Origin of the sequence: Actinopolymorpha sp. B17G11 (assembly GCF_040196095.1) — a bacterium.
Classification (GTDB): domain Bacteria; phylum Actinomycetota; class Actinomycetes; order Propionibacteriales; family Actinopolymorphaceae; genus Thermasporomyces.
The window spans coordinates 1-230,686 of sequence record NZ_JBEFTW010000008.1 but is presented as its reverse complement, the minus strand read 5'-3'; the positions used below and the strand labels follow the sequence as shown (position 1 = coordinate 230,686).

The window sequence follows — 230,686 nt, the reverse complement described above, 5'->3', positions numbered from 1 at the left end:
AACGCCGGCGAGGCGCCACAGGTAGGCGCACCGGGCCTGTACCCCGGAGGTGTGTGGGTTCGAGTCCCACCGCCGGCTCCACCGGCCAGCGCAGCACGATTGGTGGTGCACCGCATTCGTAACGCGGGGGAGCGAGTTCGATCCTCGCCGCTGGCTCTACGGGCGACGCACAGGTGTGCAGCGCCGCCTTGCAAGCGGCGCCTGCTCGGTTCGATACCGAGGTTGTCCACCCTGCCCGGGTAGCCCAACTGGAAGAGGCCGCCGGCTTAGACCCGGTGGGTTGCAGGTTCGACTCCTGTCCCGGGTACGCATGGTGTCGTAGCTCAGAAGGTGAGAGCACTGCCCTGTCAAGGCAGAGGTCGCGGGTTCGAGCCCCGTCGGCACCGCCCCGATCGATCACGGGCCGACCGCGGGCCGCAGTCGAGGGTCGCTCGGTCGCGGGCTCAGTGGTCGCCTCAATTCTTGGAAGCGTGGCCGAGTCTGGTCTAAGGCACCTCACTGCTAATGAGGAGGGGTTCTCCCCGCGCAGGTTCGAATCCTGCCGCTTCCGCCCTGCGTCGCTGTGGCCGAGCTGGTGAAGGCACCTCGCTGATAACGAGGCGATGCGGTGGTTCGAGCCCACCCAGCGACACCTTGCCCCTGTAGCTCAACGGAGAGAGCACCGGACTACGAATCCGGGGGTTGGACGTTCGAATCGTTCCAGGGGTACGCAGTGAGCCAGTATCGATTGTGGAGAGGCCAGCCGAGAGATGGCGCCGGCCGCGGTTTCGAAAACCGTTGGGGGAGTGATCCCCGTAGGAGTTCGACCCTCCTCCTCTCCGCCATGCGCCGTTAGCTGAGTGGTTTAGCTGCCGACTCTTAATCGGTAGACGAAGGTTCGATTCCTTCACGGCGTACGAAACTCGCGGCATGTGCGCTGGATGCGCTGCTCGGCCTTCTAAGCCTTGTGCGCCAGGTTCGATCCCTGGATGCCGCGCCGTCCAAAACTCCTGCTAGCTCAATGGAGAAAGCAACGTCCTCCTAAGGCGGGTTGTCCGGGTTCGACTCCCGGGCGGGAGACCCGAGCGCTGCTGATCCGGCGCCGGCCGTTCTGTGTGATGATGCCGCTCGCGCCTGATGGCTGGGCACCGGACTTTTAATTCGGACTGACGGGGTTCGATTCCTCGGGGCGGCACGGCGGGTAGGAGTACCGGTTGTGCTCGACGGTCTCATAAGCCGTGACAGGTGGGTTCGACTCCCACACCCGCTTCGTCCCGGTAGCTCAGCGGGAGAGCACCGCCTCGACATGGCGGGGGCCGCTGGTTCGATCCCAGCTCGGGGCACACGTATGGCGCGGTGGACGAATGGGGAGAGTCGCCTGCCTTTCAAGCAGGACACGTTGCGGGTTCGAGTCCCGTCCGCGCTACTCATTCCGGTGTCGGGTAATGGCAGCCCAGCGGCCTGTTAAGCCGCCTGTCCTGGTTCGAGTCCAGGCGCCGGAGCAGTAGGGGAGGAGCCGGCTGGTTACGGAAGCGCCGTTGGAAGCGGTGTACGGGTTGAGTCCCGTCGTGGGTTCGAATCCCACCTCCTCCGCCCGGGCGCCGTAGTTCACCTGGTCGGTGAGGCTTTCCTTATATGCAGGCCGTGGTCGGTTCGATTCCGACACGGCGTACCTCGCCCGTGTAGCTCAGCGGTAGCAGCGCCTCGCTTACACCGAGGAGGGCCCAGGTTCGATCCCTGGTGCGGGCATGGTGGGTGTGGTGTACCGGTGGTGCACGTCAGGTTGTGGTCCTGAAGGTTCGGGTTCGAGTCCCGACACTCACCCCATGCGCGTCGTGGACGGCGGCACGTCCAGCGGCCTGTAAAGCCGCCGCAACTCGTTGCAGACCTGGGTCGGCACCAGGGGCGCGCACGACGCACTGCCTATGCCCTCGTAGCTCAGCGGAGAGAGCACCGTCCTCCGACGGCGGGTTGCGCTGGTTCGAGTCCAGCCGGGGGCGCTCATGAACATATGGCAGGGTTGATCGAAGCCGTTGTTGTACGCCGGCATGGCCGAATGCCCGAGTCTGGTGAGGGAGCGGTCTGCAACATCGTGTACCCGGGTTCGAATCCCGGTTCGGCCTCGGCACGCCATCCACTGTGGGGATCTCGCCCGCAGACTTCAGCCGTCCACGGTGACGAGTCGCGATGAGATGCGATCAATGCGGCGCGACGAGCTGTTCCGGGCCGAGTGGCACCTGATAGAGATCTACAGATACGCCCAGCTGTTCTCCGGCCCGCACGGCCAGGCGGCCGACGTCCATGCCGGTTAGAACGCACTCGAGGGCTACGTTCCCGTCATCCAGAACTGGCCGGAGCTGGTGTCCGCCTAGGTGTTCCCGATCAGGAGGTTGGTGACGCCGTGGTGGAGTTGTGAGGCTGGGGGTTGGTCTCCGACGGCGGTGTGTGGGCGATGGTAGTTGTAGTGGATGTTCCAGACTTGGATGGCTTCGGCGCGTTGGGTTTCGCTGGTCCAGACTCTGGCGTAGAGGAGTTCTTCGGCCAGGATCCGTTGGTAGCGCTCGACTTTGCCGTTGTGGCGTGGGGTGTAGGGGCGGATCCGTTGGTGGCGGGAGGCGAACGCGGCGACGGTGCGGGCGAAGGCGGCGGCGCGGTAGTTGGGTCCGTTGTCGGTGACCACGCGGGTGATCCGAGTGATGCCGTGGGCGGCGAAGAACGCTCGCGCCCGGTGGAAGAAGCCGATGCTGGTGGCGGCGGTCTCATCGGGCAGGTGTTCGGTGTAGGCCAGTCGGGAGTAGCCGTCGATGACGGAGTGTAGGTAGACGTAGCCGGCTTTGGCGGCGCCGTTGCGGCGGTTCTTGGCGCGTTGGGCGGCCCGGTCGGCGGTGCTGCCGCGGCCGTGGGCGCGCCAGCCACCGCCGTCGGGGATCCGACCGACTTTCTTGACGTCCAGGTGGATCATGTGGCCGGGATAGCGGGCGGTGATCGTGGCTGGTCTGCGGTTCACCTCGCCGTCGGGGTCGAGGTCGCGGCGGCGGTTGATGCCCAGCCGGACGAACCAGCGGCCCACCGTCGCGGCCGAGACCCGGTGCCCGATCGCAGCCAGCTCGGTCGCAATCGTGCGGGCGGACCACTTGCGCTTGCGGCGCCAGGACTCGATCAGCTCCACCACCTCCGGCGCCAGCTGTGCGGGCGAGGTGTGTGGCGCTGACGACCGGTCGAGCAGACCCACCTGGCCACACCGGCGGTACCGGCCGACCCACTTGGACAGGCACTGCCGAGACACACCAGCCTCGGCAGCCACATGAGCGATCGGACGGGCCTCACAGCGCTGAACCAGACGCAGACGGCCAGCAGGAGTCAACGGAGCATTACGGTGGGACACGCGGGTCTCCTTCGGAACAGGACGTGTGGTCAGCGCTTCACATCCTGCCGACGGAGACCCGCCTCAGCTCCTCACAACCCCCACCACCGCGTCACCAACCTCATGAACCGCAACACCTAGGGATGGATCGGCGCCAACCTCCGTGAGCGGTCACCCACGCCCCGTTGGGTGCTGAACATCGACGAGGTGCAGGCGACGGCAGTGAATTCGTGCAGGTGGGCAGTGATCCAAGTGATGACCTGGATGCACTCCTGGTGCTAGCGCGGGGCGCCGACTCAACCAGCGGATGGATCACCTACGTCGCACCCACGGGGCAAGGGGAACGCGAGCGATCTACGCGGAGTGGCCAGGGGCCAGGATCGTAGGGGGAGTGCTCGTCACTGCCGCTGCCGCGTCGCCGATCGCTAGGTCGACCAAGGCGGCGCATGTTCTCATGGCGCACTCGCAGTCGAAGGTGCGGACCACCTTGTCCGATTCGATGGGGGCAAGTGGGCGCGTCGACCGGCTGGCGTACTGGTTCACGAGCGCCTGGTTCGCGTCCCGGAGCAGCCTCCGGTTCTCCTCGGATGTGACGGCTGTAGGGCCTTCGCTGATGCGATGGGCGAAGACACGCTCGACTTCGGCGATCGTCTCCTCGACGGTGAGCGGATCAACGAAGATCGTCGTGATGGCGGTTTCCGCGAGCTGTTCCAGTATTGGTTCCAAGCTCTGCAGGTACGACCAGGGCACGTCCCCCCGGTGCCGCACCTGCAGTCTGGCGACTTGGACATCCCTCGACGGGATCAGCCAGACGGCCTGGGTTTCCGGCTTCACCATCGCCGGCGTGATCGGTCCTCCCTCTGCCACGATCAGCGGAGCTGCCGGCAAAGAGCGCAGGTCGTCGATGATCATCGGCTTGCGGTCGTAGTACTCGGCGCCCGGGCCACGGGCCGGCAGCTCGACGCCGGCTGCGAGTGCGCGATCGCGATGCACCCATGTCTGGGTGTCGGAGCTGTACCGGCGCAGGCCGTGACGTCGCGCCAGATGCCGGGCGGCCGTCGTCTTGCCAGCTCCAGCCGGTCCACCAATCCACAGGACGTTTGACAATTCCATGAGCCATACCTCCACGAAGTTTGGATCACCACAGACACAACAAGGGCGCACCTAGAACGGTCGAGCGCGAGAAGGCACCTTCGCGCCTCGCCGTCCAGGCCATCGCTAGGCCACAAGCCGCGCTCTCAGCGCGTTGAGCTGATGGTCGTGTAGGCCACCCTGACGGAGGTACTGCTCGGTGCCGCCGTACTTGTCCTCGAGGTGCTTCAGCACCACGACCATCGTTTCCGGTCTCGCGGTGAACGACTCGGCCAGTTGGCTCCGTTCGGTCGGGTCGCTGATGAGGGCGAGCTGTTGGTCGAAATGCACGCGCATCCGGTCGTCCAAGGCCGCGTAGTCCGCGGCTACCGCCCCGGCCGGTGCTCCCGCGAGGCTCAAGGCCAACGCGACCACGTTCCCGGCGCGGTCCTTACCGGCATGGCAGTGGACGACGACGCCGCCGGTCGGCGCGTCCGCGATCGCGCCGACTGCGGCGGCGATCATGTCGGGGTTGAGGTCGAGCATCGCCACATATTGCTGGTCGATGGTCTGGGTCGGGTCGTAAGGATCGTCGGCGTGGTAGAGCGGCATGTTGCGGTAGAGCGGGTCGTTGGCGAATGGAGACGGGTCGCCTTCGCATTCCGGGGGCGTCCGAACGTCGATGATGCGGCTCACGGAGGCCTCTCGCACCGCCTTGACGCCGGCTTCTGTCAACCGTGTGAGATTATCGGAGCGGATCAGCGCCCCTGTCGTGATCTGGCGACCGTCGGTCGTGGGTAGGCCACCGAGATCGCGGACGTTGAGACAGTTTGGCCACTGCAGACGCATGGGTCCTGTCACAGATCTGTACCTCTTCCTTTCGACCGCCGGTTGGCCGAGTCGATGAGACTTGCTCCGCGGGAGACGAGTCTGCGCCACCTAACGCCGAAACATAAGTCTTGAAGTTGCCACGCAAACCTGCGAAAAATGGAATGGAGGAAACACGTCGGACCGTTTTGATCCCAGCGTCAACAGTCGCAGGGCTGGCTTCGCCCATGACTCCACGCCGTATCGGTTAGCGCTGGAGTTCGAGGTTGTGGCGGTGGACGTCAGGTGGAGCCAGCTGTGGCCGGCCTGTGCTGCTTGGTGGCCGGTCCAGTCGAGGAGGCGTGCACCGAGGTTGCGTCCTGCGGCGCGGCGCATGGTGGCCATCCGGTAGACGTACAGAGCATCGTCCGGTCCGTCAGGCCAGCCGTGCCCAGGTCCGTTCTCCGCTCGGGAGGCGTCCGTATGACCTGAGTCACGCGGCTGTCAGCGCATGGCTCAACGCTGGCGTCGGCGCCGCCCAGGTCGTCGAGTGGGCGGGCATAGTCTCAAGGTCCTGCTGGCGATCTACGCCCACTGCATCGATGGTGGCGTGAGCACAGCACGTGAGGCATGGGGGCTGAGCCCTGCTGACCTTCTGATTGCTGCGCCTGCCTCCTATTTGCTCAAGAACCGACAATCCTCGGCGCGCCGCACGGCCACGCCCTGCGGGCCGCCCTGGGGCCGTCCTCGGGCTCACCGAGCGTCGGCCTCTTTCCCGCCACGCTGGGCAGGCTCATTCAGCAGGGGCAGCCAGTCCGGGTCAACACATCGTTGTTCGATCTCAGCGGTGGTCAGCCAGTCTGCGGCCGTGCACTCAGAATCAGCCTCGGGTTCGGTCGCCGGGCCGTCGTGGTCGCCGCGAGCGAGGAAGAACACCATGTAGCCGACCGGATAGGGGTACCGGTAGCCCGCCGGTCGCTCATCAAGACTGATGCGCGTCCACCCAGCGACGGATAGGTCCTCCTCAGCCAGGACGAACCCGGTCTCTTCCCTCAGTTCGCGGACAGCGGCCGTGTGTGGTGTCTCGCCGGGCTCAAGATGGCCACCAGGTACATCCCAGCCCCGGCCAGGCCGGTCGACGTAGGCCATGAGGACACGCTCGAAACGATCGAGAACGAGCACGAACGCGGATGTGATCTGGTCCACTGGCGGCAGCACAGCCGAGCGCACCAGCTCAATCCGGTGGGGAACCTTGAACATCGCCGGCTGCGTCGTCGACCACAAGACTTCCTCGACCACAGAGACCAGACTCCCTCACACCCGCAGGCACGACTTACTATCGAGGTTCGTTCGATGCCTGCTCAGCAGCGTCCGCCGATGCTGCTACGCGCTTGTAGTGTTCCTGGAACCGAGCCTCATCGGGGACGCGCTCTCCTCTCTCTCCGACCGATCCGTCGATGAGCTCGCGCACGATGTCAGCGTGCCCGGCGTGATGGCCTGTCTCCAAGATGGTGTGTACGAGTGCTTGCCGGAGAGTGAGTGTCTCCCCGTTATGGGGAACCGTGCCGATGTCGCTACGGTCGAGCTCTGTGATGGTCTGGTCAGCATGGGCGCACGCTCGGCGGTAGAGGTCGACGATGTACTCGGTCGACTCGCCGGGAACCGCGTACATATCACCGCCGGTGTCCAGGGTCTCCTGGACGTTGGCCGCCTCCCACCACGGCAACCGGATACCTGCTTGCGACGCGGGTCTTCCGAAGGTCTCGCCCAGGTAGTTGCACTCGCCACCCAGGACGTGCTTGACGATACCCAACAGGTTCGTGCCGGTACGAGTCATCGGGCGGCGAATCTCCGCGTCGTCGGTCGGCAGTACGCGGTCCAGGAAGCCACGGGCCTGGACGTCCTCGTACCCCGGGTTTCATCAGCCGTGTGCAGGTGAGGATCGCCTTCGAAGGGCAGAAGGCACCGGATCATCAACTTTCATGATCAACAAAGAGAAGTGGTGGGCAGATCGACGTTGGCACCCACCATTTCTCTCCCAGGTCGGTCCGGTGAGGGCCCGCGAGTGCTTGGGCAGCTGTTGCATGGCGTACGTAACGATCGGCGCATTTCGGGCAATCTGACGGGACGGTTGCCCGGAACGTCGTTCCACCGGAGATGCCGACTCGGATCCATCAGTCGGTTTCAGGAATGTATGTCGGCATCGATGAGTTGTCGGCGGTGTGCCGGTCTGAACCAGCATGACTGCGACCTATGAGGCCCTCAGCCGGGATACCGGCTGCGATACCGACACCGACCCCGTGCGAGGACCCATGCCTGCCGACCGACCCGCCCGCGTCCTGACGGACACCGCAGACGCGGGGGGCCGCACCCCCGCGGTGATCCGGCTGCTGATGCTGTCGACGTTCGTGGTGATCCTCAACGAGACGATCATGCTCAACGCGATCCCGCGGCTGATGGCCGACCTGCACGTCACCGAGCAGGCCGCGCAGTGGGTCTCCACCGGGTTCATGCTGACCATGGCCGCGGTGATCCCGGTCACCGGCTGGTTCCTCCAGCGGGTCTCCACGCGCAGCGCCTACGCCACCGCGATGGGTGTCTTCCTCGCCGGGACTGCGCTGGCCGCAGCCGCCCCCGTCTTCGAGGTGCTTCTTCTCGGCCGCATCACCCAGGCCGTCGGCACGGCGGTGATGATGCCGCTGCTGATGACGACCCTGATGACCGTGGTGCCCGAGAGCGACCGGGGTCGGGTGATGGGCAACGTGACCATGGCGATCTCGGTGGCCCCCGCTCTGGGGCCGACAGTCTCGGGTCTCGTCCTGCAGCACGGCTCTTGGCGCATGCTCTTTCTGCTGGTGTTGCCGATCGCGGGCACGATCACCTGGTTCGGCCTGCGTCGCCTTCAGAACGTCGGCGAGCCGCATTTCAGCACCATCGACTGGCTCAGCGTGATGATGGCTGCCGTCGGCTTCGGTGCGCTGGTCTATGGACTCACCCAGTTCGCCGAGGGCGGGGCCGGCAGGTCGGTCATGTTCGTCGTGGGCGGGCTGGCGGCGGTCGGGGTCTTCGTGGTGCGCCAGCTGCGTCTGCAGCGCGCTGGCTCGCCCCTGATGGACCTGCGTACGCTGCGGCACGCGACATTCGCCAAGGCGCTGGTCCTGATGTCGGTGGCGTTCATGGCGATGCTGGGTTCGATGATCCTTCTACCCCTGTTCCTGCAGAACGTCCGCGGCCTGAGCCCGCTGCAGACGGGCCTGCTGGTGATGCCCGGCGGCATAGCCATGGGTCTGCTCGGCCCGATCGTCGGGCGGTTGTTCGACCGGTTCGGTGGGCGGGTGCTGGTGATCCCTGGCTCCTTCGGGATCGTGGCCGCGCTCGCCGGTTTCACCCAGGTGTCCATGACGATGCCGTACTGGCAGGTGCTTGGGCTGCACATCCTTCTGATGCTGTCCCTGGCCGCGGTCTTCACACCGGTGTTCACGATTGGGCTGGGCGCCCTGCCGCCACACCTCTACTCCCACGGCAGCTCGATAGTCGCCACCTTGCAACAGGTCGCCGCGGCGTTCGGCACCGCGCTGGCAGTCACGGTGATGACCATTCGTGCCGACCAACTGATCACCAACGGAGTCACCGACGGCGCCGCCCAACTCGACGGGATGCGGCTCGCCTTCCTGGTCGGCGCCGTCATCTCGATCGTCGTTGTCGCGACCGCCCTACGCATGCCGCGCCGCCCGGACAAGGAGGCGTACGACTCGCAGGAGGGGCCGTACGACGAACTGGACGACGAGCTCCAGCCCACCCGCTGAACCGACGACCGTCACCCGGGACGAGGCAGCGGGCGTTTAGTCTGGGGATTAGGCTGCGCGGCGCGACGTTCCGGTAACTTTCGTCGATCCAGTCGCGTAGGAGCCGGGCGTTGGTCCCTGCGAGGGGCACCGACAACCAACCCACTGCAAGCGTTCCTGCACCACTAACGTGCGGTCAGCAAGCGGGACGATCAACTCGTAGCGGGGCACCGGAAGACCGCGTGATCGGGCCAGCACAAGTACCTCCGGCGTGCGCTGCAAATCCGGCAACGGTAAGTCAGAGGGCGTCACCACACCCTCATGACCGTCAGGCCAACGGACATGCCCTCAGGACTCCGGCGTGCCGGGTGGTCAGCCGTGGTTCTCCCGATCGTTCAGAGCGGGCGAGCGCATGTGTCTGATGGCGGGACTGATGAGGATCGTGGCGGTGATGGCGGCGGACATGCAGGTGAGCACAACGAATGTCACGCGCGCGCCGAAGTCCTGGAGAAGCCATCCGCCGGCGAGGGGACCTAACGGCGCCGCGAGGCTGGCCACGAGCATGACCGCGCTCAGCATCCGTCCTTGCATCTCTGGTGGAGTGATGCTGATCTGGACCGCGGCGAGCATCCCGTTGGCCGGGGCAGAGGTGAAGTACGTCAGTGCCAGAAGGGCGCCAATAACGAACGGGTTGTACGCGAACATCAGGGCGCCCAGCGCGAGCGTGGCGGTCGCGCCGAAGAGACACACCAGCACGGGCGGTGGGAGTCGTCGCTGGATTTGCGGGGACAGCCAGGCCCCCAGAATCCCGCCGATGCCGGCCAGGGAGAGGGCCGCGCCGATCTCGACGGCTGGCGCCCCCCGTGCACTGGTCGACGCGATCACCACAAGGATGACAGCGGGGAAGATGAGCTGATATCCCGCCGCGCACAGCAGCGTGACTCGCAGAAATGCGCTGGCCCACACCAGCTGGATGCCAGTGAGGAGGTCCTGGCGCAGCGGCCGGGGGTTCGTCTGTCGCCCTTCGTCGCTGTGCAGTCTCCGCCTGACCGAGCGGATGAGGAGACCGCTGGTCATGAAGCTTGCCGCTTGTGCTGCGATCGGCAGGGCGGCCGCGACACCGAAGAGGAGGCCGCCCAGGGGCGGGCCACCGAGGGCGGCCAGGTGACCGCGCGCCTCGTTCTGCGCCATGGCGTTCGGCAGCTGTGTCGTGGGCACGACCTGCCGAACAGCGACCATCTGAGCAGGATCGAAGAACGCGTCACACGCCGCGGCTATGACGGCTACGACGACGAGGTGCGCGATGCTCAGACGGTCGGCCACGACAGCCAGGGCAACCGATGCCGTGGCCACCGCCCTGATCGCGTCGCACGTGACCAGGAGCGCCCTGCGTGGGAGCCGGTCCACGAACACTCCGGCAGGCAGCCGCAGAACCGCACCAGCGGCCATCCCGACGAAGGCGATCATGCCGGCCGTCAGCGCCGAACCGGTCGCCAGCAGCGCCAGCAGGGGATAGGCGATCATGGCGATGCTTGTTCCCAGGAATGAGATCGCGTGTCCGGTCCACAACACCATGAAGTCGCGGTTCTTGCGCAGGGGAGTCGACGCGGACCCAGGAGTGCTCGTCAACGACTTCGGCCTTCCGTGTGGCGAGAGAGCTCGAACAAGGCGACGGACACGATCAGACGTCGGTGGAACCTGTACCTGTCCGTGCCCTCCTCGGGTATCCACACATCTGCTCCAGTGGTCGCCACTCCGGCCGGGTTCCTTCATGCGGATCAACGCGCTGCAAGTCTCGGAGTTGGCACCGGCGATGTCCATCACATCCGCTGACAGCGGAACGCCCCACCGGTCAACAGCGCAGCTGACGCAGGTCGCGATCTCCTCGCCGGTCTCTTGATCAGGGGATGCCGCGTAAGGATCCGCGCGTCACATGCGTGCCTGACAAGGCGGCCGATCATGGTCCATCGCGGTCAACAGCGGTCACGACCGCGCGGTCCGTACGGCGGGCCGATCGACGCTCAGCCGAGCGTGGGACACGAATACGCCTTTGCTGGACAGGGGCTGTGGAAACTCGGTAGCGGTTCCACGTGCGGGCGGCTAGCGTCGGAGCCGACAACCAAAAATCCCGCTCCGGGACACTGACTTCTTCCAGCACCCGGAGCCACGTGACTCACGTGTCGCGTGGCTCCGGGTGCTTTCGTTTTCTCGGAGTGCATCTCAGGAGGAGGTAGGAGATGCTGACGCACGAGCAACGGGTGGCGTTCGACGAGCAGGGCCTGCTCAGGCTGGAGGGCGCCGTTCCGCGGGCCGACGCCGAGCGGATGGCCGAACGGGTCCGCGAGTTCCTCACGTCGGAGGAAGCGATCCGCCACAACAGCGAGCACGAGTACCTCGCCGAGCATCCAGGTGGCTACCAGCCGCTCAAGCGAGCTGGCGTGTTCGACGCCGTGCTCGACAGCGCCGTACCGGTGGCGTTGGATGAGCTGTTCGGACCGGACGGCTGGAAGCGCCCGCGGCATTGGGGCAATCCAGCAGTCACCTACCGGGTGTCTGACGCGCCATGGGCGTTGCCGACCGATGGCTGGCATGTCGACCGCGCTCCCGACGAGCATGGCCGGTCGCGCTCGGTCACGGTGTTCGTCGTCCTGGCGGAGCTGCGACCCCGCGGCGGCGGAACGCTGATCCTCACCGGTTCGCACCAGCTGGTACGGCGATACGGCCAGCACGACGTCAAGAATCGCGCCCAACGCAAGCTGGTGGGCGCCCGCCACCCGTGGCTCGCGGAGCTCTGGAGCCGCCAACCTGATCCTGGGATCGAGCGACGGAGCCGCTACCTCGAGGAAGGACCGGTCGTCGATGGCGTTCCGCTCCGCGTGGTCGAGATCACCGGGCAGGCGGGCGACACGTTCCTTATGCGTGGCGACACGTTTCACGCCGTCGCACCGAACGCGCTCGACCGGCCGCGGATGATGCTGATCAAGGGCGCTCCGGTGTCTGCTTGAGGTCGAGCACCCCATGGCCGGAGCGGTCAGCCGGGGCGCACGGTGCGCGATGCTAGTTGCGCTGCCGCGGATGTCCAGTGTTCGAAGAGGCGGTGTTCGGTGTCGGCGTCGAGGGCAGCTGTCGGCTCGTCGAGAAGTAGCAGGAGCAATTTTCGGACCGTCCGACCACCTGAACCGTCGGTGCGTGCAAAACAGGGCGTCGTCCTACGCGCTCAAGGGCCGAGCAGTGGGGGCGCAGACGATGTGGAACGCCGACGCCAGTCGCTTTCGCTGATGGCCGCAGGCTTCGACGCCCTCCTGGTGTTCGAACAAACACAGGTCCGGCTGGTCGACCAAGCGACCGGCATGTACTTCCACGCCGGCATGGCCGATCCTTTCCGCGTTCGCTGAGGAGAGTCTTCCCACTTGTGCGCTTCCGCCAGGCACGGACCGGGGGTCGCCACGGTCCGCACCGCGCATCGCATGACCGACACGCTGATCACAGCCAGAAAGCTCTCGAGAAGGGAGGCAACAGATGAAGACGCATGAGGATGAAGCGAACGACCTGAACGAAGTGCGGATCGAGGCGTGCATCGTCAACCACAACACGTCGGAGTTCGCCGAACTGGCAGTACGCACCCTGGCCGCCACCCACGCGGCTTGGGCCTCGCTGCCATCCAACATTGGCACTGGTGCCCAACTACGAGGACTCGGATCAGCCGGTCGCCGGCAAGATCGTCGACTGTCGGCAACGGCTCGCCGAGCTTCGGTCAGCGTGACAGAACGGTTGGTCGCCGGGCCACGTCATGCACAGCAGGCGAACAAACGTCCAGAAACTTCAGTTCGACAAACTGACCACTCGATCGGGGGTACATCCGCCCGCCCATCAGGAATGACAGCACTGACATAAGTGCTCGGGCCCGTTGTTCTCCCCGTGAGGTCCACCCGACGTCCTTGCCTCCACGCACGTCAATTCAGGAGCATTACGCGGAACCGCTCGCGAGCGTCTTGGGAGAGACCGTCGCACGTGACCACCGGCACGAACGGGTCGAGGGGTTGTGCGGCGTGTCCGTAGGGGAAACCCCCGACGTACGGCTGGGGATCCTCTGACGTGCGGGCTCGTCGCCCTTCGTCGTGTTACACGCGACTTCACTGGTGGGTACAGGTCCAGGTTGGAGAGAGTCGCACTTTATGTCGCACTGCCTCAACTTGGGGCGTGTGCTGGCCCTGAGGCAACCGTCAACACGAAATCCTGATGCTGGGCGGCGTGATGAGTTTTGAACACACGAGAGCCGAGAGCGCCGTAGCGTTGCGCGAGCTCGCGGGATTCCCGTTGGTGGACGCGCTCTTCGGGCGTCGTTCGCGCAGGTTCGCTATGGGTGACGAAATCCCGGACGGCCCACTGGCTTTTCGGTCCAGGCGCGATCCTCTTCCGCTCACTGAACTGGAGCGGATGCTGGTGCTGGGTGCGATGGGCGGCACGACGGGCTGGCACTACTCGATCACCCATAATCCACGCTTAGCGCCTCATGTTCCGAACTACTCGGCCGCTGCGGCCGGGCGTACGTTTCCTTCCGCGGCCGGGGTGCACACCGCCGAACTGTTCTTCACCGATGACACCGGGCTGTACTTCTTTCCGACGCGCGACGCTGGTGCACTGGTGGACCCGGCGGCCGAGGAGATCACGGCGGAGTTGATGGTCGAACGTCACCGCGGCCGGTCGCGCCGGCTGTCGGCCGAGCGACTGTACCTGCCGAGGGAAGAGCCGTACCTGGACAGACATAACCACTGGTGTGTGAACGTCCCCGGCTCCCTTCTGGTGATACCGGTGGCAGACATCGCCCAGCACTTCATCGCCGTCTTGTGTTTCCTCGCCCAGAACGGCTACGCGATCTATGACGACGTCCACAACCGCAAGATTCCAGGCCTGGACACATTCGGTGGCCTAATCGATATCGAACAGCCGTTTCCACTGACCTTCGCCGAACAGTACGCCTTGACCGAAGCCACTGCGGAGCTCGCCGCCGCCTGCTACGCGGGCACACTCATGCTGCAGGCGATGGGTCTGGGAGGCTGGATGTTCGACGGGATCGACCGGTTCACCATGCTTGGCGCCTCGGGCACCCCGAAGGTGCCTGGGCTCGGTTTCCGCTATGACCAGGACGAGCGCTGGTCGACACCCAATCCCACCGGCCGCGAAGGAGTCTTCGAAGCCTACTGCCCTCCCCACTACTCCGACATGGCCGCTGCAGTCGAGGCGTTCGCCCGACGCAAGTTCGGGCCTGGTGGCCCCTTCCATCCCGACACCCCGGGCGCCTGGACCGACAGCCCAGGTGTACGAGGTAGCGCGCAGGTCCACGACGAGCGGTTCAAGGCGTGCATCACGCTGCAAGCGCAGTACATCTTCGACACGTTCGGCAAATTCCCCGGAACCGTACCGACGGTGTTCATCCTGAACTACGTCCAGGCGCACCACCTGGACCTCGAGTTCTACGACCACCACTTCAAACCCGGGGCCTACCTACACACGCACGCCACCCACCTGCAGACGTGGCACAACCGAACTTGAATCCGCCGTACCCCTTCGCCAGTAGGCTCGGTCGACCTCTGTCTGGTAACGAACAAGGTCGGACTTGACGACGTGATGTGTCGTGGCAGCGCTCAGTCGAGCAGGCGTTTGCCGTCGTGATGCTCTCTGGGTTCGAGCACGCCACCCGGAATCTGCGAGGCACCGCTGTCCGTACCTTGGATGGCGACCAGGATCGCCCATCGGGACGGGGGTTGGGCGTGTGGATCGAGCCGCGTCCATGCCTTGTCGAGGGCGGCCATCCGTTGCTCGTAGGACAGGCCGGTGAAATGTGCGGTGAAGATCGGGACCTGCGACCAGGCGTAGGTCTGGTCGGGGTCGAAGGCGTACTCGAGGTACTCGGTCCGCACGACGTCCAGGCCGCCTAACGCCAGTTGGTCGCGGATACCGTCGTCGTCCATGAGCCGGCGCCCTCGGCTGGATGGCTGGAAGATGAAGTCGTGGTCGATCACCGCGTACGCCCGCATCAGGTCGTGCAGGGACGGCTTTCGTGGCGGGGGTGCCGGCGAACCGTCCGGCTGCCGGTTGGTCCCGACACTGCAGGCGAACCGTCCGTTCGGCGCCAACAAGGCTGAGATGGCGGCGGCGACTTCCGGCACCTGCATCTGCCAGATCGCCGAGTTGCACACGACATGACTGAACCCGGCGCGCACCACGGTGGCGACGTGTTCGGCGGGTGCTTCGAGCCAGGTCACGCGTGGGTCCTGTACTCGTTCGGCAGCGATCTGGAGCATCGCGGCCGAGGCGTCGACGGCGGTCACGTGCCCGGTGGGTCCCAGCTCAGCCAGGATCGCTTCGGTCGTCACACCGGTTCCGCAGGCGAGGTCCAGCACCTCGCTGTCTGGTTGCAGCACCGCGCAGCGCACCAGGTCCGTACTCGTCAACCGATACATCGGGAACCTACGAGCGAACCCGTCGTACATCCGCGCGTTCTGCTCCTCGCGCCAATCTCGACCAACCGCATAACGTCTCCTCAACTGCCCGCTGAGCTACGAGGCTAGTTGAGAACATTCTGAAGCCTGCGGGTGGACGCGTGTATGGCGCGCCGTCGGTTCCTGCCCACATATCCGATGGCGTCATCGTGGGTCGGGGTGGCATTCTGCGGTCGGCTTGCTTGGATCAAGGCGGAAGGGAGTTGTCTTGGATATCTGGGACGGCGACGTCTTGGTTGACACACCTGAGGTCATCGGGTTCCTTCATGAACAACTGGGCCGTGAACCGTTGCTCGCGGCGCTGACGGAGATCCAGTTCGAGCAGCGGACGACCGGCGACGTGGGCACGTTTTTTCGGGCGGTCTGGGCACCCACGGGCGAGTCTGTCGTAGTGAAGCTGAACGCCTGTGCGATCGAGCTTGACTGGATGTCTGTGGTCTCGCGTCGCGCGCCCGGACTGGTGCCTCATGTGTACGCCAGCGGCCGGCGTCTGGGCGAGGTGGACGTGGGTTGGCTCGTCTTGCGGAGAGCACCCCACCACATCGACTCCAGTTCTCATGATGACTGCCGCAAGCTGATGCTGGCGGCAGCGCGTTTCCAACAGGTGGCACTCGACATCGACAGAATGACCTACCCGATCGATGCCGCGTTCTTCGAGTGGTGCATGCCTGAGGTAATCGAAGCTGACTGTCCGGGCCCGGGCGAGGACGTCCTGGCCAGGCTGCATCAGGACCTCATGTGGGTGGACGAGCAATCTCCTCGCGTTCGGTGCCACGGCGACGTGCACTTCGACAACGCGGTGTCCGAGGTTCCAGGAGGCCCACTCCTGCTCATCGACCCGCTTCCACGGATCGCCAACTGGGCCTGGGATGCCGCCTACGCGCAGATGCTCTCGGGCAAGGAGGGGACCCCTCGGCTGGTTCCGCTCCTTGGCGAGGCGCGACGGTCGCTCGGTCTTCCCACCGGGGACCCGCCGGCACTTGAGAGGCTGGAGACGATTCTTCTCGGGTGGTCGTCAATGCTCTGGTGGGCCATCAAACCCTTCCGGCGCGATGACCCGTGGTTTGCAGAGCAGGTCAGGTGGAACCTGGAGCGCCTCGCATCGTCCACCTCTCCCTAGAGTCAGCCCACCACTGCTTCGGCCGCGCGGCGCGATCCGTAGGGCTTGGTTGATGTCCTTGACCACCCGTCGTACAGCGTCCGAGGCACTGCATCACATGATCGGGTTCCAGGGTCGATCCGGCGTCAGATGAGTGCGCGCGCGAACGCCTCCCGCAGGCCCGCATATGTCAGCGGTGTGAAGGCCTCGGCATCGTGCTCCAGCCGCTGCCGGAGCTTGTCCGTCGGCATCCACTGTGCGTCGCGGGTGTCGTCACCACGGGACTGAGGCTCGCCGGTCCCGATGGCCAGGAAGACCATCAGCATCGAGGGATACCCTCCGTCGATCATCTGGACGCACAGGTCCGGCCGCGACACCTGCACAAGCTGGCCATGCAACTCATGCTCGGCCACCGACTGGCCGACGGTGATGTCGCCGACCCCGGTCTCCTCCTCGACCTCGCGGCGTAGGCAGTCCATGACCGGCTCCCACGCGTGCCACTTGCCCCCGGGCAACTCCCAACGTCCGAGGTTGCCGGGGTCGCTGCGTGGCTTCCATCGCTTCTGGATGAGTACGGCGGGTGCCGCGTCACGCTGGCGCACCAAGCCGTACACGTTGGGCACGACCAGCGACTCTCGAGTGTCGGTCATGCTTTGATTATCGCGATCAGAAACGGGCCGGTTCGTGGTCGACACCAAGGCCAGCACGGGGACGGAGGATTCCGGGACGATGACCGAGCATCGACGGAGGATCGCCGCCTACGCGATCTGCCTGCGGGACGACCAGGTTCTGTTGACTCGGTTCGTCGCTCCTGACGGCATCGACCGGCACTGGACGCTGCCGGGCGGCGGGGTCGAGCACGCCGAGGACCCCTACTACGCAGTCGTCCGCGAGGTGGAGGAGGAGACCGGCTACCAGGTTGAAGTCGAGCGGCTTCTGGGCGTCGACTCCCGATCTTGGCCGGTGGCGTCGCGGGTCTCCGGCGGTGCGGAACTGCACACCGTAGGCGTCTACTACCGCGCCCGGATCGTGGGAGGCGAACTGCGCCACGAGGTAGACGGATCGACCGACCTGGCCGCATGGATGTCGGTGACGGACGTGCCTGGCTTGGTGCGCGCTGGTCTTGTCGACGTCGGGCTGGAGCTGGACCGCGCGAGACCAAGGACGGGCCATGTCGACCCGGTGTCGGTCGGCGGCCGCATACGGTAGCGGACGCCTTGTCACCCCTGAACGTTGAAGTCGCGGGGCCGTTGTGCCGCGCTGATGGACCTCGTCGTACGCAGAGGGTGGCGACCGTCACTGAACGCGGGGTCCAAGCGTGGCTAGCCGTCGCTCGTCACGTGCTCGACGAGGTCCTGCTCCGTCTCGCGGAAGCGGCGGAAGGCGTGCATGTCGTAGTCGAGGCCGTACACGCGCTTGAGGTCGGCGACGGCGGCAAGGGAGCGTTTGCCGAGCGCGCTCCATGCCTGCTCGCCCTCCTCGCCGGGCACCGGCTCGAACGAGTGCAGAACGATCTTCTCGAGCAACTGCCCGAGCGTCATGTTCTCGAACTCGGCCAGGCCCTTCAGGACCTTGACCAGGTTCCGCTCCATGCGGACTCCAAGCTGAACCCGCTCAACCGTGGGTACATCCTCATCCGTCGTCATGGTCCCACGGTACCGCGGGACCACGACGACGAGCAAAGCGCCTCTGCTACGCCGGACACGCCGATATCGTGGCGAGCTCATCGACGGGTCGATCGGAGTAAGAGGAGAGCCCGGGGTGTACGGGTTCAATGCCGTCAGGCGGACACTTCGCCTTGCGATTCGTCCGTTCAGCGGCGGGCAGGTTTCTCCGCCGGCAGGATGACGTTGCTTGTTGCCGGCTCGGCCGGGTCGATGACTCTTCTCGGCGACGGTGGATCTAGTGGCGCCGGAACTGGGGTCCGGAGCCCAAAGCGGATCGGTCCGATGGCTGCTCGTACTCTTGTTCCGTTGTGTCCGGCGGTATCCGGCTGCGGGCCGCTGTTCATACGAGGAGCGCGGACGTTCTGCCCGTTCGGCCGTAGACGATCTCAGAGAGCTTACGGTTGCAGTACCGGCTTCGGGACTCCGATCCGTCGGGAGCCATGTCAGAACGTTCGAGATGCCCGCCGGGCAACTGCACGAGAAGTGGATGGCGGCGGCACAGCGCGGTCTTCCTCCCTGGGCCTGTGCTTGAGTTGGCGAGTCTCTCGACGGAGTCCGCTGCCTGTCCATCGCCTCGCAACAGGTGCGGCCGAGGTGTTCGCATCCATGAGCAATCAGCGCGCGGTTCGTGGAGTCCGCGATCAGCTCTGACGCAGCATTGCGTTCCCGGCAAGGGCGAAGTACTGGCGTAACAGCCCGTTGGTGTTCTCGGTGGTGCCGGGTCGTGAGGGTGAGTGGAGTTCGCGGAAGTAGATGTCCGGTGGCCACAGCGTGCCGGTTTGCTGCGGGCCTGTGCAGGATGCATTTGCCGGGAAGAGTCATTGTGGAACGAGCGCAGTGGACTTGTGCTTTGCGGCCTACCTGCCGATGACGATGCGGTATCTGATGAACATGACGGGACCGTGTGACGTGGGTCCTCCGGACTGTACTCAGGTTCACATCGTCGGCGCGGTCCATAAAGAGGGGAAGTCGCTATCGTTCTGCGTATTGTCGGCGAGAACAGCGGAAACGCAGAGTCCGACCGGATAGCAGCTTCGCCAACCAGGGCTCCCATCCTGGCCACCACTTACGGCGTGCGACTCTCCGTTTGCACGCTGTATCTAGCTCTCGGCTTGGGGCTTAGGCGAGGCTTGACAGCTTATCTAAGGTTGCGAGCAGAGACTGAGGGGCACGTGCCGGTCTTTCCGAGTTGTCCCTCTTTGCCCTTTTCCTCGCGCGTCCGATCCCGGTCCGACCCGTGTCGGCCTTGCCCACCTGGGGAATGTTGTGAAGCAGATTCTCATCCGTTCGGGGAAGAGCCCGTTTCGTATTGCTAGCCCGGCTGAGTTCGTGCATCAGGACCTGATCGGGACGAACACGGGCAATCTGCTGTTCAGTGATGCTGCCCATAGACTGCTGATGACTCCGGACACCGAGGTGACGTCTAACGGCATCCGTACCAACTGCTCGGCCGAGCGTGCCGCGGAGATCAACGAGCGGTACCACGTGTTTGTGGTCCCGCTCGCTAACGCATTCCGCCCTCGGTTCCAGGCTTCGCTCGACCGGCTGAGTAGGTTGATCGAGAAACTCACTATTCCGGTCGTTGTGTTCGGCGTTGGAGCGCAGGTAGGGGAGGACTACTCCACGGAGTGTCTGCAGCCGATGGAGGAGTCGGTCAAGCGCTTCGCCTCCGCGGTACTCAGTCGGTCAGCGTCTATCGGTGTCCGCGGTGAGCTGACCGCAAGCTACCTGAACAGCCTCGGTTTCGACGACGTCGACATCATCGGCTGCCCGTCGATGTTCTGGCACGGGGACAGGTTCCCCGATATCCGGGCAGCCGAGCTTAGTGTGGACTCGCGCATCGCCATCAACCTCTCCCCAGACGCGATTCCCGTCGGGGACCTCGCCGGCATCGCTCGGCATACTTGGGAGCGCTACCCGCACCTGACCTACTACGCGCAGAACACCATCGACGCGGAATTGCTGCTGTGGGGTGACACGACACCCGAGTCGGGGAAAGCCGACCCCTTCCCGATTTATCACAGTCATCCTCTTCTGCGCGAGAACAAGGTGCGTGTGCCACTAGACCCGACGAGCTGGGTCAGGGAGCTAGCCGACTACGACTTCGCCTTCGGAACCCGAATCCATGGCAACGTCGCTGCGCTGCTGGCCGGCACGCCAAGCGTCGTCCTCACCCACGACTCGCGAACCCTGGAGTTGTGCCGGTACTTCGACATCCCGTACCGACGACTCGCCGAGGTGCCTGGCGACACCGACCCGCGTGAGCTGTACGAGCACGCTGACTTCTCCGCTATGCTCAACGGCCACGGTGAGCGGTTCGAACGTGTCGTCGCCTTCCTCGACCGCAACAACCTGCAGAACACTTACACCCACGGCGACAAGGGCGCGGCCTTCGACGCCAAGATGGCCTCCCTCGAACTGCCCGCGTCCATGCCGGCCTGGGACGGCAGCAACGACGCCAACATGCGCTACCGCATCAGCAGGCTGCGCGAGCTGATCATCGCATCCGACATCAAGGCCGCGACAGCCAACAAAAAGCTCCGCGTACACCTTGCAGCCGCCAAAATGCGCCAGGTAGATGCCACCAACCGGCTCGCAGCCGTACGCGAGGAGCTCGACACCGCCCGCGCGCAGATTGCCGCCATGGAGCGACGGATCACACGCGTCGAAAAGCAGATCCTGGTTCGCATCGGCCCCGCCCTACGCCGCCGCATACGCCGGCTCCGTGGCCGCATCGGCTGAGCCGACAAGACCAGTCGGCCAGAACAAGCGCCGGCCCATTTGCTTGCGTACTGCCCCGCCGCTGGGTCGTAGATCAGCATGGCGCTGCGACTGGCTGGGCTGGAGTCGAGTTTGAGTTGAGGCTGTACGCGTCGCCGTGCAGACTGTCAGGGCGGTCGGCGCAGCGGCGCCGACGAGCGCGAGCAGGTCACGACCGTCATGCTTCCCGGCGACCGGACGGTCACCCAGAGCATCGGCAAGGAGTCAGTCCAGACCGGCTTCTACATGGTGATCGACCGGGACAGCCAAGCCTCCTGGCCGTCACGTTCGCGCCAGCCGCCCCTTCGGCCACTTTGAGAGGACGGACGCGGACGGTTTAACCTGCGGCTCGTGCGCTTCCGCAGGAAGTCCGTCAGCCTCACGGTCGGTGACCGTGCGCTGGAAGATCTCCACGTCCGGGCAGCGACCCAGCGTGGCCGCGCCATCGCGGCGGAGTCCCGCGACTGGCTGCTGGTGAAGTCGGTGATGCAGCCGGGGGAGCGGGCACGTGCGCGAGTTGCGGTGCGCTTCCCGCACGAGGGGAACGCCGCGGGCTTCGCCTTCGTCACCGACCAACGGGTCATCTTCGAGGTCCGCGAGCGAGTGACTGCGGTGGCGCTCGCGTACGTTGTCTTCGCGGGCCGACCGATCGAGCCCAGCCTCGGCGACTTCGTCGTCACAGCGAGGACGGCTGGCGGGCCCTCGGGCGGTGAGTTCACCACGGCGATGCGGATCCGTGACGCCGAGGCGTTCCACGACTTCTTCCCCACGCTGCTGGACGCGGCGCGGGCCGCGGGCGCGCTGCCCGAGGTCGACACGAGCTGGGGAGGCGACGTGCCGCAGGCATCCGTGCCACGCAGGGCCGAGACCGCCGAGCCGCTGCCGACCGACGTGCTCGACCGTGCGCTCGCCACGTTCATGGAGGATGACGAGCGGATCGCGTTCGCCGCCGAGATGGTGTGTGATGCCGGTGGCCGGGTCACAGTGCTGGTTACTCAGCGGCGTCTCGTGGTCATCGAGAGCCGACTGATCTGGGCGGCCCCGCTGGAGCGCACCAGGGTCGCCGAGGCCAGCGGGAGGGCCCTCCAGGTGTGCCTGCTGGCCGAGACGGTCACCGACTCTCTGGTGCTCGGTGGGGGTCTCGCGTCCGTTGATCCCGGCCAGCGGCGGTTGACGCTGCGGTCGGACGACGACCCGGCCGTCGGCGTACGCCTCCACACGCATCTGCGTGCGGGTGGCGCTGGCCCGCTCATGGCCTGGCCGGCGGCCGAGTAATCGTCGTCGGTGTGGTGTTCAGTCCTGCGGGTTGAAGAAGAAGCCGAGTGCGAGCGACCAGGCGAGGTGCCACACGTAGACGCCGAGGACGAGTTCCCAGCCGAGGTTGAGTGACAGGAAGCCCGCGTTCAGATCCGGGAACTGCGTCGGGATCCACCACAGGCAGCTCAGCGTTGCCAGGACCATACCCATGGCGACTCCACGGGCGACGTTGCGCGCGGTCGTCAGCGTCTTGCCTAGCAGCGGGAAGATCAGCAGCGCGTAGCCGAGCGCGAACACGATGCCGTTGAAGGTGTGGAAGATATGCCCCTCGAACCACTGCGTCGTAGCGGCGGCCTCGGGCATGAGGATGGATCCGTTGAAGGAGGCGAAGTCCAACTTCGGCAGGCCGATGCCGGTCATCCAGTAGCCGATCATGTCGGCGATGTGAAGGGCCGCGAAGCCCGCCACGAGCCCACCGATGAGTCGGTGCGTGTTGACGTACTGGGGCCAGTGAAGTCCGGCCGTCTGGTGTTGGACCACCGGCAGCGCATGGTCGGCCACCGGCGCCTGACGGGCATCCAGGTCCTCGCGGGTTGCCAAGTGGCCTGGCTGGTACGGCTGGTGCGTCGAAATGATGATCTCCTTCGTCGCCCCAGGGTCGGACGTCCTCTCGGTCGCCCGCCCCGTCCCCGGGTGGTGAGGGCATGATGTCCGGTATTGGGTACTCCATCCCGCTCCGCCACGCAACTCCAGCATCGCGCGAGCCCGTCCTCGCGTGGGTGATCGCGCAGTTTGAGGCTCGATCGAAGGTCTGCAGCGTTAGCCCTCTGCGTGAGATCCCGGGCGAGCGTGGACCCTGGCTCCTCACCGTGTCCTCCGTCTCCGGCAACCGCGAAGTCGTCTTGAAGACCGGTCCGCTGGATGATGCGGCCGACCGTGGCACGTCCGAACACTGTCGATCACTGCATCGATATATTCGGAGGCGGCCGAGATGAGTGCCTTGGGAGCAGTCCTACCGAGGATCCACGCAGTCCAGGTCCCGCCAAACCCGCACCTTCCGCCGCGCACCCGCGCCCGGCAAGGCGAGCACTTCATCTCCCAGCGTGCCCAGCGACGTCGTGCCATCCAGAACTACCAAGCAGGTAGCACACGTGATCGTGAAGAGCTGCACAGTCAGGTCGCGGCCAGTAATCCAGCGTGGTCAGCAGAGCGGGTCCAGAAGTACCTCACCGACCCCGGCACCACACCACTCATCGAGGAGGCAGAACGCGTCCTCGAGCAGCTTCCGCAGTCCACCGAGCCCACCGGCCTGGTGCACAACGACATCGCGATCGGCGACGTGATCTGGTCGACTGGCCGGCGCCCGGTCGTGATCGACTGGGAGGGCGCAGGCAGTGGCGCGACTGGCCTGGACCTCGGCAACGCCCGGTTCGAACTCGCGATGCATTACGGAGTGCGGGCAGCCGAGACGCTGCTACGTGGCTGGACCGAAGTGGCGGGGGCGCCAGCACCGGACGACCTCCTCTACTGGGACCTCTCCGCCACGCTCAACACACCCGCCAACCTTCAAGGGTGGGCGCCCATGCCGCACGCAACGGAGGGACGCGACGCCTTCATCACACATGTCCTGAGGCGGGTCGGCGCAACAGGAGCGTCGTCATGAGTCCGTGAGGTTGACGGCCTCTTCGGGTCGGCGCGCCGACGGATCGTTCACGAACTGGTGATGGTGGCAAGTTCACGCCAGGGCTTCGCGGTGTTGTCTAGGGGGACACCCCCTAGTTTCGTTGTTCGATGAACCATGCCGCGACCTGCGTGCGCGAAGTGAAGCCGAGCTTGCGGAGGATGTGGTCGACGTGGCACTCAGCTGTTCGCTGCGATATCACGAGGGTGGCGGCCACGTCCTTGTTCGACAGGCCGTTGGCGACGAGCTCGGCGACCTCGCGCTCCCGCCTGGTCAGCTGTTCGTCCGCCTGCCTCGTGGACGCCCTGCCTTCGAACGACTCCTCGGCGCCAGCCACCGTCGGCGACTCGCCCAAGGCGTACGCAAATGCGACGTCGATGGCGAGGCCGCGCCCGCGGTCGAACGCCGCCTGGAACGCCTGCGCGCCAAGAGACTTCCGGGCTTGCTCACGACGTTCGTCGCTCCAGTCGATCAGGCCTTGCCAGCCCGACAACCGCCCACCGCCAATCGGCTCCCACAGGGTCTCAGCGATGCCGAACAACACGGCGGCGTGTTCAGCCTGGCCGCTCGCCGCGGCGCTCCAGGCGAGCAGTTCGACACACCAGGCGACACCCACGTGGTCGAGGTGGCGCTTGAGCTCGAGGGCGCTTCTGGCGTAGGTGTTCACCTGTGCGAGGTCGCCCAGTAGCCAACGTGCGAACGCGATGTGCCATAGCCCCCAGGACTGCGCCCATCGCTCCCCACGCTCCTGGCACATGGCGATGGCTTGCTCGCACAGTGCCACGTCCCGTTGGGGGTCGCCCAACATGGCGACGGTCATGCCGAGGTCGATCATGGCCAGGGCGGTGAGTGAATTGACGGCTCCGGCAGCGCGGTAGTGAACCAACGCCTCCTCGTGCGCGGTCACCGCTTCGGGTAGTCGCCCCTCGAACCATTTGGCGAGTCCAATGAACTGCATCGCGTGGCCGAGTGTGAGCTCGTCGCCCAGCTCTCGGGCCAGGTCGCGGCACTCGTGGAGCACCGGCAAGGCATGCTTGTAGTTGCCCTGGGAGGACGAGAACCAGCCGTCGACCCACAGCGCCTGGGCCCGTTCGTTGCTTGGCTGCTGGTCCAGTGCCAGTGCTCGACCCAGCCAGTAGCGGCCGTCACGAATTGATACACCGAACCAGTACCACCACAACAGGTACGCCAGCCGCATCCCGGTACGTGCCTCGCCCGCCTCGGTGAGACAGAACTCCAATGCCGCAAAGATGTTGGGCTGTTCGACCGCGAAGCGGCGCAACAGGTCCATCTGGTGTGGTCCGAACCAGTCGGCCTCGGCCTCCTCGACAAGGCGTAGGTAGTAGTCGCGGTGGCCCTCGCGGATGGCGCGCTCGTCGATCGGGTTCAGCTGCTCGCGACCGAACTGTCGGATCGTCTCCAACATCTGATAGCGGGCGTGGCCTGAGTGGTCCTTGCGGCTCATGACGGACTTTTCCACCAGACCAACCATGCCGTTGAAAACGTCGTCGGGGGCGAGACCCGCAACGGCACAGACCACCTGGGCGGCCTCCATGTCGAAGTCGCCAGCGAACACCGACAGGGTGGCCCACAATGTCCGCTCGAGTTCCGAGCAGAGATCAAAGCTCCATTCGATGGCGGCACGCAAGCTCTGATGGCGCGGTGGCGCCTCCCTGCCGCCGCCCGTCAAGAGACGATAGCGATCCTCCAGCCGCTCGAGGATCTCCTCGACGGACAGTGCTCGCAGTCGTACGGCGGCCAGCTCGATCGCCAACGGCAGTCCCTCGAGCTGCTGACACAGCCGGGCCACCGTCTCCTCGTTGGCGGGGGAGATAGTGAAGCCAGGAACGGCGGCTGACGCACGCTGTTCGAACAACTGCAGCGCTTCGTAGCGGTGTGCCGACTCCTCCGTAAGCGAGGCACCAGCCGTGGGAACCGAGAGCGGCGGCACCGGCCATATGTGCTCTCCGGAGATGTTCAGGGGTTCTCTGCTCGTTGCCAACACCCGCACGTTGGGTGCCGCCACGAGCATGCTGTGCGTCAGTCGGGCACACGAGTCCAGCAGATGTTCGCAGTTGTCGAGTACCAGCAGCAGTCGCTTGTTCGCCAGGTAATTGGTCAGCACAGTCTCGGGGTCGTCGGTGATGGAGTCCGTCAGCCGCAACGCCGTCACCACAGCGTTGCCGACCAGCGAAGGGTCGTCCAACTTGGCTAGCTCCACCATCCACGCTCCATGCGGGAACGCGCGACTCACGCTCTGCGCGACGTGCAGGGCCAGCCGGGTCTTGCCCACACCGCCCACGCCGGTGAGGGTGACCAACCGCGACTCGGACAGGGCTCGTTTGACATCAGCGCTTGCCTGCCGACGCCCTACGAAACTGGTCACTTCGGCCGGGATGCCACCGGTCTCCCGACGAGGTGCCTGCGTTGCCACAGTCGCCATGAAGCCCCTTCAGCGAAACAGCACGACCATCGTATGTCCGGTCGACCTGCGGACTAAATGCCCGCATGTTCTACGGCATTCACCCTGCATGGCCCCAATCCACGTGGTGAGCCTGGATTTCGCGAGGTTTGTGGGGGTCGCGCGGCGGAGGTTTGGTTCTGGGCTGGCCGGTGAGTTATGGCGGCATGCCGGGTCTACACCACGTCAAGTCGATTCGGATCGAGACCGCCGGAGGCCGGAATGTCTGCGTCAGTGCTCTACATGTCGATGTCACTCGATGGGTACATCGCGGGACCGAACGACGAACCGGGCAACCCCGGCGGCGACCGTTTCATGCGCCTGCACGAGTGGTTCGCCACGCCGGAAGGGGAGTTCTTCCGGCCGTCCGGGCCCGCCGGAGAGTTGATGGACGAGTGGAACGCCACCGGTGCGGTACTGGCCGGTCGGCGCCTCATGGAGCAAGTAGACCACTGGAAAGGCGATCACCACGGCGTGCCGATCTTCGTGCCCAGCCACCGGCCGCCGCCTCCCTCTGTCGCCAACTATCCGTTGGTGACGTACGTGACCGACGGGATTGAGAGCGCCATGGCGCAGGCCAAGGCTGCGGCGGGCGACCGGGACGTGCTGGTACACGGCGCATACACGGCACAGCGGGCACTCGAGGCCGGAGTGTTGGACGAGATCCAGATCCATCAGATCCCGGTGCTGTTCGGCGGTGGTCGCCGGCAGTTCGACGTCTTGCCGTCGCGTATCGAATTGGAGATCGTTCGAGTGATCGACACGCCCGAGGCGACCCACATCCGCTACCGCGTCCGTCGCTGAAGCCGAACGCGCCTCGAACCTGGCGGCGGAGGGCTCGGGTGCCTGCCGGCGCAGGCCGAGGTCCGGCCGTTCGTCGGGCGCATGACGGCGATCGCCGCCGGCGGAGGTCCCGTGAGAATCTGCCGGCAGCCTGGCAAATCCGGAGCGAGGCGTTCGTAGGAGGGGTGAGAGGCTGGCCGAAGGAGGCCGCCGGGACAAGGAGTCATGAGATGACGCGGTACCTGATCTCGTTCAACAACGGTGCGATGGACGTCCCCGACGAGGATCTTCCCGACGTGGCCGAGGCCGCCCACGCGGTGGTCCAGGAGGCCAAGGACGCCGGCGTGTTCGTCTTCGCCGGCGGGCTGCCCCTCGACGCGGAGTACGACGTGGTGGCGACCGACGGGATGGTCACCGACGGCCCGTACCCGGAGAGCAAGGAGTTCATCGGCGGGCTGATGGTCGTCGACGTCCCTACCCGGGAGGCAGCCCTGGAGTGGGCCGCAAAGATCGCGGTCGCCTGCCGCTGTGCGCAAGACGTCCGCGAGTTTCTGCCCGACCCGGCCGTCGAATGAGATGACGTTGTGGGGCGGCATTACGTGGCGACGAGCCCGGGCACCGACGCCGTACGTCACGACCTGACCACTGCATCGACGGCGGCGACCACGCAGCGCGCATGCGGATCGATGCGGCAATAGGCGTTCGCGCCAACAGGCCGGCCGTACAGACTCTCGGTCAATGCGAATGTGACGGTGTTGAGACGCGGCCGACCGGGCGAAGGGGACGCGTGCTGGGTTTCTCCACGCGGTCGATACGCTTGGATTCATTCAACTCTTCCGATGGCGCATGGAAATCCCAGTGGCGGATCTTGGAACCGATGGTGAAATTCCGATTGGGGCGAGCCGTACATAAACTCCGGATCGGCGGACGGCTGCTGGGTTCGTTGGCATTGTCTGCTGCGGGGGCGATTGCTGTTGTGTGGCTCTCCCCGGGTGGGCTGGGCCAGGCCGGACCGGTGAGGGTCACCAGTGGCGCATCGGCGTCGGTGTACCGGTCGGTGTCCGGGGTGATGGACGACGCGCCGTCCTGGGTGGGATCGGCCCTGTCGGTGGCGACCGAAGGTGGGTTGGTGGCGCTCGGATTTCTCCTGCTGTGGGTGTGGTGGGCGGCTGTCCGTGGCAGGGACGCGCGCGGTGTCGCCGGGGCCACTTCGGTGGGCGCCGGGGTTGTTGCCGCTTACGTGGTGAGTGAGGCGTTGAAGCTGGTGGTGGACGAGGAACGGCCATGCTTCGCGCTGCCTGGCGTCAGTGCGGTCACGGAGTGCCCGGGTGCGGGTGACTGGTCGTTCCCGAGCAATCATGCCGTGCTCGCGGCAGGGATCGCTGCTGGGCTGGCGGTGCTCCGGCCACGCCTGTCCGTGGTGGCATTGCCGCTTGCCGTGGTTGTGGCGCTGCTGCGCGTGGTGGCCGGCGTCCATTATCCCCACGACGTTGTCGCGGGCGCTCTCATCGGCGCCACCGTTGCGGTGACGGCGCTGCTCCTGGTCGGTCCGCCGGTCTCTTGGGCCGTGTCATCGTTGTTCCGACGCTACGGGAATGGTCCCGGCTTCCTGGGACCCCGCCGCCGCTCTGCTATCGACCCCCACGCTGGCGGGAGGTCGCATTGATCATTGATGAGAATCTCGTCTTCAGCGCCGAACTGCGGGGACTTCACAGGCTCGGGAGCCTTCCGAGGCCGAAGGTAACGACTCGTTCCGAGGTCCTTCCGGGCGCGGCCTGTCTCTGGGAAAGCAACACCACCGGTGGTCATCGAGATCCCGTCCGGCTCATTCCCGCCAGCGGAGTTCCACTGAACGACGTCCTACGCGCAGTTCAGCGGAGCCATCAACGGGTTCCGGGCGGGCACCTTGAGATCCGGGGTGTCGCCACAAGCTTCGACCCGGCGGCCGTGTCCCTGCTGCGTTCCGTCGGTGCTCACCAGGACAGCGAGGGGCCGCATACGATGATGGCGCTCGACCTCAGGTCACTCGACGACAGAGCCGACCACGCGCCGGGGTTCTCCGCGACCGTCGCCACTGATGCCGAGAGCCTCGCCAAACTCCGCTCGGTTGTCGGCCAGGTCTACGCAGGCGTGGACGAAGAAGAGGCCGTGAAGGCCGACAACGAGGCCGACTTTTACCACGCCCCCGGCACCATGACCTATCTGGCTGTCCGTGAGAACGGACAGACGGTCTCTACGGGGAGCCTTCTCATCGATGGAGACGTCGCCAACATCTGGAGTATCGCCACGCTTCCGGCGGCACGCGGGCGAGGCGCTGCATCGGCGGTCATACGGGCCGCCTGCGCCGAGGCCCGCCGCCAGGGGGCCAGCATTGCAGGCCTGCGAACCACCGAGGAACTGGCCAGAGACGACGGCCTTTACCACAGCGTCGGATTCGCTGTCGTCGGCCACGAACACGCGTGGAACCTCGACGACATCGACACTCACGCCATCTGACAGCCAGCACAGTACCGGCACCGAACACTTGTCGGGCCACGTCACTGATTACCTCATTGCCCACCGCGGCGCCATAGCTCGACCGAGGGCGTGCAACCTGCGCTGGCCTGGGCGTCATTCTTTGGGCTGCCTGGCCGCTAGAAGCCTGGCTCGTCGAGGTCGGCGATCAGGGTGCGGATCAGGTGGCCTGAGCGCTCGACGCAGGCCTGGTCGTCCTCAGCCACGCCGAACTCGAACGAATCCAACGCGATGATCAGTGTGTGCAGGTCCAACTGCCGCCGGTACGTCCTGTCAGCCGGCGCGCCGTAGCCGGCGAGAAGCGGCAGCAGGTCCAGCTGCGGGCCGCGAACCCGGAGCACCGCCAGGTCATGGACCGGTGCACCGGGCTGCCAGTCGCCGAAGTCGATGATCCCGCTCACGCGTACGGCCTCGCCGTCCCTGCCGTCACCGGTCACGAAGATGTGCTTGGGGCCGAGGTCACCATGGCACAGCACCCATTGAGCACAGGGAAAGTCGCGGACGTATCCCTCCAGCAGGTCGAGCATCCGGTCGAACTGAAGCGCCGAAAACCCACCGGCAAGGATCCTGTCCCGTGCTGCATGTCGGGCAGCCAACTCGGCCGCCATCGCGGTCGGCCAGTCGCGCTCGTCATCGACATGGATCCGGTTGATTCGGGCAATCAGTCCGCCGATCTCGGCGAGCACGTCGTGGCGTTGCTGCTGCGAGAGGCGATTGATGACCTCGCCGAGCGGACGGCCCGGCACGGTGCGCTGCACCATGACGGGGAACTCGGAGTCGTCGATCCGTACGGTGTCCTGGAGCAGGATCTCCGGGGCGGGCACGCTGGCGGCACGTGCACTCTTGATCGCCCCGGCCTCGCCCGCCGAGCTGGTGGCGAGGTCTCCGTCATCGAACCGGAGGATCCGGACCACCACATCCTGCTCGTCGGCACACCGGACCCGGTAGACCTCGTTCGAGTACCCCTCCACGATCCGGTCCACGCGGTCGGTCCCGGCACCCACAGCACGGCGTACGAGCTCGGTCAGCACCGAGCGTGGCGTACTCGTCTGAGCGTGTTGCCACTCCGCATACGAGCCCAAGGGCATGCCGGCCATTCCAACAGCCCGGCGCCCATGGATCAAAGGGGTTTGCCCGGCCATCTACAAAGCTATGACCATGTAGGCGCCTGCATGGCCTTCACCCGGTCGCCCGCCGCAAACTTCCTCGGTGGATCATTCCGGTGGAACCTTGGAAGCGATCGCGTAGGCGAGTGCGGCCTGATCCTCCTTCGGTACGTCGAGATACCCTTTGGACTCCATCATCAGCGCCTGGAATTGCTGCTCTTCGTACGCCACACCGGGAGGCAGGGGCGCAAGGTGCCAGTGCACGTGCGAGTTGCCTTGCTTGCTTCCCAGACTGAGAACGTACAACCGCTCGGTGGGCAGCACCTCTGAGATGGCTACACCGATTCGGTGCACGATCGCCTGCAGCCGGAGATACTCCTCGATCGTGAAGTCGGCAACGACGTTCTCCCGATGTTGGATCGGGGCGACCAGGACGTACCCGAGGACCGTAGGGAAGCGGTTGAGGAAGGCAATCGCTGTGTCGTCCTGGTAAATCGGCGGGTGCTCGTGTGGGTTCGATCCGTCGACCACTCCGCATATGAAGCACGGTGCGGCCTGTGCCCGGGCGGTATACGCCTTGAGGTCGAGTTGCCGTCGAGGGTAGGTCGTACGCATGCTGAGCGATCATGCCAGTCCTGGGCAAGTGTCGCTCGCAGCGGAGATCTGGGTCTCGGCGCGGGTAGATACGTCGGAACGAATTGCCTGCCTCTACGGATGGTCGCTCGGACCTCACGCGGTCAGGACGCCAGCACAGGCAGATGGGCCGTCACGTGCGCGATGTCGGTTGGGGCCCACGCCATTGGTCGATGCTTAGGCGGTACAGCACATGCGGGCGCAGTGGGTGGCCAGGCGGAACACGCGGGTGGTCGAAGTCATCCGCCGGATCGTGCGACATGCCAAGCCGACCCATGACGGCCTGCGACCGCGTGTTCAGCACTGCCGTCATCGACACGATCTCGGTGAGGCCGACCTGTTCGAATGCGTATGCCACTGCCGCCTCCGCCGCCTCGGTCGCGTAGCCGTGACCCCACGCGCTGCGGGCGAACCGGTACGCGATCTCGAACGCGGGTGTGAAGTGGGCGTCGAACGTCTGGTAGAGCAGCCCGGCGCAGCCGATGAACTCACCTGTTTCGCCCAACTCCACAGCCCACATACCGTGCCCACGCTCGGTGATGCCGGCCTCGATGACTTCGACGAACGCATCGCTTTGCTCGCGGGTCATCGTAGCTACGAAGAACTCCATCACCTCAGGGTCGCCGTGCCATCTTCTACCTGGTCGACGTCACCACTGCTGTTGGCTGGCGACCCAACCGGCGATCTGCGCCCGTGAGGTGAAACCGAACTTTGTGAGGATGTTCTCGACGTGGGCTTCGGCCGTACGCCGCGAGATCACCAGCTCCGCCGCGATCTCCCGGTTCGTCCGACCCTGATGGACCAGAGTGGCGACCTCCCGTTCGCGTTTGGTCAGTAGCGTCGCCGCCGCGGTCACGGGCGCCGCGGCGGGAGGCTTGGTCGAGGTGACCTTCTCGCCCAGCGCCATGGCGACCGCTTCCGCTTGGGTGAGGCTTGCACCCTCGTGGCGGGCAGCGTCATAGGCCGCTTCTCCGAGGGCCCCCCGGCTACGGGCCCTGGATTGCTGGCTCCAGTCGAGCAGGATCTCGTACCCGAACAGCTGGGCGCCGATCGGCTTCCACATCATCTCCGCCGCCCCGAACAGCACGGCCGCCCGATGCGCATCCTCGTCGGAGGCCGCGACCCAGGCCAGCACTTCGAGGCAGAACGGGATGCCCAGGAGGTCGTTGAGGTCGTCCTTGCTGCGCAGGCACCCTCGGAGATGCGAGGACCCCTTGACCCGGTCACCCGCGACCCACCAGCGCAGGCCCACGATCCACTCCGCCCACGACGCCGCCCATCGCTCGCCCCGACCAGCACAGATGCGCTGGCACTCCTGGGCGAGCGCCAGGGAGCGGTCGAGGTCACCCCGCATGCACGCGGCATCGGCACGCGCGACGTAAGCGATCAACGCGGGCGCGTCCCATCGTCCTGACTTGCGGTAGCCGGCCAGTGCCTCGTCGAGCAGGCGCGCGGCGCTGGTCAGGTTGTTGTCGAACAGGTCCGCCATCCCGAGGAACTGGATTGCACGAGTGGCCGCGGACGTGTCACCGAGGTCCCGGGCGAGGTCGCGGCATTCGGCCAGCAGCACCCTCGCCGAGTCGGTGTCGGCCTGCAGGGATGCCGCCCAGCCGTTGATCCACAGGGCTCGGGCCCGTTCGGGGCTGGGCTCGGTGTTCAGCGTGAGTGCCCGGTCCAGCCAGTAGCGCCCGTCCCGGATGAACCCGCCCGCGATCCAGTAGAACCACAGGTCGCTGGCCAGCCGCAGCCCTGCGCCAGCCTCGCCCGGTTCGGTGAGGCTGAAGTCCAGCGCGGCCCAGAAGTTGGCCCGTTCGGCACGCAGGCGCGCACCCCACTGGGCCTGGTGCGGACCGGACGAACCCGCATCGGCCTGCTCGGCCATGCGCAGGTAGTAGTCACGGTGCCGCTGACGAAACTCATCCTCCTGCCCGGCCTCGACCAGCCGTTCCCGGCCGTACTCCCGGATCGTCTCCAGCAACCGGAACCGTGCGGAATCGCCGGCCATGTCCCGAACCAGCACCGACTTCTCGACCAGACCCGTCACCAGTGCGAGCACATCGGTGACGGCCACCTCAGGAGATGCATCGCCTACGCATATGCTCTCGACCGCCTCCAGGTCGAAATCGCCGGCAAAGACCGAACATCGTGCCCACAACGCCTGCTCGGTGGCAGAGCAGAGTGCGTAACTCCAGTCGATCGCCGCCTGCAACGTCTGGTGTCGTGGCGGGCCAACACGACTGCCCCGGATCAGCAGGCGGTAGCGGTCCTGGAGTCGGTCCAGGATCTGTTCCACTGACAGCACCCGCACCTGCACCGCCGCGAGCTCGATCGCCAGCGGCAGACCGTCCAACCGCCTGCACAACAGGGCCACGGCATTCTGGTTGTCACGATTCACGACGAACCCTGGCAGCACCGCCGCCGCCCGGTCCTCGAACAACCTCAACGCCTCGTACCGGCTGGCGGACCGATCGACCGGCGACATGTCCGCATCCGTCCCACGGGTCCCGGGTACCGACAGGGCAGGCACCGCCCACACGTGTTCGCCAGAGACGCCCAGGGGCGCACGACTGGTCGCCAACACATGCACCCCCGGTGCCGCCGGCAACAGAGCCGCGACCAACTGGCGGCAGGCGGGCAGCACGTGCTCGCAGTTGTCAAGAACGATCAGCAGGTGTTTGTCGCGCAACTGGCGGATCAACAGGGTCTCCGGATCGCCCACCGACTGATCACGCAGCTCCAGCGCCGCCGCCACCGTCTGATCCACCAACGCCGGATCCTGAACATCGGCCAACTCGACCAACCAGGCACCATCGGCGAAAACGCGCTGAATGTCGCCTGCCACCCGCAACGCCAACCGCGACTTGCCCACACCACCGACACCGGTCAACGTCACCAACCGCGACCTCGACATGAGACGTTTGACATCACTCGTCGCGTGCCGACGTCCGACGAAACTCGTCACATCGGCAGGGATCCCTCCCCCACGGTGCAGGGCCTGGACCACGCGGCGTCACTCCTGTTGCGACCGACTCACCTCGGATGCTACTCGCGCGCCGCGGAGGCAGCCCGGAGCCCATCCAGCACAGAATCGAGTAGGCAGGTACGCCCGATATCTCTCCCTGGAAGGCATATCTAGTGGCCTGGTCCATTGTGCCCGGCCGGGAGTTGTGGAGGTTCCACACGAACAGCGGCCCGGAGGTTTCCCCAACGGAGGCCGTCAGCGCGGGGTCCAGAACGGATCGCGGCCGATGAAGCCGAGCATCCGGGTCTGAGCGTCGGCGTCGTCGGGGGTCGGTACACGTGGACCGTACTGGCCCGAGGAGCGCATCAGCTCTTCGATCGGCTCCATGCCGGCCAGCAGTACCGCGCAGAACTCGGGGTCGAGCTGGTCGTCCTGGCCGGTAGCGCGGGCAAGGTCCCAGGTGTGCATGAACACGTCGGAGGTGTAGAACCGGTCGATCGCCTGGTCCAGGGGTAGCTCCCCAATGTGCCGGTTGGCGAACGACCGTTGCGGGGTCTCCGGGTCGTCCAGCAGCGCCTGCACCGCGCGGCACTGTCCCTGCCAGGCTGCGACCGGGTCGTCGTCCACGCTGGGTCCGTTCGGCAGCTCGACGCCGGCACCGGCGGCAAGGAACGAGGGGAACCATTCGACGAGGTGGCGCACCACGTCGCGGGCGGTCCAGCCGGCGACCGGCGCGGGGGCGTCCCAGTGCTTGGCCCCGCGGACGTGATCGGTGAACCCGCCGGCGATCTGGCGATGCCGCTCCGCGGGGGGCAGGTCAGACAGTGCCATCGGCCAGCATCCTGTCGAGCTTGGCGTAGCCGTCTTCCACGCCGATCTCCATGCCGCTCTTCAGCCAGGCGTCGCGGCTTTCGAAGCTGTCCACCAGGGACTGCGTGCGCAGCCGGCTCCGGCCGTTGCCGAGATCGTCGACCCACAGGGTCTCCAGGGCAACGCCATCGGGGTCGCCCTCGAAGGTGAACGTCTGCACGATTCGGTCCGGGCGCACCTCGTGGAAGCAGCCGCGGAACGCGTACTCCGAGCCGTCGCCGCCGAGGGACACGAACCGGAAGCTGCCGCCGGTACGCGCGTCCCAGTGGTCGATGCGCGTACGCATGGTGTCCGGGCCGACCCATTGCTTGAACAGCTCTGCGTCGGTGTGTGCCCGGAACAACTGCTCGGGCGTGGCGAGGAACTCGCGCGCCATGCGGATGATGGGGAGGGCGCGGTCCGCCTCGATCGTGGTGCTGTGTCTCTTCATGCCCTCACTCCGTTCGGTCATTGGTGCTCCTTGTGCTCGTCGGCCTCGTTCATGGCGGCCAGCACGCGGTCGAGGCGTTGGTAGCGCTGCTCGGCCTGGCGGCGGTATCGCTCAATCCATTCGTCCATCAGGTCGAACGCCCCAATCTCCAGGTGCACCGGCCGCGGCTGTGGGCCACGCGACCGGCTCACCAGGCCCGCCTGCTCCAGCACCCGCAGATGCTTGTACACGGCCTGCACACTCATCTGGTACGGCTCGGCGAGCTGGTTCACCGTGCGGTCGCCGACCGCGAGCCGGGCCACCATGTCGCGGCGGGTCGGGTCGGCGACCGCGGTGAAGACCTTGGACAGGACGTCGGTCGGCATCAGCGCCCTCGTTTCAACCAATGGGTTTAAAGCCCAAGGTAGCCCGCTCGCGGCCCGCGGTCAAGGGAGGCCGCACTCGACGAGGTCCGCCGTCGGTGCACAAGAGCGTCACCGCGGGCGGGCCGCATTCGAGCCTGACAAAGTGAGTGCGTGGCCGCCCTCAGGGGGATTGGCACCGCCCGATCGTCAGGCTTGCTCGGCGATTCCCTTGCGGGCGAAGTCGACGGCCTCTGCGAGCAGTGCCTCCCACAGGGCGCGGTCGACTCGCGGCACCGCCACCCACTCCCGGAAGACCCTGCCTGCTGGTGCGAACGGCTCGCCGTCACCGCTGGCGATCAGCGAGAGGACCCGCTCGCGCGGCAGTTTCACCACCAGCGAGCCGAGCTTGTCGTCGTAGGACGCAAGGAACCTGCCTGCCAGCCGTACGCAGGGATAGCCCATCATCGTGGCGCGCCCGATCGCGGGGTCGTAGAGCAGGTCGTCGGTGAGGTCGTCGTAAAGGTCGCGGGCGTCGTCCCCGCCGGAGGCATCCGACGGGGACGTGCCCTTCGAGCCTCGCGCCATCAGGCCGCCGCCGGCGGGGTGAAGATGCCGAACTGGTTGCCCGACGGGTCACGCAGGTAGGCGAACTTCGGGGCACCGGGACCGGGGTCGAGGTGCTTGCTGATCACCGAACCGCCGAGCTGCTCGGCGTCGGCGCAGGTGGCCTCGACGTCGGCGACGAGGATGTAGAAGACCGCGTGGTCGGGCACTTGGCCGCCCGTGCCGAAGAGACCGCCCATCGGGGCGTCGGCCCCGGAGGCGGTGATGTTGCGGTAGTCCATGCCGCTGGAGGCCGCGGGGCCGACTGCGGCGAAGGTCCAGTCGAAGAGGCTGCCGTAGAACTTCTGGGCGCCGTCGGGGTCGCTGGTGGCGACCTCGAACCAGGCCAGGGTGGCGGGAGCGGGGTTCGTCATCGGTGTCTCCTTCTGCGTCGGCTCACCTGCCGGGGCGGCGGGCTGAATCCACCGTCTCGCGGACTCGCGACAGCCCTATGTCGGTGTTTGGCAGGGATCGCTCGGGTCGCAGTGCGGACGCCGGCGCCTTCGTGACATGGCCGTCGACCAGCGGCTCCGGGGCCGCACGCTGCGGTCGAGGTGAGGGGATGCGCTCGGCCTGGGTGATGCGATCCATCCGGAAGACGCGATCTTCGCGTCTCAGGTGACACCACGCCATGAGATAGGACCCGTTGGGCCCGACGACGACATGCTGTGGCTCGACCTCGCGGGTGGTCTCGACCCCACCGACGTCGATATAGACGACCCGCAGCACGTGGTTGTCGCGTACGGCTCGCCACACGACCTCGGCAATCTCGGCGTCGGGCTCCGGTGCCGACTGCACGAGCAGCCGTACCTTCTCCGCGGCCTGCCACGCTTCCTCGACCGCACGGTCAGGCATGGCGGCCACGATCTTCTGCAGCGCGCTGCGGGCGTCCTTGGCGAACAAGACGTGCTCGGACTGGCTCAGGGCGACCGCAACGGCCGCGGCCTCGCGCGGCGTGAAGTTGAGTGGCGGCAGGCTCATCGAGCGGTCGAGCGTGTAGCCGCCTGCGCGCCCGCTCCTGGTCGCGAGCGGGACGCCCGCCTGGCCGAGCGCGCTGAGGTCGCGCTCGATCGTACGGACACTCACCTCGAAATGGGACGCCAGCTGTCGGGCCGTGCGGCCCCGCGACCCGGCGGCCCGGAGCTCCTCGACCAGTGCGTAGAGGCGGTCGATCCGGTTCATGGGCGGAACGTAGCCCAGCGCGCCGACAATCGGTCATGATCGCGCCGCTGATCGGTGCCGCGGAGCCCGCACCCGTCCAGGCGTCAGCTGTCGTGTCAGGAGCGTGTCAGGCCGGTGGCAGGCCGGGCACCGATGGTGGTCGCATGACTAGATCAGCGATTGCGGCTTCAGGGCTGCGGAAGGCGTACAAGGACAAGATCGTTCTTGACGGCATCGATCTCGATGTTGCCGCGGGCACGATCTTCTCCCTGCTCGGCCCGAACGGGGCGGGCAAGACGACGACGGTCAACGTGCTGAGCACGTTGATGAAGGCCGACGGCGGCACGGTACGCGTCGCCGGCCACGATGTGGCGACCGAGACCAAGGCCGTCCGCGCGGCCATCGGGGTCACCGGCCAGTTTGCCGCGGTGGACGACCTGCTGACCGGCCAGGAGAACCTCCAGTTGATGGCGGATCTCAAGCGTTTGGGCTCGGGCGAGAGCAAGCGGGTGGTCACCGACCTGCTGGAACGGTTCGACCTGACGGAGTCGGCGCAGAAGATGGCGGCAACCTATTCCGGCGGCATGCGCCGGAAACTGGATCTGGCGATGACCCTGGTCGGCAAGCCCAGGATCATCTTCCTCGACGAGCCGACGACGGGACTGGATCCGCGCAGCCGTCGCACCATGTGGGACACCATCCGCCTCCTGGTGGCCGAGGGCGTCACCATCTTCCTGACCACCCAGTACCTGGAGGAAGCCGATCGCCTCGCGGACCGGATCGCGGTGCTCGACCAGGGCAAGCTGGTGGCCCAGGGCACTCCCGCTGAGCTCAAGCGCCAGATCCCCGGGAGCCATGTCCGGCTTCAGTTCGCCAGCGACTTCGAGCTCGACGGCGCGCTGCGGGTCCTGACCGGCGCCACGCGCGGCGAGGAGGACCTGACCTTGCGGGTTCCCAGCGACGGCCGGGCGAAATCGGTACGAGCTCTGCTCGACCGACTCGACGCGCACTCCATCGAGGTCGAGGAATTCTCGGTGCACACCCCGGACCTCGACGACGTCTTCCTGTCCCTGACCGGCCGTACCAGTACAGAGGTGACTGCACAATGAGCAACGCGACGACCATGTTGGGTCGCAACTTCAAGCACACCGTCCGGAACCCGGTCACCGTCTTCAACTCGGTCCTGTTACCGGTCGTGATGTTGTTGATGTTCACCTTCGTCATCGGTGGCGCTTTCGACATCAGTGGCAACTACATCGACTACATCACGCCGGGCATGATCATCCTGACCATCAGCTACGGGCTGAGTGCGACCGCGTTGGCCGTGAACACCGACATGACGAAGGGGATTATCAACCGGTTCAAGGTGATGGACATCTCCCGCAGTGCCGTACTCAGCGCCCATGTCGCCTCGAGCATGTTCCGCAGCCTGATCGGCGTCGCGGCCCTCATCGGCGTGGCGTTCGCCGTGGGATTCCGGCCGGCGGCGAGTTTCGCAGAATGGCTCGGCGCCATCGGTCTGCTCGTGCTCGTCACGTTCGCGACCAGCTGGATCACCGTCGCCCTGGGGTTGTTCGCCAAGACTCCGGAATCGGCGGGCATGGCCTCCGTGCCGCTGATCATGCTGCCGTTCCTGAGCAGCGCGATCGTTCCGGCCGGCACCATGGGCCCCGGTGTGCGGCAGTTCGCCGAGTACCAGCCCTTCACGCCGATCAACGAGGCATTGCGCGGGCTGCTGACCGGTGAGCCGCAGGTAAGCAGCGCGATCGTCGCCGTCGCCTGGTGCGTCGGGGTCGCCCTGGTCGGGTACGTATGGGCGCTCTCCACCTTCAAGAAGCGAGCCTGACCAGCCGAGGCGCTCGAGTCGCCCACCCACAAGATCACGTACGAAGCAAGGGGAGAACCTGTCATGCCTACGTTCGCCACGCCAGGGCCTGTCGCCGCGACCGTGGAGGTCGCCGGTGCTCAGGTGCGGGTCACCTCGAGCGACCGGACCGACACCGTGGTGCTGGTCGAACCCCTCAATGCCGCGAGCCGGTCGGTCAAGGTGGCCGACAAGACCAAGGTCGACTTCGCCGGCGGTCAACTGTCGGTCAAGACGACCACCCCCGGGGAAAGGGGTGGCTCGGTCGCCATCACGATCGACCTGCCCGCCGGCTCCAGCCTGGCCGCGTACCTTGCACACTCCAGCGTTCAGATTGACGGCCCGATCGGCCAGTGTGAGGTGCACATGGCATCGGGTCAGGTGCAGCTGGATCGCATCGACGCGCTGCGGGCGAGCATCGCGTCCGGTGAGGTCGAGATCGGCCACATCGCCGGGAGCGCCAGCATCGACGGCGGGGCCTTCGCGATGCGGATCGGCGAGGTCGACGGCACGGTCGCACTCTCGAACTCGGGCGGGCAGGCCTGGATCGGCCACGCCTCGGCCGACCTCGATCTCAGCAGCGGCAGCTGCGATTTCGACATCGACCGCGCCGACGGCAACGTCACCGCCGAGACGGCCAGCGGCACCATCCGGATCGGCCGGATGGCCAACGGTCAAGCCAGGCTGAGGAACGGCTCGGGCAACATCGAGGTCGGCATCAGCGAGGGCATCGCTGCCTCCATCGACGTCAACAGCGAGCGAGGGGCGGTGCACAACTACATCTCCTCGCCGGGAGAGCCGGGCGCGGCCGAGGCCAAGGTCTCGGTTTTCGCCCGCACGCGGCACGGCGACATCACCCTTCAGCGCGCGGCAAGCTGACCCTCAGGAGGCGAGCGTGACCTCGACCAGCTGAGACCAACTCGACTGCGCACCCTCCTGCGTCACCTCGGCGAACCGTGCTTCGCCGAGGTGACGTCGCGCGTCCTGCTCGATCCGGGCCGCATCCGGTTGGGAGCGGTCCGGCAGCCCTCGTACGCCGACGCTGGCCGCGAGCAGCCGCGCCGCCTGTTCGTACTGGTCGAGGCGAACGGCCAGGTCCGCGACTCCGACGAGCATCTTGGCGATCACGGGTGGCGCTCCCGCCTCGGATGCCGCCTGCCAGGCAGCCACGCGGTGGGTACGGGACTCTCGCAGATCGTCGGCCAGATAGCCGAGCACGTCATGGATCTGTGCGCGGTTGTTCGCCTGCTCCGCGGCATCGCCCAGGAGGGTGGTCGCGTGGCCGAGTTGCTGGCGGGCACCGTCGGCGTCGCCGCGCAGGCGAGCAAGCTCCGCCTTGGCGAGCGCCAAGGTGACCAGCGCGTACGGCCAGGTAACACCCTCGGCGCTCCGCTCCGCGTCGGCGATGGCGGCCGCGCAGGCGTCGCGATCGCCGTCAAGCCAGTACAGCAGTGCCTGTTGGGTCCGTACCTCGATGACGTCCTCGACGGCGCCGATCTCGGTGAGGACCACGATCGCCTGTTCGTAGTACGCGCAGGCATCGGCGAACTCGCCCCGGATGGCGAGCTGGTTCGCAAGCTCGGACAGGGCCATCGACATCCCGAACCGTTCGCCGAGCGCCCTGAACTCCGCGAGCGCCTGCTCCAGCTGCGCCTCCACCTCCCGGCCGCCCTGCCCGACCATGGTCCGCATCTTGCCGGCCTGCCACCGAGCCATGGCGCGTACCCAGGGGTCAACGCTGTCCAGCAACGACTCGAACGCGGTCACCGCTTCCTCCGGTGCCCGCAGGAGGCGTTCCAGCGGGATCGCGAACTCCAGCAGCGGGTTTCCCTGCTGGCTTTGCTGGCTGAACCGGTACGCCTTGTGGATCCATTCCGCGCCGAGATGTTCGTCGCCCCGCCCGGAGGTCACGTAGAGCACGACCAGCCCGTACGTCATGGCTCGGGTGTCATCGGTCACCTCGCCCGGGAGGTTGGCGGCCGCGATCAGCAGCTCGAGGCCTTCGGTCCGACGACCGCCGAGCCACCAGTACCAACCGGTGGCGGCCGCGAGCCGCATCGCCGCCTGGGCGTCACCAGCCGCGATCGCCGCCCGCAACGCGGCGCTGAGGTTGTCATGGTCCGCCTCGAGCCTGGCGAGCCACTCCAGTTGCTCGGCGCGGCGCAGGTGCGGCTCCGCGGTCTCGGCGAGCTCGGTGAAGTAGCCGAGATGCGCCTGCCGAGCCTGGTCGGTTTCGCCCGCGTCGGCGAGCCGATCCGCGGCGTACTCCCTGATCGTGGTGAGCATCCGGTAGCGCGGCGCGCCGTCGCCAGCGGTGACCAGCAGCGACTTCTCGGCCAGCGAGGTCAGCAACTCCAGCACCTGATCCTGCTCCACTGCCTCACCCATGCAGACCCGCTCGGCCGCCTCCAGGCCTGCCCCGCCCGAGAACACAGACAGCCGGCACAGCACCATCCGTTCGGCATCGGTGAGCAACTCCCAGCTCCAGTCGACCACCGCCCGCAGCGTCCTGTGTCGTGGCAATGCGGTACGACTCCCGCTGGTCAGCAGGCGGAACCGGTCGTCGAGCCGGTTGGCGAGCTGCTCGACGGTCATGGTGCGCAACCGGGCGGCGGCCAGCTCGATCGCCAGCGGCATGCCGTCCAGCGCCCGGCAGATCCGTACCATCAACGCTTTGGTGTGGTCGTCGACCCCGAGATCCTGGCGCACCGCGCCGGCCCGGTCCCGCAGCAACTGGACGGCAGGCGAGGATGCCACCTCGGCACGGCCGGCCTCGGTTGGCACCGCCAGTGGCTCGACCTGCCACAGCGCCTCCCCGGTGATGCCGAGCGGCTCCCGGCTCGTCGCCACGATCCGCAGCCGCCGGCACTCCCCGAGCACCCGATCGGCGAACGCTGCCGCCGCCTCGATCACATGCTCGCAGTTGTCCAGGATCAGCAGCATCTCCCGCTCGCGGATCGCGGCGATGAACCCCTCGACCGGGTCCGCGCTCGGTGCCGCGCCGAGCAGCGCATCCCGGAGCCCGAGTCCGGTGAGCGCTGCCTGGGCCACGTCACCGTCGGCACCGCTGGCGGCGAGCTCCACCAGCCAGACCCCGTGCGGCAGGTCGCCGACCAGCGGGCGTGCGGCTTCCGTGGCCAGCCGGGTCTTCCCCGAGCCGCCCGGCCCGATCAGGGTGGTCAGCCGATGCTGCGCGACGAGTTCGCGAACCGCGGCGACATCGGCGTCCCTGCCGACGAAGCTCGTGAGCTCGGCCCGTACGTTGGTCCTGCGGTTCTCCTCCCGCCGCCCGAGCTCGCCCCGCAGCAACGCGACGTGCAAGGCCGACAAGTCCGGCGAGGGGTCGGCGCCCAGCGCGTCGGCCAGGGCTTGCCTCGTGCGCTCGTACACGAGCAGCGCCTCGGTTTTGCGACCCGCCGCAACGAGGGAACGCATCAGCGCGGCAACCAGCCGTTCTCGCACCGGATGCGCGGCCACCAGGTCGGTCAGCTCGGGGACCAGCGCCGCACCGTGGCCGAGGTTGACCTCCGCATCGAACCGATCCTCCATCGCGGTCAGGCGTAGCCGCTCGAGCCGAGTCACCACCGCGTCGAACTCTGCGCTGTCCTCCAAACCGACATCCTGCAGGGCCGCACCACGCCACAAGGCGAGGGCCTCGCGCAGCAGCCGCGTCCGCCGTGAGTCCTCCTCATTGCGAGCCAGAGCGACGAGGCGTTCGAACCGCAGCGCGTCGACGGCATCGGGGTCCACCGCCAACCGGTAGCCGCCCGTCTGCCCCTCGATCACACCTCCTGGCAGCGCCCTCCGCAGCCGGGAGGCCAAGCGTTGCAGGGCATTCGCCGCATCGGCGGGCGGGCTCTCACCCCAGATCCAGTCGATGAGTACCGACTTCGGGATGACGCGACCTGGGCCGAGGGCGAGGGCGATCAACAGTGCACGCAACCGGGCGCCTGGCACGTCGGCCAAGGCGCCGTCGTCCGTGCGAACCTCGAATGGTCCGAGCATCCCGATCTGCACGAGCGGATTCTCCCACGCCGGCTCGCTCCTGCCAGACATGCGGCCCGTTTCCAGTGCCGCCTTCAACGGCTGCTTTGCGGCGCCGGCGAGCTGACGTCAGGGATGCAAAATTCCAGCTCGACGGGATAGGGTGCACGGCATGTTCGCCTAATCTCGAGCGGCCCCAACGTGCCGCACCTGTCCGACTGCTCGGTCACACCGTGCTCGCGGTGGTGGCCCCAGTTCGTGACGGAGATGGCTGGTTCAAGCCTGTTGGCGAATCCGCCACGGCTCTACGCATCGCTGTGATGCTCTGACGCGAACAGGTCGGGGCTGACAGCGATCTCACACCCGGCAAGGCTCACTTCGATTCCGCGCCCGCGAGCTGACGGCTCAGCCTTCTGGGGTCTCCCTCACACCCCGCCAGCTGACCCCTGCACCTCTCGCGGCACTCGCGTACGAACGTGGGCTCCGAACGTCACAAGAGATGAAGCGGTGAGAATCGGCAGTGCTCAGACTGATCAGATATGCGTACGCCGGCGGCTACTCTGTGGTGGCAGTAGTAAGTTGCGCAGCTGTTGCGGCGTGCTTGGCTATGCTCCTGGCGCTCCAGATCGGCAACGTTGTCGGTGCGGCACCACAGGTCGCCGAGGCTCAGAGCGGGGGATCAGCGGGCACATTCTTTGCCCAGGCTGCTGTCTTGGTAGCCGTATTCGCCCTTGACAGTGTGCAACCTACTTTGCTGCACCTAGCCACGCGTCGGACCGTCCTCAACCTAGAATGCAGGACCAGTGACCGAATTCTCCAGCCGCTCCTCGGACCACCTCGTATCTCCCACCTGGAGGACTCGAGCGTTCAGGACTACGTCCAGCGGGCCAGGGGAATAGGTAGCTTCGGCATACGCACCGGCATCGAAGCCATTGGCCCACGGATCAGATCGCGACTCACCGCCCTGGGCGCAGCGGTGATAATCGGGTGGACCTTTTCTGTATGGGTGGCATCAGCGCTCCTCGCAACCACCTGGTTCCTCGAGTGGTACACCGCGCGACTGCTGATAGCGGAGTCCGATCAGCTGACCGACCAGACCGAGGGGAAGCGTCGGTGCGGGTACATCTTCGACCTGGCCATGGATCGTGGCGCCAAGGAGATCCGCATATTCGGCCTGGCTGACTGGTTCAGGGACCGCCACCTGTGGCTGTGGAGCGAGGCCATGGCGCCACTTTACCGAGAACGGATGCGCGCCGCTGTGGCCACCCTCGCGGTGTACGGAGTGCATCTGGGGATGATGATCGCTGCCGTCGTCCTGGTCACCCGGGCGATAGAGCAAGGCAGCCTTGGGCTTGCCGAACTGACGACCGTGGTGGTGGCGATCGTCCAGCTCGGAATGTCGGCCGACCCTGCGGCTGCGTGCGGGGTGCGTCGCGGTCTGGAAGCTTATGAGGCAATGCTGGAGATTCCCAGGATGGTGTCGCGGAAGATAGTGCACGGATTGGAAGTCGCGCCACAGGACAGTCCAGACGCACAAGCCTCGGATTCACTGGTTCGCTTCACCAACGTTACCTTCAAGTATCCTGGTTCGGAAAACAAGGTACTCAATGGCCTGGACCTCGACATCAGACCTGGCGAACGCCTCGCACTGGTGGGAGTCAATGGTGTGGGCAAGACAACTTTAGTCAAACTTCTGCATGGGCTGTACCTTCCTGAATCCGGACGGATAACCCTAGGTGGGCACGACCTGAGCGAAATGAATGACGACGCGCTGGTGTCGTGGCAGCGGGGCATTGTGCCAGTCCCGCAGGAATTCGCCAGGCTCCCGCTGTCTGTTGTCGAGAACGTGGCGTTCAACTCGTGCGAACTTGGTACGCATGAGCTTGAAACTCTTCGAGGCGCTCTCGCAAAGGCTGGTGCTGGCAGCTTCGTCGAGCGCCTTTCCCGAGGTGGAAATACCCTACTCGACAAGGCATTTGAAGGTGGTGCCGACTTGTCTGGGGGCGAGTGGCAACGACTCGCCCTTGCTCGAGCTCTGTACGCTCACTCGTCTGGAGTACGTCTGCTTGTACTCGACGAGCCCGCAGCCGCGCTAGATGTTCGGGCAGAGGCAGATCTGGTTGACCGATACCTTGAACTGACCAGCGGCGTCACTTCGTTGACCATCTCGCACCGGTTCTCGGTCGTTCGAGGGGCGGATCGGATCTGCGTCATGGAGAGTGGCCGCATTGTCGAGTCTGGTGCTCATACGGAACTCATGACCAATGACGGGACGTACGCGCGAATGTTCCGGCTACAGTCCGACCGCTACCTCGAGGGAGCACAGTAGATGCTTGAATTGAGCCGGTCGTTGCTCGCGCTGCTGGCCCTCACTTTCAGGGCAGCGCCAGTCTTGGCGGCAGTGGAGTTCCTTTCGGTCTGCGCAGTCGCGGTAGCTGTTCCGCTTCAAACGTACGGACTTGCACGCCTGGTCGATGGACTAGCTGGCGGCAGGGGGAGCGGACAGGGGGTCCTGCTACTTGCGGCCGGTGTACTGGTGACCTTCGTGGGCAGGATTGCGTCGAGCGCTGTGGAGGCATCCCTGGAGGATCGGGTTGAAGTTGCGCTGACAAGTGAGCTCTTGAGCGTAACTACGTCCATCCCTGGGTTGAGCCACCATGAGCGTCCGGAGGTCGCGGATCGTATCGCCACGGTGCGAGAGGAGTCCCGCGATCTCAAGTATGGTCCAACTATGTTCGGCTCCGCGCTTGCCGTCGGCATGGGGACGGCAACCGTACTAGTCGTGCTCCTCACCATCCACCCGGTCCTGGTCGCACTCCCCGTCGTTGGTCTGGCCAGGGTCTGGGCTGCCGGGCGGGCCGGCAACCGGCTCCAGCGCTCCAACCGCTCGACAGCGCAGCATCATCGAATGATCGAACTAGTTACTGACTTTGCTGTGTCGGCGCGGCATGCGATGGAGGTGAGGGCGTTCGGGCTGCGGAGTTTCCTGCTCGACCGGCTTGGCCACCTGTACGACTTGCGTGATCAACCACGGTGGGCGGCAGAGAAGGACGCGGCTCGCACCGAGATCGCGGGGCGACTAGTTTTCTGCCTCGGATACGGTGCTGCGATCTGTTTCGTTGCCTGGCAGGTGCGTGCTGGGTCCATGGGCGCGGGAGACATTGCCTTGGTAGTTCTGCTTGTGCCCCAGGTCGACAGCGCCGCGTCCGGGTTGGCGAGCTCATCTCGGGTGATCTCGTGGATCTTGGAGATTGTCGCTAATCTTCGTTGGCTTCGACTATATGCGGAGAGTGAGTCTTGGAAGGGGGTTCGTGGCGCTACACCGCTGACGCTCCGGGACGGGATTGAGCTGCGTAATGTGACATTCTCGTATCCGGGAACTCCGGGGCCATCACTCAGAGACGTCAACTTGGCAATACCCGCCGGCACCACTGTCGCCTTGGTCGGCGACAACGGCGCGGGGAAGTCAACGATAGTTAAACTCCTGGCCCGATTCTACGACCCGACGGAAGGCTCAGTCCTGATTGACGGGACCGACCTGCGCGAGTACGATCCGGGTTCGTGGCGGAAGGTGATGTCGACTGGTTTCCAGGACTACGCGAGGTTTGAATTCACCGCCCGAGAAGCAGTCGGCCTGGGGGATCTCGCGAATATGGACGATCCTCATGTACTGACGAGCGCGCTGCGGCGAGGCGATGCGGCAACGGTAGTCGAAGGTCTGCCGTCCGGCCTCGACACCCAGCTTGGTACCAGGTTCACCGGCGGTGTCGAGCTATCTGGTGGGCAGTGGCAGCGGCTGGCCCTTGCACGATCCTTCATGCGAAGGCAGCCTTTGCTGCTCATGCTTGACGAGCCAACTGCTGCACTAGATCCAGAGTCGGAGTACGCGCTCTTCACAAGAGTCGTTGCCGCGTCTCGACGCACGACCGGGTCCAGCGGGGGCATTACGCTGTTGGTATCGCATCGCTTCTCGACAGTCAGGATGGCCGACATGATTGTGGTCGTCTCTGGTGGACACATAGTCGAGGTGGGTAGTCATGACGATCTCATGGCCCGAACGGGCCAGTACCATGAACTGTTCAACCTACAGGCGAAGGCATACCTTTGATGGTTTGCTCCCGCCAATCAGGTGGCGAGGACGGACGCTTTCGCCACGTCGCGGGCCTGGACCGCAGGCGGCGGCCGCGAACGAGCTCTGCCAGTTGGGCTATTCGCTGCCGCCGGCGCAGGACTGGTCCCAGTCTCTTCGCAGCAACACGCACACCGCCAGCGGAGCGCCGTTCTGTCCTTCAAACTCTTCGCTCCAGAGTTCGCCCGCATACCGCATGCCGATGCGCTCCATCACCGCACGCGAACGTTCGTTGTGACGGACAGTGCACGACACGACGGCCTGCAACCCGAGGACGTCGAACGCAAACGCCAGCCCGGCACGGCCGATCTCAGAGGCGTACCCGCGTCCCCAGAACTCGTGCCGGAGCGCCCACCCGATCTCGAGCCAGTTCGCGTGCGCCAGGAATGGGCGCCGACTCTCGTGCGCGACGCGCACCCACGGCTCTGCCGGAAGGTATGCGTAGATCCGACCCCAGTCCTCGTCAACCGGCGTGCGCGACAGTCCGCCCCGACCGACTACCTCGCCGCTCACCCGGTCGTACGCCATCCACTTGTGGACGCCTTGCAAGCGCCACGACTCGCCCATGGACTTCGCCTGATGATCCATCTCCGCAAGGCTCGGCTTCTCGTTGCCGTACCAGGGGCGCACCTCGTCGTCGCTGTGGACAAGCCACAGGTCCTCGGCATTGGCGGTGCCCACCGGTTCAAGCCGCAGGCGCCTCGTGAACCGGGACCCACCATCGTCGGCCAGTATCAAGTCCTCCACGCCGCCCGGCGTCGCTCGATCGTCCTCACCCATGTCGCTGGACGTTAGCGACAGCGCACAGCACACTCAACACCTTTGCCGGCCGGGGGACAGGTTGGCTGACGGGCTGACACGTGAAGCTCCGAGCGTTTACGCAGCGAGGATCTGTGCTGCTGCGTCGGTGAGTGCCCTCGCATCGTCGACTGATCGCAGAAAGCCCTGCCTTCGCCGGTATGCGACGATCGCCCCGAATGGCGCATTGCGCCGACGGAGCGGGAACGCAAACACTGCGTGGACGCCAAGGGCGAGCGCCGCCATTGCATAGCCGGGCCAACGAGCTTGGACTTGTGGCGTAGCGAGATCAGGCACGAGGACCGGTGTGTTCCGAAGTACGGCATGCACACCAGGGCCCTCGGCGCGCTGTGTTCTCAACTCATTGAGCGCTTCGCTGATGCTGTCGCAGCACCACAACATATGCCACATGAGTAACCCATCCTCGATGTCGATGCGACTGGCACAGATGCCGTCGACGTCAAGGATGCGGGCGCAGTCGTCTGGCGACACCACGCCGAGCGAGTTGGCTGGGCATTCGTCCAGTTGGCGAAGAAGAGTGGCCATTGGTGGACTAGGCATTTTTAGCCCCAGGCCCGCAAGGTGAACATATCGGAAAGCCTCTTCTGTGATCGACTTCAATGTCGCCGACCAGACTTCCCGGCACGCCAATGCGACCTTACTGCGACTGTCCGCAGCGTGTCTAGGATGACGGCCGCGCCGGTCCCGTACATCTCGCAGGTCAGGCAGGTCGGAGTCTCGAAGCCCGCTGCGGTGGGTCTGGTCGTACTGCCTGAGTAGCGCGCGGGCGCCAACGCCGAGCATTTCCTCACCCAACAGGCAAGGGGCGATCGACCGTCCTGGCTGACCGCGGAACTCGGAGTCGCTCGAGAGGCGCGGGCCCTGGATGTGTACCGGGGACTTGGCGCCGGGCTGGCGAACCGGCGGGCGAGTCTTGCCGTACTCGGTGGGAGTCCGGTCCCGGCTGTGCCGGACCACGCATAGCCACTCGGAGCGGCCGGTTGGAGGAAGTCATGACGCTCTCACGGTTTCGTCGACGGCCACTTGCCAGGCTCGCGGTCATGGTGATCGGGCTGTCGGCTGCTGTTCTGGCCGTTGCAGTCCCGGCGGTGGCCATTCCGCCTGGCGGTCCTGGCGACCCTGACGGTCCCGGGACGCCTGGTGTGCAGTGCTTGGAGAGGACCCGGGCGAGGAGCAGTTCGGTCGACCAGCGCACGACCTTCGGGGTTGAGACGGTGCGGTACTCATGGAACATCGAGCCGGGCTGTGGTGGACTGACGTTCTCGGTGAGCGGGCAGCCAGTTGGGCCGAAGGGGAGCATGCAGGTCAGCGTCCCGACCAGCAGATACCTGTCTGTCCGCGGCTCGCTACCAGGCACCGGATCCGGCGAGTGGGGCAGGCAGTTCGTCCTCGCCGGCCGGATCGTCATCTATACCGAGTCGAGCAACGGGGAGCTGATCGCGCACCCCGGCGCCTCGTCAGGGATCACGTCGCACGACGCGATGGTGAAGGAGGTCGCCGAGAGCGTCAAGCCGCAACATGTGAGTGGGTTCGAGGGCAAGGTGTTGGAGATTCACCGGATCCCTTCGGACCGGCAGGTGACTGATCTGCCGCCCTGGGACCATCTCGACCCCGATGAGAAGACCGACAGTCCGAGTGACGGTGACCGGACCTGGGGTGACCTCCGCGGTCTCAGCCACAGTCGCAGCGGCCGTACAGGTATCGCGATCGCGGTCGGCCAGGAGCGAACTGTCTACACGGTGACTCACGAGCTTGGCCACGTCGTGCTCTCGCTCGGAGCGCCGGAGCTCATGGGGGAGGTCGACCAACTCCGAGCAGCACAGGTCTTCGCACTCATCTTCGGTGGCGACACCGAGCCCGTCGGCTGCGATGACACGTACGCGCTCTCCACCGTCGATGAGTACTGGGCCGAGGGCACCGCGGCGCTCTTCGACACCAGGGAGGCGTGCTCCCCGCCGCCTGTCTTCAGCACCGAGTACACACCGTCGTTCCTGAGGACGGAGAACGTGCAGCTGTACGACCTGCTCCGGCGCGTCTACAACGCCGGCTGAGGCTGCGTCCCCGGCGGCGAGCTCTCCTCTCCTGCGAGAAAGGATTGGGCGGCGGGTACGAATCGACGCCTGGTGTGAACGCGCAGCAGGAGTGGTCCTTTCGCTTGGCCCGGCGCTCATGAGTCGCTTCCGCTACCCATCGACCCTCCGTGTTTCGGGCATCCAGATCACCGCACTCCGGTCAACCGGTGAAGGGCTCGAGGAAGAAGCGGCCCCACGCCACGAAGCCGGCCAGGGCCAGAGGGGCCAGGTTCCCCACCACGAACTTGGCCTCGTGACGCCGGATGCGTCCATGGACGTCGAGCCTGCGGTCGCAACGCGCCTGCGGGGGACCGCGGAAAGCGAATCCAGGAGTCTGGCATCCTCTCCAGGAGGATGAAGGTGGCGGCAGTGTTCGCCAGGTTGGATCCGCCACCTGTCTCCCCATGGCAGAGTGCGCCCACGCCGTAGTCGAGGTGGCTACCGAGCTTGTGTCGCAGCTTTCGATACCCGCCGAGGCCACGGGATTTTCCGCCCGTCCCCTTCTTCAATGAAGTGACCTGGACTCGCTATCCCGAGGGCGAGGGTCACATCACCGCCCATCGTGATCCTTCCGGGGTTGGCGGGGTGATCGCGGTGTTCACGTTGGAGGGCAGCGCTTCAACGTCGGTGGTGCCGGCGCGCCGTACTTCACGTAGTTCGGCGGCCTGGGACGGACGGCAAGGACGTCACGCGCGTGGCCTGCGCCGTGATCCAGAAGTGACCAAAATCTTGTCAGATAAGGCGTCGTGCGAAGCCGGTCTCTAGCTGCGTAGCCTCCACGAGATGGATGACATTGCTGCGGCGCGGTCCGCTCTCGAGGCGTGGAGCGAAGCCGGGTTGGCTGTGATCTAGGTCATATACGGCGTGCGGAGGACGCGTCCGGTGTGCTGACATCAGGCGTCCGCCGCCGCGGGGCCATCGCTGTTCACGAAGCTCTCGGAGCTGTCCTTAGGGGGTTGTCTTTTCCGTGCCTGTGTTTGGTCCTGGTCGTCGACGCCGTGTCCCGAACCGGTATCTGCTGCATGCTCGCTTGCTGTGGCACGCAGCGCCCGGCATGGCGGCCGCCTGTGTGGCGCTCGCCGTGATGCAGGCGTGTGCGATCACGGTGGCAATGGTCGCGTCGGGCCAGTTGGTCGAGTCGGTCAGCGCAGCCGTTCGGGCGGGGATGGATTCAGCCGCGGCGGGCGAGTCGTGGGTGTGGCTGGTGGTCACGGTGGTGGTGTGGGTGGCGGCGCCAGTCGCGGGGGCGGTGTCTCGTGGCGTCGAGGAAGTCACTTCGGCGCGATATCTGGCCGCGTACTACGACCTCGTTGCCGACACGGGCGTGCGTCCGCATTCGGTGGCGCATCTGGAGGACCCAACGGGTGCGCAGCAGATGGAGTCGGCAGTCGATGCGTCGCGGGACTGGTTGTTCCTGAGCGGGATCGGCGGCACGTGGGGTGCACTGTCGAACAGGTTGAACGGTGTCGGCGCACTGATCGTCGTCTCCATGTGGCAGTGGTGGGTCGGCCCGGTCCTGGTGGGGTGCTGGCTCCTGCTGTCACGTGCGGTGGCGCGTTGGCGCAGTGCGGTCTTCGACGACATGATCGGCGAGACCGGTCTAGGGCGGCGGCGCGCGTCGTACCTGCAAGGTGTCCTGGGTGGTCGTGCCGCGGCGAAGGAGATCCGGCTGTTCGGGCTGGGCGGGTGGCTGCTCGACGGTTTTGTGGCCGTCTGTCGCGAGACGATGGCCATCGTGTCGTCGCGGCGCCTTCGCGGGGTCGGCGGCACGCTGCCGCCCCTGGTGGTGCTGTTGGTGGTGAACGCGGGAGCGTTCGCGGTCTTGGCCGCCGACGCCGCCGCAGGCCAGATCTCGACCGGTGTGGTTGTCGCGGCAGTGCAAGGGATCTTGGGTTTGGCTGCGTTCGGGTCGCAGGGGGATGCGGAGACCGGGCTGGGACGCACCGCATCGTCGGTGGCTGCGGTCGCGGCATTTCGGGCGCGACTTGGCCTGCCGTTCCTGCCGGCTCCGGTGCGGGAGGAGTCCCGTGGGGCGGCGGCAGGCGTGGGCTCGGCGGGCGTGGGCTCGGCGGGCGTGGGCTCGGCGAGCGTCGTCGAGTTGCGGGATGTCACGTTCGGCTACCCCGGTGCAGACGGGCCGGTACTCGCGCACCTCGATCTCACGATTCCGGCCGGGCAGTCGGTCGCTGTGGTCGGGGTCAACGGCGTGGGGAAGTCGACGATCGTCAAGCTCCTGTGCGGTCTGTGGAGTCCGCAGGGCGGGGAGGTCCGCATCGATGGGTTGGACCCGAGTGTCGACCCACAGGCGCGGCGCAGGATCTCGGTGATCTTCCAGGAGTTCGTACGCTTCGGCCTCTCGGCCCGGGCGAATGTCGAGGCGGGCGCGGGCTGGAGCCGGGTGGACGATCTCGATCGGCTCGCGGTCGATGCCGGCGCCGATCCCGTGGTCGCGGGCCTGGACGACGGGTGGGACACGGTGCTCTCGGCGGAGTTCACCGGAGGTACCGACCTGTCCGGGGGCCAGTGGCAGCGGATCGCACTTGCCCGGGCACTGGCCGCTGTCCGGGCAGGTGCGGGAATTCTTGTGCTGGACGAGCCGACCGCGGCGCTCGACGTACGTGCAGAGGTCGCGCTGTTCGAGTCCTTGCTACGGCTGCGGTCGGGGCTGACGACGATCCTGATCAGTCACCGGCTGTCCAGCGTTCGGCATGCCGAACGGATTGTCGTGGTCGGACCTTCAGACTCCGGCGGCGCTCGGGTGGTCGAGGACGGTACCCATGATGACCTTGTTGCTGCTCGAGGAGACTACGCCCGGCTCTTCGAGCTGCAGGCTTCCCGGTTCGCCGCTGCCAGGGGTGTCGCATGAGCCGTGTGGTGGATGCGGTTCGGAGCTTCTGGCGCGCCATGCACTTGCTGGTCACCTCGTCGATTCGGGTCGCGCCATGGCAGGCGGTGCTCTGCCTGGCCGAGACCAGTGGCGTGATCCTTCAACTGCTGCAGCCGCTGTGCCTGGCCTGGTTCGTTGCCGGCGCGGTCGCACACGACACGTCGCTGATGGCGCTCGCCGCCGGTGCGTTCGTGGCGCAGATCGCCGTCGGTCGGGCGCTGATCTGGTTGGGGATGAACGCCCGTGCCGGCCAGCTGGAGCGGGTGAGCTACGCCTTCGATGCGCGTATTGCCGAGATCACCGCATCGGTTCCGACCATCGAACACCTCGACGACCCGCACTATCTCGACCAGCTGCAGATCATGCGAGAGGAGCGGGGATCCCTCGGGCTTGCGGTCAACACACTGCTGAACAGCCTCAGCGGAATGGCCGGCGTCGTCGGCGTCATCGCGCTCGCCGCAACCGCTGACTGGCGAATGCTGCTGGTCGCCGTGGCCGGTGTTCCTGGCGTCCTCGTGGGTCCACTGCTTGCTCGTTGGCAGGGCCGGGCCGAGGCGGCCGGAGCCGAACGGGGTCGGCTGGCCGCGCATCTGATGCAGGTGGGTGGTTCGCCCGCCGGTGCCGGTGAGATTCGGGTCTTCGGGCTGGCCGACCCACTGCGTAGCCGGCTCGCCGCCGCCACCCGTGCCTGGTGGGCGCCGAAGGTGGGACTCGCGGTGAGAGAGTCTGCGGTCAACATCGCGGTGCAGGTGATCTTCTACGGTGCCGCAGGTGCAGTCCTGGCGTTTCTGGTCCGCGACGCCATCGGCGGTCCGGTCAGCGTGGCCGAACTCACCCTGGCCCTGCTGCTGGTCGGCCGGCTGCAGGGCGTGAGCGGCAGTCTGCGCGGCATCATCCACGACGTTGCCGCGATGACCCGTACCGCTGGTCGTTTCCTCTGGCTCGTCGACGAAACCGCGCGGATCCGGGCGGCGCACGCCGGCTGGGACACACCCCCAGCGACGCTCAGGGATGAACTCGTACTGGATCGAGTCACCTACCGGTATCCCAGGCACGAGCGCCCGGCGCTCGAGGATGTCTCGCTCACCCTGCCCGCGGGCCGTGTCATCGCATTGGTAGGCGAGAACGGCGCCGGCAAGACCACGCTGGTCAATCTGATCACCGGCATGCTCACGCCAACCAGCGGAGCCATCCGGATCGACGGCGTGGACCTTGCCAGTCTCGACCCGGCTGGGTGGCGGTCACGGCTCGCCGGGGCGTTCCAAGACCACGTACGGTTCGAGTTCCACCTCCGCGAGACCGTCGGGATCGGCGACCTACCCGCACGCGACGACGAATCCGCGGTACGTCGCGCGATCCAGGCGGGTGCGGCCGAAGCCGTTCTGACCTCGATCCCACGCGGCCTCGATACCCAACTCGGCGTCACCTGGCCCGGAGGGGTCGACCTGTCAGGTGGCCAGTGGCAGCGACTCGCCATCGCCCGCGGCATGATGCGCGGTACCCCTCTCATCCGCATCCTCGACGAACCCACCGCCGCACTGGACGCCGCCACCGAACACGAGTTGTTCGACCGCTACACCCAAGCCGCGAGAGCAGGGCGGGACGCAGGCACCATCACCATCCTCGTGACCCACCGCTTCTCCACCGTCGCCGCCGCCGATCACGTCGTCGTCCTCGATCGCGGACGCGTCATCGAGCAAGGAACCCACACCGAACTCATCACCCGCGGCGGCCACTACAGCGAGCTCTACGAGCTGCAAGCCCGCGGGTACCGCTGAAGCTGTCGGCGGAGATCCCGTTCGAACGCGCTCCGCCGGATTCACGCACGGACGTACGAACGCCGCTGGCCGTACGGCTACGTGGTGTGGTGCCCGCCGTTCTTGGAGCTCCCGCCTGGCGTTCTCTTGACCTTGGCCGGCGCCGATCAACTCCTCCCAACCGGGGGACAGGTTGACGCCATTCCGGGTGGCGACGGCCTCCGCCGGTGCGGTAGTGGAGGTAGAGCGACGTCACTCGGCGGTCTGCTTGGGCGTGATGGGCGGTGACAGCGCGGTGAGCAGGTCGTGGTGGATCCGGCCGTTGGAGTACAGCCCACCCCGCTGGTCCGGCGTGATCCCGCCGCGGTGGTCGGTGAACGAGCCACCGGCCTCGTGGACGAGCAGGATCCAGGGTGCGTGGTCCCAGGGGTGGCAGCACTCCACGAAATATGCGTCGAGCTCGCCGCGGATGAGTTCGACAAGGGGTAGTGGCGTCTGGGCCGGTTGCCGGGTTCGGGCCGGTAGCCGGTGGGCGAGTGGCAACGGGTGAGCGGCGACGAGCGCGTCTTCGATCGCTGCCGTCTTCGAGACCCGCAGCCGCCGGTCGGGCCCGCCGGTCACGCGTTCGTACGCCCCGGTGCCGGTCTCCGCCCACCAGCGGACGTCCAACGCCGGCGCGTCGACGATGGCCACGATGATCTCGCCGCCGCTGTCGAGGGCGATCTGGATCCGCCAGTGCGAGTCACCGCGGGCGAACGCGCCGGTTCCGTCGATCGGGTCGAGGATCCAGGTCCGGTCGCCGGTTCCATCGCCGCCGAACTCCTCGCCCAGCACTCCGTCGTCGGGTCGCAGTTCGGCGAGCGCGTCCCGGAGGAGCCGCTCCACCGCTCGGTCCGCCTCGGTGACCGGGCTCGCGTCCGCCTTGGTCTGCGTGGTGACGCCTCGCTCGAAGTAGTGCCGCGCGACCACCGCCGCGCGGTCGGCAAGCGCGTGTGCCAGCTCGAGGTCGGACGATGCGCGGGTGACCGGTGCCGTGGCGGGCGGGTGGTTGGCGCGCGTGGACCGGGTGTTCGTGGCCTCGCGAGCCGCGGCCACCAGCGTCGGCCCAAACCACTGCTCGCGCTCAAGGCGTTCGGTGAGCATCGTCACCTGCGGCGCGATGTCGGCGCCGTTGGCCCAGCGCGCGCAGAGATGGTTGCCGAGGTTGCTCAGGTGGAACGCACTGCGCAGATCCGCGAGCAGGTCGAGGTCACCGACATCGGTGCCTGCGACGTCGAGGTAGCCGCGTACGAAGGTGGCTGCCCGGGCCACCGTCGGCCGCGCCAGCGACGCGGCGATCGCGATGTCGGCCAACCGCAGGTCCAGGTGCGCGAAGTCCCAGTCGACGACCGCGCCGACACCGCCGTCGTGCATCAGCACCTGGCCCGGAGCGAAGTCGCCGTGGGCAACGACCCGCGGGAACGAATCGATCGACGCCGCGCTCAGGCGTCCGTGCACGTCCTCAGCCATCCGCCGCAGCCATGCCCCCGCCGCACCGAACGCCCGCTCGAAGTCCGGCAGAACCTCCGCCATCGTCCGGCCGCCGCCGGGGCGCGGCACCGTGAGGAACTCGTCGAGCCGGCCCCAGCCCGGTCGTTGCCCGAGCCGAACCGCCGGCTTCGCGGTGCGCTCGTGGAGCTCGGCGAGCAGCCGACCGTAGCTGGCCGGATCCTCGACCGGGACGGCCGGGTGTGCGCCGTCGACCCAGCTGAACGCCACCCAGACCGAGCCGTCCACCAGCGTCGGTCCCGCGAGGACAGCCGCGACCGGCGCGCCCACCTCGGCGAGGGTCCCCAAGAGATCGCACTCGTAGGCGACCTCGGGCAGGAGCCGAAAGGGCGGCGACTGGCGCAGGGCGACCGGCGCGCCGTCCCGGTAGGCCCGCCAGACCTTGCTGACCCGGCCGCCGACGATCGGCTCGGCGTCCGGGCCGTCCAGCCCGAGCGCGGACACCACGTCGGCGGCGATCGATGCTGAGATCGCGAGCCACCTCCTCGACGGACCCGCCCACCCGAGCGGGTCCCACGATCGAACCTAGCGCCGCGGCGCCGGTCAGGATGCCGATGTCCGCACCGTAGAAGGCCAACGCCGGCCGCTCGCCGCCGTCCGCCCGCTCGTCCGGAGCGCCCGGGCTGCTGGCCGGCAGCAACCCGTGTCTCTCCCTGGGCTCCAGCTATCTCTGTTCGGCCCTGGTGGTGGTCAGGAAGTCCAAGAGTTCGCGGTAGAGGATCGAGCGGGTGCCGGTGAGCATCGCGACGTGCCCGCCGGGGCATTCGGCTACCCGTGGTGGTCGACGCAGCCGGTCGATGAGCGCGAGGCTGGCAGGTGGCGGCACGATGTGGTCGGCCCCGGCGACGGCGAGCATGATGGGCACGTTGAGGCTTTCCAGGCGTGCTGGTCGGCCGTCCACGGCCCAGCGGCCGTCGAGGAGGGCGTTGCTGCGGGCGTAGTCGACGAGGTCGAACAGCAACGCGCCGGGAATAGGCGTCTGCTCCCAGACCCACCGGGACAGTGGGCCGGCCGTCGCTCGCCAGGTCAGATCCCGTCGCCGGCGCCAGGTCTGGCGGGCCGCGCGCAGTGCGATGGGGCGGAGCCAGTGGAAGCTCTCCCGGATGAGCGGGGCGGGCAGGAGACCATTCCCATCGAGGGCGAGAGCGGGCGCCAGGCGTGGTGAGCGGAGGAACCCGCCCAGGCGGCCCGCGGCCGCCGTGTCGATGAATGGGGCAATCGCGGTGAGGGACGCCAGCCCGGCATCGCCGAGCGCCGCGTGCGCAGCCAGAGCCAGCGTGCCGCCCAGGCAGTAGCCGACCAGATGCACCTCCGGCTGGCCGCTGTGCTCGCGGACTGCCTGCTCGGCCAGCATCAGCGTGGCGACGTAGGCGTCGAACCCGCAGCCTTCCTCGGCGGGTCCTGGGACTCCCCAGTCGAGCAGGTACACGTCATGGCCCGCGCCCCGGAGCGCGGCGATCAGGCTGTGACCCGGCGCCAGGTCGAGCACCCAGGAGCGGGTGACCAGCGAATGCACCACGAGGACAGGTGGGCCGGGTGCACGATGTTCGCTCATGTAGCGCCGGAGCACTGCCGGACCGGACCGCCACACCACCGAGGAAGGAGTGGCCGGCACACTCGCACGGGATAGCCCAGCGGCAATTTCGACGACATGAGGCCAGGCCGCCAGCGCTGCCAGCAGGCGCGCACAACCCGCCCGAAACCACCGACCAACGCGGGCGATCCGGTTGGCTCGCAGCAGACCCCGGTCTGTTGAGGTGAGATGCCGCCAAGAGACCCCCGACAAGGCGACCAGACTCGCCGCGACGAGCATCGCCGCAACGGCGACCACTACCCAGCGCATGGGACATCACCCCTCCCGACCATGGATGTTCCTCCTGCGGGCATCAGGCTAATGCCGCGGCACAGGTATGGCCGCATTGACTTGACAATGGAAATCGTTGTCGTAAAGGTGGTTGTCGTGACCGCTGGCCGCGGTCCATAGGTCAGCGGCTGGGCGTCGGTCAGTCCTTGCGTACGCGGCGATGGGGGAGAGGGATACGTGGCAGACCAGCGGCTGGCCCGGCCGGCCAGGCCCCTCGAGGATTCGACAGTGGTGCTGGTTGCCGTTGCTGGACTGGCGATTGTGCTCCTGCTGTCCATGGTGGCTGGTGTCGCTCTCGGGCAAGCGACAGTGTCGTTGGGCGACTCGCTCCGCTACGTCGGCGCAGCGTTGATCGGTGGCACGATCCCGGCCGATGACGTGACGGGGTACTCGATTGTCTGGGTCGTGCGTACGCCCCGGGTCCTGCTCGCGGCCGTGGTCGGCGCCGGGCTCAGCGTGGTCGGTGTCGTCGTTCAGGCGATGGTCCGCAACGCGCTGGCGGACCCGTTCATTCTCGGTGTGTCGTCGGGTGCTTCGGTCGGCGCGAGCGCGGTCGTGGGTTTCGGCCTGTTCGCGGCGTTGGGGATCTACGCGTTGTCCGCGGCTGCGTTTCTGGGCGCTCTGGCCGCGTCAGGTTTGGTGTACGTGGCGGCCCGCACTCGGTTCGGAGTCAGTCCGCTTCGGCTTGTGCTCACGGGCGTTGCGTTGGCGTACGGCTTTCAGGCCGTGATGAGTGTGATCGTCTTCTTCGCGCCGCAGGGGGAGGCTGCCCGGACCGTACTGTTCTGGCTGCTCGGAAGTCTCGGCGCTGCGACGTGGGGTTCGTTGCCTCTCGCGGCAGGTGCCGTCGTCCTCGCCATCGTCGTGGTGCTTCGTCGGGCAGGGGCACTCGACGTGATGGCGCATGGAGATGAGACCTCCGCGACCCTCGGACTGGATGTCGCGGCACTGCGCCGGTTTCTCTTTCTCCTGACTGCGGTGGTCACGGGCGCTCTCGTGGCGGTGAGTGGCGCTGTCGGCTTTATCGGGTTGGTCGTTCCGCATCTGGTACGACTCGTCGTCGGGCCGAGCCACGGCAAGGTTCTCGTGATCGCGCCGTGGGTGGGGGCGATCTTCCTGGTGTGGGTGGACCTGGTGGCGCGTACTCTCCTGCCCCCACGAGAGTTGCCGCTCGGCGTGATTACCGCGCTGGTGGGGGTGCCGGTCTTTGTGGCGTTGATGCGACGTCGCGGCTACCTGTTCGGGGGCCGATGATGCGCCTGGTCCTGGACGCCGTTTCGGTCGAGTTCGCGGGTGTGGCACTGGTTCGGGCGCTCAGCCTCAAGGTGGGCAGCGGCGAGGTGGTCGGCATGGTGGGGCCGAACGGTAGCGGAAAGTCCACCGCCCTGCGGTGTGTGTACCGTGCGCTTCGTCCTACCGCGGGAGTTGTCCGTGTGGACGACGCGGATCTGACAACCCTGGCCCTTCGTGACAGTGCCCGCCGGGTCGCCGCTGTCACTCAGGAGAACCAGTCCGATCTCGATTTCACCGTACGAGAAGTGGTCGCGCTCGGCCGGTTCCCTCATCACGAGGACAAGCGAGCATTGAACGTACGGGAACGTCAGCTGTGTGAGAAGGCGATGCGGCGGACTGACGTGCCGCACTTGGCAGATCGAAGCGTGCTGACCCTCTCAGGTGGTGAACGCCAGCGCGTTCTGATCGCCCGTGCGTTGGCGCAGGAGCCGGAGCTGCTGGTGCTGGACGAGCCGACGAACCATCTTGACCTGAGACACCAGGTCGAGCTGTTGGCGTTCCTGCGCCGTTGTGGTCTCACTGTCCTGATCGCCTTGCACGATCTCAACCTCGCCGCCGCGACCTGTGACCGCCTTGGTGTGTTGAAGGATGGAGAGCTCGTGGCGAGTGGAGCCCCCGATGAGGTGCTCACACCTGATCTGGTGGATCGCGTGTTCGGTGTACGGCCGGTGATCGTTGCACATCCGCAGACCGGCGCCCCCCGCCTGCTGTACGACCTCACCTCACGCGACAGCTTTGACATGAACAGCAAAGAAGGGAGCGCTCGATGAAACGTGTCCTGATCCCGTTGCTGGCGGCGACCGCTGGAGTCCTGGCCGGCTGTGGGGCGGAGGTGCAGCCGCGTGGCGACTCAGGCCCGATACCTGTCACGATCGAGAACTGCGGGCGTGAGATCACCTATCCCATGCCGAAACGTGCCGTGGCGTACGACATGAGTGCGACGGAGAAGATGTTCGCGCTGGGCCTGGCCGACCAGATGCGCGGCATCGTACTGCCGAAGACGGCCGAGGAACCTGCCGAGCGTTCGCCGCACAAGGATGACTACGAGCGCGTCGAAATTCTCAGCGATGACGTGCTGAGCCGTGAAGTGGTCGTGGACGTCAAGGCCGACTGGGTGTTGGCGGGCTGGAACTCCGGCTTTTCCGAAGAACGCGGTGTGACGCCCGACCTCCTCGACCAGGTAGGCATCAAGAGCTACATGTACACCGAGACCTGCTTTGACTATGGCGACAACCCAGCACGGGTGCGCCCTCTTCAAGCCCTCTACACCGACCTCGAGCAGATCGGCGAGATCTTCCACATCGAGCGCCGTGCCGAGAGGCTTGTCGCAGACCTGAAGCACCGCGTCGAGGCGCTTCGGAACCGGCAACCAGAAACCGAACGGGCGAGGGTTTTCGTCTACGACTCCGGCACTGACGAGCCCTTCACCTCCGGCAACCAGACCACGCCGCACACCATCGTCACGCTCGCCGGCGGCGACCACATCTTCTCCGATCTCGATCAGCGCTGGACAACAGTGGGCTGGGAAGCGGTCGTGAAGGCGAGGCCCGAGGTGATCGCCGTCGTGGACTACGGAGACCAACCGGTTGAGGACAAGATCGCGTACCTGAAATCGCTGCCCGCGCTGGCCGAGACCCCGGCGGTACGCAACAACCGGTTCTACGTCCTCGACTACGGCCAAGCGGTCACCAGCCCGCGCAGCATCGAGGGTGCCGAAGACTTCGCCAGATATCTCCGATCGATCGGACGATGAATGAAGGCAAACGAGGGTGTTCCGCTCCAGGCGCACGGCACAGACGAGGACTGAGGACATGCAGAACGATGAAGTGAGCACCGGTACCGTTGCCGATCTGTTGACCAGCGCCGTTGCCGGCGAGCTCGGCCCGGCACCGGCGAGCCAGGCGGCTACCAGTGTGTTCTGGCTCCATCACGGCACCAGACTGGCCGGGGGCGACGTCACCTACCTCAACCAGTACGTACTGGTTCGGGTCGGCCGTTCGTTCGGTGCGTGCGCGTTCGAGGCCGGCGAGGTCGAGGTGAGCATCTGCGCCGACGCCTCGGGCCGCCCGGTCGCGTCCCTCCTGGGCGCAGACATGCCGCTGCCGATCCGTGTGGCGGCGTTGGACGCCTATCTCGCCGAGCAACAGCCTCATCGCGAAGCCGCGGCCGCCGGCCTGGCGGAGCGGGTCGAGCTGCCGTACGGGCCGCCGGAGGTTCGGGCCCGAGCCCGCGACGACGCAATCGCGGGCCTCCTCGACGTCGGCGAGGGTGCGCGCGTCGCCCTGATCGGCGTGGTCAACCCGCTGGTTGCCGCGATCCGCAGTCGCGGCGGCGACTGTCTGCCGTGCGATCTCAACCTTCGTACCACCCAGTGGGGTGAGCCGGTCACTGACGACATGAGGAAGGTCCTCGACGTGGCGGACGCGGTGGTCGCCACCGGCATGACCCTGTCCAACGGGACGTTCGACGAGATCCTGCGCCGGTGCCGGGAACGCGAGATTCCTCTTGTGGTGTACGCGCAAACCGGTAGCGCGGTCGTTCGTTGCTTCCTCGGCGCCGGAGTGACGGCCTTGTCTGCCGAGCCGTTCCCGTTCTCGCAGTTCAGCGCGGAGCCGACCCCGCTCTTCCGTTATCGCGCAGGTAACTTCATGGGGGATGCACGGCGATGAGGGGTAGCACCACCGCAGACGACCTCACCACCCGCGAGGCCATACCCAGCGACCTGCGCATGGCCCGCACTTTGTGGCCAGTATTACTGTCGTCTGCTGTCGGCCTCGTGCCGTTCACAGTCTTCAGTACGTTCTTGGTGCCGATCGCCGCCGACGCCGGTACGAGTGCCGCGACGATGGGCAGTTTGCGCGGGCTCGGCGGGATCGCTGCGCTCATCGTCGGCACCGCACTCGCCCCGTTCATCGACCGGATACCGAAGCAGCTCGCCGCCGCGGCCGCGCTCGTTCTCCTCGGCCTGTCCTGCGTACTCGGCGCCGTCGGCAGTCTGGCCACGTTCGCGGCGTTCTGTCTCCTGATCGGTGCCGCGACCGCGATGCTCAACCCCGCGCTGGGAGCGGCCGCCGCCGACCAGTACTGCACCGGCGCGGCGGCCGGCCGCGCCGCGACGCTGGTCACCGCGACGCAGTCGCTGACCGCCATGCTGGCTGCACCGCTCATCGCGTTGCCAGCGCTGTGGTGGGGGTGGGAGGGCGACCTGCTCGCGGTTGCTTCGCTCGCCGGCCTGCTCGCCGTCGTCCTGCTCAGGCGTCGGGCTCCCAGGGCGTCACTGGATTCGGAGCCATCGGTTCGGCCGAGCTACCTCGCGTCCTTCCTAGCTCTCGCGGGCACCAGGGGCGCCGTTCCGTTGCTCGCCGTCGGTGGTTTTCGGACGGCGGCATTCATGGGCTACCTCGCCTACCTCGCCGCGTTCTACGACGACCGGTTCGACCTGACACCAAGCGTCTTCGCGCTCGTGTGGACTCTCTCGGGCACCTCCTTCTTCCTGGGAAACCTGCTGACCGGTCGACTGATCAACAGAGCCTCCCGGCTTCCGGTCGAACGGGTGCTGCTGGTGGGAGCCAGCTGTTCGCTGGTCGCAATCCTCGGCTTCTACGCCGCACCAACGCTCCCTCTCGCGCTGGGTTGCACCGCACTGCTCGGGGCCAGCCACGCTGCCGTGGCCGCGTGTGTGGTGAGCCTGCTGGTGCGCCGATGCGACACGGTTCGCGGCGCGGCCCTGAGTGTGAACGCAGCGGGCCAGAGCCTCGGCGTGTTCGTCGGCGCCGCGGTGGGAGGCCTCGGCCTCGGTCTCGGCGGCTATGTCGGCATCGCCATCGGGTTCGGTGCGATCAGCGCGGCCGCCGTGGCGGCAGCCGTGGCTGTGCTCCGCTCCACACCGAGCGCGGGAGCCGAGCCGTGCGGGTGAGCGACCACAGGAGGGCCGGCGACAGCGGCGGCGCCCGCTCGCACAGCCGTTCTCGACGTCCCCACGCGGGCGTGGGAATTTCTGGATGCCACCACGGCGAAGTACTGCAGGGCTTCTTCAGGGACACCGACGGTTCTGCCTGCCGCGGGCTGGTCACTCTGCCCATGGACCGGTACGGCGCCCGCGCGGTGTTCACCCCCAACCCGGCCACCTCCACGGATGAGGTCATCGTCGAGCCGTCGGACCGGACAAAGGCGCGACGCGCCGCGGTCCTCGCGGCGAATGCGTGCGCCCACCTCCAGCACAAGCCGGGAAGCGGTGGACACCTCGAGCTGGACAGCAACGTGCCGATCGGACTCGGGATGGGATCGTCCACCAGCGACGTCATTGCGGCCGTTCGAGCGGTGGCCGCAAGCTGCAACGTGACCTTGCCATCCCTGATGATCGCCCGACTCGCCGTTAACGCCGAGAACGCCACCGACCCGCTGATGCTGGCCGGCCGTCCGCTCCTGTTCGCGCAGCGGGAGGGTCGCGTCCTGGAAGACCTGGGAGGCGCTCTGCCGCCCACAGTCGTCCTCGGATGCGGGACCGGGAACGGCCGTCCCGTGGACACGCTGTCCCTACCGACGATCAAGTACGGTGACGATGATCTCGAGCACTTCGAACGGCTGCGCGCCGCCCTCCGCCGGGCCGTCGCGGACGCCGATGTCAGGCTGCTCGGCCGAGTCTGCACCGAAAGTGCTCGGAGCAACCAGCGTGTGCATGTCAAGGAGGAACTCGGCCTGCTCGAAGATCTCGCCGGCGCGTTCGGCGCAGCCGGTGTCCAGGTAGCTCACAGCGGCAACGTAGCCGGCCTGCTGTTCGATCCCAGGAGCTCCAAGCTGCGGAGCAGGATAGGCCGATGCGCCCGTGAACTGGTGGCGCACGGACTACAGATCACCGGAGTGTTCCGCGCGGGCGGGCACACCGTCGCGCACCAACCGCACTGAACCACGCGAACGGGTCCGGTCCGCCGACGGGCCGGCCAACCGGAGGGCCCGACGTCGTACCCCCGGTTCGAAGGAACGAAGGAGGCACCACACGCCGCGGGGAGGGCACGGATGTACGGTCATATCGCGGACGCGACAAGTCTTCCCGACCTGATTCGAATCCAGGACAAGCTCGTCTGTGTGCGCTTCGAGACCATGAAGGTGATCTCGGCACTCGGCGCCGTGCGGTACCTGCTTGACCAGGGACATGTGCGTCGAGGCGACACGCTGGTCGACAGCTCGAGTGGAATATACGCCTACGCCCTTGCACTGGCATGCCACCGTTACGAGATGGGCTGCCACATCGTCGGCTCGACGACGGTCGATCCGGTGCTGAAGGCGCAGCTCGCTGTCCTTGGTGCGACCTTGGAGCAGGTACGGCCGTCGCAGAACCTCAAGCTGGACCAGAGCCTGCGAGTCCAGCGAATCGCCGAGATCCTCAAGGCCAATCCGTCCTACCACTGGATGCGCCAGTATCACGACGACATCCACTACGCGGGCTATCTCGCGGTTGCCGACCTGATCGACGCCTCCCTCCCACCCACCGAGGCCATCGCCATGGTCGGTGGCGTGGGATCCGGTGCATCGACCGGTGCGCTCGCGACCTTCCTCCGCGATCGGGGGCGGTCGGTCACCCTCGTCGGCATCCAACCGTTCGGCAGCATCACCTTCGGAAGTGAACACATCTCCGATCCGGCGATCATCATTGCCGGCATCGGAAGCTCGATCCCGTTCGGGAACGTCTCACACGCGTTGTACGACACGATCCACTGGGTGTCCTTCAACGCCGCCCGCGCAGGCAGCATCGACCTGCTCCGCCGACACGCCATCTTCGCCGGGCTCTCCACCGGGGCCGCCTACCTGTGCGCGCGATGGGAACAACACTCCGTCGACGGAACTGTCATGTTCATCGCCGCCGACACCGGACACCGCTATGTCGAAACCGTCTTCGCCCGACACCATGATGCACCCGCCCTCGACAGCCTCACCCCGCGCTCTGCAGCAAGCCTGGCAGACCTGGCCCTCCCATGGACCAGGATGAACTGGGCGGGCGCACCGGCGCCCGCCGCGGCGGTCGCCCACAGCCGTGGTGAGAGGGATGGCGAGGACGAGTCCGACGGAGCCGACGCGCCGCCACCGTCTACACCATCGCGTTCGCCTATGCCGGCGCCGACCTCCCGATCATCCTGCTGATCTCGCTCCACGAGCGTCCATTCCTCGCCAGCCTCACGGGTGGTGAACCCGCCGAGGAAGTCGTCCGCACACCGGCTCCTCGACGAGGGGTTCTTGTCCCGACGAGACCGCCCGTTGTGCCTCATGTCCGCTGTGCCGTTATGCGGTCTATTTGACCTCCCTTCTGTCGATAGGGCAACGCCAAGTTCTGTCGAACTCAAGTCGGGCTCGGCGCAGCGCGGATAACCTCCTGGCTGAGGACATTCGCTGAGTTCAGCTGCGTCCAGGTGGGCTACGGGGGAAGCCCAGAACGGGAGCAGTCATGGCGTCCAAGAGTCGCGAATCTGATGCGACAACCTGGTCAACAACTCCTCGGGAAGTGAACAGCAAGTCCCGACCTCACTCGTGCAGCTCAGTCTCCCGATAGCAGAACTCTTCCGTTTCGCCGCGCCGGGAAAGGAAAGCCGCATGATGTCTCGGGCCAGACGAAAGCCTCGCTTTTTCGCACACCTCGTCATGTTCATCGCGGTATCGGTGCTCGCCGGGGCCTTGGTGGCCGGGTTGGCGATCCCGTTCGTCGGCGCCGTGGGCCTGACGGCCAAGTCCGTGACCGACTCGTTCCAGGGCATGAGCCGCAACCTCCAAGTGCCGGCGCTGCCTGCACGCAGCCAGCTGCTCGCCTCGGACGGCAAGGTTCTCGCGACCTTCTATGACCAGAACCGGGTCGAGGTGAAACTGGACCAGGTGGCACCGGTGATGCAGCGAGCCCTCCTGGCGATCGAGGACGCGCGGTTCTACGACCACGGTCCGCTCGACATGCAGGGCACGCTGCGGGCGTTCGTCCGTAACCAGCAAGGCGGTGGGGTCTCGCAAGGTGGGTCGAGCATCACCCAGCAGTACGTCAAGCTGGTGCTCTTTGAGAATGCCAAGACTCCAGCCGAGCAAGCCAAGGTCACCGAGGCGTCCTATGCCAGAAAACTCCAGGAGCTGCGCTACGCCGTCGAGCTCGAGAAGACGATGACGAAGGACAAGATTCTGGAAAAGTACTTCAACATTGTCTACTTCGGTGACGGTGCCTACGGAATCCAATCCGCCGCGAAATACTATTTCAGCACCACGGCGTCCAAGCTGACTCTCAGCCAGGCGGCGATGCTGGCCGGTCTTGTCCGCGACCCCAATGGCCTGGACGTCAGGCAGAAGCCGCAGGCTGTCCTGGCCCGACGAAACCTCGTGCTCTCCCGGATGGTGCACGAAGGGTTGATCCCGCCGAAGCAGGCAGCAGCGGCTGCGAAGACCCCGCTCGGGCTGCGGATGACCCCGTTCACTCAGGGCTGCTACTACTCGAAGTACCCGTTCTTCTGTGACTACGTGGCCGCGGTTCTGCTCTCCGACCCGGCGTTGGGCAAGACCCAGGAGGAGCGACAGCGAGCCCTCTACCGCGGTGGCCTGACAATCAAGTCCACCCTCGACATCCGGGCCCAGGAAGCAGCGCAGAAGGCGGTTTCGGAAACTGTCGCTCCGACAGACCTGATACATGGCGCGCTGTCGATGGTCGAACCGCGCACCGGATCGATCAAGGCGATGGCCCAGTCAAAGGGGTACGGCGAGGGCGAGGGTAAGACCTACGTCAACGTCAACGTGCCGCAGAGGCATGGCGGTGGTGTGGGCTTCTCGCCTGGATCGACGTACAAGCCGTTCGTACTCGCCGCAGCCATTCGCCAAGGTATGCCGCTCACCGAAAGACTGCCGTCGCCAGGACGTACGGCAATCAGTCGGCCGGTGGCGAACTGCCCGAACGGCAAGCATGGCTACAACAGCGACTTCTGGTCCATCGGAAACTCCACCAGCGCCGGGGCGACCAGCGACATGATCAGTGGTACGGGTCGCTCGGTCAACACGTACTACGCCAACCTGGAAGCCGAAACCGGCATCTGCGAACCGGCCCAGATCGCCACCAAGCTCGGGGCAGTCCGCGCCGATGGTCTGCCGCTGCTGCAGATCAAGCCGTTCACGATCGGGGTCAACGAGATCGCGCCGCTGTCGATGGCTGAGGCCTACGCCGCCTTCGCCGCTCGCGGCGTGCACTGTCGAGCAGTGCCGTTCACCCAGGTGCTCGACCGCCATGGCAACCCGCTCCCGGTGCGCGGGCCGGACTGCAAGCAGGCTATTCCCAAGGACGTCGCGGACAAGGTCAACTACGTGCTACGTCAGGTCGTCGACGGCACCGACTCCGGCCGGACCGGGCAGAAGATGAGCATGATGTCCGAAGGTCGCCAGGTCGCTGGAAAGACAGGTACGTCCGAGAGCCGCAAGGCCGTCTGGTTCATGGGCTACACCAGCAACCTGGTCGCCGCCGCTGCGGTTGCCGATGCCCACCCAGTACTGCGTTCTCTCATCGGCACCACGATCAACGGTCGGGTCGTTGGCGGCGATCAGGTCTGGGGTGGCACGCTCGCCGGCCCGATGTGGCTGACGGCCATGCGCGGGGCTCTCGAGGGCAAGAAGAGCCCCAACTTCGCCGAGCCCGCTCGGACAGCCGACTGAGAGAGGCCCAGCTGTGATCGTGGTCGCCCAGCGCTATCGTCGTCGAGGGCATCACCGCCGGATCGTTCCGGTAGAGCAGAGGAGCAGTCTTGTCGGCAGACCATCACTTCCCCCGCTACCACCCGCGGCCACCCACCGGATATGTCAACGACCCGAACGGGCCGGTGCGCATCGACGGTCGCTGGCACCTGTACTTCCAGTACACCCACGACACCGCCCACACGGGCTCGGTGGTGTGGGGTCACGCGAGCAGTGCGGATCTGGTGAGCTGGCGCTATCACCGCCCGGCCATGTCGCCGCAGCCCTACGGTGCCGACCGCAATGGTTGCTGGTCGGGCAACACCGTGTTGACCGACGACGGAGTGGTGGCGTTCTACTCCGGAATGCGGCAGGGACACCGCTACCAGTCGGTGCTCTCGGATCTGTCGACCGACGGCGGGGAGTCGTTCGGGCCGCCCCACCAGGTCGTCGCGGACCCAGAGCCCTCCGAGCAGGTAGAGCAGTTCCGTGACCCCTTCGTGTGGCGGGAAGGCGGTCGCTGGTCCATGCTGGTCGGCGCCGGTGCGGTGCCCGGTGGCCCGTCCGCGCGCCTGTACACCTCCGACGATTTGGAGAAGTGGGCCTACCACGGCTCGTTCGCCACACCGGACGAGCGAACAGGGCTCGGTGACATGTGGGAATGCCCACAGCTGGTGTCGTTCGGCGACCACGAGGCGCTGCTGGTTTCCGCGTACGAGTTCGACAGGAGCGCTGCGAACCGCGTCCTTGCCGTCACCGGCCGTCGGTCGGGGCATGAGTTGATCCCCGAGCGGGTTGGCAAGGTAGATGCCGGACCGGACTTCTACGCCGCCTCGGTGCTGCGCGAGGGCGGCGACGGTCCGATCATGTGGGGCTGGGTCACCGAGAGCCGGGCGGCGGACTGGACCCATGAGGCCGACTGGTCGGGGATGATCTCACTGCCGCGCACCGTCAGCCTGACGCCCGACGGTCGCCTCGCCAGCGCACCTGTCGAAGCGCTCACGGGCCTGCGGCAAGAAGAGATCGGACGATCCGTGCCTGCGCAGTTCGAGGTCGAGCTCGAGCTCAGTGGGCATCGCGGTGAGCCGACGAGAATGTCACTCGGCACCTCCGCCGGCGAACGGCTCGATGTTGTGGTCGACTGGGCGACCGGCCAGGTGAGTATCGACCGGGACCAAGCCAGCCGCGACCCGCGCGCCGAAGGAGGAAGTTACACCTTCGACGAGCCGGAAATCCTGTCCACCAGCACCATGTCGCTGCGCTGGTTCGTCGACGGTTCGGTCGGGGAGCTGTTCACCGGCTCCGGCCGCAGCGCAACTGTTCGGTTCTATCCCACCGAACCCCCACCGTGGACGCTCTCGCTGTCCGGCCTCACCGCGACTGACGAGGTGCACGTGTGGCGCCTGTGGGAGTCCGGTCACGCCGGTCGCAGAACTCGCTCCGAAGGATGCCCATGAGGACTGTGTCGACGTACCGACCGGCGAGCCACTGATGTTCCCTCAGTCGGCCCTCCTCCACGAAGCCGACAGCCTGATAGGCACGAATCGCACGCACATTCTCGGCGTGCGTCCGTAGCCATACCCGGCGGAGGTTCGCCAGTCGGAACGCGTAGTCAAGCAGGACCCGGATTGCGTCTCTGCCGTAACCACGTCCCCAGGAGTCCTTGTCACCAATGGTGATTCCGAGCTCAGCATGCCCGGCCGTTTCGTCGATGTCCTGCAGAAGGCACGTACCGATGAACCTCCCGTCCGCCTCGATGGCGAAGCGGCGCATCGGCTGTTGCTCGACCAACCGTTCGTACCATTTCTCGAGCCGCTCCATCGACGTCGGGGACGGCAAGTCCCCCGCGGCAAGGTCGACCTCGGGGTCGTTGTAGTACGAAAGAAGCACGGGCAGGTCCTCGCGCGTCACACCACGTAAGGTGACCTTCTCTCCAGCAAACATCACACACCCCAGGTCTTGGTCGATCGATTCGTGCACGAGGTCTGAGGCTACCTTCCCGGCTCAGTCCCTTATTTTGCTGTGACTTCAGCCTTGGTGATCGGTTCTCGACGTCGGCAGGTGGGCATGGGTACCGCATCCGAGGGTCGTACGGCTGGGACCGAGCTACGGGCGGCGGGGTGAGCGTCCTGCAAGAAGTTGCCCAGATCGTTCCAGCGCGGCCTCGCCCTGGTCGAGCATCTTCTCGGCGTAGGTGGGGCCGAACCGTTCGGCGACTGCGCCAACGAACATCGCGTTACTGATGGCTCTCGCCCAAGCGTGACCCGCATCTGCCTGCCACGGATCCAGCGGGCAGCCAGCGACGTCCTCCCACGCCCGAAGGTAGGCGGAGAACCCAGCCGAGGACTTGGTGGCGGATAGGGCAACGTCAAGCATGATCGGCCCAACCCGCGCGTTTCCCCAATCGATGAGGCGAGGCGGTCCATCCGAGTCTTCTGCAACGACAACGTTGAGGCCGTACACATCGCCGTGCAGAAGGGTGGCGGGTAGTACGTCCGGACCGGCGTAGATCCGCTCGTCGTAGGACCATCGATGCAGTAGATCCAGGGCACGGTCGTGAAGCGGATGGGGCGCTTTGCGCTGGGCATCGCGAATCCACGACGAGGCGAAGTCCGTCAGAGCCTCGCGACAGAACGCCCCATCGACTCGTCGAAGGTCTGCAGGCAGCGTGCTCGCTGTCTCGAGATGTCGATGGTGCAACCGCGCCAAGCTCGCGAACACCGTCTCCGGAACTTCCGCATCCCACGGCATCGTCGCGCCCGGATAGAACGGTGTCACGACCCACGGTCCGGACTGATCCGTGCCTGCGTCAATCAGCTCCGGGAAGGCGTCGGCAGCAGGTACAGACGCGATCTCACGCAAGGCGATCACCTCGGCGGAGGATGCACGCTTCGCGACGACGTCGAACTGTTCCCTCCGACCACTCGACCGTACGGCTGTGATCTCCACCCGCTCGACCAGGAGAGAGCCGACGCCACCCGTCAGGGGATGCCGTTGTCCAACCTCGATGACGGCGAGATCGGGTGAGTGCGCCGGAGCCACCGGACGAGGGCCGCCTTCCGGATCGGCACGTTCACGTCGATCGGCGACGTCATGGGTCTTCGGGCCCCTCCAGGCGGTAGGGGACTTCTGCCATCACACTCCACTCCTACAACTGCTTCCCGCCGCAGACTCCGACGGGAAGAAGGCGTGGTCGCATTACCCGAAACCTAACCGCGTATCGGTTCCCGCTGCGAGAGACTTTCGCGTGCCTGCGCCCGGACCGTGGATGTCAGGAGGTGCGCGGCGCCACCAGGCCGGATTCGTAGGCGAGGACGACGAGCTGAGCGCGGTCGCGGGCGTGGAGCTTGACCATGGCCCGGTTGATGTGGGTTTTCGCGGTCAGCGGGGTGATCACCATGCGGGCGGCGATCTGGTCGTTCGACAGGCCCTGCGCGACCAGGGCGACGGCCTCGCGTTCGCGGTTGGTCAGGTCTTCCAGCGCCGTGTCCGTGCCGGCGTTGAGCGGCTGGCTGACGTACCGGGTGATCAGCTTGCGGGTGATCGACGGCGCGAGCAGGGCGTCACCGCGCGCGGCGACGCGTACGGCATGCAGGAAGTCTTCCGGCTGGATGTCCTTGACCAGGAATCCGGCCGCGCCGGCGCGCAGCGCGTTGAAGACGTACTCGTCCAGACCGTAGTTGGTCAGGATGACGACGTGCACCCGCGCCAGGGTCGGGTCCGCGGCGATGCGCCGGGTCGCTTCGATGCCGTCGATGACCGGCATCTGAATGTCGATGAGTGCGATGTCGGGCAGGAGTTGCCTGGCCAGCGCCAGGGCCTCGCTGCCGTCGGCGGCCTCGGCCACCACCTCGATGTCGTCCTCGACGTCAAGGAGCGCGCGGAATCCGCTGCGAATGAGCGGCTGGTCGTCGACCAGCAGGACACGGATCATGGCGTGTGATCCACGGGAAGTTCGGCCTGGACGGTGAAGCCGCCCTCGCTGCGCGGCGCCGCCCGCAGGTGACCTCCGAGGGCGGTGACTCGTTCGCGCATCCCGAGCAGCCCGACGCCGTGCACCGGCGCGGTGTCCGACGTGGCCTTGCCGTCGTCATCGACCCGGATGACCAGGGCGTCGGGACGATAGTCGATTCGGACCGACGCGGTAGCGGCGGCGGCGTGACGGGCGATGTTGGTCAGAGACTCCTGAACGATCCGGTAGGCGGTCCGGTCCACTGCGGCCGGCACGTCGTGACGGCGTCCCTCGATCGTCAGCTTCGCGTCCAGGCCGGTCGTCCGGGCCCGTTGCACCAGCTCCGGGACGTGGTCGAGCCCATGCGGCGGGTTCTTGTCGTCGTCGCGCAGCGCCTCCAGGGTCGCGCGCAGTTCCCGGGCCGCCTCACGACCGGCCTCCCGGATCGCCAGCAGGGCCTCAGGCACCTGTTCCCCCCGCTTGCGGGCCAGGTGGACGGCGACTTCGGCCTGCACCTTGATGACGGAGATCTGGTGGGTGAGCGAATCGTGCAGCTCCCGCGCGATGTGCAGCCGCTCCTCGTTGGCGCGGCGCCGCGCGGTCTCCTCACGGGTGTGCTCGGCCGCATCCGCCCGGCGCTCGGCCTGCCGCAACGCTTCACCCGCCGCACCGGCGGCGATCAGCCAGGCCAGCTCCAGGGCGCTACGGGACTGCGTGAACGCCTCGCCAACGGGCCAGTCGTGGGGAGACGCGAGGATCGCGAGCGGAAGGGTAGCCAGCATGATCACCGAACCCGCCACCGTGACGATGCGGTGTCCCGCCCGTACGGCGGCATACACCGCGAACAGATATGCGACGGCAGGTACGTCGAAACCGACCGCCTGGTAGCCCAAGGCGCACAACCCGGTCACAGCAAGGACGGGGACCGGAGCCCAGCGGCGCGCGGCCAGCGCCAGACCGCCGGTTATCAACAACGCGTAACCCAGCAGGTCGAGATCCGTGGAGGGGTGTTGCCTGGACAGCCCGGCGACCATCAGGGTCGTCGCCACTCCAACGGCGATCACCCAGTCGCTGGCACCGATCCGTCCCCTGCTCACACGTGCACCCTAACCAGATGTTCGGGCGGGCAACTCCTGCGTGCAGATGATCAGCCTCCTACCGCACACGCGGTAGTTTCGCGCCTCCTGCGGCGTCTGCGGCAGCCGGCTACAGCCTTGGCGGCAGTGCGAATTGTCTGCGTCCGCACAACGACCGACGGTGGGTCCAACGGACATGATCAGCGACGTCCAGTCGTAGGAGAGAAGGAGTACCTCATGTCCGTCCGACACCTGCCTGCCGCCGGCGCAGCCGCCCTGCTCGGAGTATTGGGGCTTGCCACACCAGCAGCCGCGAACGTCTTGGTCCAGCCGGCTGCCGCCACTGCTTACACGATGACCGCCGGGCGCTTCTGGTCCTTGGTGGCCGCGCTACTGGGACTGGCCGGCGTGGTCATCGGCGGGCTGGCTCTGGCCCGGTCCGCCGGTCGTATCGGAACCGGGGGGAGGGGCGCCATCCTGGCCCTGACGGCGGGGCTGGCCGGTGCCGTCATCGGCGGGCTGGTTGTGGCCGCCGCCGACGGTGGTCCCGGCACCGGCTACGGAATAGTCGGAGGCTTTGTCGCCCTGGTGGTGGGACTGATCGCCATGGTCCTCGGCGGGCTGGCTCTAGCGCGCTCCCGCCGCACCGCCTGAGCCGCTGACTGGCTGACCGGCGGTGAACTCGAGCGGGTCCCGGCCTGCCCGAAGACCAAGCGTCGCCGCCCAACGGGCAGCTCCTCAAGTCTGGGCTCGGCGGTGTGGAGCCAGGGTGCGATCTATGCGATCGGCGAGCCAGCTGTGTAGCTCGCCGGTCCCGTCGATAGCCCACGTCAGCAGGGCGCCACAGTAGATCGCGTACAGACTGTCAGCGAGCACTTCGCACCGGTCGACCACGACGTCGCCATTCTTCGCGGCCTCTTCCAGCAGGGTGGTGAGTTCCGCCCGTAGAGACCGGCTGAGGTCCGCCGCATGTCTGTGCAGATCCGGGTCGGTGAGGTCCAGTTGCAGGAACGCGAGGTTGTTGGCCACGCCCTCTCGAGTCGTGATCGGACCAGGCAACGAGACGAGCGCTTTGCGTATTGCCTCCAACGGTCCGGGCGTAGCTGCTCGCGCGTCCTCGAAGATGCTGGCGACGCCGGCCGCTTCCCGGGAGGCAAAGGCGACCAGGAGGGAGCGCTTGGAGCCGAACCTCTGGGTCAGGCCCGGCGCGGACAGACCGGCTCGGCGCGCTACCGCCGCGAGAGTCAGCCCCGATGGGCCTACCGCAGTGACCACATCGGCAACAGCATCGAAAATTGCTTCGTCGCTGACGGAGCGTGGACGTCCGGTCATGCCGACCACCTCAGAACCTTTACTTTACGAACGATCGTAAACTATTGTCGGTCGGCATGGCCATACAGCCCGACGCGACATATGCCTCCAACCCCACTGGCAGGCGCCGCATCGTCATCGTCCTGATCTGTGCGGCTCAGGCCATGCTCATCGTGGACGTTGTTGTCGTCAACGTCGCGTTGCCGTCGATCCGGAACGGTCTCGCCATCCCCGATGATCACCTCCAGCTCATCTCCGTCGCTTACACGCTGACCTTCGGCAGCCTACTGATCGCGTTCGGCCGGGCCGGTGATCTGCTCGGTCGCCGCCGGGTGTTCCTCCTCGGCCTCTCGCTGTTCACTCTCGCCTCCCTGTTCACTGGTCTGGCCCAGAACGAATGGCAACTGATCACCGCCCGAGCCGGGCAGGGTGTCGGCGCGGCGATGGTCGCACCGACGGCCCTGGCGCTGTTGACTACTGCCTTCGAAGAGGGAGCCAGGCGAAACCGTGCGCTCGGCTACTGGGCGGCGGTGAGTTCGGCGGGCGCAATCGGCGGGCAGTTACTCGGTGGACTGATGACCGACACTCTCGGCTGGCGATGGATCTTTCTCATCAACGTTCCAGTCGGCGTCGTCACCGTCATCGCCGGCTGCTTCGTTTTCGCCGAGAGCCGCGACGACCGTCGGCCCTCCCTCAACCTACGCGGCGCGGTCCTGCTCGTCCTTTCGCTGGCGTGCGGAATGCTCGCGATCACCCGCTTCGCCGAGGGCGGGCACAAAGATGAGGGAACATTTCTGCTGGTGGCGGCTGCCACCGCCTTGGTGGCGTTCATCATGGTGGAGCGCCGTCACAACACGCCGATCTTCGATCCACGACTCATCCGCAGGGCCAACGTGGTGGCTGCAAACGCGCTTCTTGCCGTGAATGCAGGGATGCTCGGAGGCACTCTGTTCTTTACGACGCTCTATCTGCAGCTGGTTCTCGGTTACTCACCTATGGAGGTGGGGTTCGCGTTTGCCCCCATCACGCTACTTATTCTCATCATTTCGCCACGGGCCGGCGCTCTCATCACCCGATATGGCGCCCGCCTACTCGTGCTGATCGGGTTCTGCCTGCTCGCTGGTGGCATGCTCCTACTCGCCCGAGTCCCGACGAACGGCAGCTACCTTCGAGACGTACTACCGCCGCTGTTTCTTCTCGCCATTGGCAGCGGCCTGTCATATGCCCCCACGTTTGCTGCAGGCACGGCCGGCGTTCCGAACCACGACCAGGGCCTGGCATCCGGACTACTCAACTCCGCACAAGAACTCGGCACAGCAGTTGGTGTCGCGGTCCTTGGCGCACTGGCTGCTGCATCGACCGTCGACACCACCGTGAACTCACTCGCTGCGGGTTACCGCACCGGACTCCTCACCGCCGCAGGTGCTTTGGTCGTCAGCCTTCTGCTCATCCGACAGGTTCCCGGCACGGGCGAATCCAGCTAGTGCTGTGACCGCATAGGTTCGTCAGGTTGGGCGTTGGGGCAGTTGGATGGGCGGTGGCATCCGTTCGACCGCGGGAGGTGTGGTGGCTGAGCTTGTGCGGGTGCGCAGACTGACCGACCAGGAGGGCCAGAAACTGCGGCAGATCAAGTGCCTGGGCAGCACCAACTCGGTGCGCTACAAACGGGTGATGATGCTGCTCGCGTCCGCCGGCGGGGAACTGGACGCCGCACACCTACCTGCGCGGGCTCAACGCCAACGCCCTCCACCCCGACGTCCTGGCCGCCATGCGCCGAGAACGCGCCCGCATCCGCAGCGAGCAGGGCATCCGCTGGGGCGGACGTGCCAGTTCCCTGGAGACGTGAATGAACGACAGCCGGCACAGCCCAGTCTCACGGCACGAACCGCAAGGAGGGCTCTGCATGGATCACCAGGACGTTGACGCCGCCGTTGCAGAGATGCTGCAGGTGCTGAGCCCTCATACCGCCGAGGACTGGACGGTGCCAGCGGGATCCGCTTGAATGGACCTGCTGGCAAACAGCAGCGCACATCAGCCACGACCTGCTGGCCTACGCAGGGCAGCTGGCAGCACAGCCCACCGACGCCTACCTTCCGTTCGACCTGAACGTCCGCCCCCACGCCTCACCGGCTGAGGTACTCCAGGCCGTCACCGCCTGCGGCGGGCTGCTCAGCAGCGTGTTGGCCACAGCCAGCCCGGCCTTGCGTGCCTGGCACTGGGGTCCGTGTGACCCCGCTGGGTTCGCAGCGATGGGCGTCGCCGAAGCCCTGCTGCACACCCACGACATCACGCAGGGATTGTCCGTGGACTGGCTACCACCGGCACCGCTGAGCGCAGCCGTACTCAACCGGCTCTTCCCCGCCGCGCCATCCGGAGACCCTGCCCAGGTGCTTCTTTGGTGCACCGGCCGCGGGGAGCTCGTCGGCTTCCCTCGCCAAACTTCATGGAGGTGGGAAGCAGCACGGTCGGACTGATCGAGCTGACCCGGGCGAACAGATCGAGCGCAGGAAGTGACAGTTGTGCGGCAACTACAGAGCGTAACCGCCGGCGTCCGACATGAATGCGCCCCGCTCCACATGGGGAGAAGGAGAAGTTGAAGTACTTCACCACGTCGTTGTTTTCGAGCCTGAACGCCACCCTGAACTTGTTGTTCGCGGTCGAGTCGCACATTCCGACACTGCCGTGCAGGTAAGACTCAGTGCCCGCGCCGTACCAGCGGTCGGTCCCCACCTGGGTCCCCTTGACTACTCGGGATCTGGACGAGCGTCCTCTTGAAGTCGAACTCCTTCCCGTTGTTGCACCGGTAATACGCGGCGTCCCCCTTCGCGGCGGGCACCGGGCAGCAGGCCGCGCTGTTCGCAGTAGCGCAACGCTGAGGCGCGGCTTCAGGGGATGTCGTCGGATTCTGCGCGGTCCATAGCCTCGGGCGGGGCGGTGCGGGCTCGGCCGAACGTACGGCGATAGTCGTTGGGTGCGACCCCGATGGTGCGGTGAAAGTGATGGCGCAGCAGGGCCGCCGAGCCGAATCCGCACTGCGTGGCGACCTCCTCGATGGTGAGTTCGGACTCTTCGAGGAGATGCCGGGCGTGGAGCACTCGCTGGGTGGACAGCCAGCGGTTCGGTGTTGTCCCGGTCTCGGCGAGGAACCTGCGGGCGAAGGTGCGTTCGGACATCTTGGCCCGGCGGGCCAGCGTGGCGACGGTGTGCTCGGCGGCGATGTTCTCGCGCATGAAGGTGAGAAGTGGCCCGAGGCTGTCCGCTGCACACTGTGGGATGGGTAGCTCGATGTACTGGCGTTGTCCTCCGTCGCGTTGGGGTGGCACCACCATCCGGCGGGCGATGGTGGTGGCGGGACCTGACCCGAGTTCGCGGCGGACCAGGTGCAGGCAGGCGTCGATCCCTGCTGCGGTCCCTGCGCTGGTGATGATGTTGCCGTCCTCGACGAACAGGACGTCCGGGTCGAGTCGGGCGTTGGGGAAGCGGGCGGCGAACGCGTCGGCGTAGTACCAGTGGGTCGCACACCGCCGGCCATCGAGCAGCCCGCTGGCGCCGAGTACGAACGCACCGCTGCAGACCGACAGCAGGATGGATCCGGCATCAGCGGCGGAGCGTAGGGCGTCGAGGACTGCCGAGGGGTACTCGTCGCGGACCTTGGCCGCCGGAACGGCAACGACATCGGCACCGCTGAGGGCGTCCAGCCCCGCCTCGGGGATGACCTGGACACCGATGCTGCTCCGCAACGGCTCACCCGGCCGCTCTCCACATACCCGAAACTCCATCGGCGGCACGCCCTCGTCGGTCCGGTCGATTCCGAAGACCTCGCACACGACACCGAACTCGAACGGTGCGAATTCCTCGATCAGCACGACGGCAACGGTGTTGAGCATGCCCGCGAGACTAGCTGGCAGGATATTGCGGCACAACGTCAGAGCTGCCACTGGTGGCGGGATTTAGCTGGGCGCAAGCTTCATGCCATGGATGTACTCCTCGCCATCGCCGCCATCGGATTGATCGTCGTCTGGCTTGCCCGCCGCGGCGCGGCCCAGACGGGTCCGCGCTCTCGCCTTGCCGGCAGCACCGACATCGTCGACCGAGACGCCGCTCGCGTGGTCGCCGACCTCCGCGCCCGTCAACAGGAGCGAGGCAACGCCCGCAGCTCCGCCGGCCCGCCTTTGTAGCGCACACGCAATGCGCAACCCGCCCGCGGAGTGTCCAGTGGTGCATGTCACACGACTGTTCACGTTGCCTTGCCGTTGCGAGTACGCAATACTTGTGCCGCGCACGCACTAACCAGGACGATCGCCCGCGACGAGGACGTCGGATCATTCGCGCCTCCTGGCTCACGTTCGCACCACCCACGTGCTCCAGAGAGGACGATCAATGATCACGTCTGCCCAGGCTGCCAGGTTGCTGGATCGTGACATCCAGCCGGTCTACGGCCCGGAGGCGAGGGAGCTGCTCCAGGATCAGACCGTTCTGGTGACCGGTGCCGGTGGCTCCATTGGGAGCGAGATCGCTCGGCAGGCCCTGCAGCTCGGGGCCGGATGCGTCTACTTCCTCGATCAGGACGAGTACGCGTTGCACAGCCTCCAGCTCGACCTGTACGGCGTCGGGTTGCTCGATGACGAGAGGTTCGTCCTGTGTGACATCCGTGACCGGCACAGCGTCGACCGGATCTTCGCCGAGGCGAAGCCGTCGATCGTGTACCACGCCGCCGCGCACAAGCACCTGCCCCTGCTAGAGAGGTCGCCGGCCGCCGCGGTCCAGACCAACGTGCTCGGAACTCGGACGATCGCCCGCGCCTGCATCGAGAACGGCGTACAGCGGTTCATCAACATCTCCACTGACAAGGCGGCTGATCCGAGCTCGGTGCTCGGGATGACGAAGCGGCTCGCCGAGCTCGTCACCTCGTCCGTGGCTGGCCTGGGAACGCGGGTCGCGTCGGTTCGGTTCGGCAACGTGCTCGGAAGTCGAGGCTCGCTCTTTCCCACGCTGGCGTGGCAGATCGCCTCGGGCCGGACGGTGAAGGTGACCCACCCCGACGTGTCGCGGTACTTCATGACGATTCCCGAGGCAGCCGGCCTGGTGATGGAGGCGTCGGTCCTCGCCAGTAGGGGCGAGACCTACGTACTGGACATGGGGCCGAGCATCAAGGTTCTCGATCTCATCGAGCGGTACGTGGCGCTGGTCGGCGCCCATGACCTCTCCATCGAGTTCACCGGGCTTCGGCCGGGCGAGAAGCTCCACGAGGACCTGTTCGACCCGTCCGAAGTTCGTACGGACACCGCTCATCCGCGGATCTGGCAGGTCAACGCCGACCAGGCCGGATCGGTGTCCCCGCAGGCAATCCATGACCTCTGCACGGACGCGCTCGCCGGCGTCTCGCCGGGGCGGCTCAGGATCCTCCTGGCCGATCTGGTGACCCCGGTGTCGAACGTGCTCGCACCTCAGGAGTTGACCCGATGGGCTGGCTGATCATCCTGGCGGCGGTGGTCCTTCTGCCGCTGCTGGCGGTCGCGGTCGACGCGATCGCTGGACTCAGATCTCGCAACAAGGAGTACGAATTCGGCGACGTGCGGAGCTCGGACTTCGAGGTCCTGGTCCCGATCTACGGCAGCGTCACCTATCTCGAGAACATCGACTACCTGTCCCAGTACGGCGGAAAGGTGCTGCTCTGCACGACCGCCGGTGAGACACAGCAGTTCTACGACGAGCTCTACCGCATCTGCTTCCAGAACAACTTCCGGCTGTTCGTCGCGACCTTCGGCCGCACGGACAACGTCCACAAGCGTTCGACTTCTGGCACCATCAGGGACCGGCTGATCCGGGACGCGCTCCCGCTCGTTCAGGCGTCCTACGTCGTTCCGGTCGACGCCGACACCACCACGACAGCGCCGCTGGACGCACTCGTCGGTGAGCTGGAACGGAAGGGATACGACCTCGCCTCCGTTCGGCTGGTGCCGCAGAACACCGACACCTTGCTCGCGCGGCTGCAGGGATACGAGTACCGGTTGGCGATGCAGTTCCGGTTCCTGGCCACCTGGTTGGTCTCCGGTGCCTGCCACGTTGCGCGCACAGCCGTACTCACCGATGTCATGAACCGCCACTCCCTGTTCTTCCAGGGCAACGACGTCGAGATCGGCTTGATCGCACGACTGCGCGGCTACCGTGTCGGCCACATCCCCTTCGAGGTGCCGACCGTCGTGCCGGCCTCGTTCAAGGCCTGGGTCCGGCAAAGGTTGGCGTGGGCCGGTGGGGAGTTCAGGCTGTTCGTGGTCAACTTCCGCTACGTCGTACGCCACCCCTTCCTCTGGATCTATGGCGGGCTGGTCACCATCGCGCTGTTCCCGATGCGGTGGCTCGCGTTCGCCGGCCCTGGCGAGAAAGTGCTCTACTGCACCGGCCTGGTCGCGACGCTGGCCTTGTATGTCGCGCTCGTCCTGCGCCTTCACTGGCGGAACCGCAGTTGGAGCCTGATGGTGATGCCGCTCTACATGCTGGCCACCAGCATGATCATGACGCCGCTCGGCATCGCTTGGTACTGCTGGATGGCATGGAAGGACCGGAACGCCGGAGTCATCCATCCAGACCGGGTGCGGCCTCAGTCCGAGATTCCGTCTCCACGGCCTGAACCCGCGCATGCGTGGGTACGGCACTACATCTAGGGCGACGCCGGCCCAACCCCGTACCGGCGGAGGCACCTTTCGTACTCCCCGCCGTAAAGCGCGGGTCTCGCTCTGATCTCATCAGGAGTTGTCACATGCGACGGATCGTCCTCATGCTTTGCGCTCTCGCGCTTGCCGGCTGCGGGCTTGACCCCACCGGGTCGAGTCCACCGGTCGAGCCGCACACCGCGTCGTCCGCCGCATCGCAGAAGCCGACCGCCAGTGCCGAACCGACCATGACCCCGACGCAGGGCCCGACATCACGTGCGGCAGCAGGAGCCGGGCAGGGGGAGCGGTCCGGCTGGTCGCAGGTCGTCGACATCGTTGACGGAGACACGATCAAGGTCAGCGCAGGTGGGGCGATCGAGACCGTCCGGCTGATCGGCCTCGACACGCCCGAGACAAGGCATCCCGACAAGCCGGTCCAATGCTTCGGACCGGAGGCCACCTCCCACGCGCGTGATCTTCTCGAGGGCGAACAGGTCCGGCTCGAGACAGATGCCACCCAAGGGCGGCTGGACAGGTACGGACGCACACTTGCATACCTGTGGCTGCGCGACGGGCGAATGATCAACGAAATCATGATCTTCGACGGATACGGTCGCGAATACACCTACGACAAGCCATACCGCTACCAGTCAAGACTTCAGGCCGCCGAACGTGCCGCACGAAAGTCGATGACAGGACTGTGGAAGGCGTGCCAGGCCAGCCCCAAGCCGCCTGCTCCGGAACCGCCTGCTCCGGAACCGGCAGCTCCGAAGCCAGTGCCCGCACAGTCGGTCGACAAGCGCTACGACACCTGTGCCGAAGCGAACGACGCGGGCCTCGGGCCCTACGTGCGAGGTCACGACCCCGAGTACGACTGGTACCGCGACGCCGACAGCGACGGCATCGTCTGCGAGACCTGACCAGGCGAGGCTCTTGGCGGTCAGAATCCGCGCCGGTTGCCGTTCGAACTGCGGACATACGGCGGTTCCAGGATCTCGCGCTGGCGTGGTGTGCAGTTCTTCACCATGTCGTCTGGCCAGCCGTCCTCGAAGGCGCCCCACGTCGAGTTGCCGGGGGAGAACTTGTACAGCAGGGAGATCCTCGGATGTGACCCGGTCCACGGGGCGGAGCCGTGACACATGGCCTCGGTGAAGATGAGGGCGTCGCCGGCCCGCATGGGCACGGTCACCGTGTGCGAGCTGTCTGTCCAGTCGACGATCTGGCTCGGCGAGGGGAACGCGGACTTGTGACTGCCCGGCACACAGGCGAAGCCGCCGTCGCCGGGTCCGCAGTCGGTGAGCGCGAATGTCACGACGGTGAGGCCGCAGGAGATCCTGCCGTTCTGCACGTGGTAGTAGCCGTGTGGGGTGAACGGCTCTCCGCCGTGATGTAACCGCTGCGCTTCGCCACCGGTCGACTTGAAGATCGGATACACGTGGTCCAGGCGAAAGTGTGGGCCGAGCCATTCGGACAGGTACGGCTCGATGCGTGGGTGGTCGATCAGGTCCCAGAAGTCGCGTCCGAGCGAGAGGATGTCGCCCTGGTGCGAGGTCTGTCCTGGCGCCGAGGTGTCCCACCATCCGGTCTGCTCCAGTAGCCGTCGCAGCTCGGCCACAGTGGCCGGGTCCAGGACCTGGGGCAGCACGAGGTAGCCCTGGCAGTCGAACAGATAACGGTCCATCTCCGAGACACTCATCGGCAAAACCCAGCTCCTTCGGCGAGGTCCGACGGCAACGCCGTCCACTCTCCGCGACGCTCACGCACGGGGTCAAGCGATCGGGGCAGGCACACCGGGTGCGCGGCCCATGCCCGTGGCCAGACTGGCCGATCCTGGCAATGTCGACGTGGCGTCGTCGAGCCGGTGCGGTATCACCGGGACGGCATCGCGACCGGAGCTCGACCGACGCTCGGTCGGAGTTCGCCATCAAGCACGTCGGATCCCCTGCTGTTGATCGACAGCCATGGCCACGGGTTCAGGTCAGGCCAGGTGGCGAGGTGGACGAGACGACGGCGCTCGGGCGAGGCTTTTCTTCGCAAGAGCGATGAGAATTGCCGCCGAGCCAGGTCATATACGTCAGACTGGCGGACACTCGCGGCCCGCGTCGATGTCTGGCGGGCGAGAAAGGGGAGACGAATGGCCGGCGTACGGCTCCTGGTTGGCACACGTAAGGGTGCATTTGTCCTGACCTCGGACGGCAAGCGGCAGGACTGGCAGGTCGCCGGGCCGCACTTCGGCGGGTGGGAGGTCTATCACGTCAAGGGCTCACCCGCAGACCCCGACCGGTTGTACGCCGCACAGAGCGGCGGGTGGTTCGGTCAGGTGATCCAGCGTTCCGACGACGGAGGCGCCACGTGGACGCCGGTCGGAAACGACTTCACCTACGACGGCGTGCCCGGCACCCACCAGTGGTACGACGGCACTCCTCACCCGTGGGAGTTCGCGCGCGTCTGGCACTTCGAACCCTCGCTGTCAGATCCCGACTCCGTCTACGCCGGTGTCGAGGACGCCGCTCTGTTCCGTACGACCGACGGCGGCCAGACCTGGCACGAGCTCCCCGGTCTACGCGAACACGGCTCGGGGCCCTCCTGGCAGCCGGGAGCCGGCGGGATGTGCCTGCACACGATCCTTCTCCATCCGAGCGATCCCGAACGCATCTTCGTCGCGATCTCCGCGGCCGGTGCGTTCCGCACCGATGACGCCGGCAAGACATGGCTGCCGATCAACCGCGGCCTGAAGTCCGAAGGAATCCCCGACCCCGAAGCCGAGGTCGGTCACTGCGTCCACCGACTCGCGATGCATCCCTCCCGCCCCGACGTGCTCTTCATGCAGAAGCACTGGGATGTCATGCGCAGCGACGACGCCGGTGCCACCTGGCACGAAATCAGCGGCAACCTGCCGACCGACTTCGGGTTCCCGATCGGCGTGCACGCACACGAACCCGACACGATCTACGTCGTCCCGATCAAGAGCGACTCCGAGCACTACCCGCCCGAGGGGAAGCTTCGTGTCTACCGCAGCCGTTCCGGCGGGGACGACTGGGAACCACTGACGCAGGGCCTGCCCCAGAGCAACTGCTATGTCAACGTTCTTCGGGACGCGATGGCCATCGACACGCTCGACTCCTGCGGTGTGTACTTCGGGACCACAGGCGGACAGGTCTACGGCTCGGCCGACGCCGGAGACAGCTGGATGCCCATTGTCCGGGACCTGCCGGCCGTCTTGTCGGTCGAGGTCCAGACACTGCCATGATCCGCGTCGTACTCCCTGCCCACCTTCGCACTCTCGCGAAGGTGGGACACGAGGTCGAGCTGCCGCTCGACGGTCAGGCCACCACCCAGCGCATGGTTCTCGACGCGCTCGAGGCACGCTATCCGACGTTGCGTGGGACGATCCGGGACCCGGCGACCGGCAAACGCCGTGCGTTCGTACGCTTCTTCGCCTGCAGGCAGGACCTCTCGCACGAGCATCCCGATACCCCTCTGCCCGACGCAGTGATCCAGGGAGCCGAGCCATTCCTGGTCATCGGCGCCATGGCGGGCGGGTAGCCGGCAGTTCGGCATGTCGGCGGGCCGACTCGGCGATGCCCTCAGGCGACATCCCGTAGGGTCGCGGTCTTCGCCGACCACGAAGTGTCCATCAGGACGGGCGAGGGGCGCGCCGGTCCTTTCGCTGGGCGAGCTCTTCATCGTCGACCAGGGTGAGCATCGGCTTGCCGGGTTCGCACAGCATCGTGACGGTGAAACGGAGCGGGATGTCGTCGCGGTTGTTGCCGTCCTGGTAGTGGATGACGTCGCCTCCCGGCTCCCAGAACGCCTCACCGGCGGGTACGACGCGCTCCGGATGCCCTTCGACCTCCAGGAGCATCTCGCCTTCCAGCACGTAGCCGAACGCGGGGCCAGAGTGCCGGTGCGGCGGCGTACCAGGGTCGCCGGGCGGGAACTCTACGACCACCGTCATCGCATGTGCTCCCGTCGGGATGAAGGGCGGCTGGGCCTCCTGCACGGTGGTGAATGCCGTCTGCCATGCGGTTGATCTGGGCTTCGACTCGGCCGTAGCAGGATCGGTGCGTGGCATGGGAGTACCTCCTTGATCGGATGGGTGTGGGTGGAGTGGGCGCGCTATCTGCCGGCCGCGGTCCGGCCCGGCCAGTCGGCATACTTGGTCTCTCCGAGCACAGCGTCGTCGCCCGGCACCAGGGTGTGTTCGCCCGCCTTGGCACCGAAGTAGCGCGCGTCCGGGTCCGTGACCACCTGACGCGGATCACCCCAACCGGCCAGGGCGTCCCGGAAGAAATCGTCCATCCGGCTCTGCTCGGGCCCGGCAATCTCGACCCTGCCGTTCAACGGCGTTCCCAGCGCGACCATGGCCACCGCCTGGGCTACATCGTCGCCTGCGATGGGCTGGAAGAGTACGGGCGGCATTCGGACGGTCCCGTCCTCCGTGGCGGTGTCGGCCATGCGGCGAACGAACTCGAAGAACTGCGTCGCGCGCACAATCGAGTACGGGATCGACGAGTCCGCGATCAGCGTCTCCTGAGCGAGCTTCGCCCGGAAGTAGCCGCTGTCGGGTAGCTGCCCGGTCCCCACCACGGACAGCGCGACATGGTGGCCTACGTCGGTCGCTGCCTCCGCCGCGAGCAGGTTGCGGGTGGAGGTCTCGAAGAACTCCAGAACCGCGGTGGCTTCGAAGGACGGGGAGTTCGCCACGTCGATCGCCACGGCCGCGCCGGCCAGGGCTTCCGCCAGCCCTTCGCCGGTCAGGGTGTCGACGCCGGTGCTCGGCGCTGCCGCAACCACCTCGTGGCCGGACGCGCCAAGCTTGGTGACAAGCTTCGACCCGATGAGTCCAGTGCCGCCGATAACGACGATCTTCATCACACGCCTCCCCTTTCGAAAGGGGGGCACGGTGCAACGGAATGACACTGCCCACGTTACCGGGGGCTCTGTGCCGGCCGGATCGCCCGGAATCTGCGTAGACGGGTTGACCCGACCCGGATGAGATGTCCTACTATCTAAATTAGATAACAGGGTTTCATAATTGGTATGGAGTTCTCCTGACCACAGTGGATCCGGCCGGCGCGGCCGTGCGACAGGCCAACGCGGCGGCCTGTCTGGCAGTGCTGCGGGACCACGACGGCCCGCTCACCATTGCCGATCTCGCGGTCGCGACCGGGCTCGCGCGGCCGACCGTCGAAGCGGTGATCGGTGACCTGCTCGAGACGGGTCCGGTTCGGCCGGCTCGTCCGCGGCGCAGTCCGGGAGCCGGCCGTCCTGCGCGGGCGTACACCTTCACCGCCGGAGCCGGGCGGGTCGCCGGGATCGACATCGGTAGCGGCAGTGTCCGGGTCCGGATCGCCGATCTGGCCGGCGAGATCGTCGGCCGGGCGGAGGCGATCGTGCCTGCCGGAGTCGACGGCTCCGGTCGGCTCCGGGTCGTTAGCGGCACCGTCCGTCAGGCGATCCGCGCCTCGGGGGCAGACTCGGCCGACCTGCGCGCCGCTGGGCTCGGCGTACCAGGCATCCTTGATCACGACGGCCGGATCACCCAGAGCCTGGCGGTGCCCGACTGGGTCGGTGTCGACCCGGCCGACCGACTCTCGGCGTCCTGGGGCTGCCCGGTGCTGGTCGAGAACGACATCAAGCTGGCCGCCCTGGCCGAGCAGCGGCTCCGGGCCGAGCCGGGCGGCGCCGCCAGACCTGCATCCGGCGCCGCTACGGACAACGACCTGGTCTTCCTCCAGATCGGCCACCGGATTTCGGCGGCGTTGGTCATGAACGGCGCGATCCTGCAGGGCCGGCACCGGTTGGCCGGCGAGCTGGGCAGCCTCCGCGGCATGCGTTGGACCGAGTCCTCTCTTCGCGGCCGGCTGCGCTGGCGCACCGCACGTACCGGGCAGCAGGTGTTTGCCCGGGCCCGGGAGGGTGATCGGCGGGCCACGGCGGAGATCACCGACTTCTGTGCCGAGATCGCACCGAAGATCGCCATCATCGCGTTGACCGTCGACCCGGCGTTGATCGTCATCGGCGGCGGGCTGTCCCGGGCCGGCGACGACCTGATCGTCCCGTTGACCGAGGCCGTTCACCACATGTTGATGACCGACGGAAAGCCGGTGATCACCACCTCGCTGCTGAAGTCGAACGGCACCCTCTGCGGCGCCCTCGGCTCCACCTTCGAGACTCACTCGACCCAGATTCTCGGCGTTCCCCGCGTGCCGACTCGCTGGCATCGCTGGCCCGGCACCTTCGACGCACCCATCTCCGACGCACCCATCTCCGACGCACCCATCTCCGACGCACCCATCTCCGACGTACTCGTTTCCGGCGCCTCCACATCCGGCGCCTCCACACTCGACGTACCGCCCGTACCCATCCGATCGACGACTGTTTCTCACCGTTCAAAGAAGGGGACGTCCAGATGAAGTTCGGATTCAGCTCCTACAGCTTCCATCAGCGGCTCAGCACGGGGGCGATGACCCTGTTCGATGTGATCGACTGGGTGGCTGACAGCGAAGGCGAGCACCTCGAACTCGCCTCGATCTATTCGGGCGCGGACAGCCCGGTGCCCAATACCGACTCAGATCCCGCCTTCGTCGACAAAGTAGTCGAACACGCGGCCCACCGTGGGGTCACGCTGTCCAACATGGCGATCGGCGCGAGCTTCCTCGGTGACGACGCCGAGAACGCGGCCGAGGTGGAGCGGGTCAAGGCCCACGTCGATCTGGTCGAACGGCTGGGCATCGCGATGATGCGGCACGACGTGGTCCGCCATGGCGGGATCGAGGGTGACGACACGCCGGTGTTCGAGGCCGCACTGCCGAATATCGTCAAGGCCAGCAAGGAAATCGCGCAGTACGCGGCGACCAAGGGCGTCACGACCAGCCTGGAGAACCACGGCTTCTTCGTCCAGAGCAGCGACCGGGTGCGCCGGATCGTGCATGCCGTCGACGAGCCGAACTTCAAGACCACGTTGGACATCGGGAACTTCCTCTGCGTCGACGAGGATCCGAGCGTCGCAGTCCCGGCCAACCTGCCGTACGCCATGATCGTCCACTTCAAGGACTTCTACGTCCGGCCCGCCGACCGCAACCCAGGCGAGGGCTGGTTCCGCAGCAGGGGCGGCAAGTACCTCCGCGGCGCGATCGTCGGCAATGGCGACCTCGATACCTGGAGCGTCGCGAGATCGATCAAGGAGTCCGGCTACGACGGTTACGCCTCGATCGAGTTCGAGGGTCACGAGGACTGCCTGATCGGCTGCAGCCGCGGCATCGCCAACGCCAAGCGCATCTACGACGAAGCCTGATACCAGACACATCACTCGAGGAGACTCATGCAGCAGGTCAAGATCGGCGTTGTGGGCACCGGTGGCATCGCCGGTTGTCATCTCAAGGCCTACCAGGGCAACCCGCGCGCCGAGTTGCTCGCGGTCTGCGACATCAACGCCGACCGAGCCACCGCGGTGGCCAAACAGTGGGGAGCCGATCGTTCCTACAGCGACCCGGCGGACCTGTTCGCCGACCCTGACGTCGACGCGGTGAGCATCTGCACCTGGAACAACACCCATGCTGAGCTGGCCGCCGCCGCGGTCGAGGCCGGCAAGCACGTCCTGGTGGAGAAGCCGATGACCCGCACCTACGCCGAGGCGCAGAAGCTGGAGGACGTGGTGAACGCCCACGACCGGATCCTCCAGGTCGGCTTCGTACGCCGGCACTCCGCGAACTGCCGGGTGCTGAAGTCGTTCATCGACGCCGGCGACCTGGGTGATATCTACTACGCCAAGGCCAGCTGCACACGACGAGCGGGCAATCCGGGTGGCTGGTTCGCGGACAAGGCGATCTCCGGCGGTGGGCCATTGATCGACATCGGCGTGCACGTGATCGACCTGTGCTGGTACCTGATGGGGACGCCACGGGTGACCTCCGTCAGCGCCAACACCTACGAGAAGCTGGGCAACCGCTCCAACATCACCACCCTGCCGCGCTGGCAGGTGGCCGACTACGACCCGACGAAGAACAACGTCGAGGACATGGCCAATGCCCTGATCAGGTTCGACAACGGCGCATCGTTGATCATGGACACGTCGTTCTCGCTGCACGCGCCCGACGACTCGCTCGCGGTCTCGGTCTATGGCGACAAGGGCGGAGCGGACCTCGAGCCGAAGCTGCAGATCGCGTCCGAGAAGCACGAGACGATCCTGAAGGTGACGCCGCAGATCGGGTTCGACTCCTTCGACCTCGACGACGGCTTCTCCCACGAGATCGAGAACTTCGTGGCAGCCTGCCTGGGTGAGGCGGAGAGCATCGCACCGGTCTGGCAGGGTGCGGAAATGATGAAGATCCTGGACGGCGTCTACACCTCCGCCGCCCAGGGCAAGGAAGTCCAGGTCTAGGGCACGGTCAGCGCGAGGAGCTGAACAGATCGGGCTCGTCGGTGTCTGCCATGTGACCACCGCAGTCGAAGAACTCCCGCATCGTCTGCGGGTCGTTGATGAGGCCGCCGTGGACGGTCAGATCACTGTCGCGGAAGCGCTGAATGAGTTCGGCGTCCCACAGCCGCGGCGGGTAGTTCAGACCGTCCATGCCGGTCGCCTGCACGAAGGCGAGCGGATCTGCCAGGGGTTGGGTGACGATGGGCAGCACCACGATCGGCGCAGCCTCGTCGTGCCAGCGCGCCGAGGCCCGATGCCGCCTGGCCGCCAGCACCGAGTCCAGGCTGAAGCTCATCACCACGACCCGATCCGCCGCTGCGTGGCGGCACACCGTCTCGATCACGCGCTCGGCGACCCGATCGGCCCCGCTCGCCTTCAGCTCGATGTTCAGCCGGGCCCGGCCTTGGGTCAGCTCGAGCACCTCGTCGAGGGTCGGCACCCGTTCGCCGGCGAAATCGGCGCCGTACCACGAGCCGGCGTCCAGTGCCTGGACCTCGTCAGCGCTCAGCGACCGGACCGCGCCGGTGCCACTCGTCGTCCGATCGAGGTGCGAGTCGTGAATGACGACCAGCTGATCGTCGCTGGTCAGGTGCACGTCCAGCTCGAGCGCGGCAGCTCCCTTTGACAGGGCGGTCTGGAAGGCATTCACGGTGTTCTCCGGCGCCAACCGGCTCGCACCGCGGTGCGCTGCGACGACGCCTTCGGTGCGGGCAAGGGACGCACTGGATGCCGTGGCTGTCATGGTGACTCCTCGAGGACCGGGGGCGGCAGGCCGAGAGCCTATCGGCCGCTCCGACGCCGGCTTGCTTGTCTCCGCGCCAGGTCCCGCCTGCGCGACGCGCGCGCAGGCACGCGTGCGCAGCCCCGGCACCGGCGTCTCGGCGTACGCAGGAAGAAATGTGGTTTCGCTCCACTGCGGGCACTGGTAGTGTCTCGTGGCTCGTCGTACGACAGTAGTGTCGGAGAGTAGGGACCGAACCGAGCCGGTTGCGCCGCCGTCTTCGAAGGCGGCCCTGGAGCGAGGGCCCGCGCCAACTGCTGGCGAGCTGCCTGACAACCACAGTGGAGGCCTCCGTCATGCCCTCTACCCACCCCAGTCCCGCCGCCCATTCGCCCGGCGAGTCCGCGATCGATGCCGGAGACGATCCAGAACTCACCGCGGAGCGTGGGCACCTCGCAGCCGCTCGCGCCGCACTGGAACGCATGCACGCCGAGGTCGGTGAGACCGAAACGCCGATGATCGTGAATTCCGGCACGGACAGCTACTGGGACAACAAGTTCTATCAATGGACGCGAGAACACCGCGCCGAGGTCTTGCTGGACCAGCCGCGGATCCCGCTGTTCTTCGGGCGGCTGGACTGTGAGCCGGGCGCGGTGTTCGACCGCGTGGAGCGTGGGGCCGGATCCGGGTCTGCGGCCGGTCGCGACGTCGACCGGATCTACATCGGCCGGCGGCACATCCGCGAGCCGGACGGTACGCCGCTGGTGATCGACTGGCGGGCGCCGGTCGCCGTACCTTTCTACCGGGCCGGGCCAGCCGATCCTCAACGCGTCCTGGTGCGCCGCCGCCACGGCTTCTCCCACGAACCCGGGCCGAGCGGATACGTCGAGTTGACGGCGTACGAAGACGAGCGGGTGAGCGGCGCCTCGATTGCTGCCACGGAAGGCTTCTCGCACCTGGTGACGGCGGAGATCGAGCGGCCACGGTCCGGTCCGATGCGCGACATCGTGGCGACGATCCAGGCCGACCAGGACGTCCTGGTCCGGGCGCCGCTGGACACCACGATCTGCGTGCAGGGGGCACCCGGCACCGGCAAGACCGCGGTCGGTCTGCACCGGGTCGCCTATCTGCTGTACGCCGAACGAACCCGGCTGGCCCGGGACGGCGGAGTCGCCATCGTCGGTCCGAACCGCTCGTTCCTGGCCTACATCAGGCATGTCCTGCCGGCGCTCGGAGAGGTCTTCGTCCAACAGCTCACGTTCTCGGATCTGATCCGGCGCTACTTCCCCGACCACGCGATGGCGGCTGAGGAGGAGTCGGCCGCGACGGTCACGGTGAAAGGCGACGCCCGGATGGCAGCAGTCCTGCGGCGCGCGTTGTGGTCCGGTGCCCGGGTCGGCGAGGAGGTGGAGGCGCTGGTCTACAGCAAGGGAGCGAGTCGCTTCCGGGTACCTGACTACGAGGTGCGCGAGATCGTCGCGGGCGTCCTCGAGACCGCCACCCGGTACGCCGCCGGCCGCACCACCCTCGCGCAGCGCCTTGCTCACGTGGTGCTGGTGCGCATGGAGCAGCGCGGTGGGACGCCCGACGATAGGACCCAGAACGCGGTGGCCAGGTCGGCTCCCGTCAAACGGATCCTCAGTCAGGTGTGGCCGCAGCGTACGCCGGAACAGGTGCTGCACCGGCTCCTGTCCGACGCCGGGTTCCTCGCCGACATGGCCGGCGACGAGCTCACGGCCGAGGAACGAAAAGCCCTGCTCTGGCCGAAGCCCTACCGGTCGGTGAAGTCCGCGCGCTGGTCCGAAGCAGACCTCGTACTCCTGGACGAGCTCGGGGAGCTGCTCGAGAGTGGTCCCCGCCGCGGCCACCTGGTGGTCGACGAGGCGCAGGACCTCTCCTCGATGCAGCTCCGCGCACTGGGCCGGCGCTGTCGTACGGCGACCGTGCTGGGCGACCTCGCCCAGGCCACGACGCCGTACGCCTCGACCTCCTGGCGGAGCGTGCTGGACCACCTGGGGGCGGGCGAGTCCGCCGAGCTGGTGGAGTTGACCCGCGGCTTTCGGGTCCCGGCCGCGATCATCTCCTACGCCGCCAACCTGCTGCCCGCACTGCAGCCAGACCTGGCCGAGCCGGTAAGCCTCCGGCGTGCGACGGGCGCACTGGAGGTCACCGCGGTCGACGGGCACGAGGTGAGCGTCGAGGACATTGTCCAAGCCTGCTTGCGGATCGACGAACAGGGTGGGCGCGCGGGCTCGATCGGCATCATCGCCGCCGATGCGGAGATCGAGCAGGTCTTCGACCAGCTCGCTGTCGGTTCCGCCCGATCTCGCTTGGACAGCGTCGGGTTGGCCCCCGGCATGCTCGGCCGCACCGAGAACGCGTTGGAACACTTCCGGCTGGTGTGCGTGCCGGCCTCACTGGCGAAGGGCCTGGAGTTCGACGGCGTCGTCGCGGTCGAACCCGCCCGCATCGTCGACGCCGAACCACGTGGGTTGAACCGGCTGTACGTCGTGCTCACCCGCGCGGTGTCCGCCCTCGTCGTGCTGCACGCCCGGCCGTTGCCGGCCGAACTCGTCGGGTAGGCGGGTGGCGCTCTATGTGGCCTCGTCGGGACCGGTCCCACTGACGAGGCCGTTCCACGACCATTGCGGGATGCGCAGCCCGTCCGGGACGTCATCGGCGGAACGGTGGAAGCGGGACATCGTGGTGGTCGTCGCCCACGCGAAGTAGTCGTGCAGCACCTGTCGGAGCCGGTCGTCGCTGGCGAGACCGACATCGGAGAGTGCCTGATCGAAGCAGGCGATCGCTCGGCGGTCCATCTCCTCGTGGGGACCGTTGCCGCTGTGGGTCCGCACCACCGAGGTCTCGTCGCCGTAGGAGTCGGAGTAGGTCGTCGGGCCGCCGAGTGCCTCAGCCCAGTAGGCGGCGAGCCGCCGGCTGTGGTCGGGGTGGAACCCGTGGCTGAACGCATGGCTGACCACGTCGTCGGCCATCACCCTGGCATGCCATGCGCGGGCCAGGCGGAGCATACCGTCGGCACCGCCCGCGGCCTCGTACACCGTCCGCATGGCCCACACTATGGCACGCCGAGTGGACAGAAGCGTGAAAAGTCGGTTGCTGATCTTGGTGGCTGTGCTAGGGTGCCAGCCGTATCCGATCGCGTCACCGGACGCGATCGCCGCCCCTCGTTCCTGGCGGCCATACACCCTCACTGAGAGAGGTATGGCATGCCACGGGTCGCGGCCTTCCCGCTCATTCGTCGTTACGCGTTGCACGCGCAGTACCTGTGGGCCTGTGGCCCGGGGCTCTGCCTGCTGTGCGTACTCCTCACGTTGGTCTCTGCCGGAGCGAGTGCGGCATCGCTCGTCACCACCGGCCGGTTGATCTCCGCGTTGTCGGGCCGGGAGTCGAGCGCCATCGCGTGGACGATCGCCACCGCTGTGTCACTACTCCTGGTCCCGATCGCGTCGTCGATCCTGGCGTTCACGAGCCGGCTGCTCTCTACCCGCTTCACGGTGATGCTGTGCGACTCCACCATGGAAGTGGGCCTCCATCCGTACGGCATCGCGCATCTCGAAGGCCCGCGCACGACCGGTGAGCTCGAGACGGTCGGCGAGGCTCCGCGGGACTGGCTGTTCCAGGCGGGCATCGACGCCGCCTGGACCCTGCTCGCCCTCCGGCTCGGCGGGATCGGAGCGTTCGTCGTCCTGGCGACCTGGTCGTGGTGGGCACCGTGCCTGTTGGCGGGCACGTGGCTGCTCTACTCGCGCGCGTTCAGCCGATGGAGCAGCACGATCTTCGACGGCCTGCTCGAACTCACCGGCAACGACCGCAGGCGTGCGTCGTACCTACGAGATCTGCTGATCGGTACGGATGCGGCGAAGGAGGTCAGGCTGTTCGGCCTCACCGGCCTTCTGGTCACCCGTCACGTCACAGCGTGGAACAACGCCCAACACCTCGTCTGGGCCAACCGGAACAGTTCGGTCAAGGCCACGTTGCTGGTCCTCGTCGCACCCATGGCCGCGGGCGCGACGATCCTGGTCGCCCTGATAGTCGACGTCGAACGCGGCGTTGTCGGTGCCGGTCTGTTGGTCACCCTGCTGCAGGCCGTGTCGGCGATGGCGGCGTTCGGCCCGCACACCGATCCACAGACCGCACTGGCCCACACCATGTCGCGGATCAGCGTGCTCGATCGGATCCGGAGCGAGCAGGGTCTGCCGCACCTACCCCGGCCGGCCCGCCGGCCGACCACCACCGCGCCGAGAGAGCAGCCGGAGGAGCCGGACCCCGCGGCCATCAGGCTCGTCGACGTCGGGTTCACCTATCCGTCGGCGGAGCGGCCGACGCTGAACGGGCTGAACCTGGAGGTTCCGGCCGGCCAGTCACTCGCGCTGGTCGGTGTCAACGGCGCCGGCAAGTCGACACTGATCAAGCTCCTCTGCGGGCTGTACCGGCCGGACGGCGGCTCGATCCGCGTCGACGGTGGCGATCCCGGCACGGACGAAGCAGCCCGCAGACGGCTCGCGGTGATCTTTCAGGACTTCGTTCGCTACCACCTGCCGTTGCGGGACAACGTCGGCGTCGACCTGGGTCTGCAGGTTGTGGAGCGCGCGCTGCGTGACGCCGGTGGCGACGAGATCGTGGAGCGACTCGAGGACGGCATCGAGACCGTGCTGTCGGCGGAGTACGACGGCGGAACGGACCTGTCCGGCGGGCAGTGGCAGCGGATCGCCCTGGCCCGGGCGCTCGCGGCACTCGGTACGGGCGCCGGAGCGCTGGTCCTGGACGAGCCGACCGCGGCGCTCGACATCCGGGCCGAGGCCGCATTGTTCGACCGCTTCCTGGCAGTAGCGCGCGGCGCCACCACGATGCTGGTGAGCCACCGACTGTCCAGTGTCCGGCGTGCGGAACGGATCGTCGTGCTCGCGGACACCGGGGCCGGCGCTCGCATCGTCGAGGACGGCGACCACGCCGAACTGTTGCGCGCGAACGGGTTGTACGCGGAGCTTTTCACGTTGCAGGCTTCGAGGTTCGCGGGGCAGGAGGTGTCCCGGTGATCAGGGTCGCGCGTGCTCTGTGGCTCGTCGTGTCCACCTCGGTCCGGGTCGACCCGTGGCGGTCCGTGCTCTGTCTGACGGAGTCGACGGGCGTTCTGATGGACGTGCTCCAGCCGTTGTTCCTCGCCTGGCTGGTGAGCGGAGCGGTCGATCGTGACCTGCGGCAGATGACGTGGGCCGCGGGTGCGTTCCTCGGCTCGGTCGCGGCTGACAAGGCACTCTGCATGATCGGCGTCAACGCGCGGATCCGGCAGCTGGAACGGGTCAGTCACGTGTTCGGAGCCCGCGTCGCCGAGATCACGGCCCGGATACCGACGCTCGACCATCTCGAGTCGCCGCGTTATCTCGACCAGGCACAGATGCTGCGGGAACGCAGCGGCAGCCTCGGTGTCGCGCTCAACACCCTGCTCAACACGTTCAACGACGTGGTCCGGGTCGGCGGGACGCTGGCACTTGCCGCTACGGCGGACTGGCGAATGCTGCTGGTGGCCACGGCAGGGCTACCGGTGCTGCTCGCGACCCGGTGGTTCGTCGCCTGGCAGGCAACGGCCGAGGCGGAGTCCGCGCAGCCGGGGCGGTTGACGTTCCATCTGCTCGGTCTCGGGCGGGACGCGGTGGCGGGCGCGGAGGTACGGGTCTTCGGCCTCGGCGGGTTCCTGCGTGAACGGCTCCGGCTCGCGGTGGTGGCGTGGCGCCAGCCGTTCGTCGTCCTCGCCCGCCGGATGACGCTGGTCGAGACGTTGTGCAACGCGGTCTTCTTCGGCGTGGCCGGAGCCGTGCTGCTGTGGATGGTCGGTGACGTGCTCGCCGGAACGGTCCGACTCGACTCGTTCGTCCTCGCCATGCTGCTGGTCAACCGGCTCCAGTCAGGCAGCCGCGACCTTCAGGAGGCCGCCCGCACGGCCGTCGACATGATCCGGACCACGATGCGGCTGCTCTGGCTGCTCGACTACGCGAAGGAGGTGGAACGCGTCCACACCGGCACCCTCGAGCCCGGGCCCACACTCTCGCGAGGAATCGAGCTGGACGGCGTCACCTACCGCTACGCACCGCGTGATCGGCCCGCCCTCGACCAGGTGTCCCTGCAGCTTCCCGCCGGCTCCATCGTCGCCCTGGTCGGTGAGAACGGCGCCGGGAAGACCACGTTGGTCAAGCTTCTCGCGGGCATGTACCAACCCACCACGGGGCGCATTCTCGTCGACGGCGTCGACCTGAACCGGCTCGACGTCACGGCCTGGCGTCGCCGACTCTCGGGGGCGTTCCAGGACTACCTGAGGCCGGAGTTCCTCGCGGCCGAGGCGGTCGGGATCGGCGACCTCGACCACCTGAGCAACCGACGCCGGCTGCGTACGGCCGTGGAGGACGGCGCCGCTGGCGCCGTCATCGCCCAGCTGCCGGGCGGTCTGGACACCCAGCTCGGCTCGGCCTGGCCCGGTGGAGTCGGACTCTCCGGCGGTCAGTGGCAGCGACTCGCGCTCGCCCGGGGGATGATGCGCGATCATCCACTGCTGCTCGTCCTGGACGAACCCACCGCCGCGCTCGACGCCACCACCGAGCACGCTCTGTTCGAACGGTACGCCGCGGCTGCGAAAGCCGGCCGTGCATCTGGGACGGTCACGGTGGTGGTCACACACCGGTTCTCGACGGTCTCGGCGGCAGACCTCATCGTGGTCCTCGATCACGGCAGGGTTGTCGAGATCGGCAGCCATGCCGAACTGCTCGAGGCCGACGGTCACTACGCGGAGCTCTACCGGCTCCAGGCGCGCGGTTACGCATGACGGCCCGTCACGACACCGTGAGGCCACCGGGGAGGTTGCGGTCCTCCCCGGTGATCCCCTGGCGGCGTCGTGTCACCGAGCCGTCTTGCCTTGTCAGCCCTCTGCTGCGGTCCGGATGGGGCTACCGCGACGGGCGTAGGAATCGTGGCGGGGTGAAGCGGGTGAACGCGGGCGGCGCCGTTCGGTCCTGGCCGGTGATGATGTCGAGCACGAGCTGGTAGTCGGGTCCGAGCTCGGCGACGGCCGCGTTCAGCGCCGGCGCGCTGGTGTCCGGCCAGCGGCCGGTCCTTACCCGGTCGAGCAAGGTGCGGAGCTGGACGATCTCGTCGCCGGCGCTGAACGCGCAGTGCATGCCGCGGTCCACGTACAGCTGGCGGAGCTCGCCCGGATCGCCGTACCGCTGGACCTGTTCGGCGTACCAGCGTTCCTGGTCGACAATCGCACCGCCGTCACCGGTGTTGTGCATGGTGATCACCGGTACGGGTGTGTGCCCGCGAGAGAGTCCGTGCCGGAACATGAATGCCACCGCGTGCGCGTCCGGGGCGATCTTCGGTGCCCGGTCGAGCTGGCGCAGGTCCTGCTCCAGATCAGAGCCATCCAGCCCGGCCTCCCGGTAGGCGGCCTCGACCGTCTCTCGGTAGGCCGACTTCGCGAGCAGTCGGCGGTAGTCGACGCCGACGTTCCACGACGGGTTCCCGCCGGTCCGCGCCTCCAGGTCCACCCGGCCGATCGGACCCAGCCCACCGAGTTGCCCTTCCACCCAGGCCGCCTGCTGCTCGAGCCGCCTGGCCAGCTCCGTCGGCTCCTGGTCGTGCGCGGAGAACCAGGTGGGGAGGTTCCCCACCGCACCGGCGAGGGCGAGCCGCGCCCGGCCCTCCGCCGACTGCCGCGCCCGCTGCGCCGCCGCGAGCAGCCGCTCCGTACTGCCCCGCGGGTCGTCCGCCCTGACCAGGTCGATGTCCTCGCCCGGTGCGAGCAACGTCTTGACCACGAAACCGACGTCCAGCGCCGTGTTCCAGCTCCCTGGTGTGTCGTACTCCGCGCAGTTCGTGGCCACACCGTCGAACCGATGTGGGTTCCGTTCGGCAAGGACGGTCGAGATCACGCCGCCCTGCGACATGCCCGACGTCACGGTCCGGGTGGGCCGACCGACGTTCTCGTCGAACCAGTCCAGCAGGGCGATCTGGTCCCGCTGTGCGTCCGCGACGGCGTACCCGAACGGGTTCTTGTAGTCCGACGCGGCCAGCGCATACCCGTGGTCGAGCAACCACGACTCGGTTTCCGGCCGGACCGACAGGGCTACCTGGTCGGGATCGAAGACCCCCTCGATGTAGTAGCCATGGCTGAAAAGCACCAGCGTGCCGTTCCAGTTCTCCGGAACCTCCACGCGGTACTCTGCGCCGTCGATCGAGCCGGCGTAGGAACGCCTTTCGCCCGAACCATTCATGCGTTCCGGGATCGACGCGGTCGCCCCGGTCAACGGACCGGCCGCGACCAGGCCGGCCAGCAGCGCGACGAACATCGCCCTCAGCAGCATGCGTGTCTTCCGTGTTCTCCCCATGCCGTTGATGACCATCCCGGCCGCGAAAACTCATCGGCTGTGAACCGTTGAGCTCTGCGCTCAACTTGCGGGTCGTCGGTCGAAGGCGCACGCTGGGTGCGGAGGCGTGATCGATGTCATTGGGGGGATGATGGCTCGCACCCACCAGGAGCAGGAACCGCGCTCGTTCCTCGCCCGTCCTGAAGTCCGCCGTATCGCCGGGTTCGCCGTTCTTGCGGTGATCAGCCTGGTATTCATCTTTCAGAACACCGCACCGACAACGGTCCGGCTGCTCGTTCCGGAGGTCACGATGCCTTTGTGGGCTGCGCTCCTGATTGCGTGGGTCCTCGGGCTCCTGGCCAGCATGTTCACGCTGCATCGACGTCGCTAGCAAAGGTCGCCACGGCCAGACTCCTCGCGTGCGGGTTGCCGCGTGGGGAGGCCACCGGAGATGGCCAGTGCCGCGAGCGCGATCAGTGCCAAGACAGACAGCGCTGCCCGCAAGCCGTCGAGTCTGGCCCGCGCGTTCTCTTCTACGATCGCCTCGGCCGTCGGTGCAGGCACCCCCGCGGCTTCAAGAGCGGGCTCCAGTTCGGCATCGGGGATAAATGGGATGCCACCGGCCAGCTCCACCTGCGCCTTCGACGACACGTCTTCGGGGACCGCCGGATTGGCCTGGATTCCGGAGAAGAAGGAGGTGGTGAGCGCCGAGATCAGGACGGCGCCGGCGAGTGCAGTCCCGATGGAGGCACCCAGGTTGGTGACCGTGTTCTGCAAGCCGCCAACCTCTGCGCTCTGGTCGTCCGGAACCGCTGACACCGTGACACTTCCGAGCTGCGATGCCAAGGCACCCACGCCCAAGCCTGCGAGGAGAAGCGGCCATGTGACGATCTCGGGACCCGCGCCGAAGTCGAGGGCTGCGACCAGCGCCACAATCCCCAGGAACAGTGCCAGGAAGCCGAGCCGCACCACGCGACGTGGGGAGGCATCCGGAAGGAGCTTCGGCACACCGACCGCGGCGGCCAGAAGCGTGATCGAGAGAGGAAGGAGCCGTGCACCTGTCTCGACGGCCGTCAACCCGAGCGCGATCGACAGGAAAAGCGGGACCGAGAAGAACAGCCCGGCCTGCAGCAGGTACTGGAAGAAGAATGCTGTAAGCCCGCCGCGAAGCTGCGTGTGGGCCAGTATCGCCGGGTCGAGGAGTACCGGGTTACCGCGGTCGCGGCAGCGCCGCTCCCAGGCAAGAAACCCGAGCAGGACAACACCCCCGGCGAGGATCAGCCAGATCACCGGGGACAGACCCAACCATGCCGGAGCGCTGGGCTGCGGTCTGATGAAGCCCCAGGTGCCAGAGCGGAGGATCCCATACACGATGAGGCCAAGGCCGAGCGCCGACAATACGGTGCCCACATAGTCGAGCCGAATCCCGGACTCAGGCGGAGTATCCGACATCCGCCTGACCAGGACGAGGATGCCAAGGACAACGATCACTTCTCCTGCGAACACCCAACGCCACGATGCGTACGACGTGAGCAGCCCGCCGATGAGCGGCCCCACGGCCACCGCGATCGCACCCGCCGCTGCAACGAGGCCGTAGGCACGGGGCCGGTCACTCCGGCCGAAGTTCGACGCGACAAGCGCGACGACGGCCGGCATGATGAGCGCGGCGCCGACGCCCTCGAGCAACGACCAGCCGATCAGAAGGACCACCAGGTTTGGTGCGAGCGCCGTCGTGAACGATCCCAAGCCGTAGATGACGCATCCGATGGCGAAGGCACGCCTACGACCGATGATCTGGCCAATCTTGCCGCCAGTGATCATCAGCGACGCCATCACCAGTGTGTACATGGTGATGGCCACCTGGACACCGGTGACCGTCGTCCCCACATCTCTTGCCACCGACGCGATCGACACGTTCATCACCGAACTGTCGAGCGTCATGAGGAACTGTGCCGACGCCAAGGTCAGCAATACCAGCTGTGACGCTTCGGCGGTGCGTTCGGCTCGGCCAGTCACAGCGTCCCCTGCCATCTGAGTCCCGTCACGTCGACTGGACGAGCATTCCCGAGAACGGACGCACCGACACCCACCAGCATCCAGCCAGGCGGCCGTCGTCGTACCTCTGTCCGGTCCGCGTTCGATCGGCGGCCGTGCGTGGACGGATCCGGGTAAGCGCTCTCCCACTCGTGCGAGACTGCTGTAGCTGAGCTCGCGACCATGGCCGGCGAGCATGCTCGGCCGCGCGCCGCGACGCAGGACGAACGACGCCGTCGACCACAGGGACGAGATGACTGCGATATACCCGACAGCGCTGACAGTGGACGATCGGACGACGCCGCTCGCCACCCAGCAGGTCCCGCGGTTCGGCTGGCTTCTCACCGTCGACCGCGAGCGCGAGGTGGGCCATGATCGCCGCCGCTGCGAGGTGCGCTCTGGCGACCGTCGAGACGATGCACCGGACGAACGGCAGGCCGCGTACCAGATCGTCGTCACCGACGGATCGGGCGACATCGTCTGGGATTCCGGCAAGGTCCACTCAGCGCGGCAGAGTCACGTGCCCTACGCCGGGGCGCCACTCGAGCCCGCCGCCTACACCTGGACAGTGCGCGTCTGGGCGGGCGACGGCGACAACGCACCGTCGGAGTGGGCACCGGCCGAGTCGTTCGAGTACGGACTGCGAGACGAGGACTGGCACGCGGACTGGATCAGGCGCGCGCCCGGCGGCTCTGGCCCGCTCTCTCAGGTCGACGGCGCGATCCGGGCGGCGGGCGGCGCCGCGACCCTGCTCCGCGAGCCTCCGTCGATTCCTGCCGACTGCGTCGTCGAGTTCCGGGTACGCGTGCAGATCAGGTCGGCCGGCTGGGTGCTGCGGAGCGTGGACGGCACGGGCGGCTACGTGTGGCGGTTGGTTCCACGCCAGGGACTTGCGTTCCACGTACTCCGCGACGGTGTGCTCGGCCCGGCGGAGATCGTTCCCGTCGACGTCGGACGTGACCAGGACCACCGGGTGGTCGTGGTCGCCAGGGGCGGATCGTTCGAGACCTCGGTCGACGGAGTGGTGGTCGACCGCCGCCATGACGGCACGTACGCGACCGGACGGTTCGGCCTCTTCCAGCGCGACGGAGAGCAGGCCGAGTTCTCCGACCTCACCCTGCGGGCGGCTGACGGCGAGCCGCTCCTCTCCCCGCCAGAGACCAGCCAGCTCACGGCGTGGGACAACACCTGCAGGGTTCGCCAGATCGACGAGTGGACGCTGGCCCGCCGCGAGTTCGACCTGCGGAATGGCGAGCTGATCCGCGCCCGTGCCTACATCGCCTCCCACCACCACGCCGACCTGCGGGTCAACGGCGTGCGGGTGGGCGGTCGAGCCTCCTTCGCCTATCCCGGTGAGGGTTACTACCAGGCCGTCGACGTCACCGAGCCGCTCGCCGGCTCGCGCCGGGCGGTCGTCGGCGTCCTCCTGCACTGGTACGGCAACGGGCAGGGTCGCCCTGCCGCCGAGCCCGGTCTGCTCGTCCGCCTGGTGCTCGACTACGCCGACGGTGCGCGCCAGGAGATCGTCAGCGACAGTTCGTGGACGGTGTGCGAGGGTCCCTACCTCCAGGTCGGCTACCGGAACGACGAGGGTGACCCCATCGAGCACCTCGACCTGCGGAGGATCCCGGAGGGCTGGGACCAGCCGGGCTACGCCGACGACGACTGGCACCACGCCGACGTCGTCGGCCGTCACCCGGTCCCTCCGTTCACGCGGCTGCGAACCCAGGAGGCGCAGTTGGCCGAGGTGCCGGTGCGGCCCGTCGCCCTGCTCACCGCGAGGGACGGGACCCCGGTCGCCGACTTCGGCCGGGTCATCCCCGCGCGGCCGGTGGTGCGGTTCGCCGCGGGCGGTTCTGGTCGCCTCGTCCGGATCCGCGCCGGCTACAACCTCACCGACACCGGCCGGGTGGCGACCTCCAACCTGCTCACGCAGGGCACCGACATGTCCTTTCCCTGCACGCAGACCGATGGCCCGCAGACGTACTCCGCGTTCACGCATCTGGGTTTTCGCTACCTCGAGATCCCCGACGCCGGTGAGGAGCTGAGCGTGGACGACGTGAGCGCGGTGGTCGTCCACGCCGAACCGCCGTCGTTCCTGTCCGCCGCCCGCTTCGGGTCTTCCGATTCCACGCTCGACGCGGTGTTCGACCTGCTCCGAACGTCGGCGCTGTACGGCATCCAGGAGCAGTTCGTCGACACGCCCACCCGGGAGAAGGGGCAGTTCCTCGCCGACGCGGTCAACATCTCCTACGCGACGATGGCGGCCTTGGGTGAGCGCACGTCCACCCGGCAGGCCATCCGCGAGTTCCTGGCCTCGGCGGAGCGGTACTGGCATGCCGACGACGACCGCGGCCGCTACAACGCCGTCTACCCCAACGGTGACGGCAAGCGCGACATCCCCGACTTCTCGCTGATGATGCCGTCGTGGGTACGCCGCTACCACCTGGAGTCCGGCGACGTCCCGCTCGTCCAGGAGGCGTATCCCGCGCTGTGCGACACCGCGGGGTACGTCCTGCGCCACATCGCCCCCGACGGGCCGTGCGCGGGACTCGTGACCGAGCTCGCCGGCGGCGGTGGCCCCTATCTCCACGGCATCGTCGACTGGCCCGCGGTCGGCCGGTTCGGCTACGACATGGCCACAGCAGCCCGGACGACCGTCAACGCGCAGGGCGTTGCAGTCCTCCGCGATGTCGCGTACCTCGGCCGCGTCCTGGGCCGTCCCGAGGCCGAGGTGGCGCTTTACGACAAGCAGGCCGACCGGCTTGTCGAAGCGATCAACCGTCTGCTGCTCCGTCCGGACGGGCGCTACACCGACGGGCTCCTCCCCGACGGCACGCCGAGCCCGCACGCGGGGCAGCACGCGACGTCGTTCGCGATCGCGTTCGACGTCGCGCCGTCCGAGGTGTGGGAGCAGGCCGCCGACCACCTCGAAAGCCTGGGCATGCGGCAGGGACCGCTGACCGTCCACCACCTCCTGCGGGCACTCGGCAGGGTGGACCGGACCGATGCGGTGCTCCGCCTGCTGACCAACGCCGAGGACCTCGGCTGGGCGAAGATCCTCGCCGACGGTGGCACCTTCACCTGGGAGGCATGGACGCTCGACGAGGGCACGAACCACAGCCAGTCGCACGGGTGGGGTGCGCAAGCCGCGGTTGATGTTCTCGAGTTCCTGTTGGGCATTCGGGTCACCTCGCCCGGTGCGGAGAGGGTCGAGGTCCGACCGCCGAGGTGCGCGCTGACCTACGCCCGCGGTGCGGTGCCCACCGCACGCGGCATGGTGTCGGTGGACTGGGAGCGGAGCGGCGAGGAGTTCCGGGTCCGCGTCGACGTCCCCGCGAACGTCGTCGCGACCGTCCGGCTGCCAGGGCCGGGCGGCGGCGACGCGGTCGTCGAGGTCGGACCGGGACGCTCGCAGGTCGTGAGGTCCGCCAATGATCAGTGACGCGATGCCTGGCGGTGGCCGCGTCTTGCTTCCGGGCAGGTGACGGCGTACGCGGAGTGAAACCGGATTGCACAGCTCACGGCGTCCGCGACAGCCTGGCAGCGTGGTGAACAAGGAGGTGGCGCCGCGAGCGGTGGACGTGGGCGTCGACGAACTTGTGGGGGCGGCGTTGTCTGTGCTGGAGCGGGAGCGGCCGGACATCGCCGTGGCTCCGGTACGGCTGGTGTACACGGGTTTCTCCAGCCATGTGTTGACTACCGGGTCGGGCTTCGTCGTCCGCGTTGCGCGTACCCCTGAGGCGGAGGTCGGCCATCGCCGGGAGACTCGGCTGCTCCCGGTCGTGGCGTCCGTGGTGTCGGTGGCTGTGCCGGTGCCTGTCTGGCGGCTGGAGCCGGGTCCGCGGTCGCGGTTCGGCGCGATGGCCTACCGCCGGATCGAGGGAGCCGCGCTGCCGCGCGACGCCGACCATTCGAGGGAGCTGGTCGTCCAGCTCGCGGACTTCCTCGTACGACTCCACCGGACGCGCGAGGAATCGGTGACTGCGACGGTGGCCCCTCTGGCCAGCTGGAAGCATCGCGCGATCGCGACGACGAGCAGGGCGGTTGACCACCTCGCCGGAGAGCTGCCAGCGGCTACGCACCGGCGGCTCGTTGCGTGGCGGGAAGCGTTCGTACGCCACCTCGACCACATGCCCGACGAACGGGCGGGCGTAGTGCATGGCGATTTCTGGCACGACAACATCGTGAGCCGCGGCGACCAGTTCGCTGGGATGTTGGACTGGGAAGCCGCCGCACTGGCCGATCCGGCGGTCGACCTCGCGCCCGTGTGGGACATCGACGAGAACCTCGGGGCACGGCTGCTGGACTCCTACCAGCAGCAGGCCGGGCACGACCCCGCCTTGCCGCACCGCATCCGGCTGTTCCGGATCGCCCGCACCATCGGCGGCATCACCTGGTCTCTCGACAACAACGACCCTGAGGAGTACGACGACTCCCTCACCAAGGTCTACGACGTACTGCACCTGCTCTAATCGGTGCCCGACGGGTGCAGCGACGTCGCGCCGCGGTGACCACGGTGGGCGACCGGGCGAGCATCAGCGATCGCTGTGCACGTGGTCGGCGAGCCATCGCATGAAGGGCCGTAACTCCTCGAGTGCGTCGAAGACGTGGGCACGAGCCGTTGGCGTGTGGAGCCAGTCCTCGCAGCCGAGGTCTTTAGTGGCGGTCAATGTGCGGTGCCGCAACAGGTGAGCGCGGTCGTGGCCGGGGGGAAATCCGTGGGGAGTGCGTTCCATGACATCGCCCGAGAGCTCATATCCCTTGCCTTGCAGGGTTGCCAGTATGTCGACGAGTTGCTCGCCGGCAGGACCTGCCACGGCGGTGCGGTAGCCGCCGAGGCGGCGATTCCACCGGTGGCCCTGGACGACCAGGCCGTCCAGATCGAACGTCACGATGCACTGGTTGCCGTCGCCCATCAGGAACAGTGCCCGTTGTCGCTGCCAGGGCCAGATCATCTTGTCGAAGCCCCACACGAAGAAGTCCTCGTATGCCGGGTCCATGTCGGCGATGTCCTGCAGCAGCGCGACCATCGGCTGTCGTACGAGACGCTCGCGATCATCTCGCAGCCGCCGGCGCTCTTCCATCGTCGGCTCACCGTCAAGGCGCAACAGGACGTCGAAAGCCTGCTCCGGCCAACCGTCGAAACGTCCCATGGCACACCATTCTGTGGGGAACAGCGAACGCGCGAAAGCCCTCGAGGCGGCGTGGAGCGGAGTGGAGCTGACCTTTGGCTCTGGCCAGCCAAGGTGCCGCGCGAAAGGGTGGGTGGTATCGGGCAGGTGGTCGGCTGTACGCATTGGCGGCAATAGGTCCGTAGTGGCACATGGTCCGGACACGGGTTTCCATTCAGCTGATCATGCCTGCCGGATATGGCCCGTTCCCTACTCCGGATCACCTGGCGGGAAGCCGGTGGACAGTGGCGTCGAATTCGGGTTCGCGTGGTGGTGACGGCCTGTCGGATGAGGATCAGCGGGCCGAGCTGGAGCGGCTGCGTTCGGTCGCGGCACGTGCGCAGGCAGATGCCGACGAGGCTCGGGCGGAGGCTGCCGGGTTACGTGCTCAGCGCGGTGGCGAGGCGTCAGCAGCCGCGCACCGGCCAGGTGGGAGAGGACGCTGGCGTACGCCGATCGCTGTGTTACTTGTTCTTCTTGGTTCCCTCTTCGCACCCCTTGCCACTGCGGCGGTCTGGGTCCATACGGAGCTGTCCGACACGGAGCGCTATGTCGAGACCGTGGCACCCCTTGCTACAGATCCAGCCGTACAGGCAGCGGTCGCCGGTCGCACGACCGACGCGATCATCACCCGCCTGGACGTCGACCGCGTGCTACGGCAGGCGGTCAACGCGATCATCGCAAGAACCGACCTGCCGCCAGTCCTCGCGGACCGGCTTCGTGGTGTATCAGGTGCGATGTCGGACGGGATCCACAGCTTCGTCGAGACCCGGGTCGGCAATCTCGTACGCAGCGACCAGTTCGCCCACGCATGGGTGCAGGCCAACCGGGTCGCCCACCAGGAGATGGTCAACGTGCTGTCGGGACAGGAGAGTGCCGTCACCGTCGAAGGCGATGTGGTCAGCCTGCAGCTCGGCCCGTTCATCGAGGTCGCGAAACAGGATCTCACCGATGCGGGCTTCACCCTCGCCGAGAGCCTTCCCCCGATCAATCCCAGTATCGAACTCTTCCGGACCGAGGCTCTGACCAAGGCGCAGTCCGCATACACCTTGCTCAACCGGCTCAGCAGCGCCCTGCCCGTGCTCTCCGTTGGCTGCCTCGCGGCCGGTGTCGTCGTGGCGCGCCGGCGCCGCCGGATGCTCGTTGCCGCAGGGCTCGGGGTTGCCGGTGGCATGGTCCTGCTCGGTGTCGTGCTGGCGATCGGACGCGCGATCCTCCTCCGTGGCGTTGAGTCCTCCGCCGCTGGCGCCGCGATCTACGACACGCTGGTCCGCTATCTCCAGGACCAGCTGTGGACGCTCGGTGTGCTCGGACTGGTGGTGGCGTGTGGAGCGTTCATGACGGGTCCATCGACCATCGCGTCACGCACCCGCTCGTTCGTGGTCGCCATGATCCAACGACTACAGGTGTGGACGGAGTCGCACGGCTTGCACGTCGGGACCGCCGGCCCCTGGGTGTACGACAATGCGCGGTGGCTGCGGGTGATCGTCATCGCGGTCGCCGGACTGATCCTTGTGGCGTGGCACCAACCCGGCGTCCTGGTCGTCATCTCGCTCGCCGGCAGTGTTGTCGTCGCACTCGCCCTCATCGCGTTCCTCGCCCGGCGTGGATCAGTTGATCGTGACGCAACGCATTAGCGTTGCGGTTTCAGCGGGTTGCACATCAATTGGGTCGGGTCCTCCAAGGCAGCCCTGAAAATTGCCCGGCAGTAGTCGCTTCGACTGGCCTATCCTTACTGCGTGGCAGGCTGAAGACGCCTGGTCCAGTCTGTTGGGGGATGACATGGATTTTCCTTTGCTCAGCGCGTTTCTCACGATGGCGTTCTTTTTCTTGTGGATCTTGTGGATCTTCCTTCTGGTCAAAATCATCGTCGACATTTTCCGCAGTCATGACCTTGGCGGCTGGGGCAAAGCAGGATGGCTGTTGTTCGTGATCGTCCTGCCGTTCCTCGGTGTGTTCGTCTATCTCATCGCGCGTGGCCGCTCCATGAGTGAGCGGGAGATGGCAAAGGTCAAGGAACAAGAACAGGGTTTCCAGGACTACGTGCGGAGCGCCGCGCGAGTGCCCACTCAGGCCGACGAGCTCAGCAAGCTCGCCCAGCTCCGCGACCACGGAGACATCTCCGACGCGGAGTACCAGAAAGCAAAGGCGAAGCTGCTCACCTGAGGAGAACCCCGATCCGGACGACGGGCCAGCCTTGGCGACCCGCAGGTGTTCAGGTCGCTTGCCGGGCGGCCCGTAGGACGTAAGCACCAACCGCGAGGCGGCTACGTCAGCTCGCTCAGTATCCAGTCGAAGAGGTCGAGAGCGACTCTTACCCGCTCCCGTGTCTCGGAGAGAAAGAGCTGCCGGTACAGCGCCTCCACGTCGGCAGGTCCTGCCAGGTCTTGGAGGTGGGGTTGTACCGAGCTGTTCGGGGGGAGTGGCCGGTTGTTGGCCGCCCACAGGCCCTCCATGATTCCCCAGGAGCTGGTCCCGGTGACGAAGGCGGCCTTCAACAGATCGCCACCGCTCATGGCGACCCGGATCTTGTCCTGGGGATAGCGAAGGCGGGCGGCGAGGTCGGACCTCTCCTGCCCGGTGACCTGGTAGGTGTCGAACCGACGTTGCGCTTGCTGTCTCAGGCTTGGGAGGACACCTAGCGGGTCGTAGAGGATTCGTCCGTCCAGGTAGGCGTAGACGTGCATCGGGTTCGCTTCGAGGGTAGCTCGGGCAGTTGCCACGTCGGAGTATCCGCGCTCGACGAGAATGCCGTCCCGCAGCTCTTGCTGAGCTGGTCTGTGCAGGCCGTCTGCAAGGATGAGCCGCAGGTCGATGTCCGTCCCAGGCAAGGCGTCGCCTCGGGCGAGCGAGCCCGTCAGGAGCACTCCAACGACGTCTTCCTCTTGTTTCGCTTCATCGACCAGATCGTCCAGCATGGCGCCGTACAAGGCGGACATGGGTGGGCCTCTCGTCTGCGACATGTCGATGCGGTCACATGATTGTGGCACGCGCATCGCCGGCTCCCTCCCAGCTACAGGGCCGAGAGCAGTTCTGCTCGCGGGTCCTTTCCCCGGAGCATCATGCCCGCGGCCCGCACCTCGCTTGCGGAGAAGGATCCCTTCAGCAGACGCGCGTTCGCGTCCTTGTACTCGAAGACAATCGCACGCCGCGGAAACGCGGACGTGTTGGGGTGGGAGCTGTGCAGCGTCATGCAGTGCCAGAACGCCACTCCACCAGCCTTGACCGGCAGAGCGACCTCCCGCGCGTCGAACTCGGCGGTGTCACCCTGAACCATCTCCGTGAACTCGTCGCCATGGAAGTGGTTGAGGAGGCCATCCCGGTGGCTCCCGGGGACGACCCGAACACAGCCGTTCTCCAAGGTCGAGTCGTCGAGATAGACCTGGCATGCGACCAGGCTGGCGCGATCGTGTACGAAGAATGCGAAGTCCTGGTGCCACGGAGCCCGGCTCCCTTGCCGCGCCGGCTTCATCATCATCATGGAGTAGTAGAGCTGGATGTTGGGGCCGATCAACATCTCCACCGTGTCGAGGATCCGGGGATCCCGTGCCAGTGCCATCCATTCGCCGCCCAGCTCGTGTGGTTCGGCGATCTGCTGGACGATGGGTGCTCCACCGCCGTCGCCGAACGTGCGGAGGATGAACCGGTCTGTGCTCTGGGTCAGTCCTTCGGCCCGGGCGGTGAGTCGGTCGGCACTGCCGCGCAAAGACTCCACCTCAGCAGGCGAGAACACCTCTTCGAGAACGAGATATCCGTTCTCTTTCCAGAAGTGGCGGCGCTCGTTGTCATCCATGTTCGCTTTTCCCTTCGTACGCTACCGACCCCGCAGACGGAATCTCCTCGACGACCTACCTGTCGAAGGTCACCACATCACCAGACGGCCATCGCGCCGCCGTCCACGATGACGGTCGTGCCGTTGACGAACGCCGAGTCCTCAGATGCCAGGAACACGGCGACCCGCCCGATGTCGTCGGGAAAGCCGACTCGTCCTAGCGGCGTCTGCGCCGCCTCCTGGTCGAAGTTGCCCTGCTCGAACGCCTGCTGCCCGCCGGTACCTTCGGTCACGATCACGCCCGGGGCGATCGCGTTGACGCGGATGTTGTGCGGTCCGAACTCCGAGGCGAGCGAGTACGTCAGTTGCTGCAGTCCGCCCTTGCTGGCGTCATAGGCGCTCCCGCCCACCGAAGCGCCACCGTAGTGCCCGGAGCAGGAGGTGATGTTGACGATGGCGCCACCGCCTCGTTTCTTCAGCTCTGGAAAGGCGTACTTGGCGCAGAGCCAGGGTCCGACGAGGTTGACGGCGAGCACGTGCTCGAACTCCGCGAGGGTGAAGTCGGCCGCGGACTTGAACGGAAAGACGCCGGCGTTGTTGACCAGCACGTCCAGCCCTCCGGACTGCTCCACCGCCGTCGCGATCATGTTCTGCACCGCTACCTCATCGGACACATCGGCCTCGATGAGGTGGCACGGGTTGCCGAGGGCCTCGATCTCGCCTCGCGCGCGCTCCATCCGCTCGACCGAGAGATCCACGAGTACGAGGTGGGCTCCCTCCCGGGCCATCGCGAGGGCTATGCCCAGACCGTTTCCCTGGGCACCACCGGTGACCAGAACGGTCCTGCCGGCGAGTCGTTTGCTGTGGTCATCCACGATCGTCACTCCACATCGACGCGTCCGTTGACTTTTCGCCGTCCCATCGGGCGACAAAGCTGCTCCTGACATCCACCGCGTGCCCGGTCGTCGACGACCGGGCGGCGGCCTCGATGACCTCTACCACGTGCAGGGCGTGCTCCGCGCTGGGCAGTGGTTCCCGGCCAGTGGTGATGCAGTCGATCAGGTGCTCGACACCGAGGAGGTGGTCAGGGCCCGCCGCCCGACCTGTCCCGGGCGGCCTGATCGTTTCCCATTCACCATGCGGCCTCAGGACCTCGACCGGTGCGGCCACATCGAGCAGGTTCAGCTCGATGGTTCCCTGCAGGCCGCACAGTTCCAGTTGGGGCGCGTGGCTCCCCTGCACGACGTTGTTCGTGGACACCGAGGCGAGCCGTGACGTGCCGAGGTTGAGGAGAAGGTGCCAGTTGTCGTCAACCTCGATCGGCACATCCGTGCCTCGCGCGGGTCCGTCCGGAACGACGAACCCGTCTTGTGCTCGGGCGGTCATCGCGACAACCCGCCGTACCGGACCCAGCAGTCCGGTGATGGCGTGCAGCGGGTAGACGCCCATGTCCATGGCCGGGCCGCCCCCGCGGATGAAGTACTGACTCGGATCGGAAGGAAACCCGTGCCAAGGCGGTACGCCGCCGAACCCGGATCCGCGAACGGAGTAGACCGGGCCGATGGCGCCCTCTGCCAGCAGTTGGTGGGCGATGCGTACCTGCGGAAACAGCAGGACCGAAGGTGCGGAGACGAGGACCAGACCGGCTTGCTGCGCGTGATTGAGGAGAGTCAGCGCCTCGGCCGACGACGTGGCGATGGGCTTCTCGGTATAGACGTGCATGCCGTGCTTCAGCGCGGCCATCGTCGTCCGGTAGTGCTCCTGTATCGGCGTCAGATTGACGACAACGTCGCAGTCGATCTCCGCAAGCATCCGCTCGTAGTCGGTGTACCACGAAGGAACGTCGTACTGCGCCGCCACCGAACGCGTGCGTTCCTCGGTTCGCCCACACACGGCGACGAGGTTCACCCGGTCCCGCAGCCGGGTGAGCTCGGGGAGGTAGTCGCGCTGGGCGACGTCGCCGCACCCCAGCAGCGCCATCCTCAACCGGCCCGGGTGGGCGGTCACAGCACGCTCTCCAGCTCCGCCTGGCAGACGCGTTGTGCCTCAGCCAGTGCCGCCCGAGGGCGAACGGCCTTGTTGGCGACCTGCTCCAAGGCGCGCCGCAGCTGATCTGTGGCAAAGCTCTGCACGGGGGAGTTCCACATGGGGGTCGCGATGTCCAGCTGTCGACGGAAGAAGTCGGTCGCCTCCTTCGCGAAGTCCTCGCCGCGCTTCTCCACCACCCGCGATGGGGCGATGCCGCCGGCGACGTTGGCGTTGGTCGGCACACCGGTCGCGGTCGCGTACAGAGCCAGCGCACCGTCCACACTCAGGTGATCCAGGTAGGCGAAGGCCCCCTCGGCGTTGTCGACGCCGGCAGGGATGGCGAGCCAGTTCGGCCAGTATCCCGAGGTTGGCTCGCTCCCGCTGGGTCCGACGGGGATGGAGGCGATGTTCCAGTGTTCGAACTTCGGCTCGACCTCGTAGAGGTCGCCCATCACCCATGCGCCGGTCAGCATCATCGCCAGTCGCTGGTTCTGGAAGGCCGGCGGCTGCCCCTGCTCTCCTGGATACGCACCCCAGGCGCCGGACTCCGCGACCTTCCGGATGTTCCCCTGGTACTCCTCGTCCAGCCAGGACAAGAAGAACTCCAGCATCTCGACGTTCGACTCGGAGTCGATCACGTAGCGTTGGTTCTCGGCGTCGAAGATCTGGCCGCCGTTCGATGCCGCCCACATCGGAAGCTCTTCGGCGGGGTCGCCGACCAGGAAGCCCGGGATGAATCCCGCTGCCTCGAGTTTGTCCCCTTTCCAGCGGGTGAACTCCTTCGACAGGCTGCGCAGCTCATCCCACGTCTTCGGGAAACTGTCGCGGTCGGCAGGAATTCCTTTCTCCTCGAACCAGTCCTGGTTGTACCACAGGGCGTAGGAATCCGCCTGGAAGGGAAGTCCGTACGTCTGGCCCTCGAACTGGCAGCTCGCCAGGAGCGCCTCGGGCCAGTTGTTCTCCTGAGAGTTCTCAGACGCTGCCATGAACTCGTCCAGGCCAGTGAGAGAGCCGCGGACCGCCAGCGACATCGGCGTTTCCCACAGAACCATGGCCTGAGGCGGGTTACCCGCAGCGATACGGGCGAGTAGGACCTCCATGAAAACCTGCTGGCCGGTGTGCCGGTGAATCCGCACCTTGACACCTTGGTTGCTCTTCGAAAACGCGCTGGCAATTTCCTTGTGTGTCGTGAAGAAGATGTCACTTCCGCCTGGGAGCCAGAACAACACCTCGGCGTCGCCGTCAGCCCGCGGTCCCGAGTCGTCGTCGCAGCCGAACAGGGCGAGCGCACCGCCTCCGACACCGACCGCGCGGAGGAAGTCGCGCCTCCGAACCCCGTGTGTGGGTCTACCGATGGTAGCCATCTGTCGCTCCTCTACGTCAATGATCAGTGCCGGTCACTCGGCGCTCCAGCATTCACGCCGAAGCTTCGGTGGTGAACCGGCAGATAAGAAGGCGCCATCTCGAGAGAACACACGTCAACGAGACGGCCGTGTCATCACCCCACACGTTTCGTTCCGGAAAGCGTTTCGCGCGTACGAACGGCGCGCGGAAGTGAAGCCCGGCGATCTCGTAGGTTCGCCCGGAATCGATACCGGTCGCCTCGGTAGGTGATCCGGCCGATCTCGAATGTTCGGTCGAGTTGGTCGAAACACCGGTAGTCGCCCACGAGGACGGATTCGCCTTCGTCCAGGCCGAGCAGTTCGGCTTCTCGCCCCGTGACACCCTTCGCCTGGAGTACGTACGAAGCACGAACCGGGTGGACATCGCACCGCTCGCGAAGTGCGGCGTAGAGCGATGCATTCGTGTAGTCGAGCGGGGTGGCCGCGGCCACCAGGTTGACTGGTAGCCGGGCGCTCGCGAGAGCGATGGGTACGTCGTCGAGCTTTCGCAACCGGTCAAGGCAGAAGACCTCGGAACCGGGTGCGACCCCGAGTTGCTCGGCCTCGTCGATCGTCGCCGTCCGGGTGTCCTGCTCGAGGACCTCTGCTGAGGCACGCAGGTCGCGGGCGGCGGCAATCTCGGTGAAACTCAAGGGCATCTCCTCGCCCTCCTCCACCATGGCCGTGACGTGCCACCCACGGCCTTGTCTGGCTTCGACGAGGCCGTCGTCGGCCAGGGCGCGTAGCGCGACTCGCAGCGTGGCGCGGCTGACCCCGACGCGCGAGCTCAGCTCACGCTCCGGTGGCAGTCGGCTGCCAGCACCGAACGCCCCACGAGCGATCGCCCCCGCGACAATCCTGTACACCTGCAGCGCCGGCGGCTCATCGTTCCCCGTGCGGACGCTTCCGACCATCGCTCACCTCGCCTGGGATCGAGTGAGTTGTCTGGCAAGGTAGACCACTCCAGTCCAGTTGACAATGGTGGTTCGCCACGGAGGTCCGCGGAGGGTTGGCCAATCCTCGCCAGTGAGCTCGGCCGCGGGTTCTCGTCGCCGCGTCTATCGCCAGGCGGTCGAGTCGCAGTCGGGCGGTCGAGTCGCAGTCGGGCGGTCGAGTCGCTGTCGGGCGGTCAGCGCGCGGCAGGGCCGGGGAGGATCTCGACCTCGTCGGGTCCTTGCAAGGTCTGCCCGCAGCGCGAGCAGGAGAGCGGCATCTCGACCTCGCCTCCGCAGCCGGCGTGGTGGACCAGGCGCGGGGGACCGGCGGTCCCGGCACGGTGCCGGTCGCCCCATCGCATGAGCGCGAGAAGGACCGGCAGCAGGTCGAGCCCCTTCGCGGTGAGGTGGTACTCGTTGCGTACCGGGCGCTCCTGGTAGGGAACCCGCTCGACGAGCCCGTCCTCGACGAGCCGGTTGAGCCGTTCGGTCAGGACGTTCCGTGCGATGCCCAGGCTGTCCTGCAGGTCGCCGAAGCGCCGCAGTCCGAAGAACAGGTCACGCAGGATCAGCAGGGTCCAGCGCTCGCCGACGACCTCGAGGGTCCGGGAGATCGAGCAGATCTGGTCCTCGTAGGTACGTCCAAGCACGAGAACGACCGTACCACTTGACGGTTGCGTGAAACAACCCACGGGGTCTAGTGTGTGAGTTTCATGATGAAACTAGCGAGAGATGAGCGGAGCACGATCATGGCGAACGCACCAGTCCTTGTCGCCGGCGCGGCCGGCGGAGTTCAGGGATCGACGGGCAATCTCGTGGCGCGAGGCCTGCTGGAGAAGGGAATTCCGGTGCGCGCATTCGTTCGTACCGACGACGACCGCGCGGCAGGGCTGCGGACGCAGGGTGCCGAAGTGTACGTCGGCGACCTGCGCGAGATCGCCGACGTCGGCCCTGCTCTGCGCGGTGTCGAGCGGGCGTTCTTCACCTACCCGGTACGCGACGGGCTGCTCGAAGCGAGCGCCGTGTTCGCAAGCGCGGCGGCCCGCGAGGGTGTCCGGCAGGTCGTCGAGGTTTCCCAGCTCGCCCCGGAACCGCACGCCGGTACGCCTCGGCTTCGCCAGCACTGGGTGTCCGAGCAGGTCTTCGACCATGCTGGTGTCGGCGCCGTCCATCTGCGCGCCACTGTGTTCTACGAGAACATCCGCGCACTCATCACGACCGGGCCGAACGGCCACCAGTTGGTCATGCCTCTGGGTGGACAGGACGCCGTGCTTCCGTTGGTCGGTGGGCGCGACGTGGCCAGTGTCGCAGTCGGAGTCCTGGCCGCGCCGGAAGTCCGGCCGGCGGGCTTTCATCGGCTCGTCGCCGGATTCGCCAGCGTCTCCGACGTCATGGCGACGTTCGAGGTCGCCACGGGTCGGCCACTGCGCTATGTCGACGTGCCGAGCCAGGCCTGGAAGCAGTCGATGCTCGACAACGGCCTGAACGCGCACGCAGCCGCGCACCTGACGAGCCTGTGGGAGGTGTTCCGGGCTGCGGGGGCAGCGAACTGGGCCGACCCAGCGTATGAGCGCAACGACGCGATCGCGCGCATCGGTGGGCAGCGCGCACAGACGCTCGAGGAGTTCCTGCGCAGCAACGCGAACCACTTCGCCTCGGTCGGCACACCTTGACTCTGTGTGCCGACCGAGGATCGTGCCGCACTCATACTGTGGCGTTCGTCCGTACGTACGGCCGGACTATGCGACTGATATCGGCTCGGTCTCGGTGTTCTCAGCCTGACGCTGACGCCACCTCCACCCCTGCGGCTGCGCGTAGTGGTGGACCCGAAGCAGCATCACGGCGAGCATCGCCAGCATCATCGCCGCGTGGCCGATGTCCATGAGTCCCTTGCCCGACAGCAGTCCCAGGTAGTACGGAACAAGGAGTACGACGAACGGCGCGACCATGGCCACGCCCATCTCGGCGATCATCCGCCAGTGGTGCGCACGGATCCACATCCACAGTCCCATCCCGATGGTCATGTCGAGGGCCATGACAAGGACGTGCGCGTCGGGGCGGTCGCTCAGGCTGGGCCAGAACATGCTCCACACCGGGTCGAGCAGCATCATCCCGGCAGCCATTGCCAGGAACATCTCGATCGCGTGCCGGACGAAGTGCCGCACCGGCGGTCGACGGTGGAGGAGCCAGCCGATGCCGGCGGCGACCGCGGCTCCGACGAGCGCTGCGGCCAGTGCCTGGCCGGTGAGTAACCATGGCCAGGCTGCACCGTTGAGCTCCGTGCGTACCGGGTACTCGAGTGTCTTGGCCACCCAGGTGGCGGTGGCCACGTCCGTCGTCGCGGCCACGTCATGCAGAGCGGCGTCGAACGGGAACCCCCGCTCCGCGTGGAGGTACTCCGCCTCGAGCCCGACGGCTGCGGCCGCCTTCGCGAGGGCGGAGTCGGCCGCCTGCGAAGCCGCGAGACCCGGCACGACGAGGCGATCAAGATCCTCACCGACGTCGGCAAGAGTGGATCTCGGGACGAAGGTGAGCCCGTGCCGCGACCGGATCGGTCCACCGTCCATCGTGACGGTCCGCGGCTCGGCGACGAAGGCGAGCGTGGTGTAGGGACGCAGGGCCGAGGCGAGTTCGATCTCGCCGACCCCGTCGGTCAGCATGACACCCATCCGGGCGGGCTCGCGGTAGCCGAGATTGAACAGCGCCACCGCGTCGGGGAGCTCGACCCGCGACCCGGGCACCGGCGCCGGCCGACCCGGCTGGTAGTGCGACCATCCCACCGCGGCCGCGGCCCTGCGGGCGACGGCTTGCCCGGCCTGGCGCTCGAGGATGCGCAGGGCGCCGTCCACTCCGGACAGGACCGCCGCGGTCGTGATGACTCGGCCGTTGTCGACGTACCGGACGTCCTTGGCCCACCGCACCTGCGGATAGCGCTTCTCCATGCCGCCCATGCTCAGGGCGAGCCAGTTCGACGTGGCCTCCTGGCCGTCCAGGAGACCGGCGCGGGCGAGCAACTCGGCGCCGACGCACACACCCATCACCGTGGCGCCGGCGGATGCCTGCGCGGCCAGCCAGTCGCGCACCGGATCCGAGGTCACTTCTCTCCCGTCCGGCACCTCGGGTGCGATCACGACATCGACGCCTTCGGGGAACTGGCGTTCCAACTCGGTGAAGCTGAAGTCGGGGACGAGGTCCAGCCCGCCGGAGAGCGGCACCGGTCGACGCACAGGGGCCGCAGTGTAGACGTTGAACTCGCCGGACACCGAGAGGACTTCGTACGGTGCAAGGGCGTCGGCCGCGTTCGCGCCCCTCGAGCTGGCCACGATCACGGCCGTCGGCAGCTTCGGATCATGGTCGGGACGCCCTGCCGCGGCGACGGATGCCCGGACATCCTCGGTCATGACGATCGGGTCCGGGTAGGCGACCGCGATCGCGTCCCGCGCCGGCATCACCCCCACCAGCACCGTCACCGCCAGCGCCGCGAGCACGATCCACAGCCCGGTCAGAATCCGGGACGTCCAACGCTTCATGATTCCCTCCAGCCGCAAACGCGAGGATTCTCGCGTCAGTGACAGTACGCCGCTCGGCTTCCTAACGCAAGATATTTCGCGTTATGCTTCTCGTGTGCGTAACGGACGAGCCATGCAACGGCCCGGAGGGCGGTCCGCCCGGGTGCGGTCCGCCGTGCACGAGGCGGTCATCGACCTGATGGAAGAGCACCCGTGGGAGGAGATGAGCGTTCCCCTCGTCGCGGAGCGATCCGGCGTCCACCAGGCGACCATCTATCGCAGGTGGGGGACCATGTCGGCCCTCCTGAACGATGTGATGATCGAGCGGTTCACCACTGCCGGGGGGGTCCCCGACACCGGATCGCTGCGCGAGGATCTCCTGCGCTACACCGCACAGGTGGCCGAGAGTCTGGAAGACGGGGCGGTCCCGCTGATCCTGCGCGCGACGGTGATGGAGATCCGCCCCGGGGAGGTACGCCAGACGTCGCCGGCGTTTCAGGCGCGCGAGCACCAGCTCCAGGTCATGCTGGACCGTGCCGCCGACCGGGGCGAGCAGGTGCCGACAGTCGAGGAGCTGCTCGAACTCCTGGTGGCACCGTTGTACTTCCGGGCCCTCTTCACCCAACCCGTGCCGGCCAAGCACGTGGAGCGCCTGGTCGACCGACTCCTCGACGTCCTCGAGCACCGCGTGCCCGGTCCCGACTAAGGGCTTGGCCGAGTCGGGCCACCGGGCCGGCCAACCCGTCTAACCGGGAGCGGAGTCTGTCGTCGAGGGCGGGGGATCCGACCGCGGATGAGTCGGCGACGTCAGGACACTCCTGGGTCAGGCGAAGATGCGTGCGGCGATCGCATTTTCCTGTTCGAGGCACGCCCACTCGTCGGGGTCGTCGCCGTCGTAGACGAGTGCGAGAGGCCCTGCGTAGCCGGCCTGCCGGAGGACTCGGAGCGAGCTGCTGAAGTCGTCCTGGCGGGGGCCGTTGGCGGTGAAGTGGCATTTGGCGTGGCAGGTCTCGGCACGGCGGGCCACAGCGGCGAGGTTGTCGTACTTGTCGGGCCCGGTCCAGTTGCCGAGGTCGATGAGCAGGCCGACCCGTCCGTCGGCGGCGTCGAGGATGGTGTGCACTTCGGTGGGCCCGGCAGTCAGGTCGAACCAGTTCTCGGTGACGACGCGAATTTCGGGATGATCGGCCGCCAGTGCGGCGAGCCGGCGACCACTGGTGTGCAGTCGCTCCGGGCTCGGCTGCTGCTTGCCGGCGATCACGCGGGCCCGGTGGGCACCCAGGGCGGTGGCGACGTCGAGCCAGCCGTCGATCCAGGCCTGGTGGGCGTCGGCGTCCGTGGGGTGGGTGAGATCGCCGTCGTCGATGAGTACGGCGTCGAGGGTGATCTCGTCGGCGCCGAGGGCTGCGCGCAGGTCAGTCAGGTAGCCCTGCTCGCGGCTGGGGAGGTGGAAGTGGCAGATCTGGAGGGTGTCGTAGCCGCGGCGCCGAAGTTCGGCGGGCAGGTCCGACAGCGCCAACCCGGCGCCGGGCTCGGCCAGGCTGCCTGGCGGGCGGCCGGCTGCGTCGCCGGAGACGTACGAACCGAGGGTGCGGTGAAGTGACCAACTCGAGACGGCACTCATGAGAAATGCGTGCTCCTCCGGGGCGGGGGCGCGGATGCGAGGTCGACGCGTCGTAGTCCTTGCCTGCGATCCTTGCCGAGATGCGTGCCGAGGGACAACCTTGAGTCCAGACCTCGTGGAGCACGGCAGAGGCGGGAAGGCGGGCCGAAGGGGATGACGCTGCACTATTTCATGCACGGGTCGCGTGATTCGTCTCGTGTCGCCGTGACGTTCGACGACGGACCGAATCCACCGCGGACCGAGCAGGTCCTCGACATCCTCGCTGCGGAAGGATGCCAGGCGACGTTCTTCCTCATCGGGAAGTGGGTCGAACGATGGCCCGACACCGTGCGCCGGATCATGGACCGCGGTCACGTGATCGGCAACCACAGTCACACCCACGTGGTGGGTGTCGGCGACTACGACGACGCCGAGGCGGCGATCTCTCATGTCACCGGAGGCGTCAGCAGGTTCGCCCGAGCCCCGGCGTTCGACTACGCCTCGTGCGCGCAGTCGCCGCTCGTCATCTCGGGTGAGCTCGTCCTGATCGACGCGGACGTCAAGCCGTCGGACTGGGCCAAGACGGACGCGGACGCCATCGCCGAGGCGATCCTGTCCGATCCGGATCTCCAGGGCGGTTCGATCATCGTCCTGCATGACAGCTCGGAGCAGGATGACGCCGCGCATCGCCTCGGCCGACCGGTGCCGATGATCGAAGCTCTCCCCACCGTCCTGCGAACGCTACGCCAGCGGGGCTACGAGCTCGTCGGGCTCGACCAGCTGGAGCTCGTTGATCCGGTGCCGTGGAGTCCGGAGGTTCCGCAACCGGAACTCCACCGGGCGGCCCAGACCGCAAGCAATCCTTGAGGGCCGTGTGCCGCAGATGGCATAGCATCTGTCGCCATGGAACCCGCGAGCGTGCGTCCTCTGGGTCGTCATGGGGTGACGGTCACTCGCCTCGGACTGGGTGGCGCCCCCTTGGGCGACATGCGGGAGCGGGTCGATGAGGCGCAGGCATGGGCGACCTTGCAGGCGGCGTGGGACGCCGGTGTGCGGTACTTCGACACGGCACCGTGGTACGGACGCGGGTTGAGCGAGCACCGGTTCGGCCGTTTCCTCTCGCGTTGTCCCCGTGACGAGTTCTCCGTTTCCACCAAGGTCGGGCGCGTGCTGCGGCCAGCTCGTGACCCGCAACGGTTTGATACGGCACCGTGGGTCGGCGGGCTTCCCTTCGAGGTCGTGTTCGACTACACCTACGACGGCATCATGCGGTCCTATGAGGACAGCCTGCAGCGGCTGGGCCTGGCCCGGGTCGATGCCCTCGTCGTGCACGATCTCGATCACTGGTTCCACGCGCCCGAACCCCGTGTGCAGGCGTACCTGGATCAGCTCGTGACCAGCGGGTGGCGCGCTCTCGAGGAACTTCGCAGCAGCGGTGTCGGCGCCGTGGGCGTCGGCATCAACGAGATCGGGATGATCCCGCGCTTTGCCGCGCTGTTCGACGTCGACTTCTTCCTGGTCGCGATGCGATACACCCTCGCCGACCAGAGCGCCGCCGCCGAGGAGTTGGTGTTGTGCGAGGAGCGCGGGATCGACATCGTTGTCGGTGCTCCCTTCCAGTCCGGGATCCTCGTCACCGGACCGATCCGTGGTGCACAGTACGACTACGCCGAGGCGAGCCCCGACCAGCTCGAGCGGGTGGGACGGATCGCGGACCTGTTCAGCCGGCACCGTGTCGAGCTGGCGGCCGGCGCACTTCAGTTCCCGGCCGCGCACCCGCGCGTGGCGGCCGTGCTGGCTGGCGCGTTGAGCCCGGAACAGGTCCAGACGAACGTGGCCAGGGCGAGTGCGGCGATCCCTGAGGTGCTGTGGAGCGACCTGCGTGCCGCGGGCCTGATCCGGGCGGATGTGCCTGTTCCGCAAGGCGAGTCGGCGAGGTGACGGAGCCCGTACGTCTTCAGGCGAAGAAGGTCTCGTAAGCGGCCAGTCCGATCTCACCGAAGCAGTCGTCGATCTGCTGGGCTCGGCGGCGATCGGCCCTGGGATCGTTGCGGACCGCGGAGTGGTCCCAGCTGGTGAGCATCGCGATCACGACATGCCCACGGCCTTCTTCTCCGGAGATCACCCCACAGTCGTTGCGGATGCCGCTGAACGTGCCTGTCTTGTGTGCCATGCGTACGCCTGGTGGCAGGAACCGTGGCAGCCGGTCGCGTAGTTGCTGGGCATGGAGAATGTCGAGCATCGCGTCGCAGCCCTGGCGGTCCAGAGCAACTCCCGTCACGATCATCTCCAGGAGGCGGGCCATGTCGCGCGGGGTGCCGACGTTGTTGTCGGGCCCGAGGCTGTAGGCGAACCCGTCCCTGCGTACTCCGTTGGCGGCCTCCCACGCCGCCAGCGCGGCGCGGTCCTGATCAGGATCAGCGCTGGGCAGCATGTCGGCGAAGATCTCGCCGATCGTGTGCACCACATGAATGCCGGCCAACCCGAGACGCCGCATCCGCTCGGCGATGGCGTCGATGCCGAGCCTTCGCATCAGCAGGTCGGTCGCCGTGTTGTCACTGATCACCGTCATGAGCGTGAGCAGGTCGCGTACGGTCAGCGACAGGCCATCGTCGAGCAGAGTCAGCACTCCGCTGCCGAGCGCTTTGACGTCAGCGTCCAGCTCCAGCTGCTCATCCAGGGCGAGCGTTCCGGTGCGGATCTGATGGAACGCTTCCACGAGTACGGGCACCTTGACCACGCTGGCCAGGGGTACGGGAACGTCTGCGCGGTGCGCGACCTCCTGCGCCGACTCGATGTGCCGGATCACCACGCCGACATCCGCCTTCGACGCCTCGATCGCAACGGTAACCCGCTGGGAGAGCTCACGCATCTCCGGCCTCCGAGTCCGGCCGGCCCGGCGACGGTGGCGGGAGCGGCGGAAAGTCCGCGCGTGGCAGGCGCTCATGGACCGGCAGGATCGACCGCGGAGTGTGCGGTTCGAGCTGATACCAGTAGGCGGTGCTGGAGAAGTCGTCGCTGCGCCGATTGGCATGCCCGTGTTCGATCGAGACGCGAATCCTCCGGCTGAACCGTACGGGATCCGGCAGATGCCATCGGTACCACGAGATGTATCCGGTGAAGTTGTGACCCTGTGAGAGGGTCAACCCGAAGAACGGCGAGTCGAACTTCTCGTCCGGTCCCCAGGCGGTGTTGAAATAGTCTTCGGTCCCGGTGCCGTGCAGAGTGGGTGGCCAGCGGGTTCCTTCGGCATCGTCGTCGACGAAGATCATCTCGTCACCTTCGCCGTACCAGTTCCAGCCGTCGATCTTGCTGTTGCGCAGGGGATGGATGTTCAGGTTGCATCCGACGTACTGCCCCGATCCCTCCGCGTCGAGGATCAGGTAGTTCCCTTCGTCGCTGAGATTGGTGTCAGCGTGCTGGAACGTGTGGTCGGGCATCTCCGGCGGCTCGACGATGCCGTCGGTGGGGTTCTGGCGATTCCACCACGCATGCAGGCGACCCAGATCCTCGCGGGGAGAGTCCCATTCCTCGTAGTCGATGTTGTAGTAGAGCCGCGTCTCGGTGACGTCGTTCTCACTGGTCACCTCGATCCGCGCGCCGGTGGAGAAGGGCATCGGAAGGTAGCAGTTCAGACCGCTGCCATCGCGCGGCGCCATGACCATCGGAAGGGACGCGTAGGTCGTCGACGTGGCGTGGCCCACGCCGAAGAAGTCGCCCAGCGGTGTAACGACGCACGGCGTGCTCGCGCCGTCCCAGTACATCTTCAGGACGAGCTTGCGCAGCCACAGTGGCTCGAGGCTCTCACTGGTGATCCAGATGTGCGTCACACAGCCGGCACCCTCGGTCTCCAGCAGGGTGGCCGTCTGCCCGCGGGCCAGGCTGATCCGGTCGAGATTCCCGCCGGTGCGGTCCCAACTCGATGCCCGCCGGGATCGGCGGGAGTTGTCGACGCGGACAAAGCTGAACCAGTTGAAGTCCTCCACTGCCAACTCCTCGGTCTACGTTTGCCGAAGGGGTCGCGTCCACGGCTCCCGCGTGGCCGCGCTCCGCAAGCGCGCCCGAGCCGCCGCCCCGATCTCACCATGGGCCGACGGCGACAACAAGAGGGAGGCTGAACGCCATGGGCACGTCGCAGGAGGGGCGGGAGCTGGCAAGCCAGCGGGACCTGGCGGGCGAGGTCGAGTGGGCTCTCTCGAAGCTGGGTCTCGAGGACTTCCACCGGAACGCCTTGACGACGCTTGCCGAGGTCGGGGCGCCGGCCGATCCGGTGCAGCTGCCCCCGCCGGCTGCGGCCGCCGCGCTGTTCGACCGGCTGGGGCTGGCTTCGCGGGACATCAAAGAAGCGGTCGCCGCCCGACCCGACAGGCGGAGGCAGCCGGCGCTGTGGTGGCTGCTCGAACGCTGCCACCATCGGCTGCTCCAGCGCATGGGTCGCACAGGCGACCTGGGGCCTTGGCCATCGCTACCCGAGGAGGTCGGGCCGGCTGGGCGCTACCTCTACATCTGGGTCCTCCTCGCCACCGTGCCGGCCGTCGGTCGCTACCACCGCGAGCGCGGCATCTCCGAGGAGACCTCGTGGGAGACCATGTCGGCACTGGGGGCCCAGGTTGCCAACCACCGGGCGCTGTTCGGCACGGGAGGGCTGCACACGCAGGAGTGGATGACGGTGCACTTCCGCGGCCTGCTGTACGCACTGGGACGGCTCTATTTCGAGCGGCTCCCGATCTGGTTCGACGCCGCGGGTTCGGCCGGCGGGCGCCTCCTGCCACAACGCGGCGACTGGTCCCTCGGCGTGCACATTCCGGAGGGTCGACTGACGCCGGAGGCCTGTGAGGCCTCCTTCGCGAGGGCGCGAGCGTTCTTCCCGAGGCACTTCCCGGGCGAGGACTACCGGTACGCCACCTGTGTTTCGTGGATCCTCGACCCCCAACTCGAGGAGTACCTGTCGCCCGCGACCAACATCGTGCAGTTCCAGCGGCGGTTCACGCTGCTACCGGCGGGGGAGGCGAGCGACAACGCGACAGTGGTCGAGTTCGTGTTCCGGCGCCCATTGGCCGAACTCGACGACCTTCCCCGAGGGACCACCCTGCAGCGGGCCATCGTCGACCACATCCGCGCGGGCCGCCACTGGAAGTTCCGCACTGGTTGGTTCGAGCTGTGAAACGACGATGGCCCTGGCCGGGAACGACCTGTTAGCCTTTCACTGTATCTCGGAGTCATTTCCGATATCTCAGATCGTTGGGGAGAGTCGGTGGACGCATGGACGACGGCTCGACCACCCCGGTCCGCGTTGCGCTCGTCGGGCTCGGTGACATCGGACTCGGCGCGCATCTTCCAGCTCTGTTGCGCTCGGAGAGGGTCGCCCTGGTCGGTGTCGTCGATCCGCGTCCCGAGCGTCGAGCGCTTGCCGTCGAGGCGGCAGGCAGCGACGTTCCGGCGTACGCGGACATCGACGACCTCGGCAGCGCTACCGCCGCCGACGCCGTGGTACTCGCCACCCCACCCTGGGTCACCACCGGACTCGCCGTCACGATCCTCCGGACCGGGCAGTACGTGCTGGCGGAGAAACCCCTGGCCACCTCCGTCGCGGCGACCCACGCTCTCGTCGAGCTTCCGCCTGCGGACCTCGCGCGGCTCCAGGTGGGCCTCACCTATCGACATGATCCGGCTCTTGCCAGGCTGCGGACCTGGATTCGCGACGGCCCGCTCGATGGTCCACTGCTGATCCGCGCACACATCTACGACGAACGCCTGGACCCGACCGACCCCGCCCACAGTCACCGGATCCGTGAGGCGCTCGCCCATGGCTCGCCGGTCGTCCACGAGGGCGCGCACGTGTTCGACTGGCTGGCGTACGTGCTGGGCGGACCGCCGGAGCGGGTGGCCGATGCCTGGGCCGTACGCACGGACGCAACGTTCGCCGCGCCCAACCTGACCGGCGCCCGGCTCGCGTACCCCAGAGGGACGACCGCCCTGGTGGAGTTCGGCTGGCTGACCGACGGGCTGCCGCGCTGTGAGCTGAGCCTGTTGGGCCAGCGTGCCTACGCCGTGCTCGACGGGTTCACCTTCCGGCTGCGGCTGACGATGGCAACCGGTGTCGAGGTCGTCGACGATCCCGTCGATCGGACCACCCGGTGTTTCGACCGGCAGGTGGAGGCATTCGTCGACCTGGTGAGGGGACGCGTGGACAAGGCCGTGCCAGGCTTCGCGGAGGGGTTTGCCAGTCTCAGCCTGGCAGAGGAGGTCGCCCGGCGGGCGACTACACGTCCATCCAGGCGGAGGGAGTAGCCGTGATCGACTTTCATACGCACACACCGGCGTGGAAGAGCGCGACCTGGCTTGCCGGTGCGGCGTTCGGTGCCGGTGAGTTCGTGCAGTTCATGGACTCCGCCGGGATCGATGCCGCCGTGGTGCTGAGTCATGACGGCCTCTTCGACCCCACACCCGAGGCGAACGACGACGTGGCGGGATTCGTCGCCGAGTATCCCGACCGCATGCTGGCCTTCGGGACGGCCAGTCCTCGCCAGCGCACGGCGGTCGCCGAGGTCGAACGCTGCTTCACGACGCTAGGCATGGCCGGCCTGAAGCTCCATCCGTGGCTGCAGGGGTTCTCGATGCACGAGCGCAGCCTTGATCCGATCTGCGAGGTCGTCACTGCGGCCGGCGGCGTGCTGCTCTGCCACGACGGCACGCCGCCGTACTCCACGCCGCTGCAGATCGCCGCGCTGGCGCGGCGGCATCCGCGACTTCCGGTGGTCCTCGGCCACGGCGGCTTGCACGACTGCTGGCGGGAGGCGCTCGCCGCGACGGTGGAGACGCCGAACCTCTACCTGTGTGTGTGCGGAACCCCGCCGTACGCCGCCCGCACGATTCTCGCGCAGGCGCCGCCGGGAAAGGTCTTGTTCGGTACGGACGCGGGACTGTCCGACAAGCCCAGCCAGGACTACGCGGTCGCGCGGGTCCGGGAGATCGACGGCTGGGGAGCGACGCCGGACCAGCGGCGGGCGATGCTCGTCGATGCACCACATGCACTGCTGGAGAAGTGGATCGGCCCGCGGAAGGTGGCGACATGAGCGATACGACGGCGACCGCGGCAGAGGTCCTGGCCGGCAAGGCGAGCCCGAAACCGATCGCTGCCACGGTCGCCGCGGTCCACACCGCACTGGTGAGCCTTCCGGCGCACCCGGACCTCATCGTCCACGGAGCCAGGGGAAGCCACGACCACTCCGACTTCTGTGTCGTCCGCGTGGTGACGAGTGAGGGCGTCGAGGGGTTCGGCGAGGTGAGTGCCACGCCGCTGTGGAGCGGTGAGGACGGGGTCTCCGCCCGCCACTTCATCGAGACCGTGCTCGCTCCGGCCCTTGTCAACCGTCCCTTGGCGCCGGTCGCGGCGCTGGAGGACCTGATGGACGACCGGCTGGCGGCCAACCCGTTCACGAAGGCGGGCGTCGCTACCGCACTCTGGGATGCGTACGCCAGAAGCCTCGACGTACCGCTCGCGGTCGCGCTCGGCGGGCCACTGCGGACGGAGGTTCCGATCAAGCTCTCGCTCTCCGGCGACGGCGAACGGCTGGAACAGGTGCATGCCGCGGCCGTCAAGGCGGGCTTTGCGGCGTTCAAGGTCAAGGTGGGTCTGGGGGTTGCCGGTGATCTCGCGCGGGTGGCGCTCGCTCGGAGGCTGGTGGGTGAGCAGGGATTCCTGGGTGTGGATGCCAACGGAGGTTGGCGTCGCGGTGAGGCGCGGGGCGCCGTTGAGGCGCTTCGACCCTACGACATCGCCTTCGTCGAGCAGCCGGTCGAGAGATCCGACCTCGAGGGAATGGCGGCACTTCGCGACCTCGGTTTCCCGATTGTCGCCGACGAGTCGGTCTTCGACCTGCCAGATCTCCGCCGGCTGATCGGTGCCGATGCCGCCGATGTGGTGAGTGTCTATGTGGGCAAGGCGGGTGGGCCGGGTCGCGCGGTTGAGCTCGCCAGGGTCGCCCATGCGTTCGGGCTCCAGAGCCTGCTCGGGTCCAACGGCGAACTCGGTCTCGGCGCTGCCGCGCAGGCTCATGCCGCCGCCGCGATGCCTGGCCTCACCACGGATCTCCCGTCCGACATCATCGGCGCGCACTACTACGCCGAGGACATCCTGGCCGAACCGCTGCCGAGCGACGGCCGGACCGTGCGGCTTCCGCCCGGACCCGGTCTCGGCGTACGGCTGCGCGACGACGTCCTGGCGCGGCTGCACTGAGCGGCCAGAACCCGACAGAGCCAACGGAACCCGACAGAGCCAACGGAACCCGACAGAGCCAACGGAACCCGACAGAGCCAACAGCAGAAGGGATGTGGTGGCCCGGTGATCGTCGACGTCCACAACCACACGCCGACCCACCCTGGCGAGGTGCCGGAGGACGAGCGGCTCGTCTTCGAAGGATGGCGCTCGGACCGGCCGGTGGTGACGACGAACTCCTGGGCCGACTTCGACCGGCAGCAGGCGGCGGCCGACATCTCCATCGTGTTCAACATCGCGGTCGATGATCCCTTGCGCGCCACGGGCCTGCCGTATCCACCGGAACGTACGAACGACGCCACGGCCGAGTTCGTCGCCGCCGCCCCGCACAAGCGGATCGGCTTCATGTCGGTCGATCCCCGCACGCCGGAGGTGTTCGAGGAGGTCGAACGCTGTCGTGCGCTCAACCTGGTGGGTGTCAAGCTCGGTCCCAACTACCAGAACTTCGACCCGCTGTGCGACGAGGCGCAACGCTTCTACGGCTACTGTGAGCGTGCCGGGCTGCCGATCCTGTTCCATCAGGGCACGTCGCCGATTCGTGAAGCTCCGTTGCGGTACACGCATCCGCTGGTGATGGACGACATCGCACTGCGCTTTCCGGAGCTGCGGGTGGTGATGGCGCACATGGGGCATCCGTTCGTGCGGGAGACGGTGGCGGTGATCCGCAAGCACCCGCACGCCTATGCCGACGTGTCGTCGGTCTACCTGCGGCCGTGGCTGTTGTGGGAGGCGCTGACCTTCGCGACCGAATGGGGTGTGCCGCACAAGCTGTTGTTCGGCTCGGACTATCCGATCTCCACCTCGGGCGAGGCGATGGCGGGACTCCGCAGCGTCAACGACATCGTGGAGGGTACGAAACTCCCGCGCGTGCCGGCGGAGGCGATCGAGCAGATCATCCACGCCGACGCCCTGTCCGCACTCGGACTGGGGAAACCGGGACAGGCGGCAACGCCATGATCATCGACGCGCATGTCCGGCTCGGCGTGGGACGCGAGGTTGCACTCAGCGTCGACGACCTTCTCGCCACCATGACCGAGCTCGGTATCGACCGGGCGCTCGTCGCTCCTGACGAGCGCTGCACCGCCTTTGCGAACCGGGAAGGCAACGAGACGGTTTGTCGCGCCGCGCTCGTCTCGGGCGGACGCCTTGCGGCGTACGCGGTCGCCAACCCGTGGGCGGGCCCGCGAGCGGTCGACGACCTCGCCCGGGCGCGGGACGCGGGCGCTGTCGCCTTGGCCGTCGACCCGGTCCTGCAGGGGTTCGACGTCCTCGACGGGCTGCTCGACCCCCTGCTTGCGTTCGCGTCGGAGCAGGACTGGTTCGTCTACCTCCGGACCGGCACCCCGCCGTCCGCCCTGCCGCTCCCGGTCGCGACCCTTGCCCGCCGCCATCCGGAGTTGTCGTTCCTCATGGGGAGAAGCGGGGCGACCGACTTCTGGATCGATGCCGCGCCGGCGTTGCGGTATGCCCCGAACCTGTACGCCGACACGTCGTACGCGCCATGGGACACCGTGCTCAGCGAGTTCGCCCGCGACGAGGAGATCGGGACGGACAGGTGCGTGTTCTCGACCGATGCCCCCTACACCGTGCCGCGCGCGGAACTCGCCCGCGTCCAGGACTGGAAAGGCATCACCGAGCAGCAACGTGCCGGCGTCCTCGGCGGGGTGGTCGCACACCTCCTGGGCCGCCACCTGCCGCCACGCTGGTCATGACCTTTCCCCGGCCGTTCCGCTGTGGTTGAATAGCATCGTTCGGAATACGAGAAATATGACTGAGATACTGAAAGTCCTCGAGAGTCCGGCTGGGAGCGGGGGTGCGGATGACCGCGACTGACGACCCGCGGCAGGCCGCGACAGCACCGGGGCAGGTGCCCGCTTCGAGGTTCCTGGTGCGTGGGGTCTCGCCCGTCCTGGAGGTCCCGTTCGACGAGCAGGGCAACGTGGACTATGCAGGCTTCGCGCGAGTGGTCACCTACGTCCTGCGCACCGGAGTCACCAGCGTGATGTTTCCTGGGTTCGCCTCGGAGTTCCACAAGCTCACCGACGACGAGCGCTGGCGACTCGCGGAGATCGTGCTCGCGCAGACGCGGGACCGGTCAGACGTCGCGGCGGTCATCGCCGTCCAGGACCATGCCACCAGGCTGGCGGTCGCTCATGCGCGCCGGCTCGTCGACGCAGGCGCCGACCTGATCAATCTGCTGCCGCCATACTTCCTCGGCCCTTCGCCCGCCGCCGTGCGCCGGCACGTCCGCGACGTCCTGGAGGCGGTGGCGCCGACACCGGTCGTCCTGCAGTATGCACCGCACCAGACCGGCACCAGCCTCGACGCGGCGACGATCGCGACCGTCGCCCGTGACCTCCCCAACCTTGCGTTGGTGAAGGTCGAGTCGACGCCGCCCGGCGCGTTCATCGCCGCACTCGGCACTCAGGACCCTGCACTACCGGCGTTGGTGGGGTACGCCGGTGTGCAGCTTCCCGACGCCGTACGCCGTGGTGCGATCGGAGTCCAGCCGGGTTGCTCGCTCACCGAGGTCTACGTGGAGATCTGGCGCCGGTTCGAGCGGGACGACACCAAGGGTGCGACCGAGCTGCATCGGCGGCTGCTTCCGTACATCTCCTACTGGATGCTGGACACCGAGCTGATCATCGCCGCGGAGAAGCTGATCTCGGTACGCCGTGGCCTGTTCGAGAGCGCGCACTGCCGGGCGCCGGCGCACCTTCTCGACGCCGAGGAAGTCGCGATGATCGACCGGATGCTCGGCGAGTTCGCCGACCTGCTTCCTGACCTCAGCTCGGCTGCGCTGTCCTGACGTTCGTCAGCTCGCATCCGGGTGCAGGGTCAACGACAGGTGGCGGGTGCGGTCGTCGCCGGGGTCCAGCTCGACATAAACCAGGACCGACAGCCAGCCGAACATCTCGAGCCCGCCGATCCTCGCCGGTTCGCCATCGACCAGTGCCTCGTGCACGCGGGTGAGCGGGACCGGAAGCACCACCGTCAACCCCCCGGCAGGCGACCGGCCGGTCACCTGGCACGAGAAGGTCTCACCCTCCCACCTGGTGTCGTGGATCCGTGCGGCGTCGCGGGCCCGGGTGAACTCCGCCCATGCGAACGCACTCCAGATCGGCATCCCCAGTTCGCGCGCCGACGTCCAGCAGCGGTGCATGTACGTGCTGGAGTAGGTCGCGAAGGACACCGGATGGGACAGCATCGACAGCGGGCTGAAGTAGCGGTCGAGCTTGTCCTCCATCAGCAGTCGGGTCAGGCCGGCCTGGCCGAGTGGATCCGCTGTCAACAACTCCTTGACGGACAGATCGTCATAGGCCTGAGTCGCCTGCTGGAAGCAGTCGATCACCGTGCCGTCGGCGTCGACGAACCGCATGGGTCGGGCGGATCCGGTGAGATAGGCAAGCCATGACGGGCCCACGTTCATGGAGTTGAGATCCATGTCGATCCCGAGCTCGGCGTAGAGCTTCGGTAGGTCGGCGTAGCCCTTCCAGACCGCGCAGTGGTTGCGGTTCGTGGCCGGAACCCCGCCGTAGACCTCCGCGAACTCACGGACGTCCTTGCGTACGACCTCGGGGAGGATCTCCTCCTGGTCCTCCCCGCCGTACGCCGGATCGGAGGGATCGTGGTGGATCCCGAACGAGTGGCCGCGCTCGCGCCACCGCGCGACCCTTTCCTTCGTGGCGACCGTCCCACGCGTCGTGCCTGACATCAGGTAGATCGTGACCTGTCCACCGTGGGACTCGACGGCGTCGATGAGGGCGTCGAAGTGTTCCGGCGCCGACCAGTCGTCGTCGGAGTCCAGGACGAGAACGCTCCGTAGCTCAGGTGTCGGGTAGTACCACCACCGCGGCTGCGGGTGGCGGGCGAGGTGGTTGACCGCATTGCCGAGCAGCATCGCGTGGATGTCGGCCTGCGGAAGGTGCCAGCACCGCGGGTCGGCGAAACCGGTGAGCAGGTCCTGGATGCGGTACGGTTCGCCGGCGCCGAGACCGTGGCCACCGATCCGGCCCGGGTCGCCCTGCCGGATCAGGGCGACGGCGTGTGGCAGGTCGTAGGTGAACACGACCACGCGGCCCGCGCCGTAGGGCAGTTCGACGACGGCCGGGAAAGCGGTGGGCGTGCGGACGTCGGCCTGGAGCCGCGCCACGGTCACTGCACCGTCGGGCAGTGCGTCGGGTGCGTACGCATCAGCCGGCACGTGCGTCTCGATCGGTTCCTGGGGCACGCCGCTCCCGAGCGGACTCGCCGTACCCGGTCGTACGTACGCGGGCGCCACCATGGTGTGCGTGGAGACGAGGCCGAGGGTGCGGGCCAGCAGCGGGGAGGGGCGGACGAGGATCAGCCGGCCGCCGGCAGCGGCGTAGTCGAGCAGCCGGCCGACCTGCGCCTTGGTGGGGCGGATCCGCGCGACGAGGACGAGGTCGCAACTTGCAAGGCCACCGAGGTTCTCGTCGGACAGGTCGACGATCTCGTGGTCGACCATTCCCTCGGCCCGCAGGATCTCGGCAAGGTAGCGGCCGAACCGGCCGACGGTCTGGTCCCCGCTCAGCACCACACCGATGGTCATGGGCCTTCTCCTTCCTGCCGCCCGGGGTGTGGCCGAAAGTCCGGGACGGTCAGCAGTTCGCTGCCGCGCGCGATCGACTCCGCGGCGAGTACCGCGGGCGCGGCGGTGTCCATCGCCTGGTAGACGTCGAACTCTGGCTGCCGGCCGGCTAGCACGGCGTCCCGGAACGCCACATGGGTGTAGTAGTCGGCGTCGCCATGGCCGCTGCCGCGAGCCTCGGATGGAGCGTCGGTGCGTTCGTAGCGCCAGTCCGCGTCGGCGAGGTCGGCCAACTGCTCGTCGGCCAGCCACAGCTTCGGCCGGTCGCCGGCGCCACGGGACCATTCCACCCGGCCGCCGGTGCCGAGGACCTGGTACCAGTGCCAGTTGCCGTCCGGATGCGGTTGAGCGAAGCTCGCAGCCATCCGCAGGAGGGTGCCCTTCCGGGTACGCATGAGAGCGACCTGCATGTCCGGTTGGGCGAGGGCAGGATGTGCGGCGCTCGGCGCGTCCGTGCTCATGGCCACCACCTGCGTCACCCGGTCGTCGAGCACCCGCAGCATCGGGCTCAGCTCGTGCGGCAGGTAGTGGATCGGCGGCATCAGCTGCGCCCACGTCGGCCGGGCGTCGGGATGGGCCGCGAGCGCGGCGGGGCCAAGCAGGTCGCCGGTGTGCGGATCCTGAAACATCCCTGCGACGTAGTGGTGGAAGTACTGCCCCTCGCACAAGGTGATCCGGCCGAGCCTTCCGCTCGCGACCAGTGACCGCCAGGCCTCGACGAAGCCCCAGTACCGTGTCTGTTCGGCCAGCTGGTAGATCCGGCCGGTGCGTTCGACAGCGAGCACGATCCGCCAGCAGTCCTCGATCGCGTGGGCGGCCGGGACCTCCGCATGGACGTGCTTTCCGGCCTCCAGCGCAATGGCGGCAAGGTCGCCTTGACGCGCGGTCCGGACGGTCAGCGCGATGGCGTCGACCCGTGGATCGCCGAGCAACTCGTCGTACGCCTGGTAGGTACGCACACTCGACGGAAAGCTCAGTTGCGCCCGCGCCCGGTCCAACAAGGGGGCGATCGGGTCGCACAGCGCCGTGACCCGGAACCCTGGTATCCGCTGGAGCATCGGGATCCAGGTGCCGACCGCTCGAGGGCCGAGGCCCGCCACGCCGATCCGGATCTCGTCCATGTCGAAGACTGGCTTCAGGCCAGCTCGGCGGCCGCCGCGTGGTACTCGGCCGCCACTGCGGCGAACGACTGCCGTGGCCGGTCGGGCACCGCGATGTCGATGCTGGGGACGGGGACGCCGTGGCTCGTCGTCAGACGCCAGCCGTCCGTGGTCTCGAACCCAGGGTTCTCCACGGTGAACCCGATGGTCTCGATGTGGTCGAATCCGACGTCGACCGGGAACACGCCGTCGCTGCTTCCAGCCTCGAGGAGCCGGAACGCCAGGGTGGCGCTGGCCTTTCCCCGCAACCGGTCGCTCACGTCGATCGGGCCGTGCAGGGTCGAACACTGCTGCCACAGCGCGAACCCGTGCTGGCACACGTCCTCGAACCAGATCACCTCGCCGTCGATGAGCACCTGCTTGACATGCGTACCTGGCTCACCGAACCGCGCACTGAAGATGTCGTTGTGCCAGAAGGAAAGTTCGTGGCGGGCGGCGTCGGGCTCCACGGCGACGACCTGGGACGCCTCGGCGTACGCGCCCTTCTTCGTTCGTACCGGCGGCACCAGGAAACTCAGCCGGCCGTTGCCGTACATCGCCTTGTTGGTCGAGGAGATCGTGGGCGCGTCGTCGAGCTGCAGGCCATAGGCGGTGACGCCGGCGATCCGACCGTCGCGGGCATAGTCCAGGCCGGAACGGACGACGGCCGCGTTGTAGTCAGGGCTCGGTTCGTTCCACGCGTCGAGAAAGCGTCCGGTGTAGGCGAGCAGGACCACGCCGAGGTCGTACGGCTCGACGGCGGCGCGGATGTTGTCGAGACACGGCCCGACGCTGCTCGCGACGAGGGTGTTGAGATGGTGCCCGTCGAGGAACGGATAGAGCACGAGGTCCAGATGGGGCCCGTACTTCGCGAGGAACTCGTCGCTTGTCGCCGCGTGGTAGTACGTACACAGGTAGAACGCCAGGTCGGGGTTGATGTCCTGTGCGATCTTGCGCATCCGCGCCACGTAGTCGGGGGTGAAGGTGTCCTGGTTGAACTCGAAGTCGTCGATGCCCCAGGCCTTGACGTTCGGCTGCTCGACCGAGAGTTCGGCGCAGGCACGGGCCCACGCGAGATAGTCCATGACATACGGCCGGGAGGCGCGACCACCGTGCCGGTCGGTCTCACTCGGTGGTACGAGGTAGACCCACACGTCGATCCCGGCCCGCGCGGCAGCGGGTGCGAACTCCAGCCGTAGGTCGTCCCAGTCCGTCGGCGAGTCCCAGATGCCATAGATATAGGTGTTGGCGCCGAGCTCGGTGAGCTTCGCCAGCATCGCCGGGGTGTCGATATGACGGTAGCCGTCGGCTCGGGGCGCGGGCTCACGCAGCGTCGCGCCGACCGTGTTACCGCCGCACTGCGACGCCCGGATTCCGCCGCGCGGGATCAGGTGTGCCGCCCGGTGCGTGCCTGCCATGGGGACCTCCGGGTCCGTGAGGCCGACGTCCACGAGCTGTGCCGAGAACGGCCCCGCCACTGGTTTCTCGGATCCTTCTGGGACTGTTGTTCTGGAACCCTTATTCTGGGATTTCAGATACATATCTGCATTTTCGAAGGATGCTAGGCGGCTGGACTGTGGCCACGCAAGCCCCTACGCGGTATCATCTCGCATCTCGTATATGTATCTCAGGTTTCGAAGAGTCGCCTCGGTCGTGGACCACGAGGAGGGCCCCCGATGTCAATCAGGACGACCTCGAGTTACACCCGCAGAGACCTGCTGGCGCTGGGTGGCGCGGCTATGGGCGCCTACGCCCTCACCGGTTGTTCGTTCTTCTCCACCGACCCCGACCGGGCGGCAGGGCCGGAGGCCGCGGCCAAAGGTGCCAAGGAGGCGCCGATGTTGGCCCAACGCGTCAAGGCGGGACAGCTGCCGAAACTCAGTGCCCGCCTGCCGAAGGATCCGCTCGTGGTCCAGCCGCTGAACGAAGCGGGGATCTACGGCGGCACGATGCAGCGCGGGCAGATCGACCTCAACAGCGACGGCCTGCAGTACATGGGCTGGGCGGGGCTGGTCGAGTGGAGTCCGACGACCCCGCCCGAACCGAGCCCCGGCGTCGCCGCGTCGTGGGAGGTCGAGGACGAGGGACGTGCCTACGTCTTCCATCTCCGCGACGGGTTGAAGTGGTCCGACGGCGAACCTTGCACGACCGACGACCTCATGTACGTCTACGAGTACGTCTACCTCAACAAGGAGCTGTGCCCGGTCTTCCCCGGCTGGCTGTCCACCGCTGGCGAGCCCGGGAAGTTCGTGCAGGAGGACAAGCAGACGTTCCGGATCGAGTTCGCCGCGCCACACGGCCTGTTGCTGAAGTACCTCTGCTTCGTCGGTCTCGCAGGCGGCGTCAACCCGTTGCTGCAGCCGAAGCACTACATGAGCACCTTCCACCCTGATATCGCCGGGGAGGAGAAGGTGCAGGCGTTGCTCGCGGAGGCGGGTGTCGACGCGTGGATCGACCACTACCACTCCCGGCACGACCACTGGAAGAACGCCGACCTGCCGGTGCTCGGCCCGTGGCGGATCACCAAAGAGCCCCAGGGCAACAACGCCACGGCGGAGCGGAACCCGTTCTACTGGAAGGTCGATCCCGACGGCCGGCAGCTGCCCTACATCGACAAGGCGACCTACACCTTCCTCGACCAGGAGGCGTTCGGGCTCCGGGCGGCGAACGGACAGGTCGACCTCGCCGCCTGGGACCTGAGCTACCAGTCGGCACCGCTGTTGATCAGGAACGCCGAGGACAAGGGTTTCCGGTTCCTGCGGTGGAAGCCCGACGGACTCTTCCATGCCCTCAACCTCAACCAGAGCCATCCCGACCCGGTCCTCCGCGAGCTCTTCCAGGACATCGACTTCCGCGCCGGCGTCTCGCACGCGATCAACCGCGAGGAGATGCGGGACGCGTTGTTCGCCGGCCAGGGGCGGCTGCAGCACCCCTGCGCACAGCCGGAGGATCCGTACTACATCGACGGCATGGGCATGCGGTTCACGGAGTTCGACGAGGCCAAGGCCAACGACCTGCTCGACCAGGCCGGGCTCACCGACCGCGGTGACAACGGCATGCGACTACGCCCGGACGGCAAACCGATGAAGCTCGTCGCCCAGACCTTCACGATCGGGGTCGGCGTACCGACCGTCCAGATTCTCGAGTTCGTCAAGCGCTACTGGGCGCAGGTCGGCATCGACCTGGCAATCAAGAACGTCTCGTCCGAGCTCTGGTACGCGAGCATCTGGCACGGAGACTTCGACCTCAACTGCTATGTCCCCGCGGGTTACCTGTGGGACATCGACTCGCTGTGGTACGTCCCGACGAGCGGTCTGACCTACTGGGCACCGAAGTACGGCAACTGGTACGGCGATCCTGCGGGGGAGTTCTCGATGAAGCCCGACGGCGAGATCCGCCAGCTGCAGGTGCTCTACGACGAGCTCGTCCAGCAGGCCGACGACGACCAGCGACTCGCGCTCGGGCAGGAGATCCTGAAGCTGCACGACAAGAACGTCTGGATCATCGGCACGGTCCAGTCGGCATTCGCGCCGGTGGTTGTGAGCGCGGACATGGGCAATGTTCGCGACGACGCGGTGGCGAGTTACCGCACGTTGTACGAAGCGGCGATGGACCTGTCCCAGCTGTACTTCAAACACCCCGAGCAACACACCTGAGCGGGCCCGCCCGGTCATGGTCGCCTACCTGCTGCGTCGGCTGCTCTATGTCGTACCGACGGTGTTCCTGGTGTCGTTGGTGTCGTTCCTGATCATCCAACTGCCACCCGGGGACTACCTCAGCACGGTGGTTGCGAACCTGTCACGCACGGGCCAGAACGTCGATCCAGCGCAGCTCGCGGCGCTGAAGGAGAGGTACGCCCTCGACCAGCCGGTCATCGCGCAGTACTGGAAGTGGATCACCAACATCATCCTCCACGGCGACTTCGGCCAGTCGTTCGAGTATGGGCGTTCCGTGTCGACCCTGCTCGCCGAGCGCCTTCCGCTCACTCTCGCACTCGGCCTCTCGACCCTGTTGTTCACCTGGGCGGTCGCGCTGCCCGCTGGAATCTATTCGGCGGTACGAAAGTACTCCGTCGGCGACTACGTGCTGACCGCCGTAGCTTTCCTCGGCATCGCGATACCGGGATTCCTGCTTGCTCTCACGGTCGCGTACATCCAGTTCCGCTACTTCGACAAGACCGTCGGCGGACTGCTCTCACCCGACTACGTAGGCGCCAGGTGGAACCTCGGCAAACTGCTCGACCTGTTCGACCACGTGTGGCTGCCGGTCCTGGTCCTGTCCCTCGGCGGCATCGGCGGAACGATCCGCATTTTGCGGGCCAACCTGCTCGACGAACTCCATAAGCCCTACGTCGTGACCGGTCGAGCCCGCGGACTCTCCGAGCGCCGGCTGATCGCGCACTATCCGGTGCGCGTCGCGCTCAACCCGTTCATCGCCACGATCGGCTGGCTCATCCCCGCATTGTTCGACGGGGAGGTGCTCGTCGCGACGGTGCTGGGTCTGCAGACCACCGGGCCGTTGCTGCTCGGGGCGTTGGAGAGCCAGGACATGTACCTCGCCGGCAGCATCATCTTCATCGCCTGCGTCCTCACCGTCATTGGCACCCTGGTCTCCGACATCCTGCTCGCCCTCGTCGACCCCCGCGTGCGGGAGGGATACCGATGAGGCAGGCGCCGCAGTACAAACTCGTCTGGTGGAGGTTCCGCCGGAACAAGCTCGCAGTCGTCGGGGCGGTCGTGCTGGGCCTGATCTATCTCACGGCGGCACTTTGTGAGTTCTGGGCACCGGCAACGCCGGACACCTATCGCGCCACCTATTCCTACGCGCCTCCCCAGCGCGTGCACGTCTCCTTCGACGGTGGTGTTCAGCTGTTCGTCCACGACTACCGCACGCGGGCGAACCCCGACACGATGCTGCGGGAGTTCACCGTCGACACGTCCACGCGCGTTCCGCTCCGCTTCTTCGTCAAAGGCGAGAAGTACAAGCTGTGGGGGCTGTTCCCGAGCGACATCCACTTCTTCGGCCCGGTGGAACCCGGTCGGCCGTTCTACGCCCTCGGTGCCGACGAGCAGGGTCGTGACCTCGCGACCAGGTTGATCTACGGCGCACGGATCTCGATGTCGGTGGGACTGATCGGTGTCCTCGTCGGACTGGTCCTGGGCGTCCTGCTCGGTGGGATCTCGGGCTACTTCGGCGGTGTCACCGACACCGTGATCCAGCGCGTCATCGAGTTCGTCATGTCCGTGCCCACGTTGCCGCTGTGGCTGGGCCTGGCAGCGGCTGTGCCGCCGGGGTGGGGGCCGATCAAGACGTACTTCGCCATCACCATCATCCTGTCCCTGATCGGTTGGACCGGGCTGGCGAGGGTGGTCCGCAGCCGATTCCTGCAGATCAGGTCGGAGGACTACGTGCTCGCGGCCGAGCTGGATGGGGTACGCCGGATGCGGATCATCAACCGGCACATGCTTCCGGCGTTCACGAGCCATATCATCGCGACGCTCACCCTCACCATTCCCGGCATGATCCTCGGGGAGACGGCACTGTCGTTCCTCGGCCTCGGACTGCAACCGCCCGTGGTGAGCTGGGGTGTCCTGCTGCAGGACGCGCAGAACATCCGTGTGCTGTCGACGGCTCCCTGGCTGCTCCTGTCGGGCGCGGCTGTCATCGTCGCGGTCGTGGCGCTCAACTTCGCCGGCGACGGCCTCCGCGACGCCGCCGATCCGTACGAAACCTGAGGGGAGGAACGATGGCTAGCCATGCCGAGCAGAACGGCGCTCCACTGCTCGACGTTCGCGGGCTACGGACCCACTTCGAGCTCGACGAAGGTCGTGTGCGTGCCGTCGACGGCGTTGACCTCACTGTCAGGGCCGGTGAGACGCTCTGCATCGTCGGAGAGTCCGGCTGCGGCAAGAGCGTCACGGCGCGGTCGATCCTCCAACTCGTCGAGCGCCCGGGCCGGATCGTCGCCGGTGAAGTGCTCCTGCGCCTCGGCCCCGATCATCAGGTCCTGACGACACGGCACCCGTCTCGGCGTGACCGGGCGGCCGTCGCGGCGGCCGAGGACGGCGTACTCGACCTCGCCCAGCTCGACCCGAAGGGCACCGCCGTCCGGCAGATCCGCGGCAGGGACGTCGCGATGATCTTCCAGGAGCCTATGGTGTCGCTGAGTCCGGTGCACACGATCGGGCACCAGATCGCCGAGAACATCCGTACGCACGAGGATGTCACGAAACGCGACGCCCGCGACCGCGCGATCGAGGAGCTCCGCCGGGTCGGCATCCCACGGCCGGAGCGCCGAGTGGACGCCTACACCTTCCAGCTGTCCGGTGGCATGCGGCAGCGCGCGATGATCGCGATGGCCCTCGCCTGCCGGCCCAAGCTCCTCATCGCCGACGAACCCACGACGGCGCTCGACGTCACGACGCAGGCGCAGATCCTCGAACTGCTGCAGGAACTTCAGGCGCAGTCCGGCATGGCCGTCGTCTTCATCACCCACGACCTCGGTGTGGTCGCGGAGATCGCCGACGACGTAGCGGTGATGTATCTCGGCATTGTGGCGGAGTACTGCGCGGTCGACGAACTGTTCCACGATCCACGTCATCCGTACACCAAGGCACTTCTGGAGTCGGTGCCCAGAGTCGGTCGGCGGGCCAGACGTCGGCTCGCCACCATCACCGGGATGGTTCCGCACCCGTACGAGCGCCCTGCCGGTTGCCCGTTCCATCCGCGGTGTCGCGACGCGATGGCAGAACTCTGCGAGACGACACTCCCGCCCAGACTCGCAACGGACGGGTCGGCGTCGGCGGAGGTCCACGGCGGTGGGCGCTCGGTTCGCTGCCTGCTCTATGAGACGCCCGAGGCCGTCCGGGACGGAACGACGGCACGACGGGAGGTCCGCCGATGACGGCCGTACGGTCGGAGCGGGAACGTTCTGACGCGTCCGCACTTGGCACAGGCAGCGATCCCGAGGCACTGCTCGACATCCGCAACCTGTCCATGCGGTTCCACGTCGGTCGGGGATTCCTCGGCATGGGCGCACGGATGACCGTCAACGCCGTGTCCGACGTGAACCTGACCGTGCGTCGAGGGGAAACGCTCGGCCTGGTGGGCGAGTCCGGGTGCGGCAAGACGACACTTGGCCGCTGCATCCTCCGCGCGTACAAGCCGACGTCCGGCGAGCTCCGCTACCGCCGCGAGGACGGCGCAGTCGTCGACCTCGCCACGATGGGCACCCGGCAGCTACGGCCGTACCGGCGTCAGATCCGTACCGTGTTCCAGGACCCGAACTCCTCGCTCAACCCGCGGATGACCCTGCTCCAGATCGTCGGGGAGCCCTTGCTGGCAAACGATCTCGCCCGTGGAGAGGAACTCCGGGAGCGGGTCGCCGAAGGGCTGCGGCTCGTCGGCCTCCGGCCGGAGTACATGCGGCGTTACCCGCACGCGTTCTCCGGCGGCGAGCGGCAGCGCATCGGGATCGCCCGGGCCCTGATCACGGGTCCGCGCCTCGTGGTCGCTGACGAGGCGGTGTCGGCCCTGGATGTGTCTGTACGCAGCCAGATCCTCAACCTGCTCGACGATCTGCAGGAACAGCTCGGCCTGACCTACGTCTTCGTCTCGCACGATCTCTCCGTGATCCAGCACCTCTGCTCCCGGGTCGCCGTGATGTACCTCGGCCGGATCGTCGAGGAAGCCACGACCGACGATCTCTTCGAACGGCCCCGGCACCCCTACACCGAGACGCTCCTGCGGGCGTTGCCACTGCCTGACCCTCGGTTACGGGGTAGCAGGAAGCGCATCCCCTTGCGGGGCGAGGTTCCAGACCCGGCGAGCCCGCCGGCCGGGTGCACGTTCCATCCCCGCTGTCCGTACGCGCAGGAGCGCTGCGACACCGAGGAGCCAGCTCTCCTTCCGCTGCGTTCTCGTCGTACCGCCCGGTGCCACTACGCGGACACGCTCGACCTGGAGGGTGTCGTGGCGGACTGACCGGCCCAGGCTAATCTTCGATATGTCGTAAGAACCTGCGAACGCGGGAGCAAGGGGGCCCCTGTGAGCGCCAAGCCAGCAGCACGGCCGGCCTCGCCGTCGACCGATCGTGCCTTGACCGTCCTCGAAACCCTGATCGAGGCCGAAGGCCCGCTGACATTGACCATGCTCGCCCAGACCGCGGGTGTCCCATTGGCCACGTGCGCGTCGATCGTCCAGACGTTCGAGGAACGCGGATACGCCGCCCGCCAGATCGTCGGCCGAAGCCACTTCTGGCAGCCGACCCTCAGGCTGTACGCCATGGCCTCGAGCCTGGTCCGCAAGATCGATCCCGCGAGTGTGTCCCGCCAGCACCTCCGCGCCCTGAGCGACACGGTCGGCATGCCGGCTCACCTCGGCGCTCTCGACGGGACGGCGATCGTCTACGTGGCGAAGGCGGCGACACCCGGATTCATCCAGTTCGACACGTTCATCGGTAAGGTCGCGCCGTTCAACCTGACCGCGCTCGGCCGGGCGATCGCCGCTCACCTGCCCGACGCAGAACTCACGCCGCTGCTCGACCACCTGGTCGCCGGATCCGGTCCGAATGCCCGACGCCCCGCCGTCAAGGGCTTCCGCAAGGAACTCGCAACGACCCGCGCCAACGGATATGCGATCGAAATCGAAGAGGAACAGGCAGAGATCGGTTGCGTCGCCGCCCCGGTCTTCGATGCCTCGGACCGGGTGAGGTACGCGGTGGGCGTCACCGGGTTCTCCCGTGATTTCACCGAGGACGCGCTGCCAGGCATCATCGCGGCTGTGCAGAAGGCCGCCGCCGCGATCTCCACCGACCTCGGCGTCGTCGAGCTGCCCCGTTAGTGGGGCCGGCCCGGCCTTGTGAGGTTCGCGTGCGCGGGATCGACGATGAGGGCCGCGAAGTGCTGACGTTCATCGAGGGTGATGACGGCCGTCACGTCCGGCACAGTGAGCAGACGCTGGCCCTTGCCGGGAAGCTGGTCCGACGGTTTCACGATGCCGTGCAGGGGTTCCGACCGCCACCAGACGCGGTGTGGCGCCGAACGGGATCGGCGGATGAGTCCTCTGGGCGACTGATCATCTGCCACCACGATCTGGCGCCGTACAACACGATCTACCGGCAGGGGAGGCCCACGGCGTTCATCGACTGGGATCTCGCCGGTCCGGCGCCGGCCCTCGCCGACGTGGCCCATGCGGCATGGTCGTTCGTCCCGCTCTACCCCGACGAGGTGTGCGTCCGGATCGGTCTCCCGGTCCTTCCGCGCGGGCCTCGGCTCCGCGAGTTCTGCGACGGTTACGGACTGCAGGAGCGCGAGAGTTTCCTCGACGCCGTACGTACTCATCTGGTCGCCCACACCAGCCCGACCGCTCAGCGGAGCGTTCCTTATCTCGACTCGATGAGGAAGGAGTGGCAAGCACACCTTGCGTAGTACGACAGCAGCACTTGTACAGAGAGCAACGATCGAACGCGCTGGTCTCGGAATCCGAGACAGTGGACTGTACGCGATGTGAGACAGCGGATGCGACACACGCCAGTTCCCCTACGAGACACCGCAAAGCGGCACGGATCGCGCAGTCCAGCGGGACGACAACAACGAATGAGGCAGGATGAACGGGACCGGAGCAGTCGACGTCGCCGTTGTCGGGTTGGGGTTCGGTGAGGACTTCCTGCCGTTGTACGCCGCCCATCCGTCGGTGGGTGAGGTGGGGATTGTCGACCAGTCGAGGGAGCGGCTCACCGAGGTGGGCGACAGGCATGGGATCGCCGCACGCTTCACCGATATTGCCGAGGTGCTGGCCGACGCACGCTGGGATGCCGTCCACATCCTCGCGCCGGTCGCCTTTCACTCCTCGTACGCGCTGGCCGTGCTCAGGGCGGGGAAGCACTGCGCATGTGCAGTGCCGATGGCCAGCGAGATCGCGGACCTGCACGCGATCGTCGCCGCCCAGCGCGAGTCCGGGAAGAACTACATGATGATGGAGACCGCCGTCTACGGGCGGGAGTATCTCGTCGCGGAGGAGATGTATCGCAAGGGTGAGCTGGGCGGCCTCACCTTCTACCGCGGCTACCACATCCAGAACCTCGACGGATATCCGGAGTACTGGCGCGGCTATCCGCCGATGAAGTACATCACCCACGCGCTGTCGCCGATCCTCGCACTCACGGGCAACACGGTCGCCGATGTCACCGCGTACGGCTCGTCGAAGCTGACCGCCGATCGGGTGGGGTCGTACGACAATCCCTTCCCGCTGCAGGTGGGACTCTTCCGGTTGGCCGACTCCGATGTCGTCGCCGACGTCACCATGTCGTTCTTCCAGACCGCGAGGTCCTACGTGGAGGGCTTCTCGGTCTATGGCGACCGTCAGAGCCTCGAGTGGTCGGGGGCGCCGGGCGAGGCGATGCGGTTGTTCGAACTGCAGCCGGCCGGCCCGGCGGAGTCACCCAAGGGCTCACGCGGTCGGCACGCCCGCGAGTCCGTCCTGGAGCCGCCTGACTACGCGCACCGGCTGCCGGAGCAGCTCGCCCGGTTCGTCCGTACGTACACGCTGGAATCGCACGACGGTGGGCCGGTGACCACGAAGACGGCCGGGCACGGCGGATCCCATCCGTACCTCGTACACGAGTTCATCTCCAGCATCGTCGAGGAACGGCCGCCAGCGATCGACGCGGTGACCTCGGCCGCGTGGACCGCGCCCGGGATCGTCGCGCACGAATCCGCACTCGGAGGGGGCGAGCGCCTCGCAGGCCCGTCGTTCGACGGCTGACATCCGACGGCTGACATCGAAGGACCACCGCACCGACAGGGAGACTGATCGCCAGTCCCGGTTACCACCTTCCGCGGTGTTCGGGAACGAGGCGGACGAGGGGGGTGATGCACACGAGCATGATCGCGAAGACGAGGAAGATGTACGCCTGCGTCGCCCCGGCATCGCTGCTTCGCGCGAGCACGGCGGTGGAGATCGACACGGCCACGATGGACCCGGACTGCCGGAACATCCCACGGAGCCCGGCAACCGCGGCGAGGTGGTCGCGCGCGAGTTGCAGGCTCGCGTTGTTCGACGCGGGTACGGCGAGGCCCATGCCCAGGCCGGTGACGCCGGTGGCGACCGCCAGCCATCCGTACGACGAACTCCCCACCGGGGCGAACGCCAGTCCGACCAGCCCGCCGGCGACGAGCAGGAATCCGATGACGATCGGTAGCCGGCAGCCGGTACGGCGCAACGCCAGGACCGCGAGCCCGGCGACGCAGATCATCCCGACCGCGCGGGCGGTGAGCAGCGTCCCGCCCTCCAGCCCGTCGAAGCCGAAGCGCGCCTCGGCGTAGAGGGGGAGCAGCGCCCCGAATCCGAGTGCGGCGGTCCCGAACCAGAAGTTGATCAGGTTCATGATCCCGAATCCCTTGCCGCGCAGGAGTCGCCAGGGAATGAACGGGGCGGCGGACTTTCTCGTGTGCTGGACGAAGAGCACCGCCAACACCAGGGCGAGCACCTCCGAGACGAGGAACGCCGGATGCAGGATCTGCGTACTGGCGTTGCCGAGGGTGGTGATTCCGTACATCGCCGCCAGGATCGCGCCGGCGAACAGCACGACTCCGCGGACGTCGGTCCGAGCGACCGGCTTGCGGCCACCCGCCGGGATGAGCGCCGCCGCCAGGGCGAAGAGGACGAGGCCGATCGGGACGTTGATGAGAAAGATCCCACGCCAGGACCAGTACGTCACGAAGACGCTCCCGATGATCGGTCCGACGATGCCGCCGATCGGGAAGATGCTCGTGAACATGCCGAGTGCGCGGTCCCGCCCGCTGCCGAAGTGGTCGGCGACGATACCGGTGGCCGACGGCATGAACGCGCCGCCGCCCAGCGCCTGCAGGGCACGGAACCCGATCAGCAGGTAGATGTTGTCGACCAGGCCGCAGCACAGGGAGGCGGTCACGAACACCACGATGGCGCCGAGGAAGACGCGCTTGCGGCCGTACTGGTCGCTGAGCCTGCCGGCGAGTGGCAGCACCACGATCTGGCCGAGGGCGTAGATCGTGATCGTCCAGCCGCTCCAGTTGATCCGCGTCTGCATGTCCTGCTGGATCGCGGTGAGAGCGGTCGCCACGCTGGTCTGGTCGATCGAGCCCATGAAGAGGGCGATCGACACGATGGCGAAGACGATGCCGCGACGGGGGAGCGGTTCGTCTCCGACGCTGGTGGTCGCCGGCGCTGCTGGGGGCTTGCCTTGGCTGTCCGACGTCGACGCCGAGGCCGAGCCGGCTGCTTGTGCCGATGTCGGTGCGGACGTCGATGTCGGTGCGGACGTCGATGTCGGTGCGGACGTCGATGTCGGCTCGGTGGGCTTCTCCTGCTTGGCCGAGGCCGGTCCTGGCGCAGGCGTACGGACCATATGCTTGCGCTTCCCGCGCCCCCGTCCGTGGCGGGTGGTGGAGCCAGCTCGTCGCTGCAGAGGGTGGTCCTCAGGTGATGACGGCTCCGATGTGCGCATTGTGTCAGACTACATTGCTTGCCGGCAGGCAACTAAGAGGTGGAGAGATGGTGGACGCCGACACGGTTACCCGCCTGCGCGTCGTCATCGGCAGGCTGGCCCGAGAGCTCAACGCGACGGCGACGGGCGAGGGCCTGACGCCGACCCAGGCGTCGGTGCTCGGTCTGGTGACGGGGCGCGGCCCGCTGGGCATGGCAGAACTCGCCGGGCTCGAGGGTCTGAACCCCACGATGCTCTCCCGGGTCGTCGGCCGGCTCGACGAGCTGGAACTTGTTCAGCGACGTCCGGATCCGGCCGACCTGCGCGTGGTACGGGTGGAGGTGACCCCGGCCGGGCGGCGCGTCCACCAGCGCATCCGGACACTGCGGACACGAGCCGTCTCCTTGTGTCTGGAACGGCTGCCAGACGAGACCGCGCGCACTCTCCTCGACGCCCTGCCCGCGCTCGAGGCGCTGGTCGACGAGCTCAAGGTGACCAAACCTGACCACGACCACCCAGGCGTACGGCGACGCGGGTGATGATCTGTGGTGCCGTGTCCTACCTGTAGCCCTGTCCCTGAGCGGAGTTGAGAAGCTTGTCGGTCCACCGTCGCGTCGCTCCACCCGTCCGCATGGTCGCCCTCGATCTCGACGGGACCATCCTCGAGTCGGGCACCACGATCGACCACCAGGTGCTCACGACACTCGAAACCCTGCAGACCAAGGGCGTCATGTGCGTGACCGCGACCGGACGTCCGCTCGACTTCCAGGTCGAGCTCTTCGAGCGACACAACGTCGGCCCGGCGACCGGCCGGTTCGCGGCACTGATCGCCAACGAGCGAGAGATCCATCTTCTCGACGAGCACCGGCAACCCGCTCCCGCCTACCACCCGTACGACGAATGGAACGTCGTCATCCGCAAACGTTGGGACGCGCTCATCGACGAGGCGATGCGGTGGGTGGACAGGGTGGCGGCGGAGGCCGATCGCCGTGGGTGGACGTCCAGGAGGTTCGACCGAAGCGAGATCGCGCGCCGTGGTCTGGCGACCATCCGGCTGGAGCTGTCCCAGCACGCCGCCGTCCTTCGCGACTGGCTGGCGGACCAGTTGCTGGACGCGGAGAGCGAACTCGCCTGCAACCGGAACACCCGGCTGGTCCAGGTGGTCGATCGCCAGGCCGGCAAGGGCAACGTCCTGGCGACTCTCGCGGACCTGTGCGGCGTCCCTGCCGATCAGGTCCTCGCGATCGGCGACTCCTCCAACGACATGTCGATGTTGGACGGCGCGTTCGGGTTCCGCGCCGCGACACCCGGCAACGCCGACGCGGAGGTCAAGGACGCGGTCAGAAAATGCGGCGGTTACGTGGCGCAGGCCACGGTGGGGGCAGGTGTGATCGAGGCACTCACCGCGGTGACCGCGCTGGTCACACCGACCGCGACTACCCCGCCCACCCCACCGACCGCTACAGGTCAGTCGCCGTCTCAGTCCCACGACACGCCGGTGTAGCGGTCGAAGGCCGTACGACTGTGTTCCACTGAGGCAAGCTCGTCCAGCTGGCTGTGGTCCTGCTCCAGCAGGAGGTACTCGAAGTTCGGGCAGTCGAGAGCGGTGTCGATGATCTCCTGGATCGGCATGATGCCCGTCCCGATCTCGGTGAAGCAGCGGGGATCCTTCGTCTCGAGAAACGTTTCCATCGTGATCGGCGCGTTGCGGTCGACAATCCCCTCGAACATGACCAGAGGTTGCGGCGCATCGCGCGGGAAGTCCTTCTGATGGAGCAGGATCAGGCGGTCGCGGTACTTCTTCATCATCGTGACAGGATCCTGGCCGCCCCGTGCCATCCAGTAGGTGTCCATCTCCACGTAGACAAGGCCAGGATCGGTGTGCTCCATGATCAGGTCGTAGACCGTCCGGCCGTCGACAATCTGAAATTCCTGGTAGTGGTTGTGGTAATAGAACCGCATCCCGCGCGCCCGGCAGAGTTCACCTACGTCGTTGAAGAACTCGGCGCGGCGGAGAACGTAGTCCATGTCCGCGTACGGGAAGAACTCGATGTCACAACCGACCCGCGTGTTTCCCAGCTCCCCGTGGTAGTCGAGGATTTCCGGCAGGCGGTCCAGGTTCAACGGGTTGATGTGACAGCCGACGATATCCATGCCGAGTCGGTCCAGTATCGCGCGCAGATCCCTGGCCGGCATGCCGAACCCGATCCCGTCATCGGTGTCCGCGTGGTGATTGGCGCCTTCGAGGTGGGTGAAGCCGAGTTCTGCCAGCCTCTCGAGCGTTCGATGCGGGTCTTTGCCCATCGAGGTCCGGACGGAGTACAGCTGGATTCCCACGCGCACCGACACTTTGGGCACCTCCGCTTTCACCATCGGATCGAAACCGCGGACGCTACTTGACGGACCAGGACGACACAAGGCCGGTGCTTTTCCGTGCGCAGACATGCCTAATTGCTGCCTTGTGACGTACGTACCTCGCTATTGGTCGAGCAGGATCTGCGCGATCGCCCTGTCCGGCCCTGTGTGCACAGTGGTGTCGGCGTTCCCCACGTCCCAGAGAACGTTCTGCAGAACGCGTCCGAGCGTCCAGCCGATGGCGCCCTGCCGGTCAAGGCCGAGCGTGTCGGTCATCAGGTCCAAGCGGCGTCGCACGGCACGCGGAACGTCTGCCGTCGCGACAACGTCGTCCCATCGGTTGTGCAGGGCAGGGAGCGGTTCGAATCCGGGGTCGCCGGCCAGGGGTTTGGGGTCGATCGCCAGCCAGGCGGCAGATCGGCATATCCGTGGATATGTACGGCGTGGACAGCGCGCGGCACGATGTCGAGGTCAGCCGGTCACCACCGGCCGGGATGTCTCCGCGCTCACGAAGACGCCGGCGGATTCGCCGTGCTGCAAAGCTTGCGCCGCACGCGCCCGGCGAGGACGACCGTGCCGCGATCCGCGCCGACGGGAAAGGGCGCCGCGGTACGCTGGCCGGACCAGCGAGGAGGGTATGGATGAGCGCGGACAAGGTGGTTCCCCTACGGCCCCGGACGCGACCGCCAGAACTGCCTTTGCGTGCGGCCATCGGCCGGGCGTTGCGCGACGTCCGCACCGAGCAGGAGCGGACCCTGACCGAGGTCGCTGACGCCGCGGGCATGTCGATGCAGTACCTCTCCGAGATCGAGCGGGGCCGCAAGGAGGCTTCGTCGGAGATTCTCGAAGCCGTGTGCGCCGCCCTGAACATCCGCCTTGCCGACCTGGTGGCGCGGACCTTTCGGGTGCTGACCGTCGAGGCCCGCGCCATCCCGGCCGGGCGTCCCACCGGCCCGGTGCTCATGGCCGCGTGAACATCGGCTCCAGAAGCTCGCTGCGGTTGGTGATCACGCCGTCGACCAGGCCGTACTCGCGCGCCTCGTCAGCGTCGAACACGCGTTCGCGGTCGGTGTCGGCGCGGAGGGACTCGATGGACCGTCCGGTGTGCTCACTGAGGACCTGAAGCATCTGGGCACGCACCCGTGAGACTTCCCGGGCCTGCAGTTGCAGGTCCGACAGAGCGCCCTGCCCCCTGGCCTCCGGCTGGTGCAGGAGCACCCGGGAATGCCTGAGCGCGAAGCGTTTGCCGGGTGCGCCAGCGGCCAGGAGCACAGCAGCGGCCGAGCTCGCCTGCCCGAGACAGATCGTCGCCACGTCAGGAAGTACGTACTGCATCGTGTCGTAGATCGCCATCAGTGCGCTGAACGAACCACCGGGTGAGTTGATGTAGAGCGAGATCTCGGTGTCCGGACTCGCACCCTCGAGATGGACGAACTGCGCCATGACGACGTTCGCCACGTCGTCGTCGATCTCGCTGCCGAGGAAGATGATGCGGTCGGACAGCAGGCGGCTGAAGACGTCGGTGGCGCGCTCGCCGGTGTGGGTGCGTTCGATGACGTTGGGGATGGTGTAGTGGGCCATGGCTCAGAACCCCCTGCGGCCGATGCCGTGACCGATGGTGTCGAGGGAGTCCACCACCGTGTCGATCATCCCGTAGTCGCGGGCCTCCTCGGGGGCGAACCAGCGGTCGCGGTCGCTGTCGCTCCGGATGGTCTCGACCGACTGGCCGGTGTGCTCGGCGAGGAGCCGCTGCATCTGTGCCTTGGAGTACTCCAGATTCTCCGCCTGGATCTCGATGTCGACGGCGGTTCCGCCGATCCCGGCCGAGCCCTGGTGCATCATGATCCGGGTGTGCGGCAGGCTGAACCGCTTGCCCTTCGTACCGGCACAGAGCAGGAACTGGCCCATGCTCGCCGCGAATCCCATCGCCAGGGTCGACACGTCGTTGGGGATCAGTCGCATCGTGTCGTAGATCGCCATCCCGGCGTAGACCACGCCGCCGGGGCTGTTGATGTACAGGCTGATGTCGCTCCTGGGGTCCTCCGCCGACAGCAGTAGCAGCTGGGCGCAGACCCGGTTGGCGCTGACGTCCTCGACCTCTGAGCCGAGTAGGACGATGCGATGGTGCAACAGGCGGGCGGCCAGCTGGTCGTCGAAGGTGTTCGTGCCGGTGGCCGCCTCGATCATGGACAGGTTCACGGTGCCTCCTTGAGGGTCCGTTCCGACCACCACTGTCGTCGAGGAACGGCCCTCGCCGGCTCATCCTCTGCTGTGGGCAGATCCGCTGAGGGCGAACGAGATCAGCCCCATCGCGGTGCCAGCCCGCCCGCGTCAGATGGCGCACCACGGCAGGCGCCGCACCGCCCGGCCGATGCGCCACAACACCGGGTCGACCCGTCCTTGGTATCCTCGGACCCGGGTCGAGAGGCGCTGCAACGGGCTGATGCCCGCCACGCTCGACCCGGACTGTTGATCGCAAGGGCGCCTCCCAGCGAGTGGGAGGTGCTCCAGTGGTCAGGTCTTCGAGCCGCGACGATGATCGTGGACAGGACGACGCCCGAGGTACGCGCGGAGTCACGGCGGGTGAAGCCGCTCACGGTCTTCGAGAACTCCTCGACCAGCGCATCGTCGTGCTCGACGGGGCCTGGGGCACGATGCTGCAGCAGGCCGGCCTGGCACCGGCGGACTACCGCGCGGACTGGCTCAGCGATCACTCGCACGACGTGACCGGCGACCCTGACCTGCTGAACCTCACGCGTCCCGACGTCGTTCTCGACGTGCACCGGCAGTACCTCACGGCGGGTGCGGACATCACCACGACGAACACCTTCACCGCGACCAGCATCGGCCAGGCTGACTACGGGCTGCAGGCGCTGGTACCGGAGATGAACCTGCGCGGCGCGCAGCTGGCCCGCCAGGCGGCCGACGAGGTGGGCGGCCGGTTCGTCGCCGGCTCGATCGGACCGCTGAACGTCACGTTGTCGCTGTCGCCGAACGTCGAGGACCCCGCCTATCGCGCGGTGACCTTCGATGAGGTCCGGACCGCGTACGCCGAGCAGATCCAGGCCCTGGCCGAGGGGGGCGTCGACGTCCTGCTGATCGAGACGATCTTCGACACGCTCAACGCGAAGGCGGCCGTCGCCGCCGCGCGCGAGGTCGCGCCGCACCTGCCGTTGTGGATCTCGGTCACGATCGTCGACCTGAGTGGCCGCACGCTGTCGGGCCAGACCGTCGAGGCGTTCTGGCGTTCGGTCGAACACGCCGAGCCGCTGGTCGTCGGTCTGAACTGCTCCCTGGGTGCGGACGAGATGCGGCCGCACGTCGCGGAGCTGTCCCGGCTGGCCGACACCTACACCGCGTCCTATCCCAACGCCGGCCTGCCGAACGCGTTCGGTGGGTACGACCAGACGCCGCCGGAGACTGGCCGGCTGCTCGGCGAGTTCGCGAGCGCGGGCCTGGTCAACATCGTCGGTGGCTGCTGCGGTACGACGCCGGCCCATATCGAGCAGATCGCGGCCGCCGTCGCCGGTATGTCACCGCGCGAGGTTCCGCCGGCCGCGACACACACCCGCTTCAGCGGTCTCGAGCCCTTCGAGATCGGCGCGGACACCGGGTTCGTCATGATCGGCGAACGCACCAACGTCACCGGCTCGGCGAGGTTCCGCCGCCTGATCGAGGGCGACGACCACCAGGCCGCCGTCGACGTCGCCTTGGAGCAGGTCCGTGGTGGGGCCAACCTGCTCGACGTCAACATGGACGCCGACCTGCTCGACAGCGAGCAGGCCATGACCACGTTCCTCAACCTGGTCGCGACGGAGCCGGAGGCGGCCCGCCTTCCGATCATGGTCGACAGCTCGCGGTGGAGCGTGCTGGAGGCCGGGCTGAAATGCGTCCAGGGCAAGGGAATTGTCAACTCCATCAGCCTCAAGGAGGGTGAGGAGCCCTTCCTCGAGCAGGCGCGGAAGGTCCGCGCCTACGGCGCCGGCGTGGTCGTGATGGCCTTCGACGAGCAGGGCCAGGCGGACACCACGGAGCGCAAGGTGGAGATCTGCGCCCGGGCGTACGACCTGCTCACGCAGCGGATCGGCTTCCCTGCCGAGGACATCGTGTTCGACCCCAACGTGCTCGCGGTCGCGACCGGGATCAGTGAGCACAACGGTTACGCGAAGGCGTTCATCGACGCACTGCAGTTGATCAAGGAGCGGTGCCCGGGCGCGCGGACGAGCGGTGGCATCTCCAACCTGTCGTTCTCCTTCCGTGGCAACAATGTCGTACGCGAGGCGATGCACTCGGCGTTCCTGTTCCATGCCGTACGCGCGGGTCTCGACATGGGCATCGTCAACGCCGGCCAGCTGGCCGTCTACCAGGACGTGCCGGCGGACCTGCTCGAGCTGGTCGAGGACGTCCTGTTCGACCGGCGCCCTGACGCCACCGACCGGCTCGTCTCCTTCGCGGAGACGGTGAGCGGTTCCGGCACCCGTCGTACCGTCGATCTGTCCTGGCGCGAAGCAGGCGTCGAGGAGCGGCTCGCCCACTCCCTCGTGCACGGCATCGTCGACTTCATCGAGGAGGACACCGAGGAAGCCCGGCAGCAGGCGGCGCGTCCGCTCGACGTGATCGAGGGACCGCTCATGGACGGCATGAAGATCGTGGGTGACCTCTTCGGCGCCGGGAAGATGTTCCTGCCCCAGGTGGTGAAGAGCGCGAGGGTGATGAAGCGGTCGGTTGCCTATCTCGAGCCGTTCATGGAGGCCGAGAAGCAGCAGGCGATCAAGGAGGGGCGGGCGGAATCCGTTCGTGGACAGGGGAAAGTGGTCCTGGCCACCGTCAAGGGCGACGTCCACGACATCGGCAAGAACATCGTGGGTGTCGTCCTCGGCTGCAACAACTACGAGGTCGTCGACCTCGGCGTGATGGTGCCCGCGTCGGTCATCCTGGACACCGCGGCCGCCGAGAACGCTGACGCTGTGGGGCTCTCTGGCCTCATCACGCCGTCGTTGGACGAGATGGTCACCGTCGCTACGGAGATGCAACGCCGCGGGCTGAAGCAGCCGCTGCTGATCGGTGGTGCCACGACCTCGCGCCAGCACACGGCGGTACGCATCGCCCCCGCCTACGACAACACCACGGTTCACGTGCTCGACGCGTCCCGGGTCGTCGGCGTCGTCTCGAACCTGCTCGACACCGACCGGGCCGAGGAACTGGCTGTGAGCAACCGCGCCGAGCAGGAACGGCTGCGCGAACAGCATGCGGGCAGACGGCGTACTCCTCTGCTGACACTCGCCAAGGCTCGGGCGAACCGGGAGGAGGTGCCTTTCGAGGACCTCCCGGTTCCGGCCTTCACCGGCGTACGCACGATCACACCGGATCTGACGACGCTGCGGAAGATGATCGACTGGCAGTTCCTCTTCCTCGCCTGGGAACTGACGGGGAAGTACCCGGCCATCCTCGACCAGCCGGTGGCCCGCGAACTCTTCGACGACGCGAACACCATGCTTGACCAGATCGTCGCCGATGGCAGCTTCAGAGCTCGTGGCGCGTACGGCTTCTGGCCGGCACATTCCGAGGGCGACGACATCGTTCTCGGCACCGGGGTGCGTTTCCCGATGCTGCGCCAGCAGACGGCGAAGCCGGCCGGGCGCCCCAACCGATGCCTGGCCGACTACGTCGCCCCGGCCGGGGACCATCTGGGCGGTTTCGCGGTGGCCATCCATGGTGCCGAGGAACTCGCCGCGGGCTTCGAGGCGGGGCACGACGACTACCGGGCGATCATGGCGAAAGCGCTGGCCGACCGGCTCGCCGAAGCGTTCGCCGAGCACATCCACCTCGAGGCGCGGCGGGCGTGGTACGAACCCGACGCCGACCCGGCGATCGAGGACCTGCACGCCGAACGCTTCCGCGGCATCCGGCCGGCCCTCGGCTATCCCGCGAGCCCGGATCACAGCCAGAAGCAGGAGCTGTTCGACCTGCTCGATGCGCACGGGCTCGGCATGAAGCTGACCGACTCCTTCGCGATGACGCCCGCCGCCAGCGTCAGCGGCCTGCTCTTCGCCCACCCGTCGTCCAGGTACTTCACGGTGGGGCGCCTCGGCAGGGACCAGACCGAGGAGTACGCCGGGCGGCGCGGCCTCGACCTTTCCGAGGTGGAGCGCTGGCTGCGTCCCAACCTCGACTACGAGCCGCAGGAGCCCTCCGCCGAAGGCTGAACGCTGCTCTGAGGCCGGCGGCAAGGCAGCGATGTCGGCGTTTGCCCGTGGCGCCGCCGGCAGCGGATCTACGCTGAGACATGAACGCCCACGTCCTTCTCGTCGAGGACGATGCCTCCATCAGGGAGATCACCGCCCTTGGCCTGGCGCGGGCGGGGTTCCGGGTCACGACCGCAATCGATGGCAGCGAGGGCCTCGCGCGGGCGCGGCGGGACGCGTTCGATCTGCTGCTGCTCGATGTCATGCTGCCGGGGCTCGACGGGTTCGAGGTGTGCCGGCAGATTCGCCGGACGAGCCGGGTGCCGGTGGTCATGCTCACGGCGCGGACGGACCCCATCGATGTGGTCGTTGGTCTCGAGTGTGGCGCCGACGACTACGTACGCAAGCCGTACGAGATCCACGAGCTCATCGCCCGGCTGCGGGCCGTGCTGCGTCGAGCGACCGCGCCGCCGCTGGACACCCCGTTCGCGGTGGGAGACCTGGTGGTCGATCCGGCGAGCTACACCGTCCACAAGTGCGGCCGGGAACTCGCCCTCACTGCGACCGAGTTCCGGCTGTTGGTCGAGCTCGCGCGCCGACCGGGCCAGGTCTTCACCAGGGAGCTGTTGCTCGACCGCGTGTGGGGCTACGACCGGCTGGGCGACTCGCGGCTCGTCGACGTCGCCGTCCAGCGGCTACGCGCGAAGGTGGAGGATGATCCGACCCGGCCCGTGCTGATCCGGACCGTCCGTGGCGTGGGCTACAAGCTCACGCCCGGCGCGCCAGTCGAGCGGCAGTAGGCCGCCATGGCCCGGCGCACGCTGGTCGCGGGGCGGCCGAGGGTTCCGCAGATGTGGCGGTTCCGGCGCCGGCTGACGATCGCGTTCGTCCTCGTCGCCGGCGTCTCCGCGGCGGCGCTGGCGATCGGGGCGTACGCCCTGGTCCACAACGCCCGGTTCGCCGAGTCCCTGCAGCGCGCGGAGTCCGACGTACGGTTCCAGCTCCTGGTGGCCCGTGAGTTCCTGCCGTTGGACAACGACCGCAGCGCCCGGCTGCTCGGGAGTTTCGAACAGAGCGGCCGGCACGTCATCCTCGTGCAGGGCACCCAGGCGGTGGCCTCCAACCCCGGCTTCGATCCGCCGTTGTCGCAGCGCCTCCGCTCGGTCACCGCCAGCGGTCAGATCGGGTACGAACGCGTCGTGGACGCCGGCCGCCACCTGCTCGTCGTCGGTGGTCGGATCCCGGGCTGCACCAGCCGGGAGGGCGTCGGCCCGACAGCACCGGCGTCGACGTGCTCGGCGGAGCTCTTCGTCGTGTTCGTCGAGGATCGCCTCCATGCCGACCTCGCGCAGCTTGCCGCCGCGTTGCTGGGTGGCTGGCTGGGTGTGGTCGCGGTGGCGACCCTGGTGGGCACGGTGATCGCACGGCGTACCCTCGGCCCGGTCGCACGGGCGAGCGAGGCGGCGCGCGCCGTGGCCGAAGGCCTGCTCGACACGCGCCTGCCCGCCGAGGGTCGCGACGAGTTCGGCGCGTGGGCCGCGTCGTTCAACCGGATGGCCGGGGCTCTGGAGGCGAAGATCGCCGCGCTGTCGGCGGCGCAGGAGCGGGAGCGGCGGTTCACCGCCGACGTCGCCCACGAGCTGCGTACCCCCGTGACCGCTCTCGTCGCGGCGGCCTCCCTGCTGGCCGACAGCTTCGACCGGTTGCCCGCCGAGGCGCGCCGCCCCGCCGAACTGCTGGTGGGCGACGTCCTGCGGCTGCGGCGGCTGGTCGACGAGCTGATGGAGATCTCCCGGCTGAGTGCGGGTGGTGAGGACGTACGGCGTACGGAGGTCGACCTCACCGCACTTGTCGCCGCCGTGTTGCGGAGGCACGGCTGGGACCGCTCGGTTCGGGTGGAAGGGGAGCCCGTCACGTTGCTCAGTGATGAGAGGCGGCTGGAACGCATCGTCGCCAACCTGGTCGGCAACGCGGTCGAGCACGGTGATCCGGGCGCGGACGGCGGCGGGATCGCCGTTCGTCTGCGCAGGGACGGGCAGTGGGTGTCGATGAGCGTCACCGACCAGGGTCCGGGAATTGCGCGCGAGCACCTGCCCCATCTGTTCGAACGCTTCTACAAGGTCGACACGGCCCGCTCGGGCGGCGGCAGCGGCCTCGGACTCGCCATCGTCCGGGAGAACGTCGGCCTGCTCGGCGGGTCCGTCGAGGTGAGCAGCAACGTCGGTGAGGGGACGCAGTTCCGGTTGCGGCTACCGGTGACCGCCGACCCAGTCCCCACACGAGCTTCCACGCCACGAGCGCCCGCAGGACCGGTGGCCGCATGGCCGGCGAGTGCACCGCCCGGGCCGTCGGCGGTGACACGACTGTTACGCGACGGTGAGGCTGCCGATGAACTCGGCGCGGACCGTGAGGTGCACGAACCTCTCAAGGGGGAAGCACCATGAACACCCATCTCACCCGCCCTGTCCACGCTGGGCGTCGTCGGCTCACTGTTCCGCTGGTCGCACTCGCCCTGGGCGCTGCGCTCGCCCTTCCGGCCTGCGCGGCGTCCGGTTCGGGAGCGCTCGGCCCTGCGCCCACCGTGTCGGCGCCGCGCAGCCAGTCGCCGTCTCCGTCCACGCCGCCGCCCACCACGAAGACGCCTGCGCCGACACCGGGGACGTCGGCGAGCGAAGGACCGACACGAACAAGTCCGCCCCGACCGCCCGGCCAGCCGCCCGGCACCACGTCGGCGAGTCCCCGGCCCAAGGATCCGGGCTCTCCCGGCAAGGTCCACACGTTCCAGCTCTGGTTCGTCCGGGACGGCGCGCTGGCCGTGACGAGCAGGACCAGGCCCTGGACGCCCGCCGTCGCCCACCTCGCGGTGACCGAGCTGGTCGCCGGACCGTCCGCGGTCGAGGCCGCGGCCGGGATGCGCAGCCCGATCCGTACGGACACGACGTTCTCGATCGCGTCGTACTCCCGAGGAGTCGCCAGTATCGACCTGCCGTCGTCGTTCTTCGCCGGTGGTCGAACCCTCGCTCGGCAACGACAGGCGCAGGTCGTCTACACGCTGACGCAGTATCCGACGTTCTCCAAGGTGGAGTTCCGGATCAACGGCGCCGGAAACATGCCGGTCGGACGAGCCGACTACGCCGACCTGCTGCCGCCGATCGTGGTCACGTCGCCGCACATCGGCGCGGCGGTCACCAGCCCGGTCACGGTTTCCGGAACCGCGAACGTCTTCGAGGCCACGGTGAGCATCCGCATTCTCGACGCCTCGGGCGCCGAGATCGCGACCGCCTTCACCACCGCCACCTGCGGAACCGGCTGCCGGGGGAGCTACTCCACAGCCGTCCGCTTCGCGGTCGGCAGAACCCAACCCGGGACGATCCAGGTGTACGAAGTGTCAGCCGAGAACGGCTCCCGGATCCACGTGGTCGACATCCCGGTCACCCTCAGTCCGTGACCCGATCGGGTGATCGCGGTCCGGAGTCGGGTAAGCGAAGGTCCTTGGTGAGCCACAGGATCAGGTCGTGCCCGATGGTCACCGTGGTGCCCTCACTGACGGGCGTGGCGCCGACACAGGCGCCGCGCCCGTCGGGGACGTAGCCGCGCCTGGCATACATCCGTTGCGCCGGGCCGTACTCGTCGAACAGGCCGACGGTGATGCCGAGAGTCGCGGCTCCACGGTCCCGGGCGAGTCGTTCGGCGGTGTCCATCAGCCTCGTCGCGATGCCCTGCCGGCGGAATGGCTCCGCCACCGAGACCTGGTGGAGCAGGGGTATGCCGTGGTCCCTGAAGCCGGCATACCTGGACTCCCACCGGATGGTGGCGATGCCGACGGCCTCGTCGCCGTGCATGGCGACGAAACTGGACCCGCCGCCGGAGGGGTGGTCCTCCAGGTGTTCGTCGGCTTTCGCCTCGCTGCCGGTCACCCACTCGGTCAGGAACCGGATGGTGGGTGGCATGAGCGCGGGAACGACCGGCTGGATGCTGACATTCGAGGTGGTCACCACGGCAGGCTCGACGACAGCCGCCACCTGGCGCAACACCATTCGCGCGCGGTGTCTGCGGGGGATCGGGGATCGTACGCGGGATCTGACGGAGTGCCGGCTAGGCAGGACGCCTAGGACCGAGCCAGTGCTGTGGCGGCCTCGACCAGGCGTTCCGCCGATCCGGGATCGAACGGTCCGCGCAGGCCGTAGTAGCGGTGCGCCTCCTCGACTTCGTACCCACCGAACGCATACTCGGTCGAGGTCGGGAGGTAGCCCGGGCACCCGTCCGTGTAGCCCGCCACCATCGTGACCGCCGCGGGCCCGGCCCTCTGACCGACTGCCGCCCGGATGTCGAGCCCGATCTGGGCGAACGGTTCTCCCGGCAGGGTGACGATCCGTACGCCGGCCCAGTCGAGAACCCCCACGGGCGCGGGCCAACGGCGTTCGCCCCTGCCGGCGATGCGTTCTGACCAGTCGAGCCAGTACCGCATCAGTGCCGTGAGGCCCGGGTCGGTGCCGGGATCGGCCGCGAGGCGTCGCCACTCGTCGACTCCATCCACCCCTGGGTCGTCAGCGATGTCCAGGTCCACCGTGGTCCTGTCCGCGCGCACCGGACCAGCGTGTGCGACCAGGCGGGCGTCCAGCACCGCGGCCGCGAGCGTTTCACCCGCCTGCTCGGCGGCGGCGAAGGTCCTGGACATCGAGGCCTGCTGGGTGACGGACGCGCTCGCCGCGTGCCCGGTGTTCGCGTCGCCCGCACACCCGGTGAGGAACAGCGCCACACAGCCCGGATGGCGCGCCTCGACCAGCCGGCGTACCACGCCCGGATAGTCGGCGCTGAGCAACGTGTTGTCCGCGCCGAGGACGACCGGATGGCAGGCGTACGACATCACCACCGCGACGGAAGCACCATCGTCGGCGACGAGCCGTACCACCGGCAGGCTGTGGTCGACCGGACCATCGGTACGCCGCCGGTTGCGTGCCACGTCGACCTCGGCACCGTAGCCGGCCAGCACCTGCACGGGCACGCGCCGCCGGGCGGCCGCAGCGATCGCCTCCACACAGGCGTCCTCCAGCTTCGCCAGCCAGACCGCGTCGACACCGCCGCCCAGCCGGCCGGGCACGCTGGCGGGACCACTGTGGGTATGCGTGGCGTGGATGCGTACGCCCTCATCGGGCAGCGGGCACCGCCGTGCCACGGTGGCGCAGAGGTCCTCGTGCAGGCCCACCACGTCGACCGCGACCAGCGCGGTGTCCTCGACGCAGACCGCCCGCACCGTGATCGGGTCGTGGACGCCGGTCGCCGGGCCCAGGCGGGCAGCGTAGCCGGACATCGTGGTGCCCGCCGGCGGTGTCACGTCGACCACGGCGGCCCCTGCGCGTACTGTCCGTTCGCCACTCATGCGATCACCCTCCCGGAGCGGCCACCCTCCGGCGGCAGCGGGTCGTGGGCCAGTTCGACCAGGAGCAGCAGCGCGCGAGCGATGTGGAACGGATCCTTGACGGGGAGCGCGACGGTGGCCTCCAAGGGACTCCCGTCGCGCCGGCGGATCTGGATCCACTCCTGTCCCGGACCGGCCGGGAAGGTCGCCATCGTGTACGCACGCAGCCGTTCGTACCACTCGGCGACGTCCGCCCGGCCGGTCTGAGCGCCGAGCAGGGCCAACGTGTAGAGCGCCTCCGCATGTGGCCACCAGAGCTTGGTGTCCCAGGTGTCGGCGACCAGCGCCTCGTAGCGATCGTCCGTACGCCTGCCGCGCGGCTCGCCGCCGCCGTCCCGGTCGGCGAACCGGAACAACCCGCCGTGTTCGTCGTCCCAGCCGATTCGGCAGGCGTGGACCGCGACGTCACACAGGTCGTCCAGGCGGTCGGCGAGGTTGCCCGGCGCGAGATCCGCCGCGTGCCGCAGGAACCACAGGGCCTCGAGCACGTGCCCCGGCGCCCGGTGCCGCGCCAGCATCGTGTCGTCCCGGCCGGGCACGAGCGGGGGCATCTCGGCGACGTCCGCTTCGCGCAGGTGCGTCCGTTCGATCTGGGCGACGGCGCCCCGGACGATGCCCGCCGACCGGTCGGACCCCGTCGCGCGGTGCACCTGCTCGCCCACGCCGACCAGGATCATCGGGAGGGCGAACGACGCGTGCCCGGCCGGCACGGGATAGGGCGCCGACTCGAACGTCCCGGCGGCGATGCGTTCCGCGGCGGTGGCGAGCAGCCGCTCGCCGAGGTCGGCCCACCGCTCACCGTCCGGCGCCTCGACGACCCGCTCGGCCTGGGCAAGGCCGGCGAAGCCCAGCGCGGCGAACAGGTCCGCGAACACGCTGGCCTCACCGGCGCCCGGCGTCGGCCGCCCGGCGCGGTCGGTCACGAACACCGTCGTCCCGTCCGGCCGCACGGCGGTGTCGCGGACGAAGGCAGCGGTGGACCGGGCCTGCGCGAGGTAAATCGTGGGATCGATAGCGCACACACCACGAGCGGCGGCCGTCGCGACCCGCGCCATCAGCCAGACCCAGCGCCCCTGCGACCAGGTGTACTTGTCGGTCGACACGCGCGTCGTGCCCGCGTTGTTCCAGCAGGTGAACACGCCGCCGTGCTCGCGGTCGGGGCCGTGTGCCATCCACCAGGCGAGCACATCATCGACGAGGTGCCGCCCGATGGCGGTATTGGCTTCGATCGGACTGGCTTCGATCGGATTGGCCTCGATCGGGTCGGCCTCAGCCGGCTCGGGCATCTGCGCGCTCCGGAGTGCCGGCGTCGTCGGCGTCGGTGGACAGGGCGTCGACCAGTTCGGCGGAGCGCACGTCGTGCCACGGCCGAACCAACCCGATGAGGATGTACGCCAGCAGCGCGACGACCACCGGTCCGCCGACCTGGACCGCCGTCACCAGGTCGGGCGCCAGCGAGACGACCCAGGCGTCGATGACGTACCTCGTGACGACGAACGTCACCAGGCCAGCCGCCCAGGACAGGATCGCGGCCGCCGGCCCGCAGCGCCGGAACGCCGGAAGCAGGCCGAACAGCATCGGGATGGCGATCGGCCCGACGAGAGCGCCGAACCACAAGATGATCAGGCCGAGGACGCCGCCGAAGCTGTCGGCGGTGAGCGCGATGACCATGCTCAACGCGATGAAGGTGAAGACGCTGACCCGCCCGACGACGAGCTCGGTGCGCGCTGCCGCGCCGCGGATGCCGCGCCACACGGCGGGCAGGATGTCGCGGGTGACCACTGCGGAGATGGCGTTCGCGTCGGATCCGGTCATCGCCATGGTGTGCGAGAAGAGTCCGGCGAGGACGAGGCCGACGAGCCCCACCGGCAGCAGTTCCTGGGTGAGCAGGGCGTACGACTGCTCCGGGTTCGCGAGGTCGGGCAGCAGCAGTGGCGCCGCCCACATGGGGAAGAACATCACCAGCGGCCACCCGAGGTACAGGCCGGCGGAGAGCAGCGCGGCCCGGCGGGCGGTGCTGCCCCTCGGTGAGGCGATGAAGCGCTGCGCGAGGTTCCAGGTGCCGCCGTTGTAGGACAGCGTGTTGATGAGCAGGTAGACCAGCACGAACAGCGGGGTGTACTGCCCGCTGAACGGTTCGGCGTTGCCTTCGGGAAGGTCGCCCCACATGGTCCAGATCGACGAGACGCCGCCGAGGTGGGCCAGCACCGCGACGAACATCACGACGCCGGCGAGGAGTTGGATGAGGAACTGTCCCAGGTCGGTGAGCGCGTCGGCCCACAGCCCGCCGATGGTCGAGTAGATCAGCGTGACGCCGCCGGTGAGTAGGACGCCCCACGCGAGTGGGACGCCGGCGAACACGTTCAGCAGCAGGGCGGTGGCGGTCCACTTGGCGCCGACGTCGAAGACCTTGAGTGCCGTGCCACTCCAGGCGAGCACCTGCTGCGTCGGGAGGTTGTAGCGGATCTTGAGGTACTCCAGCGGCGAGATCACCCCGAGCCTCATGCGCAGTCGTGGCCAGCGAGGTACGAACACGAAAGCACCCACGAGCATGGCGAAGGTGATGCCGAGCGCCCACCAGATGTAGAGAACGAACCCCTCGGTGTAGGCGATCGCCGCGTACCCGACGAATACCGCCGCGCTGTAACCCGACATGTGGTGCGAGATGCCGGAGAGCCACCACGGCATCCTGCCGCCTGCGGCGAAGAAGTCGGCCGCGTTGTGGATGCGCGCCTTCGCCCACATCCCGATGGCCACCATCACCACGAAGTAGCCGCCGACCACCGTCCAGTCCAACGCCGACATGACGTCTCCTCGCTGGGTTGACACCGCCTGGCTCCTGGCCAGCCACCTTGGCGTGCAATCGGTAGCCGGTCAACCTGGCAAGCGAACCTGGCAAGCAAACTCGCCAAGCCAGCCTGCAGTCAGCCGGCCAGGGCGGACAGCACCGTCTCTGTCACCGTGTCGCCGGCCTTCCGTGCGGACAGGCGGCCGGCGTTGACCTCCTCGGCGGCCTGGTGCATCAGGCCGTAGACGCTGGCGACGAGCCAGCTTCGCGGCAGGTCGGTACGGAACTCGCCGTCGGCCTGCCCTCGGGAGATGAGCTTCGCGACCCGGCCGAACAACGGTGCGTGGAGCGCGCGTAGCCGGGCTGGGGGCAGATCGGTGGCGGCGAGGGCGTAGAGGGTGCGGTACCGGTCGAGTGTTCGCCACTGGGACCGCAGCAGTCGAGACAGGGCCTCCTGCGGCGGGCCATCGTCGAGCCTCAGCTCCCTCGCCAGTTCCTTCGCGTGCGCGATGGCACGGTCCACGACGGCCTCGAGCAGTGCCTCCCGAGTAGGGAAATGGGTGTAGAGAGTGACCCTGCTGACACCTGCCGCACGGGCGAGGGCCGCCATGTTGACCTCGCCGCCGGCGAGGATCCCGTCCAACGCGGCGTCGATGATCGTGGCGACGTTGCGTTCCGCGTCGGCGCGTCGGCGCCGGGGCGTGGCGCGGTTCGGGTCCGTCTCGCCGGTCATGGTGCGAGGATACGGCGACGCACGCGGTGTGCCTGGACATGACCCGCGCGGACGAAGACCCATGCCGATGGGCGAACGCCTCGCTCCGATCCCCGCGCACGTCGGCGGATCAGCCGGCCGCCGGGAGCGGCTCCGAGGCGTGGCGGACTTCTGCCCGCGCCATGGCGTGAAGCCGAGTAAGCGACAGGACGTGTAGCCCGATGATCAGGGGGACGGCCACCGTCGGGACGAGCACCAGCGGCAGCATCCCGAGCGCCTCGGTAGAGGGGGCGACGTGGATGAGCTGGACCGGTCCGAGGCCGGCGAGGTAGCCGATCGCCAGGGCGACAGCGAGGTCGAGGATGCCGAACAGGTGGAAGCTCACCGCACCGCGCCGGTCGCCGCGTGCCAGCCGCCAGGCGAGGAACGGCGCGGCCGCCCCGGCGGCGATGTCTCCCAGACCGGCGGGTAGCGCGAAGACCGCGGGCAGGTGCCCGAGCGCCATCACGGTCAGGAACGTGGAGCCGAAGATCCGGAATACGTTCGGGAGGACGAGAAGGGACAGAGTCCCAGGGTGGGCCAGGATGCGGGACACGAGGGGAATACGGCCGGCAAGGAGCACACCGGCGAGGACCGAGACGGCGGCGAGTCCGAGCCATGGCCTGACGTCTCCGGAGCCCTGGAGGTAGGCGCCGGACCATGCCAGCAGGCCGCTGGCGACAAGCCAACCTCCGAGCAAGACGTAGCTCGCAAGGCCGACACCGATCGCCTTCGTACGGCTGAGCCCAATCTCGACCCCTCCGCGGTACAGCACGTAACTGGTGGTCAACAGGATTCCGATCACGCCACCGAGCGTCATGGCCCAGACGTAACCAGGTAGGTCGTACACGGCAGTCTCCTTGGTCTCCTTGCACGTTCGGGGAACGTCTCGATCAGGGCCGGGTCGCGCTGACCAGCCAGAAGCGACCCGGCAGGTGAACCCCGCCGACCTGTTCGTACGGACGAAGTGCCGCGCGGACCGCGGGACGGACGTCGGCTTGCGTCCGGCCGGTCTGGCTGAGCAGGAAACGGGCCGGGCCCATGCCGAGGAAGAACTCGGCGGCATCATCGGCGTCGCGGCCGTACGTCATCCGTACGCCGATCTCCGTGGCGGTCACCGTCTCGAACCCGGCGGCGCGCAGCACCTTGTCGAGGTGGTCCCGGTCTGCCAGGGAGAACATCCCGGGCTCACCTGGTGCCGCAGGTCCAGGCGGACGACCGAGTAGTGCCGTCATCGGGGCGACGAACCAGTCCTGCCAGTGGACCTCCTGCGGACACACGAACACGAAGCGCCCAGCGGTCCGGAGCGCGCGTCCGATGTTGGCGAAGGCCGCGACCGGATCGGCGAAGAACATGATTCCGCCTCGGCTGATCGCCACGTCGAAACCGCCGGACTCGAATGGGTGCACCTGCGCGTCGCCCTGTTCGAAGCGCACGTTGTCGATGCCTTCGTCCGCCGCGGTGGCCCGGGCTCGTTCGAGCATCGGCCCTGACAGGTCGACTCCGAGGGCGTACCCCCGAGCCGCTCGGACGGCCGCCGACCTCGTGGACTGGCCGTTTCCGCAGCCGATGTCCAGCACGCGGTCCTGCACGCTGATCGCGGCTCCGGCGAGCAGATGGTCGTTCAACTCGCGGCTGACCGCGTCCCATCGGTCCTGATGGGCGGCCCAGTGCTCGCCCTCATATCCGTTCCACGCCTCGGCCTGGTGTGTGTTGACGATCGATTGCACGAGGAGTCCCTTCCTGTCGATCTTCCTCGTCCCACCGGGCGGGCGACCCCGTCCCGACTGGAAACTGAACACTGATGTAAAGGATAGTACCTGGCGAACGATAACCTGAACAGGTGTGTTCAGGTAACTGCGGGGTCCTCCGCGTTGCCGAGATCGCCTGCCCTCGGCTGGTGTCGCCGAGAAACGGGACCTCGATTCCTCCCGATTGTCCGTACGACAACGCCTGTGCCGAGACGCGCAGCACCTGTCCGGACTGGCCCGATCACCGCGTCACCGACCGTGCCGATGCCCGCCTGTCTGTCGCGGACGCGCGGAGCTGACGAATGGAATCAAGGCCCAGGCGGGTAGGTGACCAGGCGATGAGGCCGCGCCAGTCCTACGACGTGGCATGTGGCGCCTGGAGGGAGATCCTCGGCATGAGTAAGGCCGACAAGGCAAAGAGCAAGGTCAAGAAGATGAAGGGGATGGCCAAGGAGAAGGTTGGCCAGGCCACTCACAACGAACAAGCCCAAAAGGAAGGACGTTCGGAGCAGGCGGAAGCGCAGGCACGACAGGCCGGCGACAAGATGGGCGATGCCGCTCGCGACGTCAAGGAATCGGCGGAGCGGAAGTTCACCGACAGCGAGTGAGCCGACTTCTCCGAAACCGCGATCCCGTTGGGCCGGATGCGTCGGCCTGACGGGATCGCGCGGGTCGGGTCGCACGTCGGTGCCCGATCTGGCTGTCCCCACGAACGTGAATCTGTCCGTTACAGGTCCCTCCTCGAGCATGGCCTTGTGCCTTGGTCAACTCCACTGGTACGACGCATGCACCGTGCGGAGAATCCAGCCGCCACCAGCTCGTGGGAGGACCAATGAGTCCGTCGTCGAATGCCCACCACCCGGAACTCTCCCGGCGCCGGCTGCTCGAGATCATCGGCCTGAGCGCGGCGGGCGCCAGCATCGTGGGCGCCTGCGGCGGCGACGGTGAGGGAGGGGGCGGGGCGGGCGGCGGCGGGACGGCGGAGTTCGTGGGCGCCTGGCCGTACCAGGTCCCGCCGAAGGGCCACTTCAACATCATGGCCGGCGTCACCGACGGCATTCTCGCCGGCAGCATCTACCAGGACCTCATCTTCCTGCCCGGCGGCATGTACTACTGGCAGGACAAGAAGTGGGAACGGCTGCTCGCCGACTCGTGGGCGTTCGACGCGGCGGCGAAGACGTTCACGCTCTCCATCAAGCCCGATCTCACCTGGAACGACGGCTCGCCCCTCACCAGCAAGGACGTTATGACGACGTTCTGGTGCCGGCGGATCATGCGGCAGACCGAGTGGGGTTTCGTGACGTCGATGGAGGCGACCGACGAGCGCACGGTCGTGTTCACGATGAACAATCCGTCCAGCGTCGTCGAGCGGTACGTGCTGCGGGCGCCCGTCATGGCCGACGCGACCTACGGGCAGTTCGCGCAACGGGCCGAGGAACTCTTCGCGTCCGGCAAGGACCTCGACACCGACGAGGGCGGCACCCTGAACGAGGATCTCCAGGCCTACCGCCCGCAGGATCCCGAACGGGACGTGTTGACCAGCGGGCCGTTCAGATACGACTTCGCCAGCATCACCAACGCGCAGCTCACGCTCGTCAAGAACGACAAGGGTTTCGCCGCGGACAGGATCAAGTTCGACACGATCACGTTGTACGCCGGTGAGTCGGCGAGCCAGATCACCCCGCTGGTGTTGTCGAAGGAGGTCGACTACGCCACCCACGGGTTCGCGGTCGCGGAGGAGCAGCAGTTCGTCAAGCAGGGTGTCCGGGTCATCCGTCCGCCCGTCTATTCAGGTCCGGCCCTGCTGTTCAACCTCGACAAGCTGCCGGAGTTCAAGGACGTGCGGGTGCGGCGTGCCCTGGCGCACGCGATCGACCGCAAGGCCAACGGGACGTTCGCCCTCGGCAGGTCGGGTGTGGGCGTCGAGTCGATGACGGGCTTCTCCGACATCCTGGTTCCCGGCTGGCTGTCCGAGGAGGAGCAGGCCAAGCTCGACACCTATCCATACGACCAGGGCAAGGCGGCGGCAATGCTCACCGACGCCGGTTGGAAGAAGGTCGCCGGGGCGTGGCAGAAACCGGACGGGACGAAGGCGAGCTACACGCTCGTGTTCCCGGCGGAGTGGGCCGACTGGTCGACCTCGGGCACCAACCTCGCGCGGCAACTGACGAAGTTCGGCATCGCCGTTCGTCCACGCGGCGTGACCGCCAACCAGCAACCGATCGACGTCGACAAGGGCGCGTTCGAGCTGGCGATCCAGGCGTGGGGATCGAGCCATCCGCACCCGCACTTCTCGTTCGTCACCGACCTGTTCACGCACAACATCCCCATCGCGGCCAACCAGGGTGGCAAGGGAATCGCCTTCGAACTCACCCAGGACACCGACGCGTTCGGGCCGGTCGACCTCGAGAAGATCGTCAACGCCGCAGGGGAAGGGCTCGACGAGGCCGCGCAGAAGCAGAACGTGGCGACGGCCGCGCTCGCGTTCAACGAACTGCTCCCGATCATTCCGCTGTTCGAGAGGTACGGAAACAACCCGGCACTGGAGGGCACCCGGGTGAAGGGTTGGCCGGCAGACGACGATCCGATCCTGCAGAACTCGCCGTACGCCGACAACTTCGCCATCCTGGCGATGTTCACCGGGAAGCTGGCGCCTGCCAGCTGAGACACCAGCGCCCGGCACGCGGTGCGAGTCTCAGCCGAGCGCGTCGTAGGTCATGCGGAGCTGACGTTGCCGCGCCGGATCTTCGCTGCGGGGGTAGAGATCCTGGTAGGCGTACCGACTCGAGCCGATGGGATAGGTGTCCGGTCCGGCCCAGATACCAATGACATTGCGTCGCGGTGTGGTGGATCGGTTCGCGCCGCCGCCGTGGAGGATGTTGACGTGGAACAGCACGGCCGATCCGGCCGGACAGGTGACCGTCCTGCGTTCCATGCCGGCGGGTAGGTCGGCCTCGTCGATGTCCTGGTCACCCACCGAGACGTTCTCGTCGACCAGCAGGTGGCTGCCGGGGAGGACGACGGTCGCGCCGTTCTCCTCGGTCATGTCGTCGAGGCACAGCATCGCCGTCAGCAGGTTGGCCGTGGAGTGGTAGAGGTACGGAAGGTCGCGGTGCCAGACGAACGCACTGCTCGCCTGGGGTTCCTTGTTGATGCACTTGTAGTTGTGGAAGTGGAACTCCCGGCTCTCGAACAGCGTCTCGAGCACGTCCAGCAGAGGTTCGTAGCGGATCAACCGCGCGAACACCGGGTCGAAGAGCGGGAGTTCCATGATCAGCCGGACCGCCTTGCCCACCCGCTCGGCGTCCGGGCGGTCACCGCCGTCGCGGGCGTAGTCCCGTTCCAACTGCACATGCGATCGCAGGTGCGGCGGGAGTCCGTCGGGGTCGTCGGTGATGCGATCGATCGCTTCGCGAAGTGTCGCGAGCGTCTTGTCATCGAGGCAGTCCTCGACCACCAGATAACCATCGCGTTCGTACGCGGCCTTCCACACGTCCGGCTGGTGTCTCACGGCCTTCGTCCCTCCTGTGTACGCAGGACCTCGAGCGTATAGAGCTTGACAGGTTCATTCGTAGTATTGGGACCAGGATTCTCGCCACGAGGGATGGCGAGGCTTCCAGCCCAGCGACCTCGCGCGGGCATTGCTCGCCGCCCGTCCCTCTGCCCGCGCGGAGATCGAGGAGACGGCACCCCCGGCGACAGCGACGAGGGCGGGTCCCCATTCGTCGACATGGGTCGCCGCGTCGTCCACGATATTGACGACGCCACGAGGCCAGGTGAGCGCCGCAACCGTCGCATCGGTTGCATCCTCGACGTGGACGAAGCTCGTCCACGCCGTCGTCGCCACGACCTCACCCTCGCGGGCACGACGGTAGTAGGCACCGCCCTTCGGGCTGTACCAGGTGCCGGGGCCGTAGAGCATGCCGTACCGCAGGACGACTCCGCGCCCGAGGCTGAGCACCGCCTCCTCCAGGGACTCGACCGACCCGAAGGCGGGCGACCCATCCTCGGCGCGCGCCAGGGGCACAGTCTCGTCGGCAAGATCCTCGCCGGGCTCGTACGCCCAGGCGATGCTCTGCGCGATCATGTGGTCCACTCCGCCGGCGCGGGCGGCGGCGACGAGGTTGGCCGTCCCCTCGACCCGCAACCGGGCGTTGCCGCCGAAGTCGAACTCCGCGAGGTCGGTGAGTTCGTGGATGATCAGGTCCGGCCGTGATGTCTCCACCGCGCGCGTCACGTCGGCAGGAACCAACGCGTCCATGAGGAGCGCGGTGGCGCCGCACGCCTCGATCGAGGCTGTCCGTTCGGGCCGCCTGGTCGTCGCGAAGACGTCGTGACCGGCCCGGACGAGCCTGTCGACAATTCGTGCTCCCAGGACGCCGGTCCCGCCGGCGACAAGAACGCTCCATGCGCCACCACCCACTCGACGAAGTATTGCTCAGGTCGCGGCACGCCCAGGCCAGGAGGCTCGCCTGGGCAGACCTCCGCCGTTCGTCGTCGTCGACCCCCCTGTCGTGCGGGCGATCACTCCTCGCCGATGGTCTGCCGATCGGCGGAGGAGAAGGAGATCACGAAGACGGCCTGCTGCTCGCCGACGTTGCGCGCGTTGTGGAAGGTGCCCTGCGGGATGCTGATCGTGTCGCCGGCCGACATCATGATCTTCTGGTCGTCCAGGCTGTGCTCGATCGTCCCCTGCAGGACGTGGAGGACCTCGTCGCAGTTGGGGTGGAAGTGCCGGGGATTCTCCATGCCTGGCTCGATGTAGCACCGACCCACCGTCATGGTGGTGGAGTTGCCGAGCTTCTCCGACACCATCCACACCAGCCGTCCCCAGCTGGTCTCCTCGATCGTGTGGTCGTCGGCGCGGCTGACCGCGGAGGTGGGATGCACCATCAGTGACCTTCCTGCGAGGGAACGGATGTCGGATCGACCTCGGCGAGCGGCAGGTCCACCACCGTGCCGGGAGGAGTTCGCCGATACGCGTCGAAGAGCGTCATGATGGCCAGTGCGTCGTCCAGGGTCCCCTTGCTCGGCGGCGTCTTGGCCAGGACGCTCTCGCAGAAGTGCAAAATCTCGGGGACGTAGCCGAGGTAGAAGAGGTTCTTGTTGTACAGCTGCCCGAGGGAGAACTCCGGCTCCCAGGTCAGTGGTGCGGCCTCGTCGTCGACGACGTACGAACGCGACCGGCCGTACGCCAGCCGCCCTCCGCGCCGGTAGTAGGTGAGCCGAACGCCGTTGTCCACCACGACGTTGGTCCCGCGCCCGATGACCTCGACCCGCTCCAGCGGACTGGTCGCCGCACTGCCGCCCGCGAGATGCAGCGTACCGACCGCACCGGAGGCGAACCGCAGCATCGCCGTGCTCGCACCGGCCACGGGTTCCCACTCGTGACTGAACCGCGTCACCGGCCCCATGAGGTAGTTCAGCACGGCACCTGGATGGTAGATGTGGTCGAGGAACCCGATCATGTCGCGTGGGTTGTCGCGCCGCTCCGGTGGCGGAAGCCCTTGCGGATAACGAACCAGGACCGAGGAGACGGGACCGAACTCCGGCGAGGAGATGATCGCCTTCGTCTTCTCCATCGCCGGGGTGAAGATCTTCTTCAACCCCGTCATGACGAACCGGCCCGTGGCCGCCGAGGCCTCCTGCAGCTGACGAATCTCCGCTGTCGACGCGGCGGTCGGCTTCTCCATCCAGACGTGGGCGCCGGCCGCGAGACAGTCCAGGGCCAGCTGTGTCGCCTGGACGCGGCCGTCCTCGTGGTAGCTCGTCACGATGAAGACGGCGGCGGGCTGCTCGCGCGCGAGCATCTCGTGGTGGTCGGCGTACGCCTGTGGAGCACCGAACTGGCGGGCGTAGTCCCGCGCCCGCGACTCGTCGACGTCGCACACGGCCCGTAGGTCGACGGGTGCGTACTGGAACGTTGGATAGACGTTGCGGTACGAATGACCGCCCGCGCCGATGAACGCACACGGGATCCGTTCGTCGTACTCGAACTGGTAGGTGATGTCGCCTACGGGCACGTTCGCTCCTCGCTGGCCGGCCGGGGATCGCCCGTGGCCCACTCCTCGTCATCGCCATTGGCTTGCGGCACACAGCCAATGGGGACGACGTATGCCATGCGGACCCTCAGGTTGACGACTTCGGCCCGGCGAAGCTATAGCCAAATCCGAGAAATTGGACTTTCCTTGGGTCGATGAGGTTTACGGCAGACCAATTGGCCGGGATGCTCCTCGAGTCGGGCGCCCGGCCCGGCCCGTTGCACCGGCGGCTGAGTGAAGGGCTCCGCGAGCTCATCGATCTTGGTGAGATCCCGCCCGAGTCGGTGCTGCCGTCGGAGCGCGCCCTGGCGAACGCGCTCTCGCTCAGTCGTACGACCGTCGTCGCCGCCTATCACACGCTCCGGCAGGAAGACCGCCTCGAACGCCGTCAGGGCAGCGGCACCCGGGTGACCGGATCAGGCCGCCCCGGGCATCGCGAAACCGTGTCCTCCAGGGCGCTTGTGGGCGACCACGCGGGCGCGCAGTTTCTGCACGGTCCGCTGCCCACCATGGACTTCTCGACCGCGGCCCTACCGTGCCTCGACCTGGTGCCCGAGGTGGCGGCGGGACTGACCCGGGCGGAGTACGACATCCTGACCGCCGGCTACCACGGCTATCAGCCGCGCGGCCTGCCGGCGTTGCGCGAACGGCTCGCGGCGGCGTACTCCCAGCACGGCGTCCCCACCACGGCCGACCAGATCCTCATCACCAGTGGGGCGCAGCAGGCGCTCGAGCTCATCACCCACGGCTGCCTGCAGCCGGGCGACAGCGTGGTGACCGAAGCGCCGACCTACCGGGGCGCGTTGGAGGCGTTCAGGCTGGCCAACTGCCGGATCCGGTCGGTCCCGTGCGACGACAACGGCATGGACGTCGAACGGGTCGAGGATCTCCTCACCGAACGCCCGCCGCGGTTGATCTACGTCCAGTCGACCGTGCACAACCCGACCGGCATGGTCCTCGCCGACGGTCGGCGATGCCGCCTGGCCCGGCTCGCCGAGCGCCACCAGATAATCGTGGTCGACGACACCGCGCTCGCCGGCACGCTCATCGAGGGGTCGCCTCCGACGCCGCTGGCCGGACTGAGTACGAGCGAGCGGATCCTCACGATCGGGTCGATGAGCAAGCTGTTCTGGAGCGGGCTTCGGCTCGGCTGGATCCGCGGCACCGCCCAGGTCGTCTCGCGACTGGCGCAGATGAAGGGCATGACCGATCTCGGCACGTCGCTCGTGAGCCAGCAGATCGCGATCCACCTGCTCGACCGGCTGCCGGACGCGCAGGCCACCCGTCGCCGCGAGCTCGCCGAGGGCCTGGCGGCGCTGACTGGCTTACTGGGCGAACATCTGCCCGACTGGACGTGGCGCACGCCGCGCGGAGGCGCGTCCCTCTGGGTGCGGATACCCACAGACTCGGTGACCAACTTCGCGCACTTCGCGGTGCGCTTCGGGGTGGCGATCCTTCCTGGTACCGCGTTCTCTCCCGACAGCGTGACCGACGACCACACCCGGCTGCCGTACGCCCTTCCGCGCACCGCGATGGTGGCCGGCGTACAACGGCTCGCTCGGGCGTGGGATGGCTACGCTGAAGGTCATCGCGCCATCCCCACCGTGGCCGTCACCACCTGAGCCCACGGACCAGGTGGAGCCCGCCGCCGCACAGGCCCGCCCGGGGCTCTTGTCGGGAACGCCGTGCTCCCCTGTCAGGGAACGGGAGTGCTGACCTCCGTCAAATGACCACGCTGAGCAGGCCTGCGGTTTCTGGACAGGTGTCGGCACCTGTTCCGGGTGCCGCAGGCCTGCTCAGCGTGGTCATTTGTGCCGGCGGCTGAGGTCCCCTTGCAAGGAGGCTGTCAGCCTGGGTGTTGCGTCGGGTGCGAACCGCGGTACTCCCGCATCGTCGAACTCGAGGTGTACGCCTGAAGCACGGCTACGAAGAGGAAGGCCGCCTCACGAATCGTCGGCGACGCGGAACCGGTCAGAAAGAGTCCGGCCATCGGGTCCGCCGTGGACCCGCACCGACCATCTGGTCGTCTCGCTCCCCAGCACGATGGTCGGAACCAGGTAGTTCTCGAAGGCGGTGAGAACGGTTGCGGTGAATCGGTCCATGAGGTGATCGCGGATCGCATAGCCCTCGCCGTCCACTGCAAGCTCGGTGGCCGTGGCGTTTCCTGGCGTGACGAAGCCGTGCTGCCAGTGCCGCAGTTCCGCGGCGTCGCCGAACACCAGGCGGAGAGGGAACATGCGTTCCTCCCACTCCCGTTCCGGTGTGCTGAGGTCGAGTGGCCTCCGCTGCGGTGTCACTCCTTGCCGAGTCTCCGGCAGGGAGATGATCGCCTCGTCGCGGTCCGCGGCCGGATCGGTGGCCGCGGACATGTCGAGGTAGTACCAGCGTCGTACCGGATTTCCGTGACCATCTCGCGTGTGCACCGCCTGGCCGGAGGCAAGGACCTGGTAGAGCGAGGTCAGGCGATATTGCCCGTCGATCAACAACCGCTCGGGCGCATCCGATGACGAGGGAGCGCCTGTGACGGGGCGGGAGCTGAACCGCAGGCCACGGTCCCCCGCCTGGAGAAGCTGAAACACGCCGATCGGATAACCCAGCGATACGCTCGCGAGCAGACTCGTGATCCACTCGTCGTCCAGGCGCAACTCCCGCTGAAACTCGGGCACCTGAATTCTGCCCTCGTGTGCCTCGTCGAGAAGTCGCGGGAGAGGCTCCTGCGCGCACTCGTAGCTGGGCCGCGGCGTCCCTGTCATGGTCGCATTGTCACGTAGCCGTCCTTGGCCAGCAAAAGGTTTCACCGGCGCGGCGTACCCGGCGGATCGACTCCCGGCCTCAGTGCGTGTCCGGGTCGCGCCAGAAGAACGCCTCCGGGTCGTACGCCGCCGGCGTCGGGTGCTGCCACGCGCAGATCAGCCCGCCCGCGACCGCATCGTCGCGGCCTTCACCGAACGCGGTGTGGCCAACCCGGTGGTCCTTTCCGGCGACATCCATCGCAATATGGCCGCCGACATCAAGGCCGACTTCGACGACCCGGGCTCCGAGACCGTCGCCACGGAGTTCATCGGGACGTCGATCAGCTCCGGACTCGACGGCGCCGACATGGACGAACTCGGCCCGGAGTTTCTTGCCAATCAGCACCTGCGGTTCTACAACTCCCTGCGCGGCTACGTACGTTTCCAGGTGACACCCGACCATCTGGTGTCGGACTTTCGCGTGGTGCCGTTCGTCCGCCAGCAGGGGGCGCCGATCAGTACCCGTGCGAGTTTCCTCACCGAGAACGGCCGGGTCTGGAGCAGATCGCGGACAACCCGCCGGTCGGGCGTCGCTTCGCGGTGGACATCCCGCCGCCCGAGCAGCCGGTCAGTCCGTACGAGTAGCTCCTACGAGGGGTCCGTACGAGAATTCCGGGCGCGAAGTCGGCAACCCTGACAGACAAGGGGAACGAAGGTCATGGTCGATCCGTTGGTCCCGCCCACGAGCTCCGACGATCTCCGCCTGTCGGCCCTGCCGGTCTCGCTCGAGGTGCTCGCCGTGCCGTGTGGTGCGCGGACCCCGGACGTCGGGATACGCAACGCAGCGGCCGAGCGGGTCTAGGGCGATGTCCTGCTCATGCCGGAACCTCCGCTGACCGTCTCGCCCGACCTCATCTCCAGCTACTTGCCGGCGGGTTACGAACTCGACGTACCGGTCGAGGTCCGGGCACCGGTCGGGACGGTGGCCGGGGACACCGAGATCACGCTCCGGGGCGGGGCGAGACGGGCAGGGTGACGAGCTCATCGTGCCCGTTACGGTGACGACGCCCCCCACCGGTCACGGTGCGAACCTCGCGCTCGCCGCCACCGTCACCGCGTCGTCTACCCACGCGAGCTTCTCGGTCTGCGGGGCCATCGACGGCAACAGCAACCAGGACGACTGGGAGGTGTCGACCGGATGGAACGACGGCAGCCCGGCGGTCTTCCCGGACTGGCTGGCGGTCGAGTTTGCCCAACCCGAGCAGGTGAGCCGGGTCGTGGTCCACACGCTGGACTCCAGCCGAATCCCCGGATCCGGTTACGGTCTACGGGACTGGGACGTCCAGGTCCCCGCCAACGACACCTGGTTGACGGTCGCCGCCGTGCGCGGCAACACTGTGGCGCCGGTAGTTTCGTCGTTCGCGACTGTCACCACCGCGGCCGTCCGCATTCTCGCCCTGGCCTCCAACGACGCGCGCTATTCCCGGATCGTCGAGTTCGAGGTCCACGCCTAGGTGGCACACGCCTCTGAAAGGCTGGATCAGGGGTCCCTTCACGCGACTCGCCTTTTGGATGAGGGCGCCCTTCACGCGAATCTTTTGGATCAGGGGTCCCCTCATGCGGTTCGCCATTGGGCTTCGGCAGCCGCCACAGGCCGGGGTAAGCGCACGGCCTGTCAGTGGTCGCCAGCAAGCATCCGCTGGCCGAGTGGCGTCAGGCTGTGGACGACGTATCGGCCGCTCCGGGTCGACCTCACGAGGCCGCTGTTGCGCAGGATGGCCGTATGCTCACTCGTCGAGGACAGGGAGAGACCCGTACGTGCGGCCAGTCGAGTGGTGCCGAGAGGGCTGGTCAGCGCCCTCAGCAGGGTGGCTCGTGGCCCACCGATCAGCGCGGCCAGGTGCCGGTCGGTTCCGTCGCGGATATCGGTTCGTTGCATCCAGTGCGGTGGCGGACCTATGGGATAGACGAGCACGGGGTCGAGCTCGACGTTCGCCAGGGTCACCGGGGCGCCTCGGCAGAAGAACGAAGGAACCAGGGTCAAGCCGCGGCCGCCGAGGTCGATGGTGAGGTCGGCGGGATAGTCGGCGGTCAGGACGGGAGGCGTCCAACGGATGCCTCGTGCCAGGCTTCCCAGCAAGGCGTGCACACCATCGCTGAGCATTCGCCGGGTGATGCCGCGACGGTGATCGTCCAACTGGGTGGCGATCTGGTCGTGGAACGGCGCGAGTGCGAGGTCGTGGTACGTACGAAGGGCGGATCCTAGCCAGCGCAGCTGCCGCGGTTCTCCTGCGGCGACGCCAGCCAACCATGAAGACCGGCTGGACACGCCATTCGCCTTGGCCATCTCTGACCGCAGGCGCGCTCGGGGTACGTGCAGCACCTCATCAATACCCGCCTCGAGATTGGTGCTCGTGGGTGCAGGGGTCAGGAAGTCGGGAAAGTACCGCTGCGGAGGCGCCAGTTCGTACAAGCCGGCCACGACGGGCGCGAGTCGGCCGCGCGCCACGGTGCGAACCCAGCCCGCCCATTCCCGGTAGGGGCTGGCACGGGAATGTCGCGCGCCCATCTGGTGCAGGCTCAGCACGATCTCCCACATGGGGTCGGGGTCTTCCGCGACCCGAATACGCGCCATGTCTTCTGGCGTGAACACGATTCGCAGCACGTCAGAGCATGGTGCCGATAGCCACTATTGATCCGGTATCGATCCACTCTCGATCCGATGTACGCCGGCCTCGATGGTGGGCCACTTCGGCGCTATGCGCACCTGCCCGATCGCGTCGACGTTCGAGTCCTCAACAGTCAGTCCCAGTTGTAGAAGTCGTGGCTGTCGTCCCAGTCGTCACTGGGTGAGCTATACCCCGATGTGCCGGACGAACCCGGTGACGCTGGGCTGCTCGGCGGGTGGCTCGTGGGTGCGTCCTCCCGCTCCTGGTGGTCCGGACGTCCCAGCCGGTATTGGGCCATCTCGATCAGGTCCCCGGTGATCTCCCTCAGCTGGTCGCTGAGCCGCTCGAGCGCCTCCTCCCGCCTCTCCTGCATGGCTTCGACCTCGTCGCGGTCCGGCTTCGCCTGGCCACCGCGCACGGGCCGGCGTGTGGCGCGCGCTACGGGTTCGCCGTCGGTCCACACGCCGGCCTTGAACAGTGCGGCGAACATGAGGGTCCACTCGTGGTCCCAGTCCGGATGCTCGTACCAGCCGGGTTGGTACCCGTTCTCACCCAGGCATGCGAAGGGCGTCACCACGCTGTACAGCAGGGAGGCGCGGGCCTGCATCGGCGTAGCACTCCGCTCGCCAGCGTGGTGTGGGACGGCGCGGCGAATCCGTTTGCGCATCGGCAGCCGCGGCAGCCGGTCCCGGCCCGACCGACCCAGCAGCAGGGTCGGCCTGACGAGGACCCGGAGCACGAACCACAGAGACTCGGCCACTTCGGCGGCGTCGCTGCGCCAACTCCAAGGATGCCGCGGATCGGCCAGCCACTGCCAGTGGCGGCCAATGACGACGCTCGCCATGAGGACCACTCGCCGTTGTCGGCGAAACTCGGTGAACGACAGCCGGCGATCCAGCGGGCCGAGAACGAGAAGCCGGTAGTACGCCCAAGCCAGTCGCTGGGCCTCGCTGATAGTCGCGCCCGGCCATCGGCGGCGCACCTCATCAGCCACAGCGATCCCGCCGGCCATGAGCGACCAGTTCCGGTACGGCGGGCGCACCAGGGCGTGGAAGGTCGGTGTCGTCAGCACGTACACAACGAAGACAGTCGTGCAGAGCGCTACCCAGATCCACACACCGACACCGTATCGACACGGCTTCGTATCGGGAGCCGTCGCTGCAGTGAGTCCGTGGTCTGTGCCGTCGACGGGTACCCGATCTCGATCCACTCTCGATCCGAGTACGCCGGACTCGACGGTGGGCTACTTCGGCCCTACCCGAAGTGGCTCGACTGGCACGATCTGCTCACTGAGCATGTGCAGAATGGCAAGATATGCGGGCCACAGGGCCGCCCTCGACCTGCTGTACGCCGCCCGGGCCATGGCACTCGTTCTCGCTGGAGTCGGCTTGGTTGCGGGGCTCCTCCTCTACCTGGTTCCGACTCCAGCCGCCTCGATGGGTGGTTGGCCACTCGGGTACACACTGGGGGCACCGGCTTCGGTGCAGCTGGGTGACGTGTGCGAAGGGCGTGGAACTCGGGCCGTCGAACTCGACGACCGAACGACATGCCCGGATGCGTCCTGGTCGGTCGATGGCCGATCCGACAGCGGCACGCTGTACACAAAGTGGGGGCAGGTCGCAGCCACCGGCGAGCTGCCCGATCGCGTCGACGCTCGAGTCTTCAACGGCGCGGCGTACCTCGACCCGCCAGCAGAACGCTACGGCCTTGCGGTCGTACCGCTGGCTCTCCTCGGCCTCGGCGTGCTCGCGTTGGTGTTCACCGTGCCGCTGCGGATCATTCGACGACTTACCGGGGACGAGCCCGACTGGGATGTCGACGGCGCCATGATGCTCGGCGTCGTCGGTCTGGCACTCGCGGCGTCGGCCGGTGCGGCGGCGGGCTATCTGATGGCCGAAGACACCAACGACCGCCTCGGTGCAGGCGCCGTGGTGGTCGCTGCCGTCGTCTTCGTGGCGTGGCAGTTGCACAAGTGGCGCCTTCACCGTCGTCGAGAGTTGCGGTGAGCCGAACGCGTTGGGACAGGGCCGGCCATATACCGCGCGCATACCGGTCGAAAACCGTTCCTTTCCAGAATGGTTTCGTGACACGAACAGAAGTGATCCACGGCGCACTGGGGAGAACGAATGACTGGGCTGCGTACGGGCGGCTGGGATCCGGAGCCGCGGGCTCGGCGATCAGGAGCTGCACCCCTCACATCTCCGCACCAGGACCCGATCGTCCGGCAGGAGCGCAGCGGCTCCACGGAATTGCCAGAGCCTTTCGCCAGCTTGACCTCTGGCCTCGACTACCTGGTCGCAGATCTGGAGACCATGATCAACGCCCACGAGTGTGCTCGGCAGGCGATGCAGGTTCCGGTGCAGGCGGCCGACTCTCGTGCGGCGTTCACCGTTGATGTGAGGGCATCCGGTCAGCTGACTCGGGTCCAGCCCGCTACCGCCTGGCGAGAGCGGGTGCAGCCGGACGAGGTCGGGGCTGCCGTTCTGGAGGCGGTGCGGAACGCCGAAGCTCAACAGTGGGAGTTCTGGTGGGCCGCTATTAAGTCGGATGATGTCGCTGCCAGCCCGCCGACTCAGCACAAGAGCCGTCTCGGTGGACCAGCCGAATCCGAACCGGCCATCGAGAGGGGATCGCCATGGGAACCCGCGTTCGCGACCGAAGGTGCGTGGGGTGACGGGTCGTTGCCTCTGGCTGACCTCGGAGAAGCCTCTGATTCACCTGAATCGTGGACAAGCGGATTCGCAGATGCCCTTTTCCAAGGCGAGTCTCCACCGCTGCTGGCTGACCTCGACGACCCTGTCGTGGCCGAACCACCGGCCGCACCTGCGCATGAGAGCGTTTCCTTCCGGGAGGAGGTCGTACGTGTGGAACTAACCAGGTCCGGCGAGGTGGAATCGGTCTACGTGAGCCCGCGATGGGCCGCCAGCGTTGACCGCACGACCCTTGCAGAACGGCTCACGCGAGCATTCCAGACCGCCTACGCCAATCACGATCAGATGACGCAGTAACGCCGACCCAGGACACTCACGAGCACCACCAGAAGGAGCAGGCGATGGGTAAAAAGGAATGGTCGTACGACGACATGGAAGCGGCCATGAAGAAGTGGTACGTGGTCTCCGACGACATCGACGAGGTCGTCAAAGCTCTCAACAATGCGAAGTTCACGATGCTCGAGATGGGGCTGGCCGCACCGGTCCAACCCTCCTATGAGGATGTTCGAAGCTCTCTGCGGACGCTGTTGAAGGACGCCGCCCGAGAAACGGCGAGCATGGGAGCCGCGTTGCGCAAGACGAACGGCACCTATATGGAGAGCGAGGAATGGAACAAGGACGCCATCGCCGACGCCGCAAAGGCAGTGGGCGACTGATCAACAAGGAGGAGTCGTGGCACCGACGACGGACAAAGAGTGGGCGGACGAGCTCGAGGAGAAGATAAAAAGGGACGTGGAGGACTTCCAGGCGCTCATCAACAAGGTGCTTGCGCGTGTTAACGCCGTGCCGTGGCCGCAACGCTATTACATCGACGACGCAAGCGTCGAGAAGATGCGGAAGCACGCAAAGACACTCGCGGAGTCCGCCCTCGATCTCCTCGAAGGGATCTATTTTCCGGTCACCGTCCTCCCAGTCCTGACAACCTTGAACAACAACGTCAGGGACAAGATCGAGGGGTGCTCGAATACAATCAAGGGCGTCACTAGTGACCTCTCCGAGACCTGGACAGACGACGCCGGAAACGCGTATGTGAAGAGGTCGGGCCGGCAATCGGACGCGCTGATCAGGGCCAGAGATTGTGCCAGCGTCATGGAGAAACAGCTGGACAAACTCAGAGAGTCGATCGCGGATCTCTACCACGGTGTGCGCGATATCTTCCACGAGTTGGTGGGGGAAATTCTTGGAATCATACAGGATGCCGCGATATTCGACGTCCTTGACGCCGCCAGCTTGGGTGCCAAGGAGGCTGCAGAAATCGTCCTCTCGGCTCTCAGGATCGTGAATTCAGCCGCCAAAGCGCTCAACGACCTTGTAAAGAAACTCTACGATACGTTTGTCGCCGAGCACGGCGCAAAGCGCGAACTCACGGGTTTGGTCGAGAGCAGATTCCCGGACGGTTGGCCAAAAGCTGTCTCGGAAACGCTGCTCGCCGACGCGTGAGGCAGCCTCGCGCCCGTGGCTCATGCACTATCCGAGCAGATCGGCCACGGCGTCAGCTTGAGGTGAGCCGAAAGACCTGAATAGCTCGTACGCCTCACTCAGATATGCGTCCACTCGGCCGTCCGGATCGTCGGAGCCCTTGGCCCGTAACGCTTGGGCCAACGCCACCAGCGCTCTTGCCTTGCCGAGATGGTGTCCGGTCTCGCGATGGATGGCAAGCGACTCCTCAGCGGCCTCGACGGCCGCATCGACGTGGGCGCTTGCCAGCTCCACCCGAGACAGGACGGTCAGGCCCAGGGCACGGAAGGAGATCGCCCCGGCTGGTTCGGCGAGGGCAGAGACCGTCCCGCAGTGCCGACGAGCGTCGTCGTGCAAACCAAGCAACTCTGCTGACTCGGCGAGTCCCACTAGCGCGTTCAGCCGCAGAGCAAGGTTGCCGAGCCTTTCGGCGATCGCGTGAGCGTCGGTGAACGCGTCGAGTGCATCGGCCGGATCATTTGAACGAAGGCGTACGTATCCAGAGACATTGAGGGCGTCGCCGGAATGTCCGAGCCCCAGGTCTCCTGAGAGGTTGACGCAGCGGACCCTGTCCGCCTCCGCCTCGAGGAGGCGACCAAGGTCTGCGAGGATGAGCGACCGCGTGAAGGCCGCGTTGAACAGCATGACCGGATCGTCGAGTTCCCCCCGCTCGGCCACCTGCCTGTCGAGGACGTCGAGAGCCTCTGCTGGCCTGCCCAGTATCGAAAGGATCTCCGCGAGATTGGCGTATGACGTCGCCTGTGCCGGAGACTCTGCGCCGCTGTTGACACACTGCCGGAAATAGGTGAGGGACCCTTCGAAGTCACCGAGATAGCGGGCCAGTCTGCCGAGGTTGTCCAGCGTGGTCAGCTCACTGCCAGGTCCACCAGCCCGCTGTTTGATCTCGAGTGAGCGATGCAGCAGCTGGCGGGCGTCCGCGTAGTGCCCTTCGTTCGTGTCGAGAACGGCGAGGTTGTTGAGTATGCCGCTCTGGCGGGCCTCGTCGGCGGCTTGGGTGGCGTACTGGAGGGCAAAGGTGTAGTCCTGTCGCGCAGCCTTGTAGTCAGATCTCCTGAACTTCGTCGCATGGCCCATGTACGCAGACGCCAGCGCTGCTGGATCGGCACGACCGGTGGCCGCCGCCAGTGCTGCGTCGACAACCTGGGACGAGTGACTGACATGTCCGGTGCGGAACAGGTAGGTGCCGATCAGCTCCGCCAGGAGCCATGACCAGTGGTGTGGACCCGACTCCGCGGCGTGGAGCACAGCGTCGACCAGGTTGAGCTGTTCGTCCTCGTACCATGCTAGGGCAGCTTCAGTCGAAACCACCTCGACACTTGGAATGTCCGGGGGAAGGGTGGGCGACGGCAGCCGCAGCGACGCCGGGTAGCGGATCGCGTGAGCGTCAGCGGTGGTGGCGTAGTACCACGCCAGAAGGCGGTCGATGGCGGCTTGCCGCCGGTCGGCTGGTTCGGCCGCGACTGCCGTGGCACGCGCGTACTGACGCAGCAGGTCGTGAAACGTGAAGCGGCCCGCTGCGTGCTCAGTGATCAGGTGGGCGGAGATGAGCCGGGCCAGACCTCTGCGCGCGTCGGGGACCGATACGCCGGCGAGCGCTGCCGCTGCGGGTGCGGTGAAGTCCGGGCCAGGCAGCAGGCCGAGCAGCCGGAACAACCGTCGTTCGGCTTCGGCGAGGCGTTGGTATGACAGGTCGAACGTAGCGCGGACCGCGGCTTCGTCGTCACCGTCGATGGCGAGAGAGCCGAGAACGTCACTGGTGCTCAGCTCCGCCACGTAGTCGCCGACGCTCATATGCGGGTGGTCGGCGAGGCCGCCGGCGGCGATACGGAGAGCGAGAGGAAGCCGCGCGCACAGTACGGCAAGCGATGGCACCGCTTCGAGTTCGTCAGGCATCCGGTCCGGATCGAGCTGTTCGCGGAGCACTGCCTCGGCGTCGGACTGCGTGAGGGTGTCCAGCGGCAGCCGGCGGGCGCCGTCGCGTGCGATGAGCCCCGTCAGCCGGTCCCGGCTCGTGATGAGCGTGCAGGACGCCGGGCTAGTTGGCAGGAGTGGACGTACCTGGGCGGCGTCGGCCACGTTGTCGAGGACGACGAGCACAGCCTTGTCCGCAAGGGCGGATCGGTACGCCGCCAAGGCCTCGTCGAAGTTGTCAGGTGTGGAGTCAGGCTCGACTCCTAACCCACGCAGGAAGTGGCCCAACGCCTCGTCCGCGGACACCGCTGGTGCGGACGCGTACCCGCGCATGTCGAGATAGAGCTGCCCGTCCGGGAAGCGTGCGGCGGCCGCACGCGCCCACCGGACCGCCAATGCGGTCTTGCCGACCCCACCCATCCCGCTGAGCACCACGACCCGCGGGTGGTCAGAGCCCACGGGCGCGAGCAAGGTGTCGAGCCGTGCGAGCTCGGCGACCCGTCCGGTGAATCCTTCGGTTAGCGGAGGAAGCTGCACCGGCGGCAAGCGGAGTGGCGTCCCGGGCGTCGGTGGCGGCTGCCGGTTGGGCGGTGGCGCATCCAGCGCTGGATCTCCTCGCAGGATGGCGACCTCGAGGTCGCGAAGCTCCTTGCTGGGGTCCAGACCGAGCTCCTCACCGAGGAGGTCTCTGGTTCTCGCGAACGCCGCCAATGCGTCCGCGGTACGCCCGCACCGGTACAACCCCAGCATCAGCTGTGCGGTGAACTTCTCCCGCAACGGGAACTGCGCTACGAGTGCTGACAGCTCCGGCACGAGCGCGGTTGCCGGCGAGCCGTGTGTGAGCTCAGCGTCGTACAACTCAGTCTGGACGACGAGGCGGAGCTCGTCCAGCCGCGCCGCCTCGTCGCGGAGGAGGTCAACCGGCTCCACCGTCTCGAACGCGCTGCCCCGCCATAACGAAAGGGCAGCACGATATCGGTCGACCGCTCCATCCATGTCTCCCGCCTGGTACAGATTGCGGGCCTCGGCGACATCATGTTCGAACTGGTCGGCGTCCGCCTCACCGGGCTCAACCCGGAGTGCGTACCCGTTCTGTTGGTGCGCGATGCGCTCGTGGTCGTGGAGTGCACGGCGTAGCCGGAGGATGTTGCCCTGCAGGTTCTTTCGTGCACTGGGCGGGGGCTCACTCGACCATAGCTGTGAGAGCAGACGATCGGTCGACACCGTTCGATTTCGGCAACAGAGGAGTACGGCGAGCAGCAACTGTTGCTTTGCGGATCCGAGATCCAACGGCCTCTCGTCATCGCTGTGAACCATGAGCGCGCCGAGTATCTCGAAGCGCATTACATGCTCCTTCGCCACCACCACCATGGCTGCCTCGCGCGGTGGGCCGATGACGGCGCGCGATCAACCATCTGTCTGTCAATCTTAGTCGCGGCTCTTCGCCGGGGCCTCCAATCACCACGGGTACCTAAGGCAGGAAGCTGAAACATGGGAGACTCTGCACTCGAAAGTGAATGTCCACCATCATCCACTTGGAAAGACATAGACGTTACCCGCTTGCGGTTCGCGCGTCTGCCTCGGCTGCCAGGCGTATCGCCTGCTGCGTCATTGTGACGATCTGATCCGCGGGGGCATAGCGACGCTGGGAATGGGTCCAGACCAGGAGCATTCCGAGGTCCGAATCTAGACGCCAGCCGTCGAAGCTCGATTCGAGGAGCAGCCGGCGGGCCTGTGGGGTGAGTCCCGCGCCGACATGGTTGGCGTCGTCGGCTGTTGTGAGAAACCTCTTGTCGAAGGGCTGGTCGCCGGTACGGATCAGCTGCCCGGGCCGCCACTCGTCATGACTTTGCCATTTGTTCGCCACCTGCACCCAGAACGGCACGTGCGGCAATGGAACCGCCCAGACCGTGTGCAGGTAGGTCAGCTGCGCCCGACCGGCTCCGGAGGCGTGTCCTGCCAGCCAGTCGAAGACCATAACCCGGCGTCCCTCGGCAACACCTTCGAGGACGTTCAGGATGCGGGACCCGACGGCCATCCGCGTCGGCTCCATGTTCATGAGCTTGCTCGTAATCATGCTGCCCGCTGTGCCCAGCGACCGGGGCAGCTGCTGCACGAGTGGCACCAGGTCTGGTCGCTCCGCCGTGTATCCCCATCCCTGGCTCTCCGCCAGATCGGCCATGGCCTTCGAACGCTGCGCCGGTGCCCGCCGCGCACGAACCCTCGGTACGACGATGGCGGCGATGACAAGCAAGATCACCGCAACCACGACGACCTTGGTCACCAGTTCACTCATTCGACCTTCACCCTCCTCGACTCCGAACTCGCGTCCGTCATCCGACCAAGGTCGGGTGACACCGGTCCAGTCGTTTCGGGTGGAGCCGAATTGTCGCGGCTCAGAGGTCGTGCCTGTGATAGCGAATAAGGACGGGCAGCTCGGTGACGGACACCATGCTGCCTGGCTTGGGCACCTCCACGGTCCCGTCGAGATGCTCGACCCGCGCGGTGCCCGGCTCGGCAAGCATGGTCGCCTTGCCGATGTCGGTCCACCGGATCACCGCCTCGCGCGACGGTCGATCGGGAGGGCAATCCCCGGGCGAGGACGCAAACACGAATCGGAGCTGCCAGACATTCGGAGGGAGGTTGTCGTCGCTGCCGTGACTGGCGGATCGTACGTACGCATCGGTCAGCCAGCGCTGCAGCCTGTCAACGAACCAGGCGGCCTGCGTGGGCGGACCGCCCTCAGCCTGGAGGACGATCGGGACGTTTCGTCCTCCCCAGTAGTGGAAGTACATCCGACTGCACCGCGCGAAGATGCCTGCGAGGAAGTGGCGTACGGCGTATGCGCCCGCAGTGGCCTGATCCGGTCGCGGAGCATGGACGATGTTATGAGCGGGTCCGGTGCTCCACATCAGACGCTGGGCGCCCACGGCATGCAATGTCCGGTCGATGAGGCCGCTGAGCTCGACCATCTCCTCCGGCGGTCCGGAGGGATCACGCGGATGCAGCTTGACCGCGACGGCGTCGCAGTGCTCGAGAACCCCTGCCTCGGCGTACGCCCGAAGTTGTTCCCTTGCGGCCGGATCCCAGAGGTCACCGAACGACGGCGACACCACGAGTGCAGCTGGGTCCACGTCCTTGATGATCCTTGCCGCACGCTGGACCATCGCGGCGAGCGTTTCGGCGGATCCGTTGTACCGCATCGGCGAGTTGACGTAGTCCCAGAGTTCGTACGCCTCGATCCGGCCCTGGTAACGGGTCACCGTGGCGCGGACGTAGGCATCCCAGTCGGCCAGATCATCCGGCGGCGCTGCACGGCAATCGTCGAGGTAGACCGCGCGTTTCGCGTCAGGGCATACCCATCCAGCCGGCATACCCATCGTGTAGAGCACCGGCAGGCACGCGTTCCGTGCGCCGGCCACGAGCCGGTCCAGCGTCCGCCAGTCGAAGACCTCCTTGTGGGGTTGGATGTTCGACCACCGGCAGGCGCAGTCCCACAGGCGGACCGCCCCAACTCTGAAGTCGGGCATCCTGCCACTGGTGCTGTTGAGGGTTACGCCGAAGAACGCCGGATTCACCGGCTCTGGCGGGTCGTGGTACCACTCCGGACCAAGTACGTGTTGCGGGGCGACGCGCACAGCTGGCACCGGCACCGCCATGGCGGGATCCGGCTCATCCACACCGGCAAGGATTGTCTCGTGCATCCGCTGCAGCTCTGGTCCCGGTTCAACCCCGAGTTCCTCCACGAGAACGCTGCGCCCGGACCGGTACACCTCGAGTGCCTCGGCCTGGCGGCCGAGCCGGTGCAGCGCCCGCATCAACAGGACGCGGAACCGTTCCCGGAATGGGTGCGCCTCCACCAGAGCAAGCAGCTCGCCCACTCGCTCGCCATGGCCCCCGATGGCGAGTTCGGTCTCGAGGCAGCGCTCCAGGACAAGCAGCCGACGGTCCTCCAACCTGGTCGCTTCGGCTGCCAGGGTGCGCACTCCACCGAGTGCCGGGCCACGCCACAGGGCGAGTGCCTCCCGAAGGCGAGAGATGCACGCGTCCATCTGCCCGGCAGACCGGAGCTCGCCGGCCTCGGCGGCCAGGCGTTCGAAGACATGGGCGTCGACGTCATCGAGTCCGGCCTGGAGGAGATAGCCGCCGGGATGGGTTTTGATCGCAGGGCCGAGCGAGCGCCGTAACACCGACACCGCGGTGAGGATCTGCCCATGAGCGGTGGTTGGCGGCGAGCCTTCCCACGCCGCGTCGACCAGACGTCGAACCGGCACGACCTGGCCAAGGTTGAGAGCGAGGACCGCGAGCACCGTCCGTTGACGAGGCCCGCCGATCGGAACTGCCGTGCCCTGGTCGCACACCTCGACCGGCCCCAGCAGGTGGTAGTCCATCCGCGCCTCCCGCGTGGCTCAGCATCAGCAAGATCGTCGCACAGTCGTACAGATCTGCGTCGGGGCAGGCGAGGCGCCACCTGGCCGCGGCCAGGCGGCCATGTCAGGACGATCCGGGGTCGTATCCCGGCGGCTCGGGCCAGAAGCTGCCCATCATGGGCGTCGACAAGGCAAGCTTGGCCGAATGCCAAGGTCGGCCCGGAAGGATGCGAGCACCGTGGAGCAGCGAGACCGTCCCCACATCCTGCTCATCACGACCGACCAGCAGCGGTTCGACACGGTGGGCCCGCGGTCGCCCGACTTCCTGCGGACGCCGCACCTCGACCAGTTGGGCCGCGAAGGCGTTCGCTTCGACCGTGCCTACGCGGAGTGCCCGATCTGCGTACCCTCCCGCGTCAGCATCATGACCGGCCGCAGCGTCCTTTCCCACGGCATGGCTGGCAACGGTTCCACCTCGGAGGTCATGGGTCGCGACGGCACGCTGCCGTCGGTGCTCCGCGATCTCGGCTACTCCACGGCGGCGATCGGAAAGATGCACTTCACCCCGGAGCGGGCGCGCCACGGCTTCGACGAGATGCTGCTGCCCGCCGACTACTACCGCTGGATGAGCGAGAGCGGCACGCCGGTGCAGCCCATGCGGCACGGCCTGGGACAGAACGAGCTCTACCCCGGGATGGCCACCGTTCCCGAGGCGCTGACGCTCACCACGTGGATCGCCGACCAGTGCGTACGCTACGTACGCGACCGGCGCGATCCGACGACGCCGTTCTTTCTGTGGGCGAGTTTCACCAAGCCCCATCCGCCGTTGGACCCGCCCGAGCCCTATGCCTCGATGTACCGCGACGCGCCCGTGCCCGATCCCGTCTACGGTGACTGGAGCGGTGACGACGCGGCGCCCGAGGCGTTCCTGCGCCAGCGGCAACGGCACAGCTACGATCTCGTACCGCCATCGGTGATCCGGGCCGCCCGCGAGGCGTACTACGGGCTCATCACCCACGTGGACTACGCGATCGGGCGGATCTTCGCCGGGCTACAGGACGTCGGACTGCTCGACGACACGTTCGTCGTGTTCACCTCGGACCACGGCGAGTTCCTCGGCGACCATCATGCCGGCAACAAGGTCATGTTCCACGAGCCGTCCGCTCATGTCCCGTTCCTGGTGCGACCGCCCAAGCGCGACGGGCACGGCCTGCATGGCACCACGAGCGATGCGCTCGTCACCCACGCCGACGTTCTTCCCACACTTGTCGCTGCCGCGGGCGGTGTGCCCTCGCCGGACCTCGACGGGCATGACCTGCTGGCGACGGTGCGTGGCGGGACGCCGGTACGGCAGTACGTCTGCGGCCTCGCCGCGGATGGCCGCTCCGGTGCCGGTGCCGCGCCCGCTCCGGTCTACCTCGCGGTCACCGACGGCCGATGGAAGTACATCTGGTATCCCGAAGGCGCGCAGGAGCAGCTTTTCGACCTCGACACCGACCCTGACGAACTGGTGGACCGCAGCGGCCGCCCGGACACCGAAGAGGTCCGACGGGCGCTGTCCACCGCCCTCGCCGAGCAGCTGAGGAAGGCCGGATCACCGTGGGCGACGATCGAGGGCCTCGTCGAGACACCCCTGCGGCAGGAGCCGGTCACTGATCGCCGCGCCACCGCCTGGCCCGGCTATCACACCGAGTCCTATGGCGTGGACGTACGCCACTGACTGGCCCCGTCGCGCCGCCTGAGCTCCCTGAGCTCTCGCGGCGACCGGCCGGTGTGCCGGCGGAACACGGTCGCGAAGTGCTGTGCTGAGGAGAAGCCGAGCTCGCTGGCGATGGTGGTGATGCTGCGGTCCGTCTCGGTGAGGAGCATTTCCGCTCGCTCGATCCGCAGGTTGGCCTGGTAGCGGGCGGGGCTGACGCCGATCTGCCTGGTGTAGAGCTGTGTCAGGTAGGTAGGCGAGAGGCCGACGTTGCCTGAGAGTTCGGCCAGCGGAACCGAGTCCGCGTAGCGGGCATCGAGAATCCGGCGGGCGTGGGCGACAGCGGGGTGGAGGAGGTCGTGCCGCTGGCCGGTTGTGGCAAGTTGGCGGGTGATCTCGACCAGAAGATGTTGAACGGACAATTTCAGTCCCTCACCGCGCAACGCCTGGGCCGTCGTGACCTCACGCAGGAACGCGTCGAACGGTCCATGGACGGCGTGTGCGTCGGCCAGGTGGTAGGGCAGGTGGGCCTGCCAGCAGGCCGCGACGTCGGGCAGATCTTCGAGAAGGACGGATACGTCGAGGCCGGCGAACACGAACTGCCACGACCTTGCCGCCGGACGGACCATGTGGTGGCGGGTCCGGGGCGGGACCGCGAGCAGGCCGTGGCGGGCGACCTCGTACTCGCTGGCGCCCACCCGCCAACGGGTCGGCGGGCCATCGGTCTGCAGGTAGAACTCCCACACGGCATGGGCGTGCGGTCCGATGAGCCATGAGGTGGGTGCGCGTTGGTCTCCGGCGTGTCTGAGTCCGGCCACCCCGGATCGCTCGAGATAGGCGTGGAACCCTGCCTGGATCCCCTTCGGCGTGATGACGGACGGCTCGACGGTCATCGCAAGATTGTGTACGTCTTGACCGGTGTTTGTGAACGCCGCCGGGGTACTCCCGGGCCTAGCGTGCGGAGGTATGACCTCACTGAGGGCACCCGCCCACCTGCTGCCGACCGACGAGGATGTCGAGTTCTTCCGCCAGCACGGCTACTGGATCTCTGGGCGGATCATCCCCGACGAGGTGATCGCCGCCGCGGAGCGCGGAATGGCGCGACTCTACGCAGGAGATGTCGATCATCGTCTGCCGAACGGGGAGTCGCAGCACGGCTGGGTGCCCGCACACGGTGACGTCCTCCGGAAGAACGACTACGCCTCACTGGTGGTCGACGAGCTGGCCGCACTGGTGCGCCATCCGCTCATCGCTGCCTGTGCCGCTCGCCTGGCTGGAGTCGAGGAGGTCCGGCTCTGGCATGACCAACTTCTCTACAAGCCTGCCGAACGACTTCTGCCCGAAAGCGGCCAGGTCAATGTCGGTTGGCACACCGATCGGCAGTACTGGCGCACCTGCGCGAGTGCGCACATGCTCACCGCCTGGGTGCCGTTCCACGACGTCGGGTCCGCCGAAGGCTCGGTGTCGTTCGTTCCGGGAAGTCATCGCTGGGACGAGGACGTCGTCCTCAACTTCTTCGATCCTGACCTGTCGACACTTGATCGGCTGCGCGCCGACCGCCAGTTCGAGGTGGCCGTCACCGAGATTCCCAAGGGGGCGATGAGTTTCCACCACTGTCGGACGATCCACGGCAGCGGACCGAACCTGAGTCACGGCGCGCGACGGTCGATCGCGATCCACCTGCAGCCCGGCGACAACCACTTCGTCAGGCATCCGCTGCCGAACGGCGAGTTCGCCCGGCATGGCCTTGATTCCTTGGTACGGCGTACGGCAGATGGGGATCCGGACTACTCCGATCCCGCGGTCTGTCCTCGCCTGTGGCCGTCGCAGCAGTAGAGAAGGCCAGCCGGCCAGAGGAGGTGGCATCGTTGGGGAGTTTGGAACGGACGGAGTCGAGCGGTCGCCGAACCGAGGTCGGTCGCCGTCGCGTGCTGTACATGTGCGCTGCCACGGCAGGTGCGGTGATGCTCTCGGCCTGCTCCCCAGGCTCGGCTGGCCAGGAGACAGGCACCGGCTCCGGAAAAGCGAGACGTGCGGGCAGCGCGGCGAAGAGGGGATCCGCGACCAGACCGCTGCCGACCCCCTCGTCGTTGGACGAAGCACCTCAGCTCGCCGCACAGGTGAGGGCTGGTCGCCTTCCCCCGGTGGCCGACCGGCTGCCGAAACGTCCCTACGTGGTGCCCCACCACTGGCTCACACCGGGAAAGTACGGCGGCGAGCTCAGGCTGGTCGCTTCCTCGACCGACAGCGCGGCGTTCCGGGAGTACATGTACGGCCACTCCCTCATCCGCTGGTTGAACGACGGGATGGACATCGGTCCGGGGCTGGTCGAGAGTTGGGAGACGGGCGACGACGCGTCGGAGTGGACGTTCCACTTCCGTCCAGGTCTCCACTGGTCCGACGGCGCGCCGTGGACGACGGACGACATCATGTTCTGGTGGAAGGACATGGTGGGCAACGACGCGCATCCGGACACTCCACCAGATGAGACGCGTTCCGGAAACGGTGCGCTCATGGACCTGTCCGCGCCGGACGACGTCACCCTCGTCATGCGGTTCGACACGCCCGCGCCCCTTACGCCGTTTCATCTTGCCCGCTGGGTCAACGGCGGTATCGGGCCGACGTGGATGGCGCCGAAGCACTATCTGAAGCAGTTCCACCCGGCCTACAACGACCAGGTGTCCAAGGACTGGGCCTCTGCCGGAGGCGAGTTCGAGCTCAAGCGGAACTGGACGGTCAACCCGGACTGCCCCACGATGACCGGCTGGCGGCTCAAGAGCTACAAGGAGGGCCGCCAGGTCGTCTACGAACGGAATCCGTACTACTGGTGCACCGACCCGGACGGGCGGCAGTTGCCGTACGTCGACACGGTCACAGTCGCCGCCGTCGCAGACCCTGAGGTGATGAAGCTCCAGATCCAGGAGGGGGAGTATGACCACGTGGACGGTTACCTCTCCGGATCTGTCACGTTGAGCGACGTCTCCTCGCTCAAGCAGACCCAGGACCGCAGCGCACTCGAGGTCTTGTTGTGGGACAGCGGCGACGGGACCGGATCGCTGTTCTTCTTCAACTACGACTATCGCGAACCCACGATGCGCGCGCTGATCCGGAACCCGAAGTTCCGCCAGGCGTTGTCTCATGCGTTCGACCGGGCCGAGGCGCAGAAGGCGATCTACTTCAACACCGGCGAACGGACGACGGGAACCTACAGTCCGAAGTCGTTGGACTTCCTCGCCGACGACACCGCGGGGGATGTCTACAAGCAGTGGCGCGACAGCTATGTCGACCACGATCCCGAGCAGGCCAAGGCGATTCTGGACGAGATCGGGGTGGTCGACTCCGACGGTGACGGTAAACGGGAGTTGCCCGACGGTGGCAAGCTCGTCATCCGCCTCGACTATCCGGCGGGAACCAGCCACGACCACGTCCAGAAGAACGAGTTGTTGAAGAAGGACTGGGAACGCATCGGGCTGGAGACGAAGCTCAACCCCGTGCCGCCTGATGCGTGGACGGTCGACTGGGACGCCGGCGAACTGATGTCGACCACCGCCTGGGAAATGGGCGGCGGCATCCACGAGATCCTGGTGGAACCTCAGGTGCTGGTCCCACTCGAGGGCTTCTCCGCCTGGTGGGCACCACTCCACGCCAACTTCCACGCGGTATGGAACACGGCTGACGCCGCCAAGCTACGCGGCACTGATCCGTACTCTCGCACCCCGCCGAGTGTCGAGCCCGAACCCGGGGGGCCCATCGAGCGGCTGTGGCGGCTCTACGACGAGGCGAAGACGGAGCCCGACGCCATGCGCCGTTACGCCAAGGTCTGGGAAATGATCAAGATCCACGTCAGCGACGGGCCGTTCTTCATGGGTGCCGTCGCGAACTTCCCCCGGGTCGTCCTCGCGCACAAGGATCTCGCGAACGTTCCGCGCCGGGAGAACCTCCGGCTGAACGGATTCTGCGGACCGTGGAGCCACCCGAACCCGGCCGTGTACGACCCGGAGACGTGGTACTGGGTGAACCCTGGCGCGCACACCTGACCCGGGTCAGGCACGCGCGGTCCGGCGGGGACGCCGCTGTTGGAGTCGGAAGGCGCTCGGCGGCATGCCGGTCCGCCGGGAGAACATGCGGGTGAAGTACGCCGGATCGTCATGGCCGACCTTCCGGGCGATTTCGGCGACCGTGAGGTCGGACTCGGCGAGGAGTTCCTTGGCGCGGTTGAGGCGTATCCGAAGGACGTACTCCTTGGGTGAGCATCCTCCACCGCGTCGGATGGTTCGGCGCAGCGAGCTCAGGGACAGCCCGATGCGTCGGGCGTGCTCGTGCACCGAGAGTGGGCTGCAGGCACCCTCGCGCAGGGCCGCAAGGATGGCGGCATCGTCGGCGTCACGGTCGCCGTCCTGGTCGTGGGCACCCAGGACCAGGGCGTGGACGGCGTGGGCGGCCTCCACCTCCGTGCCAGGACGCTGGTGGCGGCAGACGTCGAGCAACCGGTCCAGGGCGGCCCGTGCGCCGAACGGGTCGGCGAGGGGGACGACGGGCTCGGTCCTGGAGAGGTAGCCGAGTTCTTCGTACGCGGTCGCCGCCGGGCCCTCGAAGAGCAGCCAGATCTCCTGCCAGCCACGGCCATGCGGCCCGTAGCTGTGGGGCACGCCCGGGAACAGCCAGAACAGGGTCGACGCCGTGAGCTCGGCGCGGCGCGGCGGGTCACCCCACTCCAGCCACCCCGCACCCTTGACGACGAACACGGCTGCGTAGGACTGCAGGACACGAGGCGGGCAGGGGTCGACCTGCTGTTTGTGGCCCGCTCCGAGGCAGGCCATCCCCAACCTGCGTTGCGTGGCGGTCGGCGTCAGGTAGTGCGCCCAGCCCTTGACCATGTGGTCCTCCTGACCCGCCGCTTGCCGTACGGCGGAGGCTTCGCAAAAGTCCAAGATCGAGGTTGATTAGTCCATGTCCGCCCGTCAGCGTACGCAGGAGACTCGACAAGACCCAGGGCAGAAAATGCCAAGCCGGAGTCTCGGCGGACCGTCTGGAGATCACGATGACGCGCGGATCGGCGGTGAGCAGGCGCAGCCTCCTCAGGGCGTCCGCTGTGGTTGCGGCCGCTGCCACGCTCGGGTCCTGCTCCGGAGATGGGGCTTCCCGCTCCGGCCGCCGCGCGGGCACCGGGCCGGCTGGCGGCACGGGTTCGCCGACGAAACCGCTCCCCGTGCCGCCTTCGCTGCACGAGGCGCCGACGCTGGCCGCGCGGGTGAAGGCAGGTGACCTGCCAGCGCTCGCGAAGCGGCTGCCGGATCATCCGTACGTCGTGCCACACCGGTGGCTGCGGCGCGGCAGCTACGGCGGCGTCTGTCGCCTCGTCGCCGGAGAAACGAACGACGCCGCCATCGGCCAGTACATGTACGGCCACTCGATCCTGCGCTGGCTCAACGACGGCATGGATGTCGGGCCCGGTCTCGCCGAGAGCTGGGAGCCCAACGAGGACTTCTCCCAGTGGACGTTCCACTTCCGTACCGGTCTTCGGTGGTCGGACGGAACGCCATGGACGACCGCCGACATCATGTACTGGTGGGAGGACACGGTCCTCGACGAGAGCCACCCGGAGGTTCCGCCGGACGAGGCGGTCTCCGGCACGGGAGGCGTGGCCGAGCTGTCGGCGCCCGATGACCACACGCTGGTGATCAGCTTCGACTCGCCGACACCGCTCACGCCGGACCGCCTGGCCGACACGGTCAACCGCAGTGTCGGTGCCGACTGGATGCTGCCACGTCACTACCTCGAGCAGTTCCACCCGGAGTACTCCCGCTCGGTCACCGCCGACGACTGGTACCTCACCCACGACAGCAAGGCGGACTTCCTCGTCAATCCCGACTGTCCGGTGATGACCGGCTGGAAACTCACGATTTACACCGAAGGTCGCAGCGTCAGCTGGGAACGCAACCCCTACTACTGGTGCGTCGACCGCGCGGGGAACCAGCTGCCCTTCATGGACACGATGATCTGGAACGTCGTGAAGGACGAGGAGGTACGCAAGCTCCAGTTCACCGAGGGGCGAGTCGACTTCGCGGAGGGTCAGCACTCCACCATCGCGCTCGCCGACGTGGAGGGTCTCAAGCAGGCGGCATCGCGCACCGGCCTTCGCGTGTGGTTCTGGGGGAGCGGTTCCGGAAGCGGTTCGCTGTTCTTCTTCAACTACGACTATCCCGACGACGCGATGCGCGAACTGATCCGGAACCGGAAGTTCCGCCAGGCGCTGTCACATGCGTACAACCGCAAGGACGTGCTCAAGTCGCTTTACTTCAACAGCGGCGAGCTGACGACCGGAACGCTCAGTCCCAAGGCGCCGTGCTTCCAGGCCGGCAGTCGCGGACAGGACGTCTACCGCGCCTGGCGGGACGCCTATGTCGACCACGACCCGAAGAAGGCCGCCCAGATCCTTGACGAGATCGGCGTGGTGGATGCCGACGGCGACGGCTTCCGCGAGAAGCCCGACGGCTCCGAACTGGTCGTACGGCTGGACTATCCGGCCGACACGAGCAAGGAGCACATCACCAAGAACGAGCTCCTGCGCAGGGACTGGCAGGCCATCGGGGTGAAGACCGAGATGAACCCCGTTCCGCCCACCGCATGGTCGGACATGTGGAGTCGTGGGGAGCTGATGAGCAACACCGCCTGGGAGATCGGAGGCGGCGGCATCATGAGCTGGCCCTCCTGGGTGGTCCCCACCATCCCCGACACCTGGGCACCCCTGCACGGACAGGCGTACATCATGCGCAGCGGTGATCCGGACAAACTCGAGGAGGAGAAGGGCCTGAACCCGTGGAAACGCCATCCACCGTGGGTGCTTCCGGAAGAGGGCAGCCCGATCGATCGGCTGTGGCGACTGTATGGCCGGGCACGGATCGAGGCCGACAATGCAAAGCTCAACGACCTGCTGTGGCAGATGTGCCGGATCCACATCGAGGACGGGCCGTTCTTCCTCGGCGTCGTGGCCGACTATCCGCAGGTGATCCTGGTGCACAAGGACATGGAGAACGTTCCCCAGCAGGAGAACCTGTTTCTCGGCGGACAGATCAACACGTGGGACATCCCGGTCCCGGCGGTCTACGACCCGGAGGCATGGTTCTGGACCAACCCGGATCAGCACACCTAGACGCGACTGGCACCGAGCTTCGCCAACTGCCCCGTCGGGAACTCGAGGAGCGACCATGACTGTCACACCCATCTGGCCGCGGCTCGTCGCACAACACCACGAGCTGGATCCCGCGCCCGAGGCACTGGGCGAGCTCCGCAGCTCGGCAGCAGTGGCCGACGACCCGCACCAACTCCGGCAGCGGATGGCCGACGACGGCTATCTCTTCCTGCCAGGCTTTCTCGGTCGCGACGCCGTAATGGAGGCACGGCGCAGCGTCACCGATCGTCTGGCCGCAGAAGGGCTCACGGATCCGAGCCGGCCCGCCGACCTCGCGGTGGCACCGGCGGACTCGACGCTGACGTTCAAGCCCGACCTCGCCCATGACAACGCGCCCCTGCACGAGTTGTTGTACGGCAGCCTGATGCTCGACTTCTACCAACGCCTGTTGGGCGGGGCGATCCGGCACTACGACTACACCTGGATGCGGGCGGTGGCGCCGGGGCGCGGGACGGCCCCGCACGGGGACGTGGTCTTCATGGGCCGCGGAACGCACAACGTCTACACCGCATGGGTACCGCTCGGCGACGCGGACTTCACCCTGGGTGGCCTGATGGTCCTGGAGGGGTCGCACCGCCGTGGCCAGATCGTCGACGACTACGCCCTTCGTGACGTCGACACCTACTGTCAGAACACCGATGGTGAGGACGACCTGTCGCGGTTCAACGGCACGCTCTCCCGGGACCCGGTGCGCCTGCGCGAGGAGTTCGGCGGACGTTGGTTGACCACCGAGTTCCGGGCGGGAGACCTGCTGACGTTCAGCATCTACCTCGTGCACGCCAGTCTCGACAACCGCTCCGACCGGATCCGACTCTCGTCGGACTCGCGCTACCAGCTCGCGTCGGAACCCGTCGACGACCGCTGGATCGGCGAGGCGCCTGTCGCCCACGGCCCGGATGCCAAGCGCGGCCTGATCTGCTGATCCCGCGACGCCGACCGTGAAGGCGCCAGCGCGCCGCCACCTGTGGTGGCGGCGCCCGGCATGCCCTTCCGCACCGATTCGGCACCCGACGGCGATGATCTAGACCGCCGTCAGGACTTGCCGCGGAGGACGGCCCGACGCTGCTTCAGCTCCTCCTCGGTGATGTCGCCGCTGGCGTACCGCTCCGCAAGGGTGCGCTCGGCGGCCCCGCGTGCCGACTGCGCGGGCGACCTGCGGTAGATCAGGTACCCGATGCCGGACAGAACGGCGACCCAGAACAGAATCGGGAAGATCAGCCACCAGCCCGGCCCGCCGCCACCCCAACCGGGATGTCCGTTGCCCCAGTACGCCTGCGCGAACTGCGTGAAACTCGCAAGTTGTGCCATCATCACGATCTCCTTCTGGAGTATGCGTCTCGCTTTTCTGCGTCCCTTGATCGTGTCTCGATGGCGCTGACACGGGATCGGTCAGGCGGCGGCACCTGGCGTACGTCGTCCAGCGCAGGCGCGGGCTGCTGCGTACCGCCCCGGAGGTACGTCACGCCGATAGCGCACGGTGAGGAACCTGGTAGCGGGTGGCGTCCACCTGACCGACGATCACAGGAGACGGGTGAGGTCGTCCGCCAACAGGTGCAGGCTGGCGAGGACGCCAGGTACGTTGCGTGGGTCGTCGCGGACGACCTGGAACCGCACGATGTCGAAGGCCGTGGCGGCCACACTGAACGCGAGCGGTCCGGGTCCCGCGACGGCCTCGCCCGCCCTCCGGATCAGCTGGCGGACCTCTCCGCTGTCGGTCTCGACGTAGGCCTCCCGGAGGAGCCATGCGTAGTCGACGACCCTGGTGCCGCTGCCGAGCGCCTCGACGTCGATCACGCCGGTGACCCGACCGTCCTCCATCATGACGTTGCAGCTGTTGAAGTCGCCGTGCACCATGTCGCCATCGGGCAGCTGCACCGCACCATGCGGGGCGAGGACCTGGTCGAAGTGGGTGAGGAGGTCTCTCCCTGCCTGGCCGAGGGTCTGCAGGAACGGCCGTGGGCCGTCGGGATGCTGGTCGAGTACGACGGCACTGATGTAGTCCGACCAGTTGTGGCCGGGGTCAGGATCCAGCCCGGCCTGGCGTTCGATCACGTCGACCAGCGGGGCAACGGACTCGGCCGTCAGCGGGTCTCCCGGCTGGCCGGATACGAGTTCCTGCACGTGATAGGAGGTCCCGGCCTCGGTGACGCCGGCGGCGATCCACCGCGGTGTCGGGTAGCCGGTTGCTCTGAGGGCGTCGACCATGCCCAGGAGGCGCGGTCTGCGCGACGCAGGGTCGTCGTCACGGCACTTGAGGATGGCGTGCCCGCCGGCGGGATCGACGAGGATCCAGGCTCCGCCGTTCATCCCGCCCTCGCACCGGCCGCGCAGTTCGAAGTGCAGGCCATGGAGGTGGTTGATCGCGCTGACGACGTGCCGGGTTCGTACCACGGCAGGGTCGGTGTGGTCGGTGGTGTCTGTGGCGTCGTTCATGAGGGTGTTCTCTCTCCAGAGTCGGACAGCCGTCCCGTCGGGGCCGACGGGACGGTGGTCGAATGCGCGGCAGAGGCCGCGCGGGAGAGGTCACGCCACGAGCGATGACCCTAGCGGTCGTGTGCGTACGTACGACAGCGATTTGTGCGGCGGGCGAGGCATTGGTGGTCCCGGCGTAGGGAGTAGAGGGCGATCGCCAGGCCGGCCACGGTCAGGGCGGCGGCGGCAGGGTAGATCGACCGCAGCCCCAGCCCGCTGCTGATCACCTGTCCGCCGAGCCAGCCGGCGAAGGCGGCGGCGAGTTGGAAGCCGGAGGCGTTGACCGCGACGGCGAGTGTCGGCGCCGCGCTCGCCGTCGTCAGGACACGTGCCTGCATGCCCGGAATGAGGGCGAACGCAAGAACTCCGAGGGCGAAGGTCAGCACGGCCGCGGCCGGCCGGATCCCGCTGACCATCCAGAACACCACCAGAGTGCCGGCCAGGACGCCGAGAATGCCGATCAGCGAAGGCATCAGGGCCTTGTCCGACAGCCAACCACCGAGGAAGTTCCCGAGCACCGCGCCGGTGCCGTAGACCAACAGCAGCACCGGAATCGCGCCGGCGGCGAAGCCGGCGACGTCGGTGAGCAGGGGCGTGATGTAGCTGAAGACCATGACGATCCCGACGTTCCCCACCGCGGTGAGCGCGATGGCGAGCCGGACGTCGCTGTTCGCGAACACCCGCAACTCCCCAACGACCGAACCGGTAGCAAGGGCGGGCCCCGCGGGAACGAACCGCAGGACCGCCAGCAGGCCGGCGGTCGCGACGGCGGCGACCGCCACGAAGGTCGTCCGCCAGCCGAGGTTCTGGCCGATGAGGGTGCCGATCGGAGTGCCGAGGATGATGCCCAGGTTCATTCCCAGGACCAGCTTCGCCACGGTCGAGGCCTGCCTGCCCTCGGGCGCCATCGAGACCGCTGTGGTGATTGCCACGGCGAAGAACGTGGCCACGACCAGGCCGGCGACGAACCGGGCCCCGAGGAGCAGGGCGTAGGTCGGTGCCACCGCCGACGCGACGTTCCCGACCAGGGAGACGGCGATGAGCCCGGTGAGGAGTGTCCCGCGGGCAAGCCGTGCCGTCACCACGGTGACCACTGGGCCTCCGACGATCATGCCGAGGGCGTACGCCGTCACCAGCAGCCCGGCCGCGGGGATCGACACCGAGAGGTCCGCGGCGACGTCCGGCAGGATGCCGGCGATCACGAACTCACCGGTCGTCAGGCTGAAGACCACCAGCATGAGCGAGAGGACGGGGAGTGGCATGGCGACGCGCTCCAATGCATCGAGCTTGCATAATACGAGCTAGAACTATCACAGCTCGAAGTACGAGCGCTACACTCGGGGCTGTGGCAGGGCAGCGGGATCTGGCCGAAGAAGTGCAGATCGACCGGGACGTGTGCGGGTTGGTCCACCAGTTCGTGCAGCGGCTCGAGGTCCACGTTCGCGGCGTCGCTGATGAGCTCGGCCTCACCCCGGCGCAGGTCGTCGCGCTCCGGGAGCTCTCCGAGCCGATCACCGCTCGTGAGCTCGCCACCAGGATGCACTGCGAAGCGTCGAACGCGACGTTCATCCTCGACCGGCTCGAACAGCAGGGTCTGATCAAGCGGCAACCCCACCCGTCTGACCGGCGGGCCAAGCAGATCGTGCTCACCGCGGCCGGCCGGCGCACCCGCGCGGCCGTGCTCAAGCGCCTGCGTACCCAGTCACCACTCGCCCCGCTCACCGCGGCGCAGCAGGAGTCCCTGCGTGATCTGTTGAAAGTGCTCGTCACGCAAGGTTGACCGGCTCGCCCAGGCGATGTCTCCCCTCCCGGATGGATGGCACAATGCCGCCCATGGCGACTGCCCGTGATCCCGCCGGCGTTCCTGGCTGGTTGCTCGACGAGATGGCGACCGCGGGTCGGGAGAACCTCGACGCCGACCATGTGGCCCGCTACGACCTGAAGGAGGACTCGGGGGCGGCCGAGGAGGTACTCCTGTGCCGCGAGCTCGGCCTGACACGCGAGTCGACGATCGTCGAGATCGGGCCAGGAACCGGACAGTTCACCCTGGCCGTGGCCCCCGAGTGCCGGCGGATCGTCGCGGTGGACGTCTCACCGGTGATGCTACGAATACTGCGCGCCAAGGTCGACGAGGCCGGGTTGGACAACATCGCCGCCGTCCGCGCCGGGTTTCTGACCTACGACCATCAGGGAAGCCAGGCGGACTTCGTCTACTCCCGGTACTCCCTGCACCACCTGCCAGACTTCTGGAAGGCCGTCGCCCTGGCGCGGATCCACCGGTTCCTTCGACCTGGTGGCGTCTTCCGGCTGTGGGACATCGTGTACAGCTTCGAACCCACCGAGACCGAGGAACGCATCGAAGCGTGGTGCTCCACTCTTCCCGAGGCGGTCGAGGACGGCTGGAACCGGCGTGATCTCGAAGAACACGTCCGCGACGAGCACTCGACCTTCAGCTGGCTCCTCGAGCCGATGATGCGGCGAGCCGGCTTCGCCGTCGAGGACGCGGACTACTCCGACGACGGCATCTTCGCGAAGTACGTCCTTCGCCGCACCTGACCCCGCGGGTGACGTCCGCTGGGCCAACGCACGTGTGCCGCTTCACGGATATGAAGGGTGGTTGACCGTTTCCCGGACCTGATCAAGGCTCCGCGTCGGGGTGGAAGGGAGCAGGAGATGGCCGAGGACCGCATCGTCGACGTTCGCGCATCCTTCGTCGCCACGGACGAACCTGCGCAGACCGGGGGGTCATCGGGCCAGCGGGAGATGGCCGCTCGGACCTCCGCCAGGCGGCAGAACCACTGGCTCGGTGGCAAGGTCGCGAACCCGATGACGAAGTACGCGGAGTTCCGCGACAACCGCGACGCCGGAATCGGCGCGGACGACGGCGGGACGGTCGTGGTCGAGGTCGAGGCGGAGTCCGGCCAGGTCGGTGTCTGGACGACGAACGGGCTCGCCGCCGCCGCGATCATCACCCAGCACCTGGCCCGGTTGGTGATCGGGGAGCGGGCGTCGGCGCATACGAGGATCTGGGATCGGATGTTCTCCAGCACCCTGCGCTACGGGCGCAAAGGCCTTGTGCTGCACGCGATCTCGGCGGTCGACCTGGCGATCTGGGACCTGCACGGCAAGGTCGTGGGCGAGCCCGTCCATGCGCTGATCGGCGGCCGGATCCGTGAGGGCGTACCCGTGTATGCGACGGGTCCCAAGCCGGAAATCGCTGCCGCGTGGGGATTCGCGGGCGCGAAGCTGCCGCTCGTGTGGCACCCGTGCGAGAGCGAGGCGGGGTTCCGCAACAACGTCGCGCTTGCCCGGGAGGCTCGCGAGAGCGTGCCCGCCGACTTTCCGTTGATGTACGACTGCTGGATGGCGCTCGACGTCGACTATGCCGTACGCCTGGCACACGCCGTCGAGCCGCTCGGCTTCACCTGGATCGAGGAACCGCTTCCGCCGGACGACTACTCCGGTCTTCGGAGGATCCGTGACCGGATGCCGCCGACGATGACGCTGAACACCGGCGAACACGAGTACACCGCGGCCGGCTTCAAGCTGCTGTGTGAGGCCGGGGTCGACGTCATCCAGCCCGACCTCGGCTGGTGCGGCGGAATGACCGAGGTGCTACGGATCGCCGACGTGGCACGGGTCTACGGCGTCAAGGTCATCCCGCACACCTGCGGCATGCCGAACTACCATTTCGTCGTCACCCAGCCGGGCGGTGACCTGGCGGAGTTCCCGGTGCTGTCGGCCGACGGTGAGTCGGTCGCCCGGCAGCACGCGCCGCTGTTCACCGGCGAGGACGTGCCTGACAAGGGCGTGTTGACAGTCGGTGACAAGCCTGGCTTCGGGCTGACCCTGGACCCGGGCGTACGCCTGGAACGTGCGGTGCGCTAGCAGACATTCTCAGTTGTCTGGCGGGGCGGCCAGCGTGACCGGCTCCCCTGCGGGTGCGGTCGTACGGACCTCGAGCTCGGGTGCCTCGACGGTGTAGCGGGCGCGCTCGAGCCTGGTCAGGACGACGCCTGCCTGCGCGCTGTCGTCCGTCGCCACGAAGCGGTAGTGTCCCGCCGGCTGGTCGCTCGTTCCCACGACGACCTGTCGACCGCCAGCCGGGTCGAGCACCTGCGCGGCAACGCTGACCCAGCGCTTCCCGATACGACGTTGCAGGGTGAGGGCCACCGGTTCGTCGGTCGCGGTCCCGAGATCGACCGTGAACCTGTCCACCGGTGCGTTGGTGACGACACCGCCGGCGGCCAGTGACGGCGGTGTCACGTCCTCCTGGGCGGCGTCGAGTACCCGGACAGCTGCCAGTGTCATGCCGCCCCCACCCTCTCCCTCGGGATGGGGCAGCGGGCCGTCGGTGCCCGGCCGGATGGTGAGCAGGCGGTAGCGCCCGGGGGCCTGGGCCGGCACCGCGAGGTCGAGCCAGGTCGCGCGGCTCGCGAGATCGTCGTGGCGGCGGGCCGCGACGTGTACCCACGAGTCGTCGACGCGGCGCTCCAACGCGACGGTGACCCGGCCTCCGTGAGTGGCCGAAACCTGGACCTGCGCCTGGTTGAACGGCGTACTGGCGTCGAACTCCCGTGCCACAGACGCACCGGGAGCGAGGTCCTGCGGGCCGGCGACCGGCTCCGACCGCGCGACCACCCGCGCCCGCGAGACGTCCACACTGACCGACTGGCCGGCGTAGTCGATCTGCGACACCCTGGCGTCGACCAGTGCGGACGGGAGGTTCGGCGTTGCCTGCAGCCCGGCTGGCGTCGCCTCGACACCCGCGAACCCCTCCAGCAGGGGCAGGGCGGCGATGCCGGACTCGGGGAACGGGATATTGGACCCGACCTGCACCAGGCTCTCCCCGAAGTCGTTGTAAAGCCGGTTCGGCGCGTCGAAGGTCAGGCAGTGCGAGTCGGCAGCCATCCGGTCGAGCATCGCTACGAACCGGGCGTACGCATGGTCGGCGTCCTGGTGACGCAGCCGCGCCATCACGTCGTAGTAGCTCAACCACAGCACGGTCCCGCCATGCTGCACGGTGTCGCCGTACGGCTTGCGGCCCTGGGCCGGATCGGACCACCCGTCCCAGTCGGAGTCCGGAGGATTGCCCGTGGTCGTCCGTGGTGCGACGACGTTCTGGTAGACGTCGGTGCTTCCCGTGTGCGGCCCGAACGCGATCGGGTCGGCGGGTGCCGCCATGGCCGAGAAGACGCTCCTGGCCCTCTCCGGATCGCCCAGGCCCCGAGCGAGGGCCTCGAGGTTGACGTGCAGGTAGCCGCTGTCGTGCAGGTTGCCCTCGGCATCGCGCCAGCCGGCATACATTCCGCTGGCGTTGTTCCAGAACGCCTTGTCGTACTTCGCCGGGAACGCCTCCGCGAGTGCGGCGTAGCGCGCGGCCTGGTCGGGCTTGCCGGCAAGCCGTTCCAGTCGCGCCATGTCGAGAAGGGCGGTGTAGGCCGCCGCGTTGACCCAGGCGTCCTGATGTCCGGAACGCAGCTGGTCGAAGTAGGTGCTCGGCCTCGACCGGTCCGCCACGCCGTCGTTGGTGGAGAGCGGGATCGTCCAGATGCCGTCGTCGCCGCCCAGAACCGGAAGGACGTAGCGCTCCATGATGAGCTCGGCACGCGGCAGCGCGCGGGCCAGGAACTCCTCGTCGCGGGTCCAGACATAGTAGTCGTACGTCGCGTTGATGAACCGCGGGATCTGGTCGAAGTGGTACGAGCCGACGCCACCGTGCCGGTCGTTCGTGTCCGGCCAGGTCTCGAGGTCGGCCCACGACCACGGGAAGCCGTCGGGTTGCTTGCCGGTGACGCCGTTCGAGCCGTTGATCGGCAGCGTGAGCAGCCGCTCCATGCCACGGTCGCGGTGGCCCCGCTGGTCGGTCCAGGCGAACTTCCTGGCGTCCCACTCGGTCCATGCGCTGTTGGCCCCGAGCGGTGAGCCGGGCGCCTCGGGTCCGCCTTCGCCGAGGCCGTAGACCGTCCAGAACTGGTTGGCTCTTCTCGTGACTGCAGGCGAAGACGTGCCGAACGGCAACACCGTAGGACTCACTTGGCACCGGTCGGGCGGTGCCGACGACGCGGATCCCGCGGCCAACGAGACGGGGGCCGTTCCCGGTTGTGCCGCCGGCTCGGTCCGCACCGGATCGGCGGCCGAGGAGACCAGCACGAGACTTCCGCCGACGAGCAGGGCCGCGAAGCTGGCGCGCATGTGCACCTCCGGTCAGGCGTACGCGGACGATGGCCGGCCCCATGGTGCTGTCGGGCTCGCGTGGCAACAATGTCGCTCTCGCGCAGAAAAATGTCTCTTCGTGATCGGCGGCCCAGGCGTCCGAATCCGCAGTCCAGCAGCGGACACGCGGGCTGGACACTGCCAGCGCCACCCGGTTGAGAATGCGTGATTGTGACGTCTGCCATGCCGATACCGGTGAGTGATGCCCTTGCGTTCGTACGCCATGAATGGGCGGGCGGTCGGCTGCGGGCGATCCGCCTGGACGAGCTTGCCGAGGCAGCGTCGGTGTCGACGGGCCATTTCGCGCGGCAGTTCCGTCAGTACTACGACATCGGCGCCGTCGCTGCATTGGAGCGGTTGCGTCTCGCCCGCGCGGCATCGATGTTGCTGTGCGGCAACCAGCCGCTTGCGGTGGTGGCGAAGGAGTGCGGCTTCGCTGACGCGTTTCACTTCTCCAAACGCTTCTCCCGCACCTATGGCCTACCACCCGGTCGTTACCGTCGGTCGCGTACGGACCATGACGCGGACATACCACTCGCGGCGGCGGGTCTGCGGGCGATGGCCGCCACGCTGTGGCCCCCCACGGCGATCGAGCAGGCCGTCCACACCTCCGCACCGCCGCCGCTGCGTACCGGGGGCAGCTATGGCCAGACCTTCACCGTGCCCTTCGGGCTCAGCCTCACCCAGGTGCGGTTCATGCTGGCGACCTACAGCAGTACGACGTCGGGGGCCACCGTCACGCTCTACCGTGAGGATCCCGGTGGCGACCGTGCCCGGGTGGCGGCGAAGCGGATCGAACCGATGGTCGACAACACGACCGAGTGGCTGACGATTCCGTCGTACCAGCACGGCAGCTACTACCTCGAACTCTCCGAGCCTGTTGGCACGCCGACCTGGTGGTGGCATCAGGGTGGCATCGCCGCGGTGGGTGGGACCGCCCACATCGACGGCGCCCCTGTTCACGACATCAACTTCATCTTCTCGGCAACAGCAGTCGGCCCTGCCGCCGCGACCACCGCAGCGCACCAGAGGTGAGGACCCGGCGAAGACAGCTACGCAAGCACGAAGGGGAGCCATGACCGACTCGAAAGCAGAGACGTCGAACCCGGTAACACCGAACCCGGCAACACCGAACCCGGCAACACCGAACCCGGCAACACCGAACCCGGCAACACCGAACCCGGCAACACCGAACCCGGCAACACCGAACCCGGCAACACCGAACGCGCCGCAGATCAACAGGCGGGAGCTGTTGCAGGTGACGGCTACCGGGATGGCCGTCGCGCTGTCCGGAGCTTCGGCCGAGAGGGCGCAAGCGGCGGCGTCCCCCGCTGATCGGGCCCCGGCAGCCGCAACCTGGGACACGATGAGCGACACGTGGGTCGCCACCGACGGGCTCGGCAGGACGCTGCCCACCCATGAGGACGTGGGGCCACCGCGGGCCGACCGCTTCGTCGGCATGTTCTACTTCCTGTGGCTCGGCCAGCATTCGACCACCGGTCCCCACGACATCAGCAAGATCCTCACCGCCAACCCGGGCGCGGTCGAGGACGGCGACCACCCTGCGTGGGGACCGAGGGAGCACTTCCACCATTGGGGCGAGCCGTACTTCGGCTACTACCTCTCTGACGACTCCTGGGTGTTCCGGCGCCATGCCGAGATGCTCACCGACGCGGGTGTGGACGCCATCTTCTTCGACGTGACGAACAACTTCACCTACCCGGGTCCTTACCAGACCCTGTTCGATGCCTTCGCCGCCGTACGGCGTGACGGCGGCAAGACTCCACAGGTCGCCTTCCTCGCGCCGTTCTGGACACCGAGGAACGTCGTGCTGGAGCTCTACAAGGACCTGTACAAGCCGGGCATCCATGAGGACCTGTGGTTCCGCTGGGACGGCAAACCGTTGATCCTGGCCGACCCGGACCTGTTCGGCATGGAACCGCTCGGGACCGATGGTTCCGACCCCTCGCGACTGGAGACGGGCCAGACGCAGGGACAGACATTCACCACGACGGAGGCATTCGGCCGGGTCGGTGGCCGCTTCCCCACCTGGGCCAGCACCGATGCGGCAGTGACGGTGACCCTTCACCGCGACGGTCCCGGCGGCGAACCTGTGGCCCAGAGACGTTTCGACCGCGTTGTCGACAACGACATCGTCACCCTGGACCTGGACACCCCGGCCGGGGCCGGCACGTACTACCTCGAACAGTCCGACCCGAGCGGGACGATCGGCTGGTGGACCGACCCGGCAGACGTGCATGGAGGCGGTCAGGCCTACCGGGACGGCACCCCGGTGCCGGGCGACCGCGCGACCTACGTGGAGTACGCCACCGGCCCGATCGCCGAGATCAAGTCCTTCTTCACGTTCCGAGCGCCGCAGCCGTCCTACTTCGTCGGGCCGACCAAGCCCGACCAATGGGGTTGGCTGGAGGTCGCGCCCCAACGCGTCTACCGCGACGCGGCAGGTAACGCCGAGCAGATGACCGTCGGTGTGGGACAGAACGCCGTGGACGGTCGCCTCGGTGCCATGAGTGAGCCACGCGCACAGGGTCGCAGCTACCACGACGGTCAACTGCCGGCAGACGACAGCCATACGCCGGAAGGGCTGAATGTCCAGGAGCAGTGGGACCGCGCGCTCGAGGTCGACCCGGAGTTCGTCTTCGTCACGGGCTGGAACGAATGGGTCGCCATGCGGTTCGACAGCTTCGCCGGTGTCGATGCCCCGGTCGTCTTCGTCGACCAGTTCGACTGGGAACACAGCCGCGACATCGAGCCGTTACGCGGCGGGCCGGCGGGCGGGTTTCCCGAAGGAAACCACTATCAGGACGCGTACTACTACCAGCTCGTCGCGAACGTCCGTCGCTACAAGGGCGTGCGGCCGCTGCCACGCGCGTCCTCCCCACGGTCGATCCAGATCGACGGCTATTTCGACGACTGGCGGGCGATCGGCCCGGAGTTTCGTGACCACCGTGGCGACACGGCGCACCGCGACCATCCGGGCTGGGGCACTGTCGGCCGCTACGTCAACACGTCAGGGCGTAACGACATCGTGCTCGCCAAGGTCGCACGTGACGACCGCAACGTCTACTTCTATGCGCGGACCCGTGAGTGGATCACCCCCTTCGACGGCCGCAACTGGATGCTGCTCTTCCTCGACCTCACTGGTGATCCAGGCACCGGATGGGAGGGTTTCGACTTCGTGGTCAACCGGCGCGTCAAGAACCCGCACCGCACCTCTCTCGAGGCGAGCGAGGGCGGTTGGTTGTGGCGCGAGGTCGCCGAGATCAGCTACGCCGTCAAGGGCCGGGAGCTGGAGCTCGCGATCCCACGCAGTGTCCTCGGCCTTGACGGGGCAGCACCGTTACGGATCGACTTCAAGTGGATCGACCACATGCAGGACGAGGGCAACATCCTCGATGTGATCGAGAACGGTGATGCCGCGCCGAGTGGACGGTTCCGCTATCGGTACACCGAGTGAGGTGCTGCACGTGATGCACTCCGTGAACGACGGCCGCCAGGCGAGCCGCCTGCCGTTGTGTCTCGTCGGCTGTGGTGGCATGGGGCGCCGGCACCTGTCCGGGTACGCCGCACTGTCCCGCGCGGGGCTCTGGCGGGCGGATCTCGTTGCCGTGTTCGACGTCCGCCGGGAGGCTGCGGAGGCGGTGGCCGACGACGCGGAACGCCTTCTGGGCAACCGGCCGCGGGTTCACACCGAGTTCGCGGCTGTGCTGGACGATGACGACATCGCCGCCCTCGACGTGGTGACGGATCCGTCGACCCATCACGCCATCGCTGTGCCGGCGTTGGAGTCCGGTCGACACATCCTCTGCGAGAAGCCGCTCGGCCTGACCATCCGGGCCTGCCAGGCGATGCTCGACGCGGCGCGTTCCAGTGGTGCGGTGCTCGCGACTGCCGAGAACTACCGCCGCGGTGGCCCCAACCGGATGGCCCGCGCGGTTGTCAAGGCGGGCTTGCTCGGCCGTCCGTACCTCATGGTGCAGCAACTCGTCGGTGGCACCGACCGGGTGGTCATCACGCCGTGGCGGCACCGCAAGCAACGCGGCACCATTGCGCTCGACATGGGCGTCCACCTGACCGATCTGGTGGAGTTCTATCTCGGGCCGATCGCGAGCGCGTACGGCCGGGGCCTCATCGCCGAGCCGGTACGCCGGACGGCGGACGGCGAGCCGGTCGAGGCGACGGGGGAGGACTCGCTGCTCGGCCAGTTCCGTACCGTCTCAGGCGTCGAGGTGCAGCTGGCCTACCTGCCGGCCGGTCCCGGACACCGTTACGTCCAACGCACGATCCACGGCTCGGCCGGCTCGATGGCGATCCCGCCGGACCGTACCGACGGCGAGGTCGAGCTACGCCGCGCGGACGGTGTCGTCCGCGGCCGCGAACTGGCCGCCGAGTTGGGTGAGGCGTTCGTCCTGGACGACACCACCGTTGCCCTGCTCGGCCCGGACGGCACCGGTGGCGGCGCCCCGTTCGCCGAGGTCGACGCGGGCTATCTCGGGGTGGAGATCGCGGACTTCGTGAGCGCCGTCCTCGACGGGCATCCGCCGGAGGTAGATGGCCTCGCCGGCACCCGGGCGGTGGCTGCGGTGCTCGCGGTGCTGGAGTCGGCCGCTCTCGACCGGTCGGTGAGGCTTGATGACGTGCTGACCGGTGCCGTACGTAGCTACCAGGACGACATCGACGAGGTCCTCGGGCTGGCCGGCCCGGGCGCGAGCGAGGGAACAGAGGCGAGGCCCGCATGAACGGACCCCCGGGGGCCGGCAGGAGAGGGGGATCGATGCGCATCGACGAGGTAGAGACGTTCACGGCCGGCGGTGCTCTCTACGTGCGGCTGACCACCGACACCGGCGTCCAGGGGATCGGCGAGTCGACCTGCTTCGGTTGGCCGGTCGCCGTCGAGGAGGTGGTCCGGTCGTTCCGGAGTTATCTCGTCGGCGCGGATCCGTTCGACGTCGAGGCGCACTGGCTCCACCTCTACCGCACGCTCTGTTTCCGCGGCATGGTCGTCGTGGGCGCGATCAGCGCGATCGACCAGGCCCTGTGGGACATCCGCGGCCGGCACTTCGAGGTACCGGTGTGGCAGCTGCTCGGCGGGCGGTCCCGGCGCGCGGTCCGGGCGATGAAGGTGATCAGGGGCGATTCGGCGGCCGCGATGGCCGACGCCGCAGCCGGGGCGATGGCGGCGGGCTACACGGCGGCGAAGGTCATCTTGTTCGGCCACGAACACCACACCATGCGGCACGCCGCCCGCCTTGCCGACCTCGTTGAACGCTTCACCGCCATCCGCGACACGGTCGGCTGGGAACTCGACGTCGGCATCGAGCTCCACCGGAACATGGCGCCCGGCGACGCCGTGCAGCTGTGCGAGGAGATCGCGCCCCTGCGGCCGTACTTCGTGGAGGACCCGATCCCGCCGGACTCGGTCCTGGCGTTCGGCGAGGTCGGCGCGCGGGTGCGGGTGCCGCTGGCGGCGGGAGAGCGCAACACCACGATCTGGGAGTTCCGGGAGTACGCCTGCCAGCCGGGGGTCTCCTACCTGCGCCCCGACGTGGGGGTGGCCGGCGGGATCACGCACGTACGCAAGATCTGCGCACTTGCCGAGGCCCACCACCAGGGCATCCTGCCGCACGCCGTCCCGTCCGGGCCGGTGGCGACGGCGGCGCATGTGCATCTCGGCATCGCGGTTCCCAACTGGGAGGCGCAGGAGCACGTCGAGCAGGACGGCGGGCCGGCGTCCGACCTGGTGAAGGCGGTGGTCCCGCTGATCGACGGCTGGCTGTACCCACCGGATGCGCCGGGTCTCGGGGTCGAGCTGGACGAGGAGGGCTTGGCACGGACGCCCGTCCGCGCGGTCAGAGTCGGCGCACCGCTCCGCGAGGACGGCTCGGTGGCCATCCGATGAGCCGCGATCCGGAGCAGGAACGCCGGCCGAGCGTCGGCATCGCCTGCGATCCGCGGGTCCGCGAGGGCTACCTCGCGCCAGCGGACCTTGCGCGGCTGGAAGCATGTGCGGAGGTCCGGTTCGCTGACGTCACCGGTCACTGGTCCACGACCGATCCACCGCCCAACGACCCCGAGGCGGAGCAGGCGCTGGCAGAGTTCGCCGCCGACCTGGACGCGTTGGTCGTCTGCCACGGCGCGCCCCGCGTCAGCGACGCAGTACTGTCGGCCGCTCCGCGCCTGCGGGCCGTCGGCGACCTCGAGGGAGACCGGTTCGGCGCCCGGATCGACGTCGCAGCGGCGACAGCACGCGACGTCGCGGTCATCGACACCACCCACGGGTCGTCCTATCCGGTGGCCGAGTGGGCCCTCGCCCTGGCGATCATCGGTCTGCGTGACGCCGCGCGCCGGTTCCGCACGCTGATGACGGATGCCCCACACCGCAAGGGCGACGTCGCCCGACCGCGGGAGCTCACCGGACGAACCGTCGGGCTGATCGGCTTCGGGCACATCGCCTGGAGGCTGGTGGAGCTGCTCGCGCCCTTCGACGTCGACCTGGTGGCCCACGATCCGTACGCCCCGCGCGAGTTGGCCGACGCGCTCGGGATGACCTACGCACCATTGGACGTCGTACTCGCTGCCAGCGAAGTCGTCTTCTGCCTTGCTCCGTTGACGCCCAAGACCCGCGGCATGCTGGGCGCGCGAGAGCTGGACCTGCTGCGGCCTGGGTGCGTCTTCGTCAACGTGTCGCGGGGTGCGATCGTCGACACCGCCGCCCTGGTCGCCCGGCTGAGGCGTGACGATATCGTCGCCTGCCTCGACGTCCATGATCCCGAGCCCATTCCGGTCGACGCCGCCGTCCGCGGCCTACCCAACGTCTTCCTCTCCCCGCACATCGCCGGTACGACGGTGGAGTCCCGGACCCGGTTCTTCCAGCTGATGGTTCACGAGCTCGAACGCGTCTTCGCCGGTGCAGAACCACGCGCCATGCTGACATCGCGCATCGTGTCCGTCCGCAACGGCGCCAACCCGTCCGGCACCGCCAACCCATCCGGAGGTGAGCCGTGATCCTGGACAGCCACTGTCATGCCTGGCGGCGTTGGCCGTACGAACCACCGGTGCCGGATCCGGATTCCCACGGCAGCGTCGAGCAACTGCTCTACGAGATGGATGTGAACGGCGTCGAGAAGGCCGCGCTCGTCTGCGCCCGGATCGGCAGGGACGACTGCGCCAACGACGACAACAACGACTACGCCGCCAAGGCCGCGGCCCGCCACCCGGACCGGCTGGTCGTCCTCGCCGACGTCGACTGTTCGTGGCGGCCCGAGCACCACACGCCCGGTGCGGCCCGCCGACTGCGGGAGACCGTCGAGCGCCTCGGCGTCACCGGCTTCACCCACTACGTCCACTCCGCCAACGACGGATGGTTCCTCACCGCCGACGGCATGGAGTTCTTCGCCACCGCGGCCGAGCTCGACCTGATCGCGAGTCTGGCGATGTCACCCGCGTGGCAGGCCGATCTCCGCCAGGTCGCGCGTGCGTACCCCACCCTGCCGATCCTCGTCCACCACCTGGGCGGCCTGTCACCCACACGTCCGTCGTACGACGAGGACATGGCGCAGGTGATCGCCTCCGCCGAACTGCCCAACGTCGGCGTCAAGGTCTCCGGATTCCACTACGCGTCCGCCCCGCGCGGCTGGGACTTCCCCTACGCCGACGCGCGCGAGACGTTCCGGCACCTCTTCGCCGCCTACGGACCGCACCGGATGTGTTGGGGCTCCGACTTCCCCGCCGCCCGCCCTTTCCTTACGTACAAGCAGTCGTTGGAGGTCCTCCGCTCCCACTGTGACTTCTTCGAGCCGGCCGACCTCGACCTGGTTCTCGGCACCACCCTGGCCACCCTGCTCGACACCCGCCGCCCCGCCACCGCAACGGAAGGAACGTAGCCATGCCCGTCACGCTCATCGCGAGGTACCAGGTCCGCTCGGGTCACGAAGCCACCGTCCAGGAGGCCCTGACCCGGATGGCCGCACGGGTCAAGGCCGACGAGCCGGGATGCCTGCTCTACCAGGCGAACCGGTCCACCGAGGTCGAGAACCTCTTCTGCCTCTACGAGGTGTACGCCGACGAGGCCGCGCTCGTCGCCCACCGCGAGACACCGCACTTCGCGGAGATCGTCGAGGGCGAGATCGTCCCGCTGCTGGACAAGCGGGAACGCGAGGTCTACACCCAGGTCGTCGCATGAGACTCGTCCCCTTCGCGGTCGCTGGACGGGCCGGCTGTACCGAACACCTCGGCGCGTTGGTCGAGGGTGACGCCGACGCCGGGACGCTGGTCGACCTCACCGCGGCGACCCGTTGCCTGCTGGCTTCCCGGTCTGCCACCCGCGAAGCGGCCGATCGGATCGCCCGGGCGCTGGTCCCGTCCTGTGTTACGGCCTACATCGAAGGTGGCGAGCGCACACTGGACACCACCCGCGAGGCGCTCGCCGCGGCCGTCACCACCGGTTGGGCGACCGACCCGAACGGCGCCCAGGTGCGCTACGACGTTGCCGACATCGCCCGGCTGCCGGCCGTGCCCGAGCCACCGTTGCTGCGCGACTTCATGGGCTTCGAGGACCACCTGCGCAACATCTATCCCCGGCTCGGCCGCGACATCCCGCCGCAGTGGTACGAGATTCCCGTGTACTACAAGGGGAGTCCGTCCGCGGTCGGAGCGCACGGTGACGACATACCGATCCCGTCGTACGCCGATACGCTCGACCTGGAGTTCGAGATCGCCGCGGTCATCGGCCCGGGCGGTGTCGACATCGCCGCGGAGAAGGCACTCGACCACGTCTTCGGCTGGACGATCTACGACGACTTCTCGGCCCGTACCATCCAGGCACAGGAGATGGCGGTCGGTCTCGGTCCGGCCAAGGGCAAGGACTTCCTACGCGGCCACGTCCTCGGCCCCTGCCTCGTGACCGCCGACGAGATGCCCGATCCGTACTCCCTCACACTGACGTCGCGGGTCAACGGCGAGGTCTGGACGCGGACCAGCACCGCAGACATGCACTGGCGGTTCGAGCAGATGATCGCGCATGCGTCGCGCGGCGAGCGGATCCGGGCGGGAGAGGTCTTCGGTTCCGGCACCGTGGCCGGCGGCAGTGGCGCCGAGCAGGACCGGAGCCTCGCGCCCGGCGACGTTGTGGAGCTCGAGGTCGACCGGATCGGCGTTCTTCGCAACCGGATCGTGGCGTCAGAGCGAGGAGCAACCCACGCTTGACCGTGGTCGGACGGCAAGCCGCGGCGGCCGGAGTGATGTGGACTGACCTGGAGAACACGCGCTCGGCGCGCGCCAGTCGACTCCGGCACAGCGCCCGGCCGGGTCGAGTATTCAGGTGTGCGGTACGTCGATGTCGGGTCGGATTGGTCCGGGCGCGACGAGGATCTCGGTCCGGGGGTCGTGGTGGAGATGCGGTGTCCCGGCGATCACAAGGGCCGCGTGTTCCCACGGCCTGTGGTGGGCTAGGAAGGGCCGCTCCGCCGCGGCGTAGCGGTCCCAGAAGTCTTCCGCCGCCTGGTCTCCACCGTCCCGCGCGATGCCTCGCTGCCTTGCCTTGTCGGAGTCGGACTGCACCCAGATGGTCGCATCGACGAGATGGGCGAGCTCTTCCCGGCCAGCACCGACGCCCTCGATCAGGAGTACCCGCCGGTGCGCAGAGACCTCGATGGCCCCCTCGCGACCACGTAGCGACCACGCCGGTGGTCGAAGCCGGACACGTGCTCCCCGGAGCACCGGCTCGACGATCCCGGTCACGAGGAGATCAACCCAGCCGAAGAACGAGTCAGAGTGGTACCAAGCGACATCGTCGATGTGAACCACACCTGCCGCCGGCAGCACTCCACGGAGGCGTTCGGCGACCGTGGTCTTACCTGCACCGGATCGACCGTCAACCGCGACGATAGTTGGACGCCCGACTGGCGCACCATCGAGGAGCATCTCAGCAGCCTCGCCCAGAGGTGCTACCAGCCACCCACTGGCCGCCGGCTCCTCTGGATACACGCTCAGGGCCACGTACGCCATTATCGGCAACGAACCTGACGAGGCCGACCTGGGCTGCCGCCCCGAGCGAGGCGCGAACCAAGCCGAGCAGGGTTTGCGGCCGGTGTCACGCCGGTGAGTACGAGCGGCCCGCCGTCGTGGGATTGGCAGGTCCGTACGCACGCACACGTGGCTATCGGTCGTAGTCGGCGTGTTTCCACCACATCGCCGTGGCAAGGATGGAGCCTGCTCCGACGAGGATCACGAGGCTGTTGCCGAGCGTCCCCGGCATGGCGTGGTCGGGTCCGGCAACGCCGGCGAGCAGGGCCGGCACGCTCCACGGGAAGTAGTGGCCGTAGCCGAGTGCCGCGACGATCTGGGAGCTGAACAGCGCCAAAAACATGAAACCCACCGCGCGAAGATAGCCGCGGCCGACACTCGCGGCCAGGGCGAATGGTGTGACGAGGAGGACTGTCATCGCGCTGGTGGCAACGATCTTCGTCAGGCCGCTGATCGCGATCGTCGCCGACCATCCAGGCAGCCCGAGCGCGGCGCCGATGACGATGCCGAGCAGGTACGTCTGGACGCTGAGGGCCATGCACCATGCGGCTGCGACGGCGAACTTGGCGACGACGATCGTCGTCCGTGCTGTTGGCAGGGCAAGCAGATCGGTGATCGTGCGTTCACTGAACTCCCGGCCGAAGCTCCAGACGAACACCAACCCGAAGATCAGCAGCCCGCCGACGGCGATGGTCTGGGCGAGCATCGAGAAGTACGCCGGCCAGTCGGCGTCGCCACCAACGAGGCTCGCCTTGGCGCCGAGTAGGCCCATGGCCCTGGCCCGCCGCTGGTCCTGGAGGACGAACATGAACAGTCCGCCGACCAGGGCAGCGACGGTGAATGCCAGCATGGTGACGGCGGGAACTCGGGAACGTCGCGCCTTCAGCAGCTCCGTCCAGACGGCGGCGATCGGCTTACCCATCGCCGGCCGCCGGGATCGCGCCGACCAGTTGGAGGAAGTACGTCTCGAGGTCGTCTTGTTCGACGGCGAGTCTGGTGGGTGGACAGTCTGCGTTGACGAGCAGAGTGGCGACTTCATCGGCATGGTGGAGTGCTCGTTCGTCGGTGAGGACGAGCTTTCCGTGACCGTCGAGCTCGGCGAAGTGACCTGCTGCCCGCAGCGCGGCCATGGCACCCGCGGCGTTCCGCGTGACCACGGTCAGACGTGGGCGGGTATGGGCGGTGAGGTCTGCCGCGGCGATCTCCTCCACCATGCGTCCGTGGTGGATGATGCCGATCCGGGTGGCTAGCCGGGCGACCTCGGTGAGAATGTGGCTGGACAGCAGGATGGCGACGCCATGGCGGTGGGCGAGATCGTGGAGCAGGTCGCGGACCTCTGCAACCCCGGCCGGGTCGAGGCCGTTGGCTGGTTCGTCGAGGATCAGTAGGTCCGGCCGGTGGATGAGTGCCTTTGCCAGCCCGAGTCGTTGGCTGTTCCCCAGGGAGAGGGTGCGGGCGCGGCGGCCGGCGTAGGGCACGAGTCCCAACTGCGCAAGGACGTCGTCGACAACCCACGGATCGGTCAACCCTCGCAGCCGCCGGACGATCTCGAGGTTCTCCCGCACCGTCAGCTCCGGGTAGGCAGCGGGCGTTTCCACGAGGTATCCGACGCGGGACCACACCGAACTCTGTTCGGGGCGGACCTGTTCGGCCAGGACCGACACCGAACCACTGGACGGACGGACCATGCCCAGGAGCATCCTGATCGTCGTCGTCTTGCCGGCCCCGTTCAAGCCCAGCAACGCATAGATCTCACCCGGTTGCACCCGGAGCGTCAGGTGATCGACGGCGAGGACGTCTCCATACCTTTTCGTCAGATCGGAGACCTCAATGGCACTGGCAGGCACCGCCACTTGCATGGGAAGCCCCTTCTCCTCGGGCGCACCTCAACGATGCCGACCAGGCTTCCCGGCGCTCCAGAGCCCACCGTATAGCCCAGACGTTCCGGCAACCACGTAGGACGTCCTCGGCGGACTACCCCTCGGGCCGTCCCCGTCATCAGGTCAGGGCGGCGAACTTTTCGACCTGGATGGTGGGGCCGGAGACGATGAGCAAGTCGCCCGCGTGGGTCGTCGTTTCCGGTCGGGCGTAGGTGAAGTCCATGCCGGGCCGCTTGACACCGACGACGGTGATGCCGTACTTGCTGCGAAGTCTGGACTGTTCGAGGGTTTTGCCGCCTGCCTCGCCGGGCGTGCCGGTCTTGGCGATGGCGAAGCCGTCGTCGAACTCGATGAAGTCGATCATCCGTCCGGTGACCAGGTGGGCGACGCGTTCGCCCATGTCGGCTTCGGGATAGACGACGTGGTGGGCGCCGGTGCGTTCCAGGATCCGTCCGTGCTTGTCGCTGATGGCTTTGGCCCAGACGTCAGCGACGCCGAGTTCTTCGAGGGCGAGGACGGTGAGCACACTGGCCTCGATGTCGGTTCCGATGGCCACCACGGCTCGGCCGAAGTCGGCGACACCAAGTTGGCGCAGTGTTTCGGCGTCCGTGGCATCGGCCTGGACGACATGGGTGATCCGGTCGGACCAACGCTGTACCAGGTCGAGGTTCTCGTCGATACCGAGCACGTCGTGTCCGAGGCGTACGAGGGAGCCGGCGACCGCGCTGCCGAAACGGCCGAGGCCGATGACGACCACGCTGTCGGGTCTGGGGACTGTCCGTCTAGCCAACGATCGGTCGCTCCTCTGGAAGCCGGTAGAGGCGGTGCCTGGTGCGCAGCGCGAGAGCGGTTGCCACCGTGATCGTGCCCACTCTCCCGACGTACATCACGATGATAAGCACCACCTGAGCGGATGCTGGAAGGTCGGGTGTGAGGCCGGTGGACAGCCCGACGGTGGCAAAGGCCGAGACGCACTCGAAGAGGACGTCGCTGAGCGCGAAGTCGGTCGCGGACAGCACTACCAGGGTGGCAAGGGCGACCGCGGCAACGCCGAGGAGGGCGACGGTGAGTGCTTGGCGCTGGGCGTCCAACGTGATCCGTCGGCGGAAGACGATGGTGTCCGGCTCGCCGCGGATTTCCGCCCAGATCACATACGCGAGCAACAGGAACGTGGCCACCTTGATGCCACCTGCGGTGCCAGCGCTCCCACCGCCGATGAACATCAGGACATAGGTGACGCCGAGGGTCTCCTGCCGAAGTTCCGCCACGTCCACGGAGTTGAAGCCGGCAGTCCTCGACGTCACCGAGTGGAAGAGCGATGCCAGCACCTTGCCGCTGACGTCAAGCGGCCCCACGGTGCCCGGGTTTGCCGACTCGAACACAAGGAACGCTGCCATACCACCGAGGAGAAGGATCACTGTCCCGCCGACGGTGAGCTTGGTGTGGATCGACCACCTGCTGGGTCTTCGCTCACGGCTCAGGTCGTACAGCACCGGAATGCCGATCCCGCCGATCACGATCGCCACCATGATGGGCACGATGATCGCTGGATCGGCAACGAAACCAGTGAGGTTGTCGGAGTAGGTGGAGAACCCGGCGTTGTTGAACGCCGACACCGCATGGAAACCGCCATGCCACAGGGCGCCGGGCCACGTCGCTTCGTACGCCGCGTGCATTCGCAAGGCAAGGGCCGCAGTCACCGCCAGTTCGACGCTCACGGTGACCAGAAGAGTCATTTTCAAGACCCTGGTGATGTCACCGAGGCTCAAGGTACGTGTCTCTGCCTGTGCCACCAGCCGGTTGCGCAGGCGGAGCCGCCTGGTCACCAGCAACCCGAGCACGGAGGCACCGGTCATGATGCCGAAGCCGCCAACCTGGAACAGGGCCATGATGACGGTTTGACCGAAGGTCGACCAGTACGTCGGAGTATCCACCACAATCAGACCGGTGACGCAGACCGCAGACGTCGAGGTGAACAGTGCGGTCAGCAGGGGCGCCCGGCCATCGCCGGCATGGGAGAGCGGGAGCGCCAAGAGCAGGGTGCCGACCGCGATCGTCACGAGGAAGGCGAGCGGCACCAACCGTGCCGGGTGCTGAATGGTCCGACGCACGAGAGCCCATGATCCCTCAGCACATCCGAGGGCCCTCGGCAGGGTCACGGCGGGCGGGGATACCGAGGGGTTGAGGTCCGGCGACCGCACCATGGCGATCTTCCGCGGGTGCGATATGTTGGCCGCTGGTGTGCCGGGAAGCCTGGTCGGCGTAGTTGGTGATGTCGTGCCGTGAGGGGCTTCCTGATGCGTGCTGGCGAGTTGGCGGCGGATTTCCCGACTGTTGGGTGGGATACGCCGGATCTAGAGGTGGCCCGCCCGCTGGCTGGGGTGAATCTTCCGGCCCCTCTTCCTCGCGGTCGGCGACAACGAACACACTCTGTCCGGCGTGATCACGTTGGACGCACTGCTGGACCGGATGCTGGCGTCGTGACCGCCATCGCCTGGGTCGCGTGGCGATCTTTGCCTACCTACCTATGACCGCACCGGACAGGTCGTAGCCCCTTGCCTGCCATCCACACGCCAAGGCCCAACCCTGCCGAGGAGGCGTCCATGAAGTTCAAGCGATGGGAGATCGTGCTGCAGTACAGGGACCATCCCCACAGCGAACAGCCCGACTACGAGAAGGCGTACGGCAAGCGGTACCTCACCCGGCGCGGAGCGGAACGACAGGCAGCCGCGTGGTGGTACGTCGACGAGAAGACAGGGATCACGTGCACCGTCCGGAGATGCCCTTGACACGCTGTCGGCGTCGCCGGTCTGGCAGTTGCCGGCTGCGGAATCGTGGAGGTACTGTGCCCTTCAGCGCTAGGTGCGCATCCAGTCCGCGGAAAGGGCCGTGCCCACCCTCTTGATCAGTGTGAAGGTGACGAACCTTCTTTCAGCCTGATTCGGGCGGACTCCAGGCGACGTACGAAAGAGGTTCGTATGGATGCCATCTATGCCCGGTCGCTGCCGCCGCGCCCCAGTCTCGAGCAGTACAAGAAGCAGGCGAAGGACCTCCTGAAAGCCTGTAGGGCCGAAGATCCCGAGGCCATCCGGCGGATCAATCATCAGCGGCCCCGGGCGAGCGAGACTGACGGTGAGCTCACCGCTTCGGGTTGCACGCTTGCCGAGTCCCAGTTCGCGATCGCTCGTGAACACGGCTTCGAGAGTTGGCCCAAGTTCTCGAAACACCTGCAGGGGTTGGCCAACGGCGCCGTTCGACAGTACGAGTCGGCAGTGGACGCGATGGTCCGGGGTGACGTGGCGGTCCTGGAGTCGCTGCTAGACAGCGATCCGGGACTGGTCGGGGAGCGGTCGACGCGTGTTCATGGCGCGACGTTGTTGCACTATGTGGCCGCCAACGGTGTGGAGAACTACCGGCAGAAGACGCCGAGCAATGCCGTGGACGTGGCTGATCTCCTCCTGACTCGTGGCGCCGAGGTCGACGCCACGGCGTCCATGTACGGAGGGCCCGCCACGACGATGGGCCTGCTCGTCTCCAGCGCGCATCCGGCGGAGGCGGGTGTGCAGGTCGCCTTGGTCCACAAGCTCCTGGACTTCGGGGCAGCCGTCAACGGGCCTGGAGACGACGGCGGACCGCTGCTCACCGCGGTGATGTTCCAGTACTCCGCCGCGGCCGAGGCGCTCGTCCAGCGGGGTGCGAGGGTGGACAATGTGGTCGCGGCAGCGGGTCTCGGCCGGGAGGACCTTGTGCGGGCCTTCGTGGCCGACAACGGCGTCCTGCGCCCGGAGGTCCGCGTGGTGAGCGTCCCCACGCCGCGTTCGGCGCCTGACCCGACAGCGAACCTCGGGTGGGCGAACGTGTGTGCAGCCGTGCACGGGCGTACTGGAATAGTCGAGTTCCTGGCTCAGCGTGGGGTCGACCTGGCCGCGAGGGGCTTTGCCGGCCTGACGGCGCTGCACTGGGCCGCGATCTACGGGCACCTGGACATCGTGGATCTCCTGCTGGAGCGCCACGCTCCACTCGAGGACACGAACAACCACCACAGGGCCACCGTCCTTGGCTGTGCGGTCTGGTCGGCGAACCGCTCCCCGTCGAAGGATTTCGTGCCGGTCATCGAGCGTCTGCTCGCAGCCGGGGCGAGCGTGGCCGCGGTCGAGTTCCCCACCGCCAACGAAGCTGTCAACGATCTCCTCCGCCGACACGGAGCGGGCGAGAGCTGACCCCTTTGTCGGCAAGCAAGCCCGAATCTCCACCTCCGGGCGGGTGTCCGGATTGGCTTTGGGTGTCCTACGGCACCGGCAACCTGAGTTGGGCGCCGTCAGTCGCGTCTCCGTCACGGGGTGTTGGGACGTGCCGCAGTCTGCTGGCCGTATTGCCGGTCTCGGCATCAATACCGATGACCTCGACGTCAATGTCGTAGACACTCTTCAGGGTGCGTTCGATCTGGACGAGCGCGACCTGGGCGAAGGGAAATAGCGTGTCGGGCCCGAGGGGTTCCCCCTGCTTGAGCAGGATCGCGAAGACGAGCCTTTTCGGCTCGAACGTCTCTGGCAACCGCCAACGTTGGTCGAGACGTTCGACTTGATCGACGAAGGCATGGCGCGCCTCGGGAGAGTTTCTGAGGGTCTGCACTGCGAGAAGGGCCTGGGTGAAGAGATGGCTCAGCGGTGCCGAACCATGGGCGTGCTTGACATGGACGACAGTGCCGTCGCGGCCGAGGAGATCGCAGATCTCGACACCGTTTCTCCAGTGGAACCGGTCCTTGATTCCCTGCCTGTCTAGGCAGAGGAACTCGCCCGGTCGTTCTCGTTGCACCCGCAAGTTGTACGACCTCTCACCCTCGCCGTCGTCTACCCGCCAGGGCGGAAGTCGGATGTCGCTGCGCTGACCTAGGACGCGCTCGACGCTCTCCCTGAGCCTTTCCAGATAGCCGCCGTCGACCTCGTACCAACGGCCGTCGACCATCGAGAAGCGCCGTGCACCGAGTCCTACATTGGCTTCCAGCCACTTGTCCGCTGACGTCGCTGGCCCGATGGGATCGCCGCCTGAGTGGTCGGAGTACAGCCGGACGTGGCCCCTGCGGAGCGCTTGCACCCTGGTTCCTGACTCCAGTTGCCGCGTCCTGTCGAGTAGGTGATGCAGCTCCAGATGCTCGATGGGCCCCACGCGTGTCCGGAGCGAAATAGCGAAGGAGTTGGCGCGCAGGTAATCGATGAGGCGAAGGGTCGGCACGACCAAGGTGAGAGAGTTTGCGACGTCCTCGACGGGCTTACCGAGCCGGTCGTCGAGGGCAGCGTCGAGCTCGCCTATCTGGGCGGGGTCCTTGACGGGTTGGATACGTTCGATGTACTCCAAGTCCGGCCGTGGTTCCTCCTCTCGACAGATGCGAGCTATCTCCTCGATGTCAGCCTTGAGACATGCAGGATCGATTCCCAGGTGCATGCGGATCCCTGCTGACGCACTGACCGTGACGGTATCTTTCTCGTCGCTGGAACAAGTGAGATCGAGGCCGTGCGCTCGCCCGGCTATGCGACCTACGAGATCTGCATGGTCTTCCACACCGAAGCCCCAGATCGGAAGTCCAGCAGGTGCGAAGGTGGCGTCAGACCGGCCACGCGCGCCGGGCCGGCGCCGGAGCAGCGAGGTGAGGTGGAGTGCCTCGAACGTCCGTACAGCAAAGGCGATCCCGAACCGGTGGTCTTTCAGGTCGTCCCGAACGAGACGATGCCCCTGTCCGTAGCCGATGGCATAGACGTGATCGTCAACGACGATGAGTAACAGGCCAAGAGAGCGTCGATCGGCGATACTGACTGGCACGCCCGTTGTTCGAGCGGCGTCGGCGCACCATGCCGCAGCGTCTCCGTCCGCGGATTCAAGCACGCCATGCACCCACAAGGCTGGGGAGCCCGCAATGTCCACCCGGTGGGTGCTTCGCTCATGGACCATGGCGAGGTCGACAAGCGTCGAGATGTCGTCCGGGATGGGAGGAGGAACATTCAGGCGATACAACGTGACAGATCTTGTACGGCGAGCTTTCCCCTGCATACGTCCTCCTCTGCCAAGCAGCCCAGACGTGGTTGCAGTTCGTATGAGAATTGACACACATGGTGAAGTCAATGTGATGGTGAAAATTACATCACTGTGAGTCAGGACGGCTTGGTCGTCACACCTGTAGATGGCTGCTGACACAAGGCTTCGGTTTCGACACTGAACGGGAGATGGATCCCCACGCGTGGAGTCATGTCACGTGGACCAACGTACGGACGCCGGCACGATCAGCGGATAGAGCGCTTGTCCGCGCCGGGACAGTCGAGCTGCTCGCTCAGTTGCGCTTCGTACCGGTCGAGATGCACGCGCACCGCCTCCGCCGCGCGGTCGGGGTCACGGTCTCGCACGGCCTGCGCGATCGCGTGGTGCTCCACGGCGTTCTCGCCGTCGTCGAACGCGCCGACATCATGCACCAGCCTGGCCAGCTGGGTGTGCGTGTGCAGACCCTGGAACGTCTCCAGGAGCACCGGATTGCCTGCCGCGCTGACCAGGGCCTCGTGGAAGCGCTGGTCGTGCTGGAGGTACGTACGGAAGTCGCGATAGCGCGGAGTCGGGGCGAGGACGTCCATCGCGGCTAGTTCACGCTCCATTGCCCGCAGGTCAGCGAGGATCGCGCGCTGCGCCGCCAGTCTGGCCGCCTCCGTCTCGATGAGCCGCCTGACGTCGAGCAGGTCAGCCAGCTGGCGTTGGTTGAGCAGCGGCCTGGTCGTGTATCCCTTGAACGCCACGAACGCGACCAGCCGTTCGGCCGCCAGACGGGCAAGCGCCTCGCGGACCGGTGTCGCGCTCACGCCGAGATCGGCGGCGATGCCCTCGATGCTGAGCCGCGTGCCGGGCGCGGTCGCCCGGTCCATGATGCGTTCCTTCAGCGCGTCGTAGACCCCGTCGACGAGCACGGTCCGCTCGCTGCGTGCCACCGGCGCCTCCAGTCGAACGCGTCATCCTGCGCTGTCGCGGTCGATCGTATGCCGATCCTCGACGTCGATCCGTCCGAACAACCTGCTCTCCACCCGGTTCCTGGGGGAGCTGTTTCCGGACGCGCCCACCGTGCACATCGTCCGGCGTCCTGTGCAGGTAGCCGCCTCGCACCTGTCGCACGAGAGGACCGGCGCGGGGAGATCCGCTGCAGTGCGAGGATGGAGGAGGCAAGTCCTCCAAGGTGGCGTCCTGGCTCAGCACTCTCGCCGGCGGGCTTGCGGGGAAGTGGCAGCATGGCACTTTTGTTCAGGTTCGACCGGATGACCACAATGACGGCCGAACTCTACGACGAGCTCGTCCGTCGGCTGGAAGACAGGGGCGCGGGTGCGCCACCGGGCCGTCTTTACCACGTCGCCTACGGACCCTTGGACCGGCTGAAAGTCGCCGATGTCTGGGTGTCGGCCCAACAGCTCCAGGAGTTCGGCAAGACGCTCCTGCCGGCCGCCGAGGAACTCGAGGTCGTCCTGTGGGAGCCCGATGTCAACCAGGTGTTGGACATCATCAGGCCACAACGGACAGACGTCGAGGGACCGCCGCGTCTCCTGGTGAGGTTCGATCCGCCGAGACTGAACGCAGGACAGTACAAAGAGATCCGCACACGTCTCGACGAAGCCGGACTCGGCGCACCGCCTGAGCGGCTCTACCACGTCTGCTATCACGAGGATGACCAACTCCGCCTCATGTCTGTATGGCAGAGCGAAGAGGCGCTCCGCGCCTTCTTCGACCGGGTCGTCCGCATCACCGCCGATCTCGGGATCCGTGAAGTCCCACGAACGACGCTCGAGATCGAGGAAGTGCATCACCTCATCGACGGGTCAGCTCCTCACCCACGCTGACTGCCGACATGCAAGGACGTGTCGCGGGGGCTATGCCCAGCCCCGTTCACGCGCTTCCACTCCCGCCTGGAACCGGGTCGACGCGTTGAGTTCGCGCATGAGCCGTTGGATGTGCCGTTGCGTCGTCCGCAGACTGCTGTCGAGGGAGCGAGCGATGTTGGTGTCGGTGAGCCCTGCCGACAGGCAGAGCAGCAACGCGGCGGTGGTCTCGTCGGGTTGCATCGGGTAGCCCGGATGCTCATCACCGGGTACGAACGACCGCAGAGGGACCGCCCGCTCCCACTCGGACTCGAAGAGTGCGACCAGTGCGTCGAAGAGATCGCAGGGATGGACAACCAGCGCGGCCTCGACCTGGTTGCGCCCCGTGTGCACGGGAACGAACGCCTGCCGGTCGTCGACGATGATCAGCTTCACCGGGAGGTCCGGGCGTACACGCGCCTGCTCGCCGTGCTCGCATCCTTCCCGGATGTCACTGCCGGCGCGGCCGGGCCACGTCAGCGCCTCCGGCGTGTAGATGACGCGATAGGTGACACCTTCGGCGAGCCGTCGTACCTCTGTCGACCTTCCGGAGCCCGGACGCATCGCGTAAGGCGGCCGGTCGAAGCCTCGAAGCTGCACCCGTGCCGTCTCCTGGAAATGGAGCACGCGGCTGATGATGTTGTCCGTTCCGGTGATGACCTCGATCAGTTCGGCGGGGTGGATGTGGCGGGAGGACTCGCGGAACGCCGCCAGAAGCTCGTGGCTGGATTGGCGGGCCTGCCGGAGTTGCTCGTCGTGTCGGGCGATCAGGGGATCGAGTGCGATGTCCGGTGCCACCGCAAGATAACGCGGCTCCGCACCTGGTAGCCGGTTGGCCAACCCCCGCCGGACCAGATGGTGAGCGGCATGGTCCGCTTCATGCTCCGAGATGCCCACTGGGCCAGCCAACTCGGTCGCGGTCGAACGGGGATTGTTGATGAGGGCCGTGTAGAGCGCCGTCTCCGTCGCTGTGAGCCCGAGGACCTCGAACATCTCTCTCCGATCCGGACTGGCGGACATCCGCCAACAGCCACATATCCGCCGTCTGGCGGTCTTGTGCCGTCCGAGAGTACGGCGGGATAGTAGCGCCACGGACGATCAACGGCGGCGTAGCCGGCTCTCGGTGACAGATCGTCCTCCTCATCCGCGGCCGAATTCCACCCTCCACTCCCCGCTTCCGGGGTTGCGCTGTGCCAGGACCAAGGAGCGTCCATGAGACAACCATCCGGACTGTTCGGTGCGAGGGCGGGGATAGCCGGCCTGGCTGTCGTGGCGCTGCTCGTCTCCGGTGCCGCGGGCGCCGCCAGCGCCACCAGCACGGCGGGTGCCGTCAGTGAACGTGCTGCCAGTGCGACCAACGCGAGCCCCGCACCCGCGCCGGCGGCAGTTGGTGCCGCCCCCCAGAGCGCCCAGGTGCCCGCACCCGCCGTCGGAACGCCGGTGAACGAGGTCACGCTGATCAGCGGTGACCGGGTGAGTGTCGGCGTCGCTCCCGACGGCAGGCCCGCGATTCGCGGCATCACTCCCGCGGCGCGCGCTGGCCAGCCACCGGTGGCGTTCCAGACGCTGAAGCACGGCGAGGAGTTGTACGTCGTACCGTCCGACGCGACCGCGCTCATCGCCGACCGCCGGCTGGACCTGGGCCTGTTCGACGTCGGCTACCTGGCAGCCAACGGCTACGCCGACGGCCGGAGCTCCCACCTTCCGGTGATCCTTCGGTATCCGGCGTCGACCTGGCGGACGACCGTGCCCGCGCGAGCTGACGCCCTGCCGGCCAGTGCGCGACGGCGCACTCTGGAGAGTGTCCACGCGGTCGCGGTCGATGTGGAGAAGGAGCGGGCGACGACGTTCTGGTCGGCCGTGGTGGCGTCAGCGAAGCAGGCGGGGCAGGGATCGCCGTCCACGCTGCGTGGTGGTCTCGCCAGCATCTGGCTCGACCGCAAGGTGCATGCGGATCTCGACCGCAGCGTGCCGCAGATCGGCGCACCGGACGCGTGGGCAGCCGGTTTCGACGGCACCGGGGTCACGGTCGCCGTTCTCGACAGCGGCATCGATGCCGAGCATCCCGACCTCGCCGGCAAGGTAATCGAGCAACAGAACTTCACGACCGAGGCCGACCCTGCCGACCACCTGGGCCACGGCACACACACGGCCTCGACCGTCGCAGGAACCGGCGATGCGTCGGAGGGGAGATACCGGGGCGTTGCGCCCGGAGCTGACCTGCTGAACGCCAAGGTGGTCGACGACGACGGGTCAGGCAACTTCTCCTGGGTGATCGACGGCATGGAATGGGCCGTCGACCACGACGCCCGGGTGGTGAGCATGAGTCTCAGCGGCGACCCGACGGACGGGACGGACCCGCTGAGCCAGGCGGTCGACAACCTGACCGCGACCTCGGGGGCGTTGTTCGTCATCGCGGCCGGCAACAGAGGTTCAGCCGCACAGACGATCGGTGCGCCGGGGGCGGCGGACTCCGCACTGACCGTGGCCGCGGTCGACCGGTCCGATGTGGTGGCGTCGTTCTCCAGTCGTGGTCCGCGAGCCGGCGACCGCGGTCTGAAGCCGGACATCGCCGCACCCGGTGTCGGCATCGTCGCCGCGCGGGCCAACGACACGACGCAGGGCACCCCGGTCAACGACTTCTACACCAGCCTCTCCGGAACCTCGATGGCGACGCCGCACGTGGCCGGTGCCGCCGCGCTCCTCGCCCAGCAACACCCGGACTGGACCGCGCCGCGGCTCAAGCACGCCTTGATGAGTACGGCCAAAGCCGGCAACTCCACCGCCTACGAGCAGGGCACCGGGCGGGTCGACCTTGCTCGCGCGGTCGGCCAGGGCGTGTACGCCGACGGCAGCCTCGACTTCGGGCACGTGGCCTACCCGCAGGCAGATCCGATCTCCAGGACCCTCACCTATACGAACATCACGGCGAAACCGGTGACGTTGACACTGCTCCCCGAACTTCGTGCGTACGACGGCAGGCCCGCGCCCACCGGAACGCTCACGCTCGACCGGACGACCGTCGTCGTCCCGGCGCATGGAAGCGTGGGCATCAGCGCCAGACTCGATCCCCGCAAGGTGATCGGCGGCGGTGCGTACCAGGGAACAGTCCGCGCGACCGACGCGAACGCGGAGACCCGCCTCACCACGACGATCGGGATCTACAACGCGCCAGCCACGGCGACCCTCACCGTTTCGACCAACGTGCCGACCGGCGCCACCCAGGTGCGGGTGGGTCGACCGCTCGTCGTACGGATGGACGGCCGGGAGGACCTCGACGACGGCCCGGTCTACCTGCCAGGCGAATCCGGCACGGTCACGCTCGCCAAAGGCCCCTACATGGTGGCCACCAGCGTCAGCTGGAAGGACGTCGACGGCGAGTGGAACCACGCCCTCCCGATCGCCCCACAGGTCGACCTCTCCGCCGACACCAGGGTCAGCTTCGACCTGCAGAAGGCGAAGAAGCTCACCGTCAAGGCGCCAAGACCGACTGAGAGCTACGACGCTTGGATGGGGTACCAGCGCATCGATGCGCGCAAGCGGTGGCACGTGGAAGGGGACGTCGACGCACCCTACGGCGCCCAGAACTACTGGATGCTGCCGACCGGGAAGGTCACGCAGGGCACGTTCGGCTCGGTCAGCCAGCACCTTCGTGGCGAGCCGTTGATCCGCATGACGGCAGTTGGGCAACCCGGCCGGTTGGACCCCGCCTACCAGGGCGTCGACCCGAAGTATCCGAAGCTGGACGGGCATCATGACCTGCAGTTGGTCGCCGCCGGCAACGGTCTTCCCGGCGACTTCGCGGGGGTCGACGTTCGGGGCAAGCTCGTCCTGCTGTCGTTGGACGACATCTGCCAGGACACCTGCTCGGCCGATGCCCTCGACCGGGTGACCACGGCCGCGAACGCCGGTGCGGCCGCGGTCGTCGGTTTCGGTGCGAGCGGTCGGGCATTCCTCGACGCCACGCGACAGTGGCCGGTCTACCCCATTCCCACCCTCAGCCTGCCCGCCGACCAGGGACGTGCGCTCGTCCGTACTCTGCAGGCCGCGCACGACATGGTCATCGTCAAGACCGTGGGCAGTGCCGAGAGTACGTACGTCTTTGCGCTGAAGTTCTATGCGGACAAGGTGTCCGGCGATCCGGACCACAAGGTCGACAGCCATGACCTCTACCGGATCGACAACCGGATCCACGCCGACCAGCCGGCACAGGTGACCTCGGAGTGGGCCGCCCAACGGGCCGGCGAGATCGTCGGCACCGCCCACTCCGTCGCGTTGGCATCCTCGGCTCCGCGGTCGCGGACGGAATTCGTCGGACCGCTCAGCGACACGATGCTCTGGCAGCGGCAGACCATCTACAGCGATGGTCCGCGGCAGGAAGCGATCGACCTTTTCGACCGACCGGGTAGGAGAACCGAGACCTGGGGATCATCACCGCTGGTGCCCGGGGTCAGCAGGTTCGCCAGCGATGTGCAGGCCCTCGGCAACGCGGTGCCGGTGTTCGGCGTCGACGCGACGTTCTGTCCAGCATGTCGTACGGTCGACACGTTCACGCCGATGTTCAATCTCACCGACAGCCAGACGAACCATCTGGGCGACATCACGTGGTATCTCAGCCCGGACCTCCAAGGAGGCGACGCCCGCTACGAACAGCACCTCTACCGGGGAGAGGAAGAGGTGCCCCTCGAGATCGGCACGTTCTTCCTGGGCTGCCTGTTCTTCTGCATCGAGATTCCCATACCCACCTACGAACTGCCCGCGGGGGAGTCGACGTACCGCTACACGCTGAGCTACGCCGACCTCTATCCCGGCACCCTTTACGCCAGGAACGTCGACACCGCCTGGACCTTCTCCTCGAGCCGTGCCTCCGGGGCGACCTCGCCGGAATACCGCTGCTGGGGCCAACTTCTCATCGGAGGTGACCCGAACGCACCATGCGAGGCCGAACACCTGCTCTATCTGAGATACGGCCTCGACCTCGACTCTGACAACACGCTGCCGGCCGGCAGCACCCACGCGATCACGATCAGCGGTTACCACGGCGCGCAGGTTGACCCCGAGCCCCGACTCACCTCCGTCGAGCTGTTGGTGACCTTCGACGATGGTGAGCACTGGCAGCGGGTGGCGACGTCAGAGGTCGGCCGCAACACCTACCGCGCCGTGATCACCCACCCGCCACTTCACCAGACCAGCGGAGCCGTTGGTATTCGTGCGTACGCCGAGGACGCGGAGGGCAACACGATCGAGCAGACCATCTCCCGCGCCTACGGCCTCGATGCCGGGGCCTAGGCCGGGGCCGGACAGTGGCTCTTTGCCGGTTACCGGGCCACGACGATAGTGACGGTGGAGCCTTGTGGTAGCAGTTCGCCGGCGCCCGGGTCCTGCGCGATGACTGTGCCTGGTGGGACATCGGAGGTCCGCTGCTTCGTCGTCCGCACCCTGAACCCGGCCTGGCTCAGCGCTGCCTCTGCGTCGCCTTCGTTCTGTTGGACGACGTCGGGCACGGGGACCAGCGCGGGGGTGTAGTAGAGGGTGACCGTCGAGCCGGCCTCGACGCTGCTCCCTTCGGCGGGGTCGACCGCGGTGACGGTGCCGGGGGCCTCGGCGGACCGGGGATCCTCGACCGTGTCGACGTTGAAGCCCTGGGACTCCAGCATCGCCTGTGCCTGAGCGACCTGTGCTCCGATCAGGCCACCTGGCACCGTGACCTGCGGCTTGCCGCCGGAGATCGCGATGGTGACGGTGGAGCCTCGTTGGCGGCGCTCGCCGGCGGTCGGGGTCTGCTCGATGACCGTTCCGCGTGGCACATCGGCGGACTCCTGCTCCACCTTCCTGACCTTGAAGCCTGCGTCTTCTAGTCGTGCTTCGGCGACTGCTTGGCTTTCGCCGAGGACTTCGGGGACTTCGATGAGGCCGCTGGAGTAGTAGACGGTGATGGTGGAGCCTTCGGGGGCGGGGGT

General features: G+C 67.3%; 195 protein-coding genes, 22 tRNA genes, 2 pseudogenes and 1 riboswitch. Of the genes and pseudogenes, 128 read left to right on the top strand and 91 right to left on the bottom strand.

Annotated features, from left to right (window positions below):
* The first annotated feature begins 3 nt into the window (after window positions 1-3).
* The 22 genes from ABN028_RS11770 to ABN028_RS11665 all read left to right on the top strand — a co-directional run bounded on the left by ABN028_RS11770 (window position 4) and on the right by ABN028_RS11665 (window position 2,102).
* Window positions 4-81 (top strand) — tRNA-Thr (locus ABN028_RS11770).
* Window positions 82-84: 3 nt separating this feature from the next.
* A tRNA-Thr gene (locus ABN028_RS11765) sits at window positions 85-156 on the top strand.
* 77 nt (window positions 157-233) lie between these two features.
* Window positions 234-307 (top strand) — tRNA-Leu (locus ABN028_RS11760).
* Window positions 308-312: 5 nt separating this feature from the next.
* A tRNA-Asp gene (locus ABN028_RS11755) sits at window positions 313-386 on the top strand.
* Window positions 387-464: 78 nt separating this feature from the next.
* Window positions 465-550: transfer RNA gene (locus tag ABN028_RS11750), tRNA-Ser, on the top strand.
* A 6-nt stretch (window positions 551-556) separates the two neighbouring features.
* Window positions 557-631, top strand: a tRNA-Ile gene (locus ABN028_RS11745).
* 4 nt (window positions 632-635) lie between these two features.
* A tRNA-Arg gene (locus ABN028_RS11740) sits at window positions 636-708 on the top strand.
* A 23-nt stretch (window positions 709-731) separates the two neighbouring features.
* A tRNA-Ser gene (locus ABN028_RS11735) sits at window positions 732-824 on the top strand.
* 1 nt (window position 825) lies between these two features.
* A tRNA-Lys gene (locus ABN028_RS11730) sits at window positions 826-896 on the top strand.
* An 8-nt stretch (window positions 897-904) separates the two neighbouring features.
* Window positions 905-976: transfer RNA gene (locus tag ABN028_RS11725), tRNA-Arg, on the top strand.
* Window positions 977-986: 10 nt separating this feature from the next.
* Window positions 987-1,059 (top strand) — tRNA-Arg (locus ABN028_RS11720).
* Window positions 1,060-1,102: 43 nt separating this feature from the next.
* A tRNA-Lys gene (locus ABN028_RS11715) sits at window positions 1,103-1,174 on the top strand.
* Window position 1,175: 1 nt separating this feature from the next.
* Window positions 1,176-1,249: transfer RNA gene (locus ABN028_RS11710), tRNA-Met, on the top strand.
* A 1-nt stretch (window position 1,250) separates the two neighbouring features.
* Window positions 1,251-1,322: transfer RNA gene (locus ABN028_RS11705), tRNA-Val, on the top strand.
* Window positions 1,323-1,329: 7 nt separating this feature from the next.
* Window positions 1,330-1,405, top strand: a tRNA-Glu gene (locus tag ABN028_RS11700).
* Between the two features lie 5 nt (window positions 1,406-1,410).
* A tRNA-Asn gene (locus tag ABN028_RS11695) sits at window positions 1,411-1,481 on the top strand.
* 7 nt (window positions 1,482-1,488) lie between these two features.
* Window positions 1,489-1,572, top strand: a tRNA-OTHER gene (locus ABN028_RS11690).
* Between the two features lie 5 nt (window positions 1,573-1,577).
* Window positions 1,578-1,651, top strand: a tRNA-Ile gene (locus ABN028_RS11685).
* Window positions 1,652-1,655: 4 nt separating this feature from the next.
* Window positions 1,656-1,728: transfer RNA gene (locus ABN028_RS11680), tRNA-Val, on the top strand.
* A 2-nt stretch (window positions 1,729-1,730) separates the two neighbouring features.
* Window positions 1,731-1,806: transfer RNA gene (locus tag ABN028_RS11675), tRNA-His, on the top strand.
* A 100-nt stretch (window positions 1,807-1,906) separates the two neighbouring features.
* Window positions 1,907-1,979 (top strand) — tRNA-Arg (locus ABN028_RS11670).
* A gap of 50 nt (window positions 1,980-2,029) precedes the next feature.
* Window positions 2,030-2,102: transfer RNA gene (locus ABN028_RS11665), tRNA-Cys, on the top strand.
* A 245-nt stretch (window positions 2,103-2,347) separates the two neighbouring features.
* On the opposite strand, the gene ABN028_RS11660 is transcribed toward ABN028_RS11665, so the two are convergent.
* The 5 genes from ABN028_RS11660 to ABN028_RS11640 all read right to left on the bottom strand — a co-directional run bounded on the left by ABN028_RS11660 (window position 2,348) and on the right by ABN028_RS11640 (window position 7,103).
* Window positions 2,348-3,364: an IS481 family transposase gene (locus ABN028_RS11660; protein ID WP_349696631.1), complete on the bottom strand. Its 1,017-nt coding sequence runs from the start codon at window positions 3,362-3,364 to the stop codon at window positions 2,348-2,350.
* 333 nt (window positions 3,365-3,697) lie between these two features.
* Window positions 3,698-4,255 (bottom strand): hypothetical protein, encoded by a 558-nt coding sequence (locus ABN028_RS11655; RefSeq protein ID WP_349696630.1) that lies wholly within the window; start codon window positions 4,253-4,255, stop codon window positions 3,698-3,700.
* A 306-nt stretch (window positions 4,256-4,561) separates the two neighbouring features.
* Entirely contained in the window at window positions 4,562-5,263 is a 702-nt protein-coding gene (locus tag ABN028_RS11650) for a tyrosine-protein phosphatase (RefSeq protein WP_349696629.1), read from the bottom strand.
* A 711-nt stretch (window positions 5,264-5,974) separates the two neighbouring features.
* Window positions 5,975-6,481, bottom strand: coding sequence for an NUDIX hydrolase (locus tag ABN028_RS11645; RefSeq protein WP_349696638.1), 507 nt, complete (start codon window positions 6,479-6,481; stop codon window positions 5,975-5,977).
* 76 nt (window positions 6,482-6,557) lie between these two features.
* A complete protein-coding gene (locus ABN028_RS11640; RefSeq protein WP_349696637.1) occupies window positions 6,558-7,103 on the bottom strand; it encodes a DinB family protein in 546 nt (181 codons plus the stop codon).
* A gap of 430 nt (window positions 7,104-7,533) precedes the next feature.
* On the opposite strand from ABN028_RS11640, the gene ABN028_RS11635 reads away from it, so the two are divergent.
* The gene (locus ABN028_RS11635) at window positions 7,534-9,027 is read left to right on the top strand and encodes an MDR family MFS transporter (protein ID WP_349696628.1); all 1,494 of its coding nucleotides are present in this window, start codon (window positions 7,534-7,536) and stop codon (window positions 9,025-9,027) included.
* 351 nt (window positions 9,028-9,378) lie between these two features.
* Here ABN028_RS11635 and ABN028_RS11630 read toward each other — a convergent pair whose 3' ends face one another.
* The gene (locus ABN028_RS11630) at window positions 9,379-10,635 is read right to left on the bottom strand and encodes an MFS transporter (RefSeq protein ID WP_349696627.1); all 1,257 of its coding nucleotides are present in this window, start codon (window positions 10,633-10,635) and stop codon (window positions 9,379-9,381) included.
* A gap of 608 nt (window positions 10,636-11,243) precedes the next feature.
* Between ABN028_RS11630 and ABN028_RS11625 the strand changes: the two genes are divergently transcribed.
* The 3 genes from ABN028_RS11625 (at window position 11,244) to ABN028_RS11615 (ending at window position 14,559) form a co-directional block, all read left to right on the top strand.
* The gene (locus ABN028_RS11625; protein WP_349696626.1) at window positions 11,244-12,011 is read left to right on the top strand and encodes a phytanoyl-CoA dioxygenase family protein; all 768 of its coding nucleotides are present in this window, start codon (window positions 11,244-11,246) and stop codon (window positions 12,009-12,011) included.
* 514 nt (window positions 12,012-12,525) lie between these two features.
* The gene (locus ABN028_RS11620; RefSeq protein WP_349696625.1) at window positions 12,526-12,900 is read left to right on the top strand and encodes a hypothetical protein; all 375 of its coding nucleotides are present in this window, start codon (window positions 12,526-12,528) and stop codon (window positions 12,898-12,900) included.
* 360 nt (window positions 12,901-13,260) lie between these two features.
* A complete protein-coding gene (locus ABN028_RS11615; protein ID WP_349696624.1) occupies window positions 13,261-14,559 on the top strand; it encodes a hypothetical protein in 1,299 nt (432 codons plus the stop codon).
* A gap of 92 nt (window positions 14,560-14,651) precedes the next feature.
* On the opposite strand, the gene ABN028_RS11610 is transcribed toward ABN028_RS11615, so the two are convergent.
* Entirely contained in the window at window positions 14,652-15,470 is an 819-nt protein-coding gene (locus tag ABN028_RS11610; protein WP_349696623.1) for a class I SAM-dependent methyltransferase, read from the bottom strand.
* Window positions 15,471-15,717: 247 nt separating this feature from the next.
* Here ABN028_RS11610 and ABN028_RS11605 point away from each other — a divergent pair, with 247 nt between their 5' ends.
* Window positions 15,718-16,629, top strand: a complete 912-nt coding sequence (locus tag ABN028_RS11605) for a phosphotransferase (RefSeq protein WP_349696622.1) — start codon at window positions 15,718-15,720, stop codon at window positions 16,627-16,629.
* Window positions 16,630-16,754: 125 nt separating this feature from the next.
* Here the strand turns inward: ABN028_RS11605 and ABN028_RS11600 are convergent, their stop codons facing one another.
* Entirely contained in the window at window positions 16,755-17,258 is a 504-nt protein-coding gene (locus tag ABN028_RS11600; protein ID WP_349696621.1) for an NUDIX hydrolase, read from the bottom strand.
* A gap of 79 nt (window positions 17,259-17,337) precedes the next feature.
* On the opposite strand from ABN028_RS11600, the gene ABN028_RS11595 reads away from it, so the two are divergent.
* Window positions 17,338-17,817, top strand: a complete 480-nt coding sequence (locus ABN028_RS11595) for an NUDIX domain-containing protein (protein ID WP_349696620.1) — start codon at window positions 17,338-17,340, stop codon at window positions 17,815-17,817.
* 113 nt (window positions 17,818-17,930) lie between these two features.
* On the opposite strand, the gene ABN028_RS11590 is transcribed toward ABN028_RS11595, so the two are convergent.
* Window positions 17,931-18,254, bottom strand: coding sequence for a hypothetical protein (locus tag ABN028_RS11590; RefSeq protein ID WP_349696619.1), 324 nt, complete (start codon window positions 18,252-18,254; stop codon window positions 17,931-17,933).
* Between the two features lie 1,287 nt (window positions 18,255-19,541).
* Between ABN028_RS11590 and ABN028_RS11585 the strand changes: the two genes are divergently transcribed.
* Window positions 19,542-21,017, top strand: a complete 1,476-nt coding sequence (locus tag ABN028_RS11585; protein ID WP_349696618.1) for a polysaccharide pyruvyl transferase family protein — start codon at window positions 19,542-19,544, stop codon at window positions 21,015-21,017.
* Between the two features lie 369 nt (window positions 21,018-21,386).
* A complete protein-coding gene (locus ABN028_RS11580) occupies window positions 21,387-22,310 on the top strand; it encodes a hypothetical protein (protein ID WP_349696617.1) in 924 nt (307 codons plus the stop codon).
* An 18-nt stretch (window positions 22,311-22,328) separates the two neighbouring features.
* On the opposite strand, the gene ABN028_RS11575 is transcribed toward ABN028_RS11580, so the two are convergent.
* On the bottom strand, window positions 22,329-22,892 hold the full coding sequence (locus ABN028_RS11575) for a hypothetical protein (protein WP_349329324.1): 564 nt from the start codon (window positions 22,890-22,892) through the stop codon (window positions 22,329-22,331).
* Between the two features lie 391 nt (window positions 22,893-23,283).
* Here ABN028_RS11575 and ABN028_RS11570 point away from each other — a divergent pair, with 391 nt between their 5' ends.
* Window positions 23,284-23,955, top strand: coding sequence for a phosphotransferase family protein (locus tag ABN028_RS11570; protein WP_349696616.1), 672 nt, complete (start codon window positions 23,284-23,286; stop codon window positions 23,953-23,955).
* 112 nt (window positions 23,956-24,067) lie between these two features.
* On the opposite strand, the gene ABN028_RS11565 is transcribed toward ABN028_RS11570, so the two are convergent.
* Complete coding sequence (locus ABN028_RS11565) at window positions 24,068-26,416, bottom strand: LuxR C-terminal-related transcriptional regulator (protein WP_349696615.1); 2,349 nt, start codon at window positions 26,414-26,416, stop codon at window positions 24,068-24,070.
* A gap of 240 nt (window positions 26,417-26,656) precedes the next feature.
* Here ABN028_RS11565 and ABN028_RS11560 point away from each other — a divergent pair, with 240 nt between their 5' ends.
* The 4 genes from ABN028_RS11560 to ABN028_RS11545 all read left to right on the top strand — a co-directional run bounded on the left by ABN028_RS11560 (window position 26,657) and on the right by ABN028_RS11545 (window position 29,713).
* Window positions 26,657-27,238 (top strand): dihydrofolate reductase family protein, encoded by a 582-nt coding sequence (locus tag ABN028_RS11560; RefSeq protein WP_349696614.1) that lies wholly within the window; start codon window positions 26,657-26,659, stop codon window positions 27,236-27,238.
* 209 nt (window positions 27,239-27,447) lie between these two features.
* On the top strand, window positions 27,448-27,792 hold the full coding sequence (locus ABN028_RS11555; RefSeq protein ID WP_349329327.1) for a YciI family protein: 345 nt from the start codon (window positions 27,448-27,450) through the stop codon (window positions 27,790-27,792).
* Between the two features lie 440 nt (window positions 27,793-28,232).
* On the top strand, window positions 28,233-28,883 hold the full coding sequence (locus tag ABN028_RS11550) for a phosphatase PAP2 family protein (protein ID WP_349329328.1): 651 nt from the start codon (window positions 28,233-28,235) through the stop codon (window positions 28,881-28,883).
* A gap of 335 nt (window positions 28,884-29,218) precedes the next feature.
* On the top strand, window positions 29,219-29,713 hold the full coding sequence (locus tag ABN028_RS11545) for a GNAT family N-acetyltransferase (protein WP_349329329.1): 495 nt from the start codon (window positions 29,219-29,221) through the stop codon (window positions 29,711-29,713).
* 137 nt (window positions 29,714-29,850) lie between these two features.
* Here the strand turns inward: ABN028_RS11545 and ABN028_RS11540 are convergent, their stop codons facing one another.
* The 10 genes and pseudogenes from ABN028_RS11540 to ABN028_RS11495 all read right to left on the bottom strand — a co-directional run bounded on the left by ABN028_RS11540 (window position 29,851) and on the right by ABN028_RS11495 (window position 37,861).
* Complete coding sequence (locus tag ABN028_RS11540) at window positions 29,851-30,819, bottom strand: phosphotransferase family protein (protein WP_349696613.1); 969 nt, start codon at window positions 30,817-30,819, stop codon at window positions 29,851-29,853.
* Between the two features lie 126 nt (window positions 30,820-30,945).
* Window positions 30,946-31,452, bottom strand: a complete 507-nt coding sequence (locus ABN028_RS11535) for an HIT family protein (RefSeq protein WP_349696612.1) — start codon at window positions 31,450-31,452, stop codon at window positions 30,946-30,948.
* 151 nt (window positions 31,453-31,603) lie between these two features.
* Window positions 31,604-32,092: pseudogene (locus ABN028_RS11530) on the bottom strand (GNAT family N-acetyltransferase); the annotation flags it as partial.
* Between the two features lie 27 nt (window positions 32,093-32,119).
* Window positions 32,120-34,432, bottom strand: coding sequence for an ATP-binding protein (locus ABN028_RS11525; RefSeq protein WP_349696611.1), 2,313 nt, complete (start codon window positions 34,430-34,432; stop codon window positions 32,120-32,122).
* Window positions 34,433-34,687: 255 nt separating this feature from the next.
* Window positions 34,688-35,263, bottom strand: coding sequence for a TIGR03086 family metal-binding protein (locus tag ABN028_RS11520; protein WP_349329333.1), 576 nt, complete (start codon window positions 35,261-35,263; stop codon window positions 34,688-34,690).
* On the bottom strand, window positions 35,250-35,753 hold the full coding sequence (locus ABN028_RS11515) for an SRPBCC family protein (RefSeq protein ID WP_349696610.1): 504 nt from the start codon (window positions 35,751-35,753) through the stop codon (window positions 35,250-35,252). The genes ABN028_RS11520 and ABN028_RS11515 overlap by 14 nt, the downstream gene beginning before the upstream one ends.
* Window positions 35,750-36,097, bottom strand: a complete 348-nt coding sequence (locus ABN028_RS11510; RefSeq protein WP_349696609.1) for an ArsR/SmtB family transcription factor — start codon at window positions 36,095-36,097, stop codon at window positions 35,750-35,752. Before ABN028_RS11510 ends, ABN028_RS11515 begins: the two co-directional genes overlap by 4 nt.
* Before the next feature lie 186 nt (window positions 36,098-36,283).
* Complete coding sequence (locus tag ABN028_RS11505; RefSeq protein ID WP_349696608.1) at window positions 36,284-36,661, bottom strand: hypothetical protein; 378 nt, start codon at window positions 36,659-36,661, stop codon at window positions 36,284-36,286.
* A complete protein-coding gene (locus ABN028_RS11500; RefSeq protein WP_349696607.1) occupies window positions 36,661-37,053 on the bottom strand; it encodes a VOC family protein in 393 nt (130 codons plus the stop codon). Before ABN028_RS11500 ends, ABN028_RS11505 begins: the two co-directional genes overlap by 1 nt.
* 22 nt (window positions 37,054-37,075) lie before the next feature.
* Window positions 37,076-37,861: a helix-turn-helix transcriptional regulator gene (locus ABN028_RS11495; protein ID WP_349696606.1), complete on the bottom strand. Its 786-nt coding sequence runs from the start codon at window positions 37,859-37,861 to the stop codon at window positions 37,076-37,078.
* Window positions 37,862-38,004: 143 nt separating this feature from the next.
* Here ABN028_RS11495 and ABN028_RS11490 point away from each other — a divergent pair, with 143 nt between their 5' ends.
* The 3 genes from ABN028_RS11490 to ABN028_RS11480 all read left to right on the top strand — a co-directional run bounded on the left by ABN028_RS11490 (window position 38,005) and on the right by ABN028_RS11480 (window position 40,583).
* Window positions 38,005-38,949 carry an ATP-binding cassette domain-containing protein gene (locus ABN028_RS11490; RefSeq protein ID WP_349696605.1) on the top strand — a complete coding sequence of 315 codons (945 nt, stop codon included), beginning with the start codon at window positions 38,005-38,007 and terminating at the stop codon, window positions 38,947-38,949.
* Entirely contained in the window at window positions 38,946-39,686 is a 741-nt protein-coding gene (locus ABN028_RS11485) for an ABC transporter permease (RefSeq protein WP_349329340.1), read from the top strand. The genes ABN028_RS11490 and ABN028_RS11485 overlap by 4 nt, the downstream gene beginning before the upstream one ends.
* 63 nt (window positions 39,687-39,749) lie before the next feature.
* Window positions 39,750-40,583 carry a DUF4097 family beta strand repeat-containing protein gene (locus ABN028_RS11480; RefSeq protein ID WP_349696604.1) on the top strand — a complete coding sequence of 278 codons (834 nt, stop codon included), beginning with the start codon at window positions 39,750-39,752 and terminating at the stop codon, window positions 40,581-40,583.
* A gap of 3 nt (window positions 40,584-40,586) precedes the next feature.
* Here the strand turns inward: ABN028_RS11480 and ABN028_RS11475 are convergent, their stop codons facing one another.
* Window positions 40,587-43,760 carry an AfsR/SARP family transcriptional regulator gene (locus ABN028_RS11475; protein WP_349696603.1) on the bottom strand — a complete coding sequence of 1,058 codons (3,174 nt, stop codon included), beginning with the start codon at window positions 43,758-43,760 and terminating at the stop codon, window positions 40,587-40,589.
* Between the two features lie 448 nt (window positions 43,761-44,208).
* Here ABN028_RS11475 and ABN028_RS11470 point away from each other — a divergent pair, with 448 nt between their 5' ends.
* A complete protein-coding gene (locus tag ABN028_RS11470) occupies window positions 44,209-46,017 on the top strand; it encodes an ABC transporter ATP-binding protein (RefSeq protein ID WP_349696602.1) in 1,809 nt (602 codons plus the stop codon).
* Window positions 46,018-47,796, top strand: coding sequence for an ABC transporter ATP-binding protein (locus tag ABN028_RS11465; protein WP_349329344.1), 1,779 nt, complete (start codon window positions 46,018-46,020; stop codon window positions 47,794-47,796).
* Between the two features lie 99 nt (window positions 47,797-47,895).
* On the opposite strand, the gene ABN028_RS11460 is transcribed toward ABN028_RS11465, so the two are convergent.
* Window positions 47,896-48,597: a GNAT family N-acetyltransferase gene (locus tag ABN028_RS11460; protein ID WP_349696601.1), complete on the bottom strand. Its 702-nt coding sequence runs from the start codon at window positions 48,595-48,597 to the stop codon at window positions 47,896-47,898.
* Between the two features lie 96 nt (window positions 48,598-48,693).
* Window positions 48,694-49,161 (bottom strand): GAF domain-containing protein, encoded by a 468-nt coding sequence (locus ABN028_RS11455; RefSeq protein WP_349329346.1) that lies wholly within the window; start codon window positions 49,159-49,161, stop codon window positions 48,694-48,696.
* A gap of 689 nt (window positions 49,162-49,850) precedes the next feature.
* On the opposite strand from ABN028_RS11455, the gene ABN028_RS11450 reads away from it, so the two are divergent.
* The 3 genes from ABN028_RS11450 (at window position 49,851) to ABN028_RS11440 (ending at window position 55,373) form a co-directional block, all read left to right on the top strand.
* Window positions 49,851-50,687 carry a hypothetical protein gene (locus ABN028_RS11450; protein ID WP_349696600.1) on the top strand — a complete coding sequence of 279 codons (837 nt, stop codon included), beginning with the start codon at window positions 49,851-49,853 and terminating at the stop codon, window positions 50,685-50,687.
* Between the two features lie 1,051 nt (window positions 50,688-51,738).
* Window positions 51,739-53,574 (top strand): ATP-binding cassette domain-containing protein, encoded by a 1,836-nt coding sequence (locus tag ABN028_RS11445; RefSeq protein ID WP_349696599.1) that lies wholly within the window; start codon window positions 51,739-51,741, stop codon window positions 53,572-53,574.
* On the top strand, window positions 53,571-55,373 hold the full coding sequence (locus tag ABN028_RS11440) for an ABC transporter ATP-binding protein (RefSeq protein WP_349696598.1): 1,803 nt from the start codon (window positions 53,571-53,573) through the stop codon (window positions 55,371-55,373). The genes ABN028_RS11445 and ABN028_RS11440 overlap by 4 nt, the downstream gene beginning before the upstream one ends.
* Window positions 55,374-55,604: 231 nt before the next feature.
* Here the strand turns inward: ABN028_RS11440 and ABN028_RS11435 are convergent, their stop codons facing one another.
* Together ABN028_RS11435 and ABN028_RS11430 are read right to left on the bottom strand one after the other, a co-directional pair.
* On the bottom strand, window positions 55,605-57,347 hold the full coding sequence (locus ABN028_RS11435; protein WP_349696597.1) for an inositol monophosphatase family protein: 1,743 nt from the start codon (window positions 57,345-57,347) through the stop codon (window positions 55,605-55,607).
* 217 nt (window positions 57,348-57,564) lie between these two features.
* Complete coding sequence (locus tag ABN028_RS11430; protein ID WP_349696596.1) at window positions 57,565-58,515, bottom strand: alpha/beta fold hydrolase; 951 nt, start codon at window positions 58,513-58,515, stop codon at window positions 57,565-57,567.
* Window positions 58,516-58,941: 426 nt separating this feature from the next.
* Between ABN028_RS11430 and ABN028_RS11425 the strand changes: the two genes are divergently transcribed.
* The 9 genes from ABN028_RS11425 (at window position 58,942) to ABN028_RS11385 (ending at window position 70,193) form a co-directional block, all read left to right on the top strand.
* On the top strand, window positions 58,942-60,018 hold the full coding sequence (locus ABN028_RS11425; RefSeq protein ID WP_349696595.1) for a FecCD family ABC transporter permease: 1,077 nt from the start codon (window positions 58,942-58,944) through the stop codon (window positions 60,016-60,018).
* Window positions 60,015-60,827 carry an ABC transporter ATP-binding protein gene (locus ABN028_RS11420; RefSeq protein WP_349696594.1) on the top strand — a complete coding sequence of 271 codons (813 nt, stop codon included), beginning with the start codon at window positions 60,015-60,017 and terminating at the stop codon, window positions 60,825-60,827. The genes ABN028_RS11425 and ABN028_RS11420 overlap by 4 nt, the downstream gene beginning before the upstream one ends.
* Window positions 60,824-61,810, top strand: coding sequence for an ABC transporter substrate-binding protein (locus ABN028_RS11415; protein ID WP_349329355.1), 987 nt, complete (start codon window positions 60,824-60,826; stop codon window positions 61,808-61,810). Before ABN028_RS11420 ends, ABN028_RS11415 begins: the two co-directional genes overlap by 4 nt.
* A gap of 58 nt (window positions 61,811-61,868) precedes the next feature.
* Entirely contained in the window at window positions 61,869-62,726 is an 858-nt protein-coding gene (locus ABN028_RS11410; RefSeq protein WP_349329356.1) for a Rossmann-like domain-containing protein, read from the top strand.
* Window positions 62,723-63,973, top strand: coding sequence for an MFS transporter (locus tag ABN028_RS11405; RefSeq protein WP_349696593.1), 1,251 nt, complete (start codon window positions 62,723-62,725; stop codon window positions 63,971-63,973). Before ABN028_RS11410 ends, ABN028_RS11405 begins: the two co-directional genes overlap by 4 nt.
* 164 nt (window positions 63,974-64,137) lie before the next feature.
* A complete protein-coding gene (locus ABN028_RS11400; RefSeq protein WP_349696592.1) occupies window positions 64,138-64,962 on the top strand; it encodes a GHMP family kinase ATP-binding protein in 825 nt (274 codons plus the stop codon).
* A 111-nt stretch (window positions 64,963-65,073) separates the two neighbouring features.
* Window positions 65,074-66,195 (top strand): pyridoxal-phosphate dependent enzyme, encoded by a 1,122-nt coding sequence (locus tag ABN028_RS11395; RefSeq protein ID WP_349696591.1) that lies wholly within the window; start codon window positions 65,074-65,076, stop codon window positions 66,193-66,195.
* A gap of 495 nt (window positions 66,196-66,690) precedes the next feature.
* Entirely contained in the window at window positions 66,691-68,718 is a 2,028-nt protein-coding gene (locus ABN028_RS11390; RefSeq protein ID WP_349329360.1) for a transglycosylase domain-containing protein, read from the top strand.
* A gap of 89 nt (window positions 68,719-68,807) precedes the next feature.
* Entirely contained in the window at window positions 68,808-70,193 is a 1,386-nt protein-coding gene (locus ABN028_RS11385) for a glycoside hydrolase family 32 protein (RefSeq protein ID WP_349696590.1), read from the top strand.
* On the opposite strand, the gene ABN028_RS11380 is transcribed toward ABN028_RS11385, so the two are convergent.
* The 4 genes from ABN028_RS11380 to ABN028_RS11365 all read right to left on the bottom strand — a co-directional run bounded on the left by ABN028_RS11380 (window position 70,108) and on the right by ABN028_RS11365 (window position 73,785).
* A complete protein-coding gene (locus ABN028_RS11380; protein WP_349329500.1) occupies window positions 70,108-70,680 on the bottom strand; it encodes a GNAT family N-acetyltransferase in 573 nt (190 codons plus the stop codon). The genes ABN028_RS11385 and ABN028_RS11380 overlap by 86 nt on opposite strands.
* A gap of 162 nt (window positions 70,681-70,842) precedes the next feature.
* Window positions 70,843-71,778: a phosphotransferase family protein gene (locus tag ABN028_RS11375; RefSeq protein ID WP_349696589.1), complete on the bottom strand. Its 936-nt coding sequence runs from the start codon at window positions 71,776-71,778 to the stop codon at window positions 70,843-70,845.
* A gap of 229 nt (window positions 71,779-72,007) precedes the next feature.
* Window positions 72,008-72,670, bottom strand: coding sequence for a response regulator (locus ABN028_RS11370; protein WP_349329363.1), 663 nt, complete (start codon window positions 72,668-72,670; stop codon window positions 72,008-72,010).
* A complete protein-coding gene (locus ABN028_RS11365) occupies window positions 72,667-73,785 on the bottom strand; it encodes a sensor histidine kinase (RefSeq protein WP_349329364.1) in 1,119 nt (372 codons plus the stop codon). Before ABN028_RS11365 ends, ABN028_RS11370 begins: the two co-directional genes overlap by 4 nt.
* 216 nt (window positions 73,786-74,001) lie before the next feature.
* On the opposite strand from ABN028_RS11365, the gene ABN028_RS11360 reads away from it, so the two are divergent.
* A complete protein-coding gene (locus ABN028_RS11360; protein ID WP_349329365.1) occupies window positions 74,002-74,418 on the top strand; it encodes a DUF6223 family protein in 417 nt (138 codons plus the stop codon).
* An 84-nt stretch (window positions 74,419-74,502) separates the two neighbouring features.
* Here ABN028_RS11360 and ABN028_RS11355 read toward each other — a convergent pair whose 3' ends face one another.
* Complete coding sequence (locus tag ABN028_RS11355) at window positions 74,503-75,096, bottom strand: TetR/AcrR family transcriptional regulator (protein ID WP_349329366.1); 594 nt, start codon at window positions 75,094-75,096, stop codon at window positions 74,503-74,505.
* Between ABN028_RS11355 and ABN028_RS11350 the strand changes: the two genes are divergently transcribed.
* Entirely contained in the window at window positions 75,081-76,559 is a 1,479-nt protein-coding gene (locus ABN028_RS11350) for an MFS transporter (RefSeq protein WP_349696588.1), read from the top strand. The genes ABN028_RS11355 and ABN028_RS11350 overlap by 16 nt on opposite strands.
* Window positions 76,560-77,960: 1,401 nt before the next feature.
* Here ABN028_RS11350 and ABN028_RS11345 read toward each other — a convergent pair.
* Window positions 77,961-78,962, bottom strand: coding sequence for a GlxA family transcriptional regulator (locus ABN028_RS11345; RefSeq protein ID WP_349696587.1), 1,002 nt, complete (start codon window positions 78,960-78,962; stop codon window positions 77,961-77,963).
* Between the two features lie 87 nt (window positions 78,963-79,049).
* On the opposite strand from ABN028_RS11345, the gene ABN028_RS11340 reads away from it, so the two are divergent.
* The 4 genes from ABN028_RS11340 to ABN028_RS11325 all read left to right on the top strand — a co-directional run bounded on the left by ABN028_RS11340 (window position 79,050) and on the right by ABN028_RS11325 (window position 82,648).
* Window positions 79,050-79,253 carry a hypothetical protein gene (locus ABN028_RS11340; RefSeq protein WP_349696586.1) on the top strand — a complete coding sequence of 68 codons (204 nt, stop codon included), beginning with the start codon at window positions 79,050-79,052 and terminating at the stop codon, window positions 79,251-79,253.
* Between the two features lie 202 nt (window positions 79,254-79,455).
* Window positions 79,456-80,550, top strand: a complete 1,095-nt coding sequence (locus ABN028_RS11335) for a polysaccharide biosynthesis protein (protein ID WP_349696585.1) — start codon at window positions 79,456-79,458, stop codon at window positions 80,548-80,550.
* On the top strand, window positions 80,538-81,740 hold the full coding sequence (locus ABN028_RS11330) for a glycosyltransferase family 2 protein (RefSeq protein WP_349696584.1): 1,203 nt from the start codon (window positions 80,538-80,540) through the stop codon (window positions 81,738-81,740). The genes ABN028_RS11335 and ABN028_RS11330 overlap by 13 nt, the downstream gene beginning before the upstream one ends.
* Window positions 81,741-81,835: 95 nt before the next feature.
* Complete coding sequence (locus ABN028_RS11325) at window positions 81,836-82,648, top strand: thermonuclease family protein (RefSeq protein WP_349696583.1); 813 nt, start codon at window positions 81,836-81,838, stop codon at window positions 82,646-82,648.
* Window positions 82,649-82,668: 20 nt separating this feature from the next.
* Here the strand turns inward: ABN028_RS11325 and ABN028_RS11320 are convergent, their stop codons facing one another.
* A complete protein-coding gene (locus tag ABN028_RS11320; protein WP_349329374.1) occupies window positions 82,669-83,424 on the bottom strand; it encodes a phytanoyl-CoA dioxygenase family protein in 756 nt (251 codons plus the stop codon).
* 438 nt (window positions 83,425-83,862) lie between these two features.
* Here ABN028_RS11320 and ABN028_RS11315 point away from each other — a divergent pair, with 438 nt between their 5' ends.
* The gene (locus tag ABN028_RS11315; protein WP_349696582.1) at window positions 83,863-84,978 is read left to right on the top strand and encodes a WD40/YVTN/BNR-like repeat-containing protein; all 1,116 of its coding nucleotides are present in this window, start codon (window positions 83,863-83,865) and stop codon (window positions 84,976-84,978) included.
* Window positions 84,975-85,274: a MoaD/ThiS family protein gene (locus tag ABN028_RS11310; RefSeq protein ID WP_349696581.1), complete on the top strand. Its 300-nt coding sequence runs from the start codon at window positions 84,975-84,977 to the stop codon at window positions 85,272-85,274. The genes ABN028_RS11315 and ABN028_RS11310 overlap by 4 nt, the downstream gene beginning before the upstream one ends.
* Before the next feature lie 91 nt (window positions 85,275-85,365).
* Here ABN028_RS11310 and ABN028_RS11305 read toward each other — a convergent pair whose 3' ends face one another.
* Window positions 85,366-85,803 (bottom strand): cupin domain-containing protein, encoded by a 438-nt coding sequence (locus ABN028_RS11305; RefSeq protein WP_349329378.1) that lies wholly within the window; start codon window positions 85,801-85,803, stop codon window positions 85,366-85,368.
* 44 nt (window positions 85,804-85,847) lie between these two features.
* Complete coding sequence (locus tag ABN028_RS11300) at window positions 85,848-86,603, bottom strand: SDR family oxidoreductase (protein WP_349696580.1); 756 nt, start codon at window positions 86,601-86,603, stop codon at window positions 85,848-85,850.
* A 188-nt stretch (window positions 86,604-86,791) separates the two neighbouring features.
* On the opposite strand from ABN028_RS11300, the gene ABN028_RS11295 reads away from it, so the two are divergent.
* Genes ABN028_RS11295 through ABN028_RS11285 form a run of 3 tightly spaced genes read left to right on the top strand, consistent with a single transcriptional unit; the run spans window position 86,792 to window position 90,114 of the window.
* Window positions 86,792-88,147, top strand: a complete 1,356-nt coding sequence (locus ABN028_RS11295; RefSeq protein ID WP_349696579.1) for an ROK family transcriptional regulator — start codon at window positions 86,792-86,794, stop codon at window positions 88,145-88,147.
* A complete protein-coding gene (locus ABN028_RS11290; protein ID WP_349696578.1) occupies window positions 88,144-89,028 on the top strand; it encodes a sugar phosphate isomerase/epimerase family protein in 885 nt (294 codons plus the stop codon). Before ABN028_RS11295 ends, ABN028_RS11290 begins: the two co-directional genes overlap by 4 nt.
* Window positions 89,029-89,055: 27 nt before the next feature.
* On the top strand, window positions 89,056-90,114 hold the full coding sequence (locus ABN028_RS11285; RefSeq protein ID WP_349696577.1) for a Gfo/Idh/MocA family protein: 1,059 nt from the start codon (window positions 89,056-89,058) through the stop codon (window positions 90,112-90,114).
* Between the two features lie 7 nt (window positions 90,115-90,121).
* On the opposite strand, the gene ABN028_RS11280 is transcribed toward ABN028_RS11285, so the two are convergent.
* Window positions 90,122-90,895, bottom strand: a complete 774-nt coding sequence (locus ABN028_RS11280) for a glycerophosphodiester phosphodiesterase (protein ID WP_349696576.1) — start codon at window positions 90,893-90,895, stop codon at window positions 90,122-90,124.
* Between the two features lie 335 nt (window positions 90,896-91,230).
* Between ABN028_RS11280 and ABN028_RS11275 the strand changes: the two genes are divergently transcribed.
* Window positions 91,231-93,456 carry a HelD family protein gene (locus ABN028_RS11275; RefSeq protein WP_349696575.1) on the top strand — a complete coding sequence of 742 codons (2,226 nt, stop codon included), beginning with the start codon at window positions 91,231-91,233 and terminating at the stop codon, window positions 93,454-93,456.
* 12 nt (window positions 93,457-93,468) lie between these two features.
* Here ABN028_RS11275 and ABN028_RS11270 read toward each other — a convergent pair whose 3' ends face one another.
* Window positions 93,469-93,942 carry a group II truncated hemoglobin gene (locus ABN028_RS11270; protein ID WP_349696574.1) on the bottom strand — a complete coding sequence of 158 codons (474 nt, stop codon included), beginning with the start codon at window positions 93,940-93,942 and terminating at the stop codon, window positions 93,469-93,471.
* A 159-nt stretch (window positions 93,943-94,101) separates the two neighbouring features.
* On the opposite strand from ABN028_RS11270, the gene ABN028_RS11265 reads away from it, so the two are divergent.
* Both ABN028_RS11265 and ABN028_RS11260 read left to right on the top strand, forming a co-directional pair.
* Complete coding sequence (locus ABN028_RS11265) at window positions 94,102-95,931, top strand: ATP-binding cassette domain-containing protein (RefSeq protein ID WP_349696573.1); 1,830 nt, start codon at window positions 94,102-94,104, stop codon at window positions 95,929-95,931.
* Window positions 95,928-97,709 (top strand): ABC transporter ATP-binding protein, encoded by a 1,782-nt coding sequence (locus tag ABN028_RS11260; protein WP_349696572.1) that lies wholly within the window; start codon window positions 95,928-95,930, stop codon window positions 97,707-97,709. The genes ABN028_RS11265 and ABN028_RS11260 overlap by 4 nt, the downstream gene beginning before the upstream one ends.
* Before the next feature lie 121 nt (window positions 97,710-97,830).
* On the opposite strand, the gene ABN028_RS11255 is transcribed toward ABN028_RS11260, so the two are convergent.
* The gene (locus tag ABN028_RS11255) at window positions 97,831-99,246 is read right to left on the bottom strand and encodes a hypothetical protein (protein WP_349696571.1); all 1,416 of its coding nucleotides are present in this window, start codon (window positions 99,244-99,246) and stop codon (window positions 97,831-97,833) included.
* Window positions 99,247-99,376: 130 nt separating this feature from the next.
* On the opposite strand from ABN028_RS11255, the gene ABN028_RS11250 reads away from it, so the two are divergent.
* A complete protein-coding gene (locus ABN028_RS11250; protein WP_349696570.1) occupies window positions 99,377-99,640 on the top strand; it encodes a LapA family protein in 264 nt (87 codons plus the stop codon).
* Here the strand turns inward: ABN028_RS11250 and ABN028_RS11245 are convergent.
* Window positions 99,637-101,280, bottom strand: a complete 1,644-nt coding sequence (locus ABN028_RS11245) for an MFS transporter (protein WP_349696569.1) — start codon at window positions 101,278-101,280, stop codon at window positions 99,637-99,639. The two genes, ABN028_RS11250 and ABN028_RS11245, sit on opposite strands and share 4 nt — an antisense overlap.
* A gap of 256 nt (window positions 101,281-101,536) precedes the next feature.
* Here ABN028_RS11245 and ABN028_RS11240 point away from each other — a divergent pair, with 256 nt between their 5' ends.
* Window positions 101,537-104,728 (top strand): family 78 glycoside hydrolase catalytic domain, encoded by a 3,192-nt coding sequence (locus tag ABN028_RS11240; RefSeq protein ID WP_349696568.1) that lies wholly within the window; start codon window positions 101,537-101,539, stop codon window positions 104,726-104,728.
* Window positions 104,729-104,831: 103 nt separating this feature from the next.
* A complete protein-coding gene (locus ABN028_RS11235; RefSeq protein WP_349696567.1) occupies window positions 104,832-105,758 on the top strand; it encodes a phosphotransferase family protein in 927 nt (308 codons plus the stop codon).
* Between the two features lie 63 nt (window positions 105,759-105,821).
* Here ABN028_RS11235 and ABN028_RS11230 read toward each other — a convergent pair whose 3' ends face one another.
* Window positions 105,822-106,439, bottom strand: coding sequence for a DUF2461 family protein (locus ABN028_RS11230; protein ID WP_349696566.1), 618 nt, complete (start codon window positions 106,437-106,439; stop codon window positions 105,822-105,824).
* Between the two features lie 203 nt (window positions 106,440-106,642).
* Here ABN028_RS11230 and ABN028_RS11225 point away from each other — a divergent pair, with 203 nt between their 5' ends.
* Both ABN028_RS11225 and ABN028_RS11220 read left to right on the top strand, forming a co-directional pair.
* Entirely contained in the window at window positions 106,643-108,094 is a 1,452-nt protein-coding gene (locus ABN028_RS11225) for a hypothetical protein (RefSeq protein ID WP_349696565.1), read from the top strand.
* A 145-nt stretch (window positions 108,095-108,239) separates the two neighbouring features.
* On the top strand, window positions 108,240-108,623 hold the full coding sequence (locus ABN028_RS11220; RefSeq protein WP_349696564.1) for an SHOCT domain-containing protein: 384 nt from the start codon (window positions 108,240-108,242) through the stop codon (window positions 108,621-108,623).
* Window positions 108,624-108,724: 101 nt separating this feature from the next.
* Here the strand turns inward: ABN028_RS11220 and ABN028_RS11215 are convergent, their stop codons facing one another.
* The 7 genes from ABN028_RS11215 to ABN028_RS11185 all read right to left on the bottom strand — a co-directional run bounded on the left by ABN028_RS11215 (window position 108,725) and on the right by ABN028_RS11185 (window position 115,224).
* Window positions 108,725-109,396, bottom strand: a complete 672-nt coding sequence (locus ABN028_RS11215) for a nucleotidyltransferase domain-containing protein (protein WP_349696563.1) — start codon at window positions 109,394-109,396, stop codon at window positions 108,725-108,727.
* Between the two features lie 74 nt (window positions 109,397-109,470).
* Window positions 109,471-110,250, bottom strand: coding sequence for a phytanoyl-CoA dioxygenase family protein (locus ABN028_RS11210; RefSeq protein WP_349696562.1), 780 nt, complete (start codon window positions 110,248-110,250; stop codon window positions 109,471-109,473).
* 77 nt (window positions 110,251-110,327) lie between these two features.
* Window positions 110,328-111,104, bottom strand: coding sequence for an SDR family NAD(P)-dependent oxidoreductase (locus ABN028_RS11205; protein ID WP_349696561.1), 777 nt, complete (start codon window positions 111,102-111,104; stop codon window positions 110,328-110,330).
* Window positions 111,097-112,236, bottom strand: coding sequence for a Gfo/Idh/MocA family protein (locus ABN028_RS11200; protein ID WP_349696560.1), 1,140 nt, complete (start codon window positions 112,234-112,236; stop codon window positions 111,097-111,099). Before ABN028_RS11200 ends, ABN028_RS11205 begins: the two co-directional genes overlap by 8 nt.
* Window positions 112,233-113,621: an ABC transporter substrate-binding protein gene (locus tag ABN028_RS11195; RefSeq protein WP_349696559.1), complete on the bottom strand. Its 1,389-nt coding sequence runs from the start codon at window positions 113,619-113,621 to the stop codon at window positions 112,233-112,235. The genes ABN028_RS11200 and ABN028_RS11195 overlap by 4 nt, the downstream gene beginning before the upstream one ends.
* Window positions 113,622-113,755: 134 nt before the next feature.
* Complete coding sequence (locus ABN028_RS11190; RefSeq protein ID WP_349696558.1) at window positions 113,756-114,553, bottom strand: GntR family transcriptional regulator; 798 nt, start codon at window positions 114,551-114,553, stop codon at window positions 113,756-113,758.
* Window positions 114,554-114,768: 215 nt separating this feature from the next.
* Window positions 114,769-115,224 (bottom strand): winged helix-turn-helix transcriptional regulator, encoded by a 456-nt coding sequence (locus ABN028_RS11185; protein WP_349696557.1) that lies wholly within the window; start codon window positions 115,222-115,224, stop codon window positions 114,769-114,771.
* Window positions 115,225-115,323: 99 nt separating this feature from the next.
* On the opposite strand from ABN028_RS11185, the gene ABN028_RS11180 reads away from it, so the two are divergent.
* Window positions 115,324-116,247 (top strand): NmrA family NAD(P)-binding protein, encoded by a 924-nt coding sequence (locus ABN028_RS11180; RefSeq protein WP_349696556.1) that lies wholly within the window; start codon window positions 115,324-115,326, stop codon window positions 116,245-116,247.
* Between the two features lie 66 nt (window positions 116,248-116,313).
* Here the strand turns inward: ABN028_RS11180 and ABN028_RS11175 are convergent, their stop codons facing one another.
* On the bottom strand, window positions 116,314-118,104 hold the full coding sequence (locus tag ABN028_RS11175) for a DJ-1/PfpI family protein (protein WP_349696555.1): 1,791 nt from the start codon (window positions 118,102-118,104) through the stop codon (window positions 116,314-116,316).
* A gap of 94 nt (window positions 118,105-118,198) precedes the next feature.
* Between ABN028_RS11175 and ABN028_RS11170 the strand changes: the two genes are divergently transcribed.
* Window positions 118,199-118,789, top strand: coding sequence for a TetR/AcrR family transcriptional regulator (locus ABN028_RS11170; RefSeq protein ID WP_349696554.1), 591 nt, complete (start codon window positions 118,199-118,201; stop codon window positions 118,787-118,789).
* Between the two features lie 117 nt (window positions 118,790-118,906).
* On the opposite strand, the gene ABN028_RS11165 is transcribed toward ABN028_RS11170, so the two are convergent.
* Complete coding sequence (locus ABN028_RS11165; RefSeq protein WP_349696553.1) at window positions 118,907-119,707, bottom strand: sugar phosphate isomerase/epimerase family protein; 801 nt, start codon at window positions 119,705-119,707, stop codon at window positions 118,907-118,909.
* Window positions 119,708-119,860: 153 nt separating this feature from the next.
* On the opposite strand from ABN028_RS11165, the gene ABN028_RS11160 reads away from it, so the two are divergent.
* Window positions 119,861-120,553 carry a polysaccharide deacetylase family protein gene (locus ABN028_RS11160; protein ID WP_349696552.1) on the top strand — a complete coding sequence of 231 codons (693 nt, stop codon included), beginning with the start codon at window positions 119,861-119,863 and terminating at the stop codon, window positions 120,551-120,553.
* A gap of 75 nt (window positions 120,554-120,628) precedes the next feature.
* Window positions 120,629-121,627, top strand: coding sequence for an aldo/keto reductase (locus ABN028_RS11155; RefSeq protein WP_349696551.1), 999 nt, complete (start codon window positions 120,629-120,631; stop codon window positions 121,625-121,627).
* A 16-nt stretch (window positions 121,628-121,643) separates the two neighbouring features.
* Here the strand turns inward: ABN028_RS11155 and ABN028_RS11150 are convergent, their stop codons facing one another.
* Together ABN028_RS11150 and ABN028_RS11145 are read right to left on the bottom strand one after the other, a co-directional pair.
* Window positions 121,644-122,558: a serine hydrolase gene (locus tag ABN028_RS11150; protein WP_349696550.1), complete on the bottom strand. Its 915-nt coding sequence runs from the start codon at window positions 122,556-122,558 to the stop codon at window positions 121,644-121,646.
* Complete coding sequence (locus ABN028_RS11145) at window positions 122,551-123,672, bottom strand: glycoside hydrolase family 172 protein (protein WP_349696549.1); 1,122 nt, start codon at window positions 123,670-123,672, stop codon at window positions 122,551-122,553. The genes ABN028_RS11150 and ABN028_RS11145 overlap by 8 nt, the downstream gene beginning before the upstream one ends.
* A 137-nt stretch (window positions 123,673-123,809) precedes the next feature.
* Here ABN028_RS11145 and ABN028_RS11140 point away from each other — a divergent pair, with 137 nt between their 5' ends.
* The 7 genes from ABN028_RS11140 (at window position 123,810) to ABN028_RS11110 (ending at window position 130,773) form a co-directional block, all read left to right on the top strand.
* Window positions 123,810-124,850 carry an acyltransferase domain-containing protein gene (locus ABN028_RS11140; RefSeq protein ID WP_349696548.1) on the top strand — a complete coding sequence of 347 codons (1,041 nt, stop codon included), beginning with the start codon at window positions 123,810-123,812 and terminating at the stop codon, window positions 124,848-124,850.
* Window positions 124,851-124,948: 98 nt separating this feature from the next.
* The gene (locus ABN028_RS11135) at window positions 124,949-125,977 is read left to right on the top strand and encodes a Gfo/Idh/MocA family protein (protein WP_349696547.1); all 1,029 of its coding nucleotides are present in this window, start codon (window positions 124,949-124,951) and stop codon (window positions 125,975-125,977) included.
* Window positions 125,978-125,979: 2 nt separating this feature from the next.
* On the top strand, window positions 125,980-126,762 hold the full coding sequence (locus ABN028_RS11130; RefSeq protein ID WP_349696546.1) for an amidohydrolase family protein: 783 nt from the start codon (window positions 125,980-125,982) through the stop codon (window positions 126,760-126,762).
* A complete protein-coding gene (locus ABN028_RS11125) occupies window positions 126,759-127,925 on the top strand; it encodes a mandelate racemase/muconate lactonizing enzyme family protein (RefSeq protein ID WP_349696545.1) in 1,167 nt (388 codons plus the stop codon). Before ABN028_RS11130 ends, ABN028_RS11125 begins: the two co-directional genes overlap by 4 nt.
* 105 nt (window positions 127,926-128,030) lie before the next feature.
* Window positions 128,031-128,921: an amidohydrolase family protein gene (locus ABN028_RS11120; RefSeq protein WP_349329414.1), complete on the top strand. Its 891-nt coding sequence runs from the start codon at window positions 128,031-128,033 to the stop codon at window positions 128,919-128,921.
* Window positions 128,918-129,676 carry an amidohydrolase family protein gene (locus tag ABN028_RS11115; RefSeq protein WP_349696544.1) on the top strand — a complete coding sequence of 253 codons (759 nt, stop codon included), beginning with the start codon at window positions 128,918-128,920 and terminating at the stop codon, window positions 129,674-129,676. Before ABN028_RS11120 ends, ABN028_RS11115 begins: the two co-directional genes overlap by 4 nt.
* A gap of 107 nt (window positions 129,677-129,783) precedes the next feature.
* Complete coding sequence (locus ABN028_RS11110) at window positions 129,784-130,773, top strand: dihydrodipicolinate synthase family protein (protein WP_349329416.1); 990 nt, start codon at window positions 129,784-129,786, stop codon at window positions 130,771-130,773.
* Between the two features lie 6 nt (window positions 130,774-130,779).
* On the opposite strand, the gene ABN028_RS11105 is transcribed toward ABN028_RS11110, so the two are convergent.
* The 3 genes from ABN028_RS11105 to ABN028_RS11095 are packed head-to-tail and all read right to left on the bottom strand — an operon-like array spanning window position 130,780 to window position 135,133.
* A complete protein-coding gene (locus tag ABN028_RS11105) occupies window positions 130,780-132,537 on the bottom strand; it encodes a DUF4350 domain-containing protein (RefSeq protein ID WP_349696543.1) in 1,758 nt (585 codons plus the stop codon).
* Window positions 132,534-133,697, bottom strand: a complete 1,164-nt coding sequence (locus ABN028_RS11100; protein WP_349696542.1) for a Gfo/Idh/MocA family protein — start codon at window positions 133,695-133,697, stop codon at window positions 132,534-132,536. The genes ABN028_RS11105 and ABN028_RS11100 overlap by 4 nt, the downstream gene beginning before the upstream one ends.
* A 14-nt stretch (window positions 133,698-133,711) precedes the next feature.
* Complete coding sequence (locus tag ABN028_RS11095) at window positions 133,712-135,133, bottom strand: hypothetical protein (RefSeq protein WP_349696541.1); 1,422 nt, start codon at window positions 135,131-135,133, stop codon at window positions 133,712-133,714.
* A gap of 258 nt (window positions 135,134-135,391) precedes the next feature.
* Here ABN028_RS11095 and ABN028_RS11090 point away from each other — a divergent pair, with 258 nt between their 5' ends.
* The 8 genes from ABN028_RS11090 to ABN028_RS11055 all read left to right on the top strand — a co-directional run bounded on the left by ABN028_RS11090 (window position 135,392) and on the right by ABN028_RS11055 (window position 144,479).
* Complete coding sequence (locus ABN028_RS11090) at window positions 135,392-137,371, top strand: ABC transporter substrate-binding protein (protein ID WP_349329420.1); 1,980 nt, start codon at window positions 135,392-135,394, stop codon at window positions 137,369-137,371.
* 16 nt (window positions 137,372-137,387) lie between these two features.
* Window positions 137,388-138,380, top strand: a complete 993-nt coding sequence (locus ABN028_RS11085) for an ABC transporter permease (RefSeq protein ID WP_349696540.1) — start codon at window positions 137,388-137,390, stop codon at window positions 138,378-138,380.
* Window positions 138,377-139,450: an ABC transporter permease gene (locus ABN028_RS11080; protein ID WP_349696539.1), complete on the top strand. Its 1,074-nt coding sequence runs from the start codon at window positions 138,377-138,379 to the stop codon at window positions 139,448-139,450. The genes ABN028_RS11085 and ABN028_RS11080 overlap by 4 nt, the downstream gene beginning before the upstream one ends.
* An 11-nt stretch (window positions 139,451-139,461) precedes the next feature.
* Window positions 139,462-140,619 (top strand): ABC transporter ATP-binding protein, encoded by a 1,158-nt coding sequence (locus ABN028_RS11075; RefSeq protein ID WP_349329423.1) that lies wholly within the window; start codon window positions 139,462-139,464, stop codon window positions 140,617-140,619.
* Entirely contained in the window at window positions 140,616-141,698 is a 1,083-nt protein-coding gene (locus tag ABN028_RS11070) for an ABC transporter ATP-binding protein (RefSeq protein WP_349696538.1), read from the top strand. Before ABN028_RS11075 ends, ABN028_RS11070 begins: the two co-directional genes overlap by 4 nt.
* 63 nt (window positions 141,699-141,761) lie before the next feature.
* On the top strand, window positions 141,762-142,556 hold the full coding sequence (locus ABN028_RS11065) for an IclR family transcriptional regulator (RefSeq protein WP_349329425.1): 795 nt from the start codon (window positions 141,762-141,764) through the stop codon (window positions 142,554-142,556).
* Between the two features lie 29 nt (window positions 142,557-142,585).
* Window positions 142,586-143,143: a phosphotransferase gene (locus tag ABN028_RS11060; protein WP_349696537.1), complete on the top strand. Its 558-nt coding sequence runs from the start codon at window positions 142,586-142,588 to the stop codon at window positions 143,141-143,143.
* Window positions 143,144-143,321: 178 nt separating this feature from the next.
* Window positions 143,322-144,479 carry a Gfo/Idh/MocA family protein gene (locus ABN028_RS11055; RefSeq protein ID WP_349696536.1) on the top strand — a complete coding sequence of 386 codons (1,158 nt, stop codon included), beginning with the start codon at window positions 143,322-143,324 and terminating at the stop codon, window positions 144,477-144,479.
* Between the two features lie 61 nt (window positions 144,480-144,540).
* Here the strand turns inward: ABN028_RS11055 and ABN028_RS11050 are convergent, their stop codons facing one another.
* Entirely contained in the window at window positions 144,541-146,103 is a 1,563-nt protein-coding gene (locus tag ABN028_RS11050) for an MFS transporter (RefSeq protein ID WP_349696535.1), read from the bottom strand.
* Window positions 146,104-146,249: 146 nt separating this feature from the next.
* On the opposite strand from ABN028_RS11050, the gene ABN028_RS11045 reads away from it, so the two are divergent.
* Window positions 146,250-146,720: a MarR family winged helix-turn-helix transcriptional regulator gene (locus ABN028_RS11045; RefSeq protein WP_349329429.1), complete on the top strand. Its 471-nt coding sequence runs from the start codon at window positions 146,250-146,252 to the stop codon at window positions 146,718-146,720.
* Window positions 146,721-146,812: 92 nt separating this feature from the next.
* Entirely contained in the window at window positions 146,813-147,685 is an 873-nt protein-coding gene (locus ABN028_RS11040) for an HAD family hydrolase (protein WP_349696534.1), read from the top strand.
* Here ABN028_RS11040 and ABN028_RS11035 read toward each other — a convergent pair.
* Window positions 147,661-148,530, bottom strand: coding sequence for a sugar phosphate isomerase/epimerase family protein (locus ABN028_RS11035; protein WP_349696533.1), 870 nt, complete (start codon window positions 148,528-148,530; stop codon window positions 147,661-147,663). The genes ABN028_RS11040 and ABN028_RS11035 overlap by 25 nt on opposite strands.
* Before the next feature lie 198 nt (window positions 148,531-148,728).
* A pseudogene (locus ABN028_RS11030) lies at window positions 148,729-148,944 on the bottom strand (aminoglycoside phosphotransferase family protein); the annotation flags it as partial.
* Between the two features lie 233 nt (window positions 148,945-149,177).
* Here ABN028_RS11030 and ABN028_RS11025 point away from each other — a divergent pair.
* On the top strand, window positions 149,178-149,510 hold the full coding sequence (locus ABN028_RS11025; protein ID WP_349329433.1) for a helix-turn-helix domain-containing protein: 333 nt from the start codon (window positions 149,178-149,180) through the stop codon (window positions 149,508-149,510).
* Here ABN028_RS11025 and ABN028_RS11020 read toward each other — a convergent pair.
* Window positions 149,497-150,117, bottom strand: coding sequence for a ClpP family protease (locus ABN028_RS11020; RefSeq protein ID WP_349329434.1), 621 nt, complete (start codon window positions 150,115-150,117; stop codon window positions 149,497-149,499). The genes ABN028_RS11025 and ABN028_RS11020 overlap by 14 nt on opposite strands.
* 3 nt (window positions 150,118-150,120) lie before the next feature.
* A complete protein-coding gene (locus ABN028_RS11015) occupies window positions 150,121-150,723 on the bottom strand; it encodes a ClpP family protease (protein WP_349329502.1) in 603 nt (200 codons plus the stop codon).
* A gap of 229 nt (window positions 150,724-150,952) precedes the next feature.
* A riboswitch (S-adenosyl-L-homocysteine riboswitch) is annotated at window positions 150,953-151,030 on the top strand.
* Window positions 151,031-151,046: 16 nt separating this feature from the next.
* On the opposite strand from ABN028_RS11015, the gene metH reads away from it, so the two are divergent.
* The 4 genes from metH (at window position 151,047) to ABN028_RS10995 (ending at window position 158,169) form a co-directional block, all read left to right on the top strand.
* Window positions 151,047-154,742, top strand: a complete 3,696-nt coding sequence (metH, locus tag ABN028_RS11010) for a methionine synthase (RefSeq protein ID WP_349696532.1) — start codon at window positions 151,047-151,049, stop codon at window positions 154,740-154,742.
* Window positions 154,743-154,822: 80 nt separating this feature from the next.
* The gene (locus tag ABN028_RS11005) at window positions 154,823-155,521 is read left to right on the top strand and encodes a winged helix-turn-helix domain-containing protein (RefSeq protein WP_349696531.1); all 699 of its coding nucleotides are present in this window, start codon (window positions 154,823-154,825) and stop codon (window positions 155,519-155,521) included.
* A gap of 6 nt (window positions 155,522-155,527) precedes the next feature.
* Window positions 155,528-157,165, top strand: a complete 1,638-nt coding sequence (locus ABN028_RS11000; RefSeq protein ID WP_349329437.1) for a sensor histidine kinase — start codon at window positions 155,528-155,530, stop codon at window positions 157,163-157,165.
* Window positions 157,162-158,169: a Gmad2 immunoglobulin-like domain-containing protein gene (locus ABN028_RS10995; RefSeq protein ID WP_349696530.1), complete on the top strand. Its 1,008-nt coding sequence runs from the start codon at window positions 157,162-157,164 to the stop codon at window positions 158,167-158,169. The genes ABN028_RS11000 and ABN028_RS10995 overlap by 4 nt, the downstream gene beginning before the upstream one ends.
* Here ABN028_RS10995 and ABN028_RS10990 read toward each other — a convergent pair.
* The 7 genes from ABN028_RS10990 to ABN028_RS10960 all read right to left on the bottom strand — a co-directional run bounded on the left by ABN028_RS10990 (window position 158,159) and on the right by ABN028_RS10960 (window position 165,409).
* Entirely contained in the window at window positions 158,159-158,716 is a 558-nt protein-coding gene (locus tag ABN028_RS10990) for a GNAT family N-acetyltransferase (RefSeq protein ID WP_349696529.1), read from the bottom strand. The two genes, ABN028_RS10995 and ABN028_RS10990, sit on opposite strands and share 11 nt — an antisense overlap.
* 113 nt (window positions 158,717-158,829) lie before the next feature.
* On the bottom strand, window positions 158,830-160,101 hold the full coding sequence (locus ABN028_RS10985) for a neutral/alkaline non-lysosomal ceramidase N-terminal domain-containing protein (RefSeq protein WP_349696528.1): 1,272 nt from the start codon (window positions 160,099-160,101) through the stop codon (window positions 158,830-158,832).
* Window positions 160,098-161,426 carry an AGE family epimerase/isomerase gene (locus ABN028_RS10980; protein ID WP_349696527.1) on the bottom strand — a complete coding sequence of 443 codons (1,329 nt, stop codon included), beginning with the start codon at window positions 161,424-161,426 and terminating at the stop codon, window positions 160,098-160,100. The genes ABN028_RS10985 and ABN028_RS10980 overlap by 4 nt, the downstream gene beginning before the upstream one ends.
* Window positions 161,410-162,969: a sodium:solute symporter family protein gene (locus tag ABN028_RS10975; RefSeq protein ID WP_349696526.1), complete on the bottom strand. Its 1,560-nt coding sequence runs from the start codon at window positions 162,967-162,969 to the stop codon at window positions 161,410-161,412. Before ABN028_RS10975 ends, ABN028_RS10980 begins: the two co-directional genes overlap by 17 nt.
* A 95-nt stretch (window positions 162,970-163,064) precedes the next feature.
* Entirely contained in the window at window positions 163,065-163,661 is a 597-nt protein-coding gene (locus ABN028_RS10970) for a TetR/AcrR family transcriptional regulator (protein ID WP_349696525.1), read from the bottom strand.
* A 109-nt stretch (window positions 163,662-163,770) separates the two neighbouring features.
* The gene (locus tag ABN028_RS10965; protein ID WP_349696524.1) at window positions 163,771-164,529 is read right to left on the bottom strand and encodes a DUF8737 domain-containing protein; all 759 of its coding nucleotides are present in this window, start codon (window positions 164,527-164,529) and stop codon (window positions 163,771-163,773) included.
* A 43-nt stretch (window positions 164,530-164,572) separates the two neighbouring features.
* Complete coding sequence (locus ABN028_RS10960; protein WP_349696523.1) at window positions 164,573-165,409, bottom strand: class I SAM-dependent methyltransferase; 837 nt, start codon at window positions 165,407-165,409, stop codon at window positions 164,573-164,575.
* Between the two features lie 416 nt (window positions 165,410-165,825).
* On the opposite strand from ABN028_RS10960, the gene ABN028_RS10955 reads away from it, so the two are divergent.
* Together ABN028_RS10955 and ABN028_RS10950 are read left to right on the top strand one after the other, a co-directional pair.
* Window positions 165,826-166,038: a CsbD family protein gene (locus ABN028_RS10955; RefSeq protein ID WP_349329446.1), complete on the top strand. Its 213-nt coding sequence runs from the start codon at window positions 165,826-165,828 to the stop codon at window positions 166,036-166,038.
* Window positions 166,039-166,262: 224 nt separating this feature from the next.
* Window positions 166,263-168,095: an ABC transporter substrate-binding protein gene (locus tag ABN028_RS10950; protein WP_349696522.1), complete on the top strand. Its 1,833-nt coding sequence runs from the start codon at window positions 166,263-166,265 to the stop codon at window positions 168,093-168,095.
* Between the two features lie 30 nt (window positions 168,096-168,125).
* Here the strand turns inward: ABN028_RS10950 and ABN028_RS10945 are convergent, their stop codons facing one another.
* The 4 genes from ABN028_RS10945 to ABN028_RS10930 form a co-directional block, all read right to left on the bottom strand.
* On the bottom strand, window positions 168,126-168,941 hold the full coding sequence (locus tag ABN028_RS10945; RefSeq protein WP_349696521.1) for a phytanoyl-CoA dioxygenase family protein: 816 nt from the start codon (window positions 168,939-168,941) through the stop codon (window positions 168,126-168,128).
* A 54-nt stretch (window positions 168,942-168,995) separates the two neighbouring features.
* The gene (locus ABN028_RS10940) at window positions 168,996-169,853 is read right to left on the bottom strand and encodes an NAD-dependent epimerase/dehydratase family protein (protein WP_349696520.1); all 858 of its coding nucleotides are present in this window, start codon (window positions 169,851-169,853) and stop codon (window positions 168,996-168,998) included.
* 101 nt (window positions 169,854-169,954) lie between these two features.
* The gene (locus ABN028_RS10935) at window positions 169,955-170,323 is read right to left on the bottom strand and encodes a cupin domain-containing protein (RefSeq protein ID WP_349329450.1); all 369 of its coding nucleotides are present in this window, start codon (window positions 170,321-170,323) and stop codon (window positions 169,955-169,957) included.
* On the bottom strand, window positions 170,323-171,453 hold the full coding sequence (locus tag ABN028_RS10930; protein WP_349696519.1) for a Gfo/Idh/MocA family protein: 1,131 nt from the start codon (window positions 171,451-171,453) through the stop codon (window positions 170,323-170,325). Before ABN028_RS10930 ends, ABN028_RS10935 begins: the two co-directional genes overlap by 1 nt.
* Window positions 171,454-171,626: 173 nt before the next feature.
* Between ABN028_RS10930 and ABN028_RS10925 the strand changes: the two genes are divergently transcribed.
* A complete protein-coding gene (locus ABN028_RS10925; RefSeq protein ID WP_349696518.1) occupies window positions 171,627-173,093 on the top strand; it encodes an aminotransferase-like domain-containing protein in 1,467 nt (488 codons plus the stop codon).
* 321 nt (window positions 173,094-173,414) lie between these two features.
* Here ABN028_RS10925 and ABN028_RS10920 read toward each other — a convergent pair whose 3' ends face one another.
* Window positions 173,415-174,224, bottom strand: coding sequence for a GmrSD restriction endonuclease domain-containing protein (locus ABN028_RS10920; protein ID WP_349696517.1), 810 nt, complete (start codon window positions 174,222-174,224; stop codon window positions 173,415-173,417).
* 82 nt (window positions 174,225-174,306) lie between these two features.
* Here ABN028_RS10920 and ABN028_RS10915 point away from each other — a divergent pair, with 82 nt between their 5' ends.
* From ABN028_RS10915 to ABN028_RS10900, 4 genes are read left to right on the top strand one after another with little or no spacing between them, the layout of a single operon-like run.
* On the top strand, window positions 174,307-174,900 hold the full coding sequence (locus ABN028_RS10915) for an alkaline phosphatase D family protein (protein WP_349696516.1): 594 nt from the start codon (window positions 174,307-174,309) through the stop codon (window positions 174,898-174,900).
* A 21-nt stretch (window positions 174,901-174,921) separates the two neighbouring features.
* A complete protein-coding gene (locus ABN028_RS10910) occupies window positions 174,922-175,065 on the top strand; it encodes a hypothetical protein (RefSeq protein WP_349696515.1) in 144 nt (47 codons plus the stop codon).
* Window positions 175,066-175,080: 15 nt separating this feature from the next.
* Window positions 175,081-175,239 carry a hypothetical protein gene (locus ABN028_RS10905; RefSeq protein WP_349696514.1) on the top strand — a complete coding sequence of 53 codons (159 nt, stop codon included), beginning with the start codon at window positions 175,081-175,083 and terminating at the stop codon, window positions 175,237-175,239.
* Window positions 175,240-175,249: 10 nt separating this feature from the next.
* On the top strand, window positions 175,250-175,717 hold the full coding sequence (locus ABN028_RS10900) for a discoidin domain-containing protein (RefSeq protein WP_349696513.1): 468 nt from the start codon (window positions 175,250-175,252) through the stop codon (window positions 175,715-175,717).
* Window positions 175,718-175,878: 161 nt separating this feature from the next.
* Here ABN028_RS10900 and ABN028_RS10895 read toward each other — a convergent pair whose 3' ends face one another.
* Window positions 175,879-176,868 (bottom strand): ArsR/SmtB family transcription factor, encoded by a 990-nt coding sequence (locus ABN028_RS10895; RefSeq protein WP_349696512.1) that lies wholly within the window; start codon window positions 176,866-176,868, stop codon window positions 175,879-175,881.
* 137 nt (window positions 176,869-177,005) lie between these two features.
* Window positions 177,006-177,989 carry a hypothetical protein gene (locus tag ABN028_RS10890; protein WP_349696511.1) on the bottom strand — a complete coding sequence of 328 codons (984 nt, stop codon included), beginning with the start codon at window positions 177,987-177,989 and terminating at the stop codon, window positions 177,006-177,008.
* A gap of 187 nt (window positions 177,990-178,176) precedes the next feature.
* Between ABN028_RS10890 and ABN028_RS10885 the strand changes: the two genes are divergently transcribed.
* The 4 genes from ABN028_RS10885 to ABN028_RS10870 all read left to right on the top strand — a co-directional run bounded on the left by ABN028_RS10885 (window position 178,177) and on the right by ABN028_RS10870 (window position 181,023).
* Window positions 178,177-178,878 carry a hypothetical protein gene (locus ABN028_RS10885; RefSeq protein WP_349696510.1) on the top strand — a complete coding sequence of 234 codons (702 nt, stop codon included), beginning with the start codon at window positions 178,177-178,179 and terminating at the stop codon, window positions 178,876-178,878.
* Between the two features lie 264 nt (window positions 178,879-179,142).
* Window positions 179,143-179,880 carry a hypothetical protein gene (locus ABN028_RS10880; protein WP_349696509.1) on the top strand — a complete coding sequence of 246 codons (738 nt, stop codon included), beginning with the start codon at window positions 179,143-179,145 and terminating at the stop codon, window positions 179,878-179,880.
* A gap of 44 nt (window positions 179,881-179,924) precedes the next feature.
* Window positions 179,925-180,239, top strand: coding sequence for a hypothetical protein (locus ABN028_RS10875; RefSeq protein WP_349696508.1), 315 nt, complete (start codon window positions 179,925-179,927; stop codon window positions 180,237-180,239).
* A gap of 16 nt (window positions 180,240-180,255) precedes the next feature.
* Window positions 180,256-181,023, top strand: a complete 768-nt coding sequence (locus tag ABN028_RS10870; RefSeq protein ID WP_349696507.1) for a hypothetical protein — start codon at window positions 180,256-180,258, stop codon at window positions 181,021-181,023.
* Window positions 181,024-181,050: 27 nt separating this feature from the next.
* Here ABN028_RS10870 and ABN028_RS10865 read toward each other — a convergent pair whose 3' ends face one another.
* The 3 genes from ABN028_RS10865 to ABN028_RS10855 all read right to left on the bottom strand — a co-directional run bounded on the left by ABN028_RS10865 (window position 181,051) and on the right by ABN028_RS10855 (window position 187,364).
* Window positions 181,051-184,317, bottom strand: coding sequence for an AfsR/SARP family transcriptional regulator (locus ABN028_RS10865; protein ID WP_349696506.1), 3,267 nt, complete (start codon window positions 184,315-184,317; stop codon window positions 181,051-181,053).
* Between the two features lie 208 nt (window positions 184,318-184,525).
* Window positions 184,526-185,269, bottom strand: a complete 744-nt coding sequence (locus ABN028_RS10860; protein WP_349696505.1) for a hypothetical protein — start codon at window positions 185,267-185,269, stop codon at window positions 184,526-184,528.
* 100 nt (window positions 185,270-185,369) lie between these two features.
* Complete coding sequence (locus tag ABN028_RS10855) at window positions 185,370-187,364, bottom strand: BTAD domain-containing putative transcriptional regulator (protein WP_349696504.1); 1,995 nt, start codon at window positions 187,362-187,364, stop codon at window positions 185,370-185,372.
* Between the two features lie 217 nt (window positions 187,365-187,581).
* Here ABN028_RS10855 and ABN028_RS10850 point away from each other — a divergent pair, with 217 nt between their 5' ends.
* Window positions 187,582-189,063, top strand: coding sequence for a sulfatase-like hydrolase/transferase (locus ABN028_RS10850; RefSeq protein ID WP_349696503.1), 1,482 nt, complete (start codon window positions 187,582-187,584; stop codon window positions 189,061-189,063).
* On the opposite strand, the gene ABN028_RS10845 is transcribed toward ABN028_RS10850, so the two are convergent.
* Window positions 189,039-189,935: an AraC family transcriptional regulator gene (locus ABN028_RS10845; RefSeq protein WP_349329464.1), complete on the bottom strand. Its 897-nt coding sequence runs from the start codon at window positions 189,933-189,935 to the stop codon at window positions 189,039-189,041. The two genes, ABN028_RS10850 and ABN028_RS10845, sit on opposite strands and share 25 nt — an antisense overlap.
* 73 nt (window positions 189,936-190,008) lie before the next feature.
* On the opposite strand from ABN028_RS10845, the gene ABN028_RS10840 reads away from it, so the two are divergent.
* Window positions 190,009-190,878: a phytanoyl-CoA dioxygenase family protein gene (locus ABN028_RS10840; protein ID WP_349696502.1), complete on the top strand. Its 870-nt coding sequence runs from the start codon at window positions 190,009-190,011 to the stop codon at window positions 190,876-190,878.
* Between the two features lie 308 nt (window positions 190,879-191,186).
* Entirely contained in the window at window positions 191,187-193,079 is a 1,893-nt protein-coding gene (locus ABN028_RS10835) for an ABC transporter substrate-binding protein (protein ID WP_349696501.1), read from the top strand.
* 6 nt (window positions 193,080-193,085) lie between these two features.
* On the opposite strand, the gene ABN028_RS10830 is transcribed toward ABN028_RS10835, so the two are convergent.
* Entirely contained in the window at window positions 193,086-193,919 is an 834-nt protein-coding gene (locus ABN028_RS10830; RefSeq protein WP_349696500.1) for a helix-turn-helix transcriptional regulator, read from the bottom strand.
* Window positions 193,920-194,251: 332 nt separating this feature from the next.
* Between ABN028_RS10830 and ABN028_RS10825 the strand changes: the two genes are divergently transcribed.
* Window positions 194,252-196,195, top strand: coding sequence for an ABC transporter substrate-binding protein (locus tag ABN028_RS10825; RefSeq protein WP_349696499.1), 1,944 nt, complete (start codon window positions 194,252-194,254; stop codon window positions 196,193-196,195).
* Between the two features lie 55 nt (window positions 196,196-196,250).
* On the top strand, window positions 196,251-197,156 hold the full coding sequence (locus ABN028_RS10820; protein WP_349696498.1) for a phytanoyl-CoA dioxygenase family protein: 906 nt from the start codon (window positions 196,251-196,253) through the stop codon (window positions 197,154-197,156).
* Between the two features lie 110 nt (window positions 197,157-197,266).
* Here ABN028_RS10820 and ABN028_RS10815 read toward each other — a convergent pair whose 3' ends face one another.
* The 3 genes from ABN028_RS10815 to ABN028_RS10805 all read right to left on the bottom strand — a co-directional run bounded on the left by ABN028_RS10815 (window position 197,267) and on the right by ABN028_RS10805 (window position 199,968).
* Entirely contained in the window at window positions 197,267-197,545 is a 279-nt protein-coding gene (locus ABN028_RS10815) for an SHOCT domain-containing protein (protein ID WP_349329470.1), read from the bottom strand.
* 207 nt (window positions 197,546-197,752) lie between these two features.
* Window positions 197,753-198,667: an aminoglycoside phosphotransferase family protein gene (locus tag ABN028_RS10810; RefSeq protein ID WP_349696497.1), complete on the bottom strand. Its 915-nt coding sequence runs from the start codon at window positions 198,665-198,667 to the stop codon at window positions 197,753-197,755.
* A 110-nt stretch (window positions 198,668-198,777) separates the two neighbouring features.
* The gene (locus tag ABN028_RS10805; RefSeq protein WP_349696496.1) at window positions 198,778-199,968 is read right to left on the bottom strand and encodes an MFS transporter; all 1,191 of its coding nucleotides are present in this window, start codon (window positions 199,966-199,968) and stop codon (window positions 198,778-198,780) included.
* A gap of 83 nt (window positions 199,969-200,051) precedes the next feature.
* Between ABN028_RS10805 and ABN028_RS10800 the strand changes: the two genes are divergently transcribed.
* The 3 genes from ABN028_RS10800 (at window position 200,052) to rhmD (ending at window position 202,594) form a co-directional block, all read left to right on the top strand.
* Entirely contained in the window at window positions 200,052-200,486 is a 435-nt protein-coding gene (locus ABN028_RS10800) for a MarR family winged helix-turn-helix transcriptional regulator (protein ID WP_349329473.1), read from the top strand.
* Window positions 200,487-200,539: 53 nt separating this feature from the next.
* Window positions 200,540-201,262 (top strand): class I SAM-dependent methyltransferase, encoded by a 723-nt coding sequence (locus ABN028_RS10795; RefSeq protein WP_349329474.1) that lies wholly within the window; start codon window positions 200,540-200,542, stop codon window positions 201,260-201,262.
* Window positions 201,263-201,379: 117 nt separating this feature from the next.
* Complete coding sequence (gene rhmD / locus ABN028_RS10790; protein ID WP_349696495.1) at window positions 201,380-202,594, top strand: L-rhamnonate dehydratase; 1,215 nt, start codon at window positions 201,380-201,382, stop codon at window positions 202,592-202,594.
* Window positions 202,595-202,603: 9 nt separating this feature from the next.
* Here the strand turns inward: rhmD and ABN028_RS10785 are convergent, their stop codons facing one another.
* On the bottom strand, window positions 202,604-204,901 hold the full coding sequence (locus ABN028_RS10785) for a glucosidase family protein (RefSeq protein ID WP_349696494.1): 2,298 nt from the start codon (window positions 204,899-204,901) through the stop codon (window positions 202,604-202,606).
* Window positions 204,902-205,117: 216 nt separating this feature from the next.
* Here ABN028_RS10785 and ABN028_RS10780 point away from each other — a divergent pair, with 216 nt between their 5' ends.
* The 8 genes from ABN028_RS10780 (at window position 205,118) to ABN028_RS10745 (ending at window position 214,147) form a co-directional block, all read left to right on the top strand.
* Window positions 205,118-205,957 (top strand): helix-turn-helix transcriptional regulator, encoded by an 840-nt coding sequence (locus ABN028_RS10780; protein WP_349696493.1) that lies wholly within the window; start codon window positions 205,118-205,120, stop codon window positions 205,955-205,957.
* Between the two features lie 331 nt (window positions 205,958-206,288).
* Window positions 206,289-208,400 carry a hypothetical protein gene (locus tag ABN028_RS10775; protein ID WP_349696492.1) on the top strand — a complete coding sequence of 704 codons (2,112 nt, stop codon included), beginning with the start codon at window positions 206,289-206,291 and terminating at the stop codon, window positions 208,398-208,400.
* Between the two features lie 13 nt (window positions 208,401-208,413).
* Window positions 208,414-209,682, top strand: a complete 1,269-nt coding sequence (locus tag ABN028_RS10770; RefSeq protein WP_349696635.1) for a Gfo/Idh/MocA family protein — start codon at window positions 208,414-208,416, stop codon at window positions 209,680-209,682.
* Window positions 209,683-209,717: 35 nt separating this feature from the next.
* Window positions 209,718-210,842, top strand: coding sequence for a mandelate racemase/muconate lactonizing enzyme family protein (locus ABN028_RS10765; RefSeq protein ID WP_349696491.1), 1,125 nt, complete (start codon window positions 209,718-209,720; stop codon window positions 210,840-210,842).
* A complete protein-coding gene (locus ABN028_RS10760; RefSeq protein WP_349696490.1) occupies window positions 210,839-211,948 on the top strand; it encodes an NAD(P)-dependent oxidoreductase in 1,110 nt (369 codons plus the stop codon). The genes ABN028_RS10765 and ABN028_RS10760 overlap by 4 nt, the downstream gene beginning before the upstream one ends.
* Window positions 211,945-212,826, top strand: coding sequence for an amidohydrolase family protein (locus ABN028_RS10755; RefSeq protein WP_349329481.1), 882 nt, complete (start codon window positions 211,945-211,947; stop codon window positions 212,824-212,826). Before ABN028_RS10760 ends, ABN028_RS10755 begins: the two co-directional genes overlap by 4 nt.
* Window positions 212,827-212,828: 2 nt before the next feature.
* On the top strand, window positions 212,829-213,125 hold the full coding sequence (locus ABN028_RS10750) for a putative quinol monooxygenase (protein ID WP_349329482.1): 297 nt from the start codon (window positions 212,829-212,831) through the stop codon (window positions 213,123-213,125).
* The gene (locus ABN028_RS10745; protein ID WP_349329483.1) at window positions 213,122-214,147 is read left to right on the top strand and encodes a fumarylacetoacetate hydrolase family protein; all 1,026 of its coding nucleotides are present in this window, start codon (window positions 213,122-213,124) and stop codon (window positions 214,145-214,147) included. The genes ABN028_RS10750 and ABN028_RS10745 overlap by 4 nt, the downstream gene beginning before the upstream one ends.
* A gap of 111 nt (window positions 214,148-214,258) precedes the next feature.
* Here ABN028_RS10745 and ABN028_RS10740 read toward each other — a convergent pair whose 3' ends face one another.
* The 5 genes from ABN028_RS10740 to ABN028_RS10720 form a co-directional block, all read right to left on the bottom strand.
* Window positions 214,259-214,939, bottom strand: a complete 681-nt coding sequence (locus ABN028_RS10740; protein WP_349696489.1) for a uridine kinase family protein — start codon at window positions 214,937-214,939, stop codon at window positions 214,259-214,261.
* A 160-nt stretch (window positions 214,940-215,099) separates the two neighbouring features.
* Complete coding sequence (locus ABN028_RS10735; protein WP_349696488.1) at window positions 215,100-215,888, bottom strand: ABC transporter permease; 789 nt, start codon at window positions 215,886-215,888, stop codon at window positions 215,100-215,102.
* Entirely contained in the window at window positions 215,881-216,825 is a 945-nt protein-coding gene (locus ABN028_RS10730) for an ABC transporter ATP-binding protein (protein WP_349696487.1), read from the bottom strand. The genes ABN028_RS10735 and ABN028_RS10730 overlap by 8 nt, the downstream gene beginning before the upstream one ends.
* A gap of 139 nt (window positions 216,826-216,964) precedes the next feature.
* Window positions 216,965-217,636, bottom strand: coding sequence for a potassium channel family protein (locus tag ABN028_RS10725; protein WP_349329487.1), 672 nt, complete (start codon window positions 217,634-217,636; stop codon window positions 216,965-216,967).
* Window positions 217,629-218,957, bottom strand: coding sequence for a TrkH family potassium uptake protein (locus ABN028_RS10720; protein WP_349696486.1), 1,329 nt, complete (start codon window positions 218,955-218,957; stop codon window positions 217,629-217,631). The genes ABN028_RS10725 and ABN028_RS10720 overlap by 8 nt, the downstream gene beginning before the upstream one ends.
* A gap of 492 nt (window positions 218,958-219,449) precedes the next feature.
* Between ABN028_RS10720 and ABN028_RS10715 the strand changes: the two genes are divergently transcribed.
* On the top strand, window positions 219,450-219,635 hold the full coding sequence (locus ABN028_RS10715; protein ID WP_349696485.1) for a hypothetical protein: 186 nt from the start codon (window positions 219,450-219,452) through the stop codon (window positions 219,633-219,635).
* A 189-nt stretch (window positions 219,636-219,824) separates the two neighbouring features.
* Window positions 219,825-221,066, top strand: coding sequence for an ankyrin repeat domain-containing protein (locus ABN028_RS10710; RefSeq protein ID WP_349329490.1), 1,242 nt, complete (start codon window positions 219,825-219,827; stop codon window positions 221,064-221,066).
* 67 nt (window positions 221,067-221,133) lie between these two features.
* Here the strand turns inward: ABN028_RS10710 and ABN028_RS10705 are convergent, their stop codons facing one another.
* Together ABN028_RS10705 and ABN028_RS10700 are read right to left on the bottom strand one after the other, a co-directional pair.
* Entirely contained in the window at window positions 221,134-222,792 is a 1,659-nt protein-coding gene (locus ABN028_RS10705) for a DUF6119 family protein (RefSeq protein WP_349696634.1), read from the bottom strand.
* A 329-nt stretch (window positions 222,793-223,121) separates the two neighbouring features.
* On the bottom strand, window positions 223,122-223,811 hold the full coding sequence (locus ABN028_RS10700) for a GntR family transcriptional regulator (protein ID WP_349329492.1): 690 nt from the start codon (window positions 223,809-223,811) through the stop codon (window positions 223,122-223,124).
* A 321-nt stretch (window positions 223,812-224,132) separates the two neighbouring features.
* On the opposite strand from ABN028_RS10700, the gene ABN028_RS10695 reads away from it, so the two are divergent.
* On the top strand, window positions 224,133-224,708 hold the full coding sequence (locus ABN028_RS10695) for a hypothetical protein (protein WP_349696484.1): 576 nt from the start codon (window positions 224,133-224,135) through the stop codon (window positions 224,706-224,708).
* Between the two features lie 30 nt (window positions 224,709-224,738).
* Here ABN028_RS10695 and ABN028_RS10690 read toward each other — a convergent pair whose 3' ends face one another.
* A complete protein-coding gene (locus tag ABN028_RS10690) occupies window positions 224,739-225,719 on the bottom strand; it encodes a helix-turn-helix domain-containing protein (RefSeq protein WP_349329494.1) in 981 nt (326 codons plus the stop codon).
* A 219-nt stretch (window positions 225,720-225,938) separates the two neighbouring features.
* On the opposite strand from ABN028_RS10690, the gene ABN028_RS10685 reads away from it, so the two are divergent.
* Complete coding sequence (locus ABN028_RS10685) at window positions 225,939-230,015, top strand: S8 family serine peptidase (protein ID WP_349696483.1); 4,077 nt, start codon at window positions 225,939-225,941, stop codon at window positions 230,013-230,015.
* Window positions 230,016-230,044: 29 nt separating this feature from the next.
* On the opposite strand, the gene ABN028_RS10680 is transcribed toward ABN028_RS10685, so the two are convergent.
* A partial coding sequence (locus ABN028_RS10680; RefSeq protein ID WP_349329496.1) for a PASTA domain-containing protein occupies window positions 230,045-230,686 on the bottom strand: 642 nt, incomplete at its 5' end.

Bases quoted from the DNA above. Each gene is read 5' to 3' on its own strand.
- ABN028_RS11400 (WP_349696592.1), top strand. From the start codon at position 64,138: ATGGACCGGTACGGCGCCCGCGCGGTGTTCACCCCCAACCCGGCCACC.
- ABN028_RS10775 (WP_349696492.1), top strand. From the start codon at position 206,289: ATGAGCGACACGTGGGTCGCCACCGACGGGCTCGGCAGGACGCTGCCC.
- ABN028_RS11280 (WP_349696576.1), bottom strand. From the start codon at position 90,895: ATGACAGCCACGGCATCCAGTGCGTCCCTTGCCCGCACCGAAGGCGTC.
- ABN028_RS11220 (WP_349696564.1), top strand. From the start codon at position 108,240: ATGGATTTTCCTTTGCTCAGCGCGTTTCTCACGATGGCGTTCTTTTTC.
- ABN028_RS10750 (WP_349329482.1), top strand. From the start codon at position 212,829: ATGCCCGTCACGCTCATCGCGAGGTACCAGGTCCGCTCGGGTCACGAA.
- ABN028_RS11545 (WP_349329329.1), top strand. From the start codon at position 29,219: ATGATGGCGCTCGACCTCAGGTCACTCGACGACAGAGCCGACCACGCG.
- ABN028_RS11560 (WP_349696614.1), top strand. From the start codon at position 26,657: ATGTCTGCGTCAGTGCTCTACATGTCGATGTCACTCGATGGGTACATC.
- ABN028_RS11180 (WP_349696556.1), top strand. From the start codon at position 115,324: ATGGCGAACGCACCAGTCCTTGTCGCCGGCGCGGCCGGCGGAGTTCAG.
- ABN028_RS10730 (WP_349696487.1), bottom strand. From the start codon at position 216,825: ATGCAAGTGGCGGTGCCTGCCAGTGCCATTGAGGTCTCCGATCTGACG.
- ABN028_RS11485 (WP_349329340.1), top strand. From the start codon at position 38,946: ATGAGCAACGCGACGACCATGTTGGGTCGCAACTTCAAGCACACCGTC.
- ABN028_RS11360 (WP_349329365.1), top strand. From the start codon at position 74,002: ATGTCCGTCCGACACCTGCCTGCCGCCGGCGCAGCCGCCCTGCTCGGA.
- ABN028_RS11075 (WP_349329423.1), top strand. From the start codon at position 139,462: ATGGCTAGCCATGCCGAGCAGAACGGCGCTCCACTGCTCGACGTTCGC.
- ABN028_RS11270 (WP_349696574.1), bottom strand. From the start codon at position 93,942: ATGCGGACGGTGTACGAGGCCGCGGGCGGTGCCGACGGTATGCTCCGC.
- ABN028_RS10950 (WP_349696522.1), top strand. From the start codon at position 166,263: ATGAGTCCGTCGTCGAATGCCCACCACCCGGAACTCTCCCGGCGCCGG.
- ABN028_RS11015 (WP_349329502.1), bottom strand. From the start codon at position 150,723: ATGATCGAGGCGGCCACCGGCACGAACACCTTCGACGACCAGCTGGCC.
- ABN028_RS10715 (WP_349696485.1), top strand. From the start codon at position 219,450: ATGAAGTTCAAGCGATGGGAGATCGTGCTGCAGTACAGGGACCATCCC.
- ABN028_RS11255 (WP_349696571.1), bottom strand. From the start codon at position 99,246: ATGCTGCTGAGGGCGATGTTCGTCGCGCTGCTGGCCGGCCTGGTCGCG.
- ABN028_RS10795 (WP_349329474.1), top strand. From the start codon at position 200,540: ATGGCGACTGCCCGTGATCCCGCCGGCGTTCCTGGCTGGTTGCTCGAC.
- ABN028_RS10985 (WP_349696528.1), bottom strand. From the start codon at position 160,101: ATGAGTGGCGAACGGACAGTACGCGCAGGGGCCGCCGTGGTCGACGTG.
- ABN028_RS11115 (WP_349696544.1), top strand. From the start codon at position 128,918: ATGATCATCGACGCGCATGTCCGGCTCGGCGTGGGACGCGAGGTTGCA.
- ABN028_RS11395 (WP_349696591.1), top strand. From the start codon at position 65,074: ATGTACGGTCATATCGCGGACGCGACAAGTCTTCCCGACCTGATTCGA.
- ABN028_RS11600 (WP_349696621.1), bottom strand. From the start codon at position 17,258: ATGACCGACACTCGAGAGTCGCTGGTCGTGCCCAACGTGTACGGCTTG.
- ABN028_RS11330 (WP_349696584.1), top strand. From the start codon at position 80,538: ATGGGCTGGCTGATCATCCTGGCGGCGGTGGTCCTTCTGCCGCTGCTG.
- ABN028_RS11595 (WP_349696620.1), top strand. From the start codon at position 17,338: ATGACCGAGCATCGACGGAGGATCGCCGCCTACGCGATCTGCCTGCGG.
- ABN028_RS11125 (WP_349696545.1), top strand. From the start codon at position 126,759: ATGAGCGATACGACGGCGACCGCGGCAGAGGTCCTGGCCGGCAAGGCG.
- ABN028_RS10970 (WP_349696525.1), bottom strand. From the start codon at position 163,661: ATGACCGGCGAGACGGACCCGAACCGCGCCACGCCCCGGCGCCGACGC.
- ABN028_RS11340 (WP_349696586.1), top strand. From the start codon at position 79,050: ATGGATGTACTCCTCGCCATCGCCGCCATCGGATTGATCGTCGTCTGG.
- ABN028_RS11230 (WP_349696566.1), bottom strand. From the start codon at position 106,439: ATGGGACGTTTCGACGGTTGGCCGGAGCAGGCTTTCGACGTCCTGTTG.
- ABN028_RS10910 (WP_349696515.1), top strand. From the start codon at position 174,922: ATGGTCGATCCGTTGGTCCCGCCCACGAGCTCCGACGATCTCCGCCTG.
- ABN028_RS10815 (WP_349329470.1), bottom strand. From the start codon at position 197,545: ATGATGGCACAACTTGCGAGTTTCACGCAGTTCGCGCAGGCGTACTGG.
- ABN028_RS11150 (WP_349696550.1), bottom strand. From the start codon at position 122,558: ATGCGTGAGCTCTCCCAGCGGGTTACCGTTGCGATCGAGGCGTCGAAG.
- ABN028_RS11335 (WP_349696585.1), top strand. From the start codon at position 79,456: ATGATCACGTCTGCCCAGGCTGCCAGGTTGCTGGATCGTGACATCCAG.
- ABN028_RS11650 (WP_349696629.1), bottom strand. From the start codon at position 5,263: ATGCGTCTGCAGTGGCCAAACTGTCTCAACGTCCGCGATCTCGGTGGC.
- ABN028_RS11175 (WP_349696555.1), bottom strand. From the start codon at position 118,104: ATGAAGCGTTGGACGTCCCGGATTCTGACCGGGCTGTGGATCGTGCTC.
- ABN028_RS11005 (WP_349696531.1), top strand. From the start codon at position 154,823: ATGAACGCCCACGTCCTTCTCGTCGAGGACGATGCCTCCATCAGGGAG.
- ABN028_RS11140 (WP_349696548.1), top strand. From the start codon at position 123,810: ATGGGCACGTCGCAGGAGGGGCGGGAGCTGGCAAGCCAGCGGGACCTG.
- ABN028_RS10920 (WP_349696517.1), bottom strand. From the start codon at position 174,224: ATGACAGGGACGCCGCGGCCCAGCTACGAGTGCGCGCAGGAGCCTCTC.
- ABN028_RS10855 (WP_349696504.1), bottom strand. From the start codon at position 187,364: ATGGACTACCACCTGCTGGGGCCGGTCGAGGTGTGCGACCAGGGCACG.
- ABN028_RS10690 (WP_349329494.1), bottom strand. From the start codon at position 225,719: ATGTTCGAGGTCCTCGGGCTCACAGCGACGGAGACGGCGCTCTACACG.
- ABN028_RS11540 (WP_349696613.1), bottom strand. From the start codon at position 30,819: ATGCCCTTGGGCTCGTATGCGGAGTGGCAACACGCTCAGACGAGTACG.
- ABN028_RS11210 (WP_349696562.1), bottom strand. From the start codon at position 110,250: ATGGATGACAACGAGCGCCGCCACTTCTGGAAAGAGAACGGATATCTC.
- ABN028_RS11110 (WP_349329416.1), top strand. From the start codon at position 129,784: ATGACCGCGACTGACGACCCGCGGCAGGCCGCGACAGCACCGGGGCAG.
- ABN028_RS10845 (WP_349329464.1), bottom strand. From the start codon at position 189,935: ATGACCGTCGAGCCGTCCGTCATCACGCCGAAGGGGATCCAGGCAGGG.
- ABN028_RS11345 (WP_349696587.1), bottom strand. From the start codon at position 78,962: ATGCTCAACACCGTTGCCGTCGTGCTGATCGAGGAATTCGCACCGTTC.
- ABN028_RS10735 (WP_349696488.1), bottom strand. From the start codon at position 215,888: ATGGGTAAGCCGATCGCCGCCGTCTGGACGGAGCTGCTGAAGGCGCGA.
- ABN028_RS10830 (WP_349696500.1), bottom strand. From the start codon at position 193,919: ATGGTCAAGGGCTGGGCGCACTACCTGACGCCGACCGCCACGCAACGC.
- ABN028_RS11570 (WP_349696616.1), top strand. From the start codon at position 23,284: ATGAGTGCCTTGGGAGCAGTCCTACCGAGGATCCACGCAGTCCAGGTC.
- ABN028_RS11225 (WP_349696565.1), top strand. From the start codon at position 106,643: ATGCCTGCCGGATATGGCCCGTTCCCTACTCCGGATCACCTGGCGGGA.
- ABN028_RS11285 (WP_349696577.1), top strand. From the start codon at position 89,056: ATGCAGCAGGTCAAGATCGGCGTTGTGGGCACCGGTGGCATCGCCGGT.
- ABN028_RS11460 (WP_349696601.1), bottom strand. From the start codon at position 48,597: ATGGGTGAGGACGATCGAGCGACGCCGGGCGGCGTGGAGGACTTGATA.
- ABN028_RS11620 (WP_349696625.1), top strand. From the start codon at position 12,526: ATGAAGACGCATGAGGATGAAGCGAACGACCTGAACGAAGTGCGGATC.
- ABN028_RS11045 (WP_349329429.1), top strand. From the start codon at position 146,250: ATGGTGGACGCCGACACGGTTACCCGCCTGCGCGTCGTCATCGGCAGG.
- ABN028_RS11455 (WP_349329346.1), bottom strand. From the start codon at position 49,161: ATGGCCACTCTTCTTCGCCAACTGGACGAATGCCCAGCCAACTCGCTC.
- ABN028_RS11100 (WP_349696542.1), bottom strand. From the start codon at position 133,697: ATGGACGAGATCCGGATCGGCGTGGCGGGCCTCGGCCCTCGAGCGGTC.
- ABN028_RS11535 (WP_349696612.1), bottom strand. From the start codon at position 31,452: ATGCGTACGACCTACCCTCGACGGCAACTCGACCTCAAGGCGTATACC.
- ABN028_RS10820 (WP_349696498.1), top strand. From the start codon at position 196,251: ATGACTGTCACACCCATCTGGCCGCGGCTCGTCGCACAACACCACGAG.
- ABN028_RS11310 (WP_349696581.1), top strand. From the start codon at position 84,975: ATGATCCGCGTCGTACTCCCTGCCCACCTTCGCACTCTCGCGAAGGTG.
- ABN028_RS11290 (WP_349696578.1), top strand. From the start codon at position 88,144: ATGAAGTTCGGATTCAGCTCCTACAGCTTCCATCAGCGGCTCAGCACG.
- ABN028_RS10785 (WP_349696494.1), bottom strand. From the start codon at position 204,901: ATGCGCGCCAGCTTCGCGGCCCTGCTCGTCGGCGGAAGTCTCGTGCTG.
- ABN028_RS10995 (WP_349696530.1), top strand. From the start codon at position 157,162: ATGAACACCCATCTCACCCGCCCTGTCCACGCTGGGCGTCGTCGGCTC.
- ABN028_RS11160 (WP_349696552.1), top strand. From the start codon at position 119,861: ATGACGCTGCACTATTTCATGCACGGGTCGCGTGATTCGTCTCGTGTC.
- ABN028_RS11135 (WP_349696547.1), top strand. From the start codon at position 124,949: ATGGACGACGGCTCGACCACCCCGGTCCGCGTTGCGCTCGTCGGGCTC.
- ABN028_RS10955 (WP_349329446.1), top strand. From the start codon at position 165,826: ATGAGTAAGGCCGACAAGGCAAAGAGCAAGGTCAAGAAGATGAAGGGG.
- ABN028_RS10765 (WP_349696491.1), top strand. From the start codon at position 209,718: ATGCGCATCGACGAGGTAGAGACGTTCACGGCCGGCGGTGCTCTCTAC.
- ABN028_RS11565 (WP_349696615.1), bottom strand. From the start codon at position 26,416: ATGGCGACTGTGGCAACGCAGGCACCTCGTCGGGAGACCGGTGGCATC.
- ABN028_RS11610 (WP_349696623.1), bottom strand. From the start codon at position 15,470: ATGTATCGGTTGACGAGTACGGACCTGGTGCGCTGCGCGGTGCTGCAA.
- ABN028_RS11655 (WP_349696630.1), bottom strand. From the start codon at position 4,255: ATGATCATCGACGACCTGCGCTCTTTGCCGGCAGCTCCGCTGATCGTG.
- ABN028_RS11555 (WP_349329327.1), top strand. From the start codon at position 27,448: ATGACGCGGTACCTGATCTCGTTCAACAACGGTGCGATGGACGTCCCC.
- ABN028_RS11000 (WP_349329437.1), top strand. From the start codon at position 155,528: ATGGCCCGGCGCACGCTGGTCGCGGGGCGGCCGAGGGTTCCGCAGATG.
- ABN028_RS11105 (WP_349696543.1), bottom strand. From the start codon at position 132,537: ATGACCATCGGTGTGGTGCTGAGCGGGGACCAGACCGTCGGCCGGTTC.
- ABN028_RS11415 (WP_349329355.1), top strand. From the start codon at position 60,824: ATGAAACGTGTCCTGATCCCGTTGCTGGCGGCGACCGCTGGAGTCCTG.
- ABN028_RS11165 (WP_349696553.1), bottom strand. From the start codon at position 119,707: ATGAGTGCCGTCTCGAGTTGGTCACTTCACCGCACCCTCGGTTCGTAC.
- ABN028_RS11050 (WP_349696535.1), bottom strand. From the start codon at position 146,103: ATGGTCCGTACGCCTGCGCCAGGACCGGCCTCGGCCAAGCAGGAGAAG.
- ABN028_RS11390 (WP_349329360.1), top strand. From the start codon at position 66,691: ATGTTCATCGCGGTATCGGTGCTCGCCGGGGCCTTGGTGGCCGGGTTG.
- ABN028_RS10865 (WP_349696506.1), bottom strand. From the start codon at position 184,317: ATGCGCTTCGAGATACTCGGCGCGCTCATGGTTCACAGCGATGACGAG.
- ABN028_RS11085 (WP_349696540.1), top strand. From the start codon at position 137,388: ATGGTCGCCTACCTGCTGCGTCGGCTGCTCTATGTCGTACCGACGGTG.
- ABN028_RS11355 (WP_349329366.1), bottom strand. From the start codon at position 75,096: ATGACCGGACGTCCACGCTCCGTCAGCGACGAAGCAATTTTCGATGCT.
- ABN028_RS11240 (WP_349696568.1), top strand. From the start codon at position 101,537: ATGACTGCGATATACCCGACAGCGCTGACAGTGGACGATCGGACGACG.
- ABN028_RS11410 (WP_349329356.1), top strand. From the start codon at position 61,869: ATGCAGAACGATGAAGTGAGCACCGGTACCGTTGCCGATCTGTTGACC.
- ABN028_RS11495 (WP_349696606.1), bottom strand. From the start codon at position 37,861: ATGAACCGGATCGACCGCCTCTACGCACTGGTCGAGGAGCTCCGGGCC.
- ABN028_RS11275 (WP_349696575.1), top strand. From the start codon at position 91,231: ATGCCCTCTACCCACCCCAGTCCCGCCGCCCATTCGCCCGGCGAGTCC.
- ABN028_RS11095 (WP_349696541.1), bottom strand. From the start codon at position 135,133: ATGGCAGGCACGCACCGGGCGGCACACCTGATCCCGCGCGGCGGAATC.
- ABN028_RS11520 (WP_349329333.1), bottom strand. From the start codon at position 35,263: ATGGCACTGTCTGACCTGCCCCCCGCGGAGCGGCATCGCCAGATCGCC.
- ABN028_RS11215 (WP_349696563.1), bottom strand. From the start codon at position 109,396: ATGTCCGCCTTGTACGGCGCCATGCTGGACGATCTGGTCGATGAAGCG.
- ABN028_RS11190 (WP_349696558.1), bottom strand. From the start codon at position 114,553: ATGGTCGGAAGCGTCCGCACGGGGAACGATGAGCCGCCGGCGCTGCAG.
- ABN028_RS10685 (WP_349696483.1), top strand. From the start codon at position 225,939: ATGAGACAACCATCCGGACTGTTCGGTGCGAGGGCGGGGATAGCCGGC.
- ABN028_RS10935 (WP_349329450.1), bottom strand. From the start codon at position 170,323: ATGGTGCATCCCACCTCCGCGGTCAGCCGCGCCGACGACCACACGATC.
- ABN028_RS10695 (WP_349696484.1), top strand. From the start codon at position 224,133: ATGACCACAATGACGGCCGAACTCTACGACGAGCTCGTCCGTCGGCTG.
- ABN028_RS11515 (WP_349696610.1), bottom strand. From the start codon at position 35,753: ATGACCGAACGGAGTGAGGGCATGAAGAGACACAGCACCACGATCGAG.
- ABN028_RS11080 (WP_349696539.1), top strand. From the start codon at position 138,377: ATGAGGCAGGCGCCGCAGTACAAACTCGTCTGGTGGAGGTTCCGCCGG.
- ABN028_RS11645 (WP_349696638.1), bottom strand. From the start codon at position 6,481: ATGTTCAAGGTTCCCCACCGGATTGAGCTGGTGCGCTCGGCTGTGCTG.
- ABN028_RS11370 (WP_349329363.1), bottom strand. From the start codon at position 72,670: ATGATCCGTGTCCTGCTGGTCGACGACCAGCCGCTCATTCGCAGCGGA.
- ABN028_RS11320 (WP_349329374.1), bottom strand. From the start codon at position 83,424: ATGAGTGTCTCGGAGATGGACCGTTATCTGTTCGACTGCCAGGGCTAC.
- ABN028_RS10925 (WP_349696518.1), top strand. From the start codon at position 171,627: ATGAGGTTTACGGCAGACCAATTGGCCGGGATGCTCCTCGAGTCGGGC.
- ABN028_RS11315 (WP_349696582.1), top strand. From the start codon at position 83,863: ATGGCCGGCGTACGGCTCCTGGTTGGCACACGTAAGGGTGCATTTGTC.
- ABN028_RS10980 (WP_349696527.1), bottom strand. From the start codon at position 161,426: ATGCCCGAGCCGGCTGAGGCCGACCCGATCGAGGCCAATCCGATCGAA.
- ABN028_RS10770 (WP_349696635.1), top strand. From the start codon at position 208,414: ATGCACTCCGTGAACGACGGCCGCCAGGCGAGCCGCCTGCCGTTGTGT.
- ABN028_RS11590 (WP_349696619.1), bottom strand. From the start codon at position 18,254: ATGACGACGGATGAGGATGTACCCACGGTTGAGCGGGTTCAGCTTGGA.
- ABN028_RS11020 (WP_349329434.1), bottom strand. From the start codon at position 150,117: ATGGCCCACTACACCATCCCCAACGTCATCGAACGCACCCACACCGGC.
- ABN028_RS11490 (WP_349696605.1), top strand. From the start codon at position 38,005: ATGACTAGATCAGCGATTGCGGCTTCAGGGCTGCGGAAGGCGTACAAG.
- ABN028_RS10875 (WP_349696508.1), top strand. From the start codon at position 179,925: ATGGGTAAAAAGGAATGGTCGTACGACGACATGGAAGCGGCCATGAAG.
- ABN028_RS10905 (WP_349696514.1), top strand. From the start codon at position 175,081: ATGCCGGAACCTCCGCTGACCGTCTCGCCCGACCTCATCTCCAGCTAC.
- ABN028_RS10705 (WP_349696634.1), bottom strand. From the start codon at position 222,792: ATGGTCCATGAGCGAAGCACCCACCGGGTGGACATTGCGGGCTCCCCA.
- ABN028_RS11300 (WP_349696580.1), bottom strand. From the start codon at position 86,603: ATGAAGATCGTCGTTATCGGCGGCACTGGACTCATCGGGTCGAAGCTT.
- ABN028_RS11055 (WP_349696536.1), top strand. From the start codon at position 143,322: ATGAACGGGACCGGAGCAGTCGACGTCGCCGTTGTCGGGTTGGGGTTC.
- ABN028_RS11500 (WP_349696607.1), bottom strand. From the start codon at position 37,053: ATGACGAACCCCGCTCCCGCCACCCTGGCCTGGTTCGAGGTCGCCACC.
- ABN028_RS11070 (WP_349696538.1), top strand. From the start codon at position 140,616: ATGACGGCCGTACGGTCGGAGCGGGAACGTTCTGACGCGTCCGCACTT.
- ABN028_RS11040 (WP_349696534.1), top strand. From the start codon at position 146,813: ATGGTCGCCCTCGATCTCGACGGGACCATCCTCGAGTCGGGCACCACG.
- ABN028_RS11420 (WP_349696594.1), top strand. From the start codon at position 60,015: ATGATGCGCCTGGTCCTGGACGCCGTTTCGGTCGAGTTCGCGGGTGTG.
- ABN028_RS10860 (WP_349696505.1), bottom strand. From the start codon at position 185,269: ATGAGTGAACTGGTGACCAAGGTCGTCGTGGTTGCGGTGATCTTGCTT.
- ABN028_RS11380 (WP_349329500.1), bottom strand. From the start codon at position 70,680: ATGTTTGCTGGAGAGAAGGTCACCTTACGTGGTGTGACGCGCGAGGAC.
- ABN028_RS10840 (WP_349696502.1), top strand. From the start codon at position 190,009: ATGACCTCACTGAGGGCACCCGCCCACCTGCTGCCGACCGACGAGGAT.
- ABN028_RS11635 (WP_349696628.1), top strand. From the start codon at position 7,534: ATGCCTGCCGACCGACCCGCCCGCGTCCTGACGGACACCGCAGACGCG.
- ABN028_RS11505 (WP_349696608.1), bottom strand. From the start codon at position 36,661: ATGGCGCGAGGCTCGAAGGGCACGTCCCCGTCGGATGCCTCCGGCGGG.
- ABN028_RS11480 (WP_349696604.1), top strand. From the start codon at position 39,750: ATGCCTACGTTCGCCACGCCAGGGCCTGTCGCCGCGACCGTGGAGGTC.
- ABN028_RS11025 (WP_349329433.1), top strand. From the start codon at position 149,178: ATGAGCGCGGACAAGGTGGTTCCCCTACGGCCCCGGACGCGACCGCCA.
- rhmD (WP_349696495.1), top strand. From the start codon at position 201,380: ATGGCCGAGGACCGCATCGTCGACGTTCGCGCATCCTTCGTCGCCACG.
- ABN028_RS11475 (WP_349696603.1), bottom strand. From the start codon at position 43,760: ATGTCTGGCAGGAGCGAGCCGGCGTGGGAGAATCCGCTCGTGCAGATC.
- ABN028_RS11245 (WP_349696569.1), bottom strand. From the start codon at position 101,280: ATGGCAGGGGACGCTGTGACTGGCCGAGCCGAACGCACCGCCGAAGCG.
- ABN028_RS11440 (WP_349696598.1), top strand. From the start codon at position 53,571: ATGAGCCGTGTGGTGGATGCGGTTCGGAGCTTCTGGCGCGCCATGCAC.
- ABN028_RS11325 (WP_349696583.1), top strand. From the start codon at position 81,836: ATGCGACGGATCGTCCTCATGCTTTGCGCTCTCGCGCTTGCCGGCTGC.
- ABN028_RS11465 (WP_349329344.1), top strand. From the start codon at position 46,018: ATGCTTGAATTGAGCCGGTCGTTGCTCGCGCTGCTGGCCCTCACTTTC.
- ABN028_RS11090 (WP_349329420.1), top strand. From the start codon at position 135,392: ATGTCAATCAGGACGACCTCGAGTTACACCCGCAGAGACCTGCTGGCG.
- ABN028_RS11405 (WP_349696593.1), top strand. From the start codon at position 62,723: ATGAGGGGTAGCACCACCGCAGACGACCTCACCACCCGCGAGGCCATA.
- ABN028_RS11265 (WP_349696573.1), top strand. From the start codon at position 94,102: ATGCCACGGGTCGCGGCCTTCCCGCTCATTCGTCGTTACGCGTTGCAC.
- ABN028_RS10805 (WP_349696496.1), bottom strand. From the start codon at position 199,968: ATGCCACTCCCCGTCCTCTCGCTCATGCTGGTGGTCTTCAGCCTGACG.
- ABN028_RS11615 (WP_349696624.1), top strand. From the start codon at position 13,261: ATGAGTTTTGAACACACGAGAGCCGAGAGCGCCGTAGCGTTGCGCGAG.
- ABN028_RS11195 (WP_349696559.1), bottom strand. From the start codon at position 113,621: ATGGCTACCATCGGTAGACCCACACACGGGGTTCGGAGGCGCGACTTC.
- ABN028_RS10885 (WP_349696510.1), top strand. From the start codon at position 178,177: ATGGCAAGATATGCGGGCCACAGGGCCGCCCTCGACCTGCTGTACGCC.
- ABN028_RS11510 (WP_349696609.1), bottom strand. From the start codon at position 36,097: ATGCCGACCGACGTCCTGTCCAAGGTCTTCACCGCGGTCGCCGACCCG.
- ABN028_RS10760 (WP_349696490.1), top strand. From the start codon at position 210,839: ATGAGCCGCGATCCGGAGCAGGAACGCCGGCCGAGCGTCGGCATCGCC.
- ABN028_RS11625 (WP_349696626.1), top strand. From the start codon at position 11,244: ATGCTGACGCACGAGCAACGGGTGGCGTTCGACGAGCAGGGCCTGCTC.
- ABN028_RS10745 (WP_349329483.1), top strand. From the start codon at position 213,122: ATGAGACTCGTCCCCTTCGCGGTCGCTGGACGGGCCGGCTGTACCGAA.
- ABN028_RS10810 (WP_349696497.1), bottom strand. From the start codon at position 198,667: ATGAACGACGCCACAGACACCACCGACCACACCGACCCTGCCGTGGTA.
- ABN028_RS11305 (WP_349329378.1), bottom strand. From the start codon at position 85,803: ATGCCACGCACCGATCCTGCTACGGCCGAGTCGAAGCCCAGATCAACC.
- ABN028_RS10710 (WP_349329490.1), top strand. From the start codon at position 219,825: ATGGATGCCATCTATGCCCGGTCGCTGCCGCCGCGCCCCAGTCTCGAG.